222 protein-coding genes, 4 tRNA genes and 1 pseudogene (2 of these 227 cut by a window edge) are annotated in these 224,674 nt (G+C 69.3%); 119 read left to right on the top strand and 108 right to left on the bottom strand.

All coding sequences use genetic code 11. The features are described 5' to 3' along the window. Both AMK34_RS34785 and AMK34_RS34780 read right to left on the bottom strand, forming a co-directional pair. Positions 1-316 carry the 5' portion of a DUF3100 domain-containing protein gene (locus AMK34_RS34785; protein WP_073848411.1) on the bottom strand. 953 nt of this gene lie to the left of the window's left edge, so the window shows 316 of its 1,269 coding nt (coding positions 1-316); its start codon is at positions 314-316; its stop codon lies beyond the left edge, outside the window. 314 nt (positions 317-630) lie between these two features. Further along, entirely contained in the window at positions 631-1,620 is a 990-nt protein-coding gene (locus AMK34_RS34780) for a helix-turn-helix transcriptional regulator (protein ID WP_083650090.1), read from the bottom strand. A 309-nt stretch (positions 1,621-1,929) separates the two neighbouring features. Between AMK34_RS34780 and AMK34_RS34775 the strand changes: the two genes are divergently transcribed. Continuing rightward, positions 1,930-2,256, top strand: coding sequence for a hypothetical protein (locus AMK34_RS34775; RefSeq protein ID WP_073848189.1), 327 nt, complete (start codon positions 1,930-1,932; stop codon positions 2,254-2,256). A 4-nt stretch (positions 2,257-2,260) separates the two neighbouring features. On the opposite strand, the gene AMK34_RS34770 is transcribed toward AMK34_RS34775, so the two are convergent. Continuing rightward, positions 2,261-3,217 carry an ArsR/SmtB family transcription factor gene (locus AMK34_RS34770; RefSeq protein WP_073848188.1) on the bottom strand — a complete coding sequence of 319 codons (957 nt, stop codon included), beginning with the start codon at positions 3,215-3,217 and terminating at the stop codon, positions 2,261-2,263. A gap of 49 nt (positions 3,218-3,266) precedes the next feature. Between AMK34_RS34770 and AMK34_RS34765 the strand changes: the two genes are divergently transcribed. Next, entirely contained in the window at positions 3,267-3,695 is a 429-nt protein-coding gene (locus AMK34_RS34765) for a hypothetical protein (RefSeq protein ID WP_073848187.1), read from the top strand. Between the two features lie 90 nt (positions 3,696-3,785). On the opposite strand, the gene AMK34_RS34760 is transcribed toward AMK34_RS34765, so the two are convergent. Together AMK34_RS34760 and AMK34_RS34755 are read right to left on the bottom strand one after the other, a co-directional pair. Continuing rightward, positions 3,786-4,058, bottom strand: a complete 273-nt coding sequence (locus AMK34_RS34760) for a hypothetical protein (RefSeq protein WP_143202707.1) — start codon at positions 4,056-4,058, stop codon at positions 3,786-3,788. Between the two features lie 324 nt (positions 4,059-4,382). Continuing rightward, positions 4,383-4,455, bottom strand: a tRNA-Lys gene (locus AMK34_RS34755). A 195-nt stretch (positions 4,456-4,650) separates the two neighbouring features. Between AMK34_RS34755 and AMK34_RS34750 the strand changes: the two genes are divergently transcribed. Then, on the top strand, positions 4,651-5,871 hold the full coding sequence (locus tag AMK34_RS34750) for a L,D-transpeptidase (protein WP_193786323.1): 1,221 nt from the start codon (positions 4,651-4,653) through the stop codon (positions 5,869-5,871). Positions 5,872-5,921: 50 nt separating this feature from the next. On the opposite strand, the gene AMK34_RS42870 is transcribed toward AMK34_RS34750, so the two are convergent. From AMK34_RS42870 to orn, 3 genes are all read right to left on the bottom strand, one after another. Beyond that, positions 5,922-6,323 carry a hypothetical protein gene (locus tag AMK34_RS42870; RefSeq protein ID WP_143202706.1) on the bottom strand — a complete coding sequence of 134 codons (402 nt, stop codon included), beginning with the start codon at positions 6,321-6,323 and terminating at the stop codon, positions 5,922-5,924. A gap of 115 nt (positions 6,324-6,438) precedes the next feature. After that, a tRNA-His gene (locus AMK34_RS34740) sits at positions 6,439-6,514 on the bottom strand. A gap of 77 nt (positions 6,515-6,591) precedes the next feature. Then, complete coding sequence (gene orn / locus AMK34_RS34735) at positions 6,592-7,200, bottom strand: oligoribonuclease (RefSeq protein WP_073848184.1); 609 nt, start codon at positions 7,198-7,200, stop codon at positions 6,592-6,594. Between the two features lie 112 nt (positions 7,201-7,312). Here orn and AMK34_RS34730 point away from each other — a divergent pair, with 112 nt between their 5' ends. Both AMK34_RS34730 and AMK34_RS34725 read left to right on the top strand, forming a co-directional pair. Continuing rightward, positions 7,313-8,839: a helicase HerA-like domain-containing protein gene (locus AMK34_RS34730; protein WP_038509209.1), complete on the top strand. Its 1,527-nt coding sequence runs from the start codon at positions 7,313-7,315 to the stop codon at positions 8,837-8,839. Positions 8,840-8,886: 47 nt separating this feature from the next. Then, positions 8,887-9,264, top strand: a complete 378-nt coding sequence (locus AMK34_RS34725; protein WP_073848409.1) for a DUF3224 domain-containing protein — start codon at positions 8,887-8,889, stop codon at positions 9,262-9,264. Positions 9,265-9,350: 86 nt separating this feature from the next. Here AMK34_RS34725 and AMK34_RS34720 read toward each other — a convergent pair whose 3' ends face one another. The 3 genes from AMK34_RS34720 to AMK34_RS34710 form a co-directional block, all read right to left on the bottom strand. Next, a complete protein-coding gene (locus AMK34_RS34720; protein WP_073848183.1) occupies positions 9,351-10,298 on the bottom strand; it encodes a S1C family serine protease in 948 nt (315 codons plus the stop codon). Positions 10,299-10,378: 80 nt separating this feature from the next. Beyond that, complete coding sequence (locus AMK34_RS34715; protein WP_073848182.1) at positions 10,379-11,707, bottom strand: M20 family metallopeptidase; 1,329 nt, start codon at positions 11,705-11,707, stop codon at positions 10,379-10,381. Next, the gene (locus AMK34_RS34710) at positions 11,704-12,474 is read right to left on the bottom strand and encodes a class I SAM-dependent methyltransferase (RefSeq protein WP_038509212.1); all 771 of its coding nucleotides are present in this window, start codon (positions 12,472-12,474) and stop codon (positions 11,704-11,706) included. Before AMK34_RS34710 ends, AMK34_RS34715 begins: the two co-directional genes overlap by 4 nt. 142 nt (positions 12,475-12,616) lie before the next feature. On the opposite strand from AMK34_RS34710, the gene AMK34_RS34705 reads away from it, so the two are divergent. The 3 genes from AMK34_RS34705 to AMK34_RS34695 are packed head-to-tail and all read left to right on the top strand — an operon-like array spanning position 12,617 to position 15,592. Then, the gene (locus AMK34_RS34705; protein ID WP_073848180.1) at positions 12,617-13,558 is read left to right on the top strand and encodes a DNA-3-methyladenine glycosylase family protein; all 942 of its coding nucleotides are present in this window, start codon (positions 12,617-12,619) and stop codon (positions 13,556-13,558) included. Between the two features lie 35 nt (positions 13,559-13,593). After that, complete coding sequence (locus tag AMK34_RS34700; RefSeq protein WP_038509213.1) at positions 13,594-14,307, top strand: M50 family metallopeptidase; 714 nt, start codon at positions 13,594-13,596, stop codon at positions 14,305-14,307. A gap of 52 nt (positions 14,308-14,359) precedes the next feature. Continuing rightward, positions 14,360-15,592, top strand: coding sequence for an aldehyde dehydrogenase family protein (locus tag AMK34_RS34695; RefSeq protein ID WP_073848179.1), 1,233 nt, complete (start codon positions 14,360-14,362; stop codon positions 15,590-15,592). Positions 15,593-15,738: 146 nt separating this feature from the next. On the opposite strand, the gene AMK34_RS34690 is transcribed toward AMK34_RS34695, so the two are convergent. From AMK34_RS34690 to ccrA, 4 genes are all read right to left on the bottom strand, one after another. Next, positions 15,739-16,884 (bottom strand): adenylate/guanylate cyclase domain-containing protein, encoded by a 1,146-nt coding sequence (locus AMK34_RS34690; protein ID WP_073848178.1) that lies wholly within the window; start codon positions 16,882-16,884, stop codon positions 15,739-15,741. Then, on the bottom strand, positions 16,884-17,333 hold the full coding sequence (locus AMK34_RS34685) for a universal stress protein (RefSeq protein ID WP_037341714.1): 450 nt from the start codon (positions 17,331-17,333) through the stop codon (positions 16,884-16,886). The genes AMK34_RS34690 and AMK34_RS34685 overlap by 1 nt, the downstream gene beginning before the upstream one ends. Positions 17,334-17,438: 105 nt before the next feature. Further along, on the bottom strand, positions 17,439-18,548 hold the full coding sequence (locus AMK34_RS34680; RefSeq protein ID WP_038509216.1) for a chromosome segregation protein: 1,110 nt from the start codon (positions 18,546-18,548) through the stop codon (positions 17,439-17,441). A 104-nt stretch (positions 18,549-18,652) separates the two neighbouring features. Further along, positions 18,653-19,993, bottom strand: a complete 1,341-nt coding sequence (gene ccrA / locus AMK34_RS34675; RefSeq protein ID WP_038509217.1) for a crotonyl-CoA carboxylase/reductase — start codon at positions 19,991-19,993, stop codon at positions 18,653-18,655. A gap of 204 nt (positions 19,994-20,197) precedes the next feature. Here ccrA and AMK34_RS34670 point away from each other — a divergent pair, with 204 nt between their 5' ends. Together AMK34_RS34670 and AMK34_RS34665 are read left to right on the top strand one after the other, a co-directional pair. Continuing rightward, complete coding sequence (locus AMK34_RS34670) at positions 20,198-20,566, top strand: SPW repeat protein (protein ID WP_038509218.1); 369 nt, start codon at positions 20,198-20,200, stop codon at positions 20,564-20,566. A 16-nt stretch (positions 20,567-20,582) separates the two neighbouring features. Beyond that, positions 20,583-21,146, top strand: a complete 564-nt coding sequence (locus AMK34_RS34665) for a TetR/AcrR family transcriptional regulator (protein ID WP_037341723.1) — start codon at positions 20,583-20,585, stop codon at positions 21,144-21,146. On the opposite strand, the gene mce is transcribed toward AMK34_RS34665, so the two are convergent. Continuing rightward, positions 21,140-21,589 (bottom strand): methylmalonyl-CoA epimerase, encoded by a 450-nt coding sequence (gene mce, locus AMK34_RS34660; RefSeq protein WP_073848177.1) that lies wholly within the window; start codon positions 21,587-21,589, stop codon positions 21,140-21,142. The two genes, AMK34_RS34665 and mce, sit on opposite strands and share 7 nt — an antisense overlap. Before the next feature lie 131 nt (positions 21,590-21,720). Here mce and AMK34_RS34655 point away from each other — a divergent pair, with 131 nt between their 5' ends. Further along, entirely contained in the window at positions 21,721-22,902 is a 1,182-nt protein-coding gene (locus AMK34_RS34655; RefSeq protein WP_073848408.1) for an acetyl-CoA C-acetyltransferase, read from the top strand. A 5-nt stretch (positions 22,903-22,907) separates the two neighbouring features. Beyond that, the gene (meaB, locus tag AMK34_RS34650; RefSeq protein ID WP_073848176.1) at positions 22,908-23,876 is read left to right on the top strand and encodes a methylmalonyl Co-A mutase-associated GTPase MeaB; all 969 of its coding nucleotides are present in this window, start codon (positions 22,908-22,910) and stop codon (positions 23,874-23,876) included. Positions 23,877-23,880: 4 nt separating this feature from the next. Here meaB and AMK34_RS34645 read toward each other — a convergent pair whose 3' ends face one another. Both AMK34_RS34645 and AMK34_RS34640 read right to left on the bottom strand, forming a co-directional pair. Further along, positions 23,881-24,225, bottom strand: a complete 345-nt coding sequence (locus tag AMK34_RS34645; RefSeq protein WP_037341734.1) for a beta/gamma crystallin domain-containing protein — start codon at positions 24,223-24,225, stop codon at positions 23,881-23,883. 116 nt (positions 24,226-24,341) lie between these two features. Then, a complete protein-coding gene (locus AMK34_RS34640) occupies positions 24,342-24,929 on the bottom strand; it encodes a hypothetical protein (RefSeq protein ID WP_073848175.1) in 588 nt (195 codons plus the stop codon). A 146-nt stretch (positions 24,930-25,075) separates the two neighbouring features. On the opposite strand from AMK34_RS34640, the gene AMK34_RS34635 reads away from it, so the two are divergent. After that, complete coding sequence (locus AMK34_RS34635; protein WP_051972780.1) at positions 25,076-25,756, top strand: peptidylprolyl isomerase; 681 nt, start codon at positions 25,076-25,078, stop codon at positions 25,754-25,756. An 84-nt stretch (positions 25,757-25,840) separates the two neighbouring features. Here the strand turns inward: AMK34_RS34635 and pdxR are convergent, their stop codons facing one another. Further along, positions 25,841-27,220 carry a MocR-like pyridoxine biosynthesis transcription factor PdxR gene (pdxR, locus tag AMK34_RS34630; protein WP_073848174.1) on the bottom strand — a complete coding sequence of 460 codons (1,380 nt, stop codon included), beginning with the start codon at positions 27,218-27,220 and terminating at the stop codon, positions 25,841-25,843. A 46-nt stretch (positions 27,221-27,266) separates the two neighbouring features. Between pdxR and AMK34_RS34625 the strand changes: the two genes are divergently transcribed. Beyond that, on the top strand, positions 27,267-27,731 hold the full coding sequence (locus tag AMK34_RS34625; protein WP_073848173.1) for a carboxymuconolactone decarboxylase family protein: 465 nt from the start codon (positions 27,267-27,269) through the stop codon (positions 27,729-27,731). Then, positions 27,728-28,471 carry an isocitrate lyase/PEP mutase family protein gene (locus tag AMK34_RS34620; RefSeq protein WP_073848172.1) on the top strand — a complete coding sequence of 248 codons (744 nt, stop codon included), beginning with the start codon at positions 27,728-27,730 and terminating at the stop codon, positions 28,469-28,471. Before AMK34_RS34625 ends, AMK34_RS34620 begins: the two co-directional genes overlap by 4 nt. A 64-nt stretch (positions 28,472-28,535) precedes the next feature. Here AMK34_RS34620 and AMK34_RS34615 read toward each other — a convergent pair whose 3' ends face one another. The 6 genes from AMK34_RS34615 to AMK34_RS34590 form a co-directional block, all read right to left on the bottom strand. Beyond that, on the bottom strand, positions 28,536-30,164 hold the full coding sequence (locus AMK34_RS34615; RefSeq protein ID WP_073848171.1) for a solute symporter family protein: 1,629 nt from the start codon (positions 30,162-30,164) through the stop codon (positions 28,536-28,538). Further along, positions 30,161-30,502: a DUF485 domain-containing protein gene (locus tag AMK34_RS34610; RefSeq protein WP_038509228.1), complete on the bottom strand. Its 342-nt coding sequence runs from the start codon at positions 30,500-30,502 to the stop codon at positions 30,161-30,163. Before AMK34_RS34610 ends, AMK34_RS34615 begins: the two co-directional genes overlap by 4 nt. A 67-nt stretch (positions 30,503-30,569) precedes the next feature. Next, positions 30,570-32,303 carry a sodium/solute symporter gene (locus AMK34_RS34605; RefSeq protein ID WP_073848170.1) on the bottom strand — a complete coding sequence of 578 codons (1,734 nt, stop codon included), beginning with the start codon at positions 32,301-32,303 and terminating at the stop codon, positions 30,570-30,572. Next, positions 32,303-32,650 (bottom strand): hypothetical protein, encoded by a 348-nt coding sequence (locus AMK34_RS34600; RefSeq protein ID WP_073848169.1) that lies wholly within the window; start codon positions 32,648-32,650, stop codon positions 32,303-32,305. Before AMK34_RS34600 ends, AMK34_RS34605 begins: the two co-directional genes overlap by 1 nt. Further along, the gene (locus AMK34_RS34595) at positions 32,647-33,417 is read right to left on the bottom strand and encodes a LytR/AlgR family response regulator transcription factor (RefSeq protein ID WP_016336641.1); all 771 of its coding nucleotides are present in this window, start codon (positions 33,415-33,417) and stop codon (positions 32,647-32,649) included. Before AMK34_RS34595 ends, AMK34_RS34600 begins: the two co-directional genes overlap by 4 nt. Next, the gene (locus AMK34_RS34590; RefSeq protein WP_073848168.1) at positions 33,414-34,460 is read right to left on the bottom strand and encodes a sensor histidine kinase; all 1,047 of its coding nucleotides are present in this window, start codon (positions 34,458-34,460) and stop codon (positions 33,414-33,416) included. The genes AMK34_RS34595 and AMK34_RS34590 overlap by 4 nt, the downstream gene beginning before the upstream one ends. A 71-nt stretch (positions 34,461-34,531) precedes the next feature. On the opposite strand from AMK34_RS34590, the gene AMK34_RS34585 reads away from it, so the two are divergent. After that, positions 34,532-35,011, top strand: coding sequence for a hypothetical protein (locus AMK34_RS34585; RefSeq protein WP_241832932.1), 480 nt, complete (start codon positions 34,532-34,534; stop codon positions 35,009-35,011). 80 nt (positions 35,012-35,091) lie between these two features. Here the strand turns inward: AMK34_RS34585 and AMK34_RS34580 are convergent, their stop codons facing one another. The 5 genes from AMK34_RS34580 to AMK34_RS34560 form a co-directional block, all read right to left on the bottom strand. Then, a complete protein-coding gene (locus AMK34_RS34580) occupies positions 35,092-36,081 on the bottom strand; it encodes an ABC transporter substrate-binding protein (protein ID WP_038509234.1) in 990 nt (329 codons plus the stop codon). Positions 36,082-36,162: 81 nt separating this feature from the next. Then, the gene (locus AMK34_RS34575; protein WP_073848166.1) at positions 36,163-37,224 is read right to left on the bottom strand and encodes an ABC transporter permease; all 1,062 of its coding nucleotides are present in this window, start codon (positions 37,222-37,224) and stop codon (positions 36,163-36,165) included. After that, positions 37,221-37,985 (bottom strand): ATP-binding cassette domain-containing protein, encoded by a 765-nt coding sequence (locus AMK34_RS34570; protein ID WP_038509236.1) that lies wholly within the window; start codon positions 37,983-37,985, stop codon positions 37,221-37,223. Before AMK34_RS34570 ends, AMK34_RS34575 begins: the two co-directional genes overlap by 4 nt. Continuing rightward, on the bottom strand, positions 37,982-39,037 hold the full coding sequence (locus AMK34_RS34565) for a class I mannose-6-phosphate isomerase (RefSeq protein ID WP_073848165.1): 1,056 nt from the start codon (positions 39,035-39,037) through the stop codon (positions 37,982-37,984). The genes AMK34_RS34570 and AMK34_RS34565 overlap by 4 nt, the downstream gene beginning before the upstream one ends. Continuing rightward, positions 39,034-40,020, bottom strand: coding sequence for a LacI family DNA-binding transcriptional regulator (locus tag AMK34_RS34560; RefSeq protein ID WP_038509238.1), 987 nt, complete (start codon positions 40,018-40,020; stop codon positions 39,034-39,036). The genes AMK34_RS34565 and AMK34_RS34560 overlap by 4 nt, the downstream gene beginning before the upstream one ends. Before the next feature lie 263 nt (positions 40,021-40,283). On the opposite strand from AMK34_RS34560, the gene AMK34_RS34555 reads away from it, so the two are divergent. Continuing rightward, positions 40,284-42,671 carry a GH92 family glycosyl hydrolase gene (locus AMK34_RS34555; protein ID WP_073848164.1) on the top strand — a complete coding sequence of 796 codons (2,388 nt, stop codon included), beginning with the start codon at positions 40,284-40,286 and terminating at the stop codon, positions 42,669-42,671. Positions 42,672-42,874: 203 nt separating this feature from the next. After that, positions 42,875-43,243, top strand: coding sequence for a DUF3817 domain-containing protein (locus tag AMK34_RS34550; RefSeq protein WP_037341771.1), 369 nt, complete (start codon positions 42,875-42,877; stop codon positions 43,241-43,243). A 70-nt stretch (positions 43,244-43,313) separates the two neighbouring features. On the opposite strand, the gene AMK34_RS34545 is transcribed toward AMK34_RS34550, so the two are convergent. Continuing rightward, positions 43,314-43,814, bottom strand: a complete 501-nt coding sequence (locus tag AMK34_RS34545) for a MarR family winged helix-turn-helix transcriptional regulator (protein WP_037341773.1) — start codon at positions 43,812-43,814, stop codon at positions 43,314-43,316. Positions 43,815-43,901: 87 nt separating this feature from the next. Here AMK34_RS34545 and AMK34_RS34540 point away from each other — a divergent pair, with 87 nt between their 5' ends. Beyond that, complete coding sequence (locus AMK34_RS34540) at positions 43,902-44,201, top strand: thiamine-binding protein (protein WP_016336630.1); 300 nt, start codon at positions 43,902-43,904, stop codon at positions 44,199-44,201. A gap of 1 nt (position 44,202) precedes the next feature. Here AMK34_RS34540 and AMK34_RS34535 read toward each other — a convergent pair whose 3' ends face one another. Next, a complete protein-coding gene (locus AMK34_RS34535; protein WP_073848163.1) occupies positions 44,203-44,619 on the bottom strand; it encodes a hypothetical protein in 417 nt (138 codons plus the stop codon). Positions 44,620-44,717: 98 nt separating this feature from the next. On the opposite strand from AMK34_RS34535, the gene AMK34_RS34530 reads away from it, so the two are divergent. Next, complete coding sequence (locus AMK34_RS34530; RefSeq protein ID WP_038522617.1) at positions 44,718-45,680, top strand: tetratricopeptide repeat protein; 963 nt, start codon at positions 44,718-44,720, stop codon at positions 45,678-45,680. Between the two features lie 109 nt (positions 45,681-45,789). Here the strand turns inward: AMK34_RS34530 and AMK34_RS34525 are convergent, their stop codons facing one another. After that, positions 45,790-47,259: a neutral zinc metallopeptidase gene (locus AMK34_RS34525; protein ID WP_083650089.1), complete on the bottom strand. Its 1,470-nt coding sequence runs from the start codon at positions 47,257-47,259 to the stop codon at positions 45,790-45,792. A 138-nt stretch (positions 47,260-47,397) separates the two neighbouring features. Here AMK34_RS34525 and glgP point away from each other — a divergent pair, with 138 nt between their 5' ends. Beyond that, positions 47,398-49,938, top strand: a complete 2,541-nt coding sequence (gene glgP, locus AMK34_RS34520; RefSeq protein WP_038509241.1) for an alpha-glucan family phosphorylase — start codon at positions 47,398-47,400, stop codon at positions 49,936-49,938. A 1-nt stretch (position 49,939) separates the two neighbouring features. On the opposite strand, the gene AMK34_RS34515 is transcribed toward glgP, so the two are convergent. Then, on the bottom strand, positions 49,940-50,134 hold the full coding sequence (locus AMK34_RS34515) for a hypothetical protein (RefSeq protein ID WP_073848162.1): 195 nt from the start codon (positions 50,132-50,134) through the stop codon (positions 49,940-49,942). 318 nt (positions 50,135-50,452) lie between these two features. On the opposite strand from AMK34_RS34515, the gene AMK34_RS34510 reads away from it, so the two are divergent. From AMK34_RS34510 to AMK34_RS34495, 4 genes are all read left to right on the top strand, one after another. Then, positions 50,453-51,310, top strand: coding sequence for a hypothetical protein (locus AMK34_RS34510; protein ID WP_073848161.1), 858 nt, complete (start codon positions 50,453-50,455; stop codon positions 51,308-51,310). Between the two features lie 21 nt (positions 51,311-51,331). Further along, positions 51,332-51,697 carry a hypothetical protein gene (locus AMK34_RS34505; RefSeq protein ID WP_073848160.1) on the top strand — a complete coding sequence of 122 codons (366 nt, stop codon included), beginning with the start codon at positions 51,332-51,334 and terminating at the stop codon, positions 51,695-51,697. Positions 51,698-51,714: 17 nt separating this feature from the next. After that, positions 51,715-52,356, top strand: a complete 642-nt coding sequence (locus AMK34_RS34500) for a hypothetical protein (protein WP_038509245.1) — start codon at positions 51,715-51,717, stop codon at positions 52,354-52,356. 76 nt (positions 52,357-52,432) lie between these two features. Continuing rightward, positions 52,433-53,257 (top strand): hypothetical protein, encoded by an 825-nt coding sequence (locus tag AMK34_RS34495; RefSeq protein WP_038509246.1) that lies wholly within the window; start codon positions 52,433-52,435, stop codon positions 53,255-53,257. Here AMK34_RS34495 and AMK34_RS34490 read toward each other — a convergent pair. Then, entirely contained in the window at positions 53,254-53,649 is a 396-nt protein-coding gene (locus AMK34_RS34490; RefSeq protein ID WP_016336620.1) for a rhodanese-like domain-containing protein, read from the bottom strand. The two genes, AMK34_RS34495 and AMK34_RS34490, sit on opposite strands and share 4 nt — an antisense overlap. Further along, positions 53,646-54,194, bottom strand: a complete 549-nt coding sequence (locus AMK34_RS34485) for a cysteine dioxygenase (RefSeq protein ID WP_038509248.1) — start codon at positions 54,192-54,194, stop codon at positions 53,646-53,648. Before AMK34_RS34485 ends, AMK34_RS34490 begins: the two co-directional genes overlap by 4 nt. 323 nt (positions 54,195-54,517) lie before the next feature. Here AMK34_RS34485 and AMK34_RS34480 point away from each other — a divergent pair, with 323 nt between their 5' ends. The 6 genes from AMK34_RS34480 to AMK34_RS34455 are packed head-to-tail and all read left to right on the top strand — an operon-like array spanning position 54,518 to position 59,492. Next, entirely contained in the window at positions 54,518-55,330 is an 813-nt protein-coding gene (locus AMK34_RS34480; RefSeq protein WP_037341789.1) for an ABC transporter ATP-binding protein, read from the top strand. 55 nt (positions 55,331-55,385) lie between these two features. Then, entirely contained in the window at positions 55,386-56,165 is a 780-nt protein-coding gene (locus tag AMK34_RS34475; RefSeq protein WP_005167845.1) for an enoyl-CoA hydratase/isomerase family protein, read from the top strand. Positions 56,166-56,170: 5 nt separating this feature from the next. After that, positions 56,171-57,133 (top strand): class I SAM-dependent methyltransferase, encoded by a 963-nt coding sequence (locus AMK34_RS34470; RefSeq protein ID WP_073848159.1) that lies wholly within the window; start codon positions 56,171-56,173, stop codon positions 57,131-57,133. 1 nt (position 57,134) lies between these two features. Continuing rightward, the gene (locus AMK34_RS34465; protein WP_073848158.1) at positions 57,135-58,304 is read left to right on the top strand and encodes a THUMP-like domain-containing protein; all 1,170 of its coding nucleotides are present in this window, start codon (positions 57,135-57,137) and stop codon (positions 58,302-58,304) included. Positions 58,305-58,315: 11 nt separating this feature from the next. Beyond that, positions 58,316-59,080, top strand: coding sequence for an HAD family acid phosphatase (locus AMK34_RS34460; RefSeq protein WP_073848157.1), 765 nt, complete (start codon positions 58,316-58,318; stop codon positions 59,078-59,080). Positions 59,081-59,117: 37 nt separating this feature from the next. After that, positions 59,118-59,492 (top strand): DUF427 domain-containing protein, encoded by a 375-nt coding sequence (locus AMK34_RS34455; protein WP_073848156.1) that lies wholly within the window; start codon positions 59,118-59,120, stop codon positions 59,490-59,492. 5 nt (positions 59,493-59,497) lie between these two features. Here AMK34_RS34455 and AMK34_RS34450 read toward each other — a convergent pair whose 3' ends face one another. Further along, the gene (locus AMK34_RS34450) at positions 59,498-60,217 is read right to left on the bottom strand and encodes a hypothetical protein (protein WP_038509253.1); all 720 of its coding nucleotides are present in this window, start codon (positions 60,215-60,217) and stop codon (positions 59,498-59,500) included. A gap of 67 nt (positions 60,218-60,284) precedes the next feature. Here AMK34_RS34450 and AMK34_RS34445 point away from each other — a divergent pair, with 67 nt between their 5' ends. Then, positions 60,285-61,061 (top strand): helix-turn-helix domain-containing protein, encoded by a 777-nt coding sequence (locus AMK34_RS34445; RefSeq protein ID WP_073848407.1) that lies wholly within the window; start codon positions 60,285-60,287, stop codon positions 61,059-61,061. A 28-nt stretch (positions 61,062-61,089) separates the two neighbouring features. Beyond that, positions 61,090-61,515, top strand: a complete 426-nt coding sequence (locus AMK34_RS34440) for an acyl-CoA thioesterase (protein ID WP_073848155.1) — start codon at positions 61,090-61,092, stop codon at positions 61,513-61,515. Here AMK34_RS34440 and AMK34_RS43645 read toward each other — a convergent pair. Then, positions 61,486-61,725: a hypothetical protein gene (locus tag AMK34_RS43645; protein WP_241832931.1), complete on the bottom strand. Its 240-nt coding sequence runs from the start codon at positions 61,723-61,725 to the stop codon at positions 61,486-61,488. The two genes, AMK34_RS34440 and AMK34_RS43645, sit on opposite strands and share 30 nt — an antisense overlap. A 242-nt stretch (positions 61,726-61,967) precedes the next feature. Here AMK34_RS43645 and AMK34_RS34430 point away from each other — a divergent pair, with 242 nt between their 5' ends. Next, on the top strand, positions 61,968-62,855 hold the full coding sequence (locus tag AMK34_RS34430; protein ID WP_073848154.1) for an aminoglycoside phosphotransferase family protein: 888 nt from the start codon (positions 61,968-61,970) through the stop codon (positions 62,853-62,855). Next, positions 62,852-63,316, top strand: a complete 465-nt coding sequence (locus AMK34_RS34425) for a GNAT family N-acetyltransferase (RefSeq protein WP_073848406.1) — start codon at positions 62,852-62,854, stop codon at positions 63,314-63,316. Before AMK34_RS34430 ends, AMK34_RS34425 begins: the two co-directional genes overlap by 4 nt. Before the next feature lie 89 nt (positions 63,317-63,405). Here AMK34_RS34425 and AMK34_RS34420 read toward each other — a convergent pair whose 3' ends face one another. Next, positions 63,406-64,662 (bottom strand): HNH endonuclease signature motif containing protein, encoded by a 1,257-nt coding sequence (locus AMK34_RS34420; RefSeq protein WP_073848153.1) that lies wholly within the window; start codon positions 64,660-64,662, stop codon positions 63,406-63,408. A gap of 425 nt (positions 64,663-65,087) precedes the next feature. On the opposite strand from AMK34_RS34420, the gene AMK34_RS34415 reads away from it, so the two are divergent. Beyond that, positions 65,088-65,876, top strand: a complete 789-nt coding sequence (locus AMK34_RS34415; RefSeq protein WP_241832942.1) for a nitroreductase/quinone reductase family protein — start codon at positions 65,088-65,090, stop codon at positions 65,874-65,876. Between the two features lie 449 nt (positions 65,877-66,325). Beyond that, positions 66,326-67,312 carry an acyl-CoA desaturase gene (locus AMK34_RS34410; protein ID WP_073848151.1) on the top strand — a complete coding sequence of 329 codons (987 nt, stop codon included), beginning with the start codon at positions 66,326-66,328 and terminating at the stop codon, positions 67,310-67,312. Positions 67,313-67,316: 4 nt separating this feature from the next. Here the strand turns inward: AMK34_RS34410 and AMK34_RS34405 are convergent, their stop codons facing one another. The 4 genes from AMK34_RS34405 to AMK34_RS34390 are packed head-to-tail and all read right to left on the bottom strand — an operon-like array spanning position 67,317 to position 70,333. Continuing rightward, entirely contained in the window at positions 67,317-68,111 is a 795-nt protein-coding gene (locus tag AMK34_RS34405) for an alpha/beta hydrolase (protein ID WP_073848150.1), read from the bottom strand. Positions 68,112-68,113: 2 nt separating this feature from the next. Continuing rightward, positions 68,114-69,061 (bottom strand): sigma-70 family RNA polymerase sigma factor, encoded by a 948-nt coding sequence (locus tag AMK34_RS34400; protein WP_073848149.1) that lies wholly within the window; start codon positions 69,059-69,061, stop codon positions 68,114-68,116. 5 nt (positions 69,062-69,066) lie between these two features. Beyond that, positions 69,067-69,723, bottom strand: coding sequence for an enoyl-CoA hydratase-related protein (locus tag AMK34_RS34395; RefSeq protein WP_038509263.1), 657 nt, complete (start codon positions 69,721-69,723; stop codon positions 69,067-69,069). A 1-nt stretch (position 69,724) separates the two neighbouring features. Then, positions 69,725-70,333, bottom strand: coding sequence for a TetR/AcrR family transcriptional regulator (locus AMK34_RS34390; RefSeq protein ID WP_073848148.1), 609 nt, complete (start codon positions 70,331-70,333; stop codon positions 69,725-69,727). A 132-nt stretch (positions 70,334-70,465) separates the two neighbouring features. On the opposite strand from AMK34_RS34390, the gene AMK34_RS34385 reads away from it, so the two are divergent. After that, a complete protein-coding gene (locus AMK34_RS34385) occupies positions 70,466-70,813 on the top strand; it encodes a DoxX family protein (protein ID WP_038509265.1) in 348 nt (115 codons plus the stop codon). A gap of 2 nt (positions 70,814-70,815) precedes the next feature. Here AMK34_RS34385 and AMK34_RS34380 read toward each other — a convergent pair whose 3' ends face one another. The 3 genes from AMK34_RS34380 to AMK34_RS34370 are packed head-to-tail and all read right to left on the bottom strand — an operon-like array spanning position 70,816 to position 72,290. Further along, positions 70,816-71,157 carry a VOC family protein gene (locus AMK34_RS34380; protein ID WP_038509267.1) on the bottom strand — a complete coding sequence of 114 codons (342 nt, stop codon included), beginning with the start codon at positions 71,155-71,157 and terminating at the stop codon, positions 70,816-70,818. A gap of 37 nt (positions 71,158-71,194) precedes the next feature. After that, complete coding sequence (gene lexA / locus AMK34_RS34375) at positions 71,195-71,851, bottom strand: transcriptional repressor LexA (protein ID WP_016336599.1); 657 nt, start codon at positions 71,849-71,851, stop codon at positions 71,195-71,197. Further along, positions 71,829-72,290 (bottom strand): nuclear transport factor 2 family protein, encoded by a 462-nt coding sequence (locus AMK34_RS34370; RefSeq protein ID WP_241832930.1) that lies wholly within the window; start codon positions 72,288-72,290, stop codon positions 71,829-71,831. The genes lexA and AMK34_RS34370 overlap by 23 nt, the downstream gene beginning before the upstream one ends. A 128-nt stretch (positions 72,291-72,418) precedes the next feature. Between AMK34_RS34370 and AMK34_RS34365 the strand changes: the two genes are divergently transcribed. Continuing rightward, a complete protein-coding gene (locus AMK34_RS34365) occupies positions 72,419-72,853 on the top strand; it encodes a hypothetical protein (protein ID WP_073848147.1) in 435 nt (144 codons plus the stop codon). Position 72,854: 1 nt separating this feature from the next. On the opposite strand, the gene AMK34_RS34360 is transcribed toward AMK34_RS34365, so the two are convergent. Next, complete coding sequence (locus tag AMK34_RS34360; RefSeq protein ID WP_038509273.1) at positions 72,855-73,292, bottom strand: MarR family winged helix-turn-helix transcriptional regulator; 438 nt, start codon at positions 73,290-73,292, stop codon at positions 72,855-72,857. A gap of 7 nt (positions 73,293-73,299) precedes the next feature. Next, positions 73,300-74,154: a helix-turn-helix domain-containing protein gene (locus tag AMK34_RS34355; protein WP_073848146.1), complete on the bottom strand. Its 855-nt coding sequence runs from the start codon at positions 74,152-74,154 to the stop codon at positions 73,300-73,302. A 102-nt stretch (positions 74,155-74,256) separates the two neighbouring features. On the opposite strand from AMK34_RS34355, the gene AMK34_RS34350 reads away from it, so the two are divergent. The 3 genes from AMK34_RS34350 to AMK34_RS34340 all read left to right on the top strand — a co-directional run bounded on the left by AMK34_RS34350 (position 74,257) and on the right by AMK34_RS34340 (position 77,666). Continuing rightward, entirely contained in the window at positions 74,257-75,162 is a 906-nt protein-coding gene (locus AMK34_RS34350; protein WP_073848145.1) for an MBL fold metallo-hydrolase, read from the top strand. Between the two features lie 9 nt (positions 75,163-75,171). Next, on the top strand, positions 75,172-76,437 hold the full coding sequence (locus AMK34_RS34345) for a carboxylesterase/lipase family protein (protein WP_073848144.1): 1,266 nt from the start codon (positions 75,172-75,174) through the stop codon (positions 76,435-76,437). A 98-nt stretch (positions 76,438-76,535) separates the two neighbouring features. Then, a complete protein-coding gene (locus tag AMK34_RS34340; RefSeq protein WP_073848143.1) occupies positions 76,536-77,666 on the top strand; it encodes an FAD-dependent oxidoreductase in 1,131 nt (376 codons plus the stop codon). A 1-nt stretch (position 77,667) separates the two neighbouring features. Here the strand turns inward: AMK34_RS34340 and AMK34_RS34335 are convergent, their stop codons facing one another. Next, positions 77,668-78,192 carry a TetR/AcrR family transcriptional regulator gene (locus AMK34_RS34335; protein ID WP_073848142.1) on the bottom strand — a complete coding sequence of 175 codons (525 nt, stop codon included), beginning with the start codon at positions 78,190-78,192 and terminating at the stop codon, positions 77,668-77,670. Positions 78,193-78,282: 90 nt separating this feature from the next. On the opposite strand from AMK34_RS34335, the gene AMK34_RS34330 reads away from it, so the two are divergent. The 4 genes from AMK34_RS34330 to AMK34_RS34315 all read left to right on the top strand — a co-directional run bounded on the left by AMK34_RS34330 (position 78,283) and on the right by AMK34_RS34315 (position 82,696). Beyond that, positions 78,283-79,632: a carotenoid oxygenase family protein gene (locus tag AMK34_RS34330; protein ID WP_073848141.1), complete on the top strand. Its 1,350-nt coding sequence runs from the start codon at positions 78,283-78,285 to the stop codon at positions 79,630-79,632. A 22-nt stretch (positions 79,633-79,654) separates the two neighbouring features. Beyond that, the gene (locus AMK34_RS34325) at positions 79,655-80,599 is read left to right on the top strand and encodes an RNA polymerase sigma-70 factor (protein WP_073848140.1); all 945 of its coding nucleotides are present in this window, start codon (positions 79,655-79,657) and stop codon (positions 80,597-80,599) included. Positions 80,600-80,681: 82 nt separating this feature from the next. Further along, a complete protein-coding gene (locus tag AMK34_RS34320; RefSeq protein ID WP_073848139.1) occupies positions 80,682-81,848 on the top strand; it encodes an NAD(P)/FAD-dependent oxidoreductase in 1,167 nt (388 codons plus the stop codon). A gap of 29 nt (positions 81,849-81,877) precedes the next feature. Further along, on the top strand, positions 81,878-82,696 hold the full coding sequence (locus AMK34_RS34315; RefSeq protein ID WP_073848138.1) for an NAD(P)H-binding protein: 819 nt from the start codon (positions 81,878-81,880) through the stop codon (positions 82,694-82,696). Here the strand turns inward: AMK34_RS34315 and AMK34_RS34310 are convergent. Further along, positions 82,672-83,202 (bottom strand): hypothetical protein, encoded by a 531-nt coding sequence (locus AMK34_RS34310; protein WP_073848137.1) that lies wholly within the window; start codon positions 83,200-83,202, stop codon positions 82,672-82,674. The genes AMK34_RS34315 and AMK34_RS34310 overlap by 25 nt on opposite strands. A 4-nt stretch (positions 83,203-83,206) precedes the next feature. Further along, the gene (locus tag AMK34_RS34305) at positions 83,207-83,827 is read right to left on the bottom strand and encodes a TetR/AcrR family transcriptional regulator (RefSeq protein ID WP_083650087.1); all 621 of its coding nucleotides are present in this window, start codon (positions 83,825-83,827) and stop codon (positions 83,207-83,209) included. 101 nt (positions 83,828-83,928) lie between these two features. Between AMK34_RS34305 and AMK34_RS34300 the strand changes: the two genes are divergently transcribed. Beyond that, the gene (locus AMK34_RS34300) at positions 83,929-84,948 is read left to right on the top strand and encodes a hypothetical protein (protein ID WP_073848135.1); all 1,020 of its coding nucleotides are present in this window, start codon (positions 83,929-83,931) and stop codon (positions 84,946-84,948) included. Positions 84,949-84,994: 46 nt separating this feature from the next. Here the strand turns inward: AMK34_RS34300 and AMK34_RS34295 are convergent, their stop codons facing one another. From AMK34_RS34295 to AMK34_RS34285, 3 genes are all read right to left on the bottom strand, one after another. Continuing rightward, the gene (locus AMK34_RS34295; RefSeq protein WP_158073314.1) at positions 84,995-87,583 is read right to left on the bottom strand and encodes a DNRLRE domain-containing protein; all 2,589 of its coding nucleotides are present in this window, start codon (positions 87,581-87,583) and stop codon (positions 84,995-84,997) included. A gap of 65 nt (positions 87,584-87,648) precedes the next feature. Further along, a complete protein-coding gene (locus AMK34_RS34290) occupies positions 87,649-88,776 on the bottom strand; it encodes a C40 family peptidase (RefSeq protein ID WP_073848133.1) in 1,128 nt (375 codons plus the stop codon). Next, complete coding sequence (locus tag AMK34_RS34285; RefSeq protein ID WP_073848132.1) at positions 88,776-89,735, bottom strand: nucleoside hydrolase; 960 nt, start codon at positions 89,733-89,735, stop codon at positions 88,776-88,778. Before AMK34_RS34285 ends, AMK34_RS34290 begins: the two co-directional genes overlap by 1 nt. 53 nt (positions 89,736-89,788) lie before the next feature. Between AMK34_RS34285 and AMK34_RS34280 the strand changes: the two genes are divergently transcribed. After that, positions 89,789-90,547 carry an acyltransferase gene (locus AMK34_RS34280; RefSeq protein WP_007031648.1) on the top strand — a complete coding sequence of 253 codons (759 nt, stop codon included), beginning with the start codon at positions 89,789-89,791 and terminating at the stop codon, positions 90,545-90,547. Positions 90,548-90,683: 136 nt separating this feature from the next. On the opposite strand, the gene AMK34_RS34275 is transcribed toward AMK34_RS34280, so the two are convergent. Beyond that, the gene (locus AMK34_RS34275; RefSeq protein ID WP_174492005.1) at positions 90,684-91,250 is read right to left on the bottom strand and encodes an NADAR family protein; all 567 of its coding nucleotides are present in this window, start codon (positions 91,248-91,250) and stop codon (positions 90,684-90,686) included. A gap of 95 nt (positions 91,251-91,345) precedes the next feature. Between AMK34_RS34275 and ilvA the strand changes: the two genes are divergently transcribed. Further along, positions 91,346-92,602, top strand: coding sequence for a threonine ammonia-lyase IlvA (gene ilvA / locus AMK34_RS34270; protein ID WP_073848131.1), 1,257 nt, complete (start codon positions 91,346-91,348; stop codon positions 92,600-92,602). A gap of 73 nt (positions 92,603-92,675) precedes the next feature. Here ilvA and AMK34_RS34265 read toward each other — a convergent pair whose 3' ends face one another. Together AMK34_RS34265 and AMK34_RS34260 are read right to left on the bottom strand one after the other, a co-directional pair. Beyond that, entirely contained in the window at positions 92,676-93,500 is an 825-nt protein-coding gene (locus tag AMK34_RS34265; RefSeq protein WP_073848130.1) for an NAD(P)H-binding protein, read from the bottom strand. 77 nt (positions 93,501-93,577) lie between these two features. Next, on the bottom strand, positions 93,578-95,005 hold the full coding sequence (locus AMK34_RS34260) for a short-chain fatty acyl-CoA regulator family protein (RefSeq protein ID WP_037341856.1): 1,428 nt from the start codon (positions 95,003-95,005) through the stop codon (positions 93,578-93,580). A 228-nt stretch (positions 95,006-95,233) separates the two neighbouring features. On the opposite strand from AMK34_RS34260, the gene aceA reads away from it, so the two are divergent. From aceA to AMK34_RS43800, 3 genes are all read left to right on the top strand, one after another. Further along, positions 95,234-96,520, top strand: a complete 1,287-nt coding sequence (aceA, locus tag AMK34_RS34255; RefSeq protein ID WP_007031644.1) for an isocitrate lyase — start codon at positions 95,234-95,236, stop codon at positions 96,518-96,520. A gap of 102 nt (positions 96,521-96,622) precedes the next feature. Beyond that, positions 96,623-98,227 (top strand): malate synthase A, encoded by a 1,605-nt coding sequence (aceB, locus tag AMK34_RS34250; protein ID WP_073848129.1) that lies wholly within the window; start codon positions 96,623-96,625, stop codon positions 98,225-98,227. Between the two features lie 402 nt (positions 98,228-98,629). Continuing rightward, a complete protein-coding gene (locus AMK34_RS43800; RefSeq protein WP_255431241.1) occupies positions 98,630-98,761 on the top strand; it encodes a hypothetical protein in 132 nt (43 codons plus the stop codon). A gap of 335 nt (positions 98,762-99,096) precedes the next feature. On the opposite strand, the gene AMK34_RS34240 is transcribed toward AMK34_RS43800, so the two are convergent. Beyond that, positions 99,097-100,350 (bottom strand): glycosyltransferase family 4 protein, encoded by a 1,254-nt coding sequence (locus AMK34_RS34240; protein ID WP_038509310.1) that lies wholly within the window; start codon positions 100,348-100,350, stop codon positions 99,097-99,099. A gap of 108 nt (positions 100,351-100,458) precedes the next feature. Here AMK34_RS34240 and AMK34_RS34235 point away from each other — a divergent pair. Then, positions 100,459-101,694: pseudogene (locus AMK34_RS34235) on the top strand (sugar-binding domain-containing protein). Here the strand turns inward: AMK34_RS34235 and AMK34_RS34230 are convergent. From AMK34_RS34230 to AMK34_RS34210, 5 genes are all read right to left on the bottom strand, one after another. Next, positions 101,682-101,909, bottom strand: coding sequence for a hypothetical protein (locus AMK34_RS34230; RefSeq protein WP_073848128.1), 228 nt, complete (start codon positions 101,907-101,909; stop codon positions 101,682-101,684). The pseudogene AMK34_RS34235 and the gene AMK34_RS34230 overlap by 13 nt on opposite strands. Continuing rightward, positions 101,909-102,970, bottom strand: a complete 1,062-nt coding sequence (locus tag AMK34_RS34225) for a hypothetical protein (protein ID WP_073848404.1) — start codon at positions 102,968-102,970, stop codon at positions 101,909-101,911. The genes AMK34_RS34230 and AMK34_RS34225 overlap by 1 nt, the downstream gene beginning before the upstream one ends. A gap of 283 nt (positions 102,971-103,253) precedes the next feature. Then, positions 103,254-103,739, bottom strand: a complete 486-nt coding sequence (locus tag AMK34_RS34220) for a glutathione peroxidase (RefSeq protein WP_063277513.1) — start codon at positions 103,737-103,739, stop codon at positions 103,254-103,256. 13 nt (positions 103,740-103,752) lie between these two features. Then, positions 103,753-105,264, bottom strand: a complete 1,512-nt coding sequence (locus AMK34_RS34215; RefSeq protein WP_073848127.1) for a 1,4-alpha-glucan branching protein domain-containing protein — start codon at positions 105,262-105,264, stop codon at positions 103,753-103,755. Continuing rightward, positions 105,261-106,034, bottom strand: coding sequence for a class I SAM-dependent methyltransferase (locus AMK34_RS34210; protein WP_073848126.1), 774 nt, complete (start codon positions 106,032-106,034; stop codon positions 105,261-105,263). Before AMK34_RS34210 ends, AMK34_RS34215 begins: the two co-directional genes overlap by 4 nt. Positions 106,035-106,104: 70 nt before the next feature. Between AMK34_RS34210 and AMK34_RS34205 the strand changes: the two genes are divergently transcribed. Continuing rightward, complete coding sequence (locus tag AMK34_RS34205) at positions 106,105-106,527, top strand: hypothetical protein (protein ID WP_037341876.1); 423 nt, start codon at positions 106,105-106,107, stop codon at positions 106,525-106,527. Here AMK34_RS34205 and AMK34_RS34200 read toward each other — a convergent pair. After that, complete coding sequence (locus AMK34_RS34200) at positions 106,508-107,359, bottom strand: DegV family protein (RefSeq protein WP_083650086.1); 852 nt, start codon at positions 107,357-107,359, stop codon at positions 106,508-106,510. The two genes, AMK34_RS34205 and AMK34_RS34200, sit on opposite strands and share 20 nt — an antisense overlap. Positions 107,360-107,602: 243 nt before the next feature. Here AMK34_RS34200 and AMK34_RS34195 point away from each other — a divergent pair, with 243 nt between their 5' ends. The 4 genes from AMK34_RS34195 to AMK34_RS34180 all read left to right on the top strand — a co-directional run bounded on the left by AMK34_RS34195 (position 107,603) and on the right by AMK34_RS34180 (position 111,250). Then, entirely contained in the window at positions 107,603-108,388 is a 786-nt protein-coding gene (locus AMK34_RS34195) for an electron transfer flavoprotein subunit beta/FixA family protein (RefSeq protein WP_038509322.1), read from the top strand. Between the two features lie 26 nt (positions 108,389-108,414). Then, positions 108,415-109,374: an electron transfer flavoprotein subunit alpha/FixB family protein gene (locus AMK34_RS34190; RefSeq protein WP_037341881.1), complete on the top strand. Its 960-nt coding sequence runs from the start codon at positions 108,415-108,417 to the stop codon at positions 109,372-109,374. Between the two features lie 176 nt (positions 109,375-109,550). Further along, positions 109,551-110,333, top strand: coding sequence for a GNAT family N-acetyltransferase (locus tag AMK34_RS34185; protein ID WP_073848125.1), 783 nt, complete (start codon positions 109,551-109,553; stop codon positions 110,331-110,333). Continuing rightward, positions 110,330-111,250: a lysophospholipid acyltransferase family protein gene (locus AMK34_RS34180; protein WP_073848124.1), complete on the top strand. Its 921-nt coding sequence runs from the start codon at positions 110,330-110,332 to the stop codon at positions 111,248-111,250. The genes AMK34_RS34185 and AMK34_RS34180 overlap by 4 nt, the downstream gene beginning before the upstream one ends. A 589-nt stretch (positions 111,251-111,839) precedes the next feature. On the opposite strand, the gene AMK34_RS34175 is transcribed toward AMK34_RS34180, so the two are convergent. Next, the gene (locus tag AMK34_RS34175) at positions 111,840-112,730 is read right to left on the bottom strand and encodes an NADP-dependent oxidoreductase (protein ID WP_073848403.1); all 891 of its coding nucleotides are present in this window, start codon (positions 112,728-112,730) and stop codon (positions 111,840-111,842) included. Between the two features lie 135 nt (positions 112,731-112,865). Here AMK34_RS34175 and AMK34_RS34170 point away from each other — a divergent pair, with 135 nt between their 5' ends. From AMK34_RS34170 to mnmA, 4 genes are read left to right on the top strand one after another with little or no spacing between them, the layout of a single operon-like run. After that, entirely contained in the window at positions 112,866-114,122 is a 1,257-nt protein-coding gene (locus AMK34_RS34170) for a helix-turn-helix transcriptional regulator (protein WP_073848123.1), read from the top strand. Positions 114,123-114,155: 33 nt separating this feature from the next. Next, positions 114,156-115,535, top strand: a complete 1,380-nt coding sequence (locus tag AMK34_RS34165; protein WP_037341895.1) for an MFS transporter — start codon at positions 114,156-114,158, stop codon at positions 115,533-115,535. A 49-nt stretch (positions 115,536-115,584) separates the two neighbouring features. Then, a complete protein-coding gene (locus AMK34_RS34160) occupies positions 115,585-116,781 on the top strand; it encodes a cysteine desulfurase family protein (protein WP_073848122.1) in 1,197 nt (398 codons plus the stop codon). Positions 116,782-116,786: 5 nt separating this feature from the next. Then, entirely contained in the window at positions 116,787-117,878 is a 1,092-nt protein-coding gene (mnmA, locus tag AMK34_RS34155) for a tRNA 2-thiouridine(34) synthase MnmA (protein ID WP_073848121.1), read from the top strand. 76 nt (positions 117,879-117,954) lie between these two features. Here the strand turns inward: mnmA and AMK34_RS34150 are convergent, their stop codons facing one another. The 3 genes from AMK34_RS34150 to AMK34_RS34140 form a co-directional block, all read right to left on the bottom strand. After that, positions 117,955-118,398: a GNAT family N-acetyltransferase gene (locus AMK34_RS34150; RefSeq protein WP_073848120.1), complete on the bottom strand. Its 444-nt coding sequence runs from the start codon at positions 118,396-118,398 to the stop codon at positions 117,955-117,957. After that, complete coding sequence (locus AMK34_RS34145; RefSeq protein WP_073848119.1) at positions 118,395-119,432, bottom strand: MBL fold metallo-hydrolase; 1,038 nt, start codon at positions 119,430-119,432, stop codon at positions 118,395-118,397. Before AMK34_RS34145 ends, AMK34_RS34150 begins: the two co-directional genes overlap by 4 nt. A 707-nt stretch (positions 119,433-120,139) precedes the next feature. Then, positions 120,140-120,946, bottom strand: a complete 807-nt coding sequence (locus AMK34_RS34140) for a phospholipid scramblase-related protein (protein ID WP_038509338.1) — start codon at positions 120,944-120,946, stop codon at positions 120,140-120,142. 120 nt (positions 120,947-121,066) lie between these two features. Here AMK34_RS34140 and AMK34_RS34135 point away from each other — a divergent pair, with 120 nt between their 5' ends. The 6 genes from AMK34_RS34135 to vapC are packed head-to-tail and all read left to right on the top strand — an operon-like array spanning position 121,067 to position 126,129. After that, entirely contained in the window at positions 121,067-122,104 is a 1,038-nt protein-coding gene (locus AMK34_RS34135) for a methionine synthase (RefSeq protein WP_073848118.1), read from the top strand. Between the two features lie 22 nt (positions 122,105-122,126). After that, the gene (locus tag AMK34_RS34130; RefSeq protein WP_073848117.1) at positions 122,127-122,831 is read left to right on the top strand and encodes a hypothetical protein; all 705 of its coding nucleotides are present in this window, start codon (positions 122,127-122,129) and stop codon (positions 122,829-122,831) included. 10 nt (positions 122,832-122,841) lie between these two features. Next, positions 122,842-124,977 carry an NAD-dependent DNA ligase LigA gene (gene ligA, locus AMK34_RS34125; protein WP_143202703.1) on the top strand — a complete coding sequence of 712 codons (2,136 nt, stop codon included), beginning with the start codon at positions 122,842-122,844 and terminating at the stop codon, positions 124,975-124,977. After that, positions 124,970-125,464, top strand: coding sequence for a GNAT family N-acetyltransferase (locus tag AMK34_RS34120; protein WP_073848115.1), 495 nt, complete (start codon positions 124,970-124,972; stop codon positions 125,462-125,464). The genes ligA and AMK34_RS34120 overlap by 8 nt, the downstream gene beginning before the upstream one ends. A 31-nt stretch (positions 125,465-125,495) precedes the next feature. Continuing rightward, a complete protein-coding gene (locus AMK34_RS34115; protein ID WP_073848114.1) occupies positions 125,496-125,717 on the top strand; it encodes a type II toxin-antitoxin system VapB family antitoxin in 222 nt (73 codons plus the stop codon). After that, positions 125,707-126,129, top strand: coding sequence for a type II toxin-antitoxin system VapC family toxin (vapC, locus tag AMK34_RS34110; RefSeq protein ID WP_073848113.1), 423 nt, complete (start codon positions 125,707-125,709; stop codon positions 126,127-126,129). Before AMK34_RS34115 ends, vapC begins: the two co-directional genes overlap by 11 nt. 91 nt (positions 126,130-126,220) lie before the next feature. Here the strand turns inward: vapC and AMK34_RS34105 are convergent, their stop codons facing one another. Next, positions 126,221-126,874: an amino acid-binding protein gene (locus AMK34_RS34105; RefSeq protein ID WP_037341914.1), complete on the bottom strand. Its 654-nt coding sequence runs from the start codon at positions 126,872-126,874 to the stop codon at positions 126,221-126,223. Between the two features lie 244 nt (positions 126,875-127,118). Here AMK34_RS34105 and gatC point away from each other — a divergent pair, with 244 nt between their 5' ends. The 6 genes from gatC to AMK34_RS34075 all read left to right on the top strand — a co-directional run bounded on the left by gatC (position 127,119) and on the right by AMK34_RS34075 (position 133,133). Beyond that, positions 127,119-127,418: an Asp-tRNA(Asn)/Glu-tRNA(Gln) amidotransferase subunit GatC gene (gatC, locus tag AMK34_RS34100; RefSeq protein ID WP_005162012.1), complete on the top strand. Its 300-nt coding sequence runs from the start codon at positions 127,119-127,121 to the stop codon at positions 127,416-127,418. Further along, on the top strand, positions 127,415-128,932 hold the full coding sequence (gene gatA / locus AMK34_RS34095; protein ID WP_038509349.1) for an Asp-tRNA(Asn)/Glu-tRNA(Gln) amidotransferase subunit GatA: 1,518 nt from the start codon (positions 127,415-127,417) through the stop codon (positions 128,930-128,932). Before gatC ends, gatA begins: the two co-directional genes overlap by 4 nt. Next, positions 128,929-130,434 carry an Asp-tRNA(Asn)/Glu-tRNA(Gln) amidotransferase subunit GatB gene (gene gatB / locus AMK34_RS34090; RefSeq protein WP_073848112.1) on the top strand — a complete coding sequence of 502 codons (1,506 nt, stop codon included), beginning with the start codon at positions 128,929-128,931 and terminating at the stop codon, positions 130,432-130,434. Before gatA ends, gatB begins: the two co-directional genes overlap by 4 nt. Next, positions 130,427-130,936, top strand: a complete 510-nt coding sequence (locus tag AMK34_RS34085) for a hypothetical protein (protein WP_073848111.1) — start codon at positions 130,427-130,429, stop codon at positions 130,934-130,936. The genes gatB and AMK34_RS34085 overlap by 8 nt, the downstream gene beginning before the upstream one ends. Positions 130,937-131,013: 77 nt before the next feature. Continuing rightward, positions 131,014-131,709, top strand: a complete 696-nt coding sequence (locus AMK34_RS34080; RefSeq protein ID WP_073848110.1) for a cupin — start codon at positions 131,014-131,016, stop codon at positions 131,707-131,709. A 26-nt stretch (positions 131,710-131,735) separates the two neighbouring features. Continuing rightward, positions 131,736-133,133 (top strand): alpha/beta hydrolase family protein, encoded by a 1,398-nt coding sequence (locus AMK34_RS34075; protein ID WP_073848109.1) that lies wholly within the window; start codon positions 131,736-131,738, stop codon positions 133,131-133,133. Positions 133,134-133,139: 6 nt separating this feature from the next. On the opposite strand, the gene AMK34_RS34070 is transcribed toward AMK34_RS34075, so the two are convergent. Next, positions 133,140-134,363: a PQQ-dependent sugar dehydrogenase gene (locus tag AMK34_RS34070; RefSeq protein WP_073848108.1), complete on the bottom strand. Its 1,224-nt coding sequence runs from the start codon at positions 134,361-134,363 to the stop codon at positions 133,140-133,142. A gap of 62 nt (positions 134,364-134,425) precedes the next feature. Between AMK34_RS34070 and AMK34_RS34065 the strand changes: the two genes are divergently transcribed. The 3 genes from AMK34_RS34065 (at position 134,426) to AMK34_RS34055 (ending at position 136,808) form a co-directional block, all read left to right on the top strand. Continuing rightward, positions 134,426-135,331, top strand: coding sequence for a 2-hydroxyacid dehydrogenase (locus AMK34_RS34065; RefSeq protein ID WP_038522644.1), 906 nt, complete (start codon positions 134,426-134,428; stop codon positions 135,329-135,331). A gap of 32 nt (positions 135,332-135,363) precedes the next feature. Next, on the top strand, positions 135,364-136,188 hold the full coding sequence (locus tag AMK34_RS34060) for a DUF72 domain-containing protein (RefSeq protein ID WP_073848402.1): 825 nt from the start codon (positions 135,364-135,366) through the stop codon (positions 136,186-136,188). 77 nt (positions 136,189-136,265) lie between these two features. Next, positions 136,266-136,808, top strand: a complete 543-nt coding sequence (locus AMK34_RS34055) for a DoxX family protein (protein ID WP_038509364.1) — start codon at positions 136,266-136,268, stop codon at positions 136,806-136,808. 66 nt (positions 136,809-136,874) lie between these two features. Here AMK34_RS34055 and ilvD read toward each other — a convergent pair whose 3' ends face one another. Both ilvD and AMK34_RS34045 read right to left on the bottom strand, forming a co-directional pair. Beyond that, complete coding sequence (gene ilvD / locus AMK34_RS34050) at positions 136,875-138,719, bottom strand: dihydroxy-acid dehydratase (protein ID WP_038509365.1); 1,845 nt, start codon at positions 138,717-138,719, stop codon at positions 136,875-136,877. Between the two features lie 63 nt (positions 138,720-138,782). Then, the gene (locus tag AMK34_RS34045) at positions 138,783-139,241 is read right to left on the bottom strand and encodes a PH domain-containing protein (protein WP_038509366.1); all 459 of its coding nucleotides are present in this window, start codon (positions 139,239-139,241) and stop codon (positions 138,783-138,785) included. Between the two features lie 321 nt (positions 139,242-139,562). Between AMK34_RS34045 and AMK34_RS34040 the strand changes: the two genes are divergently transcribed. The 4 genes from AMK34_RS34040 (at position 139,563) to AMK34_RS34025 (ending at position 143,341) form a co-directional block, all read left to right on the top strand. Continuing rightward, positions 139,563-141,437 (top strand): acetolactate synthase large subunit, encoded by a 1,875-nt coding sequence (locus tag AMK34_RS34040; RefSeq protein ID WP_038509367.1) that lies wholly within the window; start codon positions 139,563-139,565, stop codon positions 141,435-141,437. Beyond that, positions 141,434-141,940, top strand: a complete 507-nt coding sequence (gene ilvN / locus AMK34_RS34035) for an acetolactate synthase small subunit (RefSeq protein WP_005162051.1) — start codon at positions 141,434-141,436, stop codon at positions 141,938-141,940. Before AMK34_RS34040 ends, ilvN begins: the two co-directional genes overlap by 4 nt. A gap of 37 nt (positions 141,941-141,977) precedes the next feature. After that, entirely contained in the window at positions 141,978-142,991 is a 1,014-nt protein-coding gene (ilvC, locus tag AMK34_RS34030; RefSeq protein ID WP_016336537.1) for a ketol-acid reductoisomerase, read from the top strand. Positions 142,992-143,077: 86 nt separating this feature from the next. After that, positions 143,078-143,341: a DUF397 domain-containing protein gene (locus AMK34_RS34025; RefSeq protein ID WP_038522647.1), complete on the top strand. Its 264-nt coding sequence runs from the start codon at positions 143,078-143,080 to the stop codon at positions 143,339-143,341. Here the strand turns inward: AMK34_RS34025 and AMK34_RS34020 are convergent. From AMK34_RS34020 to AMK34_RS34000, 5 genes are all read right to left on the bottom strand, one after another. Beyond that, positions 143,338-144,219: a nuclear transport factor 2 family protein gene (locus tag AMK34_RS34020; RefSeq protein ID WP_073848107.1), complete on the bottom strand. Its 882-nt coding sequence runs from the start codon at positions 144,217-144,219 to the stop codon at positions 143,338-143,340. The genes AMK34_RS34025 and AMK34_RS34020 overlap by 4 nt on opposite strands. Positions 144,220-144,299: 80 nt before the next feature. Then, the gene (locus AMK34_RS34015; protein WP_073848106.1) at positions 144,300-145,241 is read right to left on the bottom strand and encodes an NADP-dependent oxidoreductase; all 942 of its coding nucleotides are present in this window, start codon (positions 145,239-145,241) and stop codon (positions 144,300-144,302) included. Positions 145,242-145,607: 366 nt separating this feature from the next. Then, entirely contained in the window at positions 145,608-146,564 is a 957-nt protein-coding gene (locus AMK34_RS34010) for an ankyrin repeat domain-containing protein (RefSeq protein WP_073848105.1), read from the bottom strand. Beyond that, the gene (locus AMK34_RS34005) at positions 146,548-147,384 is read right to left on the bottom strand and encodes a TIGR03620 family F420-dependent LLM class oxidoreductase (RefSeq protein ID WP_073848104.1); all 837 of its coding nucleotides are present in this window, start codon (positions 147,382-147,384) and stop codon (positions 146,548-146,550) included. The genes AMK34_RS34010 and AMK34_RS34005 overlap by 17 nt, the downstream gene beginning before the upstream one ends. Then, positions 147,381-148,289, bottom strand: coding sequence for a TIGR03620 family F420-dependent LLM class oxidoreductase (locus tag AMK34_RS34000; RefSeq protein WP_073848103.1), 909 nt, complete (start codon positions 148,287-148,289; stop codon positions 147,381-147,383). The genes AMK34_RS34005 and AMK34_RS34000 overlap by 4 nt, the downstream gene beginning before the upstream one ends. A 96-nt stretch (positions 148,290-148,385) precedes the next feature. On the opposite strand from AMK34_RS34000, the gene AMK34_RS33995 reads away from it, so the two are divergent. From AMK34_RS33995 to AMK34_RS33970, 6 genes are all read left to right on the top strand, one after another. After that, positions 148,386-148,952, top strand: coding sequence for a TetR/AcrR family transcriptional regulator (locus AMK34_RS33995; protein ID WP_038509374.1), 567 nt, complete (start codon positions 148,386-148,388; stop codon positions 148,950-148,952). A gap of 101 nt (positions 148,953-149,053) precedes the next feature. Further along, complete coding sequence (gene serA / locus AMK34_RS33990) at positions 149,054-150,652, top strand: phosphoglycerate dehydrogenase (RefSeq protein ID WP_073848102.1); 1,599 nt, start codon at positions 149,054-149,056, stop codon at positions 150,650-150,652. A 286-nt stretch (positions 150,653-150,938) separates the two neighbouring features. Then, positions 150,939-154,343 (top strand): S8 family peptidase, encoded by a 3,405-nt coding sequence (locus AMK34_RS33985; RefSeq protein ID WP_073848101.1) that lies wholly within the window; start codon positions 150,939-150,941, stop codon positions 154,341-154,343. Between the two features lie 236 nt (positions 154,344-154,579). Continuing rightward, positions 154,580-155,623, top strand: a complete 1,044-nt coding sequence (locus AMK34_RS33980; protein WP_007031599.1) for a 3-isopropylmalate dehydrogenase — start codon at positions 154,580-154,582, stop codon at positions 155,621-155,623. Between the two features lie 285 nt (positions 155,624-155,908). Continuing rightward, positions 155,909-157,534: a citramalate synthase gene (gene cimA / locus AMK34_RS33975; protein WP_037341950.1), complete on the top strand. Its 1,626-nt coding sequence runs from the start codon at positions 155,909-155,911 to the stop codon at positions 157,532-157,534. Between the two features lie 19 nt (positions 157,535-157,553). Further along, complete coding sequence (locus AMK34_RS33970; RefSeq protein ID WP_037341952.1) at positions 157,554-158,324, top strand: fumarylacetoacetate hydrolase family protein; 771 nt, start codon at positions 157,554-157,556, stop codon at positions 158,322-158,324. Between the two features lie 65 nt (positions 158,325-158,389). Here AMK34_RS33970 and AMK34_RS33965 read toward each other — a convergent pair whose 3' ends face one another. Continuing rightward, positions 158,390-159,625, bottom strand: a complete 1,236-nt coding sequence (locus AMK34_RS33965; protein WP_073848100.1) for an FAD-dependent oxidoreductase — start codon at positions 159,623-159,625, stop codon at positions 158,390-158,392. Positions 159,626-160,177: 552 nt separating this feature from the next. On the opposite strand from AMK34_RS33965, the gene AMK34_RS33960 reads away from it, so the two are divergent. From AMK34_RS33960 to AMK34_RS33950, 3 genes are all read left to right on the top strand, one after another. Further along, the gene (locus AMK34_RS33960) at positions 160,178-160,912 is read left to right on the top strand and encodes an HAD family hydrolase (protein WP_073848099.1); all 735 of its coding nucleotides are present in this window, start codon (positions 160,178-160,180) and stop codon (positions 160,910-160,912) included. A 51-nt stretch (positions 160,913-160,963) separates the two neighbouring features. Then, a tRNA-Gln gene (locus AMK34_RS33955) sits at positions 160,964-161,035 on the top strand. Positions 161,036-161,165: 130 nt separating this feature from the next. Continuing rightward, a tRNA-Glu gene (locus tag AMK34_RS33950) sits at positions 161,166-161,238 on the top strand. 239 nt (positions 161,239-161,477) lie between these two features. On the opposite strand, the gene AMK34_RS33945 is transcribed toward AMK34_RS33950, so the two are convergent. The 4 genes from AMK34_RS33945 to AMK34_RS33930 form a co-directional block, all read right to left on the bottom strand. Then, positions 161,478-161,771 (bottom strand): hypothetical protein, encoded by a 294-nt coding sequence (locus AMK34_RS33945; protein ID WP_073848098.1) that lies wholly within the window; start codon positions 161,769-161,771, stop codon positions 161,478-161,480. Positions 161,772-161,777: 6 nt separating this feature from the next. Next, positions 161,778-162,527, bottom strand: a complete 750-nt coding sequence (locus AMK34_RS33940; RefSeq protein WP_143202700.1) for a hypothetical protein — start codon at positions 162,525-162,527, stop codon at positions 161,778-161,780. A 291-nt stretch (positions 162,528-162,818) separates the two neighbouring features. Next, complete coding sequence (locus AMK34_RS33935) at positions 162,819-163,796, bottom strand: zinc-binding dehydrogenase (RefSeq protein WP_198941815.1); 978 nt, start codon at positions 163,794-163,796, stop codon at positions 162,819-162,821. 133 nt (positions 163,797-163,929) lie between these two features. Further along, entirely contained in the window at positions 163,930-165,276 is a 1,347-nt protein-coding gene (locus AMK34_RS33930; RefSeq protein WP_073848096.1) for an AAA family ATPase, read from the bottom strand. Between the two features lie 125 nt (positions 165,277-165,401). Between AMK34_RS33930 and AMK34_RS33925 the strand changes: the two genes are divergently transcribed. Beyond that, positions 165,402-165,749 (top strand): PadR family transcriptional regulator, encoded by a 348-nt coding sequence (locus AMK34_RS33925; protein WP_338020570.1) that lies wholly within the window; start codon positions 165,402-165,404, stop codon positions 165,747-165,749. Next, positions 165,746-166,741 (top strand): hypothetical protein, encoded by a 996-nt coding sequence (locus tag AMK34_RS33920; protein ID WP_143202699.1) that lies wholly within the window; start codon positions 165,746-165,748, stop codon positions 166,739-166,741. Before AMK34_RS33925 ends, AMK34_RS33920 begins: the two co-directional genes overlap by 4 nt. On the opposite strand, the gene AMK34_RS33915 is transcribed toward AMK34_RS33920, so the two are convergent. Continuing rightward, positions 166,701-167,978: an MFS transporter gene (locus tag AMK34_RS33915; RefSeq protein ID WP_083650084.1), complete on the bottom strand. Its 1,278-nt coding sequence runs from the start codon at positions 167,976-167,978 to the stop codon at positions 166,701-166,703. The two genes, AMK34_RS33920 and AMK34_RS33915, sit on opposite strands and share 41 nt — an antisense overlap. A gap of 46 nt (positions 167,979-168,024) precedes the next feature. Between AMK34_RS33915 and AMK34_RS33910 the strand changes: the two genes are divergently transcribed. Together AMK34_RS33910 and AMK34_RS33905 are read left to right on the top strand one after the other, a co-directional pair. Then, a complete protein-coding gene (locus AMK34_RS33910) occupies positions 168,025-168,375 on the top strand; it encodes an ArsR/SmtB family transcription factor (protein WP_038509385.1) in 351 nt (116 codons plus the stop codon). Between the two features lie 98 nt (positions 168,376-168,473). Beyond that, positions 168,474-169,508, top strand: coding sequence for a helix-turn-helix domain-containing protein (locus AMK34_RS33905; RefSeq protein ID WP_073848093.1), 1,035 nt, complete (start codon positions 168,474-168,476; stop codon positions 169,506-169,508). On the opposite strand, the gene AMK34_RS33900 is transcribed toward AMK34_RS33905, so the two are convergent. The 5 genes from AMK34_RS33900 to AMK34_RS33880 all read right to left on the bottom strand — a co-directional run bounded on the left by AMK34_RS33900 (position 169,471) and on the right by AMK34_RS33880 (position 176,104). Beyond that, positions 169,471-173,520 (bottom strand): S8 family peptidase, encoded by a 4,050-nt coding sequence (locus tag AMK34_RS33900; RefSeq protein ID WP_241832928.1) that lies wholly within the window; start codon positions 173,518-173,520, stop codon positions 169,471-169,473. The two genes, AMK34_RS33905 and AMK34_RS33900, sit on opposite strands and share 38 nt — an antisense overlap. 206 nt (positions 173,521-173,726) lie before the next feature. Next, positions 173,727-174,356, bottom strand: coding sequence for a lamin tail domain-containing protein (locus AMK34_RS33895; protein ID WP_038509390.1), 630 nt, complete (start codon positions 174,354-174,356; stop codon positions 173,727-173,729). Between the two features lie 135 nt (positions 174,357-174,491). Beyond that, a complete protein-coding gene (locus tag AMK34_RS33890; protein ID WP_038509392.1) occupies positions 174,492-174,776 on the bottom strand; it encodes a helix-turn-helix domain-containing protein in 285 nt (94 codons plus the stop codon). A 31-nt stretch (positions 174,777-174,807) separates the two neighbouring features. Beyond that, the gene (locus tag AMK34_RS33885; RefSeq protein WP_073848091.1) at positions 174,808-175,308 is read right to left on the bottom strand and encodes a lamin tail domain-containing protein; all 501 of its coding nucleotides are present in this window, start codon (positions 175,306-175,308) and stop codon (positions 174,808-174,810) included. 100 nt (positions 175,309-175,408) lie between these two features. Then, on the bottom strand, positions 175,409-176,104 hold the full coding sequence (locus AMK34_RS33880; RefSeq protein WP_073848090.1) for a response regulator: 696 nt from the start codon (positions 176,102-176,104) through the stop codon (positions 175,409-175,411). Positions 176,105-176,613: 509 nt separating this feature from the next. Here AMK34_RS33880 and AMK34_RS33875 point away from each other — a divergent pair. Next, on the top strand, positions 176,614-177,033 hold the full coding sequence (locus AMK34_RS33875) for a GNAT family N-acetyltransferase (protein ID WP_038509396.1): 420 nt from the start codon (positions 176,614-176,616) through the stop codon (positions 177,031-177,033). 69 nt (positions 177,034-177,102) lie between these two features. Here AMK34_RS33875 and AMK34_RS33870 read toward each other — a convergent pair whose 3' ends face one another. Then, positions 177,103-177,528, bottom strand: a complete 426-nt coding sequence (locus AMK34_RS33870; RefSeq protein ID WP_241832927.1) for a cysteine dioxygenase family protein — start codon at positions 177,526-177,528, stop codon at positions 177,103-177,105. A gap of 195 nt (positions 177,529-177,723) precedes the next feature. Here AMK34_RS33870 and AMK34_RS33865 point away from each other — a divergent pair, with 195 nt between their 5' ends. Beyond that, positions 177,724-178,590 (top strand): LysR family transcriptional regulator, encoded by an 867-nt coding sequence (locus AMK34_RS33865; protein ID WP_038509402.1) that lies wholly within the window; start codon positions 177,724-177,726, stop codon positions 178,588-178,590. A gap of 527 nt (positions 178,591-179,117) precedes the next feature. Here the strand turns inward: AMK34_RS33865 and AMK34_RS33860 are convergent. Next, positions 179,118-180,401, bottom strand: a complete 1,284-nt coding sequence (locus tag AMK34_RS33860) for an amidase family protein (protein ID WP_073848088.1) — start codon at positions 180,399-180,401, stop codon at positions 179,118-179,120. A gap of 101 nt (positions 180,402-180,502) precedes the next feature. Here AMK34_RS33860 and AMK34_RS33855 point away from each other — a divergent pair, with 101 nt between their 5' ends. From AMK34_RS33855 to AMK34_RS33840, 4 genes are read left to right on the top strand one after another with little or no spacing between them, the layout of a single operon-like run. Then, the gene (locus tag AMK34_RS33855; RefSeq protein ID WP_038509407.1) at positions 180,503-181,486 is read left to right on the top strand and encodes an ornithine cyclodeaminase; all 984 of its coding nucleotides are present in this window, start codon (positions 180,503-180,505) and stop codon (positions 181,484-181,486) included. Next, complete coding sequence (locus tag AMK34_RS33850; RefSeq protein ID WP_073848087.1) at positions 181,477-182,823, top strand: amino acid decarboxylase; 1,347 nt, start codon at positions 181,477-181,479, stop codon at positions 182,821-182,823. The genes AMK34_RS33855 and AMK34_RS33850 overlap by 10 nt, the downstream gene beginning before the upstream one ends. Then, positions 182,820-183,878 (top strand): cysteine synthase family protein, encoded by a 1,059-nt coding sequence (locus AMK34_RS33845; protein WP_073848086.1) that lies wholly within the window; start codon positions 182,820-182,822, stop codon positions 183,876-183,878. The genes AMK34_RS33850 and AMK34_RS33845 overlap by 4 nt, the downstream gene beginning before the upstream one ends. After that, positions 183,875-185,257 (top strand): MATE family efflux transporter, encoded by a 1,383-nt coding sequence (locus tag AMK34_RS33840; protein WP_073848085.1) that lies wholly within the window; start codon positions 183,875-183,877, stop codon positions 185,255-185,257. The genes AMK34_RS33845 and AMK34_RS33840 overlap by 4 nt, the downstream gene beginning before the upstream one ends. Here the strand turns inward: AMK34_RS33840 and AMK34_RS33835 are convergent. Beyond that, complete coding sequence (locus AMK34_RS33835; protein WP_038509418.1) at positions 185,233-186,174, bottom strand: hypothetical protein; 942 nt, start codon at positions 186,172-186,174, stop codon at positions 185,233-185,235. The two genes, AMK34_RS33840 and AMK34_RS33835, sit on opposite strands and share 25 nt — an antisense overlap. Before the next feature lie 126 nt (positions 186,175-186,300). Here AMK34_RS33835 and AMK34_RS33830 point away from each other — a divergent pair, with 126 nt between their 5' ends. Both AMK34_RS33830 and katG read left to right on the top strand, forming a co-directional pair. Beyond that, the gene (locus AMK34_RS33830; RefSeq protein WP_073848084.1) at positions 186,301-186,723 is read left to right on the top strand and encodes a Fur family transcriptional regulator; all 423 of its coding nucleotides are present in this window, start codon (positions 186,301-186,303) and stop codon (positions 186,721-186,723) included. Between the two features lie 27 nt (positions 186,724-186,750). Next, the gene (katG, locus tag AMK34_RS33825) at positions 186,751-188,985 is read left to right on the top strand and encodes a catalase/peroxidase HPI (RefSeq protein WP_073848083.1); all 2,235 of its coding nucleotides are present in this window, start codon (positions 186,751-186,753) and stop codon (positions 188,983-188,985) included. 304 nt (positions 188,986-189,289) lie between these two features. On the opposite strand, the gene AMK34_RS33820 is transcribed toward katG, so the two are convergent. Both AMK34_RS33820 and AMK34_RS33815 read right to left on the bottom strand, forming a co-directional pair. Further along, the gene (locus AMK34_RS33820; RefSeq protein ID WP_073848082.1) at positions 189,290-190,072 is read right to left on the bottom strand and encodes a GAF and ANTAR domain-containing protein; all 783 of its coding nucleotides are present in this window, start codon (positions 190,070-190,072) and stop codon (positions 189,290-189,292) included. A gap of 77 nt (positions 190,073-190,149) precedes the next feature. Next, the gene (locus AMK34_RS33815; RefSeq protein ID WP_037342001.1) at positions 190,150-190,533 is read right to left on the bottom strand and encodes a VOC family protein; all 384 of its coding nucleotides are present in this window, start codon (positions 190,531-190,533) and stop codon (positions 190,150-190,152) included. A gap of 81 nt (positions 190,534-190,614) precedes the next feature. Here AMK34_RS33815 and AMK34_RS33810 point away from each other — a divergent pair, with 81 nt between their 5' ends. Beyond that, a complete protein-coding gene (locus AMK34_RS33810) occupies positions 190,615-191,166 on the top strand; it encodes a hemerythrin domain-containing protein (RefSeq protein ID WP_073848081.1) in 552 nt (183 codons plus the stop codon). Positions 191,167-191,210: 44 nt separating this feature from the next. Next, complete coding sequence (locus AMK34_RS33805; protein WP_038509429.1) at positions 191,211-191,555, top strand: STAS domain-containing protein; 345 nt, start codon at positions 191,211-191,213, stop codon at positions 191,553-191,555. Here AMK34_RS33805 and AMK34_RS33800 read toward each other — a convergent pair. Continuing rightward, positions 191,552-192,994 carry an aminotransferase class I/II-fold pyridoxal phosphate-dependent enzyme gene (locus AMK34_RS33800; RefSeq protein WP_073848080.1) on the bottom strand — a complete coding sequence of 481 codons (1,443 nt, stop codon included), beginning with the start codon at positions 192,992-192,994 and terminating at the stop codon, positions 191,552-191,554. The two genes, AMK34_RS33805 and AMK34_RS33800, sit on opposite strands and share 4 nt — an antisense overlap. A gap of 11 nt (positions 192,995-193,005) precedes the next feature. Continuing rightward, positions 193,006-193,338, bottom strand: coding sequence for a hypothetical protein (locus AMK34_RS33795; RefSeq protein ID WP_037342007.1), 333 nt, complete (start codon positions 193,336-193,338; stop codon positions 193,006-193,008). A gap of 237 nt (positions 193,339-193,575) precedes the next feature. On the opposite strand from AMK34_RS33795, the gene AMK34_RS33790 reads away from it, so the two are divergent. Beyond that, positions 193,576-194,364, top strand: a complete 789-nt coding sequence (locus AMK34_RS33790; RefSeq protein WP_073848400.1) for a SigB/SigF/SigG family RNA polymerase sigma factor — start codon at positions 193,576-193,578, stop codon at positions 194,362-194,364. On the opposite strand, the gene AMK34_RS33785 is transcribed toward AMK34_RS33790, so the two are convergent. The 3 genes from AMK34_RS33785 to AMK34_RS33775 form a co-directional block, all read right to left on the bottom strand. Continuing rightward, positions 194,354-194,959: a decarboxylase gene (locus AMK34_RS33785; protein ID WP_083650083.1), complete on the bottom strand. Its 606-nt coding sequence runs from the start codon at positions 194,957-194,959 to the stop codon at positions 194,354-194,356. The genes AMK34_RS33790 and AMK34_RS33785 overlap by 11 nt on opposite strands. Before the next feature lie 53 nt (positions 194,960-195,012). Next, on the bottom strand, positions 195,013-195,387 hold the full coding sequence (locus AMK34_RS33780; RefSeq protein WP_038509434.1) for a DUF6292 family protein: 375 nt from the start codon (positions 195,385-195,387) through the stop codon (positions 195,013-195,015). Between the two features lie 80 nt (positions 195,388-195,467). After that, the gene (locus tag AMK34_RS33775) at positions 195,468-195,908 is read right to left on the bottom strand and encodes an Hsp20/alpha crystallin family protein (RefSeq protein ID WP_038509437.1); all 441 of its coding nucleotides are present in this window, start codon (positions 195,906-195,908) and stop codon (positions 195,468-195,470) included. 106 nt (positions 195,909-196,014) lie between these two features. On the opposite strand from AMK34_RS33775, the gene AMK34_RS33770 reads away from it, so the two are divergent. Further along, positions 196,015-196,629, top strand: coding sequence for an HSP18 transcriptional regulator (locus AMK34_RS33770; protein ID WP_073848399.1), 615 nt, complete (start codon positions 196,015-196,017; stop codon positions 196,627-196,629). A gap of 67 nt (positions 196,630-196,696) precedes the next feature. Further along, a complete protein-coding gene (locus AMK34_RS33765; protein ID WP_073848079.1) occupies positions 196,697-196,885 on the top strand; it encodes a hypothetical protein in 189 nt (62 codons plus the stop codon). A gap of 432 nt (positions 196,886-197,317) precedes the next feature. Here the strand turns inward: AMK34_RS33765 and AMK34_RS43795 are convergent, their stop codons facing one another. Together AMK34_RS43795 and AMK34_RS33760 are read right to left on the bottom strand one after the other, a co-directional pair. Further along, positions 197,318-197,443: a hypothetical protein gene (locus AMK34_RS43795; RefSeq protein WP_007031507.1), complete on the bottom strand. Its 126-nt coding sequence runs from the start codon at positions 197,441-197,443 to the stop codon at positions 197,318-197,320. An 82-nt stretch (positions 197,444-197,525) separates the two neighbouring features. Next, positions 197,526-198,266, bottom strand: a complete 741-nt coding sequence (locus AMK34_RS33760) for a nucleotidyltransferase domain-containing protein (protein WP_073848078.1) — start codon at positions 198,264-198,266, stop codon at positions 197,526-197,528. Between the two features lie 86 nt (positions 198,267-198,352). Here AMK34_RS33760 and AMK34_RS33755 point away from each other — a divergent pair, with 86 nt between their 5' ends. After that, entirely contained in the window at positions 198,353-198,829 is a 477-nt protein-coding gene (locus tag AMK34_RS33755) for a TspO/MBR family protein (protein ID WP_073848077.1), read from the top strand. Here the strand turns inward: AMK34_RS33755 and AMK34_RS33750 are convergent. After that, positions 198,822-200,138, bottom strand: coding sequence for a type VII secretion protein EccE (locus AMK34_RS33750; protein WP_241832926.1), 1,317 nt, complete (start codon positions 200,136-200,138; stop codon positions 198,822-198,824). The genes AMK34_RS33755 and AMK34_RS33750 overlap by 8 nt on opposite strands. Before the next feature lie 128 nt (positions 200,139-200,266). Between AMK34_RS33750 and AMK34_RS33745 the strand changes: the two genes are divergently transcribed. The 4 genes from AMK34_RS33745 to AMK34_RS33730 are packed head-to-tail and all read left to right on the top strand — an operon-like array spanning position 200,267 to position 206,644. Next, positions 200,267-202,396 (top strand): fibronectin type III domain-containing protein, encoded by a 2,130-nt coding sequence (locus AMK34_RS33745; RefSeq protein WP_073848076.1) that lies wholly within the window; start codon positions 200,267-200,269, stop codon positions 202,394-202,396. Then, positions 202,393-203,346, top strand: coding sequence for an AAA family ATPase (locus AMK34_RS33740; protein WP_038509449.1), 954 nt, complete (start codon positions 202,393-202,395; stop codon positions 203,344-203,346). Before AMK34_RS33745 ends, AMK34_RS33740 begins: the two co-directional genes overlap by 4 nt. Before the next feature lie 2 nt (positions 203,347-203,348). Continuing rightward, positions 203,349-204,476 carry a DUF58 domain-containing protein gene (locus AMK34_RS33735; protein WP_073848075.1) on the top strand — a complete coding sequence of 376 codons (1,128 nt, stop codon included), beginning with the start codon at positions 203,349-203,351 and terminating at the stop codon, positions 204,474-204,476. After that, a complete protein-coding gene (locus AMK34_RS33730; RefSeq protein WP_073848074.1) occupies positions 204,473-206,644 on the top strand; it encodes a transglutaminase TgpA family protein in 2,172 nt (723 codons plus the stop codon). The genes AMK34_RS33735 and AMK34_RS33730 overlap by 4 nt, the downstream gene beginning before the upstream one ends. 269 nt (positions 206,645-206,913) lie before the next feature. Here the strand turns inward: AMK34_RS33730 and AMK34_RS42380 are convergent, their stop codons facing one another. Then, complete coding sequence (locus AMK34_RS42380) at positions 206,914-208,317, bottom strand: serine/threonine protein kinase (protein WP_083650082.1); 1,404 nt, start codon at positions 208,315-208,317, stop codon at positions 206,914-206,916. Between the two features lie 102 nt (positions 208,318-208,419). On the opposite strand from AMK34_RS42380, the gene eccD reads away from it, so the two are divergent. Together eccD and eccB are read left to right on the top strand one after the other, a co-directional pair. Then, positions 208,420-209,802, top strand: a complete 1,383-nt coding sequence (eccD, locus tag AMK34_RS33715) for a type VII secretion integral membrane protein EccD (RefSeq protein ID WP_073848072.1) — start codon at positions 208,420-208,422, stop codon at positions 209,800-209,802. A gap of 4 nt (positions 209,803-209,806) precedes the next feature. After that, on the top strand, positions 209,807-211,240 hold the full coding sequence (gene eccB / locus AMK34_RS33710) for a type VII secretion protein EccB (RefSeq protein WP_073848071.1): 1,434 nt from the start codon (positions 209,807-209,809) through the stop codon (positions 211,238-211,240). Positions 211,241-211,313: 73 nt separating this feature from the next. Here the strand turns inward: eccB and AMK34_RS33705 are convergent, their stop codons facing one another. From AMK34_RS33705 to eccCa, 5 genes are all read right to left on the bottom strand, one after another. Next, complete coding sequence (locus AMK34_RS33705) at positions 211,314-212,525, bottom strand: hypothetical protein (RefSeq protein ID WP_073848070.1); 1,212 nt, start codon at positions 212,523-212,525, stop codon at positions 211,314-211,316. Positions 212,526-212,535: 10 nt separating this feature from the next. Continuing rightward, complete coding sequence (locus AMK34_RS33700; RefSeq protein ID WP_038509464.1) at positions 212,536-212,952, bottom strand: hypothetical protein; 417 nt, start codon at positions 212,950-212,952, stop codon at positions 212,536-212,538. A gap of 10 nt (positions 212,953-212,962) precedes the next feature. Next, on the bottom strand, positions 212,963-214,294 hold the full coding sequence (locus AMK34_RS33695) for a hypothetical protein (RefSeq protein ID WP_073848069.1): 1,332 nt from the start codon (positions 214,292-214,294) through the stop codon (positions 212,963-212,965). Between the two features lie 17 nt (positions 214,295-214,311). Next, a complete protein-coding gene (locus AMK34_RS33690) occupies positions 214,312-214,695 on the bottom strand; it encodes a hypothetical protein (protein WP_038509468.1) in 384 nt (127 codons plus the stop codon). A 95-nt stretch (positions 214,696-214,790) separates the two neighbouring features. After that, positions 214,791-218,765 (bottom strand): type VII secretion protein EccCa, encoded by a 3,975-nt coding sequence (eccCa, locus tag AMK34_RS33685; protein ID WP_073848068.1) that lies wholly within the window; start codon positions 218,763-218,765, stop codon positions 214,791-214,793. A 134-nt stretch (positions 218,766-218,899) separates the two neighbouring features. Here eccCa and AMK34_RS33680 point away from each other — a divergent pair, with 134 nt between their 5' ends. Next, positions 218,900-219,235: a hypothetical protein gene (locus tag AMK34_RS33680; RefSeq protein WP_038509471.1), complete on the top strand. Its 336-nt coding sequence runs from the start codon at positions 218,900-218,902 to the stop codon at positions 219,233-219,235. A gap of 12 nt (positions 219,236-219,247) precedes the next feature. Further along, on the top strand, positions 219,248-219,562 hold the full coding sequence (locus tag AMK34_RS33675; RefSeq protein WP_073848067.1) for a hypothetical protein: 315 nt from the start codon (positions 219,248-219,250) through the stop codon (positions 219,560-219,562). A 70-nt stretch (positions 219,563-219,632) separates the two neighbouring features. Here the strand turns inward: AMK34_RS33675 and mycP are convergent, their stop codons facing one another. Further along, positions 219,633-220,919 carry a type VII secretion-associated serine protease mycosin gene (mycP, locus tag AMK34_RS33670; RefSeq protein WP_241832925.1) on the bottom strand — a complete coding sequence of 429 codons (1,287 nt, stop codon included), beginning with the start codon at positions 220,917-220,919 and terminating at the stop codon, positions 219,633-219,635. A 118-nt stretch (positions 220,920-221,037) separates the two neighbouring features. On the opposite strand from mycP, the gene AMK34_RS33665 reads away from it, so the two are divergent. The 3 genes in view from AMK34_RS33665 to AMK34_RS33655 are tightly spaced (at most 15 nt apart) and all read left to right on the top strand, a layout consistent with a single transcriptional unit that may run on beyond the window. Further along, entirely contained in the window at positions 221,038-221,415 is a 378-nt protein-coding gene (locus AMK34_RS33665) for a YbaB/EbfC family nucleoid-associated protein (protein ID WP_083650080.1), read from the top strand. Continuing rightward, the gene (locus tag AMK34_RS33660) at positions 221,412-221,738 is read left to right on the top strand and encodes a hypothetical protein (RefSeq protein ID WP_073848064.1); all 327 of its coding nucleotides are present in this window, start codon (positions 221,412-221,414) and stop codon (positions 221,736-221,738) included. Before AMK34_RS33665 ends, AMK34_RS33660 begins: the two co-directional genes overlap by 4 nt. A gap of 15 nt (positions 221,739-221,753) precedes the next feature. Continuing rightward, positions 221,754-224,674 carry the 5' end (the start) of a WXG100-like domain-containing protein gene (locus tag AMK34_RS33655; protein WP_073848063.1) on the top strand. The gene runs 6,787 nt beyond the window's last position, so the window shows 2,921 of its 9,708 coding nt (coding positions 1-2,921); the start codon lies at positions 221,754-221,756; its stop codon lies off the right edge, out of view.

The following is a 224,674-nucleotide window of genomic DNA, read 5'->3' as shown; positions in this document are numbered from 1 at the left end:
CCTCGACGATCGTGGGGAGCGCCGTACCGAGCACGACTCCGGCTCGCACCACGAAGACCACCGTCAGCAGTTGCAGGAGTTGCCCCGCGCAGGACCAGATCGGTGCGGCCGCCTCCGGACGTCGCCAGGACAGCGACAGGTTGAGGGCGACCGTGATCACGAAGGCGAAGAAAAGCGGAAGCAGGACGAGCGCGAACGAGCCGATCCGTAGTTCCAGCGCGCCCGCGTACTCGGTTCCCACAGTGACCAGCGCGCACAACGCGGTCACCCCGACGGCGACCGCCGTCCCGGTTCTGGCGCTCGAAGACTCGGACATGACCACCCCCGGAACCCACCATGCCCGATCCCGGCGGGCACGGGTGTTTCGTTTTCTGGATGGTTCGGCCCTTGAACAGCGATGACGCGGGTTCGCAAGACGTGCTGCATCCGGCCGTTCGAAGAAGGAGGCTTGGACAGGTCTCCAGACTCCCCGGCGGCCCGGACCCCGCCCCGGTGAGCCGGCTTCGGGCGGAGACCCCGCCGCCCGGAGTCACGGCACCGGTACGCAACACCGGGATTTCGCGCGGTGTGGACCCCGCGTACCGGTGCCGTCACCCAGTCTTCGCCGCCCTTCTGATCGACTCAAGGACGTCAACGACCGTCACGCCGCAACGTCCGATACGGCGGGCAGCCATAAGCGGCGCGGTAGTGCCGGGCGAAACGGCCGGGGTGGAAGAAGCCCCAGCGGGCCGCGATCTGGGTGACGGTGCAGCCGTCGGCGGGATCGGCGGTCAGCAGTTCCCGGTGCGCCTGGTGGAGACGGGCCTGGCGGAGATAGCCCATCGGAGTGGTGCCGCGGTTACGGCGAAAGGCGTACTGCAGTGCCCGGATGGTCACGTGGCTCGCGGCGGCTATGTCGGCGACGGTGATGTCCAGCTGGGCGTGGTCGTCGATGAACGCCATCGCCCGCCGCAGCGTGATCGGGTGGGAATCGTGCCGGTCCTCGATGGTCGGTTCGGTCATCGCGGTGTTGGGGAACGCGGCCAACGCCGCGGAAGCCAGCAGCCGTCCCGCTTCACCGGCCAAGAGCGGTTCCGCCATGCATTCGGGACGATCGCGGACGCTGGCGGCGAGGAAGTCCATGGTGGCGATCAGATGACGGGCGCCGTCCTCGCTCGTCGTACGCAGATCGGTGAAGCGCACCGGCTTCTGGCGGCGAGTCTCCGCCGTGGCGGCGACCTGGTCGAGCAACGGGAAAGGGAAGGTGACGGCCTGAACCGCGCCGTCGTGCCACCGCGCCTGGATGGGCGGATGGTCCTCCGTCATGTTGGACAGGTGCACTTCGCCGGGGTGGAAACAGTGCGCGGCGCCGCCGTACCGATAGTGCACGGGAGTGGTGCGCGGACGGGCGATCATCAAACTCGGTACTGCTTCCAGGATGTAGCCGATTTCGGCGCTGTGCACGGCCGTGACGAAGGAAAACGTGTCGGTGACCAGCCTGCTGAGATGGACCGGGGAGCCTTTGCGCCCGACCCCCAGCCGGAAGCTTCCCCCGTAGACGCCGGTCAGGTACTCGCCGGCGTGGTCGTGATCGGTGGTCTCGAACAGCACGTGCCGGGACGGTGCGGAGGCGGCGGCCATCGTCAGGACTCCTTGGCAGGACAAAGACACCGGCGCCGTGGGGTCCAGCCGCCGCCACCAGTACGGCGAACATCATCCTCCGGTCCGCGCGGAAACTGGAGAGCCGTCACGCGGTCGGAGCAAAGCGCCGCCGTAGTCCTCGACGGCCCCCAGCAGCACGTCGAACTCGCGTTCCTCGCGCCGGGCGGGTTCAGGACACGGCGCCAGGCGGCGGTGACCCTGTCTGCGGTTTTCCGCTCTCGCGCAAAAGCCTCGCCGGACGTGCGGGACGGGCGGCAAGCTGTTCCCAAGCCCAAGGGGAGGGGAACGATGATCCGGAAAATGATGCTCGTCGGCGGCGCGATGATCTCGGCGCTGGTACTGGGGACCTCGACCGCGGAGGCGGCGACCGGCTACCTCATCTTTCAGGGGAAGGACTACGCGCAGTACGACTCCAAAACCGATTTCGCCGAGGTTTGCGACGAGGAGCAGGACGGTAACGGCGTCTACGCCCAGTACAGGCAGAAGTTCGGGATGCTGACTCTCCGCGACAGCAACGGTTCGAAGATCGGCTGCGGCCACGCCACGATCCCGGATGTGACTTCGTTCCGGATCTGCGAGGACGACAGTTGCTCGCCGTGGCGGATCGTGCGCTGAGGGCTCAGCCCAGCAGCGCGGCGCCCATCGGCGTGAGGTTGTGCAGCACCACGGCTCCGTGGCGCCGGCTGGCGATGAGCCCGGCGTCGCGGAGCACCGTGGTGTGCCGCGAAACCGCGGCCGCCGAAATGCCGAGCCGGTCGGCCAGTTCGCCGCTGGTGGGGCAGCCCGCGACCGCGTACAGGACGGCGGCGCGGGTCCGGCCGAGCAGGGTGGCCAGGTGTTTCGGCAGGGGAGCGGGCTCGTGCTCGTGGGACACCGGGAAGACGAGGACCGGTGGAAGGTCGTCGTCGGCGAGGGCGACGGGGGTGTCCCAGCAGAAGTAGGACGGGACGAGCCGGATACCGCGACCGTCGAGACGGAGGTCGCGGTCGACGGGGTAGCGCACGGTCAGGACCGGCGCCTCCCAACGGAAAGCGGGCCGGAGCGACTCGAGAAGGCCGAGGGTTCCGGTTTCGCCGGCGAGACGTGACCGCAAGGCCCGGTCGATGTCGACCTGGGTCCGCACGTTCGTCCATTGTGGAGCGACCAGGGTGTTGTGGGCGATCTGGAGCGCCCCGGCGACCTGATCGAGCGCCGCGCTCGCCCCCGCCGCCAGCCCCTGTGTCCATTCGGGCAGACGGTGGTGTTTCGCCATCAGCGCGACTTCGCGCCCGAGCCGATCCGCCGACGTCCCACGGAGCGCGGACAGCCCCGCCTTCAGCCCGCACGCGGACTCGGCGGGGGTGAGGAAATCCGGGAAGTACCGGGCAGGCGGCGCGATCGTCTGCAGGAACCGGACCGCGGTCCTGGCGTCACGCTCCCGCAGGCCTTCCCGTACCCGGCGCCGCCAGCGCGCGAAGGCGGGAATGCCGTCGAGCGTGAGCTTCTGCATGGCCAGAACCGTTTCCCACAGCGGATCCGGTGCGGCCGCGACGCGGACACGGGCCAGGTCACGGTCGGTGAAGTGAATACGAAGCATGACGCCTCCCCCATGGAGTCGTCATTCATTTATCACACTGGAGGGGAACATGAAGGGGATTCTGAGCAGGAACCTGCGGCGGGCGGCCACGGCGATCGCCGTGGTGTCGGCGGCGACACTGGCTTTCACAGGCACCGCCTCGGCCGCGACCGGCGCGGCCACCGCGTCCGGGAGCGAGGTGTACGGCTCGGCCAACTGGACCTGGACGTTCAGCGGCATGACCGGCATCAACATGGCCGTGCGGGACACGAAATGCGACGGTAACCCGGTCTACGTGTTCTTCGAGGCCGATCTCGGCATGGGGACCATCGACCCGACGCCGTACCGCTGGAACGAGAGCGGATGCGGCACCACGAGCTACTGGAGCAACCTGAAGTACAACTCGGGCACCAAGCTGAGCAGGGTCCGCGTCGTGACCTGCGTGGATGACGCGGGTTGGGACACCTGCTACCGGAGTGGATGGCAGTACAACCGCTAAGGCTTAGACCGAACCGGTATCGCCGTTGGCCGGCGACGGTGGCTCCTTCTCGTTGAGTCATGGAAGGAGCCGCCGTCGCTCATCGGTCGTTCAATTGAGCAGCTCAAGCTCTTGGGCTTGCTTCACGAGATCGACCAACTCTGTTGCGAAGTCGTAGGCTTCGTCGCCCGGGTACGATTCGGTATACATACTAAGGAAGAAATAACCTTCAGTGAAGTGGTGCAGCCCTTCGGGGAGTTGATCGTCCGCGACTTCGCCGGCGATAAACTCGACCACGCGGAGCAGCCCCCGTGAAGGCATCCATGACAACATCTGCGGTGGCTGAACGCGCCCCGGCGGGGCCACGAGGAAATCTCCGGACAACTCATTTCCCCTCAGGAGTCCGCCTCGACGCGGACAGTGATCGCCGCGCGGCGAGCTTAAGCGCGGTTGAGGAACTGTCGTCCGCTCACGCCGCCACTTGTCCGCGAAGGCGGGCATGGCTGCCGAGCGGCTCGCCCCCGAGTTCATCGCGCCCGCCGAAGGGGACGAATTCAGCGGCGACGAGGGCGGCGGCGACATGGACGGCTGAGCAGACCGCGGCCGGCGCCTCGCTGGCTGTCCTGCCTCGGGCTCGTACAGCAACAAAGCCCACCGACGGCACCCGGAAAACCGGGGCAAACCGTTGGTGGGCTTCGTTTGGAACTGTGCGCCATCAGGGACTCGAACCCCGAACCCGCTGGTTAAGAGCCAGCTGCTCTGCCAATTGAGCTAATGGCGCCTGCTTGTTCCGCCGCTTTGGTGTTCCCCTCGGCGACGTGGAAAACATTAACACAGGGTTGCTGGGGCCCGTTTCAGGGGGGTCCCCTAACGCCGGGCCGGGACGTATTCGGCCATCCGGCCGCGAGCGTTGCGGCCGGTCAGGCAGACTATAGCCAGACGTAGGGGTTGGTACCACGCGAAACGGGCGGTGTGCATGAGGGTCTGGGGAGCGACGGGGCGGTCGCGGGTGGCTTTGGTGGCTTTGGTGGCCGGGTTCACTCTGGCCGCGTGCACCAGTACACCGTCGGGTGAACAGCCGTCGCCGGGTGGCGCCCCCGGGGGTTCGCAGCAGAGCGGAGCGCCCGCGCCGGAGCCGAAGCCCGCCGTGATGACGCTGACCCCGGCGCAGGGTGCGGCGAACGTGGCGCCCGGCGAGCCGGTCACGGTGGCCGTCGCGGACGGCAAGGTGGGCGAGGTCAAACTGACCGGCGCCGACGGCAAGGTCGTCGCGGGCAAGCCGAAGGAAGACGGTTCGGGCTGGGAGTCGGCGGAGCCGCTCGGTTACGGCAAGAGCTACACCGTCACCGCGGCCGCGACCGGGACCGACGGCAAGCCGGTCACCGCGACCTCGACGTTCTCCACGGCCAAGCCCGGCCGCCAGATCGGTGTCTCGATCAACCTCGTCGAAGGGGAGACGGTCGGCGTCGGCCTGCCGTTGATCTTCACCTTCACCGGCAACGTGCCGGACAAGGCCGCGACCGAGAAGGCGCTGAAGATCGTCACCGAGCCGGTCACCGAGGGCGCGTTCCACTGGTTCGGCGAGAAGACCGTGATGTGGCGGCCCAAGGAGTACTTCAAGGCGGGCACGAAGATCTCGGTCAACGCCGCGATCTACGGCAAGAACCTCGGCAACAACACCTTCGGCCGTGAGGACAAGCCCGCCAAGGTGGTCGTCGGCGACAAGCTGGTCGCGACCGCGGACGGTGGCACGCACCAGATGAAGGTCGTGGTGAACGACCAAGAGGTCAAGCAGATGCCGATCTCGATGGGCAAGCCGTCGAGCAGCACCCCGGCCGGGACCTACACGGTGATGAGCGAGCACACCGGGTACACGATGGACTCCAGCACGTACGGCGTCCCGACGGACAGCAAGGCCGGCTACCGGACGTTCGTGAAGTACGCGGTGCGCATGTCGAACAGCGGCATCTTCTACCACTCGGCGCCGTGGTCGGTCGGATCGCAGGGCAAGCGGAACGTGAGCCACGGCTGCATCAACCTGTCGACCGAGAACGCGAAGTGGCTGATGGACACTTCCAAGAAGGGCGACATCATCACCGTCGCCAACTCGGGCCCGCAGGTGCTGGAGCCGACCGACGGCTGGTCGGTGTGGCAGATGTCGTGGGACGACTGGAAGACCGGCGGCGACCGGAACTGACCTGTTCTTCATGAGGGTCCTGTCAGGACGGTTTCGTCCTGACAGGACCCTCATGGCGTTTCGGGTGGCAAAGTGCCGTAGAAGTGCTCCCACTGCACCTCGCCGCTGGTCTTGTAGCGGCACTTCTGGGTACCGGTGTCCCAGATCTTCTCCGGATCGCGGAGACACTTCTGATACTCGAGGTCGGCGAGGTACTTCTGGGACTGAGCCTTCGTGCAGTTCGGGTATCCCGGTTCGCATCGCCATGGTGACCTCTTGACCGAGGTCGTGGTCTTCGCCGGTGGAGGCGGCGTCACCGTCACGGTCACTGGCGGCGGGACCGAAGTCGACGGCGTCGCCGTCACGGTTGTGATCGGTGTCGGCGTGATCGCCGGTACGGGCACTTGGCTCGGCGGAGGAGCCGTGCAGGCACCGGCCGCCATGAAGACTCCCAAGACCAGCCAGCGTCTCATGGCAACCTCCGTGCGAGTTCCTACCTGAACTCGCGCGAGCGCCACGCCGCGTTACCGATACCCCCGGAAAAAGCGAAACCCCAGCCTGCCGGAAAACCGGCCGAACTGGGGTCGATGGGGTGAGCGACGGGTTTCGAACCCGCGACCTCCTGGACCACAACCAGGTGCTCTACCAGCTGAGCTACGCCCACCATCGCCGGGCTCGGGGAACCCCCCATCACCTCGGCCGCACTATATTAGCGTGCCCGTTTCCGGGGCTCGCAACGGGTTACCGTTCGTGGCGTTCCTGCACTTCAGCGGCCGCGGCCTTGGCCTGTTCGGTGGTCGGGCCGGGCTGCGGGACGAAGGCGACGCGACGGTAGTAGTCGAGCTCGCCGATGGATTCCTTGATGTCGGCGAGCGCGCGGTGCGCGAGGCCCTTCTCGGGCTTGGCGTAGTAGATCCGCGGGTACCAGCGCCGGACGAGTTCCTTCACCGACGAGACGTCGACCATGCGGTAGTGCAGGTGCGCGTCGAGCAGCGGCATGTCGCGGGTGATGAAGCCGCGGTCGGTGGCGATGGAGTTGCCGGCGAGCGGGGCGACGTTGGCCTCGGGCACGTGCGCGCGGATGTACTCGAGCACGCGCTGCTCGGCTTCCTCCATGGTGACCGTGGAGCGCCGGACCTCTTCGGTGAGGCCGGAGCGGGCGTGCATTTCGCGGACGACCGCCGGCATTCCGTCGAGGGCTTCCTCGTCGGCGTGGATGACGATGTCGACGCCTTCACCGAGGACGTTGAGCTCGGCGTCGGTCACCAGCGCGGCTATTTCGATCAACGCGTCCTTGCCGAGGTCGAGCCCCGTCATCTCGCAGTCGATCCAGACTAGGCGGTCGTTCACCCCGAAACCCTAACCCGACCCGGGGATTCGTGGCGCGCGACGTGCGGGTTCGGCGCGTTGCTGGCACCGTGTGCATCCTCAGGTGAGTCATGTCACAGATCGGGGAGCGACAGTGGCCGAACAGGGTCCAGCCCAGGAGATCGCACAGGGATATGTGAGCGACGGGGCGGCGGTGGAACTCGGCGCCGTCGTGATCGACGGCAAGGCCGACGCCGGCGCGGCGGTCCGCCTGCCGCTGGCGACGCTGAACCGGCACGGGCTGGTCGCGGGCGCGACCGGTACCGGCAAGACGAAGACCTTGCAGCTGATCGCCGAGCAGCTGTCCGCCGCGGGAGTGCCGGTGGTGCTGGCGGACGTGAAGGGCGACCTGTCGGGGCTCGCCGCGCAGGGCGAAAGCAACGACAAAATCGCCAAACGCGCGGAGGAACTGGGTGACTCCTGGGAGCCCGCCGCGTTCCCGGTGCAGTTCCTGTCGCTGGGCACCGGTGGCAAGGGATCGCCGATCCGGGCGACGATCACGAGTTTCGGCCCGATCCTGCTGTCGAAGGTGCTGGGGCTCAACGAAACGCAGGAGTCGACGCTCGGCCTGATCTTCCACTGGGCCGATCAGCGCGGTTTGGCGCTGCTGGACACGAAGGACCTTCGCTCCGTCATCACGCACCTGACGAGTGACGAGGGCAAGGAGGACCTCAAGGGCATCGGCGGCGTCTCGGCCGCGACGGCCGGGGTGATCCTCCGGGCGCTGTCCAATCTGGAGGCTCAGGGCGGCGAGGACTTCTTCGGCGAGCCCGAGCTGGACGTCCACGACCTGATGCGCGAGGCCGACGGCAAGGCGATGGTGACCTTGCTGGAGCTGGACAACCTCCAGTCGAAGCCCGCGCTGTTCTCGACGTTCCTCATGTGGCTGCTGGCCGAGTTGTTCGAGGAACTGCCCGAAGAGGGCGACCTCGACAAGCCGAAGCTGGTGTTCTTCTTCGACGAGGCGCACCTGTTGTTCAACGACGCGTCGAAGGCGTTCCTGGAACGCATCGAGCAGACCGTGAAGCTGATCCGGTCGAAGGGTGTCGGCGTGTTCTTCTGCACGCAGCTTCCGACGGACATCCCGAACAACGTCCTGTCCCAGCTCGGCGCGCGCGTGCAGCACGCGTTGCGCGCGTTCACACCCGAGGACCAGGCGGCGCTGACGAAGACGGTGAAGACGTACCCGAAGACGAAGCACTACGAACTGGACTCGGCGCTGACGTCGCTCGGTATCGGCGAAGCGATCGTCACCGTCCTTTCCGAACGGGGCGCGCCGACGCCGGTCGCGTGGACCCGCCTGCGCGCGCCGCGTTCCAAGATGGGCTCGATCGGCGCCGAAGCCATCTCCGCGGCGACGACATCTTCGGACCTGCACGCGAAGTACGCCGAGACGATCGACCGCGAGTCGGCCTACGAGAAGCTCGCCGCGAAGGTGGCCGCTCCGCCTGCCGGTGAGGCGCCGCCGCCCGAAGCGCCCGCTCCGAAGCCGGAGAAGCAGGAGCCGGGGATGGTGGAGCAGGCGATGAAGAACCCGGCGGTGAAGTCGTTCCTCCGCTCGGCGGCGAGCGCGCTCGGCCGGGAGATCACGCGCGGTCTGTTCGGGAATCGGCGGCGGTGAGGAATACCTGACGCGATCTGTCAGGTATGCGCGGCAGACTCGGTGCCATGACCAACAGCGCGACTGCGTCGTTCACCGTGGACGGCTGGGATCCCCAAGCCGTCGAGAAGGCTGAAGGCACCGAGTTCTCGCGGGTGCTCCTGACCAAGACGTTCACCGGCGACGTCGAAGGCACCAGTGCCGTCGAGATGCTCACGGCGGTGAACGAGACGTCGTCGGCGTACGTCGCCTTCGAGCGGCTGGCCGTCTCCGTCGGCGGGCGTAAGGGCGGCTTCGTCCTGCATCACTCGGCGGGGGACAACGGGCATCACCTGATCGTCTTGCCGGGGTCCGGCCACGGTGAGCTGACCGGCATCACCGGAACGGCGGAGATCGTCCAGGACGACGAGGGCAACCACACCTTCACCCTCACGTACGAACTCTGAAAGCCCGTGAAGGCCTCCTTGCGAAAGGAGGCCTTCACGGACTGTGCCTGCTGGGCCGCCCCCTGACAGCGGTCCAGACGGCGGGGTCAGCCGACGATCTGCTCGACGATCTTCTTCGCGTCGTTGATGGGGATCGCGAAACCGATGCCGATGCTGCCGGTCGAGGCCGGGTTGTACAGCGCCGAGTTGATGCCGATGACGTTCCCCTGTGCGTCCACCAGCGCCCCGCCCGAGTTGCCCTGGTTGATCGGGGCGTCGGTCTGGATCGCGGTGTAGCTCGGCCCGGCTTCGTTCGTGGTCCTGCTGTAGGGCGAGCGCCGTTCCTGACCGCTGCTCAACTCGTCGAGCTTGCGGTTCAGCGCGCTCACGATCCCGGTGGTCACGGTGTTCTGCAGCCCACCGGGCGAGCCGATCGCGACGACCTGCTGGCCGACGGCGAGCTTGCTGGAATCGCCGAGCGAGGCCGCGGTCAGCCCGCTCGCGTTCTTCGCCTGGAGCACGGCGATGTCGGCCTTCGTGTCGGCGCCGACCACGCTCGCCTTGTACTGCTTGCCGTCGGACAGCGTGACGGTCACGTCGCCCTCGGCGTCCGCGACGACGTGGGCGTTGGTGAGGATGCGCCCGTCCGCCGTCAGGATGACGCCGGAGCCGACGGCCTCACCCTGCGCGGTGGTCACGTTCACCTGCACGACGCTCGGTGTCACCTTCGCGGCGACCCCGCTGACGTCACCCGAGGTGTTGTTCCCGACCAGTTGCCCGTTGGCGACCGCGGACGAACCCGTGCCCGGCGCCGACGAAGCGGAGCCGATCCCCATGATCGCCGCTCCGCCGACCCCGCCGACGAGTGCGGCGGCGAGTGCCGTCGCGCTGACGAGGACGGCGATCCGTCCGCCCTTCCTACGAGGTGCGGGCTGCGGCGTGAAGAGCGGATTCGGCGCGGCCTGCCAAGGGGTGTAACCGGGGTACTGCTGCTGGTGCGGCGGCTGGTGCCCACCGGTTGAGGCGGGGCCTGGCCGACTCTCGTTCTCGGTCATGGAACAAGATTCGCGCCCGTACTTGTGAACCGCCTGTGGAATCCCCCTGTGCTTTCCTGAGAAGAATTACCTGAGAAAACTCAGTCGAAGAAGGCAGGCACGTCCAGCGCTCCGCCCGACGCCTCGAACTCCTCGTGCACGGCGGCGCGGAGCTTCGCGTCGGCCAGGTAGTCGGCGGCCGTCAGCGCCAGCCCCAGCGCCCCGTCGACGACCGCGCGATCACCGTCCGGCGAACCGGCCGCGGCCGCGAACTCCTTGGTGTGCAAGGCGGTCGTCGGTCCGGCGATGGCGATCATCGGGTGGATCGCCGGCATCCGGTACGAGAGGTTGCCGAGGTCGGTCGAGCCGGTGAGGAATTCGGGCACGATCCCCGGCGGCAGCGGTTTGCGGCCGGCGTCGACCTGATGCGCCGACCAGCGTCCGGCGAGCGTGGTGTTGAACCGGATCGGCAGATACGCGGGCTGGGCGTCCCACCGGAGTTCGACGCCGCAGCCGGTCATCTCCGCCGCGCCGCGCGCGACCGCCGAAACCCGCTCGGCGAGGTCGCGCAGCGTGTCCGGTTGTGCGGACCGGAGATAGAACAGCAGCGCCGCGCGTTCGGGGACGACGTTCGGCCGCGCGCCGCCGTCGGTGAAGACGCCGTGGACGCGGTCACTGGACGGCAGATGCTGCCGAAGCGCCGCGACACCCTGGTACGCGGCGACGGCGGCGTCGAGCGCGTTGCGCCCCATGAACGGCTGAGCCGACGCGTGCGCGCCGACACCGTGGAACACCATTTCCAGCTGGCGCCTGCCGAGGAACGGGTGCATGGCGATGTCGTGGCTGAACGGGTGCAGCATGAGCACGGCGTCGACGTCGTCGAAAACACCGGCGCGGGCCATGGTCTCCTTGCCGCCACCGCCTTCCTCCGCCGGTGTGCCGATCAGCGAGACCCGGCCGCCCACCCGTCCGGCGACCGCGGCCGCGCCGAGGAAGCCGCCCGCGCCGGCGGTGCAGATGACGTTGTGCCCGCAGCCGTGGCCGAGCCCGGGGAGCGCGTCGTATTCGGACAGGACCGCGATATGCGGGCCGCTGCCGGGAGTGGTCGCGACCAGAGCGGTGTCCAGCCCGCCCGCGCCGATCGTCACCTCGTGGCCGTGCCGCCGGAGCAGGTCGCCGAGCGCGCGGACCGAGCGGTGCTCCGCGAAACCCTCTTCGGGGTGAGCGTGCAGGTCTTGGCTCAACTCCACCAATTCCGCCCGCAGCGCGTCGATCTCGGCGACGACGGCGTCCCGTGTGGCGGCGTCCGCGCCGTCATGGGGCGAGCCGAGTGGTTCGGCCGCGGCGACGGCGTCCGCGGTCGCTTCGACCAGTGAACGGAGGTAGCTGTCGTCGGGAGGGATCGGCGAAGCGTGCTCAGAGCGGATCATTTCCGGATGTTAACTCCTAGCTCGCCCGTGACGATCTGCGTGACACCGGAGTACCGCTCGTCGACGTGGTCGAAGCCGCGGCGGAACAGTTTCGCCGCGATCTCGCCGCGGTCGAACATCCGCTGTCCGCTCAGCCTGCCGAGGACGGTGTCCGCCAGCCGCATCGGCTGATCGCCGTGCCGGGCGCTCGTCAGCATCACCAGCGAGCCACCGGGTTTCAGCACGCGGGCGAACGAATCCAGGGCGGCGTCCGGGTCGGCGAACATGTGCAGCGCGGCGAAGCAGCAGACCGCGTCCACAGTGGAATCGTCCAGCGGCAGGTCGACGGCGTCGGCGCGCAGATACGTCACCGAAGCGGGATTGGGTGCGGCGAGCGCCTTCTCCAGCATGGTGACCGAACCGTCGAGTCCGATGGAGAGCCCGTCCGGGCCGACCGCCTCGCCGAAGGCCCTCGTGAACCGGCCGGTGCCGCAGGCGACGTCCAGCGCGATCCGGCCGGGGCGCAGGCCGAGCGCTTCGATCGCGATGCGGACCTCGTCGGCCATGCTCGGGCCGTTCAGTCCTTTCGCGACCCTGCCCAGCGCCGGGCGCCAGTACCGCTCGTAGATCATCGGCACGGCGGAGGTGCGCATGAGCCGCTGCGCGAGCCCGGTCGGCGGCCCCGCTTGCGGGATTTCTCCCAGCAGATCAAGGAATCCCTTGCCCTCACCGGTGGTCGTGATGCCCGGCCTCAGCAGGCTCCTCAGACGTTCGTGATGGTCCGGCACGGCTGCTCCCTTCACGGTGTTCACCCGAGAATCTGCCATGACCGGTCCGTTCGCGACATTCCCGCCGCCGCGACCCGAAACTGTCGGTGCCCGTCTCTAACGTCGGAGGGAGTCGCCGTTCCCCAGCCGAAGGAGCCCGAAAATGACCGGCTCGATCCTGCAGCACCCCGCGTCGACCACGCTTCGCATCCCGGTGCGCGGCCCGTTCGACCTCGACAAGTCCATCCGCTTCCTGACCGACTTCCCGCCCGCGTGCCGCGCGGACGCCGCCGCCGAGCCCGGCACCTTGCGCTTCGCCTTTCCCGCCGAAGCGGGTTGGGAGCACGTCGGTGCGGCCGTCAGACAGAGATCGCCCGGCACGATCGAGGTGGAGGTCTTCGCCGACGAAGGGCTCGCCGTCGAGGTCGGCGCCCAGGTCCGGCGGATCCTCTCGGTGGACGTCGACGGCGTCGGCTTCGCCAAGCTCGGCGCGGCGGATCCGGTGGTGCGCCGCCTCCACCAGGAGCATCCCGGGTTGCGCCCCGTGCTGTTCCATTCGCCCTATGAAGCGGCCTGCTGGGCGATCCTGAGCCATCGGACGCGGATGTCGCAGGCCGCCACCGTGAAAAGGCGGCTGGCCGAGGAGTTCGGCAGGCCGGTGGACGTCGGCGGGCAGGTTCTCAGGTCGTTCCCGGCGCCGGACGTGCTGGCCGGGCCCGAAGCCGGGCGCGGGCTGCCGGCGGTGAAGGCCGAGCGGTTGCGCGCGGTGGCCAACGCCGCCAAGGACGGCCTGCTCGACGCCGCGTACCTGCGCGCGATGCCGGTGCCGGACGCGTTGCGCTGGCTGCAGCTCTTGCCGGGGATCGGCCCGTTCTCGGCACAGCTGATCCTGATCCGGGGCGCCGGGCATCCCGACGTCTTCCCCGCCGGCGAGCCGCGGTTGCAGGAGGCCATGCGGGCCGCGTACGACCTGCCGGAGGCGCCGCCCGAGGAGCTGGAGGAGCTTTCCGCGATCTGGCGGCCGTTCCGCAGCTGGGTGGCCTTCGCCCTGCGCAACGACCCGGAGTTTCGCACGCGGGGGATCGGAGGTTCCATGACCGCCTGACACGGGACATATCCGGCCTGTGGTGAGCTGGTGAGGTGAGCTCGTCTCCCGCCGAAACGGTTTCCGACATCGCCCAGTCCACTCCGCCCGGCACGATCACCCTGGTCACCGGTGGTCTCGCACTGCTCGTGGTGCTCTCGGGCAGGCCATGGCGGATCGCCCGCAACCTGATCACACTCGTCCACGAGGCGGGCCACGCGCTGGCGGCGGTGCTGGTCGGACGACGGTTGCAGGGCATCAAGCTGCACTCGGACACCTCCGGCGTCACCGTCTCCCGCGGCAAACCGGAGGGACCGGGGATGGCGTTCACCGCGCTGGCCGGATATCCGGCGGCCGCGGTGCTCGGGCTGGTGTTCGCAGGGCTGCTCTCGTCGGACCTGATCACCGTCGTGCTGATCGTGATGGCCCTGATGCTGCTGGGTGTGCTGGTGATGGTGCGCAACACCTACGGGGTGTTCACCGTGATCGCCAGCTCGGTGGTGCTCGGGCTGGTCGCGCTGGTGGCGCCGTCGTGGTTCCAGGCGATCTTCGTCTACCTGCTGACCTGGTTCCTGCTGTTCGGTGGCGTCCGGCCGGTGGTCGAGCTGCAGATCAAGCGGCGCCGGGGTGCGGCGAGGGATTCCGACGCCGACCAGCTCGGCAGGCTCACCGGGATGCCCGCGGTGCTGTGGGTGCTGGTGATGGCCGTGCTGACGGTGAGCTGTCTCTTCGCGGGCGGGTTGTGGCTGCTGGAGCCGACCGTCGCCTGACCGGGGCGGTACGGCAGACTGATGGCTCGTTCCGCGCGGAAGGAGTCAGCAGATGGACGAGGTCGCCAAGGCCGTCGAGGAATGCGCTCGATCGGCGAAACGGGCCGCGCCGTCGCTGGCCGCGGCCTCCCCGGAAGCGATCGACGCCGCGCTGAACGCCATGGCGGACAAGCTCGTCGAGCACGCCGACGTCGTGCTCGATGCGAACCAGGCCGACATCGCCAAGGCGCGCGAAGACGGGATGAGCGCGGGTCTGCTCGACCGGCTCACCATCACTCCCGAGCGGCTGACCGGCATGGCCGAACAGCTCCGTCTCCTGGCGGGGGCGCCGCATCAGGAGCGGTCCGTCGACATGTCCACTTTGGACGGAGGGCTGCGGCTGGTGGAGCGCCGCCGTCCGGTCGGCGTGATCGGGGCGAACTACGAGGCGCGCCCGAACGTCACGGTCGACGTCGCGTCGCAGCTGGTGAAGTCGCGCAACGGTGGCGTGCTGCGCACGGGCTCCGCCGCGCTCGGCTCGGCCCAGCGTCTGCGCGAGACCGTGATCGCCCCCGCGCTCTCCGAGGCGGGCATCGATCCGGACGTCATCCAGCTGGTGCCGCGCGCCGAACGGGAAGCGGCCTCCGCGCTGGTCCGGTTCCCCGCGCTCGTGCCGCTGGTCATCCTGCGCGGCAGCGGCGACAGCACCAGGGCGCTGGCCACCGAGGCGGCCGTCCACGGCGTCCGCACGCTGGCCCACGCCGACGGCGGCGGCGTGCTGTACATCGACGAAGCGGCCGACACCGACAAGGTGCGCGACCTGGTCTTCAACAGCCTCGACCGGCTCGGCGTCTGCAACCGGCTGAACCTGCTGCTGATCCACGAAGACGCGCACGACCGCGTGTGGCCCGGCATCTCCGGCGCACTGGCCGAACGCGGCGTCACGCCGTCACTGGCTCCGCACGAGCACGCCATCGGCTACGAATGGGCGCTCGACTCGGACCGCGAAGCGACCGTCACCGTCGAGAAGGTCTCCGGCCTGCCCGAGGCGGCGGAGATTGCCAACGAGCGGACCTCGGGCCTGGCCGCCGGCATCGCTACCGAAAGCAGCGAAGCCGCCGACGCGTTCTTCGACGCGTACACCGGCACCGGCGTGTTCTGGAACGCCCCGACCCGGCTGCTCGACGGCTTCAAGCTCCTCGCCGTCCCCGAGACCGGCATCAACCTGGACAAGGTCCCCGGCCCGCGCGGCCCGGTCACTTACACCGACCTCTACGTGCGGCAATACGCCGTGCTGCCCGCCTGACGGGCTCCGCTCCCTTCCCCGATGTCATGAAAGGGTCGTTCAGGACAAAAAATGTCCTGAACGACCCTTTCATGACGTCTGGGGTCGAGAACGTCCGCAGCCGTCGGAAGTGGTAGCAAAGGTCCCTTGCTCTCCCCGGCAGGGGATCAGCGCCGCCGCCGCTTCGACCGAGGCCGAGGCGGCAACGAGTCCGCGGTGGCGTCTTCGACCTCCTCCGAAACAGGCGCCGGGTCCGGAGTGGTGTCGGCCAGCCCCAGCATCTCCGCCGCGAGCTGCTGCGAAGACGCGAACACGCCCGAAGGCCGGTCCCGCGCCCGCCGCAAGGACGAAGGCCGCAGCCGGTTGTACCCGCGCACCGAAACCGGCCGCCGCGTGCGGACCTCGAACTGCGGGAACTCCGAGAGCTCGGTGGCGAGTTCCTTGTCCACCAGGATGGTGCCCGGTCGCGCGGTCGAGGTGAGGCGGGCGGCGAGGTTCACGACCGAGCCGTAGACGTCGCCGAACCGGCTGAGGATCCGTCCCGACGCCAGGCCGGCGCGTACGGCGGGCAGGGTTTCGTCGGCGTCGGCGCGTTCGGACAGGGCGAGGGCGATCTCGGCGCCGTCGACGGCGGAATCGGCGACGAACAGCACCTCGTCGCCGATCATCTTCACGATCCGTCCGTGATGGTCGGCGATCACCTCGGTGGCGACGGATTCGAACCGGTCGAGGATGTCGGTGAGTTCGTCCTCGTCGACCTGCCTGGTCAGCCGGGTGTAGCCGACCATGTCGACGAACCCGACCACCTCGGTCCTGGCCTCGAGATCCTCGTCCGGCATGGCCATCGCCCGGCCGGCGTAGGCCGCGAGGTGGCGGCGCCAGACGAACTCCTGCACCTTCTCCAGCTCGGGTAGCAGCCGTTCGACGAGCCGCCCGATCTGGCGTTCGCTGCTGCCGATCTCCTTGTTCTCGGTGATCATCGTCCACAGCATGTGGACCTGCCATTCCGCGAGCCGCGAAAGGTGCTGGCCCAGCGCGCGCGTCACGGCGAGCTCGATGCCCGGATCGATCAGGCCCGAGTTCATCAGCTGGTCCGCCGTGCGGATCGCCTCGATGTCGGCGTCGGTGAAGACGACCTCGTCGTCATCGACGGTCGCGAAGCCCAGCGCACGCCAAAGCCGCCGAGAGCGTTCCTCGGGAACGCCTGCCTTCTCGGCGACTTCGAGCCGGGTGTATTTGCGTTTCCCGCCGAGCAGGATCCGTTCGAGACGCTGTTGCAGCGCGTCGGGCGAGATCTCGCCGGGTTCGGGCATCAGGTGGTGTGGACGATGAGCACGTCCACCCCGGACTTCCGCGCGACTTCGGACGGCACGGAGCCGAGGATGCGGCCCGCGAGCGTGTTCAGCCCGCGGTTGCCGACCACCAGCAGATCCGCGGAGCGCTCGGCGACGACCTTGCGCAGCGAGTCGACCGGGTCGCCGACCACCGCGGCGGTGTCGATGTTCTTCGCGCCGGCCTTCGCCGCCCGGTCGCGGGCGGACAGGAGGGTGTCCTCGGCCGGGGCCGAGCCCACCACCTGGTACGCCTCGTCACCGAGGACATCCTGCGCCTTCTCCACGTCGCCCTTGTTGGCGGGGTAGTAGGCGCACACGATGACCAGGGTCGCTCCGGAGTCCCCGGCGACGCCCGCCGCCCGGTCGACCGCGGCGAACGAAGAATCCGAGCCGTCCGTGCCCACGACCACGGTCCGATATGCAGCCATCCGCAACCTCCACCGATCTGACAGCCCGCACCTGCGTGCGAGCAGCGACGATAACCGCTCGTCGGCGGCCCCGCAGGCCGTCGTGAGCACGGTCGGGTGAAAAGGTTACTCGCCAGTCGGTTTCTGCGCTGCCGCAGGTCGCGGTGAAGCCTTCGCGCCGGATGTGGCCTTCGGCACATCGGCCGTCCGGAGCTGCACGGTGGCTTCCGCGTCCGGCGACGGCTTCGCCTTCAGGTCCGCCGGGACATGCGGCTCGTCGCCGAGCACGTGCGTCGCCTCGGCGAGCGCGGTCCGCGCGGTGCGGACCTGCTCGGCCAGGCTGGAGCGCACCTTGCGGAGCGCTTCGACCCGTTCGGTGGCCTGCGTGATCCGCCGGTTGGACTCTTCGGTGGCCTGCCGGACGCGGCGGCGTGCCTCGTCGGCCGCCTCGGCGAGCCGGGCGTTGGCCTCGGTGATCGAGTCCTGCTTGCGCTTGTTGGCGTCGGCGACGGACTCGCGCTGACGGCGTTCGATGTCGGCCTTGGCCGCCGTCTCCTCTTCGAGCACCTTCGCGCGGATGGCGGCGGCGTCCTCGGTGGCCTCGCGGACGCGGCGCGCGGCCTCGGCCTTGCTCGCGGCCTCCTGCTCGGCCAGCGCGTGCATGGCCTCGGTACGCCGCGACGCCATCGCGATCTCGAAGTCCTCTTCGACCTGAGTGCGACGCTGCTGCGCCTCGGCGTCGAGCTTGTCGCGCTCGGCCTTCGCCTTGTCGGTGATGTCCTTCGCCTCGGCGCGGGCCTTCTCCAGCACGCCGCGGTGCTCGGCCTCCATCTCCTTGCGACGGAGGTCGAGCTCGTTGAGCAGCTGCTCGTAGCGGGCCCGCATGGCGCTCGCGTCGGTCTCGGCCTTGGCGCGGATGTGCCCGGCTTCGGCTTCCGCGCGCGCCTTGGTGTCGGCGGCCTCGTCCTGCGCGAGCCGCAACATCCGCTGCAGCCGCTCGGAAAGGCCTTCGACACTCGTCGGCGGCTGGGCGAGCCTGTCGACCTGCCCGCGCAGATCCGCGATCTCGCCGCGCGCGATCTCCAGCTGCCGTGCCAGGTCGCCCGCCTGTCCGATGGCGGCATCGCGATCGGCGGTGAGCATCTTCAGATCGGCGTCAAGCCGTTCGAGATGTTCGTCGACCTGCGCACGGCTGTAACCGCGCTTCGCCACGTCGAAGCCGGCTCCCAGCGGCACTAGCTCCCGTTCCTCGCCAAGGCTCATCCTTCTACCGTAGTCGAGCTGGAGTCACGGAAGGGTGAGCACCCACGCAACGCGCGGCGAAAGCGCGTTCTGGCGCGTTAAACGTTCCGGAAAGCGTTGATGCCGTCGATGTGCTTTTCGCGCAGCTCGTGGTTGCGGACACCCAGACCTTCTTCCGGCGCAAGGGCGAGCACACCGACCTTGCCCTGATGCGCGTTGCGGTGGACGTCCAGCGCGGCCTGACCGGTGTCTTCGAGCGCGTAGGTCTTCGACAGCGTCGGGTGGATCAGACCTTTCGCGATCAGCCGGTTCGCCTCCCACGACTCGCGGTAGTTCGCGAAGTGGCTGCCGACGATCCGCTTCAGGTTCATCCACAGGTAGCGGTTGTCGTACTGGTGCATGTAGCCCGAAGTCGACGCGCACGTGACGATCGTGCCGCCCTTGCGCGCGGCGTAGACGGAAGCGCCGAAGGTTTCGCGGCCCGGGTGCTCGAAGACGATGTCCGGGTCCTCGCCGCCGGTCAGCTCGCGGATCTTCTTGCCGAACCGCTGCCACTCCTTCGGGTCCTGGTTGTTTTCGTCCTTCCAGAACTTGTAGCCCTCGGCGTTGCGGTCGATGATCAGCTCCGCGCCGAGCTTCCGGCAGATCTCCGCCTTTTCGGGGCTGGAGACCACGCACACCGGGATGGCGCCGCCGTTGAGCGCGTACTGCGTCGCGTAGGAGCCGAGGCCACCCGAAGCGCCCCAGATCAGCACGACGTCGCCCTGCTTCATGTCGGCACCGTTGCGCGAGACGAGCTGGCGGTAGGCCGTGGAGTTCACCAGACCGGGGGAGGCAGCCTCTTCCCAGGTGAGGTGGTCCGGCTTCGGCATCAGCTGGTTCGACTTCACGAGCGCGATTTCGGCGAGCCCGCCGAAGTTCGTCTCGAAACCCCAGATCCGCTGCTCGGAGTCGAGCATCGTGTCGTTGTGCCCGTCCGGGCCTTCGAGTTCCACGTTGAGGCAGTGCGCGACGACCTCGTCGCCCGGCTTCCAGTTGTGCACGCCGGGGCCGGTGCGCAGCACGACGCCGGACAGGTCCGAGCCGACGACGTGATAGGGCAGGTCGTGGCGCTTCGACAGCGGCGAGAGCCGCCCATAGCGCTCCAGGAACTTGAACGTCGAGACCGGCTCGAAGATCGACGTCCAGACGGTGTTGTAGTTGATCGCGCTCGCCATGACCGCGACCAGCGCCTCGCCGGGGCCGAGCTCCGGCACCGGGACCTCGTCCACGTGCAGCGACTTGCGCGGGTCCTTGTCCCGGCTTTCGAGGCCTTCGAACATGTCGGCCTCGTCCTTGTGCACGGTCACCCCGCGATAGGTCTCCGGCACGTCGAGCGACGCCACGGCGCCGAGGTCATCGTTCAGAATGGCCTGCTGGATCTCGCCGAGCTGCGACATCGAAACCTCCGCGAAAGGGGGGACGGCGTTTGGCGGCTTAAATTACTCATGGGTAACCAGGTCCACAACTGTACGAGACGTGGAGCACGTCCACATCCCGAAGTGTTATCGACCGGTCTTGACCGGCCGGCCAACCAAGCGGACCATCGGACGTGGAGATCTCTCCGACCTGCAGGTTCAGCCGATTTTCGGAGGTGAGCACGCATGAATGAACCCACGACGCGCCCTTGGAGCCGTCCCCATGACTGGGCGGAGGTGGTCATCGGTGTCGTCGTCGCGCTTTCACCCCTCTGGATGACCACGGACAACACCGCCATGTGGACGCTCGTCGTCCTCGGCGCGCTGGTCGCCCTCGACGGTCTCGCGTCGCTTGCGATGCCTGGCATGGTCTACGGCGAAGGCATCCAGATCGTTCTGGGCGCGCTGCTGTTCATTTCGCCCTGGGTGATGGGATACGCCGACTTCATGGGCGCGTCCTGGACCGCTTGGATCGGTGGCGTCCTGACCGTGGTGGCCGGGGCGGCGGCGATGCCGATCGCCCAGGCGACGCACAAGACGGCGGGACAGCACTGACCCGGGAGGGAACGGCGTGAAAGAGGATTCGGCGAAACAGCGCATCCTGCGAGCCGCGGAGGCGCTCTTCGCCGAATCCGGTTTCGACGCCACGCCCACTTCGCGGATCGCGGAGCGGGCGGGCGTGCCGAAAGGCCTCGTGCACTACTACTTCCGGCGCAAGTCGGATCTGCTGGCCGCGCTGGTCGCCGAACTGCCCGACGCCCGGATCGAACCGGCCGTCGTGGTGGTCCCCGGCGACCTCGCGGGCAGCCTGCGCGGCCTCGTCGTGGAACTCGACAGGCGGTTCAACCGGTCGCTGGCGCTCTCACACCTGCTGTGGCGGGAAGCCGATACGCATCGCGCGGTCCGCGACGCGCTGGCCGAACGGTTCCAGCAGCTCGTCCGGCAGGTGAAGGCGGTGATCGTCGCCGCGACCGGCGGCAAACTCGCGATCGCCGACGTCGATTCGGCCTCGGGCCTGCTCGCGCGGGCGGTGAGCCACCGCCACGCGACGGCGCGGCACACCGAAGACGGGGACCCCGCCGAGATCGACCGCGAAGTCCTCTTCATCGCCTCGGCGTTGACGCGGGGTCAGTGACCGTCCTTCGCGGGCTCGACCAGTTCCACCAGCACACCGCCGGCGTCCTTGGGGTGGACGAAGTTCACCCGGCTGTTGGACGTGCCGCGTTTCGCCTCGGCGTAGAGCAGCCGGAGTCCCTGCGCGCGCAGGGACTCGGCCGCGGCGTCCACATCGGACACTCGATACGCCAGCTGTTGCAGCCCGGGCCCGCTCTTCGCGAGGAACTTGCCGATCGCGGAATCGTCGCGCAGCGGCGCGAGGAGCTGGATCGCGGTCTCGGTCCCGGCGGTGCCCGGCGCGCGCAGCATCGCCTCGCGGACACCCTGCTCCTCGTTGATCTCCTCGTGCGCGACCTCCAGGCCGAAATGCTCGGCGTGGAAGGCGATCGCGGCGTCGAGATCGGGTACCGCGATGCCGACGTGGTCGATGGCCGTCACGAACGGTTTCAGCGCCTGGTTCATGCAGAGCAGGATAGGTGCGCGGGCGGGCGGACCGGCGTGCGCCGCCTCACACTGGCTCCATCAAGAGGCCCGTGACCCGGGTATGGTCGCGAAGACCCCCTTTGCCCTTGCGCCGATGCTTGGAGGACGCCGTGTCCGGTTCCGTGATCCTGGGTGCCGCCCGTACACCGATCGGGCGATTGCTCGGTTCCCTGAAGGATTTCTCGGGCGCACAACTGGGCGGATTCGCCATCAAGGCGGCACTTGAGCAGGCCGGTGTCTCCCCGGACGCGGTCCAGTACACGATCATGGGCCAGGTGCTCACGGCCGGCGCGGGCCAGATCCCGGCCCGTCAGGCCGCGGTCGCCGCCGGTATCCCGATGAGCGTCCCGGCGCTGACCATCAACAAGGTCTGCCTCTCCGGTCTCGACGCCATCGCGCTGGCCGACCAGCTCATCCGCGCGGGTGAGTTCGACCTGATCGTGGCCGGTGGCCAGGAGTCGATGACCCAGTCGCCGCATCTGCTGCCGAAGTCCCGCTCCGGGTTCAAGTACGGCGACACGACCCTCGTCGACCACATGGCCTACGACGGTCTGTTCTGCGCCTTCGACCAGGTCGCGATGGGCTCTTCGACGGAGAAGTACAACAGCCGCTACGGGCTCACCCGCGAGCAGCAGGACGAGTTCTCCGCGCGTTCGCACCAGCGCGCCGCCGCCGCGATCGCCGAGGGCCGCTTCGACGCCGAGATCGCGCCGGTGTCGATCCCGCAGCGCAAGGGCGACCCGATCGTCTTCTCGCAGGACGAGGGCGTCCGCGCCGACACCACCGCCGAAGGCCTCGCGAAGCTGCGTCCCGCCTTCGCCTCCGACGGCACCATCACCGCGGGCTCGGCTTCGCAGATCTCCGACGGCGCGGCCGCGGTCATCGTCGCGAGCAAGGCCAAGGCCGAGGAGCTGGGCCTGACCCCGCTCGCCGAGATCGGCGCGCACGGCGTGGTCGCCGGCCCGGACGCCAGCCTGCACGAGCAGCCGTCGAACGCGATCCTGGCCGCGCTGGCCAAGGAGAAGCTGACCGCGGACGCGCTCGACCTCGTCGAGATCAACGAGGCGTTCGCCGCCGTCGGCCTGGTTTCGGCCGACAAGCTCGGGCTCGACCCGGAGAAGGTCAACGTCGACGGTGGCGCCATCGCTCTCGGTCACCCGATCGGCGCGTCCGGCGCGCGGCTCGCCGTGCACCTGATCCACGAACTCCGCCGTCGCGGCGGCGGCCTCGGCGCGGCCGCCCTCTGCGGTGGCGGTGGCCAGGGCGACGCGCTGCTCCTCCGCGTCCCGTAAAGCCCTTGCCGGTACAGCTGGACATCGACGAACTGGTCGGTCGCGCGCGGGACGGCGTCCCCCGCGCGATCGCCCGGTTGCTGTCGCTGGTCGAGGACGCCCATCCGCGGTTGCCCGAGGTCGCGGCGAAGCTGACGCCGCACACCGGCAACGCGCGGATAGTCGGCCTGACCGGGCCACCCGGTGTCGGTAAGTCGACATCGACTTCCGCGCTGCTCACGGCTTTACGGGCGAAAGGCCTGCGCGTCGGCGTACTGGCGATCGACCCGTCGTCGCCGTTCTCCGGCGGCGCGCTGCTCGGCGACCGGATCCGGATGACCGAACACGCCACCGATCCCGGCGTGTTCATCCGGTCGATGGCCACGCGCGGCCATCTCGGCGGGTTGTCGTGGGCGACGCCGCAGGCCGTCCGGGTACTCGACGCGGCCGGATTCGACGTCGTGCTGATCGAGACCGTCGGCGTCGGTCAGTCCGAAGTGGACGTCGTGAAACTGGCCGACACCACCGTGGTCCTGCTCGCGCCCGGGATGGGCGACGGGATCCAGGCGGCCAAGGCAGGCGTGCTGGAGATCGCGGACGTGTTCGTGGTCAACAAGGCCGACCGCGAGGGCGCGGACGCGACCGTGCACGACCTCAAGCAGATGATCTCGTTGGTACGCCGGGAGATCCGCGGTCCGAGCTGGCGTCAGCCGATCGTGCGAACGGTGGCGTCGCGCGGCGAAGGCGTGGAGGACGTCGTCCGCGCGCTCGACGAACACCACGATTGGCTGGTCCGGCGCGACGAACTGCCCCGCCGTCGTGCGGCGCGGGCCCGGGAGGAGGTCGAGGCGATCGCCGTGCAGCGGTTGCGCGCGGAAATCGTCGACCTGCGTTCCGGGGACCGGCTCACCGAATTGGCCGAACGCGTGGTCGCGCGGAAACTCGACCCGTTCGCGGCGGCCGAAGAACTCATCGGAGATCTTCGCGGTTCGTGAGGGTTCAGAGGATTTCGATGACGCGGACCTTCGGCGGCCGGTTCGGGAAACTGATGTCGGTCCACCGGTTGATGCGCACGTCGGCGCCATTGCTGTCGTAGTACATCAGGTCGTTGTTGCCGGTGTAGATCCGGTCGATCCACCAGCCGCCGAAACCGATCCGCCCGCGGTTGGCGTAGCAGTCGACGCTGCTGCTCCCGCCGAGATGCGACCAGATCTTCAGGAAGTTCTCCCCATCGCGGCAAGGGATGTGGTCGATGGCGAACGAGGTGCCGGTCGGGACGAGCAGGCTGAACGCGGCGGCAGCGGCGGCCGCCACGGTCAGGACGCGTTTCTTGATCGAGAACACGGAATTCTCCTTTAGTCGTGGAAAAGGAGCCTGTGCTTCGAGCATCTCGATCACCGGTGGCGCATGTCAATTTCCCGGTACGCCGGGACAGGCAACTCTGGTCTTACGGGCAGCGGTCAGAATTCGACGTACATCTTGATGTCGCCGAAGTCGCTGTCGAGATTGTCCAGATGGGCGATCGCGTCCTCTTTCCAGACTTCGAGCTGGTTCGTCTCGCCGTACGTGAGCTGTTCGCCGTCGGCCACCTTGTGGGCGTACGTGGTGATCGTGACGGTCTGCCCCCGGCAGAACTCGACCCGCTCCAGGAACCTGTCCGCCATGTCGGGATCGAAGACACGGCCCATCCGGACGTAGCCGTTGTTGATGTGCTCCTCGCAGTAGAAGTGCGCCGCCGCCGAGGCGATCCACTCGGTCAGCGACGGTTCGCGCGGCGGCCACTTCTCCCGGACGTGCGATTTGATCTCCCTGGCGAGGCGGATGACGCGGCGCCGTTCGAGGTCGCTCAGCCCGTCCTCCTTGCGGAAGTCGAGGATCATGTCGTCGACGACCTTGGCGAGCCTGAGCATGCGCGGTTTGTCGAGTTCGGCCGGTTTCTCCGGCGGCAGCCCCGCCATGACCCGCTCGTGCACGAGGACGTACTGCGTGTACGCGTACAGGAAGGTCAGGGCGTTCAGCTGCCATTGGTGTCGTTCGGCGATCTCCACGGCTTCGACCCTAACCGCGGACCTACTTCCGGACCTGTGTGAGCGCCGGGGATTCACCCTATGCTCTCTTCTTCGTCCACGGCTGGGAGGCAGGAACCGTGCAGAGGATCGCGAAGGTCTTTGTGGCAGTGCTGGGAGCCGGGCTGATGCTCGCGGCCGGCACCGGAACGGCGTCGGCGGAAGGCGCGCCACCGAAGGTCACGAAGGGGCCGTGCCAGTACACGCAGACGCCGGACGACCCGGCCGCGCGCCCGGTCCCGCTGCCGCCGGACCCCCGTCGGACGCCGGACCGGGGCAAGGTCCCGGTACAGCTGAAGACGAACCAGGGCACCATCGATCTGACCCTCGATCGGGCGAAGGCGCCGTGCACGGTGCAGAGCTTCCTGCACCTGGCGAAGCACCGGTTCTACGACCGCACGACGTGTCACCGGCTGACCGCGTACCCGACGTTGAAGGTGCTGCAGTGCGGTGACCCGAGCGGCACCGGCGAGGGCGGCCCCGGCTACAAGTACAAGGACGAACTGCCCGTCGGCCTGCCGCCCGCGCCGACCGACCCGACCGGTGAGCGCAAGGTGTATTCGCGCGGCGTCCTCGCGATGGCCAACGCGGGCCCGGCGACGAACGGGAGCCAGTTCTTCGTGGTGTACGGCGACTCCGCGCTGCGGCCGAACTACACGATCTTCGGCACCGTCGGGCACGAAGGCCTCGAAACCCTCGACGACGTCGCCGCCGGTGGCATCCAGCCGACTCCGGAGAACCCCGCCCCGGTCGACGGCGCCCCGGTGCTGAAGACCGACATCCTCCGGGCCCGCGCCTGGTTCTGCTAGGTGACCCCACGCATTTAGTCCTCTGGATGCGGTGGTTCGCGATGCCGACTACCGCATTCAGAGGACGAAACGCGGGGGTGAGGGTCAGGTGACCTCGAAGATGGCCTCGCGCAAGGCCTGGGTGGCGCCGCCGAAAGCGTGCTTCGCGGCGGCGCCGTACCCGATGATGAGCCCCTCGCGCTGCGGCTCGCCGATCCAGTAGCCGCTGAGGCCTTCGAGCCCGATCGCGCGACGGCGGCAGGCGGCCAGCACCTCCATCTCCCTCGGGACCTCGCCGGGGAACTGGAGCACCAAATGCAGACCGGCGGAGATCCCTTGCGGCAGCACGGAATCCGGTAGGGCCGCGAGCAGCTTGTCCCGCCGGGAGCGGTACTCGATCCGGCAGCGGCGGATGTGCTGGTCGTAGGCGCCCGATTCGATCAGTTCGGCCATCGCCAGCTGATCCAGCAGCGCGGGCCGTGCCCCGCTCTCGGCCAGCGCCGCGCGCACCGGTTCGACCAGGAACCGCGGCAGCACCATCCATCCCAGGCGTAGCGACGGCGCGAGCGTCTTGCTCGTCGTGCCCACGTACACGACCCGTTCCGGCGCCAGCGCCTGCAATGCGCCGACCTGCTGGTGGTCGAACCGGAACTCGCCGTCGTAGTCGTCTTCGATGACGACGGCGCCGGTTTCCTCCGCCCAGCGGGTGAGTTCCGCCCGTCGCTGAGGGGCGAGCGTGACACCCAGCGGGTACTGGTGCGCCGGGGTGACCACCACCGCCGGACTGTCCAAAGAGGACACGGTGATCCCATGGTCGTCGACGGGGACGCCGACCACGCGGGGGCCGTTGGCGGCGGCGATGTTCCGGTAGATGTGCAGCGACGGGTTCTCGAACGCGATCTCGTCCGCGCCGCGCGCGTGCAGGACCCGCGCCAGGATCGCGATCGCGTGCGAGAACCCGGAGCACACCAGGATCCTCGCGGGGTCGGCGATCACGCCGCGGCTGCGGGCGAGATAAGCGGCGAGCGTCTCCCGCAGTTCCGCCGCGCCGGATTCGGCCGTGTAGTCGAACGCCGTCATCGGCGCCCGGTGCAAGGCCCGGCGGGTGGCCGCGAGCCAGGCGGCGCGGGGGAACGCGGACAGGTTCGGCCTGCCGGGCCGCAGATCCCAGCGCGGCGCCGGGTCGCGGGGGACGGGCCTCGGCGCCGACGCGGGCAGCGCGCCCGCCGTCGCGACGCGGGTCGGGGCGCCCTGCGCCGTCCGCAGGTAGCCCTCGGCGGCGAGATCGGCGTAGACGCGGGTGACCGTTCCCCTGGCGACGCCCAGGTCCTGCGCCAATGCCCTGGTCGAGGGCACCGCTGCGCCAGCTTGCCAGCGTCCGTCCCGGATCGCCGCGCGGATCGCCGTCGCGAGCCCGGTCCGGCCGCTTTCGGGCCGCCAGTCCAGGTGGACGTCTATTCCCGAACTGGACCACGAATCTGCCATGACACTGGACCATACTCGTGGGCCAGTCGCCGCTAGATTCGCAGTCATGACCGAGCGAATCCACGTGGGCAAACGAGTGCCCGAGATCTACCAGGCCATGGCGAAGCTCCAGGCCGAAGTCGAGAAGGCCGCCGCCAACGCGGGCGTCGACCAGAAGATCCTCGAACTGGTGAAGATGCGCTCGTCGCAGATCAACCACTGCGCGTTCTGCCTCGACATGCACTCCCACGACGCGTTGCAGATGGGCGAGTCGCCGCGGCGGCTGTTCGTGCTGCAGGGCTGGCGGGAGACCGAACTGTTCACCGAGCAGGAGCGTGCCGCGCTCGCGCTCACCGAGGCGATCACGAACGTCGCGACCCTGCACGACGTCCCGGACGACGTCTACGAAGAGGCCACGCGCGTCTTCACCGAGGAGCAGTACCGCGCCATCGTCTGGGAGGCGATCGCGATCAACAGCTGGAACCGGATGTGCGTGACCAGCTACGCGCCGCTGCCCGAGCGCGCCGAATGACCGCGGCGCGGCTGCGAGAACTGCACGTCGCGGGCGAGCCGCTCCTCCTGCCGAACGCGTGGGACGCCGACAGCGCGCGTCTCGTGGAGGCCGCCGGGTTCCCGGTCGTGGCGACGAGTTCGTTCGCCGTGGCCAAGGTCCTCGGGTACGACGACGGGGAGGACGCGCCCGCCGACGAGATGTTCGCGGCGGCCGCGAGGATCGCGCGGGCGGTCTCGGTGCCGGTGACCGTCGACGCGGAAGGCGGGTACGGGCTCGAAGCGGGAGAACTCGCGGCGAGGCTGACCGAAGTGGGCGCCGTCGGCTGCAACTACGAGGACACCGACCATGCGTCGGGCGGCGTCCTCCCGGTGGAGACACAGGCGGAACGGGTCGCGAAGTTGCGCGAGGCCGCCGGGGACGCGCTGGTGATCAACGCCCGCGTCGACGTCTTCCTCGGCGCGGCCGACGAGCGGGCGGTCCTGGATGACGCGATCTTGCGGGCGAAGGCGTATCTGGAAGCCGGGGCGGACTGCGTCTACCCGATCATGGTGAAGTCGCCGGAAGTGCTGGGCGAGTTCGTGAAAGCGGTGGCACCGGGGGCGGTCAACGCTTCTCCGATGCCTGCGGGCCCTGATCTCTCCGCGCTCGCCGCACTGGGGGTGGCGCGGATCTCTCTGGGCACCGGGCTGTGGAAGTCGGCGAGGGCCGATCTCCGCGCGAAGCTGGCCGAACTGACGGCGGGGAAACTGCCGTACTGAAGGGGAATGGGAACCGGGGCGGTGCGGCCGGGGGCGTTGGATGCCGGCCGCACCGTCCCGGCGATTAGTGGGCGACGGCCTTTTCGGCGCCCGCTCCGGTCAGGGACCGGACCTCCATCTCCGCGTACTTCTTCTGGTTGTGCTCCTTGGACAGCACGGTCCCGAGCCAGCCGAGGAAGAACGCCACGGGGATCGAGATGATGCCGGGGTTGTCCAGCGGGAACCAGTGGAAGTCGACGCCCTGGATCATCGAGGCGCTCTTCCCGGTCTTGGCGTCGACAGGCTTCCCCGAGACGGCGGGCGAGAACACGATCAGCAGGATGCAGACCGCGAGACCGCCGTAGATGCTCCACAGCGCGCCTTGGGTGTTGAATCGCTTCCAGAACAGCGAGTAGAGGATGGTCGGCAGGTTCGCCGACGCCGCCACCGCGAACGCGAGTGCCACCAGGAACGCGATGTTCTGCCCGTTGGCGAGGATGCCGCCGAGGATCGCGACCGCGCCGATCACCAGCGCGGTGATCCTGGCGACCTTCACCTCCGAAGCCGGGGTCGCCTTGCCCTTCTTGATCACGTTGGCGTAGACGTCGTGCGCGAACGACGCCGACGCGGTGATCGTCAGTCCCGCGACCACGGCGAGGATCGTCGCGAAGGCGATCGCCGCGATCAGGCCGAGCAGGATCGGGCCGCCGAGTTCCAGCGCCAGCAGCGGGGCCGCCGAGTTCACGCCACCGGGAGCGGCCTTGATCTTGTCCGCGCCGACCAGCGCGCCGGCACCGTAGCCGAGCACCAGGGTGAACAGATAGAAGACGCCGATCAGGCCGATGGCCCACACCACGGAACGACGGGCTTCCTTCGCCGTCGGCACGGTGTAGAAGCGCATCAGGACGTGCGGCAGGCCCGCGGTACCGAGGACCAGCGCGATGCCCAGCGACAGGAAGTCGAGCTTCGTCGTGCCGGTCTTGCCGTACTGGTTGCCCGGCCCGAGCAGCGCCTCACCGGCCTTGCCCGCCTTGTCCACCGCGCCCTGCAGCAGCGAGGAGAGGTTGAAGCCGTACATGCCCAGCACCCACAGCGTCATCGCCAGCGCGCCGACGATGAGCAGCGCCGCCTTGATGATCTGGACCCAGGTGGTGCCCTTCATCCCGCCGATGAGCACGTAGGCGATCATGATGATGCCGACGATCACGATGATCGCGGCCTGCCCGGCCTTGCTCTCGATCCCGAGCAGCAACGCGACGAGGCCACCGGCGCCCGCCATCTGCGCGAGCAGGTAGAAGAACGACACGGCCAGGGTGGACGTCGCCGCCGCGGCCCGCACCGGGCGCTGCTTCATCCGGAACGCCAGCACGTCGCCCATGGTGAACTTGCCGGTGTTGCGCAGCAGTTCCGCGACCAGCAGCAACGCCACCAGCCACGCCACCAGGAAGCCGATGGAGTAGAGGAAACCGTCGTAGCCGTAGACGGCGATCGCGCCCGCGATCCCGAGGAACGACGCGGCGGAAAGGTAGTCGCCCGCGATGGCGACGCCGTTCTGCGGACCGGTGAACGCGCGGCCGGCGGCGTAGTAGTCCGACGCGGTCTTCGTGTTGCGGCTCGCCCGGAACACGACGAACAGCGTGACCACCACGAACAGGCCGAAGATGGTGATGTTGAGTACGGGGCTGCTGCCCTCGACTCCGGCGGCGAGGGTCATTTGGCCTCACTCTCGATGTCCGTGCGGATCTTCTCCGCGATGGGGTCGAGTTTCTTGTTCGCGTAGCGGACGTAGAGCCCCGTGATCACGAAGGTCGAAACGAACTGCAGCAGACCGAAGACCAGCCCGACGGTGATGTTGCCGACCAGCTTCGTGCTCATGAAGCCGTGCGCGTAGTCGGCGAGCAGCACGTAGAGCAGGTACCAGAGGAGGAACAACGCCGAGACGGGGAAGACGAACCGGCGCAACCGAGCCCGCAGTTCCTTGAACTCCGCGCTGTCATGGGCTTTGTCCCAGTCGACGTCGGGCGGACTGGGAGTGTCCGTTTCGGTACTCATCGTGCTCTCCTCGCGCCGCGAATGTGTTCCGCGACACGTTAAGGAGAGGTCAAGGAGACCGGAACCTTCAGCGGTTCAAACGTCTGCCGAGACGACGAACGGTCGACGAACGGTGGTCGGACCACGACGAAGGGGTCTCGGCCGTGCGATCGTCCAAATGCAGCCGCAGCATCGCGGCCGTGGACCAGGCGGGAGGCCTGCCCCGCCAGGAAACCACGATCATTACGCCGAATGCCAGCGGAACCGACCAAGGCGCGGGCTGCGACACCAGGATCGCGGGCAGGCCGCTCAGGCTGGGGACGAACAGGGCCACCAGGATCGAGCCCGAAGACGCGACGAGCCCGGCGAGGACACCGCTGATCGCGCCCGCGGCGGTGAGCCGGTTCCACCAGATGCCGAGCACCAGCAACGGGCAGAACGTCGACGCGGCCACGGTGAAACCCCAGGTGACGAGGACACCGGCGTCCAATCTGGCCGACGGCAACGCGAGCAGGACCATCACCGCCGCCGCGCCGAGTACCGACCATCGCAGTCTCCTCAGGCCGCCGGGCGCGAGGTCGTGCGCGACCGCGCCGGAGATCACCAGCAGCAACCCGAGCGACGTCGCCAGGAACGCGGCGAACGCGCCCGCCGTCAGCAGCCCGGTGAACAGCGATCCCGCCCAGCCGTCGTCGATCTGCGCCGGCAACGCGACGACGACCGTGTCCGTCGCGCCGGAGACGTACAGCTCGGGCACCAGCACCCGGCCGAAAACGCCGTAAATCCCTGGGAACAGGTAGAAGACGCCGAGCAGGGCGACGGTGATCGCCGCGGTCCGGCGGGCGGCGCGGCCGTCCGGGCTGGTGTGGAAGCGCATCAGGACATGCGGCAGGCCCATCGTGCCGAGCATGGTGGCGATCAGGATCGCCCACGTGCCGAGCAGCGGATAGCCCTGGTCGCCGAGGTCGAGCAGCGGCCGTTGCCAGTCCGGCCCGCCGAGCGGGGCACCGCCCCGGACGGCGGGAACCGGGGTCCCTTCGGCGAATTCCAGGGTCTCGCCGCTCCTGGCCACCAGCTCACCCGGTGGCACGACATGCTTTTCCGGCGTGAGCAGGGTGGTCGGCTCGCGCAGGGTCAGCGTCACGTCGATCTCGAAGGACAGCCGGGTGTCGCGGGCGAAGTGGGTGAATTCCACCGGATGCACCGAAGCCGACCGCTGCTCCGGGGACACCTGGGAGACCAGCCAGATCGCGGGAACGATGAACAGCAGCAGTTTCAGCACGAACTGGAAGGCCTGGACGTAGGTCGCCGCACGCATCCCGCCGAGCGCCAGTGTCGCGCTGACGGCGGTGCCCGCGATGACGACACCGACCCAGTACGGTGTCCCGCCGACCGCGGTGAGCACGAGCCCCGCCGTACGGAATTGCGGTACCAGGTAAAGGGTTCCGATCACGAGGACGACCACGGCGGCGAGGCGGCGCAGGGCGGGGGAGGCGAGCCGCGCTTCGGCGAAGTCCGGCACGGTGAGCGCGCCGGAGCGCCGCATCGGCGCGGCGACGAGCACCAGCATCGCGATGTACCCGGCGGTGAACCCGACCGGATACCAGAGCGCGCCGATCCCGTCCTTCACCACCAGCCCCGCGACGCCGAGGAACGACGCCGCGGACAGGTATTCGCCGGAGACCGCGGCGGAGTTGACCAAGGGTGAGATCCGGCGCGAGGCGACGAGGAAATCCGACGTCGTGCGCATGGCCGCTACCCCGCGCAACCCGATCAGCAGGGTGACCAGCACGACCGGGGCCACCGAGAGCGCCGCGACCACTATTCGTCCTCGATCTTTTCCGCCCGGCGCAACTGCCACCACGACAGCAGGGCCATGGCCGGGTACGGGAGGATCGCGATCATCAGCCAGGACAGCGGGATACCCAGCAGTCGCACCGAATCCAGCCCGGGGAAGATCCCGAACACCAGCGGGAGCCCGAAGACCAGCCCGAACATCCCGGCCAGCGCGGGGAGTCCGCGACGGCGCTGGGCGCGGTACAGCAGGTCCGCGCGTTCGGCGTCGCTCGCCGCCAGCCGGGGGACGCGCCAGCGGCCGCGTGCCCGGGGCCGCGACCGCGCGAGCCGGGTCTGCGGGCTGGTGACGGCGACCCGTTTGACGCGGCTCACGGGCGGCCTCCCCGGCCCAGTTCCCCGCGTTGCGCGGCGGCGAGCAGCCGGTCCCGCAGATCGCGCGCGTGGCGGCGGCTCACCGGCACGTCACCCGCCTCCGTATGCGCCAGCAGCCCGCCGGTGGTGTCGCTGCGCAGTTCGAGCACCGCGTCCACGGCGAGCAGGAAACCCCGGTGGACACGGGTGAATCCCGTTCCCTCCCAATACTCTTCGAGCCGGGAGATCGGCATCCGCGTGACGTGGACACCGGATTTCGTGTGCAACCGGACGTAATCGCCGTGCGCCTCGACGAACTGGACGTCGTCGCGCCGGACGTACCGGGTGCGCCCGCCGGATTCCACCGGCAGCGCGGACATCGCGTCCGGCGCGGGTTTCGGCTCGTCGGGCTGGTTGCCCGCCATCCGGACCACTTTGGACAGTGCGGCGGACAGCCGTTCCGCGCGGACCGGTTTGAGCAGGTAGTCGACCGCGCCGATACCGTACGCGGCCACGGCGTGCCCGTCGTGCGCGGTGACGAACACGATCACCGGCGGTTCGTTGAGCCGCGCCAGCAGGGAGGCGAGTTCGAGCCCGTCGAGACCCGGCATGGAGATGTCGAGGAACACGGCGTCGAAATGACTGCCCTGCAACAGCTTGAGCGCGTTGACCGCGTCACCCGCGGCGACCACTTCGGCGACTTCCGGAGCTTCGCGCAGCAGGCTGCACAGCTCGTCGAGGGCGGGCGGGACGTCGTCGACCGCCAGCACCCGCAGCCCGTTCGTCACGGCAGCACCCCCGGCTGGAATCGGGGAACCCGCACCACGACCCTGGTACCCGCGCCGGACTCGGTCTCCACCGTCAGGCCGTACCAGGGGCCGTAGACGCTGCGCAGCCTTCTGTCCACATTGGCCAGTCCGACGCCGCCGTCGTCGCCGCGCCCGGCCAGGATCGCCGCCGCGCGTGCGGGGTCCATGCCGACACCGTCGTCCTCGACGCTGATCACGCAGTCGTTCCCTTCCGCCATTCCCTGAACCTGGATGAACCCCGCCTCGGCGCGTGGCTCGATCCCGTGCCGGATCGCGTTCTCCACCAACGGTTCCAGCACGAGGTACGGCACCGCGACGGCCAGCACCTCCGGCGCGACGCGCACCTGCACGCGTAGCCGTTCGCCGAGCACGGCGCGCTGCAACGCCAAGTACGTCTCGATGGCGCGGAACTCCTCGGCGACCATCGTGTACTCGCCGTGCCGCGCGAGGCTGTAGCGCGTGTACTCGGCGAAATCGAGCATCAGGTCGCGGGCGCGGTCCGGATCGGAGCGGACCAGCGAGGAGATCACGGTGAGCGCGTTGTAGACGAAATGCGGCGAGATCTCGGCCCGCAACGCCCGCAGTTCCGCCTCGGCGGCCTGCTCGGCGGAGGCCTCCAGCCTGCCGCGTTCGAGCGCGTGGACGACGAGTTCGACGGCCTGGCGGGCGACGGCGTTCGTGGTTTCGGTGACCAGGAGAACCCCGGCCAGTTCGTCGTGGACGTGCAGGGGCATCGCCAGCAGCCCGGGTTCGGACACGTGCGTCTCGGAGTGGAGGACCTCGTCGAGCGCCGCGACCACGACGTCGTCGGCGGCCGGTCGGCCCGACCAGATCAGCGAGCCGGAGAGGTCGGTCAGCCCGAGGCCGGGGACGTCGAACAGCCGTCGGAGGCCGTGCGCCGCATGGCGGGCGCGGGGTCCGGCGAGGCCGTCCATGAGGTCGTCGGAAACGCGCTGGGCGGCGGCGAGCACCGGCACCGGATCCGCGCTCGCGGCCGGACGCCAGGGCAGACGGGTGGTCATCCGGCCTCCTCCACGACGTCGGGGCCTAGATCCTAACGTCGGTGCGTGGTTTCGCCGGTTACGCTCCGGGCATGGTCCCCGGTGATGCGGTGATGGTGCGCCTGGACGTCGTGATGCGGCGGGTCGCGATGGTCGGTTTCGTGGTGTTCGGCGTCGGCGGCCTGGTGGCCGTCGTACTGGCGTTGTTCTCCGGCTCGGTGTCCGGGGTGGTGTTCAGCCTGCTCAGCGTGGCTTTCGCGGGGCTGATCCTGCTCGCTCTGCGGAAGTCGGCTAGTTCGTTGGTGATTTCCGCTGTGGGGTTCTCGGTGCCGGGCGTGTTCGAGGTCCGGTGGACCGAGGTGATCCGGCTGCGGGTGTACCGGGAGAAGCGGCGGGTGGGGCGGTGGATGCACTGGTGGCACTACCGGCTCGACTGGACCGGCTCGGGGCCCGAAGTGTTGCTTGAGGACGGCGAGTACTTGTACGCGCTGGGGCACCTTGGTGGGGGCGCTCGGCTGTACGCGGCTCTCACGCGCTTCGCGCCCGCTGGGGTGGTCGAGTTCGCCGAGTGAGCCGGTCCCGAACGCTATGAAAGGTCCTTTCCTTGCAAAATTTGCAAGGAAAGGACCTTTCATGGCATTACCAAAGCGCGTCAGCAGCTCTGCTTGTAGAAGTACTGGGCGTTCGCGTCCATGTTCGCCTTGGTGATCGAGTGCAGCGAAGCGGTCAGGTTCCGCGTCACCGGCTTGCCCTCCAGCGCCGCGATGGCCTGCTGCACGCCCTGCTGCCCGATGGCGGCCGGGTCCTGCGCGATGAGGCCCTGGTACTCGCCCTTCTTCAGGCCCTCGATCTCCGACGGCGAGGCGTCGAAACCGATCAGGTTGACCGCGCCGACCTTGCCCGCGTTCCGCAGACCGGTCGCGGCGCCCTCACCGGTGTTGAGGTTGGTCGCGAAGATGCCGATCAGGTCCGGGGTGGACGCCAGCGCGGCGGTCACCTTGGACGCGGCCTGGTCAGGCTCGTTCTGGGTGAACTGCACCCCCGCCGACTTCAGGTTCGGGTAGTTCTTCAGCTCGTCCTCGAAACCCTTCGCGCGGGTGTTCGTGGTCGACGTGCCGGCGATGGTGTCGAGCACCAGCACCGAACCGGTCTTGCCCGCGGCCAGTTCCGCCATCGTCTTCGCGGCGAGCTTGCCGCCCTCGGCGTTGTCCGACGAGATCGACGACTCGGCCACGCTGGTGTCCTTCAGCGCGGTGTCGACCTCGATGATCTTCGAGCCGCGGCCCTTGACCTGCTGGATCGGCGCGAGCATCGCCTGGGCGTCGGTCGGCGCGATGAGCAGCGCGGCGGGCGGGTTGGAGCCCAGCGCGTTGACGAGCTGGGTCTGCATGGCCGCGTCGAACTTCTGCGGGGCCTGCGTGGTGAGCTCGTAGCCCGCCTTCTTGGCCTCGGCCTCGGCGCCGCATTGCATCGAGATGTAGAACGGCTCGGCCTGCACGCCCGGGATGAGCGACAGTTTCTTGTTGTTGGTCTTGGCGCCGGAGTCGCCCGACGGCGCCTCGCCGACGGTGCCACCGCCGCAGGCGCTCAGCAGAAGGGCCGCGGACAGGGCGGCACCGGTCACGAGCAGGGTCTTCTTCATGGGGATTGCACCTCTTTGTGCATGGATTGGGTTGACGTTGCGAAGCAGTTCCGTTGAGGGTGGCGGTGGGGCGGGGAGGGATCAGCGAGAATTGCGGCGACGACGGCGCCGCTGGTCGAACCAGACCGCGGCGATCAGCACCGCGCCGACCGCGATCATCTGCCAGAAGTCCTGGACCTGCGTGATGTTGAAGCCCTTCTTCAGCACGGCCGGGATGAACACGCCGATCACCGTGCCCAGCACCGAACCGACGCCGCCGAAGAGACTCGTCCCGCCCATCACCGTGGCGGCGATGGCGTTGAGGTTGTCGGTGGTGTGCGCCGAAATCGTCGTCGACGCGTAGTACGCCAGCGAGAGGAAACCGGCGACACCGGCGAGGAAACCGGTGAGCGTGTACACCTTCAGCAGGTGCGCGGTCACCCCGATGCCCGCCCGCCGCGCGCCCTCGGCGTTCGAGCCGACGGCGTAGGTGTAGCGGCCGAATTTGGTGGTGTGCAACAACCAGGCGCCGATCAGCGTGATCACCACGGCCACCAGCACCAGGTTCGGCACGCCGCCGAACGACGTCCCGTAGCCGAGCGTCTTGTTGAGCTCGGTCGGCACGCTGCGCACGTCGGACCCGTTGTTCAGCAGGTACGCGGCGCCGAGCGCGGCACCCATCGTGCCGAGCGTGACGATCAGCGGCGGGATGTTCGCCACCGCGATCAGGAAACCGTTGATCAGGCCCCAGATCGTGCCCGCGACGACGGCCGCCACGAGCCCGGCGGTGATGACGCCCCAACCGGCCTTCGTCGCGTCGCCGTCCGGGCTCAGCGCCTCCATCGTCTTGCCGGCCACCATGCCCGCGAAGATCAGCACCGAGCCGACCGAGAGGTCGATTCCGGAGGTGATGATCACGAACGTCATGCCGACCGAGAGCACCAGCAGCACCGAAGTTTCGATGAGCAGGGTCTGGAAGGTGAACAGCGTCGCGAACTCGGCGGGCGCGATCGCGGTGAACACGATGATCAGCGCCAGCAGCACCAGCGCGATCCAGAACGTGTTGGCCCCGATGAGCCGTTGCCCGATCGAACGTTTGCCGAAGCCACCGTCCACGGAGGTCTGGATCTCGGGGCCGTTCTTCGTCGGAGTGGACACGGTCACGCCGCCTCCTCTTGTACGAGGGCGCCCGTCATCGCGGCGACCAGGTCTTCCAGTTTCGTGCCGTCGCCGGTGAACCGGGCGACGCGTTTGCCGAGCCGCAGCACCTCGATCCGGTCGGCCACCGACAGCACCTCGGGCATGTTGTGGCTGATCAGCACGACGGCGATGCCCTTGTCCCGCACCTTCTTGATCACGTCGAGCACGCGTTCGCGCTGCACGACGCCGAGCGCGGCCGTCGGCTCGTCCATGAACACGACCTTCGACGCCCAGACGACCGAACGCGCGACGGCGACACTTTGCCGCTGCCCACCCGAAAGCGAGCCGATGGGGACGTCGGTGCTCTGCAGGGTCACGCCGAGCCGCTGGAACTCCTCCACGGCCTGGCGTTTCATCTCCTTCTTGTCCAGCATCCCGAGCTTGCCGAGGATCCCCTTGCGGTGGATCTCCCTGCCGAGGAACAGGTTCGCGGCCGGGTCGAGTTCCGGGGCGACCGCGAGGTCCTGGTACACCGTCTCGATGCCCATCCGCCGTGCCGTGGTGGGGGAGTCGAGCACCACCGCGGAACCGTCGAGCAGGATGCTGCCGGACGTCGGCTGTTCCGCACCGGACAGGCATTTGACCAAAGTGGACTTCCCGGCGCCGTTGTCGCCGATCAGCGCGGTGACCTCACCGGCGCGGGCCTGGAAGGACGCGCCGCGCAGGGCTTCCACCGAGCCGTAGCGTTTGACGAGGTTCTGTGCGTCGAGCAGGAGTTCGCTCACGATCGCTCCCTCTTCTCGGGTGCCGGCGGACGGCAGCGGATGACCGTGACGTCACCCTCCACAGTGGATTGACCGGCGTCGTGCGGGACCACGTACGTCTCGCCCTTCCGTAGCGCGTACTCGCCGCCGTGTTCGGTGCGGAACGTGCCCGCGCCGTCCATGACGACCAGTACCGCGAACGACGGGTCGAGTGACAACGTTGTCGACGTACCGGAAACGGCGGGGCGGAGCTGATCGGCACGGAAGAACGCGTCACTGCCGTCGGCGAGCAGGTCCACAGTGGACGCTTCATCACCGGCGGTCCGCTTGACGATCGAGCCGAGCCGTTCTTCGTCCCAGCCTGTGGTGTCCAGGGTTTCGATGGCGGTCTCGAAGCCGATGCCGAGGTGCGCCTTCTCCGGGTTCGCCAGGAAGTCGCGCCATTCCAGGGTGAGCGAGAAGTCGGTCGGCTGCTGGAGTTCGACGACGAACACGCCTTCGCCGATCGCGTGCGGCAGGCCCGCCGGGATGTAGACCGTGTCGCCGGGCGTGACCGCGACGCTGTTCAGCGCCTCGAGCATGGCGGGCGCGTCCTGGGTGCGGGCCCATTCGTTGACCGTCGCTTTGTCGACGGTCTCCTTGAAGCCGGGGTAGACGCGCGGGTCGTCGCCGTAGGTGCCGACCACGATCCACGCCTCGGTCTTGCCGAAGTGCGAGTCGAAATGCCGCTTCGCGAACGAGTCCGACGGGTGGAAGTGCACGGGCAGGCGCTGACCCGCGTCGAGCAGCTTCACCAGCAGACCGGTCGAATCGCCGAGCGCTTCGACGTGCTTGGCGCCGAGCCAGGCGGCCGGGTTCTCGCGGACGGCGTCGCGCAGCCAGACCCCGCCGGGCAGCTTGGTCAGGCCGTTGGTCTCCTGGCCGAACATCGTGGTGGCCGAGCCGACCCAGTCTTCGGGCCCGAATTTGGACTCCGACGGGGCGCCCCGCAACGCGGCGATGGCGTCGCCGCCGCGGTAGAACTGCGGCGGCTGGTTCGCCGGCAGGCGGATCGGTTCGAGGTGACCGCTCATGAAGGCGCGACCTCCCCGGAACCGCGGGCTACGAGATGCACGGGCAGAACTACCTTTCTCGGTGCGGATTGATCTCCCTGTACCCGGGCGAACAGCAGTTCCGCGGCCGCCCGGCCCAGCGCGCTCACGTCGTGCGCGATCACGGAGACCGGCGGATCCAGCAGATCCGCCAGTTCGAAGTCGTCGAAGCTGATCATCGCGGGACGCCGCTCCGCGTGGGCCAGCGCGCGCAGCAGGTGCACGGCGACCCGGTTGTTGCCCGCGACCACGGCGGTGGCCGGATTCGCGCCGGTGAGCAGCCGTTTCACGGCGTCGCCGACGCTCTCGGCGGTCGGCGTCCGCATCACGACGAGGCTGTCGTCGAAGGGGATCCCGTTGCGCACGCAGCCTTCCCGGAATCCGCGCAGGCGCTCGCCCGCGGTGAAGATGTCGGGACTGTCGGCGAGGAACGCGATCCGGCGATGGCCGTGTTTCGCGAGGTGGGCGACCGCTTCGACGGTGCCGCCGATGTTGTCGACCAGCACCGTGTCGGCCATGATGTCGCCGGCGGGCCGGTCGAGGAACACCACGGGCGTGCCGGCGCGCATCTCGGGGACCAGGTAGCCGTGCTGCATCCCGGCGGGGACGACGAGGATGCCGTCCACCCGGCGGGAGCAGAACTCCAGGACGAGTTCGCGTTCGCGGTCGGAGTTCTCCTCCGACGACCCGGTCAGCACCTGGCGGCCGAACGAGGTCGCGATACGTTCCACCGCCCGGTTGAGCTCGGAGTAGAAGGGGTTGCCGACGTCTTCGACGATCAGGCCGATCGTCCCGGTCGTCGAGCCGCGCCGCAGGTTCCGCGCGCCGAGGTTGCGCCGGAACCCGAGCTGCTCGATCGCCGCCATGACGCGCTCCGCGGTGTCCGGATGGACGGCGGGCTCGTCGTTCACCACCCGCGAGACGGTCTTGATGCTCACGCCCGCGAGCCGGGCCACGTCACTCATCGTGGCCCGTCGGCCGGTTGTGCGGTGGCCGTTGTCCGGTCCGCTGGAAGACAACGTTGTCATAGTGGCCGGAATTGAACGCCAGCGACGCCGCCGTGTCAATGCCCGGTTCGTCCTGGGTCCGCTTTCCGAGTTCGAACCGTTACGGCCGTCCGGGTCGCTGTCCTGAATCGGACAGGGTTTGGCGGACCTCTTGACCAGGTGGTCCGTTCTTGTCGAAGGTGAGCAGGCAGCGACAACGTTGTCAGGAGGCGGCCTTTCCCATGCCTGCACGCACTTCGACCCGCGTCGCCGGGTTGCTCACCGCGCTGGTCGTTCCCGCCGGGCTTCTCACGCCCGTCGCGGCGGCGGCTCCCGGTGGCGACCCCGTGGACGCGGTCAACACCTTCATCGGCACCAAGGACGACGGCAACACCTTCCCCGGCGCTTCGGCCCCGTTCGGGATGACGCAGGTCAGCCCGATCTCGTCGCATTACGCCGGCTACCGCTACGACGACACCGCGATCCGCGGCTTCGGGCATTTCTTCCTGTCCGGGGCGGGCTGCTGGGAGCAGGGCGGCCTCGTGTCGACCCTGCCCACCACCGGCGCGGTCGGGCCCGGCGCGGCGTTCGACACCGCGAAACCCGAGACGTTCGACCACAAGAAGTACGCCTCGCCGTACACGCACGAGGGCGAGGTCGGGAAACCCGGCTACTACAAGGTGCGGCTCACCGGTTACGGCGGCGTCGACGCGGAGACCACCGCGACCACGCGGACCGGTGTCGAGCGGTACACCTTCGCGAAATCGGGCGACGCGAACGTTTTCGTCAACGTCGGGCAGGCCAACGACAAGGAACCGGTGACGGCGAGCCAGATCCGCGTCGTCGGCGACCGGACGGTCGAGGGAATGGTCGAGTCGCAGGCGTTCTGCGGTGGGAAGCCGTACAAGACCTGGTTCACCACGACGTTCGACAAGCCGTTCAAGTCCTTCGGCACCTGGTCGCCGACGGGCGGCACGCCGGGCTCGACGGAGTCCGCCGGTGGTGAAGGGCTGCGCGGCGCGTGGCTGACCTTCGGTGGCGGGCAGGTCACCGCGACGACGGCGATCTCCCATGTGGACGCTTCCGGCGCCAAGCTCAACCTGGCCTCGGAGAAGGGTCGTTCGTTCGACGCGGTCCGCGACGGTGCCCAGCGCGCCTGGCGCAAGGAACTGTCCTCAGTGGACATCAAGGGCGGTACGAAGGACGACCGCACGGTGTTCTACACCTCGCTGTACCACGCGCTGCTGCAACCGTTGACCGGCAACGACGCCGACGGCCGTTACCGCGGGTTCGACGACAAGATCCACCGCGCGCTGGGCTGGACGTATTACGAGTTCTTCTCGTTGTGGGACACCTATCGCACGCAGAACCAGCTGCTCGCGCTCCTGCGGCCGTCGCGCGCGAAGGACGTCGCGAAGTCGGTGCTCGCCATCCACGACCAGGGTGGCTGGCTGCCGCGCTGGGCGTACGCGAACCAGGAGACGAACACGATGACCGGCGATCCGGTCACCCCGTTCCTGGTCGACCTGTGGCGTTTCGGCGCGCTGTCCGGGCAGGAGCTCAAGGCGTACCAGGCACTTCTGCAGAACTCGCGGGAGATCCCGCCCGCGTCCTCGCCGTTCCAGGGCCGCTCGGGCAACGCGAGCTACCAGAAGGACGGATTCGTCCAGTACGACAAGGACTTCCCGAAGAAGGGGCAGGACACCGACCCGAACCACGGCGCTTCGGCCACGTTGGAATACGCGCTCGCGGACTGCTCCCTGTCCATCATGGCCGCCGGTCTCGGCAAGAAGGACGACGCGAAGGCCTTGGCGGACAAGGGTCGCAGTTATCGCACCCTGTGGGATTCTTCGGTCAGCGATCGCGGCTTCACCGGTTTCTACCGCCCCAAGGTGACCGGTGGGGACTGGTTCAGCCCGGCGGACAAGCCGTACACCCCGCAGAGCCCGGACGGGTTCCACGAGGGCACGTCATGGCAGTACCAGTGGCTGACGCAGCAGGACGTGCCCGGCCTCGTCGAGCGGATGGGCGGCAAGGAGAACGTCGGCAAGCGGCTCGACGACTTCTTCGCCTACGGGGATCTGGTCAAGGATCCGGCGAAGACCGTGCGCGAGGAATGGGTCGTCGGCCCGTACAACTACTACAACCAGTTCCGCTACAACCCGAACAACGAGCCGGATCTGCACTCGCCCTGGATGTACACGCTGACCGGGCAGCCGTGGAAGACCTCGGCCGTCGTCCGCGCGGCGCACACGTTGTTCACCAACGCGCCCAACGGGGTCACCGGCAACGACGACCTCGGGACCATGTCCGCGTGGTACGTCTTCAGTGCGCTGGGGCTCTATCCGGCGGTGCCGGGCACCGGGCAGTTCCTCCTGAACGCGCCGCGGTTCGAGAAGTCCGTGGTGCACTTGGAGAACGGTCGTGACATCACGATCAAGGCCGACGGCGCCGACGGGGCAAAGCTCCAGTACGTCCAGGGACTGGGATCCGGTTCGCAGCGGGCGTATGTCGGGTTGGAACAGTTGACGCGCGGGACCACTTTGGACTTCGACCTCACCGCGGATGTGGCCAAGGCCACCTGGGCTACCGGCCCGGAAGGCGCGCCGAAATCGCCCTGCGCCGGGTGATCCGAGTGGTTTAGACCGGTTCTCGCCGGGGGTCGTGAGCAGCATCACGACCCCCGGTGTTCCGGTGAGGGCCGTCACGCCTCACACTGGTATTACCACGTCCGACAGTGCTGTTGACGTTCTTGGCGAGTCCGCCTTGGACAGTGCTCGTCGGACGTAGTCATGTGTGCACGCATAGTGGTGAGACCCCACAGGAGGAGAAAGTGTCCAGCAAGGCCGCTCTAGTATTCCGCGTGGCCGCGGTAGCCGAAGCCCTCTCCTGGGCCGGGCTGCTGGTCGGGATGTTCCTCAAGTACGCCGTCAAGCTCGGCGAGGGCGGCGTCCCCGTCCTCGGCATGGTGCACGGCGTCGTGTTCGTCCTCTACGTGCTGGTCTCCCTGTCCGTGGCGAAGCCGCTCGGCTGGCGTCCGAAGACCCTGATCCTCGCGCTGCTCTCCAGCATCCCGCCGCTGTTCACCTGGCTGTTCGAGTCCTGGGCGCTGCGCAACGGCAAGCTCGACGGCCCGCAGCGGCTGTCGCACGGTGGTGTCGGCCTCTTCGCGGCCAAGTCCGCGGAACCCGCCGCCGTCTGATTCTTTAGCGCGTGAAGGCCCCCTTCCCTCGGCTCAGCCGAGTGAAGGGGGCCTTCACGTACTTCCGGGGTTATTCGGTGAAGTCGCCGGTGGCTTTGCGGACCTTCGTGAGCAGGTCGGTCAGCTGCTCGGTCTGCTTGCCGGTGAGCCCGGTCAAGCCGAAGTCGATCTCGGTGACCGCCTTCGTGGCCTCTTCGCGGCGTGCGCGGCCTTCGTCGGTGATCTCGACCAGCGTGGTCCGGCGGTCGGTCGGATGCGGCACGCGTTTGACCAAGCCGTCCTTCTCCAGCCGGTCGACGATGTTGGTGACGCTCGTCGGGTGCAGCTGCAGCCGCTCGCCCATCACGCGCATCGGCAGATGGGACGCGCGGGCGAAGGTCAGCAGGACCAGTGCCTCGTACCGGGCGAAGGTCAGCCCGTGGGGTTTGAGCGCGCCGTCCACCGCGGACTGGATGATCTGTTGCACGCGCATGATCCCGGTCACCGCGGCCATGGTTTCGGAAGGCCCGATACGGGCTTCCCACAGCTGCGCCGCGCGGGCGATCGGGTCGAACGGCAACGGACGGCTCATGGCGCTCGAAGTTACCAGCGGGTACCCGTGCCATGCCGCACCACCGGGTGTTATGCGTGGAAAAACCGTCTGAATGAGGAGCGAAAGATGATCGTGGCCTTCAGTGTCAGCCCGTCCGCGGCCGAGGAGGACGGCGGTGTCAGCGAGGCGGTCGCCCGCGCGGTGAAAGTGGTCCGCGAGTCCGGCTTGCCCAATTCCACCAACGCGATGTTCACGAACATCGAGGGCTCGTGGGACGAGGTGATGGACGTCGTCAAGCGGGCCGTCGAGGCCGCGGGCGAGGGATCGTCGCGGGTCGGGCTGGTGCTCAAGGCCGATATCCGTCCCGGCTACGAAGGCCAGCTGACCGCGAAGGTGGAGCGCGTCGAGAAGCACCTGAGCGACTGAGTCAGGGGAGTGGCGGGGTGAACGAGACCAGCCACAGCTTGTCCTTGACCGCGACGGCCACCGGATAGCCGAAGGAGCGGCCGTCGCCGAGCTTCCCGCTGACGGTGGCCGAGGTCGGCGCGAGATCGTCCGGCGCGAACTTCACCGTGACGTCGTGGGCGCCGCGGCCGGCCAGCGTGTCGATATAGGACTTCGCGAAGTCGCCCGCCGACGCGGGCGGGTAGTCGATGAGTCCGGAGAGGGCCTCGACGTCGTGCTCGTTGAGTGCGGCGGTGAGGCCTTCCCGGAGCTGCCCGGGACTGGCGACACCGGGGTCGGGTTGATGGGCGATCAGGACCGTGATGACGCTCACCCACGTGACGGCGATGGCGATCGCGATGGCCACGGTGGCCGTCCTGCGTGTCGGAATGTCGATCACCCCCTCGTGGCGAGCCTGCCGGAACACCGGCGTCCTGCCAAGCGGGCAGCCGGGGGCATGCGGTGAAACGCTCGGGGATGCGTGCCAGGATGGAACCCGTGACACACCCACGCGGATCAGCATCGAAGACGGCGGCCCTGTCCGCCGCGCTTTCCGGCGCGGTCGACCTTTCCGCGCTCAAGGCGCGTGCCGAAGCGCCCCAGAAACAGCCTCCCGCCCCACCTCGTCCGGCGGACGGTGCCGCCCCCGCCGCGGGTGGTGCCGTGATCGACGTCACCGAGGCGACCTTCCAGACGGAGGTCGTCGAGCGCTCCTTGCAGCAGCTGGTGGTCGTCGACCTGTGGGCCGAATGGTGCGGCCCGTGCAAGCAGCTCAGCCCGGTGCTGGAGCGCCTCGCCGCCGAGTCCGGTGGCGCCTGGGTGCTCGCGAAGGTGGACGTCGACGCCAACCCGCGTATCGCGCAGCTCTTCGGCGCGCAGTCGATCCCGACGGTCATCGCCATCGGTGGCGGCCAGCCGGTCGACGCGTTCTCCGGTGCCCTGCCCGAACCCGAGATCCGCAAGTGGCTCGGTTCACTGCTCGACGCGCTGCGCGACCGGCTGCCCGGTATCAAGGCCGCCGAGGAGAACGGCGGTGGTGTCGAGGTGCCGGAGGACCCGCGCTTCACCGAGGCCGAGGAGGCCTTCGAACGCGGTGACTTCGCCGCGGCGCAGGCGGCCTACGAGCGCATCCTGGATGTCGAACCGGCGAACGAAGAGGCCAAGACCGCGCTCGCGCAGGTCAAGTTCACCGCGCGCGCCGAGGCCGCCGGCCCGGACGCGATCGCGAAGGCCGACGCCGACCCGGCCGACCTCGACGCCCAGCTCGCCGCCGCCGACCTCGAGGTCGCCGGGCAGCAGCCCGAGGCGGGCTTCGCGAGGCTGATCGACGCCGTGCGGCGTACGGCGGGCGACGAGCGCAACAAGGTGCGGGAGCACTTGGTGGCGCTGTTCGAACTGTTCGACTCGGCGGACGAGCGCGTCATGAAGGCGCGCCGGGATCTGGCGAGCGCGCTCTACTGAGGTTTCTTTCGGTACCCGAACGCCATGAAAGGTCCTTTCCTTGCAAATTTTGCAAGGAAAGGACCTTTCATGGCACTTCAGGGAGCGATGACCGGACCGTTCAGCCCGATCAGCCGTACTGGGTCGAGCAGACGGACGAGCTCTCCAGGTAGCCCTTCCGCAGGGCCTCGAGCCGCTCGAAACCGTTGTCCACGCGCTTGCCGTTGACGTCGGCCGAGACCAGGCTCTCCGGGCTCAGCAGGTCCGAGATGGCCTCGTCGAGGTCACCGGCCGAAAGCCGCAGCGTCGCACCGGGCACGGTGCTGGCCTTCGCCCACGCGCCGACCAGGCAGGCGGTGCGCAGTCCCGCGTTCGCGTTGTCGATCGACGCGCCGACACCCTTCTGGATGCCCATCGCGTACCGGGACGCGATCTCCGAGAACGCGGCGAAGTCGCCCTTGCCCTCGCTGTGCCCGCTTTCCCATTCCGCCTGCTGGTCGACCGGCTGGGCGAGTTCCCGCAGCTTGGCCATGTCGATGCTGACGGTGTTGTTCGACGGGCAGTACGACGCGGGCGGGGTGCTGGGGCCGCCGGGGCAGCTGCCGTTGCCGTCCTCGGTGATCTCCGGGCCGGGCACGCCCGCGCCCTTGAAGGCCTCGTCGAGGCTCTTCTTCAGGATCCCGATGATCTCGGCGTCGAGCTTCTCGTCGCCCTTGCCCTTGTCACCCTTGTCGAACGGGCGCTCGGTGATCCGCGCCTTGATGTTGTCCTCGTTCATCGCGGCGCATTCCTTCGGGCCCTTCTCGAACCCGACCTGGAACGCGTACGTGCGGTCGAACGCCGTGCCGTGCGCGCCCTGTTTGGTCGCGCTGGTGCCCGCCTGGTCGCGGATCAGGAACAGCGACGCCATGACCTGGTTGAGGCCTTCGGACGTGGAGACCCGGTAGTACTTGCTCTTGTCCTCGGCGACCCAGCGGAAGTAGCCGCCGGCGAAGCAGTCGGCCTGCTGTTCCTTGACGATCGACGGGGTGTTCTTCTTGATGCCCGCCTTCTCGGCGAGCCGGTACTGCACGGCGTGCCCGAGTTCGTGCGACAGCACGACGGCGCCCGCCATCTTCCCGAACCGCTCGCGCAGCATCGGGAGCAGCACGCCGCGGTCCCACGCCACCAGGTCACCCGGCGGGCAGTAGAACGCGTTGACGAGCTTCTTGACGCTCCCGCATTCGGTCTCTTCGTCGTCGGTCTTCGCGCTGTAGGACAGCAGCGACTTCAGCGGCTCGTACGGCTGCCCGAAATCGCGCGGCATGACCTCGGTCCAGTAGGCCTGCGAGTCGGCGATCGCGGCGATGGCCAGCTGGTCGTCTTCGGAGCCGTCCTCGTTGCGGACCTGCAGGTCCGGCTTCGGCGCGTTCGGCTTGAGCCCGCTCTCGAAATGCGTGATCGGCAGGCCGGCGACGTCACCGGCGCCCGGCTGGCTGCCTTGCTGACCGGTCGAGCTTCCCTTGTCGCTGCAAGCGCTCAGCCCGAGGGCCAGCACCGTCACGACCGCGATCAGAGCCGGGCGGCGAAAGCCCCGCGCTCCCCCTTGGATCATGTTCACTCGCTTGTCGTCAGGGCCCCGACCGGGCCGCGTACTCCGGCAAGCACGGACCCTACCCAGCGCTTATGGCCCGCGTGCAGGTAATCCCCGAAGTGGGTCTTGAGCGGGGCGGGGGCCCTGCCGATATGGTCGCTCCTCATGAGAGCAGTCCGCCGGTTCACCGTCCGCGCGAGCCTGCCGGAGTCGCTTTCCGGCCTCGGTGACCTCGCCACGAATCTGCGCTGGACCTGGCATCCGCCCACGCGCGACCTGTTCGCGTCGATGGACGCGGAGCTGTTCAACCGCGTTCGCGATCCGCTGCGGATGCTCACCGCCCTGCCGCCCGCCCGGCTCGACGAACTCGCCGTGGACGACGCGTTCCTCGCCCACGCGCGCGAGGCGGTCGCCGATCTGGACCGCTATCTCGCCGAGCCGCGCTGGTATCAGAAGCAGGACGACCCCGATCTCCCGCCGGCCGTCGCGTACTTCTCGATGGAGTTCGGCGTCACCGAGGCGCTGCCGAACTACTCCGGCGGCCTCGGCGTGCTCGCCGGGGACCACCTCAAGGCGGCGTCGGACCTCGGGGTGCCGATGGTCGGCGTCGGGCTGCTCTACCGCGCCGGGTACTTCCGGCAGGCGCTGTCCCTCGACGGCTGGCAGGTCGAGCACTACCCGGTGATCGACCCCAACGCCTTCCCGCTGGAACTGCTGACCGACGGCGGCGAACCGGTGCTGGTCGACGTCGCGATGCCCGCCGGGCGGACGCTGCACGCGCAGATCTGGAAGGCCCGCGTCGGCCGGATCCCGCTGCTGCTGCTGGACACCGACACCGAGGCGAACGACGAAGACCTGCGCGCGGTCACCGACCGGCTGTACGGCGGCGACGCCGACCACCGCATCCGGCAGGAGATCCTGTCCGGGATCGGCGGTTTCCGCGCGGTGCGGCGCTACTGCGAGCTGACCGGGCATCCGCAGCCGAAGGTGTTCCACACCAACGAAGGCCACGCCGGATTCCTCGGGCTGGAGCGGGCCCGCGAGATCATCCAGGCCGACGGGCTGGCGTTCGACGAGGCGCTGCCCGCCGTCCGCGCCGGCACCGTGTTCACCACGCATACGCCGGTCAGCGCCGGGATCGACCGGTTCCCCGTCGACCTGGTCCAGCGGTACTTCACCGACGGCAGGCTGGTCCCGGACGTCGACCCGCGCCGCGTGCTCGCCCTCGGCGCGGAGGACAACCCCGGCCTGTTCAACATGGCTCATATGGGCCTGCGGCTGGCCCAGCGCGCGAACGGCGTCTCGGCCCTGCACGGGCGCGTCTCGCGGCGGATGTTCTCCCGGCTGTGGCCCGGGTTCGATTTCGACGAGGTGCCCGTCTCGTCGGTCACCAACGGCGTCCACGGGCCGACCTGGGTGGCGCGCGAGCTGAGCGCGCTGCTCGGGCGCAACCACGAGGAGCTGGGCCTCGACGGGGCACAGGGCAAGCCGCTGCGGGACGGCGTCACCGACGAACAGCTGTGGGCGCTGCGGCGGGAGCTGCGCGAGAAGCTGGTCGCGGAGGTGCGGCGCCGGGTGCGGGCCGCGTGGATGCAGCGCGGCGCGTCCGCGCTCGAACTCGGGTGGACCGACACGGTCTTCGACCCGGACGTGCTGACCGTCGGCTTCGCGCGCCGAGTGCCGACGTACAAACGGCTCACGCTGATGCTGCGCGACCCGGATCGCCTGCGCGCGCTGCTGCTGGACGAGCGGCGCCCGATCCAGCTCGTCGTCGCGGGCAAATCGCATCCGGCCGACGAGGGCGGCAAGCAGCTGATCCAGCAGATCGTCCGGTTCGTCGACGATCCCGAGGTCCGGCGCCGCATCGTCTTCCTGCCGGACTACGACATGTCCATGGCGCGCTACCTCTACCGCGGCTGCGACGTCTGGCTGAACACGCCGGTGCGGCAGCTGGAGGCGTGCGGCACGTCGGGGATGAAGTCCGCGCTCAACGGCGGTCTCAACCTGTCCATCCGCGACGGCTGGTGGGACGAGTGCTACGACGGCAGCAACGGCTGGGCGATCCCGACCGCGGACGGCGTCACCGACCCGCTGCGCCGCGACGAACTGGAGGCCGCGGCGCTCTACGACCTGCTGGGTCACCAGATCGCGCCGCTGTTCTACGACCGCGGCGCCGACGGTGTGCCCGGCGGCTGGCTGTCGATGGTGTGGCACACGCTGGAGACCCTCGGGCCGCGTGTGCAGGCTTCGCGGATGGTGCGGGAATACGTCGAATCGGGTTACCTGCCCGCCTCCCGGATGGTCGCCGAAGCCACGGGTGACGGCTACCGCGGCGCGTTGTCGCTGGCCGACTACCGGACCAAACTGGACGTTTCCTGGCCGCGGGTGCGGATCTTCGACACCGAACTGCTCGTCGAGGATTCCGCGCCGATGGTCACCGGCACCGAGGTGACCATCCGGGCGCGGATCGACCTCGCCGGCCTGGAACCGTCCGAAGTGGACGTCCAGGCCGTCGTCGGGAAGGTGGGCGACGGGGACGAGTTGAGCGACCCCGTCACCGTCGGCATGTCGGGCGACGGCATCGGCGCGTTCGCGGCGCGGCTGAAACTGCCGCATCCGGGCTCGATCGGCTACACCGTCCGCGTGCTGCCGAAACACCGTCTGCTGGCCACGCCTGCGGAACTGGCCCGCGTCGTCCACGCCTGAATCACCGCAGGAACGGCGCACCGGTCCCGTTCGGGTACCGGTGCGCCGAGACGTATCCGGCGTACCGCGCGTATTCCCATGCCTGGGCGAAGTGAACGAGTTCCGCCTGCCGGCGCTGATGCCACCGCGCCGAAACGAGCCAGCCCGCTCCGGCACCGAGCAGCATCGCCAGCCCGGCGATCACGACGAGTTCCATTCCGTGCTCCTGATTCCCGGCCGCTCGATCAGCGGCTGTCGCTTCGACGCTAAGCAAAGAGATCGTCTTCGCGCATCCCTTGCGGGACCTTGGCCAGGAAGTGGTCAGGAGACGTACGTACGGTTTTCATTTGCCATCGATCGGTCATCCCCGCCCGTTGTCAAGTCGGTGGCAAACAAAAGGCGAACCCAGGCCCGGATGGTGTCCAATAAATGGCAAAAGTGCAGGTGAAAGCCGCTTTATCGAGCGATTGGGGGTGATTCGTGCGGCGCATTGTGATCGCCTAGGCTCTTCGACTTGAGGTCGCACAGGGGAGGAATGGTGACTTCGACGAGGAAAAGAAAAAAACCCGAGGACAGCGTGCTCGGGATCCACAAGCGCAACGGCATCTGGCAGGACGGGCTCGCCACGGTGATGGGGCCGGAACTGCTCGAACGCTGGGGAATCGCGGAAGACGCCGAGGCGTCACGCGTGCGGGAGATCGTGCTCGTGCGTTTGAACCGGGTGCTGGACCAATTCCGGAAACCCGAAATGCCCGTGATCGTCTGGACCGCGTACAACCTCGGTGCCGGTTCGCCCGGCGAGGAAAGCGGCGTCGTCCGGCGGCTCGAAAGGCTGGTCGGGCAGGGCGAGGTCGAACGCAGTGTCCGAACCTGCACCCGGCGGTTCAACGACGTCTTCCTGCCGGCCGTGGTGAAGAGCTTGAGCGGCGGGCAGAGCGCGATCACCGACGGGGATCTCGCCCGGGCTTCGCGCTGGCTGGCCGCGAACATCCGGCCCGGTGCACCGGAACCCGCGGCGGCCGCGGGCGGACTGTCCACGGCCATCAAAAGGCTGCGCGCGCCGATGGAACCGGTGCTGAAGATGTTCCTCGACGGCACTGTCCACGGCCCCGCGGACGGCGAGGGTGTCCCGCTCGCGGCGAAGCTCGGTACCCAGGGCGAGTGGCTGTGCGTCTTCACCGGAGAGGGGCTGCTGGCCGCGTATCGCGAGTCCGCCGGTGCGGGGTGGCCCAGGATCGGCCGCTGGACGGGCCGGGACGTCGTGCGGACGGCCGCGGGCCGGATCTTCCCGACCGGGATCCTGATCGATCCGAGTCCGGTGATGGGAGCGGGGGCCGACGCCACCTTGCCCCTCCCGCCGGAGGAGATCGCCAGGCTCGCCCGTGAATGCTGATCCGAGACGAGGACACCGGACATGATCGATTTCGAGGCCGTTCCCGACGAACTGGGCCGGGCGGGCGACCGGCTCCACGACATCACCGAGATGATCACCAGGCAACCGGCGCTGAAGTTCAAGGCGACGGCGAGCGAAGCGGGGGATCCCGTGCTCGTGGCGGCGCTGGAGAGCTTTCAGGAGGCTTCCGCGCACAGTGTCACCGTTCTCGCCGAGGACGTGCGGCGCCTCGGCGACCGGCTGGGCAAGGCAGCGCGGGACTACCGGAACGGTGAAGAAGCGGCGGTCGAGAAGGTCAACCTGATCGATGCCGCCGAAAGCCTCACTCGGCGGGCCCGCGCCTTCGACGCCGGGAACGTCAACACCATCCAGGCCGTTCTCGGCTGAAGCGAAGAGGACGGACGATGAAGCCGGAAGACCCGGACGGGCCGAGCGCGCCCTGGACGGCTGGGACGGTCAGCGTGCTCCGAAGCGAGGCGGAACGCCTGCGAGCGGTTTCCCGGTCGTTGGAGGACCAAGCCGTCGAGGTACGCCAGATCGATCCTCATGGCTGGTCCGGTCCCGGACACGACGCGTATCTGGGCCGCCGGGCCGAGCTGACCGCCCGGTGCCGGGTGGTCGCGGAGGAGCACGGCCGCGCCGCGCGGGCGCTGGACGATTTCGTGGCGGTCCTGGAGCAGTTGACCAGGAACGCTCGGGACACTTCGGATCCTTCGCTCGTGCGGAGACTGATCGCCCAGCGGACCGAGGCGGCGGCACGGGCCGCGGCCACGCTCACCGAGGTGGGCAAGGATCTGGCCGCGTTGAAGACGGTGCTCGGTGAGGTCGACCGGAGCGTGGTCCGGGAACCCCGGCCCGCTCGCGAAGCGAAGCCGATTTCACCGCCGCCCGACGCGGTCACCGGTCAGACTGGGCTCGCGCCCGCGTTGCTCCTGACCGACCCGGCCGAATTCGACCGGCGGACACAGGGACTGAGCGACGCCATGTGGCGATTCTGGTCGATGCCGCCGCTTGTCAAGCCGGTGGCGAACAAAGGAAACCCCTGATTCTCGATTTTCCCCGAACAATGCGGGAAAGCCCGGTGAAATAGACTTTGCCGGGCCGATCGCGAATCGCGGAGGAATGGTGGCTTCGGCGAAGGAAACGAAAACATCGCGCAGGGCCAAGGACCGGCTGCACCATGTCCACGCCCGCGCCGGGATCCGGCAGGACGGCCTGCGCCGCGCGCTGGGGCCGGAACTGCGGGACATCTGGGGGATCGCCGAGGACGCCGAGGCGGGCCGGGTGCGCGAAATCGTCCTGCTGCGGCTGAACCGCGTTCTCGAGCGGTTCGCCGACCCGCTCATGCCCGAGATCGTCTGGACCGCGTACAACCTCGGCGTGGATCCGGTGAACGGCGGGGCGGGCATGGTCGGCCGGATCCGGACCATGGTCGGCCGCGGCCGGGTCGCCGTCTCCGAACGGACCTGCACCAGGCGGTTCTACGACTTCCTGGGGAGTGTCAAGAACAGCCTGGACGGCTTCCAGGAGGACCTCACCGGCGAGGACTTCAGGCTCGCTTCGCGATGGATCGCCGAGAACGTCCGTCCCGAACGGGAGCGAAATCCGAGCGAGCCCGTGCCGTCGGTGATGCGGATGTTCCTCGACGGCACGGTATGCGGCCCGGCGGACGAGGCGGGCGCGCCGATCCCGGCCCGCCTCGGCGCGCACGGGGAGTGGCTCTGCGTCTTCACCGACGAGCGTCTGCTGGCCGAGTACCGTGCGGTCACCGGCGCGGGCTGGGCCCGGATCCGGCACCGGACCGGCCGCGAGGTCGTGCTCGCCGCCGCCGGTCGCGACGCGGCGACGGGGGTGCTGGTCAACCCCAGACCGACGCGAGGCGCCGGGATCCACGCCGCGCTCCCGCTCTCCCCGGACTCGATCGCGCGGCTCGCGGTCCGCCGCTAGGGAACGGCGGGCGTGCCGCCTTCCCGGATCGGGAGGCCGGCCGAACGCCAGGCGCGGAACCCGCCTTCGAGGTCGGTCGCGCCCGGCAGGCCGAGCCGCTGCAGGTCCGCGGCGGCGAGGCTCGACGAATAGCCCTCGTTGCACACGACGATCACCGTCGAGTCCGGTTTCACCTGCGGCAGCCGCCACTCGCTGTCCGGCGCGAGCCGCCACTCGAGGTGGATCCGCTCGACGACCACCGAATCCGGGATCTCGCCCTCTTCGAGCCGGTTGACGTGGGGGCGGATGTCCACGATCAGGGCGCCGTCGCGCTGCAGGCGCAGCGCCTGCTCGGGCGCCGCCCGGTCCAGTCCGGCCCGGGCAGCGGCCAACAGGTTGTCGATAGCGCTCATCGGCCCAGTATCGGGGCCAGCGAGGGGATCTCGGCGGGAACGTCGGCGAGCGTGCGGTATTCGCGGGTCGCGACCAGCGGCGGCGAGTAGGCGTGGACGCTGGCGGCGGGCTCGGTGCCGATGCCGGTCACCTGGTGCGCGCGCCCCGCGCCGAAGCCGATGCCCTCGCCCGCGACGTGCGTGCGGCGCCGGATCGGGCCGCCGGGGTAGCGGTACTCCTCGCCGAGTTCGCCCTGCAGCACGGTGAACGAGCCGGACGCGCCGCCGTGGTCGTGCGGTTTGGTCTGCTGGCCGGGCAGCCAGGACAGCAGCCACAGTTCGACGCCGTCGGTCAGCGCGAGACGCGCCCACCAGCGGTGGTCGGCGTCGAAACGCAGCAGGCCGCGCAGGCCCGAGGTCAGTTCGGTGGCGACGGTGGAGGTCAGGTCGGCCAGTTCCCGCGGCGTCCACAGCAGACGGTCGGGGTGCAGCAATTCCGGCAGCAGCGGGTCGACCAGCTGCGGATGGATCTCGAAGTCCTGGCGCGGGGTGATGGACGTGGTCACGGTGAGGCTCCTCGTGAAGGTTCGCGGGCTCGGAAGCAGGGCCGAACGCGGCGCGACACGGGAGTGCCGTCGGAAGAGTGAGGACTCAGCCGTGTCGCGCGGTGGTACACCCGCACGAGGCGACGAGCAGCAGGTCGATGGCCCGGCGGCGCCAGAAAGAGCCCCCGATGACGGGGAAGGCGGCGGACACGGACCTGATCACGTGCTCGATGCTGCCACAGCGGCCGCTTCCGGGTCGCTTCGTCCCACTCCCTGGACCAGCCGCTTTCCACCGACCGGCGGCCCGGTGCACACACGCGCGCGAGTGCGGACACAATGGGCGCGTGAGCGAGCCGATCCAGCCCAGCGAACTTGACGACCTCGTGGTGAGGATGACCGGTGTCGGGGTCCGCCGAACAGGCAACGACCTCCTCGCCGACCTCGATTGGACCGTGGAACTGGACGAGCGCTGGGTGGTGCTCGGCCCGAACGGCGCGGGCAAGACCACCCTGCTCCGGCTGGCCGCGGCCGAACTCCACCCGACCTCGGGAACGGTCGACCTGCTCGGCGACCGGATCGGCAAGGTCAACATCTTCGAGCTGCGCCCGCGGATCGGGTTCACCTCGGCCGCGATCGCCCAGCGTGTGCCGGGTGAGGAGCGCGTCGTCGACGTCGTGGTGAGCGCCGGGTACGCCGTCGTCGGCCGCTGGCGTGAGGAATACGACAGCCTCGACACCGACCGCGCCCTGGAGCTCCTGGGCGCGCTCGGCATCGCACACCTGGCCGAGCGCACCTTCGGCACGCTTTCGGAGGGTGAGCGCAAGCGGACCCTGATCGCGCGTTCGCTGATGACCGATCCGGAGATGCTGCTGCTCGACGAACCCGCCGCGGGGCTCGACCTCGGCGGCCGCGAGGACCTCGTCGCCCGTCTTTCGGAGCTGGCCCTCGACCCGGAGGCGCCCGCCATGGTGCTCGTCACCCATCACGTGGAAGAAATCCCGCCGGGGTTCACCCACGCGCTGCTGCTGCGCGACGGCCGCGCGGTGGCGTCCGGGCTCGTGGACGACGTCGTGACCAGCGACAACCTGTCCAAGACGTTCGATCAGGACCTGCTGCTCGAACGGTCCGGTGATCGCTTCTTCGCCCGTCGCCGCTGACGGGTCGTACTGACCGGTAGCCTGCAATCTGTCTTGGACGGTTAAGGAGGACGGCGTGGGAGAGTTCGTAAGTCTCGAGGTCGAAGGCGGGGTCGGCACGATCCGGCTGGACCGCCCGCCGGTCAACGCGCTGAACAACCAGGTGCAGGCCGAGCTGGCCGAGGCGGCCCGTGAGGCCTCCGAGCGCGACGACGTGCGCGCCGTGATCCTCTACGGCGGTGAGAAGACCTTCGCGGGTGGCGCGGACATCAAGGAGATGGCCGAGCGCACGTACCCCGAAATCGCGAAGTTCGGCGCCGCGCTGACGGCGTCGCTGGCCACCATCGCGAACATCCCGAAGCCGGTCGTCGCGGCCATCACCGGCTACGCGCTGGGCGGCGGCCTCGAACTCGCGCTGACCGCCGACCGCCGCATCGCCGGCGACAACGTCAAGGTCGGGCAGCCCGAGATCCAGCTCGGCGTCATCCCCGGCGCCGGCGGCACGCAGCGCCTCGCGCGGCTCATCGGCCCGAGCAAGACCAAGGACCTCGTGTTCACCGGCCGGTTCGTGAAGGCCGAAGAGGCTCTCGCGCTGGGCATCCTCGACGAGGTCGTGGCGCCGGACGACGTCTACGCCGCCGCGCACAAGTGGGCCTCGCAGTTCGCGAACGGCCCGGCTGTCGCGCTTCGCGCCGCGAAGGCCGCCATCGACGGCGGTCTCGACACCGACCTCGCGAGCGGCCTGAAGCTCGAATCCCACCTCTTCGCCGCGCTCTGGGCGACCGAGGACCAGCGCAACGGCATGAAGTCGTTCATCGAAAACGGCCCCGGCAAGGCCACCTTCGAGGGGAAGTAAGCGCGATGACCCAGGTGAACGATCCGGCGCCGAATCCGCACGCCACCGCCGAAGAGGTCAAGGCCGCCTTCGACGACCCCAAGCTCGCCAACGTGCTCTACCACGACTGGGAAGCCGGGACCTACGACGAGAAGTGGTCCATCTCCTACGACGAGCGCTGCATCTCCTACGCGACGGACGTGTTCAACGCCGTCGCCGGTGAAGACGGCCAGCCGTACCCGACCGCGATGGAACTGGGCAGCGGCACCGGTTTCTTCCTGCTGAACCTGATGCAGGGCGGGGTGATCAAGAAGGGTTCGGTCACCGACCTCTCGCCGGGCATGGTGCAGGTCGCGCTGCGCAACGCCGAGAACCTCGGCCTCGACGTCGACGGCCGGGTCGCCGACGCGGAGCGGATCCCGTACGAGGACAACAGCTTCGACCTCGTCGTCGGGCACGCGGTGCTGCACCACATCCCGGACGTCCGCGCGGCGTTCGCCGAGGTGCTGCGGGTGCTGAAGCCGGGCGGCCGGTTCGTGTTCGCGGGCGAGCCGACGAAGGTCGGCGACTTCTACGCGCGCAAACTCGGCCAGATCACGTGGTACCTCACCACCAACCTGACGAAGATCCCGGTGCTGAACGGCTGGCGCCGTCCGCAGGAGGAACTCGACGAGTCCTCCCGTGCGGCCGCCCTGGAGGCCGTGGTCGACATCCACACCTTCGACCCATCCGACCTCGAGTCGATGGCCCGCGGCGCGGGCGCGCAGGACGTCCGCGCGGTCACCGAGGAGTTCGCCGCGGCGCTGGCCGGTTGGCCGATCCGCACCTTCGAGGCCGCCGTGCCGCAGGAGAAGCTGACCCTGCGCTGGCGTCTGTTCGCGTACCGGCTGTGGCTGCGGCTGTCCGCATTGGACAAGAAGCTGCTCGCCAAGGTGCTGCCGCGCGAGCTGTTCTACAACGTGATGATCACCGGTACCAAGCGCTCGTAGGTTGCCGTACCACTTCACGCTCGACGACGTCGCCTTCCTGCGCTCCGGCGCGGGAAGCGCGGCGCTCGCCGCATGCTCGTCCCTGCCGCTGACCGACAAGACCCGCATCGCCGACGTCGCCGCCGTGCGCCGGATCGCCTCGGACCACGCGGCCGCGGTGCTGGAAACGGTGGTGCTGCGGCGGAAGTCGTCGGCCAAACTGGACTCCGCGGGTTCGTGGCTGTTCACCGGCGACGCCCTTCAGCAGGCCAGCGCCACACTCGTCGCCCGGCACCGGGCTTCGCGGCTCGCCGGCCGCGACGTCCACGACGTGACGTGTTCGGTCGGCGCGGACCTGGTCGAGATCGCCCGCGTCGCCGCGAAGGCGCTGGGTTCGGATCTGGACGAGGTCCGGCTGGCGATGGCACGGCACAACGCCGCCGCGGCCGGGGTTTCGCCCGCGTTGCTCAGGGCCGACGCGCTGCGGCCGGTCAGCCGTTCTTCGGTCGTCGTCGCCGACCCGGCTCGTCGTGACTCCGCCGGACGCCGGGCGTGGAAGCCCGCCGACTTCCTGCCACCGCTGGACGGTCTGGTCGAGGCGTATCCAGGCCGCGAACTCTCGGTGAAATGCGCGCCGGGGCTCGATTTCTCCATCGCGCCCTGGGCGGACGAGGTCGAACTGGTCTCTCTGGACGGTCAGGTCCGCGAGGCGTGCCTGTGGCGCGGCGTGGGTTCGACGGTGTCGCGCCGCGCGACGGTGTTGCGTTCGGACGGTGCACAGTGGACGGTCACCGACGCCGATCCCGACGAGATCCCCGTGCGCGAGCCGGGTGAATGGATCGTCGACCCCGACGGCGCCGTCGTCCGTGCCGGACTCGTGCGGCATTACGCCGCACGGCACGGTTTGTGGCAGCTCGACGAACGCATCGCGTACCTGACCGGCGACACTCCGCCGCCGGGAATCCGGGCGTTCCGGGTGTTCGAGCACGGACCGTACAGCGAGAAGAATCTTCGTGTACTGCTGAAAAAACACGATATCGGTCGACTGGAAATCCTCGTCCGCGGTCTCGACATAGACCCGGATGCCTTGCGCCGCAAGCTGAAACCTCGCGGAGGTGAAGAAGCTACTTTGGTTCTGACCAGAATCGGTCGTTCTGGAGTAGCGTTCCTTTGCCGCGCACAGCTGACGTGAGGAGCATTTCCATGAGCCGGTTCACCGGTCTGCTGAAACTGGCCGCCGCCGCGGCCGCCGGAGCCGTCCTCGCGGGCGGCGCCACCGCCGTCGCGAACACCGACGACGCCACCTGGCGGCGCGGTCACGAGCCCGCGAACATCGGCCGGGTCAAACTCGACGTGAAGGCCTACTACGGCGATGTCGTCGGCAGCGACGGCAAGCACGGGTACTCCGAGGGCAGCCGGTTCGTCTCCGACACGAAGCGCCAAGTCGAGGACGCCAAGCGCTATCTCTCGCGTCGGCTGGACCGCGGCGTGAAGAACCCCGCCGTCGTGTTCGACGTCGACGACACCGCCGAAGTCACCTACGGCTGGGAAGCGGACAACGACTTCGGCTTCGACCCGAAGAAGCAGCAGGAAGCGATCGACAAGGGCACGTTCGTCGCGAACAAGCCGGTGCTGGAACTGGCGAACTGGGCCGCGCAGCGCGGCGTGAAGATCTACTTCCTGACCGGGCGCAACGAGTTCCAGGGCCCGCAGTCGCTCAAGAACCTCGCGAACGAGGGCTACCCGGCGCCGGCGGGGGCGTTCTTCAAGCCGAAGACCACCGCGCCGGACTACCTGCCGTGCGGGCTGACCTGCACCACCGTCCAGTACAAGGCGGGCACGCGGAAGCACATCGCCTCGACCGGGGCGACCATCCTGGCCAACTTCGGCGACCAGTTCAGCGACCTCGAAGGCGGATACGCCGAATTCCCGGTCAAGCTGCCGAATCCGATGTACTACCTGCCCTGACGGGAATATCCGCGCGTTCGGCGTCGCTGTGCCCGGTATGTCTGACAAAAAGGTGTTGAAGCCCAGCGCGGACCACCCGATCACGGTGGCGCCGAACGAGGCGCGAGTGGTCGTCACGATCGGCGGCAAGGTCGTGGCGGACAGCGCGAACGCGCTCACCCTGCGGGAGGCCAACTACCCGCCCGCGCAGTACATCCCGCGTGCCGACGTCGACTTCGACCTGCTGGAGCGGACGGACCACTCGACGTACTGCCCGTTCAAGGGCGACGCGTCGTACTACAGCATCCGCACCGGCGACGGCCTCGCCGAGAACGCCGTCTGGACCTACGAGGCGCCGCACGAAGCGGTCGCCGAGATCAAGGACCACGTGGCGTTCTACCCGACGAAGGTCGACTCGATCGAAGAGCGCTGACCCCCTCACGGGAGCTGGTTGATCCGGTCCCCGTCGGCCGCGAGCGAGGTGTCGGACTCGATGCGCCAGGCCTCCAGACCCGGCGCGTCCAGCAATGCGTCGATCAGGGCCTCGTCACCCGCGACGAGGGTCGAATCGAAGTCGACCTCGGTGGCGACGCACCACGCGCGGTCGTCCGGCCAGAACAGGTTGGGCGACTGCGCCTCGAACCAGTTCGGCCGGGGCCGCCAGCCGAGTTCGGTCGCGGCCGTCAGCGGCCCGTGGAACAGCAGGTAGTCCCGGCCGGGATGGCGCAGGCGAGGCGCGGCGAGGTGTTCGCGCGACAGCGTCGCCTCGTCGGCCCAGCCGTAGCCCTCCCAAAGGCAGAACCAGCCGTTCAGTGTGCTCGTGTGCCGGCCGAGCACGGCCAGCAGCGCGGTGAGGCTGTGTGACGGCAGCGAGCCCCGGTCCGGCGGGGAGCCCCGCCAGAGCGAGCCGGTGAGATTCACCGGATCCGGGGAGCCGACGAGCGCGTGCCACTGCATGGCGGCGTGGGCCCGGCGCCCCGTCTCGGCCGCGGCTTCGCGCCAGCTCGCCCAGCCGCCGCGATCACGCTCGGCGGGATGGCAGACACGCGCGTACGCGGCGTAGCCACGCGGAACCGTGCGGCCCGCCGCGCCGAACGCCCCACCGAGCCTGGGGGAGATCCACTCGGCGGGGGACGGGTCGAGCACCGGCAGCAGCACGACGGCAAGTCTTCAGCAAGATCAAGTGAAGCGCATCTTGTCGGTGGCCGGGGGCATACTGCCGGACGTGGGTGTTCCGCTGCGTCGACGGTCCGGTCGCTCGGTGTACCGCGAAAGCAGGCCGGTCGTGGCGGTGGCCGGCGTCGTCGAGAGCGTCTGGACGGGTGTGGTGGGCTGCCGTCGTCCGCTGAGGGTGTTCCCGGACGGTTGTGTCGATCTGGTCTGGGACGGGACGGTGCTGGCCGCGGTCACCACGGTGCGCGGGGTGCTACGGCACGAGCTGCCGTCGGCGGTGTGGACCGCCGGGCTCCGCCTGCGGTGCGGCGTCGGCGGTGCGGTGCTGGGCCTGCCGATGACGGAGCTTTCCGCGGGCGCCACCCCGTTGCGTGACCTGTGGGCCGCCAAGGCTCGTCGTGCGGAGTCCGAGCTGGCCGGATGCGGGACGCCCGGCGAGGCGCGGTCGGTGTTGGAAGCGCTGGTCGCCGAGAGGCTCCGGGATGTCGACGTGGACGGGCTGTCGATCGCGGCCGCTCGCGCGTTGAGCGCGCCCGGGGCCCGCACTGATCGGGTAGCGGCTCGGCTGGGTGTGAGCGAGCGCGGCCTTCGGCGGCATGTCCGGCACGACGTCGGCGTCGGCCCCAAGGAGTTGCAGCGGGTGCTGCGATTCCACGGGTTCCTCAAGCGGGTCGAGGCCGTGGCGCGCGACCAGGCGTCGCTCGCCGACGTCGCCGCCGATGTGGGCTACGCGGATCAGTCCCATCTCGGGCGGGAATGCCGCCGTCTGTCGGGCGCTTCGCCCGGCGCGCTCGTGCGGTCCTGGACTGGCCGAAACGTTCCAGACTGAGGCGGCCCGCCGAAGCGAAGATCGGGAAGTGCTCGAACCTTTCCGCGTCACCATCGACATCCGTACGGACGATCTCGACCTCAACGGCCACGTCCGCGGCCCCGCCTACCTCGCGTACGCCGATCACGCGCGCTGGGAATGCGTGTGGGCGGCCGGGGTGGACCCGCTGGCCTTGAAGGCGGGGAACCTCGGCCCGGTCAACCTCGAAACGACGATCCGGTTCCGTCGCGAGCTTCGTGCCCGTGCGCGGATCGACGTCCTGACCCGGTTCGTCTGGGAGCCGGGCAAGGTGTCCCGGGTCGTCCAGGAGTTCGTGGCGCCGGACGGTGCCGTCGTGGCCGAGGTCGAAAGTGTCTCCGGACTGCTGGATCTCGAGTCGCGGCGCCTGGTCCCGGATCCGGGACGGTATTGGCGGAAATACGCTTCACGGCCGGAGGTCCTGGGCTTGCCGTGACTCGGTCACCCGCTTTTCGTAGAGGCTGGTGGGCCATTTCGCTTCAGGCGGGTCCGCCACGTGCTCGAATCCCGCGCGCTCGTAGTACCCGCGCAACGCCGGGTTGTCCCTCGTGGTCGCCACGCGGACGAAGGTCTTGTGGTGAGCCGCGGCCTTCTCGCCGACCCAGCCGACGATCCGGATCCCGAGCCCGGCCGCTTCCCGCGCCACCGCGAGGCCCGACGATCAGCAGCGCCTCACCCACCCGGATCTGGTGCCGCACCGAATCCACGGGAAAGCGGTGCGGCCATTGGTGAATCCCGCGCGCGGCCAGCCAGGCCGCGGCTTCGGCGAGGAGATCGAGGACCACGTCCTCCTCGCCCGCCCGCGCCGGGCGGATGGTGGCCTCCGGGGTGAGCGGCTCGGGACCGGCGAGGATCGGCATGCCTCGATGATGCCCCGGCGGTGGTTGGATGACCGTCGTGGTCGACGAGAACCTCGTACGGAAGCTGATCGCGGCACAGTTCCCCCGATGGGCCGGGCAGGCGATCGAACGATGGCCCTCCGGTGGCACGGTCAACGCCATGTTCCGGCTGGGCGACGACCTGGTCGTGCGGTTGCCCCTGACCAAGAGCGGCGCCAAGGACGTCGCGTTGGAACAGAAGTGGCTGCCCCGGCTCGCCCCGAAGCTGCCCACGCCGATCCCGGAGGTACTCGGGGCAGGAGTACCCGCCGACGGATACCCGTGGCCGTGGTCGGTGTACCGCTGGCTGCCCGGCGAGAACCCGCGGCCGGAAGCACTCGGCTCGCCCGTGCCGCTGGCCGAAGACCTGGCGGAGTTCGTGCTCGCGATGCGCCGTGTCCCGCCGGTACCCGCGCCTTCTCTCGCGCACCGTGGCGGACCGCTCGCGACGTTGGACGCGGAGACCAGGTCGGCGATCGAAAGCCTCCGCACGATTCCGGAAGAGAACGTCGACTGCGACGCCGTCCTCGCGCTCTGGGAGGAGGCTTTGCGGATCCCCGTGTGGGAGGAGCCGGCGGTGTGGCTGCATGCCGACCTGATGCCGGGCAATCTGCTGGTGAATGATGGCCGCCTTTCCGCGGTGATCGACTTCGGTTGCCTGGGTGTGGGCGATCCGGCCTGCGACCTGTTCCCGGCGTGGAACCTGTTGCCCGCCGACGCGAGAGGCGTGTTCCGGAATGCAGTGGGCGTGGACGACGCGACCTGGAGCCGCGGCCGCGGCCGGACACTTTCGCAGGCGCTGATCGCGCTGCCGTACTACCGCACGATCAACGAGACCATGGCGGGCAACGCGCGGCACGTGATCCGGGCTGTGCTGGAGGAAGTGGGGTGGGCATGACTCCCCGACTGGCCGAGGTCACGGCCGCCGACTTCGACGCCGCGATCGATCTGAAGGTCCACCCGGCCCAAGAGCATCTGGTCGCGCCGGTCGTGAAGTCCCTTGCCGAGGCATTCGTGTATCCCGGTATCGCTTGGCCCCGCCTCATTTTCGACGGCGACCGGCTGGTGGGTTTCCTCATGGCCTTCCTGGACATCGACTTCGCGGGCGACGGCACGGGCACCGACATCCGCTCCGGTCTGTGGCGCCTCAACATCGCGGCGGGCGAGCAGGGCCGGGGCTACGGCCGTTTCGCGGTCGAGGCCGTGGCCGCCGAGATCCGCCGCCGGGGCGGAAACCGCCTCACCGCCACCTGGCACTCCGGCGAGGACGGTCCCGAGCGCTTCTACCTCAGGCTCGGCTTCCGGTTGACGGGAGAGATGAGCGGAGACCAGGTGGTCGGAGAGCTGGCGTTGGATTAGGAGTGCCTGATCGGTGGGCAGGGACGAACCCCGGCCGTGAGTTCTCAAGGTGGCCGGCTGTTCGGTCTCGGAAGCTTCGCGGAGTCGGCCTATGTCCTGAGGTGCATGGTGTTCCTCCTTGGTGTTCCGGTCGGGTCGAGGTAAGCCGGTGGGGTGAATTCGGGTAGGCCGTCTTGGGCGATCTGGACTTTCCATTCGCTGCGGTGGATGAGTCGGTGGTGCTTGGTGCACAGGAGTACGAGGTTGTCGATTTTGGTTTCGCCGTGGTGTCGCCAGAAAACAATGTGATGAGCCGTGCACCGGGGGACGGGCATGTCGCAGCCGGGGAACGCGCAGCCTCCGTCCCGGAGGGTGAGCGCGTATTTCTGCGCCAGCGACACGGTGCGTTTGGAGCGGCCGATGTCCAGTGGTTCGCCCGCCGTCCCGAGGACACCGGGTCGGACACGGGCATCGCAGGCAAGGATCCGGGCGTCGGTCGCACTGATCGGGCCGACCAGATCCAGGTGGGCTTCACCGATGTCCCGGATCAGGTCGTCGTAGGACATGGTGATGAGGATGTGGGTGGCTTCGCCTGCTTGGCCGGGGAGGTTCCGGCTGGTGGTCTTCAGGCGGACGTAGTCGGTGAAGGCATCCCCGTAACGTTCGTCCTGAGTGCGAGAGTCCCGGACTCCGTCGATGGCCTTGTGCGGCTTGGCCATCGGATCCAGATCGGACTTCAACCGCGCGTAGGTTTCCAGGTCGAGCCTGGCTTTCAAACCGAGTGACCCGTCGCGGTGCTTGACGAACCGCAGCTCCGGCCGGGTCTCCTTCGGGTCCTCGTTGCGGGGCTCCTTACCGTCCGGGTCGAGTTCGTCGAGGAGGCGGCGTCCGGCGCGGGCGATTTGGCGTGGTCCCGCATGTCTGGCCAGTTCGACGAGGATCTTCTCCCCAGCTCGCACGTCCGCTTCGGGCACGCTCGACGGGATCCGGGTGAGAGTCTTGATGATGGCGTCGATCTGGCCGCCGCCGATCGTGCCCTCCGCGGCAGCCTCGGCAGTGAGCGGCGCCAGGGGCGGTTCGGGGTCGCCACCGATCGACGGACCGGCATGTAGAGCCAGGACGCGGTCGGCGCGGTCGGCGGCTTCCTTGTCAGAAACCAGGAAGTCTTCGAGGATCAGCCCGGCCAGCGTCGAATGACCGCTACAGCCACGGATCCCCCGGGAATTGATCTCAGCGAGGATCGCGTTCTGTTCGGCATCCAGTTGGCGCTTAAGAACTTCGAGTTCTTGTTTACGCGCATGCAGCGTCGCCGTGTCGACGCGCCACCACTCGGTGGGCGTCGTCTCGGATCTGCTGTCGTTGGACACAAGATCAACGCTACGCCGATTCGAACACCTGTGCTATAGCGTATTCAGACTATATCGAAAGGTGTAGGGCGCCTAAAGGCAATGCGGAGGGCGTGAGTGGCCGCATTTAGTCGACTAAATGCGGCGGGGGAGAGCAAGGTGGGTGCGCGTCGCCTGGGGCCCGTGCTAACGTCGTCGCTGAGCCCCGTATGGGCCTACTCATGGAGGTAGCGGCTACTCGGCCACCAGAGACCGGCACACACCGTCTCTCCTTTCACTCATCCCGCGTCGTGGGATGACGCCTCCATGTGGTGCGCCCGAAAACGGGCGTATGTGTGCTCCTCCGGTGACTGTTCCGCGCCCTCCTGTCGACACGGCGATGGGAAAGGAACGCAGTGACCTTCAACGACCAGGTGATCGAAGAATTCAGGCAGGGCAAGAGCGGCATGCTCGAGGGCTGGAAGCTGATCCTGCTCACCACCACCGGCGCCAAGACCGGTCAGCGGCGGACGAATCCGTTGGGGTATCTCGAAATCGACGGCAAGACCGTCGTTGTCGCCTCGAACATGGGCGCCCCCGCGCATCCGGGCTGGTACCACAACATCCGGCGTGACCATCGGGTCACGATCGAGACGGAAACCGAGACTTACGAGGCCATCGCGTCCATCCCGCCCGCCGCGGAGCGTGACGCGCTGTTCGCGAAGATTGTCGCCGAGGAGCCGGGATTCGCCGAGTATCAGGCGAAAACGACGCGCAAGCTGCCGGTCGTGATCCTGCACCGGATCGACGACCGGGTGCGAGGGATGGGCGACTTCCTGGTGGAAGTCCATGAGTGGTTGCGGGAGGAGCTCAGGACGTTGCGCGCCGGAGTGGAAGACATCGTGGCCGGCCGTGCCGACGCGCTCGTCATGGAGAAATCCTTGAAGGCGCACTGTGTTTCGTTCTGCGAGGCGCTGACCAAACATCACACCGGCGAGGACATGGGCGCGTTTCCTCTGCTGGCACAACGGTTTCCCGCGCTCGCGCCGACGTTGACGAAGCTGGGGGAAGACCATGTCGTCGTCGCGGCGACGCAGAAGCGGATCCGCGACCTCGTGGAGGGCTACGTGCACGGCGAGAGTGATCCGGCACGCTTGCGTGACGAGTTCGACGCCCTCGCGGGGAAGCTCGAAGCGCATTTCGCCTACGAAGAGCGGAGCGTCGTGGCCGCGCTCAATGTGACAGTGACCGGCTGATCAGGGTGGACGCCCTGGGGTTTCGGCCCCGGGGCGTGTACCGTGAGAGGTGGCGACGCCCTCGGCGTGACGCCGCGAGGCGGGCGGAAATCGTCCCCGGCCTCGCCGAAGACCGCGAAACAGCGGTCCCCCTCGAAAGGTTTCACCGTCAAAACTCACAGCACGGACAGTGCGCTGTTCAGTCACCCGCTCGCAGCTCAGGACGAGCCCCACGAGCCGACCACTCCCCAGGGCGAGCGATACATGGATCTTTTTCGCGAACCTTCTTATCCCGCACCGGAACCATCGGCCGACGTCGTTCGTTGAACTGACCAGTCCAACGTTTTGGGTGTCGTGTTGTCCCAGCACGCTCGCGCAGAATTCGTCGCGGGCATGCCTTTCGTGCGCCGCGTCGTGCCTCAGGCTCCAGCAGCCGGCACATGCCACGGCCATCGACAAGAAACGGCGACATGACCTCAGTTCTCAGACCCCCGGGCAGCGAAGAGCGGCAGTCGCCGCAACCCCTCCTGTCGGGAGAGCAGTCCCGCACCGAAAACCTTCTCGTCAAGCTGTTCGCGGTGGTGCCCCTGGTGGCACTGGCGGCCTCCGTCCCCTTCGCGTGGGGCTGGGGCCTCGGCTGGCTGGACCTCGGCCTCGCCGCCGGGTTCTACTTCCTCACCGGCCTCGGCGTGACCATCGGATTCCACCGTTACTTCACCCACGGTGCGTTCAAGGCCAACCGCGGCCTGCGGATCGCCCTCGCGGTCGCGGGCAGCATGGCCATGCAGGGTCCGGTCATCGGCTGGGTGGCCGACCACCGGCGGCATCACGCCTTCGCCGATCGCGAGGGTGACCCGCATTCCCCATGGCGGTTCGGCACCACCCCGGCCGCGCTGGCCCGCGGCTTCTGGCACGCCCATATGGGCTGGCTGTTCGACCGCGAGAAGACCAACGCGCGGCGGTTCGCCCCGGATCTGCTCACCGATCGCGACATCGCCCGCATCGACCGGCTGTTCCCGCTGCTCACCGTGGTGACGTTGCTCGCGCCGGCCGTCCTCGGCGGCGTGATCACCTTGTCCTGGTGGGGCGCGGTCACCGCGTTCTTCTGGGCGAGCCTCGTCCGGGTGGCGCTGCTGCACCACGTCACCTGGTCGGTGAACTCGCTGTGCCATCTGATCGGCGACCGCCCGTTCGCCGCCCGCGACAAGTCCGCGAACTTCTGGCCGCTCGCCATCGCCTCGATGGGCGAGTCCTGGCACAACTCGCACCACGCCGACCCGACCGGCGCCCGGCACGGCGTCCGCCGCGGCCAGCTCGACATCTCCGCACGGCTGATCTGGCTGTTCGAGAAAGCGGGCTGGGCGACGGACGTCCGCTGGCCGAAGGCCGACCGCCTCGGTCGCAAACTCAATCCCGGCCACTCGTTGTCGCTGCGCCGTCGTACGCAGCGGGCCTGAGCCGTCAGCGGATCGCGCCCGCGATGGCGTCGATCAGCTCCGGCCCGTCGGAGAACACCGGGTCGTTGTGATCCGCGCCGGGGACTTCGATCGTCCTGGCACCGGCGGCCCGTGCCACCTCACGGCTCTGCTCGGCGGGGACGATCGAGTCCTCGGCGCCGAACACGACGGTCACCGGCGCCTTCACCCGGGCGACGGCGTCCTTCGTCGGGAACTCGTCCCGCAGCAGCCAGCGGACCGGCAGGAACGGGTAGTGCCGTTGTCCGACCGACGCGAGGTCGACGAACGGCGAACGCAACACGAGCGCGGACGGCGGACGTTCGGTGGCCAATTCGGTGACGACCGCCGAGCCGAGGCTCTCGCCGAAATAGATCATGGGCGTTCCGGCCTCGCGCGTCAGGAAATCCTGTGCGGCGCGGACGTCGAGCGCGAGCCCGTTCTCGGACGGCTCGCCGGGATTGCCCCCGTATCCGCGATAGTCCAGGAACAGCACCGAGAGCCCGCGCGCGGTCAGCGCGCGGGCCAGCGGCGCGCGGAACGACCGGTTCCCGGCGTTGCCCGGCGCGACCAGCACGGCCGCTTTCGCGCCCGCGACCGGGAAGTACCAGCTCGCCAGGCCGAGCCCGTCCGAGGTGGTGAGCGTGACGTCCCTGCCGCCGGGCAGGACCGTGGCCGCACCGGGAACCGGACCTGCCTCGGGCAGGTAGATCAGCTTGCGCTGGAAGGCGAACGCGCCACCGAAGACCACACCGACGAGGGTGACGGCCACCGCCAGCGCGATCAACACCTTCTTGCGCACGCTCAAGGCTTCGCCGGGGGAAGGCCGAACCGTGCGAACAGGTCCGCGTCGAGGAACGAGGTGATGTCGCGGATCCGATCGTCACGAAGGGACAGCACGGTGATCGACCAGGGGGTGTGGACGGCGTCCGTCGACTCACCGAGGTAGCAGGCGACGGCGGGCTGCCCGTTGGCGGTGACGATCTCGGTGTGCCAGCTCGGGCACCGGCCGAGCGGGACCTCGGCGGCGAAGCCGGTGACCGCCTCGATGCCGCTGTACCACTGTGCGAGCGGCGGCATGGACCAGGTGACGTCCTCCGTCAGCAGCGCCACGAGCGCGTCGGCGTCACCACGCTCCAGCGCGGAGGCGAAGCCCGCGGCGATCTCGCGCGTTCGGGTGTCGTCCAGTTTCCGCTGCTCGCCGGGCGGCGGGACCTTCTCCGCCACGATCGCCCGCGCGCGTTGCAACGCGCTGTTCACCGCCGCCACCGAAGTGTCCATTATGGACGCGATTTCGGCGGCCGGGAAACCGAGGACGTCGAAGAGCACCAGTGCGGCCCGCTGGTTGCCCGGCAGGTGCTGCAACGCGGCGACGAACGCCAGCTCGATGGCCTCGCGCCGTTCGTACCGGGTCTCCGGGCCGTCGGGGTACGGGCCGAGCCACGCCACCTCGGTCAGCGGGGCGTGTTCGAGCACGACCTGCTCGCTCGACGGGCCGAGGTCCATCGGCAGCGCGCGTTTCCCGCGCGCCGCCGCGATGTCGAGGCAGGTGCGGGTGGCGATCGTGTAGAGCCAGGTGCGCATCGAGCTCCGGCCCTCGAACCGCTCCATGCCCCGCCAGGCCCGCAGAAGCGCGTCCTGCAGGGCGTCGTCGGCGTCGTGGGCCGAGCCCAGCAGGCGATAGCAGTGGGCGTGCAGCTCACGGCGTAGCGGCTCGACGAGCCGATCGAACTCCGCGTCGTCGGTGCGCACGACGGCTACTTGGCGCGAAGCGCGGTGACGGCGGGGGTGAACATCGTCGTCTTGATCGCGGACAGCGTGCCGCGGTCCTTCCCGGCCAGCGGGCGCACGAGATCGGCCGCGTACTCCAGCAGCGCGGGCTTCTCGGCGACGGCGTCCACGAGCCCGAGATCGCGCGCGTCGGTGCCGCCGAACCGTCGTCCGGTGGTCATCGACGCGATCGCGGCGGCGGGGGTGAGCTTGCCCTGGATCAGCGCCGCCATCCCCGGTGTGAACGGGATGTTGATGTCCGCTTCGGGGAAGCAGAAGAACCCGCGATCCGCCCGCATCACCCGGAAGTCGTGCGCCATCGCCAGCATCGCCCCGGCGCCGAAGGCATGGCCGTTGATCGCGGCGACCGTGTGCACGCCGAGGGTGAGCACGCGGGCCAGCAGCTCGTGCACGTCGGCGACGTACTGCGCGGCCTTGGCGGGGTTGCTGGTGAGCCAGTCGAGGTCGAGGCCGTTGGAGTAGAACTTCCCGGATCCGACGGTGACCAGCACCGCCGGATCCGGATAGGCGACGACGGTGTCCAGCTGGGAATGCACGGTTTCCAGCCAGGACGGCGAGAACCGGTTCTCGTCGTCCCCGAGGTCCAGCAGGAACACCGGGGCGTCGTGGCGCAGAGTGGGCATGTCAGTCCTTCCGTGGGGGTGGGAGCAGGAGTATGGCGTGGACCGCGGCGGACAGCCGGGCCCGGGAGTCTTCGGAGATCGGCTCGCCCGCGGTGAACGCGCGGCGGAACAGGGCTGTCGGCAGGTCGACGACGCAGGTCGTCAGCACTTCGACCGCCTGCGCGTCCCGCCTGCCCCAGAGCCGTTCGGCGAGCGTGACGAGAAGCCCGACCAGGCGTTTGTCGAGTGCGAGGAGCTCGCCGGCGAGATCTTCGGGGACCTGCGGGCCGAGCAGATGCTCCTTCTTGACGGTGATGAGCAGGCGGGCCGCTTCCGGACGGCGGTGGGCGAATTCCGCCGGTGCGTCCGCCGCGGCAGCGATCGCGGCGGACGGGCCTTCCGCCTGATCGGCCAGCTCGGTCTGGAGGTCGAGAAAGGCGCTCGCCGCACGGAGCCAGACGCGGGCCAGCAGCGCGCCGAGCGAGCCGAAAGCGTGGTAGATCGTCCCGTTGGACACGCCCGCGGCGGCCGCGAGGGATCGCACGGTGACGCCCCGGGCGCCGACTTCGACGACGAGGCGCTCGGCCGCGTCGAGCAGCCGGTCCAGGTCGTGCACGCGGGGGCGGGGCATGCGGCGAGGATAACAGAGCACTTGCTCTAAAACGACGACACCCTGTGACGTGCTTCACCCGACGGGCTGTCACATCGGGCCGGTGGCCGGGGTCAACCCCGCGAACCACCGAGAAGCCAAGGAGAAACCGAAATGACCACCGCTTATGTCATCGTCACCGTCGTCGGAGCGTTCATGGCCGCGTTCTCGGCCGCTTCGATCTTCTTCCGCGCCAAGTGGGTCGTGCAGCCGCTGGCCGACTACGGCGTTCCGCGCGGCTGGTGGACCCCGCTCGGGGTCGCCAAAGCCGCGGGCGCCCTCGGCCTGATCGCCGGTCTGTGGGTGCCCGCGCTCGGCGTCGCGGCCGGGATCGGCCTGGTGCTCTACTTCACCGGTGCCGTGATCACCGTGCTTCGCGCGCACTGGCCGTCGCACGTCGCGTTCCCGCTGATGTACATGGCGCCTGTCGCCGCTTCGCTCGTGCTGGGCTTCGCGGCCTGATGTCAGGAGTCCGGGGACCACACCGCGAGTTCGGCGCCGCCGGGCTCGCGGAAGTGGAACCGGCGCCCGCCGGGGAACGAGAACGGCTCGACCGTGACGATTCCGCCCGCGGCCTCGACGGAAGCCCTCGCCCGGGCGAGGTCGTCGGTGCGGATCGTCACCAGCGGCGCGGCCGTCTGCTGCGCGGTGTCCTGCTGGAAGCCGAACGAGACCACGCCGCCGCTCTGGACGTCGGTGTACGCCGGGCCGTACGCCGTCGCCGTCCACCCGAAGGCCTTTTCGAAGAACCCGCTCGAGCCCGCCGCCGAACTCGACGGGAACTCGACGAAGTCGATTTCGTACATGGGCCGCAAGCTACTCCGGCCCACCGACAAAACCGCGTCAGACGCTGCGCAGCACCGAGACCACGACGCCGAGCACGCTCGCGCGGTCGCCGTCGATGACCTCGTAGGCGGGGTTGCGCGGTTCGAGGTACACGTGGCCGTCGCGGCGGCGGTACACCTTGACCGTGGCCTCCTCGTCGATCATCGCGGCGACGATCTGGCCGGAGTGCGCCTCCTGCTGCTGTTTCACCACGACGATGTCGCCGTCGCAGATGGCCGCGTCGATCATCGAGTCACCGCGCACCCGCAGGCCGAAGACGTTGCCCCGCCCGGTGAGTTCACGCGGAAGGGTCATCACGTCGTCGACGTGTTCGACGGCGGAGATCGGCGTGCCCGCGGCGATGTCACCGACGACGGGGACCGGCACGGAGTCCTCTGTGGACTCCTTCGACGCGGTGCCGTGCAGGAAGGCGCGCACGTCGATGGGGCGCGAGATGGAGCTGCTGCGGCGGAGGAAACCCTTCTCCTCCAACGCCGCCAGATGCTTCGACACCGAGGACGTCGAGCGCAGCCCGACCGCTTCGCCGATCTCGCGCGTGCTCGGCGAGTAGCCGTACTCCACCACCCATTCGCGGATGGTCAGCAGGATCTTCTGCTGCCGCTCCGGCAGGGAAGCGGCTTCCTCGAACAGCTCAAGATCGTGGTAGGCGGTCATCAGCGGAATGGTAGTTCGTGCAGGCCGCCGCGATCGCCGCGGTGTCCCAGTAGAACGGCCGCACCTCGGTGATGCGCCCGTCCGCGACGGTGATCGTCTGCAGGATCGGGAAATCCAGCTCACGGCCGGTCGCCCTGGCCCGGACGTGCACGTGGGTCAGGATCACCAGCGGATCGGTCTCGCTCAGGAAGCTCTGGTCCAGCATGTCGAAGACGTCCCACGTGTCGCTCATGGCGACGAAGAACCGCTCCATGCCCTCGTGGCCGCGCCAGATCCCGCCGTAGGGAAGGCCGTCCGCCTGGTGCAGCACCACATCGGGGGAGAAGAACGGGGCGAGCGACGCGAAGGACGCCTTGCCGGGGCCGCCCGCCGCGAAGTACTCGGCTTCCGCCGCGTACATGCCGTTGAGCACGGACAGGGCGTCTGTTGTCGTTGTCACGACGATCACTCTGTCGCGCGGGGTGGCCGATCGCTGGCGGTTATCCGTCGTCGAGATCGGCCGGATGGCGGCACGGCCGGGCCGAAAGTCCGATCCCGTGGGCGTTTCCGCGAGGTTGACTCGATCGTATGAACACGAAGATCACCGCGGCGGTGCTCGCCGCCGCGACGGCCACCATCGCCCTGTCCGGTTGCGGGCTCAAGGAAGGTCTGACCGAAAAGGCGAACGGACACGTCAAGACGGTCGGCTACGCGACCGGCGCGGAGGGCAAGCGGGACAAGGACGCCCGGCTGCCGGACTGGGTGCCGGACGGGGCGGCGTCGGTCACGGAGGTCATCCGGACGACGGGTTCGGAACGGCTCCTGAAGTTCACCGGCGGCACGCTGCCCGCGCTCTGCGTGCCGGGGGCGGCCGCGACACAGGCGGCCACGCTCGCCGCGCAGTGGTGGCCGCAGGGTCAGGAAGGCCGGACCGACAAGGTCTGCGGCGAATGGCACGTGCTGGTCCAGGGCACCGACGTGTACGCGTTCAAGCCGGAGACGCTGGTGAGTACGAGGTCTTGAGTCATTCCCCGGGTGTGAGCGCGTCGGCGCAGGCGGCGAGGTCGTGCACGAGCCGTTCCCGGCCCGCTTCCGAAAACGGGGCGAGCATGCGGTCCTGGACCTCGCGCACGAGGCCACTCGCGGCGCGGAGCTGCGCGCGTCCGGCGGGGGTGAGCGTGCTGGGCAGGGCGCGGCCCTGCGGCGCGGTCGCCGGCCGGGTGACCAGTCCGCGGTCCTGCAGACCGCGCAGGACCAGGTTCATCGACTGCCGGGTGACGAACACGGCCCTGGCCAGTTCCGCGTTGGACAGCCCAGGTCGCTGCGAGAGCACTTCGAGGCAGGAGTACTGCGGCACGGTCAGATCGAGGGGGCGCAACGCGGTGTCCATCGCCGTCCGGAGCGCCGTCGCCGCCCGCTTCAGCAGGTATCCCGCCGATTGGTCCAGTGGTCCGACCGTCATGTCAGCATCATGACATATCCGCGGCCCGGCGGAGCAGCGCGAGGGCCTGCTCGTCCGACGAGCCCGCCCGGGTCGTGCACACGATCAGCGACTGGTCCGGTGAACGGGCGATCGACAACGTCTGCTGGGTCACCCGGACCGAACCGACGACCGGATGACGCAGTTCGTAGGACTCGGCGTCGCAGGGCCGCACGCGATGGTCGCTCCACAGCGCGACGAACTCGGGGCTCTTCATCGTCAGCTCGCCGATCAGTTCCGCGAGCAGCGGGTCGTCGGGATACCTGCCGACGGCGATCCGGAGGCTGCCGACCACGGCGCGGATCTTCCGCTTCCGGTCGGCGTACAGCTCCTGGCAGTGCGGGTCCAGGAACAGCATCCGGCTCGTGTTCGGCCGTCGTGCCGGGTCTTCCGGGGCGTGGAAGTCGAGATGCCCGCCCAGCAGGGCGTGGCCGAGCGCGTTCCACGCCAGGACGTCGGAGCGGCGGCCGAGCACCAAGGCGGGAGCGTCGACGGTGCTTAGGAGGTCCCGCGTCTCGTCGTGGAGCTTCTCGGGCCGCGGACGGCGCGCCCGCGGGGTGCGGCGGGCGGCGCCGGCGAGCCGGTCGAGGTGTCCGCGTTCGTGGTCGTCGAGCCGGAGCGCGCGGGCGATGGCGTCCAGTACCTCTGCCGAGGCGCCGCGGGACATGCCCTGTTCCAGCCGCGCGTAGTAGGAGACGCTGACGCCCGCGAGCTGGGCCAGTTCCTCGCGCCGCAGCCCGGCCACCCGGCGGCGCGATCCGAAGTCGCGCAGGCCGACGTCTTCCGGCCGCAGCCGCGCCCGTCGTGCCTGCAGGAAGTCGCCGAGCGGGCCAGGTCCGTCCATGGGCCCGAGTATCCGGGGCACGGTCCGCGTCAGCCACACCCTCCCAGTGGGAGGACGAACGGGGCGTGGTCCGTGTCCGGCCGGGGCTGAAGGCTCGGGGACATGGACGAGATCACCATCGGAGACGTCACGGTCACCCGCGTCAAGGAGTTCTACGGTTCGCTCGGCATGACCCCGGCCGAATTCCTGCCGGACAGCCCCGACGGCGCGTGGGACGAACACCGCGGCTGGCTGGCGCCCGATTTCTGGAACCCCGAGACCAACGAGTGCCACGCGGCGCTCCAGTCCTGGCTGATCCGCAGCGAAGGACGCACGATCCTCGTCGACACCGGCGTCGGCAACCACAAGGACCGGCCGTACGCGGCGGTGTGGAACCGCCTCGACACCGCCTACCTCGACAACCTCGCGGCCGCCGGAGTGCGGCCCGAGGACGTCGACGTCGTGGTGAACACCCATCTGCACATCGACCACGTCGGCTGGAACACCCGGCTCGACGGCCGCACCTGGGTGCCGACCTTCCCGAACGCCACGTATCTGATGCCTCGGCCCGATTTCGACTTCTGGAATCCGGCCGAAGCGCACGATTCCGTGCTGGGACGCGGAAATCAGAACGTCTTCGAGGACAGCGTCGCGCCGGTCCACGAGGCGGGGCTGGCCCGGCTGTGGGACGGCACGTACCGGATCGACCGGAATCTGCGGCTGGATCCCGCGCCCGGTCACACGCCCGGCTCGTCCGTGCTCACCCTGGAATCGGGCGGGGAACGGGCGTTGTTCGTGGGCGATCTCGTGCACACCGCGCTGCAGATCGTGGAACCGGACACCAATTCGCCCTATTGCGAAGATCCGGCGGGATCGCGGGCCACCCGGCACAAGCTGCTCGGCCAGGCCGCCGACGGCCGCGCGCTCCTCTTCCCGGCGCATTTCGGTGCCCAGGGCGCTGTCCGGGTCGAGCGCCGCGGATCGAAGTTCGCGATCGCGCGGTGGGCCGCGTTCTCGCCGCTCTCCTGAGGAGTTTTCGTGTACGTGCAAGCAGAAACCCCGGCCGGTGCCGTCCGCGGCAGCCGTGATCCCTTCGGTGAGCTCTATCGCGCCATCCCGTACGCGGCGGCGCCGATCGGCCCCGGCCGTTTCCTCCCGCCGGCGCCGCATCCGGGCTGGTCCGGCGTCCGGGACGGGACGCGGCCAGGGCCGACGGCACCCCAGCCGGTACGCGACTTCGGCGAGCTCGACATGACGCCGTACTTCGGACCCGGCTGGGTGCGTGGCGAGGAGTACCTCACCGTCGACGTCCGGACACCGGCGGCGGACGACGGACGGCGTCCGGTCATGGTCTTCGTGCACGGCGGCGGTTTCGTCACCGGTTCCACTCGCGCCGCGCTCTACGACGGGAGGGCGTTCGCGCGCGACGGCGTCGTCCTGGTGACGGTGAACTACCGCCTCGGCGTCCCCGGTTTCCTGGATCTGGAAGGCGCTCCGCCCAACCGCGGCCTGCTCGACGTGCTCGCCGCGCTTCGCTGGGTGCGAGACACGGTCGCGGTGTTCGGCGGCGATCCGGGCGACGTCACCGTGTTCGGGCAGTCCGCGGGGGCGACGCTCACCGGCGCGCTGCTCGCGACACCGGAGGCCAAGGGCCTGTTCCGCCGGGCGATCGTCCAGAGCGGCAGCGGAACCGGCGCCTTCACCCCGGAACAAGCGGCCAGGGTCACCGCGGCCGCCGCAGCGGCGCTGGGAGCCGAGCCCACCGCGCGGGCGTTCGGAGCGATCCCAGACGCGCGGTTCCTGCAGATCCTGCCCGCGCTGGCCGGGCTCGATCTGCGGACCGAAACCGCCGTGGATCCCCTGGCCGGGCTGAGCCCGTTCAGCCTCGTCCTGCCGGTCCAGCCCGCGGACGGTCCTCTCGACGGGGATGTCGCGCTGCTCATCGGGACCAACACCGAGGAAGGAAACCTTTACGGCGAACCGGATCTCGGACGGAGGTTGTTCCGCGACGGCACCGAGCGGCTGGCGCGGGCGCACGCGGCGCTCTCGTCGGGGCACACCCACCGGTACTCGTTCGGCTATCGCTCGACGGCGTCGAACGGACGGCTCGGCGCCGCCCACACCGTCGAGTTGCCGTTCGTCTTCGACGTCGCCGACGAGCCGTGGCTGCACGGGGACACCGGCCTGCTCGGCCCCGATCCCGTCCCGGACGGGCTCGCGGCCCGGGTGCACGGAGCGTGGGTCGCGTTCGCGAGGACGGGTGATCCCGGCTGGGGAAAGGACATCGTCGAGTTCTTCGGCTGACAGCGCCTGTCAGACCGGTGCCAGTGTCGTGTGCGGCGTCTGACAGCGGCCCGAGACACGCTCTGGAATGTCATTCCAGAAGCGATCGAGGGGTCACCATGAACACACCTGTCACGATCATCGGCGCCGGTCTCGGCGGGCTCACCCTGGCCAGGGTCCTGCACGTCCACGGCATCCCTTCCGAGGTCTACGAAGCCGAAGCGTCCCCGACGTCACGCCTGCAGGGCGGGATGCTCGACATCCACGACTACAACGGCCAGCTCGCGCTCGAAGCCGCCGGGCTGATGGACGAGTTCCGCGGCATCGTCCTGGAGGGCCGTCAGGCGTTGCGGGTGCTCGACCGGGACGGGACCGTCCTGTTCGAGCGGGGGGACGACGGCACGGGCGGCCGCCCCGAGGCGCAACGCGGGGATCTGCGGCGAATGCTGCTCGACTCGCTCCCCGAAGGCACTGTCCATTGGGGACGCAAGGTCGTCGGCGCCCGGACGCTCGGCGACGGCCGCCACGAGGTGACCTTCGACGACGGCTCCACCGTCGTCGCGGGTCTCCTGGTCGGTGCCGACGGGGCCTGGTCACGGGTCCGGCCGCTGCTCACCGACGCCGTTCCCGAGTACTCCGGCACGTCGATCGTCGAGACCTATCTGTACGACGCGGACACCCGGCACGCCGCCGTGGCGAAGACCGTCGGCGGCGGATCGATGTTCGGGGCCGGGACCACGGAGGGCATCGGTATCAACGCCCACCGCGAAAGCGGCGACACCCTGCACGCCTATGTGGAGCTCGGCAAGCCGTTGGAGTGGTTCGACGCCATCGACTTCTCCGACGCCGATGCGGCCAAGGCGGGGATCGCGGCGGAGTTCGGCGACTGGTCGCCGGAGCTGACCGCGCTCATCACCGAAAGCGACATCGTGCCGATCCACCGTCCCGCCTTCACGCTGCCGTTCGGGCTGCGCTGGGAGCGCGTGCCCGGCGTGACCTTGCTCGGCGACGCCGCGCATCTCGCGCTGGCGAACGGGGAAGGCGCCAACCTGGCGATGCTCGACGGCGCCGAACTGGGCAAGGCGCTCGCCGCGCGTCCCGACGACGTCGAGGCCGCTCTCGCCGAGTACGAACACGCCATGTTCGTGCGCTGCGAAACGCCGATCGAGGAGGACTTCCTGCTCGAAAGCATCTTCGGTGAGGACGTTCCCGAGGTGCTGCTGAACATGTTCGAGGAGCGGAAGGGCTGAGTCAGGCCTTGCCGCCGGCGAGGGCCTCCAGGCCGCGGATGATCGTTTCCGCGCTGGGGGCCCGGTCCGGGGCGACGAGGTGCTGCATCATCACGCCCGCGATGAGGGCGAACTGGACGGCGCCCGCCGCCTCGGCGTCGGTGGTGGACAGCCGCTCGCCGAGGACCTTGCGGGCCTCGTCCTGGGCGTCGGCGAGCCGTTCGCGCAGTTCCGGGAAGCGGATGGCCTGGGTGGCGCTCTCCAGGACGGCGGTCCACAGATCGCGCTGCTCGCCGAAGGAGTCGACAAGGCCCTGCCAAGTGGTGGTGAGCGAAGCGTCCTCCGGCTCGCGCAGGCGCTCGACCACTTCGGTGGACAGCTCGATCATGGCCTCGTTCATGAGGGCCTCTTTGGAACCGAAGTGGTACCCGATGGAGCCGAGGTTCGCTCCCGAGGCCGCGGTGATGTCCCGCGCGGTGGTGTGCGCGTAACCGCGTTCGATCAGGCAGCGCTTGGCCCCGTCGAGGAGGTCCTCTCGTTGTCCCATGCGGCGATCCTAGCGCGGGGCTGTGACAAGCGTCTTATACAAATGTATTATACAAATGTTCAAGACGCCTAGCAGCAAGGAAACCCGACGATGAATCGCTACGTCCTGGGCAACTTCGCCCCGGTCACCGAAGAGATCACCGCCTTCGACCTGCCCGTCACCGGGAAGATCCCGGACGACCTCGACGGCCGCTACCTGCGGATCGGCCCGAACCCGCTCGGCCTCGAAGACGCGTCGGCGCATATCTGGACCCTCGGGGAGGGCATGGTCCACGGCGTTCGCCTGCGCGACGGCCGCGCCGAGTGGTACCGCAACCGCTGGGTCCGGTCGGCCTCCGTGGCCGACCGGCTCGGGGAACCGCGGCGCGGGCAGGTCGCCGACGAGCGCCTGGACTTCGCGCCGAACGTGCAGGTCGCGGGCCACGGCGGCCGCCTCTACGCGCTCATCGAAGGAGGTCTGGCGCCGTACGAGCTGACCGACGAACTCGACACCGTCGGGCCCGCCTCCCTCGGTGCGACGGAACAGGGTTTCTCCGCCAACGCGCACAGCAAGTACGACCACGCGACCGGCGAACTGCACTCGCTGGCCTTCCGGTACGGCGCGGATTTCGTGCAGCACATCGTGATCGGCCCCGACGGGCGCAACCGGAGCGTCACCGACATCAAGGCGCCCACGTTGCCGTACATGCACGACTTCGCGCTCACCGAGCACTACGTGGTGTTCTACGAGTCCCCGATGGTCTTCATGCCCGAGCGCCTGGCGACGGGCGTGCCGTTCGGCTGGAACCGGGAACTGCCGTCACGGCTGGGATTGCTGCCGAGGGCGGGCGGGACGGTGCGGTGGTTCGAGACCGCGCCCGTCATGGTCGGTCACACCTTGAACGCCTTCGAGGACGACGGAACCGTGGTGGTGGACGTGGTCGTGCATCCCCGGCCGATCGACTTCGCCGACGTCGGCGCCTCGAAGCCCGTGCTCGAACGCTGGACGGTGGATCTCGCGGCCGACCGGGCCACCCGCTCGCTGCTGCACGACCGTCCGCAGGACTTCCCGCGCCTCAACGGCCGGTTCGGCGGAAAGCCTTACCGCTACGGCTATTCGGCGGCTGCCGAGCTGTACGCCACCCCCAGCGCCACGGAACCGGACCGCCCCGACGAGGGTTTCAGCAGCGCCTTGCTCAAGCACGACCTCCTGACCGGCGTCACCGAAGCCCACGAGTTCGGCCGCGACGCGAGCGCGGGGGAGACCGTGTTCGTCCCGTCGGCCCGCGCGGCCGCGGAGGACGACGGCTACAACCTGGTCTACGTCCACGACCGCGACCGTGGTGCGGCGGATCTGGTGATCCTGGCGTCGCAGGACTTCACCGGCGAGCCCCTGGCGAGGGTCCACCTGCCCGCCCGTGTCCCCTTGGGACTGCACGGCAGCTGGATCCCCGCGGCCTGACTCCGATGGCTAATCTGAGGTGATGCTGACCGGTGCGCGCGAGGTCGAGGTGTTCGAGGCGGCCCGTGGCCGGTTGGAGGCGATCGCGTATCGCCTGCTGGGGTCGGCGAGCGACGCCGAGGACGCGGTGCAGGACACGTTCCTGCGCTGGCAGTCCGCCGATCGCGAGTACGTCGAGACGCCGGAGGCGTGGCTGACGAAGGTGCTCACCAACCTCTGCCTCAACCGGCTCACCTCGGCGCGGGCCCGGCGGGAAACCTATGTGGGCCAATGGCTCCCCGAGCCGGTCTTCGCGGGGGACCGGATGCTCGGCCCGTCCGACACCGTCGAGCAGCGCGAATCGGTCTCCATCGCGATGCTCACGCTGATGGAACGGCTCTCGGCCAAGGAACGCGTCGTGTACGTGCTGCGCGAGGCGTTCGGGTACTCCCACGCCGAGATCGCCGAGGTCCTCGACGTCACCGAGTCGAACTGCCAGCAGATCTACCGGCGGGCCAAGCGGCATCTGGCCGCCGACCGGCGGCGGGTGGAGGTCGACACGGCCGCGGCCCGCAAGATCGTCGAGGAGTTCCTCGCCGCGGCGCTCAGCGGCCGGACCGACGCGCTGGTGCGGCTGCTGGCCGACGACGCGATCAGCGTGGGCGACGGCGGCGGCGTGCTCTTCTCGCTGCCGCGGCCGATCACCGGCGCGGTCCGGGTGGCGAGGTTCCTGCGCGGCCTCTTCAAGCCGAGCGCCGCCAAGTGGTCGTTGATCGGCGGCAAGCCCGAGCTGTTCTCCACCATCGCCAACGGCGTTCCCGCGCTGGCGCTGATGGTGGAGGGCAAGCTCGTCGGCGTCGTCTCCTTGGAGGTCACGGCCGACGGCATCGCCGCGGTCCACGCCCAGGTGAACCCCGCCAAGCTCGACCGCGCGGCGGGTCAGTGGGGCATCTCCGAGCGCGGGGAGCCGCTCACCGTCCCCTGGTGACCCGGATCACAGTCCGCCGCTGTCAGGTTTCGTGTCGCTGCCCGGTTCAGGCAGCGAACACCGACCGGACAGGAGTGAGACCATGAAGCACCGAATCGTCGTTCTCGGAGCCGGATACGCCGGAGCCAACGCCGCCGGGCGGCTGGCCAAGCGGCTGCACCCCGCCGACACCGAGATCACCCTCGTCAACGCAGACCCCGAGTTCGTCGAGCGGGTCCGCATGCACCAGCTCGCGACCGGCCAGGACCTGAAACCCCGCCTGCTGACCGAGGTCTTCGCGGGTACGGGCGTGCGGGTGCGGACGGCGTGGGTCAGCGCGGTCGACACCGAACGCAAGACCGTCGCCCTCGACGACGGGGACATCGCCTACGACACGCTCGTCTACGCCCTCGGCAGCGCCGCCGCGGACAGCGGTGTCCCCGGTGTCGCCGAGCACGCCCACCACATCGACGGCAAGGCTTCCGCGCTGCGGCTGCGGGCGCGGTTCGCCGACCTCGCCGCGGGCGGGAGCGTGCTCGTCGTCGGCGGCGGCCTCACCGGCATCGAAGCCGTCACGGAAATCGCGGAAGCCAGGCCGGATCTCGAAGTCGCGCTCGCGGCCCGTGGCGGTCTCGGCGACTGGATGAGCGAGAAGGCGCGGCGCCACCTGCGCGGGACCTTCGAGAGGCTCGGCATCACCTTGTACGAGGACACCGACATCACGCGTGTCGGGCCGGACGGCGTGACGACCGCGGCCGGCCGCGAGATTCCCGCCGAGGTGACCGTCTGGACGGCCGGTTTCGCCGTCCACCCCATCGCCGCCGCGACGACACTGGACGTCTCCGCGACGGGACAGATCGTCGTCGACGACACGATGCGTTCGGTCTCGCACCCGGACGTCTACGCCGTCGGTGACGCCGCGCTCGCGACGGGCGCGAACGGGACGCCGCTGCGGATGTCCTGCGCCTCGGGCGTTCCCACGGCCTACCGCGCGGCCGACGCCATCGTCGCCGACCTGACCGGAGGCTCGCTCCCCGAGAACAAGATCGGGTACACCGGCCAGTGCGTCAGCCTGGGCCGCCGTGACGCCGTCGTGCAGTGGGTGACCCCGGACGACCGGCCCAAGGACTCGGCGCTCACCGGCAAAACGGCCGCCCGGCTCAAGGAGATCATCTGCAAGGCCGCGGCCTGGAGCATCTCGCACCCGACGTCGATGCGTCCCGTGCGTCGCCGCCGCATCGTCCAGACCGAAGAACTCGCCAGCGTCTGACCATCCGCACGCCGAACAAAGGAACGATCATGATCCTGATCACCGGAGCGAACGGCGTCGTGGGACGTCAAGTGAAGAATGTCCTGCTGCGCCAAGGTATCGACGTCACCGCGATCACCCGCGGCGACGGGGACCTGTTCAGTCCCGCCTGGATCGAACCGGCGCTGGAAGGTGTCGAAGCGATCCAGATCAGCCCGCGGGCGACCGGCCCCGGCCTCGAAGAGCTGCTGAAGCTGGCGGCCGGACGAGGGGTGCGGCGGGTGGTGCTGCTGTCGGCCACCACCGTCGAGTACCCGGCCGGGGAGGCGCGTTTCGCCGCCCAGTTCAAGAAAGCCGAAGAGCTCGTCACGCGCTCCGGTCTGGAGTGGACGGTCCTGCGCCTGGCGGATTTCGCCGCCAACGCGCTGGCCTGGGTACCCCAGCTCCAGGCGGGTGACGTGGTGCGCGGCGCGTACGGCCGCGCCGCCACCTCCCCGATCCACGAAACCGACATCGCCGAGGTCGCCGCGCGAGGCCTTCTCGGCGACCTCCCGGCGGGGTCGGTGTCCACGCTGACCGGTCCGGGATCGGTCGACCAGTACGAGAAGGTGCGGCTCATCGGCGCGGCCGCCGGCCGGGCACTGTCCTTTCAGGAGCTTCCGCCCGAGCGGGTACGGCAGGGAATGCTCGCGCAGGGACTCCCCGAGGAGGTCCCCGACCGCCTGCTCGGTTCCCTGGCCGACTACAGCGAACGCCCCGGGCCCACGACCACCACGGTGGAAGAACTCCTCGGACGGCCCGCGCTCACCTTCGCCGACTGGGCGCGCGACAACGCGACGGCCTTTCAGGCCCAGCCGATCCGTTCGTAGAACGGCGTGATCCACGCCCGGAACCGATCACCGTGGGCTTCCCGGGCGGCGGCCACGACGGCGTCCGGATCCTCGGACGGCGTCAGGCCCCGCCCCCGGAGCCACTCGACGAACAGCTCGTGCGAGCCGCTGTGGTCGTCGTCTTCCGACCGGTAGTAGTAGGCCGAATCGTGGTCGACCATGATCTCCGCGTCGAAACCCAGCAGCCGCAGGAAATCCGTGAAGTCGCGGGCGACGACGTGCTCGCCACCCTCGTCGCCGAAGACGACGATGGGCGCGAGGGCGAGGTCCGTCTCGTCGTCGGCTCGCCAGATGGCGTAAGTCGAGCCGCTCCCGTTCGCCTGGGCGAAGGGGATCAAGCGCGAGAGGAACGCCGGGTCGTCCAGCTCCTGGGGGAAGCTGCTCTTGTCGTCGTAGTCGTACAGCTCGAAACCGTCGGCGAGGTAGTCGCGGGTCGAGTCGTAGAGGTCCTTCAGCTCGTTCAGGACCGGAATCGGTGAGTACACGCGCTCACCCTATGTCGCGACGGGCTTCGGCGGCGTCGAGTGCGGGCGCGAGGGGCGCGAGTGCGCCGCGGAGCAGGTCGGGAAGTGAGCCGGACGGCACGACGAGCCCGCCGGCCGTACTCGGCTGGAGCCATCGCTGGAGCGCGATGCGCACCGCGGCGGTCACGCTCGCCGCGAGCACCAGGGCGATGTGCGGCTGGATGTCGCCCTGGCGTTGAGCGATCGCGTCGGCGAGGGGGACTTCGAGCGCGCTCGTGGTGTCGGCGAAGGCGTCGCGCAGCGCCGGCCGGGTGGTGATCAGCAGCAGCGCGTCGCGCTGATGCTCACCCGGGTCGGTGTACTGCTCGACGATCGCCTCGATCACGGCGTCGGCGAGGCCGGCTTCAGCGGGCTGAGCCACCACCGCCGCCGCGATCCGCGCTTCCCGCTCGGCGGAGACGGCGGCGACGATCGCCTGTTCGCGGCTGGAGAAGTAGTTGTTGTAGGTCCGGGGCGAGACTCCGGCGGCTTCGGCGATGTCGTCGACGCGCACGTTTTCGGGGCCACGCTCCAGGGCCAGCCGCAGCGCCGCCTCGCGCAAGGTCTTCCGGGTGGCCTGCTTCTTCTGGTCGCGCAATCCGGTCACCGGCCGAGTATCCCAGTGAACTTGCGTGAACGCAAACTTGCGCGCACGCAATTTTCTGCTTAGTCTCGGTCACCACATTCCGGCAAGAGAGGACCGAACCCATGCGTGCCAAAGGCATCGCCTACGACACCGGCTTCGTCCGGGGCGGCGCGATCTCCCGTGAGAACTTCGATCTCGACCTGGTGAAACGCGAGCTGGCCGTCATCCGTGACGACCTGCACTGCAACGCCGTGCATCTCGTCGGCGGCGATCCGGAGCGGCTGGAGCAGGCCGCTCACCTCGCCGCGGAACTCGGGCTGGAGGTCTGGTTCTCGCCCTACCCGCTGGAGCTGACGCCCGAGGAGATGCTGGCGTTGTTCGCCGACTGCGCTCAGCGGGCGGAACGGGTCCGGAGGGCGGGAGCGGAGGTCGTGTTCGTCACCGGCGTCGAGCTGAGCCTCATGGACCACGGATTCCTGCCCGGTGCCGACATCACCGAGCGGCTCGAACGACTTTTCAGCAGGCCGGAGAGCCTGGGTGAGCGAACCGCCGAGGCGAGCGCGCGCCTCAACGACTTCCTCGGCGACGCCGTGGCGGCGGTCCGGCGGCACTTCCACGGGAAGGTCACCTACGCCTGCATCCCGTTCGAGCGGGTCGACTGGAGCCTCTTCGACATCATGTCGGTCGAACTCATCCGGTCCGCGGAGGTGGCCGACCGGTTCCAGGAGGGGGTGCGAGCCCTTGTGGCGCAAGGAAAACCGGTCGCGATCACCGGCTTCGGCACGGCCACCTGGCGCGGCGCCGGCGATCAGGCGCCGCGCAGCATGGAGATCGTCGAACACGACGAGAACGGCGACCCGGTCCGACTGAACGGGGAGTACGACCGCGACGAGGCCGGTCAGGCCACCTACTTGCGCGAGCTACTGGAGATCTTCGACGCCGAAGGTGTCGACGGCGCCTTCGTCTACCTTTTCGCGCTCTCCAACTACCCGCACCGCCCCGGTGACCCTCGCCGTGACCTGGACTTGGCCAGTCTCGGCATCGTCAAAGTCTTCGAAGATCGCGACGGTGACACTTATCCAGGCATGCCTTGGGAACCCAAGGCCGCGTTCAGCGCCCTCGCCGACTACTACCGCGGCTGAACCGGTGGCCCCGATCCCTGGGGGAACGGGGCCACCGGTCATGCGGTCACCTGACGTACACCGAGTAGCCGATGCCACCCGACTTGCCGCCGTCGGCCGTATTGCCCCGCACGTGGACCGAGTAGATGCCCCGGTCCGGTGGGGTCCACGTCATCGTCCCCGTGCCCGAACCGTCCGCCGGTACGGTGATCTCCTCCGTCACGGCACCCCAGTCGTTCCGGACGGAGTAGGTGTACGAGACCATGCCCGGCATACCCGGCGTGAAGGTGAACGTCCCCGGCACGCCGGCACCGCCCGACCACTCGCTTTCCGGGTATTCCTTCGACGACACGTACGGTGCGCTCAAAATGTTGAAGTAATACGTCTTCTCTTGCGAGGAGACGTTGTCGGCGGTCACCGTACGCACCCGCAGGTTGTGGTAGGCCGAGCCTTCCGGTGGCAGCGGGGGAGTCCACGCCAGCACGGCGCGCCCGTTCTCGGCGGCCGTCCGCTGGAACGGGCCCCAGTCGAAGGAATACTCGAACGCCACCGCGCCCGGCTGGCGGGCGTCGAACGTGAAGGTGCCGGGGAACACCCGCCCGTTCAGCTGGAATTCCTTGGAGGTCACCGCCGGGTCGTTCGTCGTCGTCCAGGTGAGGTTGCCCGTCGACGACCACACGCCCGCCGCGTTCTTCGCGCGCACCAGCATCTCGTAGTCGCCGATCCTCGGCAGGGTGTAGTTCACCGTCGCGGTGTTCCCGCTGACCGGCGCGGTCCACTTCGTCGCCGGGTCCGCCGCCAGCCAGTACTCGAACTCCACGGCGTTCGGCATCGGGGTGGTGAACGTGAACGCGACGGCCGCGCCCTCCGTCGCGATGTCGCCCACGTAGCCGACCGTGGGTCGCCAAGTGTTGAGCCACAACCGTTTCTCCGTCACCGGGGACAGGCCGCCGGAAGCGTCGCGGGCCTGGACCCGCAGCAGGGTCTGCTCGGTCGAGGTGACTTCGACCGGCAGCGCGGCGGTTCCGTCGGCGTTCGCCTTGACCGTCCACTTCGTACTTTCGGCACTCGCGAACCAGTAGTCGTACTCGACGATGTGCGGCATTCTCGGTTTCGCCGTGTACGTGACCGAGGCGCCGAGGTCGACGTTTTCGGGCCCGCTCACCACCGGTGACGCGTCGACGAGGAAGCGGTACTCCCGTTCCGGCGACTTCACGCCCGAGGCGTCGGTGCTGCGCACGAACAGCACGTGATCACCGCCGGTGGCCGGCGTGATCGTCACCTCGGCGACGCCGTCCTGGCCCGCCGTGACCGTGGCGGACGCGCCGTCGTTCAGCCGGTAGTCGTACGCCACGACGTTCGGTGCCGCCGGCGCGAACCGGAACACGCCAGGAACGCCGATGCCGCCGTCCGGGCCGCCCTGCGGCGGGTAGCGGTCGGACGTGACCGTCGGTCGCGTCTCCTTGACGATGAACGAGTGGTAGGTGCTGAGCGAGAGGTTGCCCGCCCGGTCCCACGCCCGTACGACCACCGAGTCCCAGCCGTTGGTGGTGGGGGTGAAGCTGATGGTGGCCGTGCCGTCGGGGCCCGCGGCGATCTCCCGCATGTCCCCGCCGAAGTCGTAGTCGTAGCGCACGACGTCGGTGGAACCGTTGGGGGAGAAGGTGAAGTCGCCCGCCACGCCGACCCCGCCGCCCTCGGTGCCCGCCGGGTACGTCGCGGAGGCGACGGCGGGCGCGTTCGGATCCGTGCGGTCGACGGTGAACCGGCACGGGCCGGTCGTGGACGACTTCGCCCCCCAGCTGTCCTGTGCGTACACCTCCCACGCATAGGTACCGTCGGCGAGGCCCGAGGCGTCCACGTACGCCTCGGCGGCGGTGGCCGTACGCCGTTGTGACGGGTCCGCCACCGGCCACCACGTGAACTGCCCGAACGTGGTGTCGCCGTTCGGGTCGGATAGCCGTGCGCTCAGCTTCGCCTGGTAATTCACCAGCGGTCCGGTGCCGTCCTTGGCACAGGGTTCGTCGTTGGTGCGCAGGTCGGTCGGCGTCGCGGGCGGAGCGTTGTTCACCACCCGCAGCGTCGCCGGGGACTCGATCCTCCGATAGAACGCAGGGTTCGCCTCGTGGGCTTCGGCGACGCGGATGCCCAGCGTGAGGTGACGGGCCTTCTGTGCGATCGCGTCCCGCACCGCGGCGGTGACGTCGAACGTGGCGTGGTTGTCGATGCAGGTGCTGTCGGCACTCCTGGACGCGACCCGTGTCCGCTCCTCCGGGCGGCTCTGCCAGGTCGACTGCTTGGTGTAGGCGGAGGTCCGCCACACCTCGGTGGCCCGGCTGTCGCAGTTGACGTAGTGCGTCTCGCCCGCCGACAGCAGCACCGTCGTGAACGGCACACCCCGCAACGATCCCAGGTCGAAGTTCACGTAGGAGCGTTGAAGGTGCGGTGTGGTGTCCCAGGTGCCGACCGGCAGGCTGCCGGACGGCTTGAAGTAGGCGGTGGCCGGTGTCGCCGAGTCGACGTAACCCCAGGACGTCGCGGACAGCGTCACCTCGGAACGCTGGTGATCGGTGGCCGCCGCCGTCCCGCCACCGGTGACGGTGAGCGCGACGGCGAGCGCGACAGCGGGCAACGTCAGTGATCTTCGTAAGGTCATGCTGGCCCTCCCTTGTGGCATGCACGACGTACACGCCTCAAAGGGAGGGTTGGTTGCCCGTCGTCCTAGGCCGTCGGGCGGCCAGCTCCGGCGTAGTCGTCGCCCTGTTTCCGGTAGGTGTGCACCTGCACCGCCTGCCCGGTCTGCGGGGCGTCGATCATCTGCTGGTTCCCGATGTACAGCCCGACGTGGTGGATCTTCGTGTTCGGCTCGCCGTAGAAGATCAGGTCGCCCAGCTGGGGATCGGTCACCCTGTTCACGCTGTGGTACTGCGTGTGGGCGGTGCGCATGAGCTTGACGCCCGCGCTGGCGTACGCGGCCGTCGTCAGGCCGGAGCAGTCGAAACCGGGGTCACTGCCGCCGGTGCCGTTGCCGCCCCAGACGTACGGCAGCCCGATCTTGTCGATGGCGAAGTTGACCGCGCTCAAGGCGGCCGCGTTCGGCGGCTGCGGGTTCTGGCCGACCGTGCCGTAGACGTTGACCGTCGCGAGCGTGCGGTGCATCAGCAGCGGCGCGGGTTGCAGCGTGCTCACGGCGTTCCACCACGTCTGGCCCTGACCGAGGTCGCGGCCGCCCGCGCACAGGGCGCGCCCGGCGGTGAGCGTGGCGTCGTCGATGTTCTGCGGGTCCGGTTTCCCGCCGCTCGCCGAAGCCTTGAACCGGTCCCACACCGACGGCGTCAGCTGCAGCGGGCCGCTCGCGTTCGCGGACGAGACGACCTTGTTGTAGAAGTCGCGGACCTCGACCGCGCCGAGCGGCTTGGTCAGCACGCCGTCGGCGTTCAGCCCCGAACCGGCGGCGCGGCCGTGATCGGACGCGATCTTCCCGAGCGCGGCCAGCGTCACCCAGGAAAGGCGGCAGCCCGGCGTTTCCTTGCTCAGCGCCACGGTCGTCTTCGCGTACCCGGTCATCGCGCGCAGCGGGATGTCGAGCCAGCCGCTGGTCTTCGACACCCAGGCGTCGAACTCCTGCCCCATCTGCTGCGGGACCTTCGGCTGTTCCTTCGGCATCTCCGCCGGGGCGGACGACGACGGCGGCGGCGTGGGCGGGGCCGAGGACTCGACGGCGGCGGCCTCCGTCTTCGGCTCCTCCTTCGGCGCGAAGGTGATGGCGGCGACCAGTGCGGCACCCGCGACGACGACCGCGGCGATGATCACCGGGAGTCTGCGGCGGCGCGAGGTTTCCTGCTCCATCACCGGCCCCCGGTGATCCGGCCGAGGACGAACTCGCGGAAGGCGTCGACATCGGTGGTCAGCGCGACGTCGATGGTGCGGCCGGGCACGGCCTGCGGATCGGTGCTTCGCAGCCTTCGCCGGTCTACCAGGGTCGCGCCGCGGGCGGGGCCGAAGCCGCACTCGACGTCCACGGGGTACGACTCGACGTCGAGGATGCCCGGCCGGATCGCCTCGGCCACCGCGACCGCGTCGTGCATGACCATCCCCGGCATGCCGAGGATCGGGGTGTAGTGCTCGACGTAGGTGGGTGTCAGCGCTTCGAGCGCCGCGCCGAGCGGGCCGGACGCGGCGAGTTTGCCGAGCCAGCCGGTGTCGACCGAGCACTGGTGCGTGATGTCCAGCGGGACCAGCACCGTCGGGATGTCCTCGTCGACCAGTACCCGGCGCGCGGCCTCGGGGTCGCTCCAGATGTTGAACTCGGCCGCGGTGGTGGAGTTCCCCTTGGTCACCCCGCCGCCCATCACGACGATCCGGCCGATCTTCTCGCGGATGTCCGGATGCGCCGCCAGCAGCAGCGCGATATTCGTCAGCGGGCCGATCGGGGCGATGGTCACCGGTTCGTCGGCGGCTTCCAGCAGATCCACCAGCAGGCGGACGGCGTCGCGTTCGTCGAGCGGGCGCTTCGCCTCCGGCAGGATCCCGGCGTGGCCGGACAGACCGTCCTCGCCGTGGACGAACCCGGCGGGCTTGGCGTTGTCGTAGACCATCGGCCGTGCGGCACCGGCGGCGACGGGCACGTCGTCGCGGCCGAAGAGCTGGAGCAGGCGGCGGGCGTTGGCGGTGGTGTGGCTCAGCGGGACGTTGCCGAACACCGTGGTCACGCCGAGCAGGTCGACGTCCTCGGATTGCGCGGCCAGCGCCAGCGCGAAGGCGTCGTCGACCCCCGGGTCGGTGTCGATGATCAGCTTGGTGCCCATGCGCGTGCTCCCCTTTGCGGTCGACGGCCTGTTCACAGGTTACGGTCACCGGTATGACGTCCATGTGGGGTGCGCCCGCGTTGTCGCGGCTCCGCGCCTGGGGCCAGGCCCGTCGTGATCCGCGTCAGGCGAAGTTCCTGACCAAGGACTCGCTGCGCTGGGTGCTGCGAAACCGCGCGTACACGCCTTGGTACCTCGTGCGGTACTGGCGGCTGCTGAAGTTCCGGATCGCGAACCCGCACATCATCCTGCGGGGGATGGTGTTCCTCGGCAAGGACGTCGAGATCCACTGCCGCCCCGGCTACGGGCGGCTGGAGATCGGCCGCTGGGTGCACATCGGCGACGGCAACGCGATCCGCTGCCACGAGGGCTCGCTGCGCATCGGCGACAAGGCCGTCTTCGGGCGGCAGAACGTGCTCAACGGCTACCTCGACATCGAACTCGGCGCGGCCACGCTCGTCGCGGACTGGGTGTACATCTGCGACTTCGACCACGTCACCACCGACATCACCGTCCCGATCAAGGATCAGGGCATCGTGAAGTCGCCGGTGCGGATCGGCCCGGACACCTGGATCGGCACCAAGGTCTCCGTGCTCAAGGGCACCCGGGTCGGCCGCGGCTGCGTCCTCGGCGCGCACGCCGTGGTGCGGGGCGAGATCCCGGACTACTCGATCGCCGTCGGCTCGCCGGCGCGCGTCGTCCGGAACCGCCAGGACGACTACGCCGCCGACGCCGCCCGCCGCGAGGCCGTCGCGGACATGGCGCGCAAGGCGAACAAGGCGCTGCAGAAGACCCTGGGCGTCGACTCGTAACTCGCGTGCTTGAGGACGTGACTCGCGTGATCAGAGACGTGACTCGCGTGATCGGAAGCCGCACACACGAGTTCCGCCTTCAATCACGCGAGTTCGGTCTCCAAGCACGCGTGTGCGGTCTCGGATCACGCGAGAGCTAGCCGCGCAGCTGCTCGCGGACCTCCATGAGCGCGAAGCCCAGGAGGTTCTGCCCGCGCCAGTAGTCGGGGCGGGTGGCGTTCTTGTCCTCGCGGGCGAGGCCGCTGCCCCAGACCAGGTCCATCCTGGACGCCTCGACGATCACCTTGTCGCCCGTGCCCAGGAGGAACTCGCGCTCCTCGGCGTGCTGACGGAACTTCTCGAGGTTCCCGTCGATGACGATGTCGAAGCGGTGCCGCTCCCACACCTCGGCGTCGAAACCGGAGACCTCGCGCCCGAGGATCTTGGCGGTCTTGGGATCCGGCGCCTGACGGATGTTCGCCGCGGCCTCGTGATCGCCGAACAATTCCGCCTTGCTCGCCATCATGTAGTGCTCGGCCGTCGGGTACCGCTCGCCGCCCGCGACGAACGGCGCCTGCCACCACTGGCTCAGGCAGGCCGCGTTGACCCGGCCGCTCTTGAGCGGGGTGTGGCCGTAGAAGAGCTGGTACTCGGGCTCCGCGCCGCTGTGGACCAGCTCGCGCAACGCATCGAGACTCCGGACTCCGTCGACCTTGCTCACCATGGCGACCAGTGGACCACAGGCCACCGACAACCCTGCGAAGCACCCACTGGACCACTCTCCGCCGTGGCCGGGGGCGGTCAGTACATTCAGCATTCGTGCGAGGGATCGAAACGGTGAGCGCCCGAACGGTCGAAGAGGCCGCCAAGCGATTGGCCGGGGTGGTGACCCGCACGCCGCTCGAACCGAACGAGCGGCTTTCGGCGCGGGTGGACGCCCGGGTCTGGCTCAAACGCGAAGACCTGCAGACCGTGCGTTCGTACAAGATCCGCGGCGCCTACAACTTCATCGTCCAGCTCGACGCGGAGCACCGGGAGCGCGGCGTCGTCTGTGCGAGCGCGGGCAACCACGCGCAGGGCGTCGCGTACGCGTGCCGCCGCCTCGGCGCGAACGGCCGCGTCTACGTCCCCGGCACGACTCCCCGGCAGAAGCGCGAGCGCATCGCGACGCTGGGCGGCTCGCATATCGAGGTCATCGTCGTCGGCGAGACCTACGAAGACGCCTTCAGCGCCGCGAAGCAGGACGCGGAGAGCACCGGCGCGACGCTGGTCCCCGCGTTCGACGCGCCGGAGACGGTCGCCGGGCAGGGCACGGTCGCGATGGAGGTCGTCGCGCAGCTCGGATTCGTCCCGGACGTCATGGTGGTGCCGGTCGGCGGTGGCGGACTGCTCGCGGGGATCGCCGCGTGGGCCGCGGAACGCGCGCCGGAGATGCGGATCGTCGGGGTCGAGCCGGCGGGCGCGACCTGCATGGCGGCCGCGCTGGCGGCGGGGGAGCCGGTGCGGCTCGAGAGCGTCGACACCTTCGTGGACGGTGCGGCGGTGGCGCTGGCCGGATCGGTGACGTATCCGCTGGTCCGCGACGGCGGTGTCGAGCTCACCGACGTCGCCGAGGGCGCGATCTGCACCGAGATGCTCGCGATGTACCAGTCCGACGGCGTGATCGCCGAACCCGCGGGCGCGCTCGCGACCGCCGCGCTCGGCACGACGGTGAAGATCGACCCCGGGCAGATCGTGGTGTGCGTCGTCTCCGGCGGCAACAACGACGTCAGCCGCTACGGCGAAGTGCTCGAACGGTCGTTGATCCACGAAGGACTGAAGCACTACTTCCTGGTCGGGTTCCCTCAGGAGCCCGGCGCGCTGCGGCGGTTCCTCGACGAGGTCCTCGGGCCGGACGACGACATCACGCGGTTCGAATACGTGAAGCGCAACAGCCGAGAGACGGGCCCGGCGCTGATCGGTGTCGAACTCGCGCGGCCGGGTGACCTGGAAGGCCTGCTGCACCGGCTGGAGGCCAGCCCGCTGCAGGTGGAGCGGGTGGAACCGGGCAGCCCGCTGTTCCACTTCCTGGTGTGACCCCCTCCCGCATTTCGTCCTCTGGATGCGGTCCTTGCGCGTGCAACGACCGCATCCAGAGGACGAAACGCGGCTAGCGGAAGGCGGCCAGATGCGTCCGGGCCCAGGTCGCGAACGGTCGTGGCTCCCGTCCGGTCAGATCCTGGACGGCACCCGTGACCTCGGAGTCGTCGAACTCGCCCTCGACGAAGAAGCGGAAGAAGGCGTCGACGTACTTCGCCGGCATCTCCGCACTCATCGTCACGCGGGCCTCGGCGTCCGAAAGCGGATCCAGGCGCAGCTCCCGCCGCAACAGTTCACTCAGGACACGGAGCCGGTCGGCGGGCCGGAGCGAACCCGGACCGGTGATGGCGTACGCCCGGCCTTCGTGTCCCGGCGTGGTCAGCGATTCCGCGGCGACGGCGGCGATGTCGTACGGATCGATCGTCGCCACCGGGACGTTCGCGAACGGCTCACGCACGACATCCCCCGCGCGAAGCTGCGCGACCCATTGGAGCGAATTCGACATGAACCCGCTCGGCCGCAGGAAGGTCCACGCCAGCTTCGAAGCACGCACCGCCGCCTCGGCCGCCATGTGCATCCCGGCGACGGCGTTGTCCGCGTGCCCGCCGACGACCGAACGGGACGACAGCAGCGTCACCTGCTCGACACCCGCGTCCCGCATCACCGCGAGCGCGCCGGGCATGTCCTCGTAGCCGCCGAGCAGGAAGACCGCCCGGACACCGTCCAGCGCGGGTTTCAGGCTCGTCGCCTCGTTGAGATCGCCCACCACCGCTTCGACGCCGTCCGGCAACGGCCGCGGTGTGCGGACCAGCGCTCGGACGGGATGCCCGCCGCGCGCCAGGATTCCGGTCAGTTCCGAGCCGACGTTGCCGCCTGCCCCGGTCACCAAGATCATTCGGTTCTCCCCAGTGCGGTGGCCGCCGTCACACCGGCGGCCGTCGACGGCAACCCTGCCAGGGAGATCAGGACGGCTCAAGGCGCCTTCGGCACCGCCGGGTACGGGACGAAGGTGCTCGTGTTCTCGTCGACGGTGAGCTGCTTGCCGATCGTCGGGAACGCGCGCTGCGAACAGGCCGGACGTTCGCAGACTTTGCAACCCATGCCGATCGGCGTCGCCGCCGCGCGGTCGTCGAGGTCGAGCCCGGTCGAGTAGATCAGCCGTTTCGCGTGCCGCAGTTCGCAGCCGAGGCCGACGGTGAACGTCTTGCCGGGGCTGCCGTAGCCGCCGATGTTGCGCGAAACCGTCCGCGCGACCCAGAAGTAGCTCTTGCCGTCGGGCAGGGTCGCGATCTGGGTGAGGATCTTGCCCGGCTGGGTGAACGCCTCGTAGATGTTCCACAGTGGACACGCGCCGCCGACGCGGGAGAAGTGGAAACCGGCCGCGGACTGGCGTTTCGACATGTTCCCCGCCCGGTCGACACGCACGAACGAGAACGGCACGCCGCGGTTCTTCGGCCGCTGCAACGTCGAGAGCCGGTGGCAGACCGTCTCGAAGCCGACCCCGAAGTGGTCGCACAGCCGCTCGATGTCGTAGCGGAAGCGTTCCGCGGTCGACAGGAACGGTCCATAGGGGAGGATCAGCGCGCCCGCGAAGTAGTTCGCGAGCCCGACCCTGGCCAGCGAACGCGCGGCGGGTCCGGAGAACGCCCACGAATCGGCGAGTTCGGTGATCAGGTCGTCGTATTCGAGCAAGGCGATCTGCGAAGCCATCCGGAACGCCTGCTGCCCGACGCGCAGGCTCGGCGCCAGCCGCAGCACCCGCGGCCCGGGTTCGTACCGGTGCTGTTCGCCGTTGGCCTCGTCGATGCCTTCGCTGGTGACGTCGACGCCGTAGCGCTGGATCAGCGTTTCCTTCAGCGCCGCGAGCACCTGGCCACGCTGCAGCGGGATGTCGTGCGCCATGCGTTCGGCGCGTTCGTCCAGCTCGGCGACGTAGTTCTCCCGCTCGTAGAAGAAATCGCGGACCTCTTCGTGCGGCAGGGCGGTGGCGGCGCTTCCATGCAGGCCCAGGCCGTTTTCGGTGGTCAGCGCGGCGGTGTTCTCGACGGCGTTGCGGTAGCTGCGGTGCAGTTTGACCAGTGCCTGGGCGATCGTCGGCAGGTTCGTGGCCAGGTCGTTGAGCTCGCTGTTCGTGACGTCCACGCCGAGGACCTCGTCGAGCAGCGCTTCCTTCACGTCCGCGACCAGGCGGGCGGTGTCGTTGTTCGCGAAGAACTCGGTGTCCACTCCGAACGCTTGCGTGATGCGAAGGAGCACCGGGACGGTCAGCGGCCGCGAGTTGTGCTCGATCTGGTTGAGGTAACTGGGTGAGATCTCCAGCACACGAGCCAGATCCGCTTGGCTCATCGACCGGCTTTCGCGCAGATGCCGCAGCTTCGCTCCGGCGAAGGTTTTGTCCACTGAGGCCTCTCTGTCCGCAAGGTTTCCGGGCCTGAACGATTCAGTGAACGGTCAAGCACGTGGATTTTCGCTCCGCTTGCGAACCTGCGATTCGCAACCTTTGCAAGATGCTACGGAAGCTTCGCAGAAATTGGCAAATTGGAGGCCTGGATCGGATTTCCCCAGTCATGTCAGGGTCGGATCAGGAAAGGCGATCACTCGCAAACTTCGCAACACCGGGAGAATCCGATGACTCAGCACGCGCAGCAGCTGGAGCAGGCGGCCGCCGAACTGGCCAAGCAGTGGGAGACCGACCCCCGCTGGGCGGGCGTGAAGCGGTCGTACTCCGCGGCTGACGTGGTCAAGCTGCGCGGCAGCGTGGTCGAGGAGCACACGCTCGCTCGCCGCGGCGCCGAGAAGCTGTGGGACCTCCTGCACAACGAGGACTACGTCCACTCGCTGGGCGCCCTGACCGGTAACCAGGCCGTGCAGCAGGTGCGCGCCGGCCTCAAGGCCATCTACCTGTCGGGCTGGCAGGTCGCCGCCGACGCCAACCTCTCCGGCCAGACCTACCCGGACCAGAGCCTCTACCCGGCCAACTCGGTGCCCGCCGTCGTCCGCCGCATCAACAACGCGCTGGGCCGCGCCGACCAGATCAACTGGGCCGAGGGCAACACCGACATCGACTGGTACGCCCCGATCGTCGCCGACGCCGAGGCCGGCTTCGGTGGCCCGCTCAACGCCTTCGAGCTGATGAAGGGCATGATCGCCGCCGGCGCCGCGGGTGTGCACTGGGAGGACCAGCTCGCTTCCGAGAAGAAGTGTGGTCACCTCGGTGGCAAGGTGCTCATCCCGACCAAGCAGCACGAGCGCACGCTGAACGCCGCCCGCCTCGCCGCGGACGTGCTGAACGTGCCGTCGCTGATCGTCGCCCGCACCGACGCGCAGGCCGCCACGCTGATCACCAGCGACGTCGACGAGCGTGACCGCAAGTACGTCACCGGCGAGCGCACCGCCGAGGGCTTCTACAACGTCACCAACGGCATCGACCCCTGCATCGACCGCGGTCTGGCCTACGCCGAGTACGCCGACCTGCTGTGGATGGAGACCTCCAAGCCGGACCTCGAGGTCGCCCGCCAGTTCGCCGAGGCGATCAAGGCCAAGTACCCGAACCAGATGCTGGCCTACAACTGCTCGCCGTCGTTCAACTGGAAGAAGCACCTGGACGACGCGACGATCGCGAAGTTCCAGCGCGAACTCGGCCACATGGGCTACAAATTCCAGTTCATCACCCTGGCCGGCTTCCACGCCCTGAACTACTCGATGTTCGACCTGGCGCACGGTTACGCCCGCGAGGGCATGACCGCCTACGTCGACCTGCAGGAGCGCGAGTTCGCTTCGGAGGACCGCGGTTACACCGCCACGAAGCACCAGCGCGAGGTCGGCACCGGCTGGTTCGACAACGTCGCGACCGCGCTGAACCCGGAGAGCTCGACCACCGCGCTCGCCGGTTCCACCGAGGCCGAGCAGTTCTGATCCCTCGCAAGTAGGTGCCAGGTGGCGGTCTCCGGACTCCCAGCGGAGACCGCCACCTCCCATCCCCTTCTATCTCTCGCGAAGCCCCAGCGGAGGCACACCATGGTTGAGAAGCTGAACTACCGGATCGACGTCTGCGGACCCGCCGGTGACCGGTTCGCCGAGATCCTCACCCCGGCCGCGCTGGACTTCGTGGCCAAACTGGACAACGCGTTCGCCGGCCGCCGCCGCGAACTGCTCGACGCGCGCCGTCTGCGCCGCGAGAAGCTGCAGTCCGGTGAGGAGCCGCTGGGCTTCCTGCCCGAGACGCACGCGATCCGCGACGACAGCAGCTGGTCGGTCGCGCCGTCCGCGCCCGGTCTCGAAGACCGCCGCGTCGAGATCACCGGACCGACCGATCGCAAGATGACGGTCAACGCGCTCAACTCCGGCGCGAAGGTCTGGCTCGCCGACTTCGAGGACGCGACCTCGCCGACCTGGCACAACGTGATCGACGGGCAGCTCAACCTGTTCGACGCGATCCGCCGCAACATCGACTTCACCACCGAGGCGGGCAAGCGCTACACGATCGGCGACGACCCCGCGACGATCGTCGCCCGCCCCCGCGGCTGGCACCTGGTGGAGAAGCACATCCGCATCGACGGCCGCCCCGTTTCGGCGAGCCTGGTCGACTTCGGCCTCTACTTCTTCCACAACGCGCGCCAGCTGCTGGCCCGCGGCAGCGGCCCGTACTTCTACCTGCCGAAGCTCGAGAACCACCTCGAAGCGCGGCTGTGGAACGACGTCTTCCTGCTGGCGCAACGGGAACTCGGCATCCCGCGCGGCACGATCCGGGCCACCGTGCTGATCGAGACGATCACCGCCGCGTTCGAGATGGAGGAGATCCTCTACGAACTGCGCGAGCACGTCGCCGGGCTGAACGCCGGCCGCTGGGACTACATCTTCAGCGTCATCAAGAACTTCTCCTCGCACGGCGCGGACTTCGTGCTCCCGGACCGCGCGCAGGTGACGATGACCGTCCCGTTCATGCGGGCCTACACCGAACTGCTGGTGCGCACCTGCCACAAGCGCGGGGCGCACGCCATCGGCGGCATGGCCGCGTTCATCCCGAGCAAGGACCCGGAGATCAACGCGACCGCGCTGGAGAAGGTCCGCCAGGACAAGGAACGCGAGGCGAACGACGGTTTCGACGGCTCGTGGGTCGCGCACCCCGGCCTCGTCCCGGTCTGCCGCGAGGTGTTCGACAACGTCCTCGGCGGCTGGCCGAACCAGCTCGGCAAGCTGCGTGAAGACGTCGTCGTGACGGCCGAGGATCTGCTCGACGTCGCCAGCGCGGGCGGCGAGGTCACCGAAGCCGGTGTCCGCGCCAACATCAACGTCGCGCTGCGCTACATCGACGCTTGGCTGCGCGGCACCGGCGCGGCGGCGATCCACAACCTGATGGAGGACGCCGCCACCGCCGAGATCGCGCGCTGCCAGGTGTGGCAGTGGATCCGCAACGGCACGAAGCTCGAAGACGGCACCGCGCTCACCCGCGAACTCGCCGTGTCCTATTTGGACGAAGAGCTGGCGTCGGTGCGGGCCGAACTGGGCGAGGACACCCGGCTCGGCGACGCCTACGAGATCTTCACCGAGACCGCGCTGGGCGAGAAGCTGCCGAGCTTCCTCACCACCGGTGCGTACGCGCGATACCTGACCACGCACTGATCGAGGCTCCGGCCGCCCCTACCTGACGCGGGGCGGCCGGGTTCCACACCGGTTTGGGACGGTGTGGCCCAACGGGTCCGGTGGCGGAGGCTCCCCGCCACCGGACCCGCTTCACGCGCGCGCTCTTCCGGTAGCGCTGTCGGGCGTGCGCCTCGCCGCGGGGACCCCGCTCACCCCCACACCGCAGTGGGCGGGGTCTCCGCGGCTTTCTCCGGCTTCAATCACGCGAGTTCCGCCTTCAATCACGCGTGATCCGACTCCGAGCACTCACGGGACCGGACGAATCGGTCACGGACCGCGAATAGGTAGGGGTACCTAGTGAAGCCCCCGTTGTTTCGGCGGCGGGTCGCGCGGATGCTCGGCGCCGGGTGGGAGTTCCGCCCGTTTCCCCGAGGAGCCACCATGAAGAAGCAGTTGAGAACGCTCTTGGCCGCGACCTTCGCCGTCCTCGCCGTCGCTCTCGCCGCCCCGGCGGTGTCCGCTTCGGCCGGGGTCTCGGTGCAGCCGGACTGTGTCCGGCCCTGCCATTTCTGATCTTCGCCACCTAGAGCAGCCCCGGGGGTCGCGCCCCTCGCGACCCGCGACGTTCGTGGAGGGGGATCCGGGTCCCCCGACGTCCCGGATTCCCCTCCGCCCCCGCATTAAGCCGGCGCTCATGTCGCGAAAGCCACTTTCAGGACATCAGACGTCGCGAAAGTGGCTTTCGCGACATGCCGTCGGCGACTGCCCCTGCCGACGTTGCGAAAGCCACTTTCGCAACCTTCAACGTTGCGAAAGTGGCTTTCACAACACGAAACCAGCACCGAACCCCCGCATTCAGAGGACTAAATGCGACCCGCCGCGTTTAGTCCTCTGAATGCGTCAGGTGCTCACGGCTCGAAGGCGTTGCCGGTGGCGATCTTCGGCCGCCCCAGTTCCACCGGCTCGGCGACGCGAGCCCGCCGATAGACCGCCACGGTCGCCTCGGCGATCCGGCCCCAGTCGAAGTCCGCCGCCAGCCGCGACTGCGCGGTCAGCGCCCGCCGGGCGGCGGCGACCTCGTCGTCCAGGACCGCCTCGACGGCGTCCCCGAGGGCGTCGACGTCGCCGGGGCTGAACGCCAGGCCGGTCTCGCCGTCGACGACGACCTCGCCGAGCCCACCCGCGGTCGAAGCCACGAGCGGCGCCTTCGCGGCGGCGGCCTCCAGCGCGACGATCCCGAACGGTTCGTACCGGCTGGGCAGCACGACGGCGTCGGCCGCGGCCAGCACGGCGCGCAGTTCGCGGTCGGACAGGTGCCCGACGAAGTCCACCGCGCGCCGGACGCGCAGCTTGCGGGCCTGGTCGACCAGTTCCTCCAGATGCCTGCCTTTGCCGGCGACGACCAGCCGCGTCCCCGGTTTGGCGCGGCGGATCCGGGGGAGCGCGGCGAGCAGATCCTGCACGCCCTTCTCCCATTCCAGCCGTCCGAAGTAGAGCAGCAGCGGCGCGCCGGAGGGGCTGTAGACCTCGCGCGCGTGCGCGACCTCCTCCGCGGGCACCTGCCAGGTGCGTTCCTCGATGCCGTTGTGGATCACGGTGACCGCGTCGCCGTCGACCTCGAACAGATGCGCCACCTCGCGGCGCATGGCCTGCGAGCAGGTGATCAGCGCGTCCGAGCGGTTCGCGAGCCACCACTCGACGGAGTGCACCTGCTGGTTCAGCGGATGCGAGAGCCAGCCGGAGTGCCGTCCGGCCTCGGTGGCGTGGATCGTGCCGACCAGCGGCACCCTGGCGGCCTCCGCGATCGCGATCGCGGGATGGGTGACCAGCCAGTCGTGCGCGTGCACGACGTCCGGCTGCCAGCCGCGCAGCAGGTCGGTGGCGGCGCGGACCATCGCGTGCCCCATGGCCAGCGTCCACGCGACGAGGTCCCGTTCGAAGGTCACGTGCATCGGGTCTTCGGCGACCCGGATGATCCGGACGCCCTCGACCACGCGATCGGTCCTCGGATGGGTCTCGGCGTCGGTGCCCGCCGTGTGACGGCACAGGACGACCACATCGTGCCCCTGCCGGGCGAGATGCCGGGCCAGGGCGTGGACGTGCCGTGCGAGTCCGCCGACGACCACGGGTGGGTACTCCCACGACAACATCAGCACGCGCATGGGTGGAGGTTACTCGTGAGTCGGTCGGCGCCGGGACGGGGCGATCACCCCCACAGGTGACACCGATCGAGGGCGACAGGGGCGGCGATCTTTGCCACCATCGGGTCGATGACGTCTTCCGTGAACGCGGCCGGACCGGCCTTCGAGACCGTCGAACCGGTGCTCTCGACGCCGTGGTCCGCGCAGGTCGGACCCGGCAACGCTCTGCCCGAGTACCCGCGTCCCCGGCTGGTCCGCGAACGCTGGCTGAACCTCAACGGCGTCTGGGAGTACGCGGGCAGCGGCGCGCCCCGCCGCGAGGGGTACGGCGAGCGGATCCTGGTGCCGTTCCCGCCGGAATCGGCGCTCTCCGGCATCGGACGGCGGGACGAAACCCTCTGGTATCGCAAGGTTTCCACGTCCCGCCCGGTTGGGACGGTCAGCGGGTGCTGCTCCACTTCGGCTCCGTCGACCAGTCCGCGACGGTGCGGGTCAACAACCAGGAGTGGCCGTCCACGAAGGCGGGTACACGGCCTTCAGCGCCGACATCACCGACGTCCTGCGCCCGTCGGGATCGCAGGAACTCACCGTCCGCGTGACGGATCGGACCGACGCCGCGACGCATCCCGTCGGCAAGCAGCGGAACGACCCGAAAGGGATCTTCTACACTGCCGCGTCGGGTATCTGGCAGACCGTCTGGCTGGAGCCGTTGCCGTCCGCGCATATCCGGGATCTCCCGCTGACCCCCGATCTCGATGGGGTGACGGTTGTGCCCAAGGTCACAGGCGGCGCCCGGGTGGAGCTGATCGTCAGCGAACCCGGCGGCGCGGAGGTGACACGCGTCGAAGGAGCCGTAGGGCAGCGGTTGCGGACAGGCTGGGCCTGCTCGTCTGGCAGGACATGCCCCTCGCTCACCGGACCTCGACCCGACCAGGCACGTCGTCGCGAACAGCGGGGTGAACTGCTGCTTCTCCCGGCCGGACACCGGCGCGGGTGACGTCTACGACGACCACACCTACGTCGGGCCGGGGAGCCCCGCGGTGAAGGACCACAGGGTGATCGTCGACGGCGAGTACGGCGGGCTCGGCCTCGTCGTCGACGGGCATCGCCGGCCGGGGGGAGCCCCAGGCCTACGAGATGACGCCGACCTCGGCACAGCTGACCAAGCGCTATGCCGAGGTCAGCGAGCACCTCGAACGGATCGTCGCCGGAACCGGCCTTTCCGGCGCGATCTACACGCAGACCACCGACGTCGAGAACGAGGTCAACGGCCTGCTCACCTACGACCGGCGGGTGGTGAAGGCGGACACGGAGTCCGTCGCCACCTGTAATCGTGCGGTCATCGAGACGGGTCAGTCCGGCTGAGCCTCCACAGGACCACCGGAGTCACGGACCCGGACGGGCACTCCGAGCAGCTGAGAAGGCAGCCGCCCGGAGTCGTGACCGGGGGTCATCCACACGTCGATCGTGGGTGCCCCCTCGGCCTCGCCCTGCCCGACCCCGACCACTCCGGGGACGTCGTCGAGCCACCGGGACGCCGTCACGAGGGCGGCATCGACATCGGATACGTCTTCGGCCACTACGGATGCACCCTGATCCCGAGCGAGGCCTCGACCAGCGCGATCCGGTTGACCACGGTGACCGCCGGCGAACCGGCGAACAACAGGCCGACCGCGTTCTCGTTGAGGTCCGCGACGAGGCTGCCGGAGTCGCCGCCCGCGGAGAAGGCCGTGGTCAGCAACTGCTGCGCGAACCTGGCCACCTTGCCGCCGCCGTAGTTGACGTCCACCGTCGCGTTGATGTTGGTGATCCGCCCGGTCGTCCAGTTCGTGGTCCGGCCGGTCTTCTGCACGACGGTGCCGACCGCGGGGGCGACGTTCGTGCCCTTGAGGTCGCCGACCCAGTAGATCCGCCGGTCGAGGTCGTGGAACTGGCCTTCGGCGATGGCGGCGTCGACGAAGTTCAATGGGACCGGCTGCCCGGGCTGGATGAACTTGATCGGCACGAACCGGCTGAGCCTGGCGATGACGTCCGCGGGCGCGGTGCCGCCGTCGAACGGTCCCGGCTGCAGGATCGGGTCGCCGATGGCGGCGGCGTTCGAGTTCGCCAGGACGTGGTTGTTGGACAGGATGTAGTACCTGGGCGGAACACCGGGCAGCGCGGTGGCGTCGTACACCGCGGTTCCGTAGGTGCCCGCGGTGATCTTGAAGTGACCGACGCTCACGCCACCGAAGGCCGGGCGGAACCGTTTCGCCAGCGTGAACGGGCCGACCTGTTGCTGTGCAAGCTCTTCGGGGCGGCTGAGCGACGGTGCCGACGGCTCGTCGAGCAGACCGGGCAGCCCGTTGCCCTTCGTCGCGGTGAGGCTGCGGCCCGCCTGGAGTACGCCGACCTCCTGCACGTCGGTGGGAACACCGGACACGGTCTGCGGGATGACGTCCTGTTTGCGGAGCAGGTCGCGGGGCAGTTTGGTCTCGACGAGAACCGTGAGAGCCTTCTCTTCGGTGTCCGTGCCTCCCGCCCATTTCGTACCGAGGGCGACACCCACGACGTTCTGGCGGGCGAACAGACTTTCTTCCTCGGCTGCCTGTACTTCGGCCAGTGACTGGAATTCCTTCGGGATCATGTTGCTTTCGATCATGTCGGCCACACTTTTCTGGTTGTCGGCGTTGACGAAGTGCGGGACTCCCGACGAAAGAGTCTTCTCCTCCTGCGGCGGGTGGCGCCATAGTGCAATCGGGTACGGCGCTTCACTATGAGACGTCAAGATTTCCCTTGTGCGGCAAGGGTTTGTTATCGCTCAACCGGACATCGCCCCGGCGTCGCCACCGTTGAGGGACTTTGGTCACCGATCCGCCGGAAAAGGAAACGGGCGGGCTCGCCGGATCACTCCGGTGAGCCCGCCCGTTCGCGAAAGGCGGGAATCAGCCGATCGTCGCGTCGATCGCCTTGGTGATCGTCTCGTCCTCGGGTTCGGTGCGTGGGCGGAATCGTCCCACCACTTCACCGGAAGGGGCGACGAGGAACTTCTCGAAGTTCCACTGGACGTCGCCGGCGGCGCCCTCCGCGTCGGCCGCCTTGGTCAGTTCGGCGTAGAGCGGGTGACGGCTTTCCCCGTTGACATCCAGCTTTTCGAACAGCGGGAACGAAACGCCGTACGTCGTCGAGCAGAAGGTCTGGATCTCCTCCGCGGTGCCCGGCTCCTGGCCCGCGAACTGGTTGCAGGGGAACCCGACGACGGAGAAACCCTTGTCCGCGTAGCGTTCCTGGAGCTTTTCCAGCCCGGTGTACTGCGGCGTCAGCCCGCATTTCGACGCCACGTTCACCACCAGCAGCGTCTTGCCTTCGAGCGCGCCGAGCGTCGTGTCCTCGCCCGCGAGCGTCTTCAGCGGGATGTCGTGGATCCCCATGGTGCCCCTTTCGTCATTTCCTCAGCAGATCACGCGCGTCGACGTGACCGAACGGTCCGTCGTCGCGCCGGAACGCGGCCGCGGTCTCCCGCGCGCGGTCGAGTGCTCCTTCCCGGAGCAACCCGGCGAGCGTGTCGAACCGTTCCGTGTGCACTTTCGCCCGCCGCCGCGCGTAGTCGGCGGCGGAGTCCTTGGTGACCATGAACGCCCAATCGCTCGAAAGCGCCAGCATCGCTTCGGCGACGGCCTGGTCGCGGACGGAGTCGCGTGTCGTCGTGTCCATTCCGGCGACGAGGTCGAGTATCCGGTCCTGCAGCGCGGTGTTGTCCCGCACCATGTCGGCGACCTGCTCGCCGTCCCAGACCCGCCAGTCCTTGCCAGACCCCCACGACGACGCCGGGAGGTCGACCTTCCCGCCGAGGTGACCGGCTTCGAGCGCGCCCTTGAGCGTCGTGACGCGGACGCCGGCCTCGGGCAGCGCGCGCAGGACGCCTTCGAGCCAGGCCGGGCCCTCGTGCCACCAGTGTCCGAACAGTTCCGTGTCGTACGCGGCGACGACGAGCGACTCGCGGCCGTGCTCGGCCTTGAGCGAACGCAGGCGGGCGACGACCGTGTCGACGAAGTCCTGGACGTGGCCGCCGAGGGTGGCCGTCGCCATCGCCGGGTCGTACGGCGCCTTGTCCGGCGGCTCGACGGTCTTGCCGGTCACCCGCGAGGGTTTCAGGCCGACCTCGTGCGCCCAGGTGTGGAAATCGCGATAGGCGGCATGGCCGGGATATCCGGCCTTCGGCGACCAGACGCGGTACGTGACTTCGAGATCGCGGCCGAAGCACACGACGTCGGAATCGCCGACCGTCCGCGCCGCCGAGGTGTCACCGTGCAGGGAAGGCCCGTCGACCATGAACCGCTGGACACCCGCGGCGGCGTATCCGGTTTCCATGCCGGGCGCGTAGCCGCATTCGGGCGCCCAAATGCCTTCGGGACGCCGTCCGATCCGCAGCGCGGTGTCGGCCAGACCGCCCCGCAGCATGAAGTCGCGGACCGCCGGGTCGAGCAGCGGCTGGAACGGATGCGCCAGCGGCCCGCCGAGCAGTTCGATCGTCCCGTTGTCCACAAAGGACCGGAGGATCGGGGAGAAGCCGTGACGCCAGCGGGTTTCGAGCTCTTCCGAGGCCTTGAGCGCTGTCCGGTACTCGCTCGCCGCGAGGTCGCGCAGCAGCGGGGCGCCGCGCCACAGCGTGGACGCGTGCCAGGAGCGCAGCTGCCAGTGGCCGAGCCAGTCGTGGAAGGCGTCGATGCAGTACGGGTCGTCGAGCTGGGCGGCGAGGATCGGCGTCATCCCGAGGGTGAGGACGTCTTCGCGGCCCTCGTCGGCGAAGCGGCGCAGGAGATCGACCATCGGCAGGTAGGAATGCGCCCATGCCTGGTAGAGCCATTCCTCGCCGACCGGCCAGGATCCGTGATGCGGCAGCCACGGCAGGTGGCTGTGCACGACGAGGCAGAACGTGCCCTCGTAGTCGCTCATCGGCGCACCGCCACGGCGACCAGGTCGAGGCTGGCGTCGAGGTCTTCGCCGTGGACCGCGAAGTCCGCGGCCTGGATGCCTTCGACGTCGGCCAGCAGTTCCGCGGGCCAGGTCGCCTGTCCCGGCAGCTGCCCCATGACGACGTCGAGCTGGGCGTCGATGATCGAACCGCCGTACTTGGCGTCGAGCCTCGCGACGCCCTCGCCGTGGTGGAGCCCGTGCAGCGTCTCGACCTCGAAACCGGCGTCACGCAGCAATCCGTCCAATTCGGACGGTGCGAGCTCCCTGGTGTGGAATGGGTTGAGCGGGGTGTCGCTGTCCGGGGTGAAGGTCAGCCGGTTGGGCGTGGTGACGATCAGCCGTCCGCCGGGGGAGAGCACGCGGCGGCATTCGGCGAGGAAGGCGCCCTGGTCCCAGAGATGCTCGATCACCTGGAAGTTGGCGACGACGTCGACCGAGGCGTCCCGTAGCGGCAGGAACACCAGGTTCGCCCTGGCCACGCCGATGCCGGGGTAGCGGCGGGCGACGTGCTCGGTGGTGGGGCCGTCGTAGTCGAGGGCGAGCACCCGCTCGGTCACGGTGGCGATGAGCCCGGCGCCGTAGCCCTCGCCGCAGCCTGCCTCCAGCACCGTCTTGCCCTCACACAGTGGCAGGAGCTTTTGATACGCGGCCTCGTGGCGGCGGTACCAATAGTTTTCCTCGGCGATGCCCGGCACGGTGCGTTCACCGGTGAGGTGCAGCGCTTCGGCCCTGGTGGCTGGGGTGGTCACGCCGCGACCCTACCGGCCGGTCACTTCGGCCCGCGTGTCACGTTTCGCGGCGCCACGCAGTCCAGGAGGTATGCAACGGACATTCACCCGCGTACTGCTCGTCGTCTTCGGCCTCATCGAACTGCCCGTCGGGCTGTGGCCGCTGTTCAGCCCGGAGGGCTTCTACCGGGACTTCCCGGGGTTCCGCACCGGCTGGGTGGCGATGGACGGCCCCTTCAACGAACACCTGATCCAGGACTTCGGCGGCCTCAACCTGGCGCTTTCCGCGATCCTGATCGGCGCCGCCGTGATCGGGACGACCGCCGTGGCCAGGTTGGCGGCGCTCGCCACCTTCTGCTTCGGGTTGCCGCATTTCCTCTACCACCTGGGCCACGTCTCGCATTTCGAGCCGGTGGACCAGGTGCTGATCATTGTGACGACGGCGCTGGGCGCGGTGCTCCCGGTGGTGCTGGCGCTGATCCCTTCGAAGCGGACTACACCGGCGACACCGTGATGCCGATGGCGCCAGGCCCGAGGTGGGCGCCGAGGATCATGCTGGCGTCCACCAGGGTGCTGTCGACCATATGCGGCAGCCGTGCCCGCAGCCGCCCGCCGATCTCGAGGTCGCGTTCGTCCGGGCCGAACCGGGTGATGGCGACCTCGACGTCCCGGTCGCCCGCGCATTCCACCGCGAGGTCGACGAGTTTGTTGAGCGCCCGCCGCTGACCCGGCACCCGGGTCAGCGGGGCGACCTCGCCGTTCTTCAGCGTCAGCAGGGGTTTGATCGAGAACGCGGAGCCGAGGAACGCCTGCGCCGCGCCGATCCGGCCGCCGCGGCGCAGGAACTCCAGCGTGTCGACGTAGAGGATCTCCCGGCTGCCGCGGAAGCGGCGTTCGGCCGCGTCGATGACGCGGGTGGCCTGCCCGCCGGCGGCGGCGACCTTGGCCGCCGAGGTCGCCGCGAAACCGAGGCTCATCCCGGTGGTCCCGCTGTCGAGGACGTGCACCGGGATGTTCACCTGCTGGGCGGCCTCGCGGGCGGCGTTCACCGTCTCCGACATCCGTCCCGAGATGTGGACGCTCACGATCGCGGAGGCGCCCTTGCTCGCGGCGTCCTGGAACGCCCAGAAGAACGCGGCGACCTCGGGCGGCGCCGTCTTCACCGGCGTCCCCGCCCGCAGATGGCCGATGATCTCCTCGCGGTCGTAGCGATTCTCCTCGTCGAACTGCTCTCCGACCTGCAGTTGGACCTGAACGACGCCGATTCCCCAGCGTTCGGCGACCGGGGCGGGAAGGCAGGCGGTCGAGTCCGTGATCACGGCGACAGGGCCGGGCATGGAACGCATGGTGGGGCAGGTTATCCCTTCACCATCTCCGGGAGTACCCCGGAATACGGCCGTTCGGGTTAGTCGGCCGGTTACACTCACTTCCGGGTGAATTACCTGGACGATGGTCCCACTAAAACGTGCATCCAGGTGAATGAGGTCACCTCGGCGGGCCGCGGCGCTGAAATGGCCCTAATCTACCGGCCAGTAGAGCTGTTGCCCCGTGGCCGACGCCGGCCACTAACGGGAGGTCGAAGTAGACCCATGACGAACATCGTTGTCCTGGTCAAGCAGGTACCGGACACCTACTCGGAGCGGAAGCTCTCCGGTGCCGACAACACTCTTGACCGCGAATCCGCCGACGCCGTGCTCGACGAGATCAACGAGAAGGCCGTCGAAGAAGCACTGAAGATCAAGGAAGCCGGCGAGGGCGAGGTCACCGTCGTCTCGGTGGGTCCCGACCGCGCGACCGACGCGATCCGCAAGGCGCTGTCCATGGGCGCCGACAAGGCCATCCACGTCTCCGACGCGGCCCTTCACGGCTCCGACGCGATCGCCACCGCCAAGGTGCTGGCCGCCGCGATCTCGAAGGTCGAAGGCTTCGACCTGGTCATCACCGGTAACGAGGCCTCCGACGGCCGCGGTGGCGCCGTGCCGGCGATCATCGCTGAGCTGCTCGGCCTGCCGCAGCTGACCCACGTGAACGAGCTGACCGTCGATGGCACCTCGATCAAGGCCGACCGCTACACCGAGGACGGCGTCACGCACCTCGAGGCGAACCTGCCCGCGGTGGTGAGCGTCGGCGAGAAGATCAACGAGCCGCGCTACCCCTCCTTCAAGGGCATCATGGCCGCCAAGAAGAAGCCGGTCGAGACGCTGACCGTCGCGGACCTGGGCGTCGACGCGGCCGAGGTCGGCCTCGGCAACGCGTGGTCGTCCGTGCTCGAAGCCTCCCCGAAGCCGCCGCGCACCGCCGGTGAGCGCGTCGAGGACGAGGGTGACGGCGGCAGCAAGGTGGCCGCCTACCTGGTCGCGCAGAAGCTCATCTGAGACAGGTTTCGAGGAGGAATAGGGAAATGGCTGAAGTACTCGTCCTCGTCGACCACGTCGACGGTGAAGTCAAGAAGGTCACGCTCGAGCTGCTGACCGCCGCTCGTGAACTGGGTGAGCCGTCCGCGGTCGTCGTCGGCCCGACCGGCACCGCCGCCAAGGCGAAGGAAGCCCTCGCCGCGCACGGCGCCGCCAAGGTGTACGTCGCCGAGGGCGACAACGCCACCGGCTTCCTGGTCACCCCGAAGGTGGACGTCCTCGCCGCGCTCGCGGAGCGGACCTCCCCGGCCGCCGTGCTCGTCGCGGCCAGCGCCGAGGGCAAGGAGGTGTCCGCCCGGGTCGCGGTCCGCCTCGGCTCCGGTCTGCTGTACGACGCCGTCGGCGTGAACGGCGACGGCAGCGTCGACCAGTCCATCTTCGGTGGCGCGTTCTCCGTGAAGTCCAAGTCCACCAAGGGTGTCCCGGTCATCTCGGTCCGCCCGGGCGCGGTCGAGGCGGCCCCGGCCGAAGGTGCGGCCGCCGAGGAGACCGTCGAGGTCCCCGCGGGCGACCCGGCGAAGTCCGCCAAGATCACCGGCGTCGAGCCGATCGTCGGCGGCGACCGGCCGGAGCTGACCGAGGCCTCGGTCGTCGTCTCCGGTGGCCGCGGTGTCGGCTCGGCCGACAAGTTCGACGTCGTCGAGGCGCTCGCCGACTCGCTCGGTGCCGCCGTCGGTGCTTCCCGCGCCGCCGTCGACTCGGGCTACTACCCGGCGCAGTTCCAGGTCGGCCAGACCGGTAAGACGGTCTCGCCGCAGCTGTACATCGCGCTGGGCATCTCCGGCGCGATCCAGCACCGCGCCGGTATGCAGACCTCGAAGACCATCATCGCGGTCAACAAGGACGCCGAAGCGCCGATCTTCGAGATCGCCGACTTCGGTGTGGTGGGCGACCTGTTCAACGTCGCGCCGCAGCTGACCGAAGAGGTCCAGAAGCGCAAGGGCTGAGTCCTTCGTTCGAAGAGGGGCCGTCCGGGATTTATTTCCCGGGCGGCCCCTTTTCCGTGACCGGGAAGTGACTTCCCACCCTGAGAGAAGCCTGAGAACCCGCAATTAACGGAACGTGCACTAATCGGCCATCGGGCGCATTGTCGTTGGTACCCCTCCAGGGGTAGACCTGGGTCATGACGACGTCACAGCTCCTCGTCAGTACTGACCAGGCAGGTGTCGAACTCCCGGCCGACGCGCCGCGTTACTCCCTTCTCGTGGCGAACGGAAACGAAGAAGTCGTCGCCGCGCAACGCCTCCGCCATCGGGTGTTCGCCGAGGAAATGGGAGCGACGCTCAATTCCCTCGAACCCGGCCTCGACGTCGACTACTTCGACGAGTTCTGCGATCACCTCGTGGTGCGCGACGACAACACCGGCGAGATCGTGGGCACGTACCGGATGTTGCCGCCCGATCGGGCCGCGCGGGCGGGAAAGCTGTATTCCGACAGCGAATTCGATCTCACCGCGCTCGATTCCCTGCGCCCTTCGCTGGTCGAGACGGGCCGTTCGTGCGTGCACCCCGACCACCGCAGCGGCGCCGTGGTGAGCCTCGTGTGGGCGGGGATCGGGCGCTACATGCTGCTGGCCGGGCACCGGTATCTCGCGGGCTGCGCGTCCGTGCCGCTGACCGACGGCGGGATCTACGCGGCGGGCGTCTGGGATGTCCTGCGCGCCAAGCACTACGCGGATGAATCCCTTCGGGTGACGCCGCTGAACCCGTGGCCGAACGAGACGATCGAGCGGCCCTCGCGTGCGATCCTTCCGCCGCTCATCAAGGGCTACACCCGCCTCGGGGCGAAGATCTACGGGCCGCCCGCGCTCGACGCGGATTTCGGTGTCGCGGACTTCTTCGTCCTGCTGGATCTGCACAACGTCGACGAGCGGTACCTCAAGTTCTTCCTGGGAGAGCAGGGATGAGTCACGCCTGGATGCCGAAATCGCCGTGCGGCGACGGCTGCCTGACCGAAGGGGCGCCGACGGTGGCGTTCGGCCGGCGGGTCCTGCGCTTCACCGCGGCGATCGGCGTCATCTTCGGTGCCTTCCTCAGCGCGCCGCTGGTGCTCGTGCTGCGCGGCAAGCCCCGGGAACGGTTGGTGCGCCTGCTTTTCGCGGGGATCCTTCGCTCGTTCGGGGTGAAGCTGCGCGTGCTCGGCGACGAGCGGTTCCGCGCCGTGCCCGGCCGTGGCGCGCTCGTGGTGAACAACCACATCTCGTGGCTGGACATCATCGCGGTCAACGCCGTCCAGCCGATGCGGGCGCTCGCGAAGAAGGAGGTCGGCGCCTGGCCGGTGCTCGGCCTGCTGGTGCGCCGCGGCGGCAGCATCTTCCTCGACCGGGAGAACCTGCGGAGCCTTCCCGCGACGATGGACGAACTCGCCGGCGCCCTGCGCGGCGGATCGCTCGTCAGCGTGACCCCGGAAGGCACCACCTGGTGCGGTCTCGGCTCCGGCCGGTTCCGCCCGGCGACCTTCCAGGCCGCGATCGACGGCGGTGTCCCGGTGCGGCCGCTCGCGTTGCGGTTCCGGCTCGCCGACGGGCGGGAGACGACGCAGCCGGCGTTCATCGGGCCGGAGTCGCTCATCGCTTCACTGCGGCGGGTCGCGGCTCTGCGCGGTCTGGTGCTGGAGGTGCACGTGTGCCCGGAGATCGCGCCGGGCCGCGCTTCGGACCGGCGGGAACTGGCCGCGCTGGCGGAATCCGCCGTGCAGGCGGCTCTCGGCCGGGTGCAGATCCCGGCTCAACGGCGCCGCCGCCCGGTGGCCTCCGCTCCGGTCGTCGCTCCCGCTCCGGCCGCGCCTTCGACGCCCTCCGCTCCCGAGGCGGTCTCGCAGTAACTCCCGGATGTGTCATGAAAGGGTCGTTCAGGACGTTTTCCGTCCTGAACGACCCTTTCATGACATCCGCCACGGGTTGTGCGACCGCGGTGGCAGCTGTGGCTTTGGTCGAGGTGGTCGTGAGTGGCGTTTCGGGTTCTAACCCGAAACGCCACTCACGACCACCGGGTCGGGCACCTGAAGTACATGAAGGCCCCCTTCCTTGCGCTAGACGCAGTGAAGGGGGCCTTCATGTACTTGGAGAGAGTGTGAAGGCCCCCCATCACTACCTTCAAGGTAGGAGGTACCTAAGGCACCCTTCGCCCTAACCCGAAACGCCACTCACGACCACCTGTACCGATCGGCCGCACTCGCGTGATCGAAGCCGTAACTCGCGTGCTCAGCGGCGGAACTCACGTGTGCGGCTTCCAATCACGGGAGTCGCGTCCCTGATCACGCGAGTCACGCCTTCACGCACGCCGCGCAGTCACTCGCGACCCGGTCGCGAAAGTCCCTCTCAGCACCTCACGCGCGCTAGGAAAGGTCCTTTCCTTGCAAATTTCGCAAGGAAAGGTCCTTTCCTGGCATCCGGGGTTGACACAGCCCCGCATCACTCCAGCGTCAGCGTGATCTTCCCGCCCGCGTGCCCGGTCGCGCTTTCCCGGTGCGCCGAGGCGGCATCGGCGAGCGCGTAACTCGACCCCAGCTTCAGCTTCAGACCCCGCGCGACCAGATCCTCAAGAACCGCTTGAGTTTCCGAGCCGCCCGCCGAGAACTTCAGTCCCTGCTCGTAAGCCGCCGGGTCCGCGATGGTGATCAGCCGGTCGGGTGAGCCGAGCAGTTCGACGGAATCACCCAGGACGCTGTAACCGGCGGCGTCGAACACCGCGTCGACGCCGTCCGGCGCGGCCGAGCGGACCCGCGAGAGCCAGCCGTCGCCGTACTGGACGGGCACCGCGCCGAGCGCCTTCACCTCGTCCAGTGACGAGGCCCCGGCGAGCCCGATGACCGTGGCGCCCAGCGCGACGGCGGCCTGCGTCGCGATCCGGCCGACCTGGCCGCTCGCGCCGTGGATCACCACGGTCTCGTCCGGCTTGACCTCGAGTTCGCCCAGTACCCGCAACGCGGTTTCCCCGGCGATGGGCAGCGCGGCTGCTTCGGCCCACGAAAGCCCGGCCGGTTTGCGGATGACCGTGCTCGCCAGCGCGTACTCCGCGTACGTGCCGGTCTCCGACCAGCCGAAGACCTCGTCCCCGACGGCGAAATCGGCGCCTTCGCCCACCGCGTCCACCACGCCCGACAGTTCCAGGCCGAGGATGTGCGGGAAGTCGACGGGCCGGACCTCGGCCATCGCGCCGGACCGGATCTTCCAGTCGATCGGGTTGATGCCGGCGGCCTTGACCGCCACCCGCACCTGGCCAGGGCCGGGCTCCGGCAGCGGCGCGTCGGTGAGCCGCAGGACGTCCGGTTCGCCGTACTGGGTGATGGTGATCGCTCGCATGTTCACTCCTGTTCGGATTTTCTTCGCTGCGATCAGTCAACCGGCGCTCCGACCCCGCCCGAACCAGTCGGACGAGCAGTGTTCACTAGCCGGGAGAGCAGCGTCCCCGAGCCGGGCCGCGCCTACTGTGGAGCCATGGATCCGCTGCACGTGCTGAGCCAGGTCGAGTACATGCTCGCCGCTCCGCGCCCCGAACTCCTGCCGCGTTTCTCGGCGACGGCCGCGACCGTCCTGCCGCATCGCGCCGCCGCGATGGAGACCGGCGACTGCTCGCGTCTGCCCATCAAGGTCGACGGCGACCCGGCGATCACCGGCGCGGTCACGAGCGCCGAACTGCGGCGGCTCGCCGCGCTCGGCATTCCGGGTCAGGCCGTGGTGGCCGAAGAGACGCTCGGCGGGAAGCGCCGGAAACTCGTCGTCCTGACCTCGGCGCCGGTGATCGGCAAGGGCGCGATGATCGCGCTCGTCCCCACCGAGGACGAGCCCGCCGACGCCGCGCTGGAGATCGTCGCCAAGCTGTGGGACATCGTCAGCGTGAACGCCGCCCAGCGCGCCACCGACCCCGAACCCGCCGTCCTGGAGAGCAACATCGCGGCGGCGACCGCGCGGGCGCGGGCGATCACCGATCTGGGGCAGACCCACGCCACCACCCTGACGTCGCTGCTTTCGGTGCTGCGGTCCCGCAGGCTCGGCGACGCCGCCGCCCGGCAGACCGCGACCGACCTCGCCGCGGCCGCACTGGTCGAACTGCGCTCGATCGCCGACCGCGACCAGGAGCTCTCGGCCGAACCGGCGTCGGAGGCGTTCGGCACCCTCGTCGCGCAGCTGGATCCCTTGGTGCGCCACAACGACGTGACCGTCGACCTCGCCGGACCCGACGACGAACGGCCGCTCCCGCAGGACATCGCGCACACCGCCCGCACGGTCTCGCGCGGTCTGGTGCTCGCCGCGCTCGAGCGGGGCAGCACCCGGGTCCGGGCGTCCTGGCGGATCGACGGGCAGGACCTCCGCGTCACCGTGCGGGACGACGGCCCGGAGGTCGCCCGCGCCGTCCCCGCCGCCGGCCTCACCGAGCGGATCACGCCGCTCGGCGGCCGCTGGGAGGTCGACGCCGTCCCGGACTGGGGCGCCACGATCACCGCCGTCCTGCCGCTGGGCGTGCGGGAAACGCCGGAACTGCGCCCGCTGGACCGGCTGAACCCGCGTGAACTCGAAGTCCTCGCCGGGATCGCGCGCGGGAAGCGGAACCGGCAGATCGCCGACGAGCTGGCGCTGACCGAGCACACGGTGAAGTTCCACGTGCGGAAGATCCTCGGGAAGCTGGAAGTCAGCTCGCGCGGTGAGGCCGCCGTGCTCGCGCGTGAGCTGCGCCTGGAGTCCGTCGGCGCTTGACCTCCACCGAACTGGAGGTTGCAGGCTCGTCGTATGACGATCACTGGGGGCAAGGCCGAGCCGAAGGGTGTGCTCTGGACACCCGAGCACCGCGTGACCACCATCGGGCTGCTGCTCATGGTCACGCTCATCGCGTTCGAAAGCATGGGCGTCGCCACCGCGATGCCGACGATGGTGGCCGACCTCGACGGTCTCGCCCTCTACGCCTGGCCGTTCACCACCTTCCTGGTGGCCAGCGTGGTCGCGACCGTCCTTTCCGGACGCCTCGGCGACCGCAAGGGCCCGGCACCCGCGCTGCTCGCCGGTACCGCGCTGTTCGCCGCCGGGCTGCTGGTCGCGGGGCTGGCGCACGACATGCCGTTGCTCCTGCTCGGCAGGGCGTTGCAGGGTTTCGGTTCCGGGCTCCTGCTGGTCTCGGTGTCCCTGCTGATCGCGCTCACCTTCACCGACCGGGAACGTCCGGTGATCTACGCGGCCAACGCCGCCGCGTGGGTACTGCCCGCGGTGATCGGCCCGTCGGTCGCGGGCGTGGTGACCGTCAGCGTCGGCTGGCGCTGGGTGTTCCTGGGGCTGATCCCGCTGACCGGGATCGGGCTCGCCCTGCTGGTCGTCGTCACGCGCAAGCTGCCCCGGCACGAGCCCGCCGAGTCCGCGCGCCGCGCCGGGGTCGTGCCCGCGGTGGTCGCCGCCCTCGGCGTCGCCGCGCTCACCTGGGCGGCGCAGCATCCGTCCCTCGTGGCGCTGGCCTACGGCGGGGCCGGCCTGATCGCGCTCGCGTACGCGCTTCGCAAACTCCTGCCCGCCGGGACGCTGTCGTCGCGGCCGGGGTTGCCCACAGTGATCGCTTCGCGCGCGTTGATCGCGGGCGCGTACGCCGGGATGGAGGCGTACCTGCCGCTCACGATGACCGAGGTCCACGGCTACAGCCCCGCGCTGGCCGGGCTGCCGCTGACGGTGACCGCGCTGGGCTGGTCGGCCGGGTCGATGCTGCAGGGCCGCATGCTCGACTGGTCGCGTGAGGCGTCCCTGCGGACCGGGTTCGCGCTGGTCGCGGCCGGTCTGGCGATCTTCGTCTTCGTCCCGCTGCCCTCGTTCCCCGGCTGGATGGCGTTCGTGGCGTCGGCGGTCGGCGGCTCCGGGATGGGGATCGCGATGCCCGCGATCTCGGTGCTGCTGCTCCGGTACTCGCCGGAGGCGGAACGCGGGTTCAACACCTCGGCGCTGCAGCTCGGCGACTGGGTCGGATCGGCCCTGACCATCGGTTTGGGTGGCGTTCTGCTCGCTTCGCTGGCGTCGGCGAAGGAGCCTTCGGTGGCGATCGTGGTGCTTTCGGTCGTGCTGACCGGCATCGCATTGCTCGGGGTGCGGGTGACCGGCCGGTGGCCGTCGGATATGAGCGCCGCCACCCGCTGATGAGGGTGGGCTTGGTCACGCCCCGGAACGGGCTACCCTGAAGGATGCGATGACCTATCTCGACCACGCGGCGACCACCCCGATGTTGCCCGAAGCCGTAGCGGCGATGTCCGAGGCGCTGTCCACAGTGGGCAACGCCTCCGCGCTGCATTCCTCGGGACGCCGCGCCCGCCGCCGGGTCGAAGAAGCCCGCGAGGTGATCGCGGAGGCGCTGGGCGCCCGGCCGTCCGAGGTGATCTTCACCGCCGGTGGCACGGAGAGCGACAACCTCGCGGTCAAGGGCATCTTCTGGGCCCGCAACGGCGAGGACGCGCAGCGCCGCCGGGTGCTGTGCAGCACCGTCGAGCACCACGCCGTCCTCGAGTCCGTCGAGTGGTTGGAGCAGCACGCGGGCGCCGAGATCGGCTGGGTCGAGGTCGACGAGGCGGGCCGGGTCACCCCGGAGTCGCTGCGCGCCGCCATCGGTGACAGCCCCGAGACGGTCGCGCTGGTCACCGTGATGTGGGCGAACAACGAGGTCGGCACGGTCAACCCGATCGCCGAACTCGCCGCCGTCTGCGCCGAGCACGAGATCCCCTTGCACACCGACGCCGTCCAGGCCGTCGGCGCGGTACCCGTCGATTTCGCCGAAAGCGGCGCCGCGGCGCTGACCCTCACCGCGCACAAGCTCGGCGGCCCGTACGGCGTCGGCGCGCTGCTGCTCGGACGCGACACGGCGTGCGTGCCGGTGCTGCACGGTGGCGGCCAGGAGCGCAGCGTGCGCTCGGGCACGCTGGACGTCCCCGCGGTGATCGCTTTCGCGACGGCGGTCAAGGCCACGGTCGAGGGACGCGAGGAGTACGCGAAACGCGTCGCCGAGCTGCGCGACGACCTGATCGAGGCCGTCCGGCGCGAGGTGCCGGACGTGGTGCTCAACGGTGGCGAGGGCGAGCGCCTGCCCACGCACGCCCACTTCACGTTCCCCGGTTGCGCGGGGGACAGCCTGTTGATGCTCTTGGACGCCAAGGGCATCGAATGTTCCACCGGATCGGCGTGCACGGCGGGTGTCGCGCAGCCGAGCCACGTGCTGCTGGCCATGGGTGCCGAACCCGCGGCCGCGCGCGGGTCGCTGCGGTTCTCGTTCGGGCATACCTCGGCGCCGGAAGACGTTGAAGCGGTTTCGAAGGAGATCGCGGGCGTCGTCGACAGGGCGAGGCAGGCGGGACTCGCCGGAATGCGCAAGCAGACGCAGAAGCAAGAGGTGTGAGGAAGATGCGCGTACTGGCCGCGATGAGCGGGGGAGTGGACTCGGCGGTGGCCGCCGCGCGCGCCGTGGACGCCGGGCACGAGGTCGTCGGCGTGCATCTGGCGCTGTCGGCGAAGCCCGGCACGCTGCGCACCGGATCCCGCGGCTGCTGCACGATCGAGGACTCCGGCGACGCTCGGCGAGCCGCCGACATCCTCGGCATCCCCTTCTACATCTGGGATTTCGCCGAGCGCTTCACCGAAGAGGTCATCGAGACCTTCGTCGGCGAGTACGCCGCCGGCCGGACGCCGAACCCGTGCGTCACCTGCAACGAGAAGATCAAGTTCGAGGCGTTGCTGGACAAGGCGATGGCGCTCGGCTTCGACGCCGTCGCCACCGGGCACTACGCCCGTCTGTCCCTTGTGGACGGTGTGCCGGAGCTTCGGCGCAGCGTCGACTCCGGCAAGGACCAGTCCTACGTGCTGGCGTCGCTCACCCCGGAGCAGCTGCGGCATTCGCTGTTCCCGCTGGGTGATTCGTGGAAGACCGACGTCCGCGCCGAGGCCGCGAGCCGGGGTCTGTCGGTGGCGAAGAAGCCGGACAGTCACGACATCTGCTTCATCCCCGACGGCGACACGAAGAGCTTCCTGGAGAAGCGGCTCGGGCAGCGTCCAGGGCAGCTCGTCGACGCCGAGACCGGCGCCGTGCTCGGTGAGCACACCGGGGTGCACGGTTTCACCGTCGGCCAGCGCAAGGGCCTCGGCATCGAGGCGCCGGCGCCGGACGGGCGACCGCGCTACGTGCTCTCGCTGGAGCCGGTTTCGGGCACCGTGAAGGTCGGTTCCGCGCGGGATCTCGGCGTGAACGTGATCGAGGCGGACCGCCCGATCTGGCCGAGCGAGCGGCCGCTGGACGGGCCCACGGAATGCGTCGTCCAGGTGCGTGCGCACGGCGGGATCGTCGAGGCCGTCGCGGAGGTCTCCGGCGACTCGGTCACCATTCAGCTGCGCGAGCCGCTGCGCGGCGTCGCTCCGGGGCAGGTCGTCGTGCTGTACCGCACCGATGCCGCCGAAGGCGACCTCGTGCTGGGCAGCGCGAAGATCTCCGGGACTCGCTAACCCCCGCATTTCGTCCTCTGGATGCGGTCCTTGCGCGTGCAACTACCGCATTCAGAGGACTAAATGCGGGCAGGGGCTAGAACTTCAGCTTGAAGCCGGTGTGCGTCGCCTCGAAACCGAGGCGTTCGTAGAACCGGTGCGCATCCTCGCGTTTCACGTCCGACGTCAGCTGCACCAGCGCGCAGCCACGCCGCCGTGATTCGTCGATGGCCCACGTCATCAGTTCGCCGCCGAGGCCGGAGCCGCGATGGCTCGCCCGCACCCGGACCGCCTCGATCTGCCCGCGCAGCGCGCCTTTCCTGGCCAGGCCGGGAATGATCGACAGCTGGAGCGTGCCGACGGCCTCCCCGTCGTCGTCGGCGACGATCAGCAGTTGCGCCGGATCGGCGTCGATCTGTTCGAAGGCCTTCAGGTACGGCGTGAGGTCGTCGGCCGAATCACGGGTGCTGCCGATCTGGTCGTCGGCGAGCATCCCGACGATCGCCGCGACGTCTTCCCGGCGCGCTTGACGGATGATCATGACGCGTAGTGTCGCACCCCGCCGGTTTCGGTCGAGGTGAGTTTCCCTTGGGCCACCAGCAGATCCAGATGCGAACCGGTCTCGAGGACGGCGAGCATCTGGTTGAACGGGTCCATGTCGGGCAGCTTGCGCTGCTTGCGCGTCCAGCCCAGCCGCAGCGCGACCTCGTACGCCGTCGTGACGTCCGCGGAGATCTCGGCGCCCATGACTTCGAGCCGGTCGCGGTGGTGCTCCAGCAACTCGTCCACGCGGGCGTGGACGCTGTCGGTGACGGGGCCGTGCGCCGGGAGCATGCGCCGGTCCGGCATCTCACGCACCAGACGCAGGGAATCGAGGTAGTCGCTCAGCGGCAATTCGGTGGGCACCGGCTGGAAGCCGATGGACGGCGTGATGTGCGGCAACACGTGGTCGCCCGAGAACACCAGCCTCGCCTCGTCGTCGACGAAGACGACGTGCCCGTCCGTGTGACCAGGCGTGTGCACGACGTCGAACTCGCGGCCGGGCACGATCGCGCGTTTCCCCGGGACGAGCCACTCGTCGGGCTGCTCCCACAGATGCGCCTCGGTGTGCCGCACGCCGCCGAAGGCCTTGGCGAGTTCCTCGACGACGGGATCCGCGCCACAACGCTGGAGCAGGCCGACCTGCGCCTCCATCGGGAACCGGTCCGGATCGCCGGAGCGCACCAGCGACGGCTCTTCCCGTTTCCCGAGCCCGAGTTTTCCGCCGAATTCGCGGCGCAGTTCCACGGCGAGCGTGTAGTGATCGCGATGCACGTGGGTGATCAGGAACTCGTCGATGTCGCCGAGACCGGCACCGAGTGCCTTCAGCCCGCGCGAAAGTCGTTCGCGTGCCGACTCCAGTGCCCAGCCCGAGTCCACGAGGACCAGGCGGGTGCCGTCGGTGACGACGTAGACGTTGACCGCGCGCAGCGCGTCGTGCGGCAAGGGCAGCGGGATCCGATGGACCCCCGGCGAAACCGTGTAGACGCCTGGCTCGGCCCAGTCCCGTTCGCCGTCTTCCGGCAACGGCTCCATGGTGACCTCCGTCCCGGACGCACTCCGGTGTGCCGCCCAGTCCCACCACTTTGTGCCGCCGGAAGCCGAGTGTCCACTTGAGCGGGGTGAGACCCCGGTCACTTGGCGTTTGGTCCACGTTGCAGGGCAATGCAGATCAGTGCAGAACATGCCGGGCGATGTGTTGCGTATACGCAGACCAACGGGGTTACAGTGGCGCCGATGAGGTCGCGTCTTTGACCTTACAAGTCATCGCCGGAGCCATCCGACTGGACAGCCCCGGCGATGAATTGCCCAGGTCAGTGCTGGTACAAGGTTGCTAGGCCTAACAGTGCCAGCATGCCCAGGGTTACCACGTGGTTCGCCGTCAGGGTCAGTTCGAACCTGACTCTGATGGCGAACCGGTTACTGCGGCCCTTTTGTGCCATGGGCCTTCACCTCCACCCCCTGAAGTACTGCGCGAGCATTTGCTCGGCAGAGTCGAGAAGCCAGGGGAGCCTCCTCGACGGCCGTACGAGGAGGATGTGGACGAGCTGCGCGGTGCGGCGTAGAAGCCTGTTGTGACATGTTCGGCTCGACACGCGGGACTCGTCTGAGGCCAGATTATTGCGCTCGTGCAAGTCCAAAACAGAAGAGAGCCCCGTCGGGTGATGTCCCCAATGTGGCATTGGAGACGCTGATCGTCCCCAATGCCACATTGGGGACACGGGTTGCCGGTACGACGGCCGTCAGCGATCGTCCTGCTTCAGCGCGGTGTCGATCGTCAGCGCCGAAGCGACCACCATCGACGCCAGCGGATCCCGCAGCGGCCGGTGGATCTCGACGACGTAGTTGTCGGCGGTGGTGAACGCGGCCTTCACGAAACCGCCCCAGGTCTTGGTGATCCGCGCGATCTCGACGTCCGCGTGGTCCTTGATCACGAAGTTCCACGCCCGCCAGTTCTCCGCGAAGATCCCGCCGACCTTCTGGCCGTTCACCACGAAACCCAGCCGGATCTTGCCGAAGACGTTCTCCTGCACGATCTCCCCGATGGGGGAGTCGTCGGCCTTCGTCACCAGGAACCGGGATTTGAACACCTTCGCGGGCCGCGTCACCTTCAGCACGGTGCTGTGGTTCGCGTCGCGGATTTCGAAGCGGTGGGTCAGGAACTGGTCGTAGTTCGTGAGCAGCCGGATGGCCTTCTTCAACGTGCTCTGCCCGACCTGGACGACGCCGCCGAGGCGATTCCCGTTCTGGTCGAACACGCCGAACTCGTTCGACATCTCGATGAGTTTCGCGCGCTGGTTGACTACGAGCACGGGTTCGGAGAACAGCGTTCCGCCGCCGACCACGCCGGTGGCCCGGCCTTGGGTGCCCCGCGCCGCCTGCGCCCGGATCTTGTTCGGGTCGGCCGCGCCTTCGATGTCCAGCTCGATCATCTCGGCGTCGTGCGACGGCCGCGTGTTCGCGGTCCAGGCCTGCCCGTCCCACCACCGGTACATCCGGGGGTTCTGCTGGTCGGGATACCAGCCGGCGGGCTGTGGAGAGCTCGTCATGGCAGGTCAGCGTAATGCGCTCGGTGCCGTCTCGGGCTCGTCGACGGCAATTGCGTCGAATGTCCGTGTCCTCCCGTGCCCCGCCTCCCCGCACACTCGGACCAAGGGGAGAATCCGGGTGTGAACGAACGACCTTGGCCCCTTGGCGCGGCCACCGCGATCGGTTCCCTGCCCGGTACCGATCCGGTCGAGGCCGCTTCGATCGTGTTCGGCGAACTGCCCGAATTCCCCTGTATGCCCGAACTTCCCGCCCGCGGCGTCGGCGCCGACATGATCGGCCGGACGGCGGGGTTGCTGGTCGACCTCGCCGTCGAGGTGGTGCCGAGCGGCTACCGCGTCACCGCCCGTCCCGGGCATGATCACCGCCGGGCCCTCGATCTGATGAACTGGGACCTCGACGCCGTCCAGGAAGCCAGGGAGAAGGCAGGCGCAGCGCCGCCCGCCTTCAAGATCCAGGTCGCCGGGCCGTGGACGCTGGCCGCGAACGTCGAACTCCCGCGCGGGCACCGGGTCCTCACCGACAGGGGTGCACTGCGTGACTTCGCCGCTTCGCTGCTCGACGGACTGACAGGCCACGTCGAGGAACTGAAATCGCGCATCGGCGCGCCGGTGGTGATCCAGTTCGACGAGCCGTCGCTGCCCGCTGTCCTCGCCGGCGATCTCCCGACGGCGTCCGGCTACGGCACCGTTCCCGCCGTGCCCGCGCCGGAAGCCCGTGAGCTGCTGTCGACGGTGATCTCGGGGGCGGAGCGCATCACCGGCCAGCCGGTCGCGGTGCACTGCTGCGCCGAAAAACCGCCGATCTCGTTGCTGCGCGCGGCGGGGGCGAAAGCGATCGCGTTCGACTTCGCCTTGCTGAAGGGCGCTTCGCCCGCGCTGCTCGACGAAATCGGCGAGACGCTGGACTCCGGCACGACGCTGATGCTCGGCCTCGTCCCCACCACCGACCCCGGCGTGCCGGTGGAACTGCGTGACGTGGTCTCGCCCGTGCTCAAGCTCGTCGACCGGCTCGGCTTCCGCCGCGAAATCCTGGCGGAACAGGTCGTGCCGACGTCGGCGTGCGGCCTCGCGGGTGCCACTCCCGAGTGGATGCGCCGCGCGCTCACGCTCAGCCGTGAGTCCGGCAAGGCTTTCACCGAACCGCCTGAAGGCTGGTGAGCGGCGCGGTAGCGTGCCCGTCATGCGTTTGTTCCGCCGTTCCCGCAAGACCGAGGACGTTCCCGACCCCCGCACCGCCTGGCCGGAGCAGCCGGTCCCCGAGGACGCGGCCGCCGCGGCGGCGACGTTCTGGGAGGCGTGGTTCGCGCTCTTGCCGGAGGTCAGCGCCGCCCTCGGCGACCGTGAACCGCATCGGGTGGAACACGACCTCTGCACCATCGTCGAGGCGCTGCATCCCCGGCTGCACTTCTCCCTCGATCGTGGGCACCGGGCGATCTACTCGCTGGTGCTGACCGGCCAGGAGGATCCGGAACTGCGCCCGTACACCGACGCGTGGAAGGCCGCGGCGCCGCCGGAGGACGCGATCTGGGAGTACCACGACTCCGTGCCGCCCGTCCCCGATCCGAGTGAAGTCACCGTCAACCTCGGCGAGACCCGCATCGCGCTCGCCGACGTCCGGGTGACCGCGAAGGTGGACGAATCAGCCGGACGGGTGGACGTGACCGTGTTCCATCCGCTGATCGAAGAGCTGGCGCCGGAGACCCGGACGACCATGACGTTCCTGCCGCTGGACGCCACGCTGGGTGAGCGTGTCGCGGCCGAACGCCTCGGCAAGGTCGAGCTGGTGACCGAGGCCCAGGACGGACAGCTGACCCTGCTCGAACTACGCGAAATGGTCGGCGGACTCGGTTCACCGGAGCCCGGAAATGTCGGTACCCCCGACTAGGGTTACCCCCGTGAGCAGCGAACTTCCCGAAAACCTCGAGTCCGCACAGGACGTCACGGACGTGCCCGCCGACGTCCGTGAAAGGCATGCCCTGCTGGCGGAGGAGATCCGCGGCCACCAGTTCCGGTACTACGTACTGGATTCACCGATCGTGTTCGACGGCCAGTTCGACGAGCTGCTCAACGAACTCCAGGCCATCGAGGACGAGCATCCGGGGCTGGTGACGCCGGAGTCGCCGACGCAGAACGTCGGCGGCACGTTCTCCACCGAGTTCGTCGCGCACGACCACCTCGAGCGCATGCTCAGCCTCGACAACGTCTTCGACACCGAGGAGTTCGAGGCCTGGGTCGAGCGGGTCCAGAAGGAGATCGGCGCGACGAAGTACCTCGCCGAACTGAAGATCGACGGGCTCGCGATCAACCTGCTGTACGAGAACGGCCGCCTGACCCGCGCGCTGACCAGGGGCGACGGCCGCACCGGCGAGGACGTCACGCTCAACGTCCGCACGCTGGAGCAGGTGCCGGAGCGGCTGACCGCGACGGACGAGTTCCCGGTGCCCGCACTGGTCGAGGTCCGCGGAGAGGTGTTCTTCCGCGTCGAGGATTTCTTGGCGCTGAACGCGAAAATGGTCGAGGCGGGCAAGGATCCGTACGCGAACCCGCGCAACACGGCCGCCGGATCGTTGCGGCAGAAGGATCCCAAGATCACGAAGTCGCGCAACCTGCGGCTGATCTGCCACGGCCTCGGCAAACGCGAGGGTTTCGAGCCGAAGCGCCAGTCCGAGGCGTACGACGCGCTCGCCGCGTGGGGCCTGCCGGTCTCGCCGCACAGCAAGGTGCTGACGTCCGGCAAGGAGCTGCTGGAGCACATCCGGTACTGGGGAGAGCACAGGCACGACGCCGAACACGAGATCGACGGCGTCGTCATCAAGGTCGACGAGGTCGCGTTGCAGCGCCGTCTCGGCACGACGTCGCGCGCGCCGCGCTGGGCGATCGCCTACAAGTACCCGCCGGAAGAGGCGATCACCACGCTCCTGGACATCCAGGTCAACGTCGGCCGCACCGGGCGGGTCACCCCGTTCGCGGTGATGGAGCCGGTGAAGGTGGCCGGGTCCACGGTCGCGATGGCGACGCTGCACAACCAGGAAGAGGTCAAGCGCAAGGGCGTGCTGATCGGGGACAAGGTCGTCATCCGCAAGGCGGGCGACGTCATCCCCGAGGTGCTCGGGCCGGTAGCCGACGCGCGCACCGGCGAAGAGCGCGAGTTCGTCATGCCGTTGCGCTGCCCCAACTGCGACACCGAACTGGCGTACCAGAAGGAGGGCGACATCGACATCCGTTGCCCCAACGCGCAGTTCTGCCCGGCGCAGCGGCGGGAACGGCTGTTCCACCTGGCGAGCCGGAACGTCTTCGACATCGAGGTGGTCGGGTACGAGGCCGCGGTGGCGCTGCTGGACGCCGGCGTCGTGCACGACGAGGGCGACATCTTCGACCTGGACGAGGAGAAGCTGCTCCAGGTCGAGCTGTTCCGCACCAAGGCGGGGGAGCTCTCGGCCAACGGGCGCAAACTGCTGGACAACCTGGAAACCGTCAAGGATCGTCCACTGTGGAGGGTCATCGTCGGGCTGTCGATCCGGCACGTCGGCCCGACGGCCGCGCAGGCGCTCGCGCGGGAATTCGGTTCACTGGAACGGATCGAGAACGCCTCCGAAGAGGAGCTCGCCGCCGTCGACGGTGTCGGCCCGACCATCGTGCGAGCCGCGAAGGAATGGTTCGAAGTCGATTGGCACCGTGAGATCGTCGAGAAATGGCGTGCGGCGGGCGTGCGGATGGAGGAGGAGCGCGACGAGTCCGTCCCGCGCAATCTCGAAGGCCTGTCCATCGTCGTCACCGGCTCGCTGAACGACTACTCCCGTGACGAGGCCAAGGAGTTCATCATGGCCCGCGGCGGGAAGGCGGCCGGTTCGGTGTCGAAGAAGACGGCGTTCGTCGTCGTCGGCGACGCGCCGGGCACGAAGTACGACAAGGCCGTCCAGCTGAAGGTGCCGGTGCTCGACGAGAACGGCTTCCGTGTGCTGCTGGAAGACGGGCCCGAGGCCGCGGCCGAGCTCGCGCTGCCGACCGGCGAGGAGGAGAGCGGTGAGTGACCTGGAGATCCGGCCCGCGCGGCCGGAGGAGCTGACGGCCGTCGGCGAGCTCACGCTGGCCGCGTACTCGGCGGAGCGGAACCTCGTCGACGGCGTGGGCTACGCCACCGAGCTGCTCGACGCCGCCCGGCGGGCGGAGCTGGCGGAACTGCTGGTCGCGGTGGACGGGGACGGCACGCTCGTCGGCACGGTCACCATCGCCCACCCGGGGACGCCGTTCGCCGAGCTGTCCCGCGAAGGCGAACTGGAGTTCCGCATGCTCGGGGTGCTGCCTTCGGCGACCGGGCGCGGTATCGGTGAGGCCCTGACCAGGGCGGTCATCGCGCGGGCGCGGGAACTCGCCGTCGCGAGGGTGGTGCTGTGCAGCCTGGAGACGATGACGCGGGCCCACCGGCTCTACGAGCGGCTCGGCTTCGTGCGGCTGCCCGAGCGGGACTGGGAGCCGCATCCCGGGGTGACCCTGATCGCGTACCGCCTGGAGCTCTGAGCTATACACCTTGTTGGTGTATCGTTGGTGTATGAGCCGGACCAATATCGACATCGATGACGAGCTGGTCGCTGCCGTGATGCATCGCTATGGATTCAAGACCAAGAAGGACGCGGTGGATTTCGCGTTGCGCAAGGCTGCTCCGGTGATCACCACCGCCGACATCCTGGCGCTGGAAGGGATCGGCTGGGAAGCGGACCTGGACGAGATGCGCGACGATTCCCCGGACCGCAAGTGGCGCGATGCCTCCTGAACAACGCTGCTTGATCGACAGCTCGGTGTGGATCGACTTCCTGCGCAAACGCGCCACGCGCGCGAGGGATCTGGTCGTCGAGCTCGCCGCGCAACCGAAGATGATCGTGACCTCGGAGCCGATCGCCATGGAACTGCTCGCGGGAGCGAGCGCAGAGGCTCTCCCGCGTCTCGAGAGGACCCTTGCCGGCTTCGTGAACCTGGGCGTCGATCCCGCGATCGACTTCAGGAGCGCGGCGGAGATCTCCCGGGCCGTCCGTGCGGACGGCCACCGGGTCCGGTCCGCGATGGACTGCCTCATCGCGGCGGTGGCGGTACGGCACAAGGCCGTACTGATCCACAAGGATGTCGATTACGTGCGTATCGCCGAGGTCGTACCCGAACTTCGAGCCGAGGCGATCTTCGACTCGTGAGCTGAGCCCTCCGATGTCATGAAAGGGCCGTTCAGGACGAAAAATGTCCTGAACGGCCCTTTCATGACATCCAGTGAGCGAAACGCGGAGGTCAGCTGTCCAGCACGACCGCGACGATGCCGGCGAAGTGCGCCAACCGCGCCACCTCGGCGGCCCGGAAGTTCGGCCCGCCCGGCCGTGCGACCAGCAGCGCCTTCCCCGGCTTCCCCAGCGGCGTCGCCGCGAGCTCGGTCCCCAGTTCCTTCCAGGTCTCCGGCACCCACGCCTCTTCGGCGTCGAGGATGGTGGCGCGTTCCAACGGCAGCCACGGCAGGTCGGTGATCGGCGTCTCGGGCGCGGCGTTGGACGACGCCAGCCGGATCGCGCCGGCCTCGGCGTGCTCGACGACGACGGCCCAGCCCGCCCGGATGATCCTCGGCACACCTTCGGCGAGGATCTCCAGCCCCGAAGCGGGCTTCGCGGCGATCTCCTCGACCAGTTCGAGTTCACGATGGGTGTCCAGCACCCCGGCGTACGGCCGGACGGCGTCGACCTCGACCCCGTCGACGCTTTCGGCGGCGGTGATCAGCGCGTCCGGCAGCCTGCCGGAGGGGATTTCGACGACGAGGTCGTCGATGGCGACACCGCCGCCCCGTTCGACGACGTCCACGCTCAGGATGTCGGCGCCGACGGTGCCGAGCGCGGTGGCGACCGCGCCGAGGGTCCCCGGGGTGTCCGGTAATTGGACCCGGATCAGGAACGACACACGCGCCCCTCTCGCCTCAGGCGTCCCAGCCTCGCCGTGGAACGCGCTACGCCGGGCGCCGATTGTGACAGACCGGACGAGGTAATGGGACCCGACGTCCGGGGCGCGGGATAACGAACCAGGCACTCCTTACCCGACATGGGAGCGCAGGCCGCGGCATAACCCAGTCGAGTTCGCTGACGCCGCCACCATAGACTTGCAGCTTCCGACAGAACCCGCACAGCACACCCCGGGAGTCACCCGCGTGCCCAACATTTCCCGCGACGAGGTCGCACACCTCGCCAAGCTGGCCAGGCTTGCCGTCACCGAAGAGGAGCTGGACGTCTTCGCAGGCCAGCTCGACCAGATCCTGGACTCGGTGGCCAAGGTGAGCGAGGTCGCAGGCGAGGATGTCCCGCCCACGTCGCACGCCGTGCCGCTGACCAACGTGTTCCGTGAGGACACGGTCCGACCGGGGCTGACCCAGCAGCAGGCGCTGGCCGGTGCGCCGGCCAGCGAAGAGGGTCGTTTCCGGGTGCCGCGGATTCTGGGAGAAGAACAGTGACCGAACTCATCAAGCTCACCGCCGCCGAGCTGGCGGAGAAGATCCAGTCCCGTGAGGTGTCGGCCGTCGAGGTCGCACAGGCCCACCTGGACCGGATCGCCGAGGTCGACGACCACATCCACGCGTTCCTGCACGTCGACACCGAGGGCGCGCTCGAAGCCGCCCGCGCGGTGGACGCCGACGTCGCCGAGGGCAAGGCGCCGAAGTCGGCCCTCGCCGGTGTCCCGCTGGCGCTCAAGGACGTGCTGACCACCAAGGGCATCCCGACCACGGTCGGTTCGAAGACCCTGGAGAACTGGATCCCGCCGTACGACGCCACCGTGACGCGCAAGCTGCGCGAGGCCGGTGTCGTGGTGCTCGGCAAGACCAACATGGACGAGTTCGCGATGGGCTCCTCCACGGAGAACTCCGCGTTCGGCCCGACCCACAACCCGTGGGACCACGCCCGCATCCCGGGTGGTTCCGGCGGTGGCTCCTCGGCGTCCATCGCGGCGTTCGAGGCCGCGATCGCGATCGGCACCGACACCGGCGGCTCGATCCGCCAGCCCGGCGCGGTCACCGGCACCGTCGGCGTGAAGCCGACGTACGGCGGTGTCTCCCGCTACGGTCTCGTCGCCTTCTCCTCCTCGCTCGACCAGGCCGGTCCCTGCGCGCGGACGGTGCTCGACGCCGCCCTGCTGCACGAGGTCATCGCCGGGTACGACCCGATGGACTCGACCTCGATCGACGCGCCGGTCCCGCCGGTGGTCGCCGCGGCCCGCCAGGGCCTGACCGGTGACCTCAAGGGCGTCCGCGTCGGCGTGGTGAAGGAATTCGCCGGCGACGGTTACCAGCCGGGCGTGTTGCGGTCGTTCGAGGCCGCCGTCGAGCAGCTGCGCGCGCTCGGCGCCGAGGTCGTCGAGGTCTCGTGCCCGAACTTCACCTACGCGCTGCCCGCGTACTACCTGATCGCGCCGAGCGAGTGCTCGTCGAACCTCGCCCGGTTCGACGCCATGCGCTACGGCCTGCGCGTGTCCGACGACGGCGCGCACAGCGCCGAAGAGGTCATGTCGCTGACCCGCGAGAAGGGCTTCGGCCCCGAGGTCAAGCGCCGCATCATGCTCGGCACGTACGCGCTTTCCTCGGGCTACTACGACGCGTACTACGGCTCGGCGCAGAAGGTCCGCACGCTCATCACGCGCGATTTCGAAGCCGCGTACGAGAAGGTGGACGTGCTGGTCTCGCCGACCACGCCGACCACGGCGTTCAAGATCGGCGAGCGCGTCGACGACCCGATGGCGATGTACCTGGCGGACCTCTGCACCATCCCGTCGAACCTCGCCGGCAACGCCGCGATGAGTGTCCCGAGTGGACTGTCGCATGAGGACGGCCTGCCGGTCGGCCTGCAGATCATGGCCCCGGCGATGGCCGACGACCGGCTGTACCGCGTCGGCGCCGCCTACGAGGTCGCGCGCGACGCCGCCAACGGTGGCTCGCTGGTGCACGAGGTTCCGGAGCTGGGAGGAAAGAAGTGACCGCCGTGGTTGAGTTGATGGACTACGCCGACGTCATCGAGCGGTTCGACCCGGTGCTGGGCCTCGAGGTGCACGTCGAGCTGAACACGAACACCAAGATGTTCTGCGGCTGCGCCAACGAGTTCGGCGGCGAGCCGAACACCAAGGTGTGCCCGACCTGTCTCGGCCTGCCCGGTTCGCTGCCGGTCGTGAACGGCAAGGCGGTCGAGGGCGCGATCCGCATCGGCCTCGCGCTCAACTGCGAGATCGCCGAATGGTGCCGGTTCGCCCGGAAGAACTACTTCTACCCGGACATGCCGAAGAACTTCCAGACCTCGCAGTACGACGAGCCGATCGCCTTCAACGGCTACCTCGACGTGACGCTGGACGACGGTGAGGTCGTGCGCGTCGAGATCGAGCGTGCCCACATGGAGGAGGACACCGGCAAGTCGCTGCACGTCGGCGGCGCCACCGGCCGGATCCACGGCGCCGAGCACTCGCTGCTCGACTACAACCGCGCCGGCGTGCCGCTGATCGAGATCGTCACCAAGACGATCGAGCACACCGGCGGCCGCGCCCCCGAGGTCGCCCGTGCGTACGTGAGCGCCCTGCGTGACCTGCTGAGCGCGCTGGACGTCTCGGACGTCCGCATGGACCAGGGGTCCCTGCGCTGCGACGCGAACGTTTCGCTGATGGCCAAGGACGCGACCGAGTTCGGCACGCGTACCGAGACCAAGAACGTGAACTCCCTGCGCAGTGTCGAGCGCGCCGTGCGCTACGAGATGACCCGCCAGGCGGCGATCCTCGCCGAGGGCGGCTCCATCAAGCAGGAGACGCGGCACTTCCAGGAGGCCGACGGCACCACGTCGTCGGGCCGTACCAAGGAGACCGCCGAGGACTACCGGTACTTCCCGGAGCCCGACCTGGTCCCGATCGCGCCGTCGCGCGAATGGGTCGAGGAGCTGCGCAAGACGCTGCCGGAGATGCCGTCGGAGCGCCGCAAGCGCATCCAGCGGGAGTGGAACCTGACCGACGAGGCGCTGCGCGACCTGCTCAACGTCGGCGCGGTCGACCTGGTCGCCGCGACCGTCGAGGCGGGCGCGACGCCGGACGAGGCCCGCAGCTGGTGGGTCAACACGCTGGCGCAGGAGGCCAACTCCCGCGAGATCGAGCTGGCCGAGCTGGCGATCACCCCCGCGCAGCTGGCCGAGGTCATCGCGCTGGTCAACGCCGGTGAGCTGACCAACAAGCTGGCCAAGGAGGTCGTGCAGGGCGTGCTCGCCGGCGAGGGATCGCCGTCCGAGGTCGTCGAGAAGCGCGGCCTGAAGGTCGTCTCCGACGACTCCGCGCTCATCGCGGCGGTCGACGAGGCGCTGGCCGCGCAGCCCGACGTCGCCGAGAAGATCCGCGGCGGCAAGGTGGCCGCGGCCGGGGCGATCGTCGGCGCGGTCATGAAGGCCACCAAGGGCCAGGCCGACGCCAAGCGCGTGCGCGAACTGATCGTCGAGCGAGTCGGTGCCTGATCTCGCTTTGAAGAAGGTCACCTGGCGTGAGTGGCTCGGCCTCGCGGCCGGGCTGCTCGCGCTGGTGGCCTTGTTCCTTCCGTGGACGACGCTGACCGCCTCGCGCCCGGAAATCGAAGACGTGCTGAGGACGTTGCCCGCCACCGACGTCACGCGCGACGCGTGGCGTTCCGGTTTTCTCGCTTGGGCGCCGGTGTTCCTCCTGTTCCTTCCCGGCCTCGCGGTCGTGCTGTTCGGCCGTGTCGACGCCGTCCGCCGGGCGGGCCTGCCGCATCTGTGGCTGATGGCGGCCATCGGCGCGCTGCTGCTGATGGTGCTCGGCTGGACCACCCTCGACTGGCAGTTCGACGCCGACCAGCGCGGGATCCTTTCCGCCGCCGGTATCGAGATCGGGACCGGTCTCGGCCGCTATCTCGGCCTGGTGGCCGCCGCGGTCTCCGTCGTCGTGGCGTTCTTCGACGTCCGGCGCCTGCGTGCCGAGACCCGCACCCGTCGTCCCTGAGTCCCCCTTCTCGCATTTAGTCCTCTGAATGCGAGAAGGGGCATTGAGAAAGCGCTTTCTCTCAAGAGGAGGTCACCGTGTTCCCGCTTCCTGGCGGTATCGGACTTTCCCATCTGTGCGCTTATGAATGGGAAGCCGCGGACGGGGTGTGCGGTGGCAGCCCGCATCTTCATCTCGCCTGCACCGAGGCCTACGTCGTCACCGGCGGACGCGGCGCTGTGCAGACGCTCGACGTCGGCGGCTACCGGGAGACCGAACTCGAAGCCGGTGTCGTCGCGTGGTTCGCGCCCGGCACGGTCCATCGGATGGTGCAACGCGACGAACTCCGCATCACCGTCCTCATGCAGAACAGCGGGTTGCCCGAAGCGGGTGACGCGGTGTTCACCTTCCCGCCGCCGGTTCTCGCCGACCCGGACGCGTACGCGAAGGCCGCCGCGATGCCCGCCGGCGACGACGCGGCCCGTCGTCGCCGTGACCTCGCGATCGAGGGCTACCTGCCGATCCGGGACGCGCTCGTCGCGGGAGATCCCGGCCCGCTCAGGGAGTTCCATCGCGCGGCCGTCGCGTTGGTCGCGCCGAAGGTCGAGGCCTGGCTCCCGCGCTGGCGATCCGGTGCGCTGGCCGCCGCCGAGCTGACCGGCGAGCATTTGAGGGCGCTCGCGAACGGCGACGCGAGCCACTTGGAGCAGTCCGGCGTGCGGGTCGCCGGTCCGTCCGAAGAGGACGGTTACGGGATGTGCGGGAGGCGGACGGAGTACCGGATTGACATGTGACCATTTGGTCACCTATTTTGTCCTGTATGACCACTTCACGCAGGACACTCGTCACCGTGCTCGTCGCAGTCCTCCTCGGTGCGCTGTTCACCGCCGCGCCCGCGGCCGCCGGAGAGCGCCACCGGATTCACGAGGGCACCATCGACGGCGCCGACTATCTGGTCAAAGTGCCGAAACGCTGGAACGGCACGCTGGTGCTCTACAGCCACGGGCTCTACGTGGACCCGTGGGCGCCGAAGCAGATCATGCTGGCCACCAGACCCGAGACCGAGTCTTGGCTGCTGGACCAGGGTTACGCGCTGGCCGCGTCGAACTACAAGGGCACCTTCGGGCACGCGATCGAAGAAGCCTTGACCGACCAGATCGCGCTGCTGGACTGGTTCGAGACCAACGTGGGCAAACCGCGGCGGACCGTCACGAGCGGAATGTCCATGGGCGCCGTGATCTCTTTGAAGCTGGCCGAGAACAACCCGGGCCGGTTCGACGGTGTCCTGGCGCAGTGCGGCGAGTACGACGCGCACGGCACGTGGAACAGTGCGCTGGACATGCTCTTCGCGCTCAAGACACTGCTGGCGCCGGACGCGGACATCGACCTGGTCCGGCCGCGTGATCCGCAGGCCGCGCAGGCGGCACTCGAAGCCGTCGTGGCCGAAGCGCAGAAGACCGACGCGGGCCGGGCGCGGATCGCGCTGGCCGGAGCGCTGGGCACCGTCCCGGGCTGGGCGCTCGCCCACGAGCCGGAGCCGACGGCGTCCGCCGACCGTCTGGCCCAGCAGGCGATGTGGGTCACTGGCGCCTATCTGTACGGCTACGGACCGGGTGCGCGTCCCGAAATCGAGCGCCGGGCAGGCGGGAACCCGTCGTCGAACACCGGGATCGACTACCGGCGTCAGCTCGTCCGGTCCGCCGGTCTCGACCTGGTCCGGCAGGCCTACCGGACGGGCGGCGTGGATCTGGAAGCCGACCTCGACCGGCTCGCCGCGGCCCCGCGGATTTCGGCGGATCCGAAGGCGCAGGCCTACATGCAGCGCATCACCGTGGCGCGCGGCATCACGCCGGCACCCGTGCTGACCACGCACACCACCGGTGACGGCGGCGCCGTGGCCGGCCAGGCCCGGTGGTACGGCGATCAGGTCCGGCGCAACGGCGATCCCGCTCTGCTGCGGCAGACCTACGTGAACCGGGGCGGTCACTGCTCGTTCAACGCGGCCGAGGAGATCGTTCTGCTGCGCACCCTGCTGTCCCGCGTGGACACCGGCCGCTGGCCGTCCACCGAACCGCGCCGGCTCACCGCCGCCGCGAACGCGCTGGGCCCGGACTACCGGCTCGTGCCGGAGCTGTTCGACCCGCAGGGCAAGGAAAAGGCGATGCCGCCGTCGTTCACCCGGTTCGCACCGGCGCCCCACCCGCGGCCGTCCCGCTAGGGCCGCTCAGTCCTTGCCGCCCCCGCCGGAACTGGCCGACGGCGTGATGATGACGACGCGGTCGTCGCTCGAAACCGGGGAACCGCCGTCCTTGTTGACCGTCCCGGCGAGCGCGATCTGCGGGTTGACCATGCTCATCGCGGACAGCCTGCCGAAGGTCTTCGGCGGCTTGCCGACCTTGCCGTCCATGACGACGTTGGGCTTGCCGGTCACCGCCCCGTCCGGGGTGACCGGCAGGTTCTGCAGGTTGCCCGCGATGGACGTGGTGATCGAGAGATACCCGGTGGTGCCGACGAAATCAGCGCACCCCGCGACACCGGGTTTGTCGGTCCAGCTCCAGGCCGGGGTGGTCAGCGGCTGGCCGCCGCGAAGCCGGTACAGGACGTCCTTGTCGGCCAGCCGGTCGGTGAGCCACACCCGGGAACCGGCCTGGTCGCGGCAGATCCCGCCGGGGGAGTGCACGCCGGTGGAGAAGACCGCGGAACCCGCCGTGGGGTTGCCCGGCGCCGGTTTGCCGGAGGTGTCGATGCGCAGCACCTTCCCGGCCAGCGACGCCGGATCGGCCGCGAGCCCGGGGTTGCCCGCGTCGCCGGTGGCGACCAGGAGCGCGCCCTTGGCGTCGGTGCCGATCGCGCCGCGGTTGCCGGTGGCCCCCTTGGGGATCCCGGTCAGCACCGGTTTCGGAGCCTGGCCTTTCGCCAGGCGGACGACCCGGTTGTCGGTAGGCGTGGTGATGTAGGCGAAGACGAGCTGGTCTTCCGCGAAACCGGGGGAGAGGGCGAGCGAGGTGAGGCCGCCGTCGCCGGCGCCGTCCACGGGGACGGTCGCCCAGTCGGCCGGGTCCTTCTCCGCGGCGGCGAGCAGGATCCGGCCGCTCTTGCGTTCTCCGGCGAGCGCGCTGGGCGCGGTGCCGTCGCCGGGGATCGCGGCCACGGCGGCGACGGTGTCCAGGCAGGTCGCGATGACGGCCTTGTCGAAGTCCTTGCAGCCCTGCGGCGGCGGGACCGGCGTCGGCGCCTGGTTCGGCCCGTTTCCCCGGCCTGGACCGGCGTCGCCCGCTTCACCGCCCGGCCCGATCTGCGGCGGGACCTCGGGGGACGGCGGGTTGACCGGGGTGAACTTCTGCCCGGCGGCGGTGTTGTCGAATTCGGCGCAACCGGAGAGCAGCAGGGCGCCGCAGGCCAGTATGGCCAGCGGCGCGGTCCATTTCCGCCGGTACCGGGTACGCACGGGCCCAGCCTAGGCGGGCGTACGTGAGCCACGGGTAAGAGCTCCTCGATACCGTTGTGATCATGACTGTGACCGTTCTCGTGCCCGACGAAGAGGGAGTGGCCGCGCTTTCGGAGATCGAGGGCGTGCGTCCGGTGGTGTACCGCCGCGGGGAGCCGGTGCCCGCCGAAGCCGCCGAGGCCGAGGTCCTGGTGACCGGCGAGGGGCCCAGCGAGGAACTCTGGCGCGAACTGCCGAACGTCAAACTCGTGCAGCTGCTGGCGGCGGGTGCCGAGGACTGGGTCGGCAAGGTACCGGACGGCGTGCTGCTCTCGACCTGCCGTGGCGCGCACGGCGGGAGCTCGGCCGAGTGGGTCGTCGCGGTCCTCTTGACGATCTACCGGGATCTCGGCGGTTTCGCCGACGGCCATCGGCGGAAGCACTGGGAACGCCGGATCACCGACACCCTGCAGGGCAAGCGGGCACTCATCGTCGGCGCGGGCGACCTCGGCAGGCATCTGCGCCGCCGGCTGGAGACGTTCGACGTGCGCTGCACGATGGTGGGCGCGACGGCCCGCGAGGGCGTCCACGGCAACGACGAACTCCCCGGGCTGCTGCCCGATCACGACATCACCGTCCTGATGGTGCCGCTCACGCCGCATACGCGGGGCATGGCCGACGCGGAGTTCCTGGCCGCGATGCCGGACGACGCGATCCTCGTCAACGTGTCGAGAGGGCCGGTCGTGGACACCGGCGCGCTCGTCGCGGAACTCGCGTCGGGACGGCTGCGCGCCGCCCTCGACGTCACCGACCCGGAGCCCCTGCCCGAGGGGCACCCGCTGTGGGACGTGCCGGGACTGCTGCTGACTCCGCACGTCGCGGGCGCCGTGAGCGGGCGGCGGCAGCGCGCCTACGCGGTGGTTGTCCGGGAACTGAGCCACTATCTGGGCGGGGAGTTGCCGAAGAACCTGGTCCACGGCGAATACTGATCGGCGTGGCGAATCTTCATGTCGGCTGCGCGATGTGGACGCACAAGGCGTGGGCGGGCCGGTTCGTGCCGCGGTCGTCGCCCGCCGGGGAACGCCTGCGGGCCTACGCCGGCTGGTGCAACGCGGTCGAGGGCAACACGACCTTCTACGCGACCCCCGCGAGGGAAACCGTCGAGACGTGGGCGCGGCAGACCGGTCCCGGTTTCCGGTTCGTGGTCAAGCTGCCCAAGGTCGTCACGCACGAGAAACGGCTCGCCGGGGTCGAGACCGAGATGCGGGCGTTCCTCGACGCGATCGAACCCCTCGGCGAGCGGGCGGTCCTGTGGACCCAGCTGCCCGGCTCGTTCGGCCCGCCGGACGTCGACGCCCTCGGCCGCTTCCTGCGCCGTCTCCCCGCCGGTCTCCAGCGCGCCGTGGAGGTGCGCCACCCCGGGTTTCACAGCGACGCCCGCGCGACGGCACTGCTGGAGACGGCACTGACCGACGCGGGCGCCGAGTGGGTGCCGTTCGACACCACGGTCTTCTTCGCGAGTCCGCCCGTCAGCGAAGCCGAGCAGGACGCCTGGGCGAAGAAACCCCGTCTGCCGCGGCGGACGCGGGCGCTCACCGACCGCCCGATCGTCCGCTACCTGGGCCGCGATGCGACCGAAGTGACCGTCGAGGGATGGCGGCCGTGGACCGAGGTGGTCGCCGGATGGCTGCGCGAGGGCCGGTCGCCGACGGTCTTCGTGCACACCCCCGACAACGACGACGCCCCGGCGCTCGCCCGCCGCTTCCACGACGACGTGCGCGCCTTGGTGCCCGGTCTCGACCCGCTGCCGGAGCCCGAACCGGTCGAGCCCGCGACCTTGTTCTGAGCCGCTCCGGCGGTTCGGTCGCCTGACGGGCCGGTTTCCCCTACCCTTCGCGCGTGAGCGATGACTATCAGACCAGCATGATCTCGGACGTGGCCGACGCCGACAGCGGCCCCGGCCCGGCGGAGACCAGGGGCGGGATCGATCTCGGTCTGCTCGTCCTGCGAGTGGTGCTCGGCGTGACGATGGGCGCGCACGGGCTCCAGCACCTCTTCGGTGCCTTCGGCGGCCCTGGGGTCGGTGGCTTCGCCAGGGCACTCGGCGACTTCGGCTACACCAGCCAGACCACGCTGCTTTCGTGGATCACCGGGATCAGCGAGGTGGTCGGCGGCGCGCTCGTGCTGGTGGGCCTGTTCACCCCGATCGGCGCCGCCGCGCTGCTCGGCGTCTGCGCGAACATCGTCTACGTGAAGTTCGGCGGCGGGTTCTTCCAGAAGCAGGGGCAGGGCTTCGAGTTCGAGCTCCTGCTGGCCGCGGCCTCGCTGACCGTCCTGCTCGCGGGTTCCGGGCGGATCGCGCTGGACGTCAACACCCCGTGGCGGAAGCGGCCGCTTTCGTTCGGGCTGATCGGACTGCTCCTGTCGGCCGCGGCTTCGGTCGTGGTGATCGTCCTCTGCCGCTGACCGCTCGCATTGAGAGGACTAAATGCGCTCGTTGCGCATTTAGTCCTCTCAATGCATGCTCGTGGCCTACTTGTTCGGGTCCCGGACGGCGCCGGTGTCGGCCGAAGTCGCCATCCGCGCGTAGGCCCGCAGCGCGGCGGTGACCTTCCGGTCCCGCGAGACCGGCTGCCACGGCCGCTCGCTCGCCTCCATCTTCGCGCGCCGCTCGGCGAGCACGTCCTCGTCGACGAGCAGTTCGAGCCGCCGCTCGTGGACGTCGAGCAGGATCCGGTCGCCGTTCTGGACCAGGCCGATCGCCCCGCCCGCGGCGGCCTCGGGCGAGATGTGGCCGACCGAGATGCCCGACGAGCCGCCGGAGAACCGGCCGTCGGTGATCAGCGCGCATTTCTTGCCCAGCCCCGAGCCCTTGAGGAACGCCGTCGGGTGCAGCATCTCCTGCATCCCCGGGCCGCCCGCCGGGCCTTCGTAGCGGATCACCAGCACCTCACCGGGCTGGATCTCCTTCTTGAGGATGGCCGAGACCGCCTCCTCCTGGCTTTCCAGCACCCGGGCCGGGCCCTCGAAATGCCACAGTTCCTCGTCGATACCCGCCGACTTGATGACGGCGCCGTTCTCGGCGAGGTTGCCGCGCAGGATCGCGAGCCCGCCGTCCTTGGTGTAGGCGTGCTCGACGTCGTGGATGCAGCCGCCGGCGGCATCGGTGTCCAAAGAGGACCAACGGTTCTCGGTGGAGAACGCCTCCGTGGTGCGGACCCCGCCCGGAGCGGCGTGGAACAGTTCGATCGCCCGCTCCGACGGCTCCTTCGCCCGGATGTCCCAAGTGGACAGCCACGACTCCAGATCCGGCGAGTGCACGGAGTGCACGTCGGTGTTCAGCAGCCCACCGCGGTGCAGTTCGCCGAGGATGGCCGGGATTCCGCCTGCCCGGTGGACGTCCTCCATGTGGTAGTCCGAGTTCGGCGCGACCTTCGACAGGCACGGCACGCGGCGGCCGATGGCGTCGATGTCGTCGATCGTGAAGTCGACCTCGCCCTCCTGCGCGGCGGCGAGGATGTGCAGCACCGTGTTGGTCGAACCGCCCATCGCCATGTCGAGGGCCATCGCGTTCTCGAAAGCCTTCTTCGACGCGATCGAGCGCGGGAGCACGGACTCGTCGTCCTGCTCATACCAGCGCTTGCACAGCTCGACGACCGTGCGCCCGGCGTCCTCGAAGAGCGCCCGGCGGGCGGCGTGCGTGGCGAGGGTGGAGCCGTTGCCCGGCAGGGAGAGCCCGAGCGCCTCGGTGAGACAGTTCATCGAGTTCGCGGTGAACATGCCCGAGCACGAGCCACAGGTCGGGCAGGCCGAGCGCTCCACAATGGACAGTCCGTCTTCGTCGACCTCGCTGCTGGCCGACGCGGCGATCGCGGTGATGAGGTCGGTCGGCGCCTGCGCGACCCCGCCGACGACCACGGCCTTCCCGGCCTCCATCGGTCCACCCGAGACGAACACCACCGGGATGTTCAGCCGCATGGCGGCGTTCAGCATTCCCGGGGTGATCTTGTCGCAGTTGGAGATGCAGACCAGCGCGTCGGCCTGGTGCGCGTTCACCATGTACTCGACGGAGTCGGCGATGATCTCGCGCGAGGGCAGCGAGTAGAGCATTCCGCTGTGCCCCATGGCGATCCCGTCGTCGACGGCGATCGTGTGGAACTCGCGGGCGACACCGCCCGCCTCCTTCACCGCGCCGGCCACGATCTCGCCGAGGTCCTTGAGGTGCACGTGCCCCGGCACGAACTGGGTGTAGGAGTTCGCGATGGCGACGATCGGCTTGCCGAAGTCGCTGTCGGTCATTCCGGTGGCGCGCCAGAGCGAGCGCGCGCCCGCCGCGTTGCGGCCGTGGGTGGTGGTCCGGGAACGGAGTTGAGGCACGGCTGACTCCAAGGTTCGGGATGGGGACCAGGGCGAACGAGCGCCAAACTGGTCCTACCAATCCTACTCCCCGGAATCGTCGCGCTTTTCCGGAGCCTCGGCCAGGTCGTCGGTCAGCCCGGAGGGATCGGCCATCCGCCCCGCGCTGACCAGCGAGATCACCGGAAGATGGCGGGTGCGCACGGCGGGCAGGGCGACCTTGGTCTCGTCCTTCAGTACCGCCTGCACCTTCGCCTTGTCAGTGATGGCGAGGCCCTTGAGGGAGGTCCACGGCAGATCCTTCCGCCCGAACATCGTCCGCACCTCCAGCCCGTTGGCCGTCGCCGTCGTGCGGGTCCGGATGACGAACACCGCCAGCGCGATCGGGAAGAGGTAGAGCCACTGGAGATACGGCACGTCGCCGAACGCGACAGGCGTCACACAAACGACGAGGAAAGCGATCGCCAGCAATGCCGTGTTCGGGATTTTGAAGACGGCCTTGCGGTCCTCGTTCGCCTGTTCCCGCTGCTTTTCTTCTGCCACGTCAAAGATGGTGCACCGCCGCCTCCGTGGCCCCGAACGCGGGTCGCACCACGCGCCGAAGGTGTCCAGCATGCGGAATCGCCGTCCCGCAGAGTTGACACTCTTGACGGCGACCGGCTAGCTTCACTCTCGTGACAACGCAGACCGGCCTCGTACTTCCCAAGCGCGTCGACGCTTAGGGAAGTCTCCGCTGCGTCGACGCGCGACCCTCGTGCGACCACTCCGGTCGGCGGGGGTTTTTTGTTGCCTGGATAGAGTTTCCCTGCCGAACCAGCCAATGAATACCCGAACGAGTGACTAGACAAGACGAGGCAAACAGCGATGACTAGTGCCACCTCGCGAGCTGATGCGAACTCCGGTACCTCCGGTGCCCGACCCAAGCCGGCGCCGCCCGCCGGGACCCCGGTGCGGGTCACGGGCGCGCAGTCGCTCGTCCGCTCGCTCGAGGCGGTGGGCGCGGAGGTCGTGTTCGGTATTCCCGGCGGCACCATTCTCCCGGCGTACGACCCGCTGCTCGACTCGACGAAGGTCCGCCACGTCCTGGTCCGTCACGAACAGGGCGCCGGCCACGCCGCCACCGGGTACGCGCAGGCGACCGGCAAGGTCGGGGTGTGCATGGCCACCTCCGGTCCCGGCGCGACCAACCTGGTCACCCCGCTGGCCGATGCGAACATGGACTCGGTGCCGGTCGTCGCCATCACCGGCCAGCAGTCCCGCGCGCTGATCGGCACGGACGCCTTCCAGGAAGCCGACATCTGCGGCATCACGATGCCGATCACCAAGCACAACTTCCTGGTCACCGACCCGGCGGACATCCCGCGCACCATCGCGGAGGCGTTCCACCTCGCCTCGACCGGCCGTCCCGGCCCGGTCCTGGTGGACATCCCCAAGGACGTCCTGCAGGAGATGACCTCCTTCTCCTGGCCGACGGAGATGCGGCTGCCGGGCTATCGGCCCACGCTGCGCCCGCACGGCAAGCAGGTCCGCGAGGCCGCGCGGCTGATCAGCAAGTCTCGGCGCCCGGTCCTCTACGTCGGCGGCGGCGTGGTCAAGGCCGACGCCTCGCGCCAGCTGATGGAACTGGCCGAACTGACCGGCATCCCCGTCGTCACCACGCTGATGGCGCGCGGCGCGTTCCCCGACTCGCACCCGCAGCACCTCGGCATGCCGGGGATGCACGGTTCGGTCGCCGCGGTCGCCGCGATGCAGCGGGCGGATCTGCTGATCGCCCTCGGCGCGCGCTTCGACGACCGCGTCACCGGGCAGCTGTCCTCGTTCGCGCCGGACGCCGCCATCGTCCACGCCGACATCGACCCGGCCGAGATCTCCAAGAACCGCAAGGCGGACGTGCCGATCGTCGGCGACTGCGCGGAGATCATCACCGAGCTGATCGAGGCCGTCCGCGCCGAGACCGACAAGTCCGCGAAGCCGGACCTGAAGGACTGGTGGACGCAGGCGAGCGCTTGGCGCGACGACTACCCGGCCGGGTACGAGTGGCCCGAGGACGGGACGCTGTCCCCGCAGTACGTCATCGAGCGCATCGGTTCGCTCGTCGGCCCGGACGCGGTCTACACCGCAGGCGTCGGTCAGCACCAGATGTGGGCCGCGCAGTTCGTGAAGTACGAGAACCCGCGCACCTGGATCAACTCCGGCGGCCTCGGCACGATGGGCTTCGCCGTCCCCGCCGCGATGGGCGCCAAGTTCGGCGTGCCGGACAAGCAGGTCTGGGCCATCGACGGCGACGGCTGTTTCCAGATGACGAACCAGGAACTGGCCACCTGCGCCATCGAAGGCGCGCCGATCAAGGTCGCCGTCATCAACAACGGCAACCTGGGCATGGTCCGCCAGTGGCAGAACCTCTTCTACTCCGAGCGGTACTCCAACACCGATCTCGGTACCCACAAGCACCGCATCCCCGACTTCACCCTCCTCGCGGAGGCGCTCGGCTGCGCCGGGCTCCGCTGCGAGACCAAGGAGGACGTCGACGCCACCATCCGGCGCGCCATGGAGATCAACGACCGCCCCGTCGTGATCGATTTCGTGGTGGGGAAGGATGCCCAGGTGTGGCCCATGGTGGCCGCGGGCACCGGTAACGACGAAATCATGGCCGTGCGCGGGATCCGCCCGCTCTTCGACGACGACGAAGTCGCCGCCGAGGCGGAAATCAACGCGGCCGCAGAAGGAGACGCCCGATGAGCGTGCACACCCTGAGCGTTCTGGTCGAGAACAAGCCCGGTGTCCTCGCGCGGGTTTCCGGACTGTTCTCCCGGCGTGGTTTCAACATCGAATCCCTCGCCGTCGGGCCCACGGAGAATCCCGAGGTGTCCCGGATGACGATCGTGGTCGCCGTTGAGGAGCTACCGCTCGAACAGGTGACCAAACAGCTCAACAAGCTGGTCAACGTCATCAAGATCGTGGAATTGGAAAAGTCCACAGCCGTGCAGCGTGAACTGCTGCTCGTGAAGGTCCGGGCCGACAACACCGTGCGCAGCCAGGTCCTCGAAACAGTGCAGTTGTTCCGCGCGAAGGTGGTGGACGTGTCTCCCGAGGCGCTCACCGTCGAAGCCACCGGGACCTCGGACAAGATCGGTGCCCTGCTCCGGATGCTGGAGCCCTACGGCATCCGTGAACTGGTCCAGTCCGGCATGGTCGCGGTCGGCCGGGGCTCCCGCTCGATCACCGCCACCTCCGCTCGATAACTTTGTTTGTAAGTCAGGAAAGGAAGTAGTACCCCTCATGGCAGTGGAAATCTTTTACGACGACGACGCGGACCTTTCGATCATCCAGGGTCGCAAGGTCGCCGTGATCGGCTACGGCAGCCAGGGCCACGCGCACTCGCTGAGCCTGCGCGACTCCGGCGTCGACGTCCGCATCGGCCTGCCCGAGGGCTCGAAGTCGCGGGCCAAGGCCGAGGAGCAGGGTCTCCGCGTGCTCACCCCGGCCGAGGCCAGCGCCGAAGCCGACCTGATCATGATCCTCGCGCCGGACACGAAGCAGCGCTTCATCTACGAGCAGGACATCGCGCCGAACCTCAAGGACGGCGACGCGCTCTTCTTCGGTCACGGCTTCAACATCCGCTACGACCTCATCAAGCCGCCGTCGAACGTGGACGTCGCCATGGTCGCCCCGAAGGGCCCGGGCCACCTGGTCCGCCGCCAGTTCGTCGACGGCAAGGGCGTCCCGGCGCTCATCGCGGTCGAGCAGGACGCCTCCGGCAACGCGCAGGCGCTCGCGCTCTCCTACGCGGCCGCCATCGGTGGCGCCCGCGCCGGTGTCATCAAGACGACCTTCACCGAGGAGACCGAGACCGACCTCTTCGGCGAGCAGGCCGTGCTCTGCGGTGGCGCCTCCGCGCTGGTGCAGACCGGTTTCGAGGTGCTCACCGAGGCCGGCTATGCCCCGGAGATCGCCTACTTCGAGGTGCTGCACGAGCTGAAGCTGATCGTCGACCTCATGTACGAGGGCGGCATCGCGCGTCAGCGCTACTCGATCTCCGACACCGCCGAGTACGGCGACCTGACCCGCGGCCCGCGCGTCATATCGCCGGCGGTCAAGGAAGAGATGAAGAAGATCCTCGGCGAGATCCAGGACGGCACGTTCGCCCGCGAATGGGTCGCCGAGGACGAGGCCGGGCGGCCGAACTTCACCAAGCTCGAGGAGCAGGGCAACCAGCACCCGATCGAGGAGACCGGCAAGAAGCTGCGCGACCTGATGTCGTGGGTGGACCGGCCGATCACCGAAACCGCCTAGTCGTGGGCTGAAGGGGCCCTTCACCGCATGCGATGCGGTGAAGGGCCCCTTCGTTTTGCATATCGGAAAGCGATAGCGTGGGCACCATGAGTGAGCAGCCGGTGGACGACAAGGCGCATATCCGGCCCGACCTGGACTTGAGTGACGCCGTGTGGATCCGGGGTGAACCGGAAGGCGCGAACCTCAAGGACGCCGTCGAGTACGCGCTGGTGCCGCACGCCGACGGGGTCACCTACACCGCGATGCGCCGGGTCGTCGAACCCGACGGTCATCTGCTCGTGTTCACGCCTACTGAATGGGACGCGTTCCTGAAAGGCGTTCGGGACGGCGAATTCGACTTGCCTGCCTAAAGCTGGGAAATCAGCTCGTCGAGCCGGCCGGTGGCGGCCGCGATGGCGAGATGGTCGACGTAGTCCCGTGATTCGACGATCAGCCCGTCCCGCACCCGCAGCACGAAGATGTTCGAAACGCGGAATTCCGCGCTGCCGCCCGCCGTTCCCTGGTAGTCGAACTCGCCGATCACGACCTCGGGGTCGAGGGTCTCGTGGATCGCCAGATCCCGGACCTGGAAGCGGATCGCGCCCCGCTCGCCGAACTTGAAATGCTCACGCAGGTCTTCCCTCGACTTCAGGGTCTCCGCCCCGGGCAGAAACGGGTGCGTGACCTGGGTTTCCTCGGCGTAGAGCTCCGGCAATCCGGCCCAGTCGCCGTCCGCGACACCGTACGCGAGCCGCTCGAAAACGCCGCGCGGGCTCTTCGGATCCGCCGTCGACGCGGGGCGCGGCGGCACCGGTGTGAGCTCGCGCTCCGCGGTCTCGAAGCCCTTCTTCAGATTTTCCAGGCCGTCCTGTGCCGCGATGAGCGGCAGGTAGTCGTGGTAGTCGCGTGAATGGACGATGAGCCCGTCGCGCACGCGGAGCAGCTGGATGTTGGCGATGTCGAAGGACTTCCCGGTGTCCAGCGCCTCGCCGACATTGCGGTACTCGGCGACGATCACCTCCGGGTCGGTTGTCCCGTGAATCAGGACATCCGCCCTGTCCATGCGCACGTTCAGGCCGCCGCCGAAGTTCTTCCGCAGGGTCTCGCGGCCCTCGTACCTGGACGGCACCGGCGGTCGCTGCGGGTTTTCGACGACGGCGTCTTCGGCGTAGAGCGCGAAAATCTCGTCCCAGCGCCGAGCGGTGATGCGTGCGGAAAGCGCGTCGAAGACGTCGCGGGGTGTGGTCATGAGGTCTCCCAAGTAGGACATAAACGGAGTCTGTAGTCCGCCTGTGACGATACGGACTACAGACTCCACTTGTCCACTGGTCATTCCACGACGGAGAGCACGACCTTCCCCGTGGTCTTGCCAGCCGCCACGAGTTCTTGTGCCTTCGCGGCCTCTTCCAGCGGGAACACCGTGTCGATGGTCGGCTTGAGCCGTCCGCTGTCGACGAGTTCGGCCAGCGCGAGCAGGCCGGTGCGGTCCGGTTCGGCGAGGGTGAACCCGGCGGTGACTCCGGCGGCCTCGGCCAGTTCCGGCATCCGCTCGTCGTTCGTGCGGGTGAGCTGGACGAGCCTGCCGCCGCGGCGCAGCGTCTTGAGCGATCGGGGCCCGTACTCCAGGCCGATCGTGTCGAGGACGACGTCCACATCGCGGACCTCATCGGCGAAATCCGTCGTGCGGTAGTCGATGAGTTCGTCCGCGCCGAGACCGCGGAGGAACTCGTGTTTGGCCGCGCTGGCCGTCCCGATCACGTACGCGCCGCGCGCCTTGGCGATCTGGACCGCGAGATGCCCGACGCCGCCCGCCGCTGCGTGGATCAGGACCCGTTGCCCTGGCCGGAGATCCGCCGTGTCGACGAGACTCTGCCAGACGGTCAGTCCCGCGAGCGGGACCGCGGCCGCGTGCACATGGTCCAAAGTGGACGGCTTGCGCGCGAAGTGACGGCTCGGCGCGGCGACGTATTCGGAGTATGCGCCCGCCTGGAACGGGAACGACGGCATGCCGAAGACCTCGTCGCCGGGGGAGAACAGGGAAGCGCCCGCGCCGACCTCCTCGACCACGCCGGACACGTCCCAGCCGAGGATGAACGGCGGATCGCCCATCGGGCCGATGCCGCCGGTCTCGCGGGTCTTCCAGTCGACCGGGTTGACGCCGGCGGCGTGCACCCGGACCAGGATCTGGGTCGGGCCCGGGGTGGGTCTTCCGACGTCGACGAGTTCGAGGACTTCGGGGCCGCCCAGGCGGTTTTGGCTGATCGCTCGCATGGGTCCATTGTTCGGCGAGCGTCGTACTTTCGACGAGGGTCCGGCGGGCCAGGGGGCGTCAGGATCGGGACACGTCTCTCACGGATGTCATGAAAGGGTCGTTCCTGACGTTTTTCGTCCTGAACGACCCTTTCATGACACTCGGGGGACCGGCGGCCGTGCCATGAAAGGTCCTTTCCTTGCAAAATTTGCAAGGAAAGGACCTTTCATGGCGTTCGGGGCAGGGGCGGGCGCGGCCGGTCGGGCGCCTCCGCGACCGTCCCGCCCGTCGCGGGGTTGCGAAAGCCACTTTCGCAACCTTCAACGTTGCGAAAGTGGCTTTCGCAACACCTACGGCGGGGGACTTTCGCAGGTCGGTCTCAGGGCTCAGGCGCCCCGCAGCACCGCCAGGATCTCCGTCTGCCCGAAGTGCTCGGCCCACCCCAAGGCCGACGACGAGTACAGCGAGTCTTCCAGCGAAGGATCCGCTCCGACGTCGAGCAACGCCCGCACGGCCTCCACATGCCCGCCCTGCACGGCCAGGTGCAGCGCCGTGACGCCCTCCCCATGCGAAAGCCCGCCGAACGTCCCCCGGTGGTCGACCGAAGCACCCAGCTCCGCCAAGGTCTTGATCGCCGAAGCCTTCCCCTGGGCGGCGGCCCACGTCAGCGCCGTGCCGCGGTAGACGTCGGCGTCCACGTGGGCACCTCGCTCCACCAAGGTGCGCACAGTAGAGGACCGGTCGTTCCGTGCCGCCCACGAAAGCGCCTCGTCGACGATCTCGGCAGGATCCTCGCTCGGCCGCCATTCCGGGAAACCGCTGTGCGGCCGGTGGAATTCGCGATGCGCGCCCGCCGCGGGGGCGAGCGTGCCGTCCGGTGCGAGCAGTTCGTCGAGCAGGTCGGCTCGGCCGAGCCCCGCCGCCACGCGGAGGTTGCCGGGCGCGAGACTGCGCGAAGCCAGCAGCTCCGCGGCCTCCTGATGGCCCCAGAACAGCGCGACCACCAGCGGTGTCCCGCCGTCGCCCCGGGCCGGGACGTCGACGGGGGCGCCCGCGTCGAGCAGCATCGTGACCAGCAGCGGCAATCCGACGTACCCGGCCTGGTGCAACGCCGTCCAGCCGTGCACGTTGGCGGACGCCGGATCGGCGCCGTGGTCGAGCAGGATCCGGCACAGCCGCTCGTCGCGGGTCGCGGCGGCCATACCGAGCAGATCGTTCCCGTTCTTCCCGTGCGCGTGGACAAGGGTGGGCAGGTCGCCGATCAGGCGCGCGAGCCCGGCCAGGTCTCGCGCGTCGATCAGTTCCCGTGCCTTCTCGAAGGCGAGCTCAGCCGGTGACGTCACGCTCCCGCACGCTACCCCCGACCCCCGACAGAACCCGCCATTCGGCCAGCGGGATCCGTTCGTCCCCGGTCAGGACCTGCAGGCAGACGTGGTCGGCCCCGGCGTCCAGATGCGCCTGGACCCGCGCGGAGATCTCGTCCTCGCCGACGGCGACCAGCGCGTCCACCAGCTTGTCGGAGCCGTAGTCCGCCTCGGTGAACCCGAATCGCCGCAGATTCGCCCGATGGTGGGCCGCCAGTTCCAGGTACATCGACACGTGCCGCCGCGCGATCTCCCGGTCCGATCCCAGCACGACGGCCTGCTCGACGGCGAGGAAGGACGAGGGGCCGATGGCCTCCCGCGCCAGCGCGGTGTGCTCGACGGGGACGAAGTACGAATGTGCCCCATCGGTGCGTTCCGCGGCCAGGGCGAGCATCTTCGGCCCCAGCGCGGCCAGCAGACGCCGGCGCGGGGAGTCCGGTGTGGACAGTTCGGTCCCGTCCATTTCGTCGAGGTAGCCGCGCATCCCTTCCAGCGGTTTCGCGCCAGGAAGGTGTCCGCCGAGGCCGAGGACGAACCGGCCGGGATACGCCTCGGCGAGGGTCCGCTCGGCGGCGGCCGCCGCGACGGGGGCCCGATGCGAGAACCGCGCGATGCCGGTGGCGACGGTCATCCGTGAGGTCGCCGCGAGCAGCAGACCCGCCTGCGTGAACGCCTCCCGGCCCAGATACTCCCCGAACCACAACGTGTCGTAGCCGAGCTCCTCGACTTCCGCGGCCGCCTCGCGGACTTCGCCGATTTCCTTGCCGTCGAAAGAAAACGTCCAGATGCCGACGCTCATCGGGTCACCGCCGTCAGGGCGGGGGCGAGCCGCTCCAGCTGGTCCACGATGGACGTGAGATCGTCCCCGACCGGATTGACGAGCACGGTGTCCGCTCCGGCGTCGACGAGTTCCTTGAGCCGCCCGGCGATCCGCTCCTCGTCGCCCCACGCGGTCAGCCCGTCCACGAGCCGGTCGCTGACGTCGTCGATGTCCGCGTCGGTGTAGCCGAGCCGCTTCCAGCCTTTGAAATAGTGCGGGATGCCGTACTGCTTCATCAGCCCGATGTCCCTCGCCACGCTCTTCCGCGCCTGTTCGCGGTCGCCGAGCAGAACCGAATGGGTGGGGATGAGCAGCTTGTCCCGGCCGAGGATTTCGCGCGAGTACGGCGTGTGCTCGAAGGGCTGGGCGAACGGATGCGCTCCGTCCGTGAGATCGCGCGCGAGTTCGAGCATTTTCGGCCCGACGGCGGCCAGGACCCGCGGGAAGGGGACAGGGGAAGGGAATTCCTCCGCCGCCGCGGCCATGGCCGTGAGGTAGTCACGGGTCTGGTCGAGCGGCCGGTAGTCCGAGCCCGCCTTCGCCGCCTGATAGGAGTGGCCGATCCCGACGCCGAGTACGAACCGGCCGGGGAACGCCTGCGCGAGTGTGCGCCCGCCACTGTGGGCGGTGTACGCGGGCCGCGACCAGATGTTCGCGATCCCGGTGCCGACCACCACTCGCTCGGTGGCCGCGAGGGTGATGGCGCTGTAGGCGAACAGCTCCCGGTTGCCGGGCCCCTCGCCACCCCAAACGGTGCGGTAACCCAGCTCTTCCAGGCGTCGGATCGCCCGCCGTTCTTCGTCGGGTGTCGGCGTGAACATGCCGACCGGCAACCAGACACCCACCGGGCCCAGCCGCTCCCGGGTTTCTTCGATCAGGTCCATCACAGTCTCCCCAGCTAACATGAGGCAGCCTCCGCTTACGTCGCCCGACTATACGGAGGCTGCCTCCGATTTGTCGAGACTAGGCTTTGGAGCGCGATGGACACCGAGAAGAAGCCGCTGCGGGCGGACGCCCGGCGCAACTACGAGCGCCTCCTCGAAGAAGCGAGGCGCGCCTTCGCCGCGAACGGCGTCGAGGCGTCACTGGAGGAGATCGCGCGCCGGGCCGGAGTCGGGATCGGAACGCTCTACCGGCACTTCCCGACGCGGGAAGCGCTGGTCGAGACAGTGTTGCGCGAAGGGTTCGACGCGCAGGCCGAAGCGGCTCGCGACCTGCTGGGCTCCCCGGAGCCGGTGGAGGCGTTGAAGGCCTGGTTCGCCGGGATGGGTGAACAGTCGGCGCGCTACCGGGGGCTGCCCGAGCTGATGGTCGACGTCCTCAACGACGAGACCTCGCCGCTGTACGCCTCCTGTCACGCCATGCGTGATCAGGTGTCCCAACTGGTGGAAAGGGCGAAGGCCTCGGGGGAGCTCCGGGCCGACGTCACAGTGCACGAATTACTGGTGTTGCTGCACGCGCTTTCCTGGGCCAGCGAACACCTTTCGGGTGACAAGGGCCTCGAACGGCTCCTCGATCTCGTTTTCGCGGGATTACGGGCGAGTTAACAATCCCCTGTCACCAGGTCTAAACTGCGGCGCAACCGGGCACAACGGCGTGACCGTCAACAGTGAGTCGCAGGCACAGACCAGATAGTGGGAGCCGTATCGTGACCAAGCCGAACAAGCCCGTCGTCCTCATCGCCGAGAAGCTCGCGCCCTCCGTGTTGAGCGTCTTCTCCGACGAGGTCGAGGTCCAGCATGTGGACGGCACGGACCGCCCCGCGCTGCTCGAAGCCGTGAAGACGGCGGACGCGCTGCTCGTGCGGTCCGCGACGAAGGTCGACGCCGAGGTCCTCGGCGCCACCACCTCGCTCAAGGTCGTCGCCCGCGCCGGCGTCGGGCTGGACAACGTCGAGGTCCCCGCCGCCACCGAACGCGGTGTGCTGGTGGTCAACGCGCCGACCTCGAACATCGTCTCCGCCGCCGAGCACGCCGTCGCGCTGCTGCTCGCCGTCGCCCGCCGGGTCCCGGCCGCGGACCAGAGCCTCCAGGGCGGCGCGTGGAAGCGCAGCGCCTACTCCGGCGTCGAGATCCAGGGCAAGACCATCGGTGTGGTCGGCCTCGGCAAGATCGGCCAGCTGTTCGCGCAGCGGCTCGCCGCGTTCGACACCAAGATCATCGCGTACGACCCCTACGTCTCGGCCGCCCGCGCCGCTCAGCTCGGCATCGAGCTGGTCACGCTGGACGAGCTGCTGGAGCGTGCCGACGCGATCTCCATCCACCTGCCGAAGACCCCGGAGACCAAGGGCCTCATCGGCGCCGAGGCGCTCAAGAAGACCAAGCAGGGCGTCATCATCGTCAACGCCGCGCGCGGCGGCCTCATCGACGAGCAGGCGCTGGCGGACGCGGTCAGCTCCGGCCACGTCGGTGGTGCCGGTATCGACGTGTTCGTCACCGAGCCCACCACCGAGAGCCCGCTGTTCGGCCTGCCGAACGTCGTCGTCACGCCGCACCTGGGCGCGTCGACCGCCGAGGCGCAGGACCGCGCGGGCACCGACGTCGCGAAGTCCGTGCTGCTCGCGCTGCGCGGCGACTTCGTGCCGGACGCGGTGAACGTCGCGGGCGGCGGCACGGTCGGCGAGCACGTTCGGCCGTACCTCTCGCTCACCCAGAAGCTCGGCACCGTGCTGACCGCGCTGAACCCGAAGGCCCCGGCCTCGGTCACCGTCGTGGTCAAGGGCGAGCTGGCCGCCGAGGACGTCAGCGTGCTGCCGCTCGCGGCCGAGCGCGGCGTGTTCTCCGGCGTCGTCGAGGACCAGGTCACCTTCGTGAACGCGCCGCGCGTCGCCGAAGAACTGGGCGTCCAGGTCGAACTGGTCACCGAGACCGAAAGCCCCAAATTCCGCAGCCTGGTCACCGTCCGCGCGGTCCACGCCGACGGCACGACCCTTTCGGTGTCCGGTTCGGTCACCGGCAAGGACGAGGTCGAGAAGCTGGTCGAGGTCAACGGTCGTCACTTCGACCTGCGCGCCGAGGGCAACGTGCTGCTGCTCGAGTACCCGGACCGCCCGGGCATCATGGGCCGCGTCGGCACGCTGCTCGGCGAGGCGGGCCTCAACATCGAGGCCGCGCAGATCAGCCAGACCACCGACGGCGCGGACGCGGTGATGCTGCTGCGCGTCGACCGTTCCGTCGACTCGCACCTGCTGGAGCCGATCGGCGCCACCGTCGGCGCGCACACGATCCGCGCGGTCAACTTCGGCTGACCTGCGGGAATCGCACTGACGAAAGCCGCGTCCACGGACGCGGCTTTCGTTATGTGCCAACAAGTTGTTTGCGCTCTTCGCAAGTAGTCGACCACGCGCGAAGAGCAAGATTCAATAACGGTGAAAAATGCCTACTGAAGTCGGGCTGGTCCCCGGATAGGTTCTTCCGGCGAGGCCGAACCATCGCGCCGTCAAGGGCACGGCGCGGCGCCGGGGCTCACCGTCGGGGGTGTGTTCGAGCGGCAGGCAGGTTCCGAGTCGAGGCCTCGAGTGAGGGCACTTACTCATGAACAGATCCCGCGTACCCCGGTGGGCCATCCGCTCATCGGCCGCGGTCTTCGCCGCGTTGCTCGCGACGTCCGTGACCGGGGCGACCGCAGCCGCGCAGGATGTCCCCCTCGCGGACGGTGTCACGCCGGCGAAGATCGACCGTAACGGATTCCAGGGGAAGGTCGAGCCGAAGCTCAAGGCCGCCCAAGGGCAGATCACCGCCTTCGTCGAGCTGGCCAAGCAACCCGCCGTCGACGCCTTCAACGCCGAGCAGAACAAGGGCGCGGGCAAGGAGAAGGCGAAGAAGGCCGCGAAGGACGCCAAGGCCGCCGCGGCCGCGACGGTGAACTCCGTCGTCGGTCAGCTCAAGGCCGCCGACGCCGGCACCCAGCTGGTCACCCAGACCGCCAACGCGGTCGCCGGCGCGGTCGTCACGGCCGACGCGGCGAAGATCCGCGAGCTGGCGAAGCGGCCGGACGTCGTCTCGGTCAAGAAGGTGGTCCCCAAGACCCGCACCAACTCCAGCGCGGTCCAGCTGACCAACACGCTCGCGTCGTGGCAGCAGACCGGCCGCTACGGCGACGGCATCCGCGTCGGCGTGATCGACGACGGCATCGACTACACCCACGCCGACTTCGGCGGCCCGGGCACGGCCGAGGCCTACAACGCGATCAACCGCGACCAGGCCACCCCGGCCTTCCCGACCGACAAGGTCGTCGGCGGTATCGACCTGGTCGGCGACGCCTACGACTCGGGCAGCGACGACCCGGCCCTCAAGACCCCGAAGCCGGACCCCAACCCGCTCGCCTGCGGCCACCACGGCACGCACGTCGCGGGCACGGTCGCCGGTTTCGGTGTCGACGAAGCGGGCAAGACCTTCACGGGCGACTACAAGAAGCTCAACAAGAAGAAGATCGAAGCGATGCAGATCGGCCCGGGCACCGCGCCCAAGGCCCTCCTGTACGCCATCAAGGTCTTCGGCTGCGACGGCTCGACCAACGTCACCTCGCAGGCGCTCGACTGGTCGCTCGACCCGGACGGCGACGGCGACTTCACCGACCACCTCGACGTGGTGAACCTGTCCCTCGGCGGCGACTTCGCCACCCCGGACGACCCGGACTCGCTGTTCGTGCGCAAGATCGCCGCGAACAACGTCGTCCCGGTGTTCTCCGCGGGCAACGGCGGCGACCTCAACGACGTCGGCGGCGCGCCGGGCAACACGCCCGAGGCGCTGACCGTCGCCAGCAGCCGTGACGCGTCCGTCCTCCGCGACGCCGTCGAAGCCGTCGCTCCCGACGGCGTCAAGGGCGCGAAGACCGGCCAGTTCAGCCAGAACTACGCGACCTACGACACGCTCGACGTCACCGCGCCGGTGGTCACGCTGTCGGCCGACAACGCCGCCGGCTGCAAGCCGTACTCCGAGGCCGACAAGGCCAAGGCCGCGGGCAAGATCGTGTTCCTCGAATGGGACGACAACGACGCGAACCGCGCCTGCGGTTCCGGCGCCCGTTCCAACAACGCGCAGGCGGCCGGTGCCAAGGGCGCGCTGTTCTCCTCGACACTGGAGCACTTCTCGGCGGGTATCGCGGGCAACGCGGCCCTGCCGACGTTCCAGCTGACCGGCAGCGCGACCGCTTCGGTCCGCCCGGCGGTGGCCGCGGGCACGCTGCAGGTCCGGATGACCGGCAAGGGCCGCGTGTCCGTGCCGACCACCGATCAGTCCATTGTGGACACCCCGAGCTCGTTCACCTCGCGTGGCGGGCGCGGCCCGGCCGTCAAGCCGGACGTCGCGGCGCCCGGTGACTCGATCTCGTCGGCGCTGGCCGGCAGCGGAGCGGGCCGTCTGGTCATCTCCGGGACGTCGATGGCGGCTCCGCACACCTCGGGTATCACCGCCCTGATCCGTCAGGCGCACCCGGACTGGTCGGTCGAGGAGGTCAAGGCCTCGGTCATCAACACCGCCGGCCACGACATCCACGACGCTTCGGGCCGGGTCTACGGTCCGCAGCGCGTCGGCAGCGGCCGGATCGACGCGAAGGCCGCGCTGGACAACCAGGTCCTGGCCTACGTCGTCGACAACCCCGGCTTCGTCTCGGTCAACTTCGGCGTCGTCGAAGCGGGCGGCCCGGTCACCCTGACCAAGACGGTCAAGGTGGTCAACAAGGGCATCAAGCCGGTCGAGTACTCGGTGGGCTACGAAGCCGTGAACTCGCTCCCCGGTGTCGAGTACACAGTGGACAAGCCGACGGTGAAGCTGAGCCCGCGCGGTATCGCGCTGGTGAAGGTGACCCTGAAGATCGCCGACTCCAAGGCGCTCCGCAAGGTCATGGACCCGACCATGGCGGCCACGCAGGTCGGCCTCGCCCGCCAGTTCGTAGCGGACGCCTCCGGCCGGATCGCGTTCACTCCGAAGAGCGGCACGACCGTTCCGCTGCGGCTCTCGGTGTACTCCGCGCCGAAGCCCGTTTCGTCCATCAACACCCCGGGCAACGTCAACTTCGGCGCCGGCCAGAACCAGGCCGTGCTGAACCTGACCGGCAAGGGCGTGGACCAGGGCTCCGGCGCGCAGCGGTACCGCTCGCTGATCAGCGTGCTCGAACTGCAGGCGGAATCCCCGCAGCTGCCCGAGTGCGACGGCGACGTCACCACCGACTGCACGCTGAACCAGACCGCCAAGGGCGCCGACCTGCGCTACATCGGCGCGGCGTCGACCGCTCCGCTGGCCAAGGCGCAGGGTGAGCCGGAGAACGCGTTGCTGGCCTTCGGTCTCACCACCTGGAGCGACCTGGCCAACCTGGGCAGCAACACCTCGCCGTTCGTGGACATCGACACCACGGGCGACGGGCAGCCGGACTTCGAGACCTATGTGACCAAGGTGACGTCGACCGACGTCCTCGTGGCGGTCACCGTGGCCCTGAAGCCGGGCTTCCCGCAGGTGGACATCCAGCCGATCAACGGCCAGCTCGGCGACGTCGACACGAACGTGTACGACACCAACGTCGTCGTGCTGCCGGTGAGCATCGCCGCGCTGGGGATCGACCCCAACGCCGCGTCGCACAAGATCAGCTACACCGTCGGGACCTCCGGGTTCTACGCGGCACCAGGTGCGGACTCGTCGACGATCGACTACGTCGGCACGCCGCTTTCGTTCGACGCCTTGGCTCCCGCGTACACGGTCCAGGGCGGCGGCGACTCCGCGCTGGGCTACGTCGCGAAGCCGGGCACGGCGCTGGTGGTCAACCGCAACGCGGCCGCGCAGGACACCGTGCTGGGCCTGCTGGCGATCGAGCACCACAACGCCTCGGGCAACCGGGCGAACGTGGTGAAGATCCAGACGAACGCGGGTGGTGGCAACACGGGCGTCGACCGGCCGGGCAACGGCGGGCGGCACACCGGACGTCAGCCGATCGGTGTGGGCTGACGCGATAGTGCGATAACCGGCGTTCGATGAGGTGAGGGACGCCCTGGCGGCATGCTTTGCGCCAGGGCGTCCCTTCTTGTTTTCACTCTTTCGGCTGTCTCGCTCTGTGGGAGGTTCCGGCATAAGGGTGGTGCGGCTACGGCTACCGGGCTACGGCCGGTAACCTTCCGCTGCTGGCGTTTTCTTGCGGATGGGCCATCCGGACTGCCGGTGGCCTGGTCTACGGAGGTGTGTGGATGCGGCTCGCGGTGATCCCAGGAGACGGGATCGGGCCCGAAGTGGTCTCCGAGGCGCTCAAGGTGCTCGGTGAGGTCGTACCGACGGCGGAGATCACGAACTACGACCTCGGCGCCGCCCGGTGGCACTCCACCGGCGAGCTGCTCCCGGAGTCGGTACTCGGTGAACTCCGTCAGCACGACGCGATCCTGCTGGGCGCGGTGGGCGACCCGACGGTGCCGAGCGGCATCCTGGAGCGCGGCCTGTTGCTGCGGCTCAGGTTCGAACTCGACCACCACGTGAACCTGCGCCCCGCCCGGTTGTACCCGGGTGTGCGCGGACCGCTCGCCGAGGCGGGCGAGATCGACATGGTCGTCGTGCGTGAAGGCACCGAAGGCCCGTACGCGGGCAACGGTGGCCTGCTGCGCAAGGACACCGAGAACGAGATCGCGACGGAGGTCAGCGTCAACACGGCGTTCGGCGTCCGGCGCGTGGTGACCGACGCGTTCAACCGGGCCGAGGCGCGGCCCCGCAAGCACCTGACGCTCCTGCACAAGACGAACGTGCTCGAGTACGCGGGCTCGCTGTGGTCGCGGATCGTCGAAGAGGTCTCGCTGGAGCACCCGGAGGTTACGGTCGCCTATTCCCATGTGGACGCCGCGACCATCCACCTGGTGACCGACCCGTCCCGGTTCGACGTCGTGGTGACGGACAACCTGTTCGGCGACATCATCACCGACCTGGCGGCCGCCGTGACCGGCGGCATCGGGCTGGCGGCGAGCGGGAACCTCGACATCACCCGGCGGAACCCGAGCATGTTCGAGCCGGTGCACGGCAGCGCGCCGGACATCGCGGGCCAGGGTCTCGCCGACCCGACCGCCGCGGTGCTCTCGGTCTCGCTGCTGCTGGACCACTTGGGACAGAAGGAAGCGGCGCGGCGGATCGAGGCCTCGGTGGCCTTCGACCTCGCGACCCGTGACCAGGCGTCGCCCGGTGCGACGCACGCGATCGGTGACCGGCTGGCGGCCCTGGTGTCGTCGAACGTGCGCCCGGTCACTCAGTAGTTTTTTGGGCTGAAGGGGCCCTTCACCGCATCTCACGCGGTGAAGGGCCCCTTTGTCACGCCTGCCACCCGGGAATGTGTCCCGAAGTGTGGAACCTTTCGCCCGGCTTGTGGACGCCCGGCGAAGCGTGTGCCATGATGCGTCCGTGACCTCCTGCACCATCATTATCGCCGAGCGCGCCGGATAACAGCTCCACAAGAGCCCCCGGCGCGCAACCTCTCGCACCCATGCGGGAGGTTTTTTTGTTGCCTGAACACGCTTTGCCACCACCGCGAGGAGATTCCCGTGACCCGCAAGGAGCCCGCCGATACACCGCTCGGCGACGCCTTCCACCTGTACGACACGACGTTGCGCGACGGTGCGCAGCGCGAGGGGATCTCCTACTCCGTCACGGACAAACTGGCGGTGGCGAGGCTGCTCGACGATCTCGGGGTCGGGTTCATCGAAGGCGGATGGCCGGGCGCGCTGCCCAAGGACACGGAATTCTTCGCCCGTGCGGCTTCGGGCGAGCTGAAACTCCGCCACGCCGCGCTCGTCGCGTTCGGCGCGACGCGGAAGGCGGGCACCAAGGCCGAGCAGGACCAGCAGGTGCGGGCCCTGCTCGACTCGCAGGCGCCGGTGGTCACGCTCGTGGCCAAATCCGATCTGCGCCACATCGAACGCGCGCTGCGGGTCGACGTCGACGAAGCGTGCGAGATGGTGCGCGACACCGTCGCGTTCCTCGTCGGTGAAGGACGTCGCGTCTTCCTTGACGCGGAACACTTTTTCGACGGCTACGCGTTCTCCCCGGACACCGCGCTGAAGGTGCTCGACGCGGGAGTGAACGCGGGCGCCGACGTCGCCGTGCTGTGCGACACCAACGGCGGGCAACTGCCGCTCGGACTCGCGGAAACCGTCCGCGAGGTCAAGGAAAGGACCGGATTCCGGCTCGGAATCCATTGTCAGGACGACACTTCCTGCGCGGTGGCGAATTCCGTCGCCGCCGTGCAGGCCGGCGTGACGCACGTCCAGTGCACCGCCAATGGTTACGGCGAACGGGCGGGTAACGCCGATCTTTTCGCCGTGACAGGGAATTTGGTGACCAAGCTCGGTATGGAGGTGCTCCCGACCGGAGGCGCCGCCGAGCTCACCCGGGTCTCCCATGCCCTTGCCGAAATCGCGAACATCGCCCCCTACACCCACCAGGCTTACGTAGGGGCGTCGGCCTTCGCCCACAAGGCGGGACTGCACGCGAGCGCGATCAAGGTGGATCCGTTGCTGTACAACCACATCGATCCAGCTTCTGTCGGCAATGACATGCGGGTACTGGTCACCGAGATGGCCGGCAGGGCCAGCCTGGAGCTCAAGGGACGTGAGCTCGGGGTCGACCTTGCCGGCCAGCCCGAGGCGCTGACGAGCGCCGTGAAGAAGGTGAAACGCCTCGAATCCGAAGGCTGGTCCTTCGAAGCCGCGGACGCTTCACTGGAACTGCTGCTGCGGCGGGAGGTCGACGGCCCGCAGAGCGACGTCCTCGACGAACCGCCGTTCGAACTCGAGTCGTACCGGGTCGTCCTCGACCACCGGTCCGACGGCGAGGTCGTCTCCGAGGCGACGGTGAAGGTGCACGTCGCCGGGCAGCGCGTGATCGCGACCGCCGAGGGCAACGGGCCCGTGCACGCGCTCGACGCCGCCCTGCGCGAGGCGCTCAGCCCGCATCTGTCCTGGTTGGACAGTGTCGAGCTGGCCGACTACAAGGTGCGGATCCTGCCCGGCCATCCGGGCACCGACGCCGTCACCCGCGTGCTCGTCGAGACCAGCGACGGCGAGCGCGAGTGGACCACCGTCGGCGTGCACGGCAACATCGTCGAGGCGAGCTGGCTGGCGTTGTGCGACGCGCTCGTGCACAAGTCCCTCAGCGAGGGCCCGGCGTGAGGAGTCGTACAGTGGGGGAGTGCGTCTAGCCCGAATTGCTCATCCCGGTGGTGTCGCGTTCGCTTCGATCGAAGGGGACGGCGACGACGCCCAGGTACTGGAAATCGCCGAGCACCCCTTCGGCAACCCCAACTTCACCGGCAAACGCTGGCCGCTCGCCGACGTCCGGCTGCTCGCGCCGATCCTGCCGTCGAAGGTGATCGCGGTCGGCCGGAACTACGCCAAGCACGCGGCCGAGTTCGGCAACGAGGTCCCGCAGGACCCGATGCTGTTCATCAAGCCGTCGACCACGGTGATCGGGCCGAACGTGCCGATCCGCCGTCCGCGCGGTGTCGGCCGTGTCGACTTCGAGGGCGAACTGGCGATCGTCATCGGCCAGCCGGTCAAGAACGTGCCCGCCGCCCGCGCGGCGAGCGCTATCCTCGGCTACACCGTGGCGAACGACGTCAGCGCGCGTGACCTGCAGAAGTCCGACGGCCAGTGGGGCAGGGCGAAGGGTTTCGACACCTTCTGCCCGCTGGGCCCGTGGATCGAGACCTCGCTCGACGCGGCCGATCTCGCGCTCAAGTCCGAGGTGGACGGTGTCCTGAAGCAGGACGGCCGGACGTCGGACCTGGTGCACAAGATCCCCGAGCTGGTCGAGTTCGTGTCCGGGGTGATGACCCTGCTGCCCGGTGACGTCATCCTGACCGGTACGCCCGAGGGCGTCGGCCCGATCGAGGACGGCCAGTCCGTGTCGATCACCATCGAGGGCATCGGCACCCTGACGAACCCGGTTCAAGACATCTAGCGCGCCAGGAAAGGTCCTTTCCTTGCAAAATTTGCGAGGAAAGGACCTTTCCTGGCATCCGGAGGCTAACCGGCCGGTTCCATCGCCCGCCGCGCGAAGGCCGGGGCATGCTCGGGCCGCAGCCCCAGGCCCAGCAGCCGCGCGGGGATGTAGGACAGCGCGGGGAACCGGCTGAACAGCTTCACCATCGGCGCGGGCGGGCCGTTGCGCTTGCCCGCCATCACCGGCCCCATCACGTTCTTGTGCAGCATCCGCTGCAGCCCCTGCACCAGCATCGTGGGCGCGAGACGGCGCTTGCGGACCTTCGCCAGATCCGCCACCGACGGCCTGCCGCGGCGCAGCGGTTCGGCGAGCAGGGTGGCGGCCGCGACCGCGTCCTGCACCGCGAGGTTGATGCCGACCCCGCCGACCGGCGACATCGCGTGCGCCGCGTCACCGATGCACAGCAGCCCGTCGAGATGCCACTTCCGCAGCAGGTTCATCTTGACGTCGAGGAATTTGACGTCGTCCGTCGTCTTCAGCTCGTCCACGCGGTCGGCCAGCTCGGGCAGGATCGCGGCCACGTTCTCCCGGAACGCCTCGATGCCCTTGTCGCGCAGGTCCTGGCCCTTGGGGCTGAGGTAGGCGATCTGGAAGTAGCCCTTGCGGGGCAGCGGCACGGCGAAGCGGCGATCCCGCATCTTCGGGGTCAGCATGCCTTCGCGTTCCCCGTCCCGCCGTGAGATCCGGAACCACCACGCGTCGAACGGGATGGGGTAGTCCTTCGTCATGAGCCCGGCCTCGCGGCGGGCCAGCGACCAGCGTCCGTCGGCGGCGATCACCAGGTCGGCGCGCAGTTCGCCGGCCTTCCCGTCGGCGTCGCGGTAGCGGACCCCGCTCACCCGGCCGTGTTCGAAGATCAGCCCGGTCATCTCGGTGCTCTGCCGCAGCGTGAACGTGGGTTCCTTCGCCCCGGCGTCGGCGAGCAGGTCCAGGAAGTCCCACTGCGGGACCATGGCGATGTACGGGTGCGCCACCTTCAGCCTGGTCAGGTCGGCGAGGCGCATCATCGTGCCGTCCTCGGCGGGGAAGCCGGCGTAGGCGATCTCGCTGTGCGGCAGGCTGAGGAATTTCTCGCTGAGGCCCAGCTCGTCCAGCAACGTCAACGTCGACGGGTGCACGGTGTCGCCGCGGAAGTCCCGCAGGAAGTCCTGGTGCTTCTCCAGCACGGTGACCTCGACCCCGGCCCTGGCCAGCAGCAATCCGGCGACCATACCCGCGGGGCCACCGCCGACGACCACGCAGTTCGTACGTTCGTTCATCCGTCCCACCCCTTCGAACCCTTATTCATCACTTGTTGAATAAGCTCAGGATGCACCCCTCCGACGGGCGCGTCAAGCGCCATCCGGGCGGATACGCTGTTCGGGGTATGGCCCAGGTCTCACCGGACCGCGTGAACCGGCGGACGTCGAGACGAGTGTCCAAAAAGGACTTGAGAGATGCGCGACCGTCCCGGAAGGACGGCGATCGCGGAAATGCCCTTGTGGACGGTCTCGCGACCCAAGCGGGACAAGGATTTCGTTGTCATCACAGGGCGTGCGCGCCGAGAATCGGATGGGGTGTCGCGTATCGACATTTCACCCGGCCGCCCGCGTTAGCCGTTGTCCGGTAACTAAAACACGTCATCTCACCAACTGGGAGTAGAGTGCCCGCGCCGGAACAGAGCAGCCTTAATCACCTCATCGGCAGAGTCGCGATCGCGCTGAGTGCCCTAGCCTCACTTGGTGGATTTCGCTCTCGTGCCCCGGACCTCGTCACGAACCACGCCGGACGCTCCGGACGGAGCCCCGTGGGAGCCGCCGGAGTTACGATTGGTGTGCCTCGACATCGATGACACGTTGATCGACTGCACGGCGGCGATCCGCCTCAGCCTGAGCGCCCTCACCGGCCAGAACGACCTTTGGCCGCTGTGGGATCTCATCACCGAAGAGCATGTCGCGCTGGTGGTCGCGGGCGAAATCGATTACGCGACCATGCATTACAAGCGTACGGAATGTTTCCTCGCCGAGATCGGCATTTTGGCCGACGAACAGCAGGTCAGAGGCTTCGAAAGACGCCGTCGTGAAATTCTCACCCGTTCGTGGCAATTGTTCGAAGATGTCCTCCCATGTCTTGAATGGCTGCGGGCCGCCGGTGTTCTCGTCGCCGCGGTCACGAACGCCTCGGGCGCGCATCAGCGCAAGAAGATCGCCGACCTCGGCCTCGCCCGGTTCTTCGATCACGTGGCCATCGCCGGTGAACTCGGAGTAGCCAAACCCGACCCGGCGATGTTCCACTCGGTCTGCCTCGGCCTCGGCTGCGACCCGGCGCAGGCCGTCCACGTCGGCGACAAACTCGACACCGACGCCATCGGCGCGCGCGACGCCGGCCTGGGGGCCGTCTGGCTCGACCGGGACGGCATCGCCGAGCGCGCCCCGGCGGGCGTGCACACCATCTCGGGCCTCGACGAGCTGCCTGAGCTGCTCGTTTCCGAGTTCGCGAAGCTCGGCGTGCCCGCTCAGCGCGCTACTGAGACCCCCGCTTTCACGGTGCGGAACAGCGTGCTCTAGTATTCTTTCTCGTGCGGCACCGAGCCGGTCAAGACCGGAACGGTACCTCACTGGGGTATGGTGTAATTGGCAGCACGACTGGTTCTGGTCCAGTTAGTCTAGGTTCGAGTCCTGGTACCCCAGCTGGAGAACTCTCCGGAGTGAAACACAGAGTGACCCCCCTGCGAAGGCGGGAAACCCGGTCTGGTAAGTTTCTCCACAGCAACACAGCAGGTGAACAACTGAAAATCTCCTCCTGAAGGAGAAGATCCTAGCCCCCGTCGTCTAGCGGCCTAGGACGCCGGCCTCTCACGCCGGTAGCGTGGGTTCGAATCCCATCGGGGGTACATCGCGAAAAGCGTCGATCATTTCGATCGGCGCTTTTCGCTATTTCGGGAGCCGGCTGACGTCGGTGATCCTTTCTCAAGCTTCCGCGATCGCGGAAGCTTGTCGTTGGAGACGCGCTCGCGCGGCTATGGTGTCCACAGTGGCCGAATCGGCTTCCGGAATGGACGTACGGTCAGGCCTCGAAGAAACCGTCCGCCCTCGACCGTCGGTGTGGTCGGGTCCGATTCGCGTGGCGCTGCTAAGCGGTCTCCGCTTTGAGTACCGGAGTGACCGGGACGCGTGCGTCGAAGGCGGCGGGGATGGTGGCGATCGCGGCGACGGAGAGCATGAGGCCGGCCCCGGCCCCGGCGAAACCGTGTTCGACCACCACGCCGCCGTCGTTCAGCCGGCTTCCGGAAGTCCAGCGGGTGGTCGAAGGTGGCTGGTGTCGTCTGGCGGCCTTCAACCACCGGTACAACGACGACTGGGCGGCGTTCTGGACGGCGTCGACGGGCTGGAAGCGTGACGTGTACTTCCCGGCCGCCGAACACATGGAGCTTCACCGACACGTCGGATAGGTCTGCCTGGTGCTCATGGTCAAGGTCATCACGTAGTGGTGTCGGGTCAGCTGCTCGGTGATCAAGGCATGCTGGTTCGGTCCGCTGGTGTGGGTGAAAAGGTCTGACGACGGCTCGGGGTGCTCCCGTACCGGCTGTCCCGCTTCGGTCCAGGACTCGCCGAGTCCCATGCGGGTGGTGTCGGCCACCTGCCGGGTGTAGCCGACGCCGGGGAGGTCGCTCGCGTCGTAGACCCGGTTCGGTCCTTCCGGGCGACCCCGGAACTGGCGGTAGTAGTCGATGGGTTGTGTGATCGAGCCTGCACTTTCAGACCACTCGTGTGTCTTGACGATCTCGTCGAAAGCTCGGATCCGGTCAGGCAGTTCGCCGTCGAAGCCTGCTTGCCGCACCCAGGTCGAAGTACAGGTCACGGTGCCTGGATCAGACTGTCCGAAGGACGAAGCACGGTCGGCCTCGCAGATGGTGCGGGTCGTCGCCGGGCCCCATTCCGCCCAGGAGGTGGCTTTCTCCAGTTCGGCGAATCGATCCGCGGCCCAGCGATCGTGCCGATCACGGTCAGCCGCGGCGTCGGCGCCCGTCGCCGCGGCCTTGTAGTCCTCCCACGATGGACCGCCACACGCCGCCAATGTCAGCGTGAGCAAGACCGCTACGCACATACGTTTCCCCCACATGCCGTGATTATCGCGGCATGTGGGCCTCGGGCATCGTCGTCGCGCTGATCGCTCGCTCACGGCATGAGGGTGCGTCGCTCCCACCCGCACGGCGGCAAATGGGTGCGTTTGTCAGGAGTAGGGCTCGTATGCAACCTTCTCGGACCTCGACACATCCGCCCCGACCAAGGTGGAACGCCGTAGCCCGCCCCTCGGCCGCAATATCGATGAAGTAGTCGATCGCCCGGTGATCAACGACGGAATCGTCCCCCAACTCGGCTGGACACAGGCGGCTCCGTGGTGATCGACAGACTCAAGAGTCGCGCGATCCGACAAGGTGGCTGCGCGGTCCTCGAAGTGAGTGCGTACCGATCAGCGCAGAATGATTCCGACCTTCGGGTGGCCATCACCATGGCGGCGGGCAGAGGCGAACGCCTCGGCGATGTCTCCGAGGTCGAAGGCGTGCTCGAGGCAATGGTCGACCACTATCTCGCCGCTTCGGATCAGATCCACGGCTCGCCGGAACGACACCAGGCCCGGTTCCTTCTGCGTCCCGTTGACCCATTCCATCCGTACCGACTTGCGGAATGCCCGCTCCACCGGGAACGGGGCCGTGCCCTTGCGTTCGGGGAAGCCGAAGAACCCGATCGTGCCGCGCTCCCGGACGGCTTCGACCGCCTCGACCCTGCAGGCGTCGGGCCCGGCGGCTTCGACGACGAGGTCCACGCCGATACCGCCGGTCATCTCGCGTGCCGTGTCCGCGAGAGCCGCTCGTCGTGCGTCGACCACTTGTGCGCCCAGCCGGTCCGCGACGACGAGCCTGCCTGGATCGAGGTCCGACACGAGCACGGACTCACATCCCATGCGGCGCAGCAACTGCAAGAAGAACAATCCCGCGGAGCCCGCACCGATCACGGCCGCGGTCCGGGGTGGGGGTCCGTCGACGAATTTCGCCATCCCGAACACCGTGGTCCCGAGTTGTTGTGCGAGCAGCAGGCGGGACAGGTCGCCCTCGCGCGGAACCGGTACCAGGCTCCCCTCGTCGACGACCTGGTATTCGGCGAAGCAACCGGTGTGTTCCACAGGCGGCACGGTGAGCACAGGATCGCCGGCGGCGAAGGCTCGGCTGCGGCTTTCCGCCACCACTCCGATGCCCTCGTGCCCTGGATAGCCGGGGCTGCCCAACCGCTCTTGATCGTGGAAGCCGTCGAACACGATGTGCACGTCCGAGCCGCAGATCGAGGCGTGCCGCATTTCGACGAGCACTTGCCCTTCCTCGGGGCGCGGTATCGGGAACCGCCCGACCGCGACCACTCCGGGCTCTGCCAGGTATGCCGCCCGCATGGTCATGACTCGTTCCCCTCTCCCGATCGCGACGCGGAGTCTCGTTCCGGCCGGTCACCTCGCCGGAGCGCGCCCGCGGTGTCAGCCGATGGTAGAGCGGCACCGGGCTGGGTGGGATCATGAAACGACCTTCTGCGGTCTAGGTGCGCGCGAGTACTCGGTAGGGGCGCACGACCGCTTCGACGAACGCCGTGACCTGTTCGTCGACGTGCGCCTTTTCCTCGGCGTCGTTCTCGACGAGGAAAAGGCGGTTGGCGATGTTCTTCTGTGCCTTCAGCAGCGCGAAGTCGTCCCTGCTGTACAGGGTGTCCGCGGCGTTGCTGGGCAGCCGATGCTCGTCGGACACTTCGAGACTGATCGACTGACCCGCCACCGAGATCTTCGGTGGTTCGCCCCGTCTGGCCAGCCGGGCGGAGCGCTTGGTGTCGGAGGCGCGGACGTGGATGATCTGCGACGCCGCCAGTACCTCGTCGCCGAACACCTGGAGCGCTCCGATCGTGTCGGCCCTGGCGAACTCGACGATCGTGATCGGGTTGCTCCGGCGGTTTTCCCAGACGCGGTGGCCGAGCGTGTGCAGGGCGGGCCGGAGATCGTCCTCGCGTTCCACCTGGAACGCGCCGCCCTGCTGGGCGCTGAAGCCGGCACCGCGACCGTCGCCGAGGAGCATCAAGGCGTGGAGGAATTCCTCGAACGCGTAGACGTAGTCGTTCAGCTCGTCGACCTGCATCCGCCACCGCCGAAGCTCTTCGGCGAGAGCCCGCCGGACCAGTGACTTGCCGGCACCCGGCAGGCCGGTGACGAAGACGACCGGCGCGCGGTGGCGGAACGCCAGATGCCGCAGGATCGCGTCCTCCGCCTTGGCGGGCAGTTGGTACGCCGCGCGCTGCTCCCGGATCCGGTCCGCGAGGCCGGAGTCGGGCCCGGCCAGGAGTTGCCCGGCCAGGAACGATTCGATGGGTTCGGACTCGCTCCACGTCTCGTCGAAGTGGCTGCGGAACACCTTGGCTGCGGAGATCTCGTCCAGTCGTTCGGGCCGGTCCTTCCCGCCGTTGCGGCGGTTGAGCACCGTGTGGTGTTCCGAACCGGAGAACAGGTGGTACGACAGGTGATCCGCGGTCAGTGCGCGGGACACGCGAACCTCGATCCCCGCTGCGAGCAACTCGGCTCCGGCGGTCAGGGAGGCGGGCTCGGTCCGGGTGATCACCCGGACGCCGCGCCGGCCGTTGATCTGCGCCCATGATTCCTGGATCTCGACGAGCACGGGGGAGCCTTGTGCCGGCAGCAGATTCGGGACCAGTGCGTCGAGCCGGTCGACGTTGTCGTTCTTGGAGATGACGAGCATCTCCGCCAGGTAGTTCCGCCGGGTCATCCGCTGGGAGAGGCCGGTCGGCAGACGGGTGCGCCGCCACAGGAACCTGACGGTCGCCACGATGAGGGCGACGGACACACCGCTGGTCACGGGAACGAGGAGCTGACTCCAGTTCATCGGGTCACCTGTCCGCGGTGTTGTCGGGGCGCCTAAGCCAAAGTTTAGGCATGACGAACTTTCTTTTCAAGTACGGCGGATTCTCGCAGGTGGCACAATATATCGGCTAGCGATATATTGTGCCCATGGCTGGTCGAACGATGACGGAGCAGGCGTTCTTCGTGCTCACCGCGCTGGTGGACACGCCGCGGCATGGGTACGGGATCGTCGGCGAGGTGAGCGGTCTCTCGGACGGCCGGGTGAAGCTGAAGGTCGGCACGCTGTACGGCGTGCTGGATCGGCTGGTCGCGGATGGTCTGGTCGAGCCGGATCGGGAGGAGGTCGCCAACGGGCGGCTCCGCCGGTACTACCGGCTGACCGAGGACGGCCGCACGGCGCTCGCGGCCGAGGTCCAACGGCAGGCCTCGAACGCCCGCGCCGCCTCGGAACGGCTGCGCGTGTGGCGGCCGGCGGACACCGGGGGCCTGGCGTGAACCGCCTGGAGGAGCGGTACCGGCGGGTGCTGCGGCTGCTCCCCGCGTCCTATCGGCAGGCGTGGGAGGAGGACATGGTCGCCACCTTCATGCTCAGCGAGCTGCCGGAAGACGACGAGGAAGCGGAGTTCGCCGCCGACTACGGCAGGCCGAGCTGGCCGGAAGTGGCGAGTGTCGTGGCACTGGCCGTGCGGCTGCGGCTGGGCGGTGACGGCGCGCCGCCCCGTTACCTCGTCTGGGGCGAGACGGTCCGGCGGCTGGCGCTGGTGGGGTTGCTCGTGCAGGCGGTGGCCGCGCTGGCCGGTATCGGGGCGTGGCTGTGGTCTCCCTCGGTGACGAATCCGATCGCGGCCGACGTGCAGGCCCTGCTCGGCTTGGTCTGGGTGGCGGCTTATCTGTGCCTGGTGACCGGCCGGTGGCGCGTGGCGCGGTGGCTCGCGGTGACGGCGCTGGCTCAAGCCTCGGTCTTCTTCGGCGTGGATCTCGTGGCCGTCGAGGGTGCGTACGGGCTGTCCGGGACCGTCGGACTCCTGCTGGAGGCGCTGCCGGTGGTGGCGCTGGTCGCGTTCCATCGGCAGGCCCCACCGGTGAAAGCGCGGCCGTGGCTCGTCGCGCTGCTTGCCGGCGTCGGCCTCCTGACGGTCGCGATGTCGGTCACCTATGTCAGCGTTCCGGCGCTCGTGGACTGGCCGGGCGTGGTCTGTGTGGCGGTTTTCGTCGCCGCGGTCGTCTACCTGAGCGTGCCTCGCCTGGGCTGGCGGAGTGCCGCGGTGTCATGGTCGACGACGCTCGCTTCGCTCGCGCTGGTCGCCCTCGTGCAGCGGGTCGTGACGCTGCTGGACTACCTCCGGCTCGCGGCCCGCACCGCGGAACTGGACATCATGATCGCGATCGCCGCCGGGCAGACCGTGGCGGTTCTGGTGATATCGGTGCCGCTCGCGATGCTCGCCGTCAAGGCCGTGCGCGCGCTGCCGCCGGTGGCTGCCCGGTGATGTCCTCGAAGGGTTGACCTGGCCGGGATTTCGGCCGCGGTCGGTCCTCGTCGTCGTTTCGTGGCCACGCGCGGACGGCCGTGACGAGGCCGATGACGCCGAGTGCGCCGAGGACGAGCCAGGTGACGGTGAACCCGGCGCCGGTGGCGAGCCGTCCGGCGATCGGGTAGGCGAGTAGCCAGCAGGCGTGGGAAAGGGAGAACCGGGCGGCGAAGATCGCGGGCCGGTCGGCGGGACGGCTGGATCTGCGCAGTACCCGGCCGACGGGAGTGAGGACGAGCCCGGTGCCGAGCCCGATGACGGCCCATACGACCGGCGCCGCGGCCCCGTGCTCCACTGTGGACAGTGCGATGGCGCCGGTCAGTCCGGCGAGCAGGGTTCCGCCGCCGGTGAGCATGACGGTGCGGTCGGGGATTCCGTCGAGTACGCGGGGGAGCAGGAGCGCGGCCAGGATGGTGCCGGCGCCGTTGGCCGCCAGGAGCAGGGCGACATCGGACTGCGTGCCGCCGAGGGAGTCTCGGACGTAGTTCACGGTATTGACCATGACCACGGAGCCGGCCGCCGCGACCACCAGGTCGAGGCCGAGGGTGCCCCGCAGGCGCGGGGTCGCGACGTACATCTTGATCCCGGCCATGGTGCGATCCCAGGCCCCGCCGCGGTCGCCGCGCGCCGCGTCTGGGATCCGGGTGCTCAGCACCAGTGCGGCGGAGGCCGCGAAACCGAGCGAAGTGCCGGTGAACAGCCAGTGGAAGGACACGAGACTGAGCACGGCGGCGGCCAGGAGCGGACTGAGGAGGCTCTCCATCGTCGAAGCCAGCTGGGACAGCGACAGTGCCTTCGTGTAGTCGCGTTCGTCGGGAAGGAGATCGGGGAGCACGGCCTGGAACGCCGGGGTGAACGAGGCCGACGCGGACTGGAGGATCACGATCAGGACGTAGATCTGCCAGATCTGGTCGACGAAGGGCAGGGCCAGCACCACCAGCGCGCGGATCGCGTCCAGCGTGACGAGGAAGAAACGGCGCGGCACCCGGTCGGCGTACGCGACGGCGAGCGGCGCCACCGTGACGTAGGTGATCATCTTGATGGCCAGCGCGGTGCCCAGGACGGCGCCCGCGTCAGACCCCGCCAAGTCGTAGGCCAGCAGCCCGAGCGCTACGGTCGTCAATCCAGTGCCGAACAGCGCGACCAGCTGCGCCCCGAACAGATGCCGATAGTCACGATGACCGAACAGCGACATGCTTCACGGCTCCTCTCGCGCGGCGTCCCTTCCATGATAGGTGCTCATGTACGCACATGACGAATCAGGCGGCCAATGGTCCCGGCTGCCGCCGGACGACCAGATCGAAGCCGCGTCCACGGCGTTGCGGATGCTCGCGGATCCCACCCGGATGCGGATGCTGTGGCTGATCAGCGGCGAGGAGTACGACGTCGCGTCACTGGCGGCCGCGGTGGGCATCGCGCGTCCGGCGGTGTCCCAGCATCTGGCCAAGCTCAAGCTGGCCGGATTGGTCACCCAGCGCAGGGACGGCCGCCGGATCCTTTACCGGGCCCGCGGCGGGCACGTCCGGCGTTTGCTGGCCGAGGTCATGAACGCGGCCGATCACCACCTTCACGGGATCCCCGACCACGACTGACCACAGTGGACGGTCCGGACGCGACGCGGTCCCTTTTGCCCGCCGGATTCCAGCGGTATGGTCGGACGAAGGCGACCGCGGCTGCGGCGGGAGACGATTTGCTGGACATCATCGGTCTGAGTGAAACCGACGTCGAGGTCTACGATGCCTTCGCCGGCACCGGTTCACTGACCGTCGCCGAAATCCGGCGGCGAACCGGGATTCCGCAACAACGGCTGCTCCGCGTACTGGGCGCGCTGACGGAAAAAGGTTTGCTCGTCAGGCTTCCCGGCCGGGCGGAGGCGTATTCGGCGGTGCGGCCGGAGATCGCGCTGGAGGCGATGCTCCGGCTGAAGGAACAGGAACTCGCGAGCGCGCGGCTGGTCGCCGACCGGTTGCGCGAGCGGTACCGGGCGACGTCCGGCGAACGCGCGGTCGATCTCATCGAAGTGATCCACGGCGACGCGCTGATCGCCGAGCGGGCGGATCAGCTGCTGCGCTCGGCCGAGCGGGAGGTCGCCTTCGTCGACAAACCGCCTTACGCGCGAACGCCGAGCGTGCTGCATCCCGCCGAACGTGATCTCCTCGGCCGGGGAGTGCGCTTTCGCGGGGTTTACGAGCGCAGTGCCCTGGAAATGCACGACCTGTCATCCGACCTGGAAGCAGGTCTCGCGCTCGGCGAGGAGGCCCGCGTGGTCACCAGCGCCCCGCTCAAGATGATCGTGGTCGACCAGCGCGTCGGACTGGTACCACTGCGGTCCGATCGCCCCGAGGTCGGCGCGGCCTTGGTGATCCACCCGTGCGCACTGCTCGACGCGCTCGGCGCGGTCTTCGCTTTCCTTTGGCAGAGCGGGCTTCCGCTGCGCCTGCCCGGTTCTGCCGAACTGGCGGACGTCGCCCCTTCCGACGACGCCCGCCTGCTCGCCTTGCTGACCACGGGCCTGCCGGACCGGAGCATCGCCAAACAACTCGGCATGAGCTACCGGACCTTCCAGCGACGGCTCCGCGACCTCATGACCGCGCTCGGCGCGACCACCCGGTTCCAGGCCGGGCTTCAGGTCGCCACGCGGGGTTGGGTCACCTTGCCGGCGACCCAGCCCCCGATCGAGGACGACGTCAGCGAGCGCGCGGGTTCGCCTTCGCCACGTCCGTGAGCGCGTAGGCCCGCTGGACCGTCTGCGTCACAGTGTTGCCCGAGCTGTCCCGTGCTTCCGAGCGCAGCCAGACGAACCCGTCGGTCGCCGCGAGTGGCGGGTGGGCCACCGTCACCGACCACAGCCCGTTCGCACCCGGCCGGACGGTCGCCGCCGTCCACGTGCGCCCGCCGTCCGTCGACGCCGACACCTGCAGCCGCGTCACCGGTCCGCCGCCCCGCGCGCCGCTGTGCGAGCCGGCGGACACGTCGAAGGTGAACGGGCGTCCGGCCGGGGCGCGGCCGCCGAGATCCAGCGGCAACCGGTGGTCCAGCTGGATGAGTGGCTGGAAGGAACACGACTTGCCCGCGTTGTGGCAGGAGAAGCCGAGCGGTGCCGCGGCGTCTGACCGCGCCGAGGCGAACGTCCACGACGTGTCCGTCCTCGGGGCGTGCTGGAACAGCGCCCCGCTCGGGATGCCGACCTGCGCCTGGCCGGGCAGCACGTCGGTCACGTCCAGCCGGTAGGTGGCGGGGGTCGGCGCGAGCCGGAACTCCGGGATGAGCGCGAGCGGATCGTCCGCATTGGACCGCGGGATCTCGGTCCCGTCCCGGTACAGCCGTGCCGTGGTCGCCGCGAAGTACCGCGCGTTCTCGTAGGGATTCGAGTAATGCCCGCCCGAACCCGCCCCGGTCGTGCCGTCCATCCACTGCAGGCCGGGGAGGAACAGGTCGGGATCCGTGCCACCACGGCACATCGAGCACAGCACCGCCCAGCCGGAAGCCGTCGCCGGGTACCGGGCCGGATGATCGGCGGGCAGTTCCACCGTGCCGCTGTGCAGTGGCGCGCGGAACCAGAACTCGTCCGGTCTCGACCGCTCGCCCGCGCGGTAGACGTTCTGCGCGTTCATGCTCAGCGCGGCGCGGCGCCCCGCGGTGTCGTTGCCGGACAGGGTGACGACCCGTTTCCAGACCAGCCGATCGTTCGCCGGGCCGGTGTATTCGGTCCAGGAGCCGGGAACCGGGATCTTCGTGCCCTGCACTGCCTGTGTCTTCCACAGGCCCGTCGGAAAGGCGTACCAGTTCTTCTGTCCGGTCAGTCCCGGTTTTTCGGCCTGGTAGCCGGTTTTCGTGGCGACCAAGGTCTTCTGGTCGACCCGCCGGACGAGCTCCTTCGGCACGCCGTTGGCGTCGAGATAGCTGAGGTTGTACATCGCGTCCGGAGCCGAGCGCACCAGCAAGCGCACCGAAACGGCACCGGCGGTCCGCAGCTTTTCGCCTTCGTCCCAGCCGAGGGACAAGGTCGGCACCACCGTGCTGCTGAGGCCCGGAACGCTCAGCGAACCCGGCGAACCGGCGTAGGGGATCAACGCCGCCCCACCCGCGGCGGACACCGCGCGTGAAGCGTTCGCGATGCCCGCGGAGACCGCGCTCACCGGGTCCGGTGCCCCGGCCGGGACCGGAATCCTTACCAGGACGGCCTTTCCGCGGACGTCGAGACCGGTGAGATCACCCGCACCGCCGAACACGACCGGCAGCGTTCGTTCACCGGGCGACTTCGCCGTCAGCGTCGGCACGTCGTACGCCGGGTTCAGCACGGCCGAACCGCCACCGACGATCCGCATCTCGACCGCGGTCTGGGACAGTGTCGCGCTGTCCTGCAACGAAATCGCGCCCGCCGAGGTGGCGGCCGCGGGGGTCACGCGCACCTCCCAGCCCGCGCCCGAAGCCAGCCCGGCTTCGCCGACGTAACCGTTCACACCGGCTCCGCCGGGGATCACGCGCCGCAGCATCACCGTGCGATCCCGCAGATCGGTGGGAGTGGGCGTGATCAGCCCCGCCGGGACGGCGTTCGCGGCGTTCAGCGCGATCTCCGCCGGGCCGCTGACGGCGACCTGCGTCGCGCTCATCGCCGACCAACGGCGCACCGTCAGCCCGCGCTCCATCACCCAGCCGAGCGCCGAATAGCGTCCGGCTGGCACGAGCACCCGGCCGACCCCGTCGACCAGGCCGACCTGCTGGCTGACCTGGTCGAGGAACGGGTCGTTGCGGTTACCCGCACCGGCCGCGTCGTCGATCAGCTGGGCCGACGCGGACTGAGCGGGCCCGCCCGCCGAGTCCCGGACCCGGATCGTCACCGGGAACAGTTCGGCCGCGTTGTAGGTGCTCACGGGAGTCCGCACCGCGTTGGTCCCGTCCGCGGTCGTGGCCACCACGGCGCCGCCGTAGACGCCCGCCGTTCCTTCGTTCGGGTTCACGGCGAGGTCGACGGTGGTACTCGACTTCGGCGGGATCGACAGATCCGTCTTCGCCAGGCGCATCCCGGTACCCGGCGCGGCGCCGCCGTCCCAAGGTCGCACGGTCAGCTTCAGGTTGAGGTTCAGCGGCTGGTCCCCGGTGTTGGTGTAGGACAGCTGCCGGACGACCTGTGCCGAGGCGTTGGTCGTCCGTTCGTTGCGGCCGAAGCTCGCGACGGCGGTGCCGGTCGCCTTCTGCGACACGGCCCGCGCGACGTCGAGGAGTCCGGCGCCCTGCTCGAACCAGTGAAGACCGACGTCCTTGGCCGTGGTGACGAGGGTGTTCTTCAGTGCCTGCCCGGTCAGTCCCGGTCGCTGCTGCAGCAGGATCGCCGCGGCGCCCGCGACATGCGGTGTCGCCATGGAGGTGCCCGACGCGGCGGTGTAGGAGTCGTCCACCGGTTCGCCCAGCGCAGTGTCCGCGGCCCTGGCGGCGACGATCCCGACGCCGGGCGCGGTGATCTCCGGTTTGACCGAGGCGTCCCGCAACCGCGGGCCGCGGCTGCTGAACCACGCGATCTTGTCCTCCCGGTCGAGCGCTCCGACGGTGAGCGCGGACGTCGCCGCCCCCGGTGTCGTGACGGTCCGGTCGCCCGGTCCTGAGTTCCCGGCCGCGACCACGAACAGCGTTTCGGACTTCGCCGAAAGCGAGTCGATCTGCTCGCTCATCGGGTCGGCCCCGTCGCTGACGCCGGCGCCGAGGCTGAGGTTCACGATCTTCGCGCCCTGCGCGACGGCCCAGTCGATCCCGGCCATCACCTGTGCGGTGTCACCCTCGCCGGACGCGTCGAAAACCTTGGCCACCACCAGATTCGCGTCCGGTGCCACACCCTTGTACCGGCCGCCCGATGCCGCGCCGGTACCGGCGACGATCGACGCGACGTGCGTGCCGTGGCCGTGGCGGTCCACGACGTCGCCCTCGCCGCTGAAGTCCGCGGAGGCGACCGTCTTGCCGGCCAGGTCGGGATGGTTCTCGTCGATCCCGGTGTCCACCACCGCGACCGTGATCCCCTTCCCGGTCCACCCACCGCTCCACGCCGACGGCGCACCGACCCGCGCGGTGCTCTTGTCCAGCGTCACCCGGACCTTCCTGTCCAGCCGGACTTGCGAAATCCCTTGGTTCAACACGGGTTTCCCACTCGCATCGAACGCGACGAGGGAACGCCAGAATTCGCCCGTCCCCGCTTTCTTGACCTGAACCCCCACTCCGTTGGCCGTGACCAGCGGGGTGAGCCGCTGGGTCTGCGGGAGCGCCTTCGCCTTCGCGTCCAGAGTCCGGGCGGACAGCCCCGACCGGTCGCCGTAACTCACGATGACGGGGATCGTGGTGCTCGCCGCGTCGTCACGCCGGTCGCCGACGAGCGTGGTGACGTTGAACAGGTCCGGGCTCAGCAATCCCTTGCCGACGAACGGAAGCGCGTCCGACGGATACACCATCAGCCCTTCGGCCGTGGTCGTGATCTGGAACGCCGGGCTCGGCCGGTCCGGCCGCACCGCCGGTTCGACCTGTGCGGTGCCGTGCCCGGCGCCGTCTCGTTCGTAGGTCACCACGTCGCCGGTGAGCAACGTGACGCGATGGACGTCCGGCCGCCCGGTGACGGGAGCGGGGCCGGATACGGCGGCGGTCGCGGCGGTCGCGATCACCGGTAAGGGGGTGAGGGCGACCAGTGCGGAGGCCGCCAGGATCGCCACCGGGTGCCAGGGGTGTCTCGTCAGGTGAGGGGAACGGGGGAACATCGAGCCTCACTCTCCTCGGATAGTGAGAAGCGGCCGTGGGCACGGCCGCCGCGAAGATGGAGTTTCCCGAGGATGAGGCAGGAGTTCCCGGATGAACACAATTATCGTTGGCGGTATGTCGCCGTTGGCGAGATACCGCCATGGAAGGGCCCGGACCGCCGACGGCGGCCCGGGCCCGGTCGAGAGACGGGTCGGTGCTGGGGGACTTACAGACCCGGGGTGCGCAGCTGCAGCGAGAAGTCCTGCCGGTTGTTGTCGGTGTCGGTGCTCAGGATGTTGCGGGTGTTCGCCGCGTTGAGCTGATCGGTGATGACGTTCTCCGGGATCGCGGCCTGGCCTTCACGCGGGGCCACGACGGCGTTGCTGAAGGCCACACCGTCGATCTTCGCGGCCGCCATGTTCTGCAGCGAAAGGCCACCGGCCGTCGGGATGCCCTCGGCGCCGGTCAGGGTGAAGGGGATGACGTAGGTCTGGTCGACGACGGTGCCGGAGAAGTTCTGCCCGACCAGCACCGCGTACTGGCCCGCGTTGCCCTTCGGCTGCAGGATCGTGCCCGCCGGCAGGACGATCGTGTCGGTCACGACGTTCGACGGCGAGTAGATCCGGATCACGTAGCCGCTCACGTCCTGCGGCTGGTTCGAAACGTTGCGCAGCTCGATGAACTCGTCGAGCAGACCGTTCACGCCGCGGGTCGAAACCTCGTTGATGACCACGGTGGACGACACGAGCGGGGCGGCCTCGGTGCCCTCGCTCTCGCCGGCCGCGTTCGCGACACCACCGGCCATACCCATCGCCAGCATTGCGAATACCGCCGAAGCGCCCAGAATTCGTCGCACGGGAAATTCCTTTCAGCTTGGTTTTCCGGGGGATTTGTTCCGTCGGACCGGAATCCTTTCCGCCGGTGCCGACACGACAATCATCCGAGAATCGAGGTGCCGCCGGGAAGGGGCCAGTTTTCCGGTACTTTCGCGTCACGCGATAATGTTCCGGCGCCGCCTTCTCGCGACCGCGGCGGCGAGTTCGAGCTCGCGGCTGGAGGTGTCCAGCACATCGCTGAGCCACTGCCGCCAATAGGGACCGGGAATGCGTTTTCCCCGCTCCCAGCGGGAAATCTCTTCCCTGGTGACACTGTCGTTGCCGGAGCGGGTGTGCAACTTCACGACCAGATCGCCTTGTGACCATCCTTTCGCGATTCGTTGTTCGGCGAGCAGTTCGCAAAGCGGGGCCGCGGCCCCGCGTTCGCTGTTCGCGGTCACGACCGCACCTTTCTCGTACTGTGGAGTGCTCTCAGCCGGCCGGCCGTACACAGCCGAAGTCGGCCTTGTTGTTGTCGGTGTCGCGGCTGACGGCGTCCCTCGACTGGGCGAGCCCGGGGCAGGAGACGGCGGCCTGGTTCTCGCGGCAGGGCGACGACGGCGCCCATCCGACGCTGTCGACCCTCGCCCCGCGCCGGTCCAGCAGTATCTCGCCGTCCCCGACGATCGCCTCGACGACCACCTGCTGCATCGTCCCGCCGAAACCCTGTGCGGTGATGAGGAAATGGTCACCGGCGGGGATCTCGCTCCCGGCCGGCATGGTGGCCAGTTCGACGGGCGTCGCCCCGCCCGTGCACGCCTGAACGGACCAGCCGCCGATATCGAGAGTGGTGGCGCCGGTGTTGTGCAGGTCGATGTAGCCTGCCGGGCCGCCGAGCACCTCGTGGATCTTGGCCGACGAAGCCCGGACGGTGTCCGGGGCCGGGGTTCCGGCGAGTGCGAGGAGCAGGAACAGGGAACCTGGCTTCGTCATGACAGCAACGCTAGAAAAATGATCTCGGTGCCACAGGATACGGCGGGTACCGAACCTCGTCCGGTCCAGGTACTTCCGGTACGTCGCTCGCCCGGCCGGGCTAGCCCCGGTACCCGTCCGCCGTGTGCAACTCGCCTTCGCGCTCGGTCGTCTCCAGGCGCGGCAACAGGTTTCCGCCCGGCCGGAAACGCAGCGCCCGGAAGAGGTCGCGCCTGCTGCCGAAGCCCAGCTTCTGCAGGATCCGGCTGACGTAGTTCTTCACGGTCTGCGTGGCGAGATGCAGTTCCTCGGCGATCTCGTCGTTCGACCACCGGTAGAGGATCAGCGCGAGGATCTCCTCCTCCCGTCTGGTCATCGCGCTCGCGTAGCGCACGGCCTCGGTGACCGCCGGCGGGGTTCCGCCCGCCTGCAGGCACACCCGCTGCCCGGCGAGCGTCGAGCGCACCGCCGACATCACCTGGCCGCCGCTGGCCGACTTGTGCACGAAGCTGTCCGCGCCCGCGTTCAGCGCCATCGCGATGGCCGATGGCGACGAATCACCGGCGAAGACCAGGACGGCCGCGCGTTCGAACTGTTCCTTCACGAACCGGCAGATCGCGGTCCCGGCGGGCTCACCCCAGATCGACAGCTCGGTGATGACCATGTCGGGATGGCTCTTCTCGCACTGCCACAACGCTTCAGGCTCACTCGCGGCTTCGGCCACCGCCCCCACCCCCGCCGAATCCCGCAACAGCCTGCTGAGCGCGTATCTGATGAGGGGTTGATCGTCTACTACGAGCGTGGTGACGCGGTTCATGGTTCCCCTTGGGGTATCGACGGGCGCCCGGTGTGGCCCGGGCCGTGCGGTCGGCCCCGGGCCGGGCGGCGCTCGCATTCGCCGAGAACAGGTTCGCTCGCTCGGGCGATCCGTCGAACCGACCGTCGCGGCGACGTCGGTACTCATTTTTCGCCGAATCCTCTTTCGTCGCGGTCCGGCAGTGATCTTCCCGCTTATCCGCGCGGGTGAGGACCAGCAATCGGGTGACAAGGGCGAAAAGCCGCCACGCGGGGCGCCGGATTTGGGCCGGACGGCGGAACGGGGATACAGATTCCGAACGCGCCGCGCCGGACACGTGGAAAGCCGGGGTCCGGCGCTCGGCGTAGCGGACTGGTTGATTTCGTTGGAAAACCCGATGGCGTCCGATATCGACTTCGTGAAGTCGTTTTCCCGGCTCGCTCCGGTGATTCACCGTGGGGCCATTGTGGAGGGACCGGCCCCGGGTGCGACGCTGTAGGCCGTTGGTATGACAGAAAGGCAAACCCGTCATGGACGACTCTTACCGCCTGGAAGCAGGCTCCCCGTCGGTCGACGACTACCTGCGGCTGCGCCGCGAGGCCGGTCTCAGCGAACCGCCGAGGGAACAGGCGGAGCGCGGGGTTCGCGGCGCCTGGACGTCGGTCCGGGTGGTCCACCGGCCCACCGGCGAGACCGTCGGGATGGGCCGGGTGATCAGCGACGGTGGGTGGTACTTCCACATCGTCGACATGGCCGTTCTGCCCGCCCATCAGCGCCGCGGCATCGGGGACGCCGTCCTCGAGGCCCTTCTCGCGGCGATCGACACCGCGGCGCCGGGTGCGTACGTCAATCTGCTCGGCGATCCACCCGGATGGCGGCTCTACAAACGCCACGGTTTCGTGGAGACCGCTCCCGGGACCATCGGCATGCGGCGCCAAAACGCCGGATAAGGCGTCCGGGAATCGCGCGGTGATATCGGTCGGGTGCATTGGGCGAAATGGCCCTGCTGATTGCGCCTTTCACCGCGAAGTGGCGCGCATCCGGTAATTGCGGCGCACGCTGGTTCCCTTGCTCAGGTCGGCGCCGTACACGTGCAAGGTGATGGCGACGGTGTCGCCCGCGTTGTGCACCTGGTGGATGTCGTCGGGCGGCGCGACGCCGCTCACCGACCCCGCCGGGCGTTGCCGCTGGGCCTTCCGGACCAGCCGATCGTCGTCGATGTCGAAGATGGTCTCGGTCTCGGTTCCTTGCAGGACAAGGAATGTACACCACACCAGGTGATCGTGGATCTCGGTGAGCTGGCCGGGCCGCCAGACCAGTCCGACGATCGAAAAGGCGGACTCGGCGTGCAGGGTGGTGCGGGTGTAGCCGTCGGGGGAGCCGGCGCGTTCCGCCGCGGTGAGCAGCTGCGGAGTCGGGCGGAGTTCGGTGAGAACGTTCGCCACGGCTTGTGCGGTGACAAGGGGTTCGGATGGTCTTCCGGTGCATTGGCTCAGACGTGTAATAAGCTCCGGAAGGCCTGGTCTGAGGGTCGTGACGGTCATTTTTCGTTCTCCCTTCTCGTCGCTTCTCATCGTGGCCCGCCGTCCGGGCGGCGTCCAATGACGACGTTCTTTCCTTGATATAGATATTCTTTATCCATGCTGAATCTGGTGCAGCTCACGGTGCTGGCGGCGGTCGCGCGGCACGGTTCGATGACCGCGGCGGCGAAGGAACTGCACTACACGCAGCCCGCGGTGAGCCACCATCTCGCGAGGTTGGAGGCGGCGACGGGCGCGAAGCTGGTCCAGCGGATCGGCCGCGGCATCCGGCTCACACCGGAAGGGGAACTGCTCGCCGCCCGCGCGGCCGAGATCGTCGGCCGGGTCGAAGGCGCCGAAGCCGAGTTGGCCGCGCAAGTGGGCTTGCGCGCCGGGCGGGTCCGGATGGCGGGGTTCCAGTCGATCCTGAGCACGATCGTCCCCGACGCGGCCGCGACGCTGGCCCGTGCGCATCCCGGACTCGAATTGGGTTTGGTGGACGAACATCCGGGCGAGGCGCTGCGCATGCTGCGGGAGGGGCGGATCGACGTCGCCCTGATCTTCCGGTACGCGGACACGCCCCGCGAGGAGCAGGGGCTCCGGCTCGTGCACCTGCTGGAGGACCCGATCTACCTGCTCACCAGCGAGCCGGGACAGACCATCGCCGATCATCGTGACTCGACCTGGATCGGCGGCTGCGCCCGATGCCAGGACGAACTCGTCACGATCTGCGGGCGGGCCGGGTTCGCCCCGCGTATTTCGATGGTCAGCGACGACATCGTGGTCATGCAGGCGCTGGTCGCGGCCCGGATGGGCGTCACCACGCTGCCCCGGCTGGCGCTGCGTGCGCATCGGATGCCCGGTGTCCACGCCACGGAGCTGGCCGAAGACCCGCGACAGATCTATGCCGTCACCTATGGCGACCCGCCCGATCCTCCGGCCGCAGCGGCGTTGATCGACGCGCTTCAGACGAGCATCCGGGCTTAGGGCGGGGTTCTGAAGTCCGTGAAGGCCTCCTTCATTGCGCTAGACGCGGTGAAGGGGGCCTTCACGCGCGGCCGCAGTGACCTGTTGGGGCCGGCGGTGTTGAAGAGCCGCAGGTGGCACTCCTGAAGGTAGTGAAGGCCTCCTTCACTACCTTCAGGGTCAGGGTTCCGGCAAAGTCGCCTATTCGCTGGTCAAGTGGGCAACGGAGGCACTCGCCACGGTGGCCTCGCTTCCTTCTCGACTGTCCACAAGGGACTCTTCCAGGGGGAGAGTGCCCGATTTGGGCGTTTCGCAAAGGGGTCGTGAGTGGTAAAGAGGGTTAGAACGACCCTTACCACTCACGACCCCTCGGCATAATCACCCATTTCGCCATGAATGAGACATTCGGTCGCCGCGAAGTGACCACAGTGGACGGTTGGAGCCTGTTCGACTCCCGTCGGCCAGGGCAATCAAGCGCTTGACCTGCGCTTATGTGACCTTGCCGGGGTCGCTACCTTCAGGGTAGGCAAGGAGGCCTTCACGGACCTCTACAGAACCCGTTCGACGAAAGCCCCCACGCCCAGCAACTTCCGGTCGTCCCCGACCAGGCCGTCGAGCGCCAGCCCGGCGGGAAGCCCGTCGCGTGCGCGCCCCATCGGGACGGTCAGGCCGGGGAATCCCGCGATACTGCCGGGCTGGCAGTTGCGGATGAAGGTGGGGAAGGTCGGCACCTCGCGCCCGCGGTGCACGAAGCTCCCGACGGCCGAGAAGTCCCGGGCCGTCGCCGGTGTGGTGGGGAAGGCCAGCGCGTCGATGCCGCTCTCGTCGAAGATCTTCGCGTAGGCGCGACGCAAGGCGGAGCGGGTGGTGATGGCCGCTTCGTAGACGGCGGGTTCGACGCCCGGCACGACCGCTTCGGCGAAGATCGCCCGGACGTCGGGCGCGGCGATCTCGCGAACGAGCCGCTCGAACGAAACCTCGGGTACGTGCTCGGCGAGGTAGGAGCGGAGCCCGACGCCTGCTTCGTGGATCACCAGCGGCATTCCCTGATCGACGACGAGTTCGGCGAGAGGCGTGTCGTCGAGCGGCACCAGGGTGACGCCTGCCGCGCCCAAGCGGGCAAGCGCGGCTTCCCAGAGTTCTTCGACGTCCTCGGACAGGTCGCCGGTCAGGAAACCGTGCGGCACACCCAGCCTGACCGACGTGCTCTCGATCAGGGGTGATGGCTCTTCCGCCGCGAGGACCGCGTCGAGGAGCGCGAGGTCGGCGACCGTGCGGGCGATCGGCCCGGCCGTGTCCCGCGTGCTGCTCAGCGGCGTCATGCCGTCGGACGGGTAGCGGCCCGTGGTCGGCCGGAAGCCGCAAACCCCGTTGAGCGCGGCGGGAACGCGGGCCGAACCACCGGTGTCGGTGCCCAGACCCGCGGGCACGATGCCCGCCGCGACGGCGACCGCGGTCCCGCCGCTGCTGCCCCCGGCGAACCGGGACGGGTCGCACGCGTTGCGCACCGGGCCGAGCGGGGTCGTGTCGCAGGTGATGCCGAGGGCGAGTTCGTGCATGGTCGCCTTGCCGACGACGACGGCGCCCGCGTCGGTCAGCCGTCGGACCACGGTCGCGTGCTCGCGCGGAACGTGGTCCGCCAGCGCCGGGGTCCCCGCGGTGTTCGGCATCCCGGCGACGTGGATGTTGTCCTTGACCACCAACGGGATCCCGCTGAGCGGGCCGGCCGATACGGCCGCGTGATCGTGCGCCGCCAGCTGACCGATCGCGTTGAGATGCCGCACTTCTTCCGCTCGTGCGCGGCTTTCCGAAGCGCTCCAGGGTCCACTCACGGCCGTCAGCTTAGCGTGACAAGGACCACAGTCATCGATAAAGACAATCATTTTCATTAAGCTGCGGCGCGCCACCTTCCCACGAGAAAGGTCGATCGTTCATGAGCTCCGGTCCCTCGCTGCACGTACTCACGCGCTCGGATCTGCACAGCCTCGAACTCACCCCTGGCGAGGCGATCACGATGGTCGAAGACGGCTATCTGGCCTACGCGGCCGGGGCCTCGCGGAACCCGGCGAAGCTGATGGTGCCGATCCCGGATCCCGCGCGGGACGCCGTCGCGTACTCGATGCTCGGCTACGACGGTTCCCTCGAACAGGCCGCGTTCAAGACGAGCTACCGCCAAGGCAGCACGTCGGCCGAGAAGTACTACACGACCATCACCCTGTACGACGACACCACGGGCCTGCCGTTCGCGCTCATGGACTGCCACCGCGTCGGCGCCACCCGCACGCCCGCGAGCACCGCGTTGATCGCGCGGTCCTGCGCTCGGCCGGGCGCGCGATCCGCGCTCATGGTCGGCACCGGCGCGCAGGGGATCCGGACGCTGCCGTACCTGCTCACCGCGCTGCCGGAGCTGGAACGGCTGCGGCTGTTCGGCACGCATCCCGACGGTCTTCGCGACAGCGTCGCCGCGCTGAAGGAGCGCTTCCCGGACCGCGAGGTCGAACTCGTCGACGACGTGGAGGCCGCGGCGCGCGAGTCCGACATCGTGGTCGCCGCGTCGGGCCGGGCGGCCCACCCGAAGATCCGTCTCGGCTGGCTGCCGCCGGGCGGGCTGCTGATCTCGGTCGCCAGCAAGGGCGTCCAGGAAGGCACACTCGCCGAGGCCGACTACACGGTGGCCACCAGCGGCGCGCAGGTCGAGGTGACCGGGCAGCGGATGGCGGGTCCGGACGGCGTGTTCCGGATCGACGCCGAACTCCCGGAGATCCTCGCGGGCAAGGCCCCCGGCCGCCGCGGCGACGAAGACCGGGTGTTCGCCTTCAGCAGCGGCATGATCATCACCGACATCCCGGTGGCGCACGCGCTGGCCGCCCGCGCCATCGCCGCCGGCCGCGGCCGCGAGGTGGCCCTGTGGACCTGATCGACACCCTGTCCCCGCCCCTGCCCGCGCTCGAACGTCCCTGGGCGCACCGGCTGCGTGACTCCGAGACGCTGTGGGAGATCGCCCGCGGTGTCGGCGGCGGCCCGTTCCACGTGGTCCATCCGGCCACTTTCGCCGAGAACCTCGGGGGAATGGTCGACGCGCTCGCCGCCGAACGTGTCGAAGGCACCGTCTACTACGGGAAGAAGGCGAACAAGGCGGCGGCGTGGCTGCGGGAGTGCACGCGTCCCGGCACGGGGGTCGACGTCGCGAGCGTGCCCGAACTGGTGCACGCCCTCGGAAACGGGCTGCGCGGCGAAGCGATCGGGGTCACCGGCGCCGCCAAACCCGACGGCCTCCTTTGGCTCGCCCTGCGGCATCGCTGTCTCATCGCGGTGGACGCGGCCGACGAGCTGGAACGCGTCGCCCGGCTGGCCACCGAACTCGGGGAGACCGCCGAAGTGCTGCTGCGGGTGCGGCCGCCGTCCGCCCCGGAGAGCCGGTTCGGTTTCGCGCCCGACGCCTTGAATGCGGCCATCCGGCAGTGCGGCGGCCCGGTCGTCCTGCGGGGTTTCTCGTTCCACCTCGACGGCTACGACCCCGTGCCGAGGGCGGAACTCGCCGCATACCTGATCGATCTGTGCCACGACGCCCGCGCGCTCGGACATCCCGCGTCGAAGATCAGCGTGGGTGGCGGGATCGCCGTGTCCTATGTGGACGCCGGTGACTGGGCGCGGTTCGAGTCCGGCAGGCACGACGGCTGGTTCCACGCCGGCCGTAATCCGGCGAGGACCTATCCGTACCACCAGGCGCCGACCGGGGCGGCGATGGTTACCGCGATCCTGCGGCACGAGATCGCCGGGAAGACACTGGCCGAGCGCCTGCGCGCGGCCGGGATCGAGCTGCTGCTCGAACCGGGCCGAGCCCTCGTCGACGGCGCCGGGTTCTCGGTGTTCCCGGTGCTGGGCTGCAAACCGGCCGAAGACCACCTGATCACCACGGTCGCGGGCCTTTCCATGAGCCTGTCCGAACAGTGGAAGGGCAGCGAGTTCCTGCCCGACCCGCTGCTCGTGCGCCGGGACGGACCGGGCGGCACGCCGGTGCGGACCATCGTCGCCGGGTCGAGCTGCATGGAGTACGACGTGCTGACCTGGCGCGCGGTGGAGCTGCCCGCGCGGCCGAGGACCGGCGACCTGCTCGTGTACCCCAACACGGCCGGCTACCAGATGGACAAGAACGAGAGCGGTTTCCACCAGCTTCCGTTGCCGCCGAAAGTGGTGGTCGACGGCGACCGCTGGCATCTCGACACCGACCACCCGATCCAGGAGATCCGATGACGATCGTCCGGCGCGCGTCCGACCTGATCGGGAACACGCCGCTGCTGGAGCTCGCGCGTACCGGCACCGGGACGCGTCTGCTGCTCAAACTCGACCACCTCAACCCCACCGGCTCGTGCAAGGTACGCATGGCGAGGCAGATGATCGACGAGGCGGAGCTGGACGGACGGCTGCGGCCGGGCGGGCATATCGTCGAACCCACGTCCGGCAACACCGGGAACGGGCTCGCCCTGGTCGCGTTGGAACGCGGCTACCGGTTCACCGCCGTGGTCGATCACCACGCCGCCCGCGAGAAACTCGGGATGCTGCGCGCGCTCGGCGCGGAACTGGTGTTCGTCGAACGCCCGCCGGACGGCGGGGTCAGTTCGGTCCAGCGGCGGCGGGTCGCGGCCCGCATCGCCGCGGAAACCGGTGCCTACCATCCCGATCAGCACAACCATCCCGGCAACGGCAACGGGTACACCGGGCTGGCGCGGGAACTCGTCGAGCAGCTCGGCGACGTCGACGTGCTCGTCGCGGCGATCGGCACCGGCGGCTCCCTGTGCGGCACGGCCCGCGCCCTGCGCGCGGCGGGAGCGGGTACCCACGCGGTGGCGGTCGAACCCGTCGGCTCGATCATCTTCGGTGGCGCGCCGGGGATCTACCACCAGACCGGGGCGGGCAGCCCGGCCGGTTTCCCGATCGGGGACAACGTCGACCGGTCGGTGATCGGCGAAGCCCACCGCGTGTCCGACAGCGACGCGTTCGCCGGGGCCCGCGTCGTCGCCCGGCGCACCGGCGTGCTGGTCGGCGGGACCACCGGCGGCGCGATCCACGTCGCGCTGCGGCGGCTTTACGCGTATCCGGCCGGAAGTGTCGTCGTGGTGCTGTGCAACGACGCGGGGGAGAAGTACCTCGATTCGGTGTACGACGACGAATGGCTGCGTGCCAGGGGCGTACTCGACGAACTGGCCCACCGCCGGATGGACCGCTGGTTCGCCACCTACGCCGAATCCGTGAAGGTCGCCACGCGCGACCGGGCGGTGCGCCGGACCCCGGTGGCGGTGGGCGGATGAGCACGGCGGTGACGACCCGCGGCTACCGGGCCCTCGCCGGGCTGGCCGCGCCGATCGCGGGAATCCAGCTGGCACAGGTCGCGCTCACCAGCGTCGACCTGGCCATGCTCGGGCTGCTCGGGGTGACCGCGGTGGCGGCGGGCGGGCTGGCGATCCTGCTCTACAACCAGATCCGCACCATGTGCGTCGGCATGGTCACCGGCGTCGGGAACCTCGTGGCGACGGCGGCCGGGGCCGGGGAACTCCGCACCGGCACCGGCGAACTCGACGAGCGGGCGCGGGACGAGATCCGGTCGCTCCTGCGGTCGGCGCTGCTCGTCGCGACCCTGACCGCGGCGCTCGGCGCGGCCGTCCTTTGTGGACTGGCTGTCGCGCTGCCTTCGCTCGGCCAGAAACCGGAGATCGTTTCGCTCGCCGGTCCGATGATGTTCGCACTGGCCGGCGGGCTGTTCCCGATGGTGTGGCTGAACGTGGTGCGCCAGTTCGCCGTCGGGTTGCGGCGGCCGGGTTCGCTCCTCGCCGTGACGCTGGTGTCGATCGCGGTCAACGCCGCCCTCAACGCCGCCTTCATCTACGGCTGGGCGGGTCTGCCCGAGCTGGGCGTCGCCGGTATCGGCCTGGCGACGACCTTGGTCCAGTTCTTCACGCTCGCCGTGTTCGCCTCGGCCCTCCGGCGGGACCCGCTGTTGCGTCCCATGGTGTCGCTCGCGCTGTGGCGCGCGGATCGGGCGGTGGTCCGGCGCATCGTCCGGCACGGGACGCCGATCTGCTTCACCTACGGCTCGGAGGCGGCGATCACCTCGATCGCGACGATGCTGATGGGTGCGTTCGGCCCGGCGATGCTCGCCGCGTCGAACGTCGCGAACCAGCTCGCCTACATCGTCTACCAGGCCAACATCGGGCTGTCGCAAGGATCGTCCATTTTGGTCAGTCGCGCGGTCGCCCACGGTGACCGGGATCGCGCACCGGTGATCGCGCGCCAGGCGTTCACCCTCTCCTGGTCCTTGATGGCGGTGGTGAGCCTGGCGTACCTGCTGGTGCCGCAGGTGCTGCTGTGGCCGTTCCTGCACGACGAGACCGACGCGGTGGTGCTCGGCACGGCGTCGACCCTGCTGGTGTTCGCCATCGCGCAGCAGTACAGCAAGGGAACGCAGAACATCCTCGTCGGCCTGCTGCGCGGGCTCGGTGACACCGTCTCCGGCCTCCGCTGCACGCTCGTGGGGTACTGGGCGGTGGGCGTGCCCGCGATGTTCTTGTGCGCCTACGTGTTCGACTGGGGCGGCTGGGGGGTCTGGGCCGGGCTGTGTCTCGGCTTCGCGACGACCGCGGTCCTGCTCGGACGGCGTTTCGCCGGTCAGGGAGCCGGTTCGGCGCGATAGCGGTCGATCCGGGCGAGCAGGTCGCGGGAGGCGGGATCGGCGTCTCCGCGCAGAAGTGCCGCCAGCGGTGCGAGCCGGTCCTTGGTGCGGGTGGAACCGAGGCCCCGCGCGAGGTCCAGCGCCTCGTCGCCGGTGCGGACGGCTTCGCCGAAGTCGCCCTGGAGCGCGTGGTTCTGCGCGAGCATGATCAAGGTGAGCGCGAGGCTGCGGGACATCTCGGCGCCGTAGCCGTCGACGGCGTCGCGTAACCGCTCGATCGCTTCTTCGCTGTGCCGGGAGGCGACCGTCCTGGCCAATTCGGTCAGGACGGTCCCGCGCATCGCGGCCATGTCCGTGGCGCCGAAGAAGGCTTCCCACGGTCGTGGCGCCGCCCAGGTGCCCGCGTTCTCGAACTCGCACTCCGCCCGCGCCAGGCTCGTGAGGGCTGCGCGCTCGTCACCGGCCTTGGCCAGTGCCCACGCCTCGTTGATCGTCAGGATCGCCTGGGCCCGCAGGGAACCGGAGCGGTGGGCGGCGGCTTGGCCTTGCCGGAGATGGTCCAACCCGCCTTCGACGTCGTCATGATGCAACGCCAGCCTGCCGAGGCGGTAACAGATGTTGGCCATGAGATTGTCGTTGCCCGCCGCGGCGGCGAGACCGAGCGCGCGGTCGAACCGGAGCCGTGCCGGAACGCGGCGGCCGATGTCGAATTCCGTCCAGCCCAGCAGATTGTGCAGATCCGCGAGCACGGTCAGCAACCGTGACCGGAGTCCGCCGGGGACGGCGCCCCAAGTGAGCAGCAGGCTGACCGACTTCACGACGTGCACCGCGTCGTGGGAAAAGGCGCCGCCCTGCCGATAGTCCAACGCGCGCAGAGTATCGACCGCGTTTTCGAGACATTCGACGTCGGCGATACCGATACGGCCGGTCGTTGTCATGAACTCACCTCACGCAAGTCATGGCTCGTTCCACGGCTACCCGGTGTCAAGGCGTTCGAAACCGGCCTTCACTCCCCGGGGTTCTTGATTTGACCCGTTCCAAAGACGCTCTTATCGTCCTTGGTGATGTCCGACTTCGAGGCACAGCTGCGAGCGGTTTCGTTGCGCGTGACGCGGCCTCGGCTGGCCGTGCTCGCGGCGCTGCGCGATCATCCGCACGTCGACACCGAAACGGTGATCGCGCTGGTGCGGGCCGAGCTGCCGACGGTCTCGCACCAGGCGGTGTACGACGTGCTGCGGGCGCTCACCGAAACCGGTCTGATCCGGCGGATCCAGCCCGCCGGCGCGCTCGCCCGCTACGAGACCCGGGTGGGGGACAACCATCACCATGTCGTGTGCCGTTCCTGCGGTGCGATCGCGGACGTCGATTGCGCCGTCGGCCATGCCCCCTGTCTCACCGCTTCGGGCGATCACGGCTTCGTGATCGACGAGGCGGAGGTCGTCTACTGGGGCCTGTGCCCCGGCTGTGCGGCCGAACCTGTCCAGTGATGAATTCGCCTGCTCGGAAGGAAAGAAATGAGTGACAACCCGGAGAAGGGCTGCCCGGTGGCCCACGACTCCGTGACCGCGCACGGAAGTGAGAGCGAGAACCCGGCGATCGACTCGCCGACGCCGAAATCGGGCGGCCGCCCGCGTACCAACAAGGACTGGTGGCCCAACCAGCTCGACCTCTCGGTGCTGCACGCCCACTCGTCGAAGTCGAACCCGCTCGGCGCGGACTTCAGCTACGCCAAGGAATTCGCCAAACTCGACGTCGAGGCCCTCAAACGCGACATCACCGAGGTGCTCACCACCTCGCAGGACTGGTGGCCCGCCGACTTCGGCCACTACGGCGGCCTGATGATCCGGATGAGCTGGCACGCCGCGGGCACCTACCGCATCCACGACGGCCGAGGCGGCGCCGGTGACGGCGCGCAGCGGTTCGCCCCGCTCAACAGCTGGCCCGACAACGCCAACCTCGACAAGGCACGGCGGCTGCTGTGGCCGGTCAAGGAGAAGTACGGCCAGCAGATCTCGTGGGCCGACCTGCTCGTGCTCGCCGGGAACGTCGCGCTGGAGTCGATGGGGTTCAAGACGTTCGGCTTCGGTTTCGGCCGCGTGGACACGTGGGAGCCCGAGGAGATCTTCTGGGGTCCGGAAGACACCTGGCTGGGTGACGAGCGCTACGCGAGCGACACCGAGATGGTCCCCGACGTCGGCGCGACCGAGATGGGCCTCATCTACGTCAATCCCGAGGGGCCCCGCGGCAACGCGGACCCGGCCGCCGCGGCGCATTTCATCCGGGAGACCTTCGCCCGGATGGCGATGAACGACGAGGAGACCGTCGCGCTCATCGCCGGGGGCCACACCTTCGGCAAGACCCACGGTGCCGGTATCGCCGACGACCACGTCGGCCCGGAACCCGAAGCCGCCCCGCTCGAGACACAGGGCCTCGGCTGGCTGAGCACCCACGGCAGCGGCAAGGGCGCCGACGCGATCACCAGCGGTCTCGAGGTGACGTGGACCGACAAGCCGACGCAGTGGAGCAACCGGTTCTTCGAGATCCTCTTCGGCTACGAATGGGAACTCACCACCAGCCCCGGCGGCGCCAAGCAGTACGTCGCCAAGGACGCCGAGGCGATCATCCCGGACGCCCACGACCCGGCCAAGAAGCACAAGCCGACCATGCTCACCACGGATCTGGCGCTGCGCGTCGACCCGGAGTACGAGAAGATCTCGCGCCGCTTCCTGGAGAACCCGGACGACTTCGCGCTCGCGTTCGCCAAGGCCTGGTACAAACTGCTGCACCGCGACATGGGCCCGGTCAGCCGTTTCCTGGGGCCGTGGGTGCCCGAACCGCAGCTGTGGCAGGACCCGGTGCCGGACGTCGACCACGAACTCGTGGGGGACGCCGACATCGCCGCGCTCAAGACGAAGGTGCTCGAGTCCGGGCTCACGGTCGAGCAGCTGGTCGGCACGGCGTGGGCGTCCGCGGCGAGCTTCCGGTCCACCGACAAACGCGGCGGCGCCAACGGGGCCCGGATCCGCCTGGCACCCCAGCGTGACTGGGAGGTCAACCGGCCGGGGGAACTCGCGAGTGTGCTGGAGACCCTGGAGGGCATCCAGCGCGAGTTCAACGACGCCGGTGGCGCCAAGATCTCGCTGGCCGACCTGATCGTGCTGGCGGGCACTGCCGCCGTCGAGAAGGCGGCGCGCGACGCGGGCACCGACGTGACCGTGGCGTTCCACCCCGGCCGCACGGACGCCACCCAGGAGGACACCGACGTCGAGTCGTTCGCGCTGCTCGAACCGCGTGCCGACGGGTTCCGCAACCACCTGCGTCCCGAAGAGAAACTGCAGCCGGAGGTCCTGCTGGTCGAGCGCGCCTACATGCTCGACCTGACCGCGCCCGAGATGACCGTCCTCGTCGGCGGCCTGCGTGCGCTCGGGATCACCGCCGGCGACACCCGGCACGGCGTCCTCACCGACCGGCCCGGCGTGCTCACCAACGACTTCTTCACCAACCTCCTCTCGCCGGGCACCCGGTGGAAGGTGTCGGAGTCCGAGGAGAACGTGTACGAGATCCGCGACGCCGGCACGGACGCGGTGAAGTGGACGGCGACCCCGGTCGACCTCGTGTTCGGCTCCAACTCGCAGCTGAGGGCGCTTTCCGAGGTCTATGCGGGTCGGGCCGGGCGAGAGCGGTTCGCCGCGGACTTCGCCAAGGCGTGGACCAAGGTCATGGAACTGGACCGGTTCGACCTCGACTGACGTCGGTACCGCTGGACGTGACTCGCGTGATCGAAGCCGTGACTCGCGTGATCAGGGGCGGAACACGCCGAGTGCGGCTTCCAGTCACGCGAGTCACGTCCCTGATCACGCGAGTCACGCTTTTGCTCACGCGGCGCCTGTGTGGCCTTTCTGTGAAGGCCTCCTTGAGGGACCCAGAGTCCTTCAAGGAGGCCTTCACGGACTTCGGACCAGTAGGTACATGGATACTTACGACCTTGTATCCCGGCCGGGGCGAAGGCTCCCTTCGCCGCATCAGACGCGACGAAGGGAGCCTTCACGCGAGTCAAGGGGTGTCGAGTTCCGAATGCCGGCTGGCCAGGGTCTGGGCGACTTCGGCGAGTTTGACGTTGAGGTCCTGGGAGGTCCGGCGCAGCAGATCGAAGGCCTCGTCGGCGGTCAGGCCGCGGCGTTGCATGAGGATCCCTTTCGCCTGCCCGATGACGTCGCGCGATTCGACGGCCCGCCGGAGATGGCTCGACTCCAGTTCCGCCCGGCTCACGGCGGTGGTGCCCGCCAGCGCGAGCGAGCCGTGGGTGGCCAGCAGGAGCGCGGAGTCCTGGGCCCGCGAGTCGAGGGCGCCGGGGCGGCGGCTGTAGATGTTCAGCGCGCCGGGAACCCTGGGCGGGGTCGCGTCGGGCATCATCACGGTGGACAGGATCGCCGTGTAGCCGTGCCGCACGGCCGCCGCGGAGAAATCCGGCCACCGCTTCTCCGCCTTCAGATCCTCACTGCGGATGTAGCCGGGGCTTCCGCTGTCGGCCGCATCGACGCAGGGGCCTGTCCCGGCGCGATACTGCACCTCGTCGAGCTCCAACGCCACCTCGCCGGTCGAAACCGGGGTGTGGAAGGTTCCGTCCGGGGCACGGAGGGTGACCGACACCAGATCCGCGCCGGGGACCACCCGATACGCGGCGGCGACGACCTGTTCGAGGACCTGGGCCGGTGTCGAGGCGGCCAAGAGCAGGCGCGTGAGTTCGACGAACTGGCCTGCCAACGGGCCCGCCGAGGTGTACTCGCCGGAACCGAATTCGTCCTTGTCGCGTTGCCACAGTCCTTCGTCCGCCATCAGCTGACCATCCCAGTCGGGGTTCGATGTCCTTCGCCGGTTACCCGGTGGCGCCGCGGGCCAACCAGTGGATCGTCCTAAGTGGACGGTTCTACTCGCTTGCGAAGCAGGCAGAACACGTTTCCTTCGGGGTCGGCGAGCACGTGCCACGACTCTTCCCCGGTCTGGCCGACGTCGGCGGGCCGGGCCCCGGCGGCGAGCAACCGCTCCAGTTCCGCGTCCTGGTCGCGGTCGGTGGGGTTCACGTCGATGTGCAGGGGGAGTTTGCCCGGTTTCGGGTCGTCGCTGCGGCTCAGGATCAACGTCGGCTGCGGGCCGCCGAAACCGACGCCGGGCGGGCCGATCTCGATGTCTTCGCCGTCTTTGCCGATCTCGACGTATCCGAGCACTTCGCACCAGAACGCCGCCATCCGGACCGGATCGGCGCAGTCGAGGATGAGTTCGGTGATACGGCAGGCCATACGGCCGAGGATAGCCCGGTTGAATCCGCGCGGAGCGGGTATCCGGGTGCGTCGAGTTGATCCCGAACCGAGGAGGCGGCCGTGGCGGGCGACGTCGTGGACTTGATCATGCAGGACCACCGCGAGGTGGAGCGGCTGTTCCATGAACTTGAGCGGCATCCCGAGAAACGGCCGCTGCTCGTCCCGGTGCTCTCGTCGCTGCTCACCGCGCACAGCCGCGCCGAGGAGGCCGAGGTGTACCCGGCCGCCAAGGGCGAGGCGGACGAGGCCGAAGACGTCGCGCACGGCCAGAAGGAACACGCCGAAGCCGAGCAGTTGCTCGCGAAGCTGAACGAAACCGAGCCCGAATCGAAGCAGTTCGAGAAGGTGCTCTCCGACCTCGTCGAGGCTGTCATGCATCACGTGAAGGAAGAGGAATCCACCGTCCTGCCGAAGATGCGGCGCGAGCTGACCGAAGCCCGGCGACGCGAGCTGGGAAAGGCCTTCGTGAGCAGCAGGACTTCCCATCTCGGCGACCGTCCCGGTGAGGCCACCAAACGGGAGTTGCTGACCCAGGCGCGCAACGCTGGCGTGACGGGCGCTTCGACGATGGCCAAGGACGAGATCGCGCGCGAGGTGGCCAAGTCTTCCTGATCGCGACGGTTGCGGACCGGACCGCCCCCTTCTACCGTCGATGGATGGCGATCGACTCCGAAGCAGGGCAGGCCGCTCCTCTCGTCGTGGCCGAGGCGGCCCGCTCCGAAGACGCGATCACCGTCGAGGTGGCGGGTGACATCGACATTTCGACCAGCCCCCGGCTCCGGGCCGAGCTGTTCGAGTTGGTGGCGCACGGTCCCGGCACCGCGGTGGTCGACATGACCGGTGTCGGTTTCTGCGATTCGTCGGGGCTTTCCGTGCTGGTGCAACTGAACCGGCAGTGCCAGGAGTCCGGGATCGACCTGAGTTTCGCGCCGTCCAAGGTCGTGCGCCGGGCCATCGAGCTCACCGGGCTCTTGCCGACGCTGAAAATGGCGGGCGACTAGCCGACGACGCGGACGGTGCCCAGCTCGGGATCCGCGGCGTCGTAGATGAACATGCCCGTCCGCACGCCAGTGTGGAGATAGTCGATGATCGCTTCGGTGAACACCTCACCGGGAGCGATCGCCGGAACCCCTGGTGGATAAGGACTGATCATCTCCGCGCTGACGCGTCCCTCGGCTTTGTCCAGTGGTACGTGCTCGGCCTCGGCGAAGAACGCGTCGCGCGGCAGCATCCGAGTTTCCAGCTTCAGATCCGCCCCGGAGGGCAGGTCGACCGGCGGGCGCCGCTCGAAGTCGTGGTCCGTCAGCCCGCGCAAACCGTGCAGCAGGGCGGAAACGGTGTCCTCGTCGTCGGCGTGGGTGATCTGTGCCGCGATCCGCCGGTGATCGGACAACCCCACGTGCAGGTGGCGTTCGGCGAGATGATCCGCCGCCTGATAGCCGGTGATGCCGAGTTCGGCGACGTCGATCACGATTTTGAGGGGATCGTGTTCGAAGGCGAGCGGGTGGAACTCCTCCGCCAGCGCGTGGAGACCGGAGATGCCTTCGATCTCTTCGCGTGTCCGGGCCGCCAGCGTCAGCGCCTTGCCCAACAGTTCTTCGCCGTGCTCGACCATCTGCCTGCGCCAGCCGTCGAGGGAGGCGAACAGCAGGGCGGACGTGCTGGTGGTGCCCAGCAGGTCCTCCCTGGCTTTGAGCAGATCGGGTGAAACGCGGTCACCCCGCAGGTGGAACACCGAGGCCTGCTCCAGCCCGCCGCCCATCTTGTGCGTGCTGGTGACGCACAGATCGGCTTCCCCGTCCATCGCCCAGGTCGGCAGGTCGTCGTGGAACGGGTAGTGCGCGCCCCATGCCTCGTCGACGATCAGCGGCTTGTCCGCGTCGTGCAGGGCACGGGCGACGCCCCGGATGTCGGCGCAGGTACCGTAGTCGGTCGGCGTGATCAGCAGCATGCCTTTGACGTCGGGGGCCTCCGCCAGCGCCGCCTTGGTCTCTTCCGGGCCGGGCGGATGCGCCAGATGGTGCTCCTCGTCGTACCGGGGGCGCACCCAGACCGGATGCACCCCGCTGATCACCAGACCGGCGACGACGGATTTGTGGGCGTTGCGGGACACCAGAAGCCGTTCGCCCGGGCCGGCGACGGCGAGCATGGCGCTCTTGACCGAAAGCGAACTCCCGCAGGTGGAGAAGAAGGTGTGCTCCGCGTCCACCGCGTCGGCCATCAGCTCCTGCGCCTGGCCGAGGATGCCGCGCGACATCCTGCGGTCGTCCAAACCGTTGAGGGTCAGCAGATCCGACGCGAACGCGTCGCGGCCGAGCAGGTCCAGCACACGGGGATCGGCGCCCCTGCCCTGTTTGTGACCCGGCGGGGTGAAGGCCAGCCCGCCCGCGCGGCGGTAGTCCTCGATGGCTTCCAGTACCGGTGCGCGCGAGTGGTCCATCCTGCCTCCGATCAGCGGCCGAGGGCGTTCTGCAGTTCCTTCTTGGTCATACTGGAACGGCCTTTGATGTTGCGCTTCTTGGCTTCGTTGTAGAGCTGGTCCTTGGTCGGCCCGCCGGGACCCTTCCGGTTGCCGGACCGTTGCCCGCCGCGCTTCTGCGGGGAGGTGTCCTTGGTCGAGCTCTTGCTCGCCGTCTTCGATTCACCCGATTGCGCGCGGTTCTTGTTGACCGTCCGCGCCGCGATCTCCTCGGCACGGCCGGTGCTCGCGCCGCGTTTCTTCTGCGACGACTTGATGTGCTCGTACTGACGTTCGCGTTTGTCGCTCCAGCTCTGTTCAGGCACGGCTCCTCCTTCGTCGTGACCTGCGGATACCCCTTCCACTCGCCGGTGAATCGGAAGATCACCCGTCCAGGTCAGCGCGGCCCGGCCCGGCGGCCGATGTTTGCCCTGCCCGTTTCCCGGGTATCAGCCCGATAACGCACGTACGGACGTATGTCAGTCCACAAGGGACGGAGGTTAACTTCGATGAGCGCCCCGCTCCTCATGGAAGACGTCGACCGGCCCGTCTCGCGGGAGCCGATGCCGCCCGCTCCTCGGGACCGCCGAACGCGGCGGAAGGACGACTACTCGCATTGCCGCCCCTGGTTCGACGAACTGGCCGCACTGCCCGATGGCCACCCGGACCGGCGCCGCCTGCGGGAACGCCTGATCCTCGAACTGCTGCCGATCGCCGAGCACATCGCCGTCCGGTTCAGCGGACGCGGCCAGCCGAGGGAAGACCTGATCCAGGTGGCGCGGATCGGCCTGATGAAGGCCGTGGACCGGTTCGATCCCGCACAGGGCGGGGAATTCCTGGCGTACGCGGTGCCCACGGTGATGGGCGAGGTACGGCGGTTCTTCCGCGACACCGGCTGGGCGGTGCACGTCCCGCGGGGCATGCAGGAACTGCGCACCCGGCTCACGCGGGCGACCACGGAACTGACCCAGACCCTCGGCCGCGCGCCGACCCCGTCCGAGCTCGCCGGGCATCTCGACGTGGACGTCGACACCGTCCGTGACGGCCTGCTCGCCGCGAACAGCTACCAGACCTCGTCCCTGGACCGGCCGGTCAACGACGGCGAGGGCTCGCTTCCCCTGTCCGATGTGATGGGGGAACTGGATTCCCGGTTCGAGCACATCGAGGACCGGCACACCGTGGTCCCGCTGCTCCGGCGGCTGCCGGAGCGGGAGCGGGCGATCGTCACGATGCGGTTCTTCGACGGGATGACCCAATCCCAGATCGCCGAGCGTATCGGGATCTCGCAGATGCACGTTTCCCGCCTGCTCGCGAAGATCCTGCAAGATCTGCGCGGCAGTCTCAGCGGCTGAACAACTTCCCGAGGCCCCGCCGGACCGGCGGGGCGCCCAGTGCGTGCAGCGCGTCCCAAAGGGTGACCGCGGTGGCCGTCAGCACGGGTTTGCCGAGGGCGGTTTCGAGGTCTTCGAGCAGTGGTGTCGTGTGCAGGGCGGTGTCGATTCCAGCCTCGGCAAGGAAATCGACGAAAGTCGCGGTCGTGTCGTGGTGATAGACGGACGCGAGCGCCACCCGCTTGGTCCCGAGGTGGGCCAGCGCGGTGAGGTAGGCCAAGGAAGTACTGCGCGCGGGAACGCCGAGCCGCTCGCTGAGCACGCTCGCCTGGTCACGCGCGCCGGCGAGGCCGCGCGTGAAACTGCAGCTGGAGCAGGCCCAGCTGACGACGTCCGGTGTCGTACCGAACCGCGCGGCGGCCGCGAGCCTCTCCGGTGCACCGAGTTCGCGGACGGCTTCGTGTTTTTCGACCGGATCGAGGTCGTCGACGCGGCCGATGTTCGCGCCCCACGGGACGTAGGCGAAGTCCACGGTGAGGTCCGGATCCAGTTTTCGCGCGCACGCGAGGAAATCGTCCTCGCCGCAGTCCCGCGTCGGGTACAGCAGGCCGATCACGGCTCACTCCTTCCGGCTCGACGCCCTTCGGAGGTACCCGACGCGAGCCGCCCTCATTCGGCGGGGACGGCGCGGAAATCCGGCGGGGTGAGCTGCCCGACGCGATGGTCGTCCTCGCGGACGGCCTTGACGAAGCGCGCGACCTCGGCGGGGCGCGGCGTGGCGGACTTCCCGCCCAGGTAGCGGAGGACGATGAGGTCCTCGCCGGAATGGGTCTCGATCGCCACGGCCCACCCGTGGACCTCGTCCCACAGCAGGGCGACGTCGCGTTCCGGATGGGTGGCGAGCCGCTCGTCGAGCGCGACGTACGCCGAGACCGGGTCGTCGAGGTCGACGGTGCAGGATTCGAGGCCGACGCCGAGCGCCTCGGTGATTTCGCCGAGATAACCCCACACGGCGTCGCGGGTGTGCGGGTGGCGGACAGGCATGGTGAGCAACGAGGATTTCCCTTCTTTCCCCGGTCTCGGTCCGGTGCGGGACCCGGCGGCCCCGCACCGGAGGCGGACACTCAGGCCTGGATCTCCTTGCGGTCGGACGTGGCGCCGGAGATTTCGATGCGCCGCGGCTTGGCCTTCTCGGCGATGGGGATGCGCAGGGTCAGCACGCCTGCTTCGTATCCGGCCGCGATGCGGTCGGTGTCGAGGGCGTCGCCGAGGAACAGCTGGCGCGAGAAGACGCCGAGCGGGCGCTCGGAAACCTGCATCTGGACATCCTTGCCGGGCGTGGGCCGCCGCTCCGCCTTGACCGTCAGGACGTTGCGTTCGACGTCCAGCTCGATGGCGTCCGCGGCCACGCCGGGAAGGTCGAAGCAGACGACGAACTCGTCGCCGTCGCGGTAGGCGTCCATCGGCATGGTGGCCGGCTTGGACCAGGTCCCCGGGTTCGCGGCGCCGAACATCTGCTGGGTCAGCCGGTCGAGCTCGCGGAACGGGTCGGTGCGCATCAACATCGGGTTCCACCTCCTGGGTTCGTCGTCTCTGGTGTCAACACGCACTACTGTTCTAACATGTCATCGAAACGATGACAACCACCGAGTCGTCGATGGGATGACAAAGATGAACGAAGACCCCGCCCGGACCGTGCGTGCGGTGCGAGATGTCGTGGCAGAGGCCCGTTCCGGTGTCTCGGACCCGGAGCGGCTGTTGGCTGCCTTGGCGGCGTTGAAGGACGTACGTGAGCAACTGGCCGCGTGGGAACCGGAGCTGATCGCGGCGGCACGCGCGGGCGGGACGAGCTGGACCGCACTCGCCCCGGCCTTGGGGGTCGCGAGCCGTCAGGCGGCGGAGCGGCGGTTCCTGCGGTTGCGGCCGTCCGTCAGCGGCGAGAGCACGGGCGAGGCGCGGGTCGACGCGGAACGGGACCGGCGCGCCGGTGACCGCGCGGTCGCGGAGTGGGCTCGCCGCAATTCGGCGATCCTGCGGCAACTCGCCGGTCAGGCCGGCGCGCTGCCCGGGCTGGACGCCGAGGCCAGGGAAAGCGCGGACAGGCTGAGCGCCGTGCTCGGCGAGGACGACGTCACCGGTCTCCTCGCCCCGATGGCCGACCTGCGTGCCCGCTTGCCCCGCGAGCACACCGGATTCGCCGAACGGCTCGGGGAGATCGGCATGCACACCGAGCAGGTCCGGCGGGACGCCGTCGACGACCGGCGGGATCGTCAATCCTCACGATGACGCGGGTGTGAAACCGGTGCGGAGCGGGTATCCGCCGCCGTCCCTCGAGCGAGCCGGAGGTCTTCCGATGCTGGTCCGATCCGATTCCCCGCTGACGGCCGACGTCATCGGGCTGGCACTGGAAGTGCTTGCCGCGCAAGGACTGCGTGGGGAGGCCGCCCGTGCGGCGCTCGACGCGATGGCGCGGGAGCGAGGGCTGCCGATCAAGCGGTGCGCGGCGCTCATCGTGGCCGCCGTCGACGGCCGGACGGGGTAGGCCGCCGACGCGTCCGAGGTGCGTGGGCCGAAGGCTCCCTTCGCCGCGTGTGATGCGACGAAAGGAGCCTTCGCCCCCGCCGGCCGGGTGGTTGTGAGTGGCGTTTCTGGTTAGGGCGAGTGCCTTAAGTGGCTACTGGATTTTGGCTGTGGCTGATCGCGGATCGGGTCCGTGAAGGCCTCCTTACCTACTCTGAAGGTAGTGAAGGAGGCCTTCACTACCTTCAGAGATCGCCACCTGCAGCTCACCTGCACCAGCAACCACAGGAATCACCACGGCGGCGCGTGAAGGCCCCCATCCCTCGGCTCAGCCGAGGAAACTCGACCTTCACCCCTTCCCCAAGTACATGAAGGCCCCCTTCCTTGCGCCAGGCGCAAGGAAGGGGGCCTTCATGTACTTCCGGGACCAAGCCGGGTGGTCACGGCCAGTTCGCTACTGGCAGGCTTCGCAGTCCGGGTCGTCGATGCGGCAGGCGGCGCCGTCGGTGAGCGGGAAGTCGAAATCGTCGAGCGCGGGGACGGCCAGAGCGGTCTCTTCCGGCGTGGCGGTGGCGGACATGTCTCTCCCTCGGTACGGAACTGGTCTCATCTCTCTGTAGCGCTGAAGATCGCCGGTCATTCCGTGACCCGCGCCACAACGCTCAGACCGTCCGGAACAGCGCTTCCGCCTCGTCCACCGCCTTCGCGAGGACGTCCGCGCGCAACCCGGCGAGGATGGTGTCCATCTCGCGCAGGCCCGCGCGCCGCAGCAGCCGTTTCTCGTTGGTGACCCATTCGCCGCGGGCCGCGAGGACCGCGTGCGCCGTCTCCATGGCGGCGGTGGCCAGCGCGCCCGCGACCTCCGTGGCCTGCCCGCGCGGGACGAAGGCGCCGCGGGTGTAGCGCAGCGTCAGTTCGGCGCGGCCTCGCCACATCGCCGGAGCCGTCTCCCGTAACGCTTCCGGGTAGTCCGGCCGCGGCAGGTCGCCGCGCAGCACACGGTTGACCGCGAGTTCCGCGACGGGCAGGTAGCTCGGGACACCCGCGAGGTGGAACATCAGCGGCTCCCAATGGAACCGGCCTTGCCGTGCTTCGGCGAGATGGTGCTCGACGGCGTCCAGATCGCGGTAGTGGACGTCGACCTGCCTGCCGTCGATCGTGAGCCAGGCGCCGCCGTTGAACACGCCGCCGCCCCAGGCGCCGATTTCGGAGATTTCGCCGTCCCAGCCGACGGCGCGCAGGTCGGCCGGGTCGAAGCCGCCGCGGTAGTAGACGGCGAAATCCCAGTCGCTGCCGGGACCGTGGGTGTCCTGGGCGCGGGATCCGCCGAGCGTGACGGCGTGCACGGCGGGCAGCGCGGCGAGGCCGTCGGCCACGTGGGCAAGGAAGATGTCGTCGTTCATCGCGTGAAGATCGTAAGACCGTCTCCCGCGTCGAAGCGACGGGTTTTGAGCGCGCGAGCCCGTGTCCGCGCCCGTACGCTCGAACGATGACCACGATCCCAGGAAGACTTCGCGCGCCGCTGGCGTTCCTTCCGTTCCTGGCGGCGGTCGCGGTGGTGGCGGTCGTCGGCGGGCTCGCCGCGGCCGATGCCCGCTCTGTCTACAGTGGACTCGAACTGCCGTCGTTCGCGCCACCCGCCTGGCTCTTCGGTCCGGTGTGGACGGTCCTGTACCTCGCGATCGCGGTGTCGGGCTGGCTGTACTGGAAATCCGGCGGCGACCGCCGGTCCTTGATCTGGTACGCGGCACAACTGGTCCTGAACGCCGCTTGGACGCCGCTGTTCTTCGCGGCGGGCGCGTACGGCGTGGCACTGGTGGACATCGTCCTGCTCGACGTCGCCATCGTCGTCACCGCGCTGTACTTCCGCCGGTCTTCCCGGGTTTCGGCCGCGTTGCTGGTGCCGTACCTCGCCTGGACGCTGTACGCGACCGCGCTCACCGCCGCGATCGTCGTGCTCAACTGATCCCGATCGGCAGCGTCGCGGCCACTCCCTTGGCGTGCCTGCCGTCGAGCCGCTCCAGCGTGATCCCGCCCCGGCGCGCGGCGAGTTCCAGGTCCCGCACCGCGTGGTCCACCGCCTGGACCCCCGCGGCCGCGACCCGGATCGCGGCGCTGACGCGGGGTTCGGTCTCGGCGGCGCTCCGGCGCGCGGTCACGGCCAGGGTCACCGCGGACCCGGGGGCGGCGGCGAGCAGACGGCGTGACAGGTCCGCCGCGAGCACCGGGGGCAGCGCGTCCCAGCCGTCGAGGCGGAAGGTCGCCTGGCTGATCGGCCCGCTGTGCCAGAACCGCCAGTCTTCGCGGATCCGTGCCCGGCCCGCCGTGACGTGCGCCAGCGACGCGAGGGTGCCGAGGACCTCGTTTTCGCTGAGCGCCCGCACCGGCAGGCCGTCGCGGCGAAGCTGCCGCCGCACCCGCCTGACCGTGTTCCCGAGCGCCTGCCGCACATCGGCGTCGCGGTGGACGTCGGCGGTGCGCAGTGCCTGCAGCGCGACCCAGCCCCGTGGCGGCCGGGAGCGGTCCGCGCCGACGTGCTGGATGACCTGCGCGGCGACGTCCAGGGCCTGCTCGCGGGACGGCGGCAGCAACATCGGCGGCGACGGCATCGGCTGCTCGCGGGCGGCGGATTTCGGTTGCAGCACAGCGGTGATCCCGTCGGCTCGGCTGACCATGAACACCGTCTCGTCGCCGATCTCGCCGGTGATCCCCGTCGCTTCCGGCGAAAGCAGACCCAGCAGCGCACGGCCCGCTTCGCCCGCTTGCCGGAGATCCCGGTCGCGGTCGCGGGTCAGGTAGCCCGACGCCGAACCGAGCCAGGCGTAGAGCCAGCGTCCGCGAATCCGCACGGCGGTCAGCGCGAGCACCACCACGGCGGCGGTGACCACCGCGGCCGCCAGCGGCCAGGGCCGCCCCGCCACCAGGACCAGCGCGACGAGCACGAGTTGCCAGCAGACGATCTGCGCCACCCCGATCCCGACCGGCCGACCTTGCCGGCGTCCTCGGCCGGGCGACGGCGGATTCGGCCGCGGAGGACCGGGCGCGGGGGCGGGAACGGGCGCCGCCGCGGACCAGCGCGGTCGCTGCTCCGCCTGTCGAGCCGCCGTGAGCGCGGCCAAAGCGGCCTCACGGGCGGCGGCCCGCGCCGCGGGTGCGGCGTAGGCGAGCGGATCGGCCACGGCCTGGGCCCGCGGTACGGCCGGGGCGATCGGGGGAAGCGGCAGAGGTGCCGCGGGGTACCGCCCGTCCGTCCTCGCCGCGCCGAGATCGGTCATCGTCCTGCCTCCTCGAACCGGGTCTGCTCAGCGTCCCCGGCGAACATGAGGTTTCGATGACACGGCGTCCGCGAGCACGGGACAGGCTGTTTCATCGAAATTTCATGGTCGCTCTCTAACTTGATCGCGTGAACACCGACGAGCGGGGCACGAAGCGGTTCAGCGTGGTCGCCAGGACGAGAATGGCCGTGGCGCTGGTGGTCGCGGGCTGCCTGGCGCTGATCGGGCTCGCCGTGACCGGACAGGCGGCGACCCCGGAACGGCTGGAGTTCGTCCAGGTCGGCCACTGGGTCTACAACGACGCCGCCCAGTCCGCGTTCCACGTCGACGGCTCGACGAACCGCGTCGACGCGCGCGCGGACGTGCCCGGCGCGAACGGCAGCCAGGTCGCGCAGGGCGACGGCTCCGGTTACGTGGTCGAGCGGAACCGCATCACGGAGTTCGACAAGGCGACGTTGAGCGTGGAGGAGTCCACGCCGCCGCCCGCACCGGAAACACCGTTCGTGATGGAGATCGCGGGCGGCCCGTACCTGGTCTACCGCAACGCCGGGCAGATCGTGCGGCTCGGGGACCCGGCCGCGACAGTGCCCGCAGGGGGGCCACTGTCCCGGCCGGTCGCGACCACCGACGGGACGGTGTGGGCGCACCGTGTCGACAGCGGCGCGATCTGCGATCTGCCCAAGGGCACCGCCGTCATGACCTGCCCCGCGCAGCTTCCGCCGGGGCACGGCGGCGGGCTGACCCTCGTCGGCGACCGGCCGGTCGTGCTCGACACCACCGGCGACAGCCTCCACCGCGTCGGCCCGGACGGGCTCGGCGACGGACTTCCGCTCGGTATCAAGCTTTCGCCGTCGGCACAGGTCGCCAACAGCGCCGTCGGCGACCGGCTGGCCATCGCCGACCCCGAGCGCAACCAGCTCCACCTCATCGACATCAGCGGCCTCGACCAGGACCGTCCTTCCGCGAAGCCGATTTCGGTCGAGCTGACCAAGGGCAGCCGGTTCAACGGCCCGCTCTCGTCCTCGAACGTCGTCGCCATGGTCGACGAGACCCGCGGCGAGGTGCTGACCTACGACGCCGCGGGCAACCTCAAGTCCACCGCGAAGGTGCCGGGCCAGGGCACGCCGCCGAGGCTCGCCAAGGGCGAGGACAACCGCATCTACGTCGACAGTTCCGACGGCTCGCACGTGCTGGTCGTCAACGGTGACGACGGCTCGGTGGTCGACGTCGACGTCGACAAGGCGGCCAACACCCAGACCGCCGGCGCGCCGTCGGCCGATCCGGAACCGTCCGGCGACCAGCCCCCGCCTCAGCAGGACCAGCGACAGCAGGCGCCGCCGAACACCCAGCAGGCGCCCCCGCCGGTGGCGAAGGCGACTCCGCCCGGCGCGCCGAGGAAGCTGAGCGCGAGTTCGGGGGACGGCTCGATCAAGGTCTCGTGGAGCCCGGCGGCGGACAACGGCGCGCGGATCACCGGCTACCGGGTGTCCTGGCCCGGCGGTTCGACCCGGGTGGGCGGATCGTCGCGGGGGACCACGATTTCGGGGCTGACCAACGGAACCCCGTACGTGGTCACCGTGGTCGCGGAGAACTCGGCGGGCCTCGGGGTCGGCGCCAGCGCCAAGGCGGTCATCCCGGGACCCGTGAACAGGCCTGCCACGGCACCGGTCGTCACCGCGAACGCCACCGCCGCCGGCAAGGTTTCGGTGAGCTGGACCCAGCCCGACCTCCGCGGCGGCACGCTCGTGCACTACCTGGTGAGCGTGACGGGCAAGGGGCAGCGCACGGTTTCGGCCACGTCCGCGGAGTTCACCGGGGTCACCGGCACCGCGACCGTCACGGTCCGCGCGGTGACGAAGTTCGGTTCGGGAGCGGCGATCAACGGCGCCGCCGGGAGCCGGAAGGTCACCGTGCCGGTGGCCTCGGGACCACCGACGATCACGATCACCCAGGTCCGGGGCAAGGACAGCACCCTCTACGTTTCCGTGAACGCCAACGGGAAGGGCGTTTCCGCGACGTGCAAGGCCGAGTTCTTCGGCGAGAGCAAGCCGACGGCCTGTTCCGGGGCCACGACCCTGACCATCCCCAATGTCGCCTGGATCGGCTCCATCACGATCACCGCGACCATCACCACTTCCGCGGGCACCGCAACGGACACCTGGCGAGGTGTACCCACGGTGTCGGGCGGTGCGCTGGTCTGGCTCGGCCCGATGGCCTTGGTGGGCCTGCGCCGACGAAAGGAAAAGGAACTTCTGTGACGCTCACACCCAGGGTCGCCTTCGAGCAGATCGCCGAGAACGTGCAATCGGTGGTGCGCGGGAAACCGGAAGTCGTCCGGCTCACCGTGGCGGCGCTGTTCGCCGAAGGACACCTGCTGATGGAGGACGTGCCCGGCGTCGGCAAGACGACGATCGCGCGCTGCGTCGCCGCCAGCATCGGCGGCCGCTGGAGCCGGATCCAGTTCACCCCGGACCTTTTGCCCGGCGACATCACCGGCGTGATGGTCTACCACCAGAACAACGAACGTTTCCAGTTCCACCCCGGCGGCATCTTCGCCAACGTGGTGCTGGCGGACGAGATCAACCGGGGCACACCCAAGACACAGGCCGCGCTGCTGGAGGTGATGGCCGAACGCCGGGTCACCGTGGATTCGGTCGGCCAGGCGGTGCCGAGGCCGTTCCTCGTGGTGGCCACGCAGAACCCGATCGAGCTGGAGGGCACCTATCGGCTGCCCGAAGCGCAGCTCGACCGGTTCCTCATGCGTATTTCGGTCGGCTACCCGGATCTGGAATCCGAGATGCGGGTGGTGATGGGGGACTGCGCCGGGGTGACGCCGGACGAGCTGAAGCCGGTGCTGAGCATCGCCGACGTCCAGTCGGTCATCGACGAGGTCCGCAAATCCCATCTGGCACCGGAGATCGTCAACTACGCGGTCCGGCTGGCCGCGGCGAGCCGATCGCATCCCGACGTCCGCTACGGCGCGAGCCCGCGCGGCAGTATCGCGCTGATCCGGGCGGCACAGGGACTCGCCGCCACCTTCGGCCGCGATTTCGTCACCCCGGACGACGTCAAGGACGTCGCGCATCCGGTGCTCGACCACCGGCTCGTGCTGACGCCCGACGCCGAACTCAACCAGCGGCGGACCGCGGACATCGTCGACGAACTCCTGGGCGCGACGGCCGCTCCCATGGCCGCGATGGGGAGGTAGGCGTGCGGCTCACCCGCCGCGGCGTCATCGTGCTGGCCTTCGCCGCCGGGTTCTACGCCCTCGGCGAGCTGGCCGGGTACACGTTTTTCCGTGCCTTCGCGGGGATCGCGGCCGGCGCGGTGCTGATCGCGCTGGCCACCACCAGGTTCCGGCCGAAGGTGGAGATCGGCCGGACCGTCCAGCCGGACCGGGTCGAACGCGGGAAACCCGCGCTGGCCTCGCTCGTCGTGCGCAACACCGATTCGCGGCGGCACGGCGGTTTCGCCGCGGCGGACGGCATCGGCGGAGAGACGCACGGCCTGCGGGTCCGCCCGCTCGCGCCCGGCGCGGAAGCGACGTACCACTACGAACTTCCGACGACGAAACGCGGGAAACTGCGGGTCGGCCCGCTCGTCGTGCACCGGCCCGACCTGTTCGATCTCGCGCGCGGCGACCAGACCGTCGGGGACTCCGCGTGGTTGTGGGTGCATCCGCGACGGCACGCGGTACGCGCGGCGCAGGCCGGTCATCCGCGCCACCACCACGAAGGCCCGATCACCGACCCGCCGCTGCGTGGTTCGGCGGATCTGCGCGCGGTGCGGGAGTACGTGGTCGGCGACGAGGTCCGGCATCTGCACTGGAAGGCGACCGCCAGGACCGGGCGGCTCATGGTGCGCGAATACGCCGACCCCGCGCAGCCCCGGTTCACCGCCGTGCTCGACACGCGGCCCGAGTCGATGAGCCCTGCCGTTTTCGAAGAAGCCGTCGAGGTGGCGGCCTCCCTGTTCTACGCGTCGGCGTCGGCGGGGCAGCACTGCCGCTTCATCACCTCCGCCGGCGCGGACACGCCGACCGACAGCGGGGTGCGCGCGGCCAGGGCGCTGCTGGACGAACTCGCGCTCGTCTCCCAGGACGCCGCGGACGACGCGCCGCTGCTGCCCTCGGCATTGGCCGCCGCCGAACGCCCTGGCGGGGTACTGGTGCTGATCACCGGTCCCGACGCCGATCTCGGTCACGCCGCCCGCTGGCGGCCCGACACCGTGGTCCGGATCGGTGATCTCCGGCCGTCGGCAGGCTCCCGCGGCCTGATCGTCGCGGTCGACGCCGCCGGTGCCGCGGCACAGTGGAATTCCTTGGTGGGCAAGTCATGAGCGACCGATTCGACCGGATCGCGGTCGCCGCGCTGCTCGCCGCGACCGGGATCGCCGGGCTGCTCTTCGCGCCCGTGTTCGGCTGGGCGGAGCTGCTCGTCCCGGTGCTCGTGGTCGTTCTCGTCGCGTACGGCTGCGTCGAGCTGACCGCGAAATTCCCCAAGTTGACCCCGTACCGGCCGCTGCTCGTCGCGCTGCTCGGCCTGCTCGGGCTGATCGAGACGGTGCTGACCTCGACCACGCTCGCCTTCCTGCCGACCGGCGCTTCGCTGCAGGGGCTGGCGCGCGGCCTCACCGAAGGCTGGCGGCTCACGCTGCAGTCCACCTGGCCCGCGCGGCCGATCCCCGAACAGCTGTTGTTCGTGCCACTTTCGGTGCTGCTCGCCGTCGTGCTCGGACTGGAACTGTTGCTGCGTCTCAAGAAGCCGCTCGTGGCGCTCGTGCCCAGCCTGGCCGTCGCCTGCCTCGCCCAGGCGTATCAGGCGTTGACGGGGGTTTTCGCGGTGGTGGCGGCGCTGGCCTACGCGCTGCCCGCCGGGCTCCTGCTGTGGTCGGGCCGTCGGGTCCGTTCGGTGAGCCGGGCACCCGGTGGACCTCGGTTCTCCTGGCGGCTGACCGGCTCGGCGGTCTGGCCCGCACTGTCCACTGTGGTCGCCCTCGTCGCCGGGGCGGTCGCGCTCGCCGGGCTCGATCCGGTCGGCCGGGATCCGTTGACGCTCAAGGACACCCAGGCCGCGCCGCCGCCGAGGAGCCGGGTCGGCAACCCGCTGGACGAGATCGCCCAGCGGCTCATCCGGCCGGGCGAGGAGGTGTTCCGTTACCGCGGTGACACCCCGGTCGACCAGTGGCGCCTGATCGTGCTGAACGGTTTCGACGGGGCGAACTGGCTGTCCGACTCCCGGCTCCGGCGGCTCGGCGCGGGCCTCGAAGGCGCGCCCGGCGTAAGTGGCAGCGCGGAACTGAAGGTGCGCGGGCTCTCCGGACCGTGGCTGCCGAGCCATCAGGATCTGACCGGTGTGGACGGTCTGACACCGTTGGTGGACGAGTCCGCGGGCACCCTGATGACGGAATCGCCGTCGACGGGCCAGGAACGGAACTACCGGCTCAGCTGGTCGTCACCCGAGGTCGATCTCGGTTCCGGGGAGATCGACCCGCGGGCGCCGCTCGGCGGGCTCGGCGCGGTGCCGCCCGACGTGGAGAACGTGGCGAAGGACGCCGTGCGCGGGCTGCGCCCGACGTTCCAGTCCGCTTTGCAGCTGGAACGCTTCCTCAGCACGAACTATCAGGTCGCGACGGGCACGGAGGAGCTGCCGACCGGGCACGGATGGCCGCAACTGAGGCACTTCCTGCTGGAGAGCAAGCGGGGGACGAGCGAGCAGTTCGCCGCCGCGTACGTCGTCTTGGCGCGGATGAGCGGTATCCCGGCCCGGCTCGTCGTCGGGTTCCGGGGTTCGGCCGAGACCGACGGCGGGATGCACGTCGTCCGCAACCGTGATGTCCTGGCGTGGCCCGAAGTCGCGGTCGCCGGAGCGGGCTGGGTGGCACTCGACCCGACCGCCGCGGCGGGCAAGGCGGAGCGAAGCCAGGCAGGGCCAGGCAAGGCGGTCGCCCGCGCGCGGGCGCAGCTGCCCGCCGAACAGCAACTGCGGCCGCCCCAGCTCCCACCGGGCACGCCCGCGGACTCCGGCGAGGATCAGAGCACCGAAGCGGGGATGAGCTGGTGGTGGCCGTCGCTCGTCGCCGCGATCGTCCTTTTCGGACTCCTGTGGCTCGTCGGGGTTCCGGCGGCGAAGGTCGTCCGCGCCCGGCGGCGTCGTCGACGGTCCGGTGCCGAAGGCGTGCTCGGCGCGTGGGATGAGATCCGCGACCGGTTGCGCGCGCACGGCGTGCCGTTCCGGATCGGGATGACCCCGCGCGATCTCGCCGAATCGGCCGGATCGCTTGCGGGGGAAGGGATCCGCGAGCCGGTCGCGCGGCTGGCCAAGGTACTGGACGTGACGCTGTGGTCCGGGGTCCCGGTGGGGGACGGTTCGGTCCGGCGGGCGTGGCAGGAGGTCGGCGAGGTACGCCGGGGGCTGGCCACCAGACCGTTCGCGGCTCGGGTGCTGGCGGCACTCGAGCCGCGGACCCTGGTGCCGATCCGCGGCCGGGGCTCTCGCGAGGAGTGAGGCCTGGGTGTCGGCCTTGACCGGGGTTGCGAAAGCCACTTTCGCAACGTTGAAGGTTGCGAAAGTGGCTTTCGCAACGTCGGCCCTGGCCGGGCCCGTACCGCCCTGGCGATCATGTCGCGAAAGCCACTTTCGAGACGTCTGATGTCCCGAAAGTGGCTTTCGCGACACACCTTCCGGACCTCACGGACCGAAGCAGGCCATAGACGGTGGGGTCGTGAGTGATAAAGAGCGTTAGAACGACCAATATCACTCACGAGACGAAACACTCACGGGTTGCAGCGGGCGCCGCGGATCGCGACCGGCTCGGTGGTGTAGATGTGCCGTCCGTCGGTCGCCCTCAGCTGGAAGCAGTACCGGCGCGCCGGGTCAACGGGGACGTCGAGGCTGCGCTGACGGTGGGCGACGAGCTGTTTCGTCTCGAGCCGCTCGCCCGCCATGATCACGACGAAGTCCAGTTCGCCTTCCGCGGTCCAGGTCAGCTGCACGTGATCGCTCTGGTCCTGCGGCGGCGCGAGCGCCAGTTTGACGTCCGGCGCCGGCGCGGAAGCCGCTGCGGGCGAAGGGATCGCGGCCGCCACCGGGACGGCCTGCCCGCCGATCTCCGCCGGGCCGAGGACCAGCGGCAGCACGGCGAGCCCGGCGGCGAGCACGCCGCCGCCCGCCAGCGCGACGGGCTTCCACGGAAACCCGCGTTCGGTTTTGAGCGGACCGCTGAACTCGCGGATCAGGGTGCGGCCGCCCCGCGGAGGCGCCTGCACCACCTGAACGGGCGCCGGGGCCGAGTGGACCGGGACCGCGGGCCGGTGAACCTGGGCGAAGTCGTCGAATTCGACCTCGACCTCTTCTTCTTCGCTTGGCAGGTCTGAGGAATCGCCCGTGACGATCTCGCCACCGGGACGGCTCAGCTTCGTGAACAGCCGTGCCAGCGACGCGACGTCCTGCGGCCGGTCGGCCGGTTCCTTGGCCAGCAACCGCAGGATCGTGGCGGCGAGTTCGCCGGGGACGGCCGGATCCTGGATCGGCGCGACCGGCTCTCGCAGCACCTGGAGGATCCGCTCGCCGGGTTGCTGCCCGGTGTGGCGGGGGAACGGAGGCGTCCCGGTCAACGCGACGTAGAGCACCGCGCCGAGTCCATAAAGGTCGGACGCGGGGGAAAGCGTGTCGTCGCGCAGGGTTTCCGGCGCGGTGTACTCGACCGCGTACATCGGGTCGCGCGGGAATCGCCGCCGCAGGGCCACCCCGAAGTCCGCGAGCACGAACTCGCCGGACGCCCGGTACAACACGTTGTGCGGGCTCACACCGCCGTGCAGGACGTCCGCGCCGTGCGCCGCGGCGAGCGCCGACGCGATCGCGGCGCCGAGGGCGAGCACGTCGGGAACACCCAGCCTGGCACCGGAATCCAGTACACCGGCGAGTGAACCCGGGCACAGTTCGCGGCGGACACCGGACCGGCCGTCGGGGTGGGTCAGGACGTCGTCGATCTGCAGGACCGAACGCGTCGAGCGCACCGCCGCCAGCGCCTTCCGCTCGCGTTCGAGCCAAGCGGAGGTCTCGCGGTCGAAGGTGCCGGGGAACATCTTGATCGCGAAGTCGTTGCCCGTGGCGGGATCCTTGCCCGCGTACACGGTCGCGATGGGGCCCTGGGCGAGCAGCCCTGTCTCGATGCTCATGACCCCATTGTCGCGCAAGAAGTCCGGATCCGGAGTACTTTCACGGCGGCAGGTTCCTGCCGCCGGTGCCCGGCGGACCCGTCGCTGGCCGACCCTTTTCCCATGCAGACTGCCGGCCTGGTCAGGGTCACCATCACCACTCCGCACCGGCGCATCGACATGGCGCTGCCGGAACACGCGTCCGTCGCCGAAATCCTCCCCGGCCTGCTCGCGCGGGCGGGTGAGGGAATGGCGGACGACGGCGTCGCCGGCGGCGGCTGGCAGTTGCGCCGCGCCGACGGGACGGCCTTCGATCTGGACCGGACGCTGGGCGCGCACCGGGTCCGGGACGGGGAGATCCTCCATCTGACGCCGCGCCGCGCCGAATGGCCGGAGCCCGAGTACGACGACCTCGTGGACGCCATCGCCACCGGCTCCGGCCGCACCGGCAAGGCCTGGGGGCCGCGGCACACGCGGCAGGCCGGGCTGGCCGTCGGCGCGGTGGCGATGTCCTTCGGCCTGCTCGCGGTACTACGCGCCGGTCCGCCATGGACGTCACCGGCGGCCTGGGCGCTGGCGGTCTCGGCATTGTTGCTGGCGGCGGGTGTCCTGCTCGCGCGGGCACTGCGCGACGCCGGTGCCGGGGCGGTACTCGCCGCCGTCGCGCTCCCGTTCGCGTTCGCCGGTGGCGGTCTGCTGCTGGCGGGTGACGATCCGATCGGCGAACTGTCCGCCGGGCACCTGTTGCTGGCGAGCGCGGCCTTGCTGCTCGCGGCCGTCGTCGGCCACCTGGGGGTGACCGCCGCGCCCGCCCTGTTCGCCGGAGCCGCCACCGTCGGTCTGCTCGGCGTGCTCGGCGGCTGGCTGGCCACCTTCGACGATCTGGCGGGCTACCGGTCGGCGGCGGTGATCGGTAGCGCGGTGCTGGTGCTCTCGACCACGTTCGCGCCGCTGTCGCTGCGGCTCGGCCGGGTGCCGATGCCGGTGCTGCCGCGGTCGACCGCGGATCTGGTCCGCGACGATCCCCAGCCACCGCTCGACCTCGTGCACGCCGCCGTCGCCAGAGCGGACGCGCTGCTCACCGGGATGCTGGGCGGGGCGGCGATCGTCGCCATGTACTGCCAGCTGCACCTGATCCGCAGCGACAGCGAGGCCGCAGTGGTCCTCGTCGCCCTGCTCGCGGCCGGATTCCTGGTGCGGGCGCGGCTGTATCCGATCCTGCGGCAACGGACGCCGATCCTGGTGGCCGGGATCTTCGGCGCCAGCTGCCTGCTGGCGGGCCCGCTCATGGCGGACCGCTCGCTGCTGCTCGTGCTGGCCGGGCCGCTCTCCTTGGCGGTGGCGGCGGGCGTGATCGCCTCCGGCGTCGTGCTGAGCACCCGCGCCGCGAACCCGTATCTCGGCCGGATCGCCGAGTACTTCGAGATCCTGGTGACGATCGCCGTCGTCCCGGTGGCGTGTTCGGTGCTCGGCCTGTACGGCTACGTGCGCGGACTGGGGGGCTGAAACCATGGCGTCCAAACGGGATCAGCTGCAGGCTTACCAATTCCTGGTGCAGCGCGCGATTTCCGCGCTCGTGACGAGGGAGACCGACCCGGAGCAGCCGCCGTTCCGCCGTCCGTCCGGTGCCGCTTTCGCCGGTGTCGCACTGGCGATCGTGGCGCTGGCGTGCGTCGGGGTCTACGGGATGATCGTGCCCGGCGGGAACAACGCGTGGCGTAAGAACGCCGCCGTCATCGTGGAGAAGGAGAGCGGGACCCGGTACGTCTATCTGGACGAACGGCTGCATCCCGTCGCGAACTACGCGTCCGCCCTGTTGTTGCTCGGCGAACACGGCACCACGGAACGGGTTTCGCGCGAGTCGCTCGCCGGAGTCCCGCGAGGGCCCCGGATCGGCATCGCCGACGCACCCGACGGCTTGCCCGGCCCCGAAAAACTGCTCACCGGATCGTGGTCGCTGTGCTCCGCGCCCGCGAGCGACCTGGCGGGCAGCAGGATCGAGGAATCGGTGCTGCTGGCAGGCGCCTCGCCGTCCGGCGGCGCGGAGCTGGGAGACCAGGCGCTGCTGGTGGAATCGACGTCGACCGGCGACCGGTTCGTCGTGTGGCGCGGGCACCGGCACCGGATCACCGACTACGGCGCCGTCGGCACCGGACTCGCGCTGACCGCCGAGCCGTGGGCGCGGGTCGGCCGGGCGTGGCTCGACGTGCTCCCGGAAGGCACGCCGATCGGCCCGCTGCCGGTGGCGGCGCCGGGCGAGGTGTCCACCGCGGTGCCGGGCCGGACCGACATCCGGAACGGGATGCTGCTGATGGTGCAGACCTCCGGCGGCGGACAGCAGCACTATCTGGCCGAACGGGACGCCCTGCGGCCGATCAGCGAACTGCAGTACGACGTCCAGCGCGCGAGCGCCCAGATGCTCGCCGCCTATCCCGGCGGTGAACCGAAAACCGTGCCGCTGCCGCCTTCACTGGCGACCATGTCCCGGCAACTGGACCCCGTCCAGGCCGACGTGGGCGCCGCACCCGCCACACGCCCGGCCATCGCGCGCCTGCGTGACCAGGACACCACCGTGTGCGCGACCTTCGGCGACGGTTCCGCGGCTCCTTCACTGACCGTCGATCCCTCGATGCCGCCCGCGGATCCGATGTCCACCACCGCCCGCCGGACCGCCTCCGGAACCCCGCTCGCGGACCGCGTCCATGTGCCGCCCGGCAGCGCGATCGTCGTCGAAGCGATGCCCTCCCCTTCCGCGGCTGTCGGAACGCTGACCGTGGTGACCGACATGGGACGCCGCTATCCGCTGGCTTCGCCCGATGTGCTGAAGATGCTGGGGTACCCGTCGGCGCGTCCGGTGCGGCTTCCCGCCGGCCTGGTGGCGCGGCTGCCCGAGGGCCCGAGCCTCGACCCGGTCGCCGCGCGGCGCCAGACCCTGGGCGGCTGAGGGACCCTGACGCGATGAAGGGAGCTTTCCCCGCATGCGATGCGGGGAAAGCTCCCTTCAGCCATGTCCGGGTTCAGCGCCGCCACAGATCTTCGTCGAGCAGCTGCACCGAACCCGTGTCCGACTCATCCGACCGGCGACCGCGCGCCAAGGTGAACTCGCCGTCCGGATTACCGCTGGCGGCCCGGCCGCGCAGCTTCGCCGGAACACCGTCGCTCCGGCCGGAAGACTCCCTCCGCGCCGCCCCGTTGCGTCCGGTCGGCTGGTCGCCCGAGCCGGGCCGTAGCGTGCCCGCGGTGGCCTGACCGCCGCCGCCGTGTGGTGGCGTCATCGGGGGTATCCCCGTGCTCGCGGACTTCGCTCCGGTGGGGCTCGCCGTGCCCGGCTGGACCTCCGACGCCAGGCTGGGGGCCCGCTTGCCGACGACCGGCTTCGCGGAGACGGGAAGACCACCGGCTCCAGCGGCCGCCCCGATCCCGCCCAGCAGTCCCGCCGGCATGGGCGGAGTGCCGGTACCACCCGGCAGCCCGCCGATCGGGGGAACGACGCCCGCCGTTGGCACCGTCGGCAGGGAGCCGAGGCCTGCCAGCGAGAGCCCGGACGAGCCGGTGCCCGATCCGGCCCCGTCGCCGGTCGTCGGCAGGTCGATGTCCGACGATCCGCCGTCGGCGAACGACCCCGCGGTTTCGGCGAGGCTCTGGAGTTCGGTCAGCGCGGTCATTCCGGCTTCGGCGGCGGCGATGAAGTCCGCGGGGGAGTTGCCCTCCGCCGAGACGGCTTGCTGCGCGGGCAGCAGATCGGCCGGTGATTGGATACCGGCCGCCGCGCAGACGCTGAGCATCGAGAAGTCGAAGTTCCCGCCCAGTTCGGTCATTTTCATGCCTGACGCCTGCTGGAGGGCGAAAGCCGCTGCCGCGCCGAACGGAGTGAGGGTGGCGATGCGGTACTCCGCGTAGAACGTCGCCACCGCGGCCGCGGTCGCCGAAACGTCGGAGGCGAGCGTCGTCAGTTTCCCGGCGGGGTCGGCCAGATCGATCCGGTCTCCCCAGAACTTGAGCTCGGCCAGGGTCCGCTGGACCTTCTCTTCGTGCTTCCGTCCGGCTTCGTCCGTCCACTCCGGAGTGAGCTCGCCGACCCGGGTGCTGATCTCCGCGGCGGTGGTGTCGATCCAGCCACGCACGTCCCGCCACATGGTCGCGGCTTCGAGCAGGGCCGGGACTTTTTTGGCTTCGGCGCGGGCCATCACATCGTGCATCTCGATGGGGAGCAGCTGGTAGGGGATCATCGATCGCTCCTCACGCTTGGGTCTGCGAGCCGTCGGCCGCGGACGTGTCGGTCTTTTCCTCGGTGGATCCGGGTGCCTGGCCGATGGAGCCCGACGCCTGCTTCAGCAGGCTCAAACCCTGCTTTGCGAGCTTGATGGTCGACGTGGCGAGCGTCAGCGCGCTGGCCGCGTCCGCGGCGGTGTAGTCGGCGGCGATCGCCTTGACCGTCGTCGAATCGGTGGCCATGTCCTCGGTGATCTTGGCCAGCAGCGCCGCCATCTCGGCGGCGGCGGCCTTGTCCAACAGGGACATCGCGATCCCTTCGAACATCCCGGCGATGTCCGCCGTCCCCGGCCGGGTCAGTGACGACGGCTGGGCTGGAGCGGTGAGCTTGGTGGAATACGCGCTCATCGCCGTCGTGTTGCCGTTGATCTCGGTTGCGGGCATCTGCCCCTCCTCATCGTCCCGCGTGGAACCGCGGCTCTTCCTGGTTCTTGTGCACCGGGTCCACTTGCCACAGTTCTTCGTCGAGCAACTGGACGCCGTCGTTCTCCGTGTCCCAATCCCGCCGTGCGCCGGGTGGGGCGGACGGTGCCGCCGCCCCCTTCGCCGCCCGGCCCTTTCCCGCACGACCCATCAGGGACACACCTGGCGTGCCACCGGGCTTCCGCTCACGCTGCCTGCCGGTGGCCCGGTCGGCGTTTCCGGGATTCACCCCGCCGCCGCTTCCCCGCGCTCCGGCCGACTGCGGTGGATACATCGGCGGCATCGCGCCGGAGCCCGCCGTCCCGGCCGCGGACCGCGCACCGGTCCCTGTCGCGACGGGCGGTAGTGCGGTTCCGACGGCACCGGTTCCGGAAGGCGATACCGGGTTCGCCGCCGTGGCGCCCGCTCCCAGACCGGTACCCGGCCCGCCGGCACCGCCGCCGCCACCGGGTAGATCGCCGCCACCGCCTGCCAGGCTCGGCATACCCGACGGGTCACCGAGCCCGGACGGCGACATGGACGACGGATCCCACGAGGGCAGCCCGCCCGTCGGATCCGGCAGCGCCGCCGGCTCGGGGATGCTCTGTCCGCCACCTGCCAGCTGCTGCAACGATTCGAGCGCGCTGGTCAAGGCGTCCAGTGCCCCAGGTGCCGCCTCGAGTGCGTCCTGCAGCGGGTCCTCGGTGGGGCTCTGCGGCTGGTCCGGGTTCGCCGGTGTTTCCTGGCCGGGGGCCGGATTCGACGGCGAGGTGGGGGACGCCGGGTTTTGCGTGCCCGGGCCTGCCGGAGACGAACTGGTGTCGACGCCGGGGTCGACCTCGCCCCGTGCCCCGTTCCAGGGGCGACTGCGAGCGGCGAGCATGGCCTGCCCGGTGCGTAGATATTGTGTCGCCATTTCGTCGAGTTTCGCGCCGACGACCGACCTGGCCGTTTCTTCGTAGTCGGGGTCGTTGGCCGCTTTCGTAGCCTCCGAGGCGAACGTGAACGCGTTCAGGATGAGCATCGCGGTGAGCTTGTCGATATGTTCCACGACATGGGATTCCGCGGCCGCGCGTTCCCATGGACCCAGCGAGCCGGTGTGAGTGTCGCGCAGCCACTGGACCATCCGGCGCCCGGCTTCGTCGTCCCAGAACGGTTCCAGCGCGTTGGTCGACTCACGCAGGGAACGGCTCGCAGGGTTGAGCCAGGTCTGCACGGACTTCCACATCTCACTCGCCTGTTTGAGCGCGGGATAGGTGTGCGCGATCTCGCCGCGGAGGATGTTGAGCTGCTCGTCGAGGGAAAACCTCGTATAACTGGCCATTTCGTTTCTCGTCCCGGTCAGAGGCTGGGCGCGTAAGGATTTCCGAGCAAGGGGATGTCCGGCGCGGGGGCGGAAGGTGGTTGCGGGCCACGGTTCACCTTGTCGGACAATCCCTGGATCGCCGTCGCGGCCGCTTCGCCCGCGCTCTGGTATTCGTTCGCGCATCGCCGGGCGAGGTCTTCGAAGGTCTGGAATCCTTCGGCGGCCGCGGTCATGAAGGCTTTGAGTTCGCCGGTCACGAACTTGTCCGCGGCGGCCAGTGCCTCGCATTCCTGCATGAGCGTGCAACCGGCACCCGGTTCCCGGTCGATCGTGGGCGCCGGGATGGCGTTGACCTGCTGGTGCAAATTGTTGGCGAACGTCCGAAGCGCCGGTATCCAAGCGTCGACCCTGCCACTCATGTTCCCTCCCTTTCCGTGCTCGCGTCGGTCTGCTGATCAAGCCCACCACCCCAGCCGGGCCGCCGGGGGTGGGCGGCCGGTTCCGGCCAGCCGGTCTACGCCCGCGGCTCGAGCCAGGCGAGCTGGACGAGTCCCTTGCCGCCACGGCGATCGACCAGCCAGCCCCGTCCCGGCGGGAGTACCTGCGCGCGCATACCGCCCAGCAACGGACCTTCGTCCCGGTCTCCCGACATCATCAGGCCGGGCGTGCCGACCTCGCGAAGGCGAGACAGGAACGGCTCGAACAACCCGGCTCCGGCGCCGCCCGAGCGGCGCGTGAGCACCACGTGCAGCCCGATGTCGGAGCCCTGAGCGACCAGCGGGAGCAACGGCATCATCGGATGCTGCTTGTGCGTGGCGACCATGTCGTAGTCGTCCACCAGCACGAAGATCTCCGGCCCCTCCCACCAGCTGCGCGCGCGCAGCTGTTCGGGCGTGACGTCCTTGCCCGGCAGGCGTTTGGTCATCGCTTCGGCCACCTCCCCGAGCAGTTCGCGGCTGTGCGCGTCGTTGGTGCCGCTGCCGAGCAGGTGGTCGTCGCCGATCTCGCCGAGCAGTCCTCGCCGGTGGTCGACCACGACGATGCGGGCCTGGTCGGGCCGGTACGCGTTTTCGATCCGGCGGGCCACTGTGCGCAGGAAGGCCGTCTTCCCGCTTTCGGTGTCTGCCAGCAGGAAGAAGTGCGGGTCGGCGGCGAAGTCGAGACGCATCGGGGACAGGTCCCGCTCGTGGATGCCGACCGCGAGTCCGGCGTCGGGGCCACTCAGCTCGTCCGTGGCGGGAAGTTCCTCGTAGGCAAGCAAACCCGGCAGGAGCCGCACCGACGGGGCCGGCGGCCCCGGCCACGCGGCGCCGATCGCCCCGACCAGTTCGGCCGTGCCCTCCGCGAGGTCTTCGGTGGTGTTCCGGCCATCCGTTCGCGGCAGGGCCAGGAGAACCTGATGCTTGCTCATCGAGACCCCCCGTCCGGGGGCGTCGGCCGGGACACTCATCGCGGCGCGCCGGTCGATGATCGAATCGATGGGATCGCCGATCTTCAGTTCCAGCCTGCTGCCGAACAGATCCCGGACGTTCATCCGGAGATCGAACGAACGGGCGGTGGCCGTCACGACGTGTACGCCGTACGACAGCCCGCGGGCGGCGATGTCACCGACCATGTCTTCGAGGCCCTCGAAGTCCCCCCTGAGTGTTTGCCAGCCGTCGATCACCAGGAACACGTCGCCGTGGGGCTGATCGCCGAAACGGCCCTCAGCCCGAAGCTTGCGATAGGTCGCGATGCCGTCGATCTGGTGCTCCGCGAACAGCTTTTCCCGGTTGGCCAGCACAGTGGCGACCTCGGCGATGGTCCGCCGCACCGCGCCGGTGTCCAGCCTGCCGGACACGCCCGCGACATGGGGCAGGCCACCGACCGAGGCGAGGGTGCCGCCACCGAAGTCCAGGCAATAGAACTGGGCCTCGCGCGGGGTGTGGGTGAGGGCGAGGCTGAGGATCAGCGTGCGCAGCGCGGTGCTTTTGCCGGTCCGCGGCGCGCCGAGGATCAGCACGTGCCCGGCCGCGCCGGAGAGGTCGAGGGTGAGCGGGTCGCGCCGCTGCTCGTAGGGCCGGTCGACGATCCCGAGCACCGGCCGCAGATTCGCGGCCGCGTCGGAGCCGCCGGGGGACAGCCCGCGCCGGGGATGGGCGATCAGGCCGGGCAGCAGCCCGTCGAGCGTCGGAGACGCGTCCAACGGCGGCAGCCACACCTGGTGGGCAGGTGTGCCGCGACCCTCAAGCCGGTCGACCAGGATGTCCAACAGGGTCTCGCCGACCGCGGTGTCCGGATCCTCCGCGGGTTCCGGTTCCTCCTCGTCGGCGGCGAGTTCGGCGGCGACGTAGGTCGTCGTGTACTCGTGCAGCACCAGGTGCTCCCCGCCCATCGCGACAGCGGCTCCGCCGTCGCTACCGCGCTGGTACACCCCGGAGACGTAAGCGGAGCGGAATCGGTCCATCTGTTCGGTCCCGACCTTCAGGAAGCCGTGTCCGGGAGCCCGTGGCAGTTTGAACGCGTCGGCGACGCCGAGCACCGCCCTGCTCTCCATTTCGGAGAACGTTCGCAGGCCGATCCGGTAGGACAGATGGGTTTCCAGACCACGAAGCCTGCCTTCCTCCAACCGTTGCGAAGCGAGCAAGAGATGCACTCCGAGCGATCGACCCACCCGTCCTATTTGGACGAACATGTCGATGAAGTCGGGTTTCGCGGACAGCAGTTCGGAGAACTCGTCGCAGATCACGAGCAGGGTGGGGACCTCGGGCAGTGGCGCACCCGCCGTCCTCGCCTTCTCGTAGTCGCGCAAGGAAGAGAAGTTTCCCGCCGCGCGCAGCAGTTCCTGACGGCGGATCAGCTCGCCGTTGATCGCGTCGGTCATCCGGTCGACCAGATGCAGTTCGTCGGCGAGGTTGGTGATCACCGCGCTGGTGTGCGGCAGCGCGTCCAGCCGGGTGAAGGTGGCCCCGCCCTTGAAGTCGACCAGCGCGAAGTTCAACGAGCTCGGGGGATGGGTGATGGCCAGGCCCAGCACCAGGGTGCGCAGCAGCTCCGACTTCCCGGAGCCGGTGGCCCCGATCAGCAATCCGTGCGGGCCCATCCCGTCCTGTGCGGACTCCTTGAGGTCGAGTTCGATCGGAGACCCGTCCGGCTGGATACCGACCTTGAGTCGCAGGCGGTCCCGGTTCGGCCTCGGCTCCCAGGTGTCGTCCGGGTCGAACCGGTACGGGTCACCCAGTTCCAGCAACTCCGCCAGTCCGAGCTCCGAGGTCATCGGGGCGTCGCCGCGCAGTCCCGCGGTCAGGCGGAGCGGGGCGAGCTGACGGGCGAGTCCCTCGGCCGCCGCTTGGCCAAGCCGGTCCGCCTTGCCGAGTGTGGCCTCGCCGTCGATGGTCTCGCTGAGCAATTCCCCGCCGGCGTCCACGGCCAGCACCACGGTCGTCCGGTCCAGCGCCCTCGGCGGCATGGTCGTCAGATCCACGACGGTCACGCCTTCGACGCCGCCGCCGGTCATCAGATGGTCCGAGCCTGCTACCGAACCACCATCGATCACCACCACCAGATGCGGGCCGGGTACTCGGCCGTCGGACTCCGGGTCGAATCTCGGCCGTTTGACCAGTTCCTCCTCCAGCATGGATTCCAGCGCCGGGACGGTGGGGGCCACCAACCGCAACGGGCCGAGCAGGTCGGTGCGCTCGGAGTGCTGGGCGTGCGGCAGCCACTTGACCCATTCCCAGTCCGTGCGGCGATCCTCGCCGGTGCACACGGCCACTCGCAGGTCGTCCGGTGAGTGTAGGGCGGCCAGTTGCGCAAGCATCGCCCGAAGCACTCCGAGTGCCGCGTCCCGGTCGCCGCGGAGGTACACCCGGCTGAACCCGTTGATCGCGATGGCGATCGGCAGATCGCGGATGCTGGAGTAGGTGGTGAGGAACCGGCGCAACGCAAGTGCGGACAGCGGTTCCAGCTCCTCGAGCGGTTTCGTGTCGGGCGCGATCAGGGTGGCGGCCGGGTTCTGCGGGCCGCGTCCGATCCGCGCGACGCCGAAATCCACGTCGTCCTTGCGGCGTTCCCAAAGCCGGTAACTCGACACCAGGGACCACAGCGACGCCGGGTCCGGGTGCAGATATTCCATCGCCTCCCGCTGGCGGCGCACCGAACGCCGCAGCCGCAGCCGGTGCTGGGCGAGGTGGCGCAGATATTTGCGCCGGGCGTAGGCCATCTCCCGCTTGCTCGGGCCGCCGCCCTGCAGGAATCCCATGACGACCATGCCGAGCATGGCGACACCCATCATCCCGTAGATGACGAAGCGCAGGGATCCGGTCATGCTGCCGGAGTACATCAGCAGCATCGCCGCCATCATGGCCACCATCGGCAGCACCGTGAGCACCTGCGCCCACTGCCTGCCCGGTGGGGGCGGGATCTCCGGCGGGGCCTGCAGGATCAGCTCGCCCGCCGGCATTTCCGGAGCGGGCCTGCGCATCGGTCTCTTCACCACGACTGTCGCCACCCACCCGATGGTTCGCGTCCGGGGGCCGCGAAAGGGGGCGTTGGCAGGAACGTGCCGTCCGCCGGGACGGAGCCTCTCCCGGAACTAGCTTCGGTGACACAGACATTTCACGTCAGAACAAGGAGGGGCGAAGAATGCCCGAAGTCAATATCGATTTCGCGATGGCGCGAGGTGGCATCAGCTTCGGTGACACCAGTCAAAGCGAACAGCTTGCCGGGGCCGACTCCCTCGGCAGGCAGATCACCGAGCTGGCCTCCGGCGGGATGGCGGGCGTCGTCCAGTCCGCGGCGTTCAGCACCAACGAGGTGACCGGCGACAGCCACAGGCGGCTCCTCAACTGGGGCCAGCAGGCCCTCGTCGAAAACCCGACGACCGCGGTGAACATCCTCGGCAGCGGTCAGGACGGCGCCCAGAACTCGCTGCACAACAGCGTCTCGCAAGTCTCGAAGGTCATCGGGAACCAGGCCTGAAAGGGGTAGGAAATGTCGGTAGACGGTCACTTCAAATGGGACTTCGCGGCCGGGGAGACCGGCGGCCGGACGTATCGCGACGGTGGTGACAGCATCGAGAACGCCTCCGCCGAACGACTTCAGCGGGCGCGTGCCCTCGCCACCGACGGTTGGTACGACGAAAGCGGCCAGCAGTACCTTCAGGTGAACCAGCGCAGCCACAACCAGAACCTCGAAACCGCCGACGGACACCGCGCCGTGAGCCAGGGTTGGGGCAAGGCCGGCGTCGAATGCCAGGACGCGCTCGGCCGCGCGTGCAACGCCCTCGGGAACGCGGGTATGGCGTAACACGGAACACCGAATGCCCGGCGCGTCGCAGCGCCGGGCATTCGGCATGCCGGTGGGGCGGAAACACTTCCTACCGGCCGGAAATGAGGAAAACCTGCTCCGGTGGCTCGATGATCCGCGGTTCGACGGGCACCGCTCGGGCCCGGCCCGCTCGCCAGCGGCGACGTTTGCCGCGTGGCACCACCAATGCCATCAGCAAGGTCAAGGCGAGTGCGCCGACCACGGCCACGGTGCACCATTGTGCCGTTTCCGCGATGCTCTCCTCCGTCGCGGCCCGGTCGAGCCGCGCCTGATCCGGTGGGCGGGGGGCGTGGGCGGGCAGCACGTCCGGTGCGCGGGTGTCGAGACCGTCGGTCACGGCACGATAGGGATCGACCAGACCATGGCCGTAAGCCGCGCTGCCGTTCCCGCCGCGCGACGGTGCGGCCGTCGCGATCAGCCGCCGGGCGACCTCGGGTGCGGACAGCCGGGGCCAGGCGGCGCGCACCAATGCCGCGGTGCCCGCCACGAACGGGGTGGCGAAACTGGTGCCGTCGACGTAGGCGTGGCCGTCCACTCTCGCCGCGGTCAGAACTTTGGCGCCGGGGGCCACCAGGTCCACATAGGACCCGATCTGTGAGCCGGTCATCCTGGCACCGTTGATGTCCACCGCGCCGACGCCGAGTACGCCGTCGTAGGAGGCCGGATAGGACGGGAAGGCGATCGTCGCGTCCCGCTGGCCGTTGCCCGCCGCGGCGACCACCAGAGCGTCCCGGGACACCGCGTACGCGACGGCGTCCCGGATGACGGCGAAGTCGTCGAATCCGGCCAGCGAAAGGTTGATCACCTTCGCGCCCTGGTCCGCGGCGTAGCGAACGCCGTTGGCGACGACCTGCGGGTCGATCCGCAGCTGCTCTCCCTGGTCGCCGAGATCCCGGTCGCTCACCCGGACCGGCAGGATCTCCGCGTCCGGGGCAACCCCGCGAAAACCGATGCCGGGCAAGGGATCCGCGGCGATGATGCCGGCCACACCCGTGCCGTGCGAAACGCAGTCGAAAGCGCCGGGGTGGCCACCTGAAAGGTAGAAATCCCTTCCCGCGCGGACTTTCCCCGGCCTGCGCAGCTGGGGATGGTCGGCGTCCACCCCGGAATCGACCACCGCGACCAGGACACCGGCTCCCCGGCTGTGCGGCCAGGCTCTTTCGGGTGCGAGGACCTGCTGCGCCCAGGGTTGCGCGCGCACCTGGGCGCGGGCGGGAGCGGCGTCATGGCAGGCCCCGGCGGGCGGAGCCGCGTTCGCCACGCTCGTGCCGCCGAGCGTCTGAAGGACAGTCATGGTCAGCACGGCGACGGCAGCCGCCATCCGAAGTCGTCTCATCGCCCTCATGTTCCGCTCGCGGGGCACCGGTTCACGCACTCGTGGCAGAAACAGGCCATGGACGCCCCGGCCCCGGTCGTCGTGGCGACACTGGACCGGAACCGATCGAGGAGGGCCGGTGGACACATCTTTGCGCCTCGGCATGTACGCCGAGTACGAGCGGATGGCCGAGGACGTCAGGGCGATGAAGAAGCGCCTGGCCGAGATCCGGGCGACCGCGGAATCCGACGACGAACTGATCAGCATCACCATCGGTGGCACCGGCGAGGTGCACGATCTCTGGCTCGATCCCCGTATCTACCGCACTCCGGATTCGGTGGCGCTGGCGCGGGCCATCGTGGAAACCTTCCAGCGGGCGGTCGTTCTGGCGAAGGAAGAGGGAGTCGCCATCGCCGCGGACTACCTCCCGCCGGACGCGACCGCCGAGACGACGGATTTGCGGCTCGACCCGTTCCTGCACGAACTCGACCGGCAGGTCGCCGGAGACCCGCGATGACGGGCGTCGACTGGAACGCCGACGGGTTCATCGACATCTATCCCGTCGAGACCCAGGGCAAGCTGGACGAACTGCGCACCGCGAGCACGAATCTCGCGAACGGGTGGAAGAGCGCCCACGACCGGATCAAGGCGCCGGGCGCGCTTTTCGGCGGTCCCATGGGTATCGCGTTGAAAGGTGCACTGGAGACGCCGTCGAACGAAGTGAGCAAGATCGTCGACCAGATGCCCGGCTTCTATCAGGGAGCGGCGGACGGCGGGAAGAAGGCCGTCGGGTACTACCTGGACGGCGAAGCCGCGGCGACCGACGCCCTGTCTTCCTGAGGGACCACCGAGACCATGAGCGGCGAGGGCGACATCCGCGAGCCGGGCGGCGACCTGTGGAACGCCGTCCTCACCGAGGGCGGTTACGCCAAGGACAGCCTTTGGCCGCCGGACAGCGAGACGGCCGCTCGCGCGATGGCCACGGCGTGGAAGGACGGCGCGGCCGCGCTGAAGACGGCCGTCGACTCCTCGAACCTCATCGCGCAGGGCTTGCGCACGTCCTGGCCCGATCCCAACGGCTATGCGCTGTATGACGGCATAACCAGGATCAACAACGGCACCCTGGAAGGTCAAGGCGGTGTCAGGGAGGTCCCGCCCGCCATGGAGGGGCTGGGAAAGGCCTACGACGGCTACGCGGAGATCCTCGACTTCGTCAAGACCCAGATCCGGGAAACGATCTCCTATCACAGCTTCATCTACAGCCACCTGGATGACGGCGGATCCTTGCTCAATCCCGGAGGTGAGGCGGCACAGCGGTTCTTCGCCAGGGCCGTGGCGAAGAACATCGCGGAACTGGTGACGGCCGCGGCCGCGCTGATCACCGATCCGGACAGCGCGCCCGCCGCCACTCCCAAGATCGCCAACCCGGGTTTCGTCGGCGGGATCTACGACGGACTTGTCAACCTGGCCAAGATGATGGGTGGCCTGATCGGCTACGCGGACGGCCCCTTCGGTGGCTCCAGCTGGAGCTTGTCGAACGCCGTGCTCGCATGGGGCGGGATGGCCAAGCTCGGCGCGGCCGTGCAGGCGTACACCCATGGCCTCGGCTGGGTGGACCTCGTCGTCGGTCTGCCGGGGGGAGAGCGCGGCGAGTTGGGTGGGGTGCTGCTCGATTTCGGGAAGCAGTTCATCCATTACGGCGAGTGGGGAGAGGATCCGGGGCACGCCCTCGGCGGAACGCTCGTGAACGTCGCCGCCCTCGTGGGCCTGCGCGGGGCCGGATCCGTCACGCGCGCCGCCGGGGCGGGCATCTCGCGCGCGGGGGCGGCCGCCAGCCGGGTCTCCGGCCTTTCGGGCGTCGGCAAGGTGGTGTCGGGTGCCGGAGCGCGACTGGGGCGGGGCGGGGAGGCTCTGGTCAAGGTCCCCACGGTCACCGAACTGGCAATCAGGAACGCGCCCCACGCTCTCGAGAAGGTCCGGAGTGTCGTCAGGGGCGACCGCGGGATCAGTGCGGAGACCGCCGCGCAGGTCATCCGGAACCCGCTCGGACCGCTGCCGGGTTCGGTCGGGGAAAGCCTGGCGAGGCACGCCGGTCCCAGCGCCGATTTCCCGGCGGCCCGGCCGCACGACACCGGGGGGAACAGTCCGCGCGATCCGGACAGCGGCGTCGCAGGCCCCGGCGGCCGCCCGCCTCATACACCGGATCCGCCGTCGACCCCGCCGAAACAGTCACTCGCGGCCGAGCCGCCGCATGCCGGTCAACCCGCCCGGAGCGCCGATCTCGCCGAGACACCCGGGCCGGGCGGCCGTCCGGAACACCACGCCCCCAACGGGCCGGGCGACAAACCGCCTCCGCCGCCTTCGCCGCAGCGACAGGAATCCCCGGTGAAGGCCGGGCATCCGCCGACGAACGTGTTCGACACCGTCGGCATGCACGAGCTGGCCAACGGCAAGCTGGGCGAGGCCGGCCGTGCCGGTGCGGCGGAGGCCCACGCGAGCGGAAGGTGGAAGGGAGACCCGCCGCCCGAGGTACCTCGGGGCGTGGAACCGTCCACTCCGAACACCGGGAAGGCCGACAACCCTTCAGGGCCGCCATCGGACAACGCCGCCGCGCATCCCGTGCATCGTGAGCGTCCCCCGGCGAACACCGAGCGACTCGGTGATCAAGGCAAACAAGGGCAACCACCGGCGAAGTCGCTCACCCCGCGAGGCGGCGACAACGGCAGGACCGTTCCCCAGCACAGCAGTCACGAGGGAGGCCGTGCGCCGGGGGAACACGCCGACGGCGACGGTCCTCGCCACGGCGACGACGGACCTCCCGTGAACCCCCGGGACGTCCTCCGCCTGGACGACCTCGCGCGAGGGAAGCTGGGCGAAGCCGGGCACGTGGGCATCGAGGAGGCGCGGGCGAGCGGACAGTGGAAAGGCGACGGCGAACCCGGGCCGCGCCGCCCTGGGGACTCACCGGAGGAAGGCACGCCAGGCTCGCCGGACAGGACGCCGGACGAGCCGCCACCCAGTGGCCCCGGCGGTTCCGGTCGCGCACGGACCGACGACGGGTCGGGGCCGGCACCGGAAACGGGGGGAGGCAGCGTCGCGACCGCGGTGCTGGATCCCGTCACCCCCGCGCTCCAACGCGCGGTCGAGCAGTCGGCCGCGGGCGCCCGGGCGGAGGCACCGGTTGCGCGGGCCGAGCCTGCGCAGCCGGTCCACTCCACCCGGTCTTCGCCGAGCCCGGCCACCGCTCGGCTCGCCGAACAGGCCACCATCGGCGACGTGATTTCGGGCGCTCCCAAGCCGCTTCCACATCCGGAGGCGGAGCCGCTGACGGTGAAGCCCGATCCGGACAAGGTGCGCTCGGGTGAAGCGGGGGGCCTCCCCCGGGTGACCGATCCGAGGCTGCCCGCCATCGGCGATCCGGTCCGCCCTCCCACGAGTTTCCCGTCGCGGCCGGTCGTGGGGACCCCGCCCGCGCCGGTGGTGGGCTTCCCGCCACCGGCCACCGTGGACTTCCCACGTCCTCCCGGCGAGGTGCGGAACCCGCCGGGCCGGACGACGGTCCCGGTGGCACCCGTCGGCCCGGACCGGCCGGTGTACCCCGAGCCGCCGCGCGTACCGGAGCGGCCGCTGGAACTTCCCGCCGTTCCGGACCGCGTCGCCGATCCGGTTTCCCCGCTGACCCCCGGTGGGCCGGATCGCCCGCCCGTGGAGATCGTCCCGCCCGTCGACCCACCCGACGTCACCGTTCGCCCGGTCGACCCGGCTCCCGTCGAGCT

The sequence above is a fragment of the Amycolatopsis sp. CB00013 genome (assembly GCF_001905755.1).
GTDB lineage: Bacteria > Actinomycetota > Actinomycetes > Mycobacteriales > Pseudonocardiaceae > Amycolatopsis > Amycolatopsis japonica.
The sequence above is the reverse complement of the archived record's forward strand: the minus strand, read 5'-3'. Positions and strand labels throughout refer to the sequence as shown.

Coding starts and splice junctions, on each gene's coding strand:
- AMK34_RS34165 (WP_037341895.1), top strand. CDS start 114,156: ATGACGATCACTGGGGGCAAGGCCGAGCCGAAGGGTGTGCTCTGGACA.
- AMK34_RS34685 (WP_037341714.1), bottom strand. CDS start 17,333: ATGGCTGCATATCGGACCGTGGTCGTGGGCACGGACGGCTCGGATTCT.
- AMK34_RS34280 (WP_007031648.1), top strand. CDS start 89,789: ATGACGTCCATGTGGGGTGCGCCCGCGTTGTCGCGGCTCCGCGCCTGG.
- eccD (WP_073848072.1), top strand. CDS start 208,420: ATGCAGACTGCCGGCCTGGTCAGGGTCACCATCACCACTCCGCACCGG.
- AMK34_RS34615 (WP_073848171.1), bottom strand. CDS start 30,164: ATGACCCTCGCCGCCGGAGTCGAGGGCAGCAGCCCCGTACTCAACATC.
- AMK34_RS34140 (WP_038509338.1), bottom strand. CDS start 120,946: ATGACGAGCTCTCCACAGCCCGCCGGCTGGTATCCCGACCAGCAGAAC.
- AMK34_RS34775 (WP_073848189.1), top strand. CDS start 1,930: ATGATCCGGAAAATGATGCTCGTCGGCGGCGCGATGATCTCGGCGCTG.
- AMK34_RS33750 (WP_241832926.1), bottom strand. CDS start 200,138: ATGACCGATCTCGGCGCGGCGAGGACGGACGGGCGGTACCCCGCGGCA.
- AMK34_RS34300 (WP_073848135.1), top strand. CDS start 83,929: ATGCGTGCCAAAGGCATCGCCTACGACACCGGCTTCGTCCGGGGCGGC.
- AMK34_RS34690 (WP_073848178.1), bottom strand. CDS start 16,884: ATGCCCGAACCCGGCGAGATCTCGCCCGACGCGCTGCAACAGCGTCTC.
- AMK34_RS34150 (WP_073848120.1), bottom strand. CDS start 118,398: ATGATCATCCGTCAAGCGCGCCGGGAAGACGTCGCGGCGATCGTCGGG.
- AMK34_RS34770 (WP_073848188.1), bottom strand. CDS start 3,217: ATGCTTCGTATTCACTTCACCGACCGTGACCTGGCCCGTGTCCGCGTC.
- AMK34_RS33775 (WP_038509437.1), bottom strand. CDS start 195,908: ATGTTGATGCGCACCGACCCGTTCCGCGAGCTCGACCGGCTGACCCAG.
- AMK34_RS33700 (WP_038509464.1), bottom strand. CDS start 212,952: ATGCCCGCAACCGAGATCAACGGCAACACGACGGCGATGAGCGCGTAT.
- aceA (WP_007031644.1), top strand. CDS start 95,234: ATGACTCAGCACGCGCAGCAGCTGGAGCAGGCGGCCGCCGAACTGGCC.
- AMK34_RS33880 (WP_073848090.1), bottom strand. CDS start 176,104: ATGAACCGCGTCACCACGCTCGTAGTAGACGATCAACCCCTCATCAGA.
- glgP (WP_038509241.1), top strand. CDS start 47,398: ATGAGAGCAGTCCGCCGGTTCACCGTCCGCGCGAGCCTGCCGGAGTCG.
- AMK34_RS33835 (WP_038509418.1), bottom strand. CDS start 186,174: ATGACAACGACCGGCCGTATCGGTATCGCCGACGTCGAATGTCTCGAA.
- AMK34_RS34555 (WP_073848164.1), top strand. CDS start 40,284: ATGCCTGCACGCACTTCGACCCGCGTCGCCGGGTTGCTCACCGCGCTG.
- AMK34_RS33995 (WP_038509374.1), top strand. CDS start 148,386: ATGGACACCGAGAAGAAGCCGCTGCGGGCGGACGCCCGGCGCAACTAC.
- AMK34_RS34415 (WP_241832942.1), top strand. CDS start 65,088: ATGCTCGAGGGCTGGAAGCTGATCCTGCTCACCACCACCGGCGCCAAG.
- AMK34_RS33910 (WP_038509385.1), top strand. CDS start 168,025: ATGTACGCACATGACGAATCAGGCGGCCAATGGTCCCGGCTGCCGCCG.
- AMK34_RS34505 (WP_073848160.1), top strand. CDS start 51,332: ATGATCGATTTCGAGGCCGTTCCCGACGAACTGGGCCGGGCGGGCGAC.
- AMK34_RS34170 (WP_073848123.1), top strand. CDS start 112,866: ATGGATCCGCTGCACGTGCTGAGCCAGGTCGAGTACATGCTCGCCGCT.
- AMK34_RS34780 (WP_083650090.1), bottom strand. CDS start 1,620: ATGGCCGCCGCCTCCGCACCGTCCCGGCACGTGCTGTTCGAGACCACC.
- AMK34_RS33980 (WP_007031599.1), top strand. CDS start 154,580: ATGCGGCTCGCGGTGATCCCAGGAGACGGGATCGGGCCCGAAGTGGTC.
- AMK34_RS34715 (WP_073848182.1), bottom strand. CDS start 11,707: ATGATCCGCTCTGAGCACGCTTCGCCGATCCCTCCCGACGACAGCTAC.
- AMK34_RS34545 (WP_037341773.1), bottom strand. CDS start 43,814: ATGAGCCGTCCGTTGCCGTTCGACCCGATCGCCCGCGCGGCGCAGCTG.
- aceB (WP_073848129.1), top strand. CDS start 96,623: ATGGTTGAGAAGCTGAACTACCGGATCGACGTCTGCGGACCCGCCGGT.
- AMK34_RS34590 (WP_073848168.1), bottom strand. CDS start 34,460: ATGACCACCCGTCTGCCCTGGCGTCCGGCCGCGAGCGCGGATCCGGTG.
- AMK34_RS33935 (WP_198941815.1), bottom strand. CDS start 163,796: ATGACCATGCGGGCGGCATACCTGGCAGAGCCCGGAGTGGTCGCGGTC.
- AMK34_RS34185 (WP_073848125.1), top strand. CDS start 109,551: ATGACGACGTCACAGCTCCTCGTCAGTACTGACCAGGCAGGTGTCGAA.
- pdxR (WP_073848174.1), bottom strand. CDS start 27,220: ATGGCAGATTCGTGGTCCAGTTCGGGAATAGACGTCCACCTGGACTGG.
- katG (WP_073848083.1), top strand. CDS start 186,751: ATGAGTGACAACCCGGAGAAGGGCTGCCCGGTGGCCCACGACTCCGTG.
- AMK34_RS34360 (WP_038509273.1), bottom strand. CDS start 73,292: ATGACGGTCGGACCACTGGACCAATCGGCGGGATACCTGCTGAAGCGG.
- eccB (WP_073848071.1), top strand. CDS start 209,807: ATGGCGTCCAAACGGGATCAGCTGCAGGCTTACCAATTCCTGGTGCAG.
- AMK34_RS34430 (WP_073848154.1), top strand. CDS start 61,968: ATGACCGTCGTGGTCGACGAGAACCTCGTACGGAAGCTGATCGCGGCA.
- AMK34_RS34365 (WP_073848147.1), top strand. CDS start 72,419: ATGAACACGAAGATCACCGCGGCGGTGCTCGCCGCCGCGACGGCCACC.
- AMK34_RS34340 (WP_073848143.1), top strand. CDS start 76,536: ATGAACACACCTGTCACGATCATCGGCGCCGGTCTCGGCGGGCTCACC.
- AMK34_RS34205 (WP_037341876.1), top strand. CDS start 106,105: ATGCAACGGACATTCACCCGCGTACTGCTCGTCGTCTTCGGCCTCATC.
- AMK34_RS34560 (WP_038509238.1), bottom strand. CDS start 40,020: ATGAGTGACGTGGCCCGGCTCGCGGGCGTGAGCATCAAGACCGTCTCG.
- AMK34_RS34515 (WP_073848162.1), bottom strand. CDS start 50,134: ATGGAACTCGTCGTGATCGCCGGGCTGGCGATGCTGCTCGGTGCCGGA.
- AMK34_RS34195 (WP_038509322.1), top strand. CDS start 107,603: ATGACGAACATCGTTGTCCTGGTCAAGCAGGTACCGGACACCTACTCG.
- AMK34_RS34325 (WP_073848140.1), top strand. CDS start 79,655: ATGCTGACCGGTGCGCGCGAGGTCGAGGTGTTCGAGGCGGCCCGTGGC.
- AMK34_RS34240 (WP_038509310.1), bottom strand. CDS start 100,350: ATGCGCGTGCTGATGTTGTCGTGGGAGTACCCACCCGTGGTCGTCGGC.
- AMK34_RS33765 (WP_073848079.1), top strand. CDS start 196,697: ATGCTGGTCCGATCCGATTCCCCGCTGACGGCCGACGTCATCGGGCTG.
- AMK34_RS34610 (WP_038509228.1), bottom strand. CDS start 30,502: ATGAGTACCGAAACGGACACTCCCAGTCCGCCCGACGTCGACTGGGAC.
- AMK34_RS34285 (WP_073848132.1), bottom strand. CDS start 89,735: ATGGGCACCAAGCTGATCATCGACACCGACCCGGGGGTCGACGACGCC.
- AMK34_RS34500 (WP_038509245.1), top strand. CDS start 51,715: ATGAAGCCGGAAGACCCGGACGGGCCGAGCGCGCCCTGGACGGCTGGG.
- AMK34_RS33925 (WP_338020570.1), top strand. CDS start 165,402: ATGGCTGGTCGAACGATGACGGAGCAGGCGTTCTTCGTGCTCACCGCG.
- AMK34_RS33845 (WP_073848086.1), top strand. CDS start 182,820: ATGACGATCGTCCGGCGCGCGTCCGACCTGATCGGGAACACGCCGCTG.
- AMK34_RS34720 (WP_073848183.1), bottom strand. CDS start 10,298: ATGACCGAGAACGAGAGTCGGCCAGGCCCCGCCTCAACCGGTGGGCAC.
- AMK34_RS34335 (WP_073848142.1), bottom strand. CDS start 78,192: ATGGGACAACGAGAGGACCTCCTCGACGGGGCCAAGCGCTGCCTGATC.
- vapC (WP_073848113.1), top strand. CDS start 125,707: ATGCCTCCTGAACAACGCTGCTTGATCGACAGCTCGGTGTGGATCGAC.
- AMK34_RS34705 (WP_073848180.1), top strand. CDS start 12,617: ATGACCGGCTCGATCCTGCAGCACCCCGCGTCGACCACGCTTCGCATC.
- AMK34_RS34315 (WP_073848138.1), top strand. CDS start 81,878: ATGATCCTGATCACCGGAGCGAACGGCGTCGTGGGACGTCAAGTGAAG.
- AMK34_RS34330 (WP_073848141.1), top strand. CDS start 78,283: ATGAATCGCTACGTCCTGGGCAACTTCGCCCCGGTCACCGAAGAGATC.
- AMK34_RS34040 (WP_038509367.1), top strand. CDS start 139,563: ATGACTAGTGCCACCTCGCGAGCTGATGCGAACTCCGGTACCTCCGGT.
- AMK34_RS42380 (WP_083650082.1), bottom strand. CDS start 208,317: ATGAGCATCGAGACAGGGCTGCTCGCCCAGGGCCCCATCGCGACCGTG.
- ccrA (WP_038509217.1), bottom strand. CDS start 19,993: ATGTCGCAGCTCGGCGAGATCCAGCAGGCCATTCTGAACGATGACCTC.
- AMK34_RS43795 (WP_007031507.1), bottom strand. CDS start 197,443: ATGTCCGCCACCGCCACGCCGGAAGAGACCGCTCTGGCCGTCCCCGCG.
- AMK34_RS33675 (WP_073848067.1), top strand. CDS start 219,248: ATGTCGGTAGACGGTCACTTCAAATGGGACTTCGCGGCCGGGGAGACC.
- AMK34_RS34160 (WP_073848122.1), top strand. CDS start 115,585: ATGACCTATCTCGACCACGCGGCGACCACCCCGATGTTGCCCGAAGCC.
- AMK34_RS34190 (WP_037341881.1), top strand. CDS start 108,415: ATGGCTGAAGTACTCGTCCTCGTCGACCACGTCGACGGTGAAGTCAAG.
- AMK34_RS34175 (WP_073848403.1), bottom strand. CDS start 112,730: ATGCGAGCGATCACCATCACCCAGTACGGCGAACCGGACGTCCTGCGG.
- AMK34_RS33865 (WP_038509402.1), top strand. CDS start 177,724: ATGCTGAATCTGGTGCAGCTCACGGTGCTGGCGGCGGTCGCGCGGCAC.
- AMK34_RS33730 (WP_073848074.1), top strand. CDS start 204,473: ATGAGCGACCGATTCGACCGGATCGCGGTCGCCGCGCTGCTCGCCGCG.
- AMK34_RS34385 (WP_038509265.1), top strand. CDS start 70,466: ATGACCACCGCTTATGTCATCGTCACCGTCGTCGGAGCGTTCATGGCC.
- AMK34_RS34180 (WP_073848124.1), top strand. CDS start 110,330: ATGAGTCACGCCTGGATGCCGAAATCGCCGTGCGGCGACGGCTGCCTG.
- AMK34_RS34395 (WP_038509263.1), bottom strand. CDS start 69,723: ATGCCCACTCTGCGCCACGACGCCCCGGTGTTCCTGCTGGACCTCGGG.
- AMK34_RS34225 (WP_073848404.1), bottom strand. CDS start 102,970: ATGATCGAAAGCAACATGATCCCGAAGGAATTCCAGTCACTGGCCGAA.
- AMK34_RS33930 (WP_073848096.1), bottom strand. CDS start 165,276: ATGAACTGGAGTCAGCTCCTCGTTCCCGTGACCAGCGGTGTGTCCGTC.
- AMK34_RS34000 (WP_073848103.1), bottom strand. CDS start 148,289: ATGGACCTGATCGAAGAAACCCGGGAGCGGCTGGGCCCGGTGGGTGTC.
- ilvC (WP_016336537.1), top strand. CDS start 141,978: ATGGCAGTGGAAATCTTTTACGACGACGACGCGGACCTTTCGATCATC.
- ilvN (WP_005162051.1), top strand. CDS start 141,434: ATGAGCGTGCACACCCTGAGCGTTCTGGTCGAGAACAAGCCCGGTGTC.
- AMK34_RS34695 (WP_073848179.1), top strand. CDS start 14,360: ATGGACGAGGTCGCCAAGGCCGTCGAGGAATGCGCTCGATCGGCGAAA.
- AMK34_RS34585 (WP_241832932.1), top strand. CDS start 34,532: ATGGTCCCCGGTGATGCGGTGATGGTGCGCCTGGACGTCGTGATGCGG.
- AMK34_RS34265 (WP_073848130.1), bottom strand. CDS start 93,500: ATGATCTTGGTGACCGGGGCAGGCGGCAACGTCGGCTCGGAACTGACC.
- AMK34_RS34470 (WP_073848159.1), top strand. CDS start 56,171: ATGACCCAGGTGAACGATCCGGCGCCGAATCCGCACGCCACCGCCGAA.
- AMK34_RS34495 (WP_038509246.1), top strand. CDS start 52,433: ATGGTGGCTTCGGCGAAGGAAACGAAAACATCGCGCAGGGCCAAGGAC.
- AMK34_RS34275 (WP_174492005.1), bottom strand. CDS start 91,250: ATGGTGAGCAAGGTCGACGGAGTCCGGAGTCTCGATGCGTTGCGCGAG.
- AMK34_RS33680 (WP_038509471.1), top strand. CDS start 218,900: ATGCCCGAAGTCAATATCGATTTCGCGATGGCGCGAGGTGGCATCAGC.
- AMK34_RS34490 (WP_016336620.1), bottom strand. CDS start 53,649: ATGAGCGCTATCGACAACCTGTTGGCCGCTGCCCGGGCCGGACTGGAC.
- AMK34_RS34200 (WP_083650086.1), bottom strand. CDS start 107,359: ATGCGTTCCATGCCCGGCCCTGTCGCCGTGATCACGGACTCGACCGCC.
- AMK34_RS33815 (WP_037342001.1), bottom strand. CDS start 190,533: ATGGCCTGCCGTATCACCGAACTCATCCTCGACTGCGCCGATCCGGTC.
- AMK34_RS34065 (WP_038522644.1), top strand. CDS start 134,426: ATGACTGTGACCGTTCTCGTGCCCGACGAAGAGGGAGTGGCCGCGCTT.
- AMK34_RS34025 (WP_038522647.1), top strand. CDS start 143,078: ATGAGTGAGCAGCCGGTGGACGACAAGGCGCATATCCGGCCCGACCTG.
- AMK34_RS34355 (WP_073848146.1), bottom strand. CDS start 74,154: ATGGACGGACCTGGCCCGCTCGGCGACTTCCTGCAGGCACGACGGGCG.
- AMK34_RS34620 (WP_073848172.1), top strand. CDS start 27,728: ATGACCGCGGCGCGGCTGCGAGAACTGCACGTCGCGGGCGAGCCGCTC.
- AMK34_RS33805 (WP_038509429.1), top strand. CDS start 191,211: ATGGCGATCGACTCCGAAGCAGGGCAGGCCGCTCCTCTCGTCGTGGCC.
- AMK34_RS33885 (WP_073848091.1), bottom strand. CDS start 175,308: ATGACGAAGCCAGGTTCCCTGTTCCTGCTCCTCGCACTCGCCGGAACC.
- AMK34_RS33800 (WP_073848080.1), bottom strand. CDS start 192,994: ATGGACCACTCGCGCGCACCGGTACTGGAAGCCATCGAGGACTACCGC.
- AMK34_RS33770 (WP_073848399.1), top strand. CDS start 196,015: ATGAACGAAGACCCCGCCCGGACCGTGCGTGCGGTGCGAGATGTCGTG.
- AMK34_RS33945 (WP_073848098.1), bottom strand. CDS start 161,771: ATGTGTTCGGCGGCCGGGAAGTACACGTCACGCTTCCAGCCCGTCGAC.
- lexA (WP_016336599.1), bottom strand. CDS start 71,851: ATGACCGCCTACCACGATCTTGAGCTGTTCGAGGAAGCCGCTTCCCTG.
- AMK34_RS33780 (WP_038509434.1), bottom strand. CDS start 195,387: ATGCCTGTCCGCCACCCGCACACCCGCGACGCCGTGTGGGGTTATCTC.
- AMK34_RS34005 (WP_073848104.1), bottom strand. CDS start 147,384: ATGAGCGTCGGCATCTGGACGTTTTCTTTCGACGGCAAGGAAATCGGC.
- AMK34_RS34460 (WP_073848157.1), top strand. CDS start 58,316: ATGAGCCGGTTCACCGGTCTGCTGAAACTGGCCGCCGCCGCGGCCGCC.
- AMK34_RS33820 (WP_073848082.1), bottom strand. CDS start 190,072: ATGGCGGACGAAGGACTGTGGCAACGCGACAAGGACGAATTCGGTTCC.
- AMK34_RS33705 (WP_073848070.1), bottom strand. CDS start 212,525: ATGATCCCCTACCAGCTGCTCCCCATCGAGATGCACGATGTGATGGCC.
- AMK34_RS34290 (WP_073848133.1), bottom strand. CDS start 88,776: ATGGAGCAGGAAACCTCGCGCCGCCGCAGACTCCCGGTGATCATCGCC.
- AMK34_RS34625 (WP_073848173.1), top strand. CDS start 27,267: ATGACCGAGCGAATCCACGTGGGCAAACGAGTGCCCGAGATCTACCAG.
- AMK34_RS34055 (WP_038509364.1), top strand. CDS start 136,266: ATGATCTCGGACGTGGCCGACGCCGACAGCGGCCCCGGCCCGGCGGAG.
- AMK34_RS33830 (WP_073848084.1), top strand. CDS start 186,301: ATGTCCGACTTCGAGGCACAGCTGCGAGCGGTTTCGTTGCGCGTGACG.
- AMK34_RS33875 (WP_038509396.1), top strand. CDS start 176,614: ATGGACGACTCTTACCGCCTGGAAGCAGGCTCCCCGTCGGTCGACGAC.
- AMK34_RS34295 (WP_158073314.1), bottom strand. CDS start 87,583: ATGACCTTACGAAGATCACTGACGTTGCCCGCTGTCGCGCTCGCCGTC.
- AMK34_RS34350 (WP_073848145.1), top strand. CDS start 74,257: ATGGACGAGATCACCATCGGAGACGTCACGGTCACCCGCGTCAAGGAG.
- AMK34_RS34015 (WP_073848106.1), bottom strand. CDS start 145,241: ATGCGAGCGATCAGCCAAAACCGCCTGGGCGGCCCCGAAGTCCTCGAA.
- AMK34_RS34075 (WP_073848109.1), top strand. CDS start 131,736: ATGACCACTTCACGCAGGACACTCGTCACCGTGCTCGTCGCAGTCCTC.
- AMK34_RS34635 (WP_051972780.1), top strand. CDS start 25,076: ATGCTCGCGGCCGGCACCGGAACGGCGTCGGCGGAAGGCGCGCCACCG.
- AMK34_RS33660 (WP_073848064.1), top strand. CDS start 221,412: ATGACGGGCGTCGACTGGAACGCCGACGGGTTCATCGACATCTATCCC.
- AMK34_RS34020 (WP_073848107.1), bottom strand. CDS start 144,219: ATGACCACACCCCGCGACGTCTTCGACGCGCTTTCCGCACGCATCACC.
- AMK34_RS33965 (WP_073848100.1), bottom strand. CDS start 159,625: ATGAACGAACGTACGAACTGCGTGGTCGTCGGCGGTGGCCCCGCGGGT.
- AMK34_RS34580 (WP_038509234.1), bottom strand. CDS start 36,081: ATGAAGAAGACCCTGCTCGTGACCGGTGCCGCCCTGTCCGCGGCCCTT.
- AMK34_RS33855 (WP_038509407.1), top strand. CDS start 180,503: ATGAGCTCCGGTCCCTCGCTGCACGTACTCACGCGCTCGGATCTGCAC.
- AMK34_RS34725 (WP_073848409.1), top strand. CDS start 8,887: ATGACCAACAGCGCGACTGCGTCGTTCACCGTGGACGGCTGGGATCCC.
- AMK34_RS33755 (WP_073848077.1), top strand. CDS start 198,353: ATGACCACGATCCCAGGAAGACTTCGCGCGCCGCTGGCGTTCCTTCCG.
- AMK34_RS42870 (WP_143202706.1), bottom strand. CDS start 6,323: ATGAGACGCTGGCTGGTCTTGGGAGTCTTCATGGCGGCCGGTGCCTGC.
- AMK34_RS34455 (WP_073848156.1), top strand. CDS start 59,118: ATGTCTGACAAAAAGGTGTTGAAGCCCAGCGCGGACCACCCGATCACG.
- AMK34_RS43800 (WP_255431241.1), top strand. CDS start 98,630: ATGAAGAAGCAGTTGAGAACGCTCTTGGCCGCGACCTTCGCCGTCCTC.
- mce (WP_073848177.1), bottom strand. CDS start 21,589: ATGAACCAGGCGCTGAAACCGTTCGTGACGGCCATCGACCACGTCGGC.
- AMK34_RS33690 (WP_038509468.1), bottom strand. CDS start 214,695: ATGAGTGGCAGGGTCGACGCTTGGATACCGGCGCTTCGGACGTTCGCC.
- AMK34_RS34060 (WP_073848402.1), top strand. CDS start 135,364: ATGTGGACGCACAAGGCGTGGGCGGGCCGGTTCGTGCCGCGGTCGTCG.
- mycP (WP_241832925.1), bottom strand. CDS start 220,919: ATGAGACGACTTCGGATGGCGGCTGCCGTCGCCGTGCTGACCATGACT.
- AMK34_RS34670 (WP_038509218.1), top strand. CDS start 20,198: ATGAATGAACCCACGACGCGCCCTTGGAGCCGTCCCCATGACTGGGCG.
- AMK34_RS33790 (WP_073848400.1), top strand. CDS start 193,576: ATGCCGCCCGCTCCTCGGGACCGCCGAACGCGGCGGAAGGACGACTAC.
- AMK34_RS33760 (WP_073848078.1), bottom strand. CDS start 198,266: ATGAACGACGACATCTTCCTTGCCCACGTGGCCGACGGCCTCGCCGCG.
- AMK34_RS34540 (WP_016336630.1), top strand. CDS start 43,902: ATGATCGTGGCCTTCAGTGTCAGCCCGTCCGCGGCCGAGGAGGACGGC.
- AMK34_RS34320 (WP_073848139.1), top strand. CDS start 80,682: ATGAAGCACCGAATCGTCGTTCTCGGAGCCGGATACGCCGGAGCCAAC.
- AMK34_RS34510 (WP_073848161.1), top strand. CDS start 50,453: ATGGTGACTTCGACGAGGAAAAGAAAAAAACCCGAGGACAGCGTGCTC.
- AMK34_RS34380 (WP_038509267.1), bottom strand. CDS start 71,157: ATGTACGAAATCGACTTCGTCGAGTTCCCGTCGAGTTCGGCGGCGGGC.
- AMK34_RS34410 (WP_073848151.1), top strand. CDS start 66,326: ATGACCTCAGTTCTCAGACCCCCGGGCAGCGAAGAGCGGCAGTCGCCG.
- AMK34_RS34115 (WP_073848114.1), top strand. CDS start 125,496: ATGAGCCGGACCAATATCGACATCGATGACGAGCTGGTCGCTGCCGTG.
- AMK34_RS34565 (WP_073848165.1), bottom strand. CDS start 39,037: ATGAGCGGTCACCTCGAACCGATCCGCCTGCCGGCGAACCAGCCGCCG.
- AMK34_RS34750 (WP_193786323.1), top strand. CDS start 4,651: ATGAGGGTCTGGGGAGCGACGGGGCGGTCGCGGGTGGCTTTGGTGGCT.
- AMK34_RS34390 (WP_073848148.1), bottom strand. CDS start 70,333: ATGCCCCGCCCCCGCGTGCACGACCTGGACCGGCTGCTCGACGCGGCC.
- AMK34_RS33985 (WP_073848101.1), top strand. CDS start 150,939: ATGAACAGATCCCGCGTACCCCGGTGGGCCATCCGCTCATCGGCCGCG.
- AMK34_RS33695 (WP_073848069.1), bottom strand. CDS start 214,294: ATGGCCAGTTATACGAGGTTTTCCCTCGACGAGCAGCTCAACATCCTC.
- mnmA (WP_073848121.1), top strand. CDS start 116,787: ATGCGCGTACTGGCCGCGATGAGCGGGGGAGTGGACTCGGCGGTGGCC.
- AMK34_RS34220 (WP_063277513.1), bottom strand. CDS start 103,739: ATGGGGATCCACGACATCCCGCTGAAGACGCTCGCGGGCGAGGACACG.
- AMK34_RS33915 (WP_083650084.1), bottom strand. CDS start 167,978: ATGTCGCTGTTCGGTCATCGTGACTATCGGCATCTGTTCGGGGCGCAG.
- AMK34_RS33840 (WP_073848085.1), top strand. CDS start 183,875: ATGAGCACGGCGGTGACGACCCGCGGCTACCGGGCCCTCGCCGGGCTG.
- AMK34_RS34765 (WP_073848187.1), top strand. CDS start 3,267: ATGAAGGGGATTCTGAGCAGGAACCTGCGGCGGGCGGCCACGGCGATC.
- AMK34_RS34145 (WP_073848119.1), bottom strand. CDS start 119,432: ATGGAGCCGTTGCCGGAAGACGGCGAACGGGACTGGGCCGAGCCAGGC.
- AMK34_RS34425 (WP_073848406.1), top strand. CDS start 62,852: ATGACTCCCCGACTGGCCGAGGTCACGGCCGCCGACTTCGACGCCGCG.
- AMK34_RS33900 (WP_241832928.1), bottom strand. CDS start 173,520: ATGTTCCCCCGTTCCCCTCACCTGACGAGACACCCCTGGCACCCGGTG.
- AMK34_RS34215 (WP_073848127.1), bottom strand. CDS start 105,264: ATGAGCGACTACGAGGGCACGTTCTGCCTCGTCGTGCACAGCCACCTG.
- AMK34_RS34130 (WP_073848117.1), top strand. CDS start 122,127: ATGCGTTTGTTCCGCCGTTCCCGCAAGACCGAGGACGTTCCCGACCCC.